Annotated in this window: 181 protein-coding genes, 3 tRNA genes, 1 other RNA gene and 2 pseudogenes (1 of these 187 cut by a window edge); 114 read left to right on the plus strand and 73 right to left on the minus strand. The window is 67.4% G+C overall.

The window, feature by feature from the left end; all coding sequences use genetic code 11:
* The 4 genes from puuE to AC0KUR_RS23470 form a co-directional block, all read left to right on the plus strand.
* On the plus strand, positions 1–483 hold the 3' portion of the coding sequence (gene puuE / locus AC0KUR_RS23455; protein ID WP_034188804.1) for an allantoinase PuuE. It extends 471 nt beyond the left edge of the window; only the last 483 of its 954 coding nucleotides appear in the window; the start codon falls outside the window, past its left edge; it ends in the stop codon at positions 481–483.
* Entirely contained in the window at positions 480–1,001 is a 522-nt protein-coding gene (gene uraD / locus AC0KUR_RS23460) for a 2-oxo-4-hydroxy-4-carboxy-5-ureidoimidazoline decarboxylase (protein ID WP_034188803.1), read from the plus strand. The genes puuE and uraD overlap by 4 nt, the downstream gene beginning before the upstream one ends.
* A 62-nt stretch (positions 1,002–1,063) precedes the next feature.
* The gene (gene alc / locus AC0KUR_RS23465) at positions 1,064–2,077 is read left to right on the plus strand and encodes an allantoicase (protein ID WP_059561796.1); all 1,014 of its coding nucleotides are present in this window, start codon (positions 1,064–1,066) and stop codon (positions 2,075–2,077) included.
* Positions 2,074–2,586: an ureidoglycolate lyase gene (locus AC0KUR_RS23470; RefSeq protein ID WP_034188801.1), complete on the plus strand. Its 513-nt coding sequence runs from the start codon at positions 2,074–2,076 to the stop codon at positions 2,584–2,586. Before alc ends, AC0KUR_RS23470 begins: the two co-directional genes overlap by 4 nt.
* An 82-nt stretch (positions 2,587–2,668) precedes the next feature.
* Here the strand turns inward: AC0KUR_RS23470 and AC0KUR_RS23475 are convergent, their stop codons facing one another.
* Positions 2,669–3,631, minus strand: a complete 963-nt coding sequence (locus AC0KUR_RS23475) for a LysR family transcriptional regulator (RefSeq protein ID WP_049032051.1) — start codon at positions 3,629–3,631, stop codon at positions 2,669–2,671.
* Positions 3,632–3,783: 152 nt separating this feature from the next.
* Between AC0KUR_RS23475 and AC0KUR_RS23480 the strand changes: the two genes are divergently transcribed.
* Positions 3,784–4,188, plus strand: coding sequence for a RidA family protein (locus tag AC0KUR_RS23480; protein WP_034188799.1), 405 nt, complete (start codon positions 3,784–3,786; stop codon positions 4,186–4,188).
* 16 nt (positions 4,189–4,204) lie between these two features.
* On the opposite strand, the gene AC0KUR_RS23485 is transcribed toward AC0KUR_RS23480, so the two are convergent.
* Positions 4,205–5,020 carry an aminotransferase class IV family protein gene (locus tag AC0KUR_RS23485; protein ID WP_473376480.1) on the minus strand — a complete coding sequence of 272 codons (816 nt, stop codon included), beginning with the start codon at positions 5,018–5,020 and terminating at the stop codon, positions 4,205–4,207.
* Positions 5,021–5,151: 131 nt separating this feature from the next.
* Between AC0KUR_RS23485 and AC0KUR_RS23490 the strand changes: the two genes are divergently transcribed.
* Both AC0KUR_RS23490 and AC0KUR_RS23495 read left to right on the plus strand, forming a co-directional pair.
* Positions 5,152–6,072 (plus strand): LysR substrate-binding domain-containing protein, encoded by a 921-nt coding sequence (locus tag AC0KUR_RS23490; protein ID WP_473376481.1) that lies wholly within the window; start codon positions 5,152–5,154, stop codon positions 6,070–6,072.
* A 70-nt stretch (positions 6,073–6,142) separates the two neighbouring features.
* A complete protein-coding gene (locus tag AC0KUR_RS23495; RefSeq protein ID WP_034188796.1) occupies positions 6,143–6,553 on the plus strand; it encodes an ACT domain-containing protein in 411 nt (136 codons plus the stop codon).
* Between the two features lie 100 nt (positions 6,554–6,653).
* Here the strand turns inward: AC0KUR_RS23495 and AC0KUR_RS23500 are convergent, their stop codons facing one another.
* Positions 6,654–7,847 carry a urate hydroxylase PuuD gene (locus tag AC0KUR_RS23500; RefSeq protein WP_473376482.1) on the minus strand — a complete coding sequence of 398 codons (1,194 nt, stop codon included), beginning with the start codon at positions 7,845–7,847 and terminating at the stop codon, positions 6,654–6,656.
* Between the two features lie 52 nt (positions 7,848–7,899).
* Positions 7,900–8,253, minus strand: a complete 354-nt coding sequence (gene uraH, locus AC0KUR_RS23505; RefSeq protein WP_034188794.1) for a hydroxyisourate hydrolase — start codon at positions 8,251–8,253, stop codon at positions 7,900–7,902.
* Between the two features lie 509 nt (positions 8,254–8,762).
* On the opposite strand from uraH, the gene AC0KUR_RS23510 reads away from it, so the two are divergent.
* Positions 8,763–10,175 carry an 8-oxoguanine deaminase gene (locus tag AC0KUR_RS23510; RefSeq protein WP_069706301.1) on the plus strand — a complete coding sequence of 471 codons (1,413 nt, stop codon included), beginning with the start codon at positions 8,763–8,765 and terminating at the stop codon, positions 10,173–10,175.
* A 106-nt stretch (positions 10,176–10,281) separates the two neighbouring features.
* On the opposite strand, the gene AC0KUR_RS23515 is transcribed toward AC0KUR_RS23510, so the two are convergent.
* Together AC0KUR_RS23515 and AC0KUR_RS23520 are read right to left on the minus strand one after the other, a co-directional pair.
* Positions 10,282–11,211: a LysR substrate-binding domain-containing protein gene (locus AC0KUR_RS23515; RefSeq protein ID WP_034188792.1), complete on the minus strand. Its 930-nt coding sequence runs from the start codon at positions 11,209–11,211 to the stop codon at positions 10,282–10,284.
* 221 nt (positions 11,212–11,432) lie between these two features.
* A complete protein-coding gene (locus tag AC0KUR_RS23520) occupies positions 11,433–11,642 on the minus strand; it encodes a dodecin (RefSeq protein ID WP_006493215.1) in 210 nt (69 codons plus the stop codon).
* 135 nt (positions 11,643–11,777) lie between these two features.
* Between AC0KUR_RS23520 and AC0KUR_RS23525 the strand changes: the two genes are divergently transcribed.
* Positions 11,778–12,671, plus strand: coding sequence for an NAD(P)-dependent oxidoreductase (locus AC0KUR_RS23525; protein WP_034188791.1), 894 nt, complete (start codon positions 11,778–11,780; stop codon positions 12,669–12,671).
* Positions 12,672–12,737: 66 nt separating this feature from the next.
* On the opposite strand, the gene AC0KUR_RS23530 is transcribed toward AC0KUR_RS23525, so the two are convergent.
* The 4 genes from AC0KUR_RS23530 to AC0KUR_RS23545 form a co-directional block, all read right to left on the minus strand.
* Complete coding sequence (locus AC0KUR_RS23530; RefSeq protein ID WP_027784713.1) at positions 12,738–13,184, minus strand: hypothetical protein; 447 nt, start codon at positions 13,182–13,184, stop codon at positions 12,738–12,740.
* 331 nt (positions 13,185–13,515) lie between these two features.
* Entirely contained in the window at positions 13,516–13,947 is a 432-nt protein-coding gene (mscL, locus tag AC0KUR_RS23535) for a large conductance mechanosensitive channel protein MscL (protein ID WP_006487991.1), read from the minus strand.
* Between the two features lie 237 nt (positions 13,948–14,184).
* Positions 14,185–15,366 (minus strand): tetratricopeptide repeat protein, encoded by a 1,182-nt coding sequence (locus tag AC0KUR_RS23540; protein ID WP_473376483.1) that lies wholly within the window; start codon positions 15,364–15,366, stop codon positions 14,185–14,187.
* A gap of 79 nt (positions 15,367–15,445) precedes the next feature.
* The gene (locus tag AC0KUR_RS23545) at positions 15,446–16,126 is read right to left on the minus strand and encodes a PspA/IM30 family protein (RefSeq protein WP_034188789.1); all 681 of its coding nucleotides are present in this window, start codon (positions 16,124–16,126) and stop codon (positions 15,446–15,448) included.
* A gap of 442 nt (positions 16,127–16,568) precedes the next feature.
* Between AC0KUR_RS23545 and AC0KUR_RS23550 the strand changes: the two genes are divergently transcribed.
* Complete coding sequence (locus tag AC0KUR_RS23550; protein WP_059561779.1) at positions 16,569–19,085, plus strand: penicillin-binding protein 1A; 2,517 nt, start codon at positions 16,569–16,571, stop codon at positions 19,083–19,085.
* 86 nt (positions 19,086–19,171) lie between these two features.
* On the opposite strand, the gene AC0KUR_RS23555 is transcribed toward AC0KUR_RS23550, so the two are convergent.
* The 4 genes from AC0KUR_RS23555 to mfd form a co-directional block, all read right to left on the minus strand.
* The gene (locus tag AC0KUR_RS23555) at positions 19,172–19,699 is read right to left on the minus strand and encodes a DUF3574 domain-containing protein (protein ID WP_082744777.1); all 528 of its coding nucleotides are present in this window, start codon (positions 19,697–19,699) and stop codon (positions 19,172–19,174) included.
* A gap of 46 nt (positions 19,700–19,745) precedes the next feature.
* Complete coding sequence (locus AC0KUR_RS23560; protein WP_034188787.1) at positions 19,746–20,765, minus strand: threonine/serine dehydratase; 1,020 nt, start codon at positions 20,763–20,765, stop codon at positions 19,746–19,748.
* 59 nt (positions 20,766–20,824) lie between these two features.
* Entirely contained in the window at positions 20,825–22,045 is a 1,221-nt protein-coding gene (gene argE / locus AC0KUR_RS23565) for an acetylornithine deacetylase (protein ID WP_473376484.1), read from the minus strand.
* A 105-nt stretch (positions 22,046–22,150) separates the two neighbouring features.
* A complete protein-coding gene (gene mfd, locus AC0KUR_RS23570; protein ID WP_034188785.1) occupies positions 22,151–25,621 on the minus strand; it encodes a transcription-repair coupling factor in 3,471 nt (1,156 codons plus the stop codon).
* A gap of 107 nt (positions 25,622–25,728) precedes the next feature.
* Between mfd and ispD the strand changes: the two genes are divergently transcribed.
* Positions 25,729–26,439 carry a 2-C-methyl-D-erythritol 4-phosphate cytidylyltransferase gene (gene ispD, locus AC0KUR_RS23575; RefSeq protein WP_059561773.1) on the plus strand — a complete coding sequence of 237 codons (711 nt, stop codon included), beginning with the start codon at positions 25,729–25,731 and terminating at the stop codon, positions 26,437–26,439.
* Between the two features lie 28 nt (positions 26,440–26,467).
* Positions 26,468–26,953 carry a 2-C-methyl-D-erythritol 2,4-cyclodiphosphate synthase gene (gene ispF / locus AC0KUR_RS23580; protein WP_034188783.1) on the plus strand — a complete coding sequence of 162 codons (486 nt, stop codon included), beginning with the start codon at positions 26,468–26,470 and terminating at the stop codon, positions 26,951–26,953.
* A gap of 129 nt (positions 26,954–27,082) precedes the next feature.
* On the opposite strand, the gene AC0KUR_RS23585 is transcribed toward ispF, so the two are convergent.
* The 4 genes from AC0KUR_RS23585 to ompR all read right to left on the minus strand — a co-directional run bounded on the left by AC0KUR_RS23585 (position 27,083) and on the right by ompR (position 30,561).
* Positions 27,083–27,610, minus strand: a complete 528-nt coding sequence (locus tag AC0KUR_RS23585) for a carboxymuconolactone decarboxylase family protein (RefSeq protein ID WP_011352388.1) — start codon at positions 27,608–27,610, stop codon at positions 27,083–27,085.
* Positions 27,611–27,686: 76 nt separating this feature from the next.
* Positions 27,687–28,235 (minus strand): peroxiredoxin, encoded by a 549-nt coding sequence (locus AC0KUR_RS23590; protein WP_006478563.1) that lies wholly within the window; start codon positions 28,233–28,235, stop codon positions 27,687–27,689.
* Positions 28,236–28,424: 189 nt separating this feature from the next.
* Entirely contained in the window at positions 28,425–29,786 is a 1,362-nt protein-coding gene (locus tag AC0KUR_RS23595) for an ATP-binding protein (protein WP_034188781.1), read from the minus strand.
* Positions 29,787–29,826: 40 nt separating this feature from the next.
* Positions 29,827–30,561, minus strand: a complete 735-nt coding sequence (ompR, locus tag AC0KUR_RS23600; RefSeq protein ID WP_006478565.1) for an osmolarity response regulator transcription factor OmpR — start codon at positions 30,559–30,561, stop codon at positions 29,827–29,829.
* A gap of 257 nt (positions 30,562–30,818) precedes the next feature.
* Here ompR and AC0KUR_RS23605 point away from each other — a divergent pair, with 257 nt between their 5' ends.
* The 3 genes from AC0KUR_RS23605 (at position 30,819) to AC0KUR_RS23615 (ending at position 34,032) form a co-directional block, all read left to right on the plus strand.
* Positions 30,819–31,097, plus strand: a complete 279-nt coding sequence (locus AC0KUR_RS23605) for a hypothetical protein (RefSeq protein ID WP_034188780.1) — start codon at positions 30,819–30,821, stop codon at positions 31,095–31,097.
* 135 nt (positions 31,098–31,232) lie between these two features.
* Positions 31,233–32,735 carry a DUF1800 domain-containing protein gene (locus tag AC0KUR_RS23610; protein ID WP_034188983.1) on the plus strand — a complete coding sequence of 501 codons (1,503 nt, stop codon included), beginning with the start codon at positions 31,233–31,235 and terminating at the stop codon, positions 32,733–32,735.
* Positions 32,736–32,802: 67 nt separating this feature from the next.
* Positions 32,803–34,032 (plus strand): DUF1501 domain-containing protein, encoded by a 1,230-nt coding sequence (locus AC0KUR_RS23615; RefSeq protein ID WP_473376485.1) that lies wholly within the window; start codon positions 32,803–32,805, stop codon positions 34,030–34,032.
* 10 nt (positions 34,033–34,042) lie between these two features.
* On the opposite strand, the gene hpnD is transcribed toward AC0KUR_RS23615, so the two are convergent.
* A complete protein-coding gene (gene hpnD / locus AC0KUR_RS23620; RefSeq protein WP_034188778.1) occupies positions 34,043–34,876 on the minus strand; it encodes a presqualene diphosphate synthase HpnD in 834 nt (277 codons plus the stop codon).
* Positions 34,877–35,112: 236 nt separating this feature from the next.
* Between hpnD and AC0KUR_RS23625 the strand changes: the two genes are divergently transcribed.
* Both AC0KUR_RS23625 and AC0KUR_RS23630 read left to right on the plus strand, forming a co-directional pair.
* Positions 35,113–35,199: transfer RNA gene (locus AC0KUR_RS23625), tRNA-Leu, on the plus strand.
* Between the two features lie 199 nt (positions 35,200–35,398).
* Positions 35,399–35,692, plus strand: a complete 294-nt coding sequence (locus AC0KUR_RS23630) for a hypothetical protein (protein WP_473376486.1) — start codon at positions 35,399–35,401, stop codon at positions 35,690–35,692.
* A gap of 64 nt (positions 35,693–35,756) precedes the next feature.
* Here AC0KUR_RS23630 and AC0KUR_RS23635 read toward each other — a convergent pair whose 3' ends face one another.
* The 4 genes from AC0KUR_RS23635 to AC0KUR_RS23650 all read right to left on the minus strand — a co-directional run bounded on the left by AC0KUR_RS23635 (position 35,757) and on the right by AC0KUR_RS23650 (position 39,500).
* Complete coding sequence (locus tag AC0KUR_RS23635) at positions 35,757–35,987, minus strand: hypothetical protein (protein ID WP_034188777.1); 231 nt, start codon at positions 35,985–35,987, stop codon at positions 35,757–35,759.
* A 111-nt stretch (positions 35,988–36,098) separates the two neighbouring features.
* Positions 36,099–37,208, minus strand: coding sequence for a class II histone deacetylase (locus tag AC0KUR_RS23640; protein ID WP_226252775.1), 1,110 nt, complete (start codon positions 37,206–37,208; stop codon positions 36,099–36,101).
* Positions 37,209–37,222: 14 nt separating this feature from the next.
* Positions 37,223–38,431: an MFS transporter gene (locus AC0KUR_RS23645; RefSeq protein WP_343727398.1), complete on the minus strand. Its 1,209-nt coding sequence runs from the start codon at positions 38,429–38,431 to the stop codon at positions 37,223–37,225.
* Positions 38,432–38,453: 22 nt separating this feature from the next.
* The gene (locus AC0KUR_RS23650) at positions 38,454–39,500 is read right to left on the minus strand and encodes a porin (RefSeq protein WP_034188774.1); all 1,047 of its coding nucleotides are present in this window, start codon (positions 39,498–39,500) and stop codon (positions 38,454–38,456) included.
* Between the two features lie 302 nt (positions 39,501–39,802).
* Between AC0KUR_RS23650 and AC0KUR_RS23655 the strand changes: the two genes are divergently transcribed.
* Together AC0KUR_RS23655 and AC0KUR_RS23660 are read left to right on the plus strand one after the other, a co-directional pair.
* Complete coding sequence (locus AC0KUR_RS23655; RefSeq protein WP_034188772.1) at positions 39,803–40,948, plus strand: helix-turn-helix transcriptional regulator; 1,146 nt, start codon at positions 39,803–39,805, stop codon at positions 40,946–40,948.
* Positions 40,949–41,054: 106 nt separating this feature from the next.
* Complete coding sequence (locus tag AC0KUR_RS23660; protein ID WP_059561755.1) at positions 41,055–42,053, plus strand: 2-dehydropantoate 2-reductase; 999 nt, start codon at positions 41,055–41,057, stop codon at positions 42,051–42,053.
* 170 nt (positions 42,054–42,223) lie between these two features.
* Here the strand turns inward: AC0KUR_RS23660 and AC0KUR_RS23665 are convergent, their stop codons facing one another.
* Together AC0KUR_RS23665 and AC0KUR_RS23670 are read right to left on the minus strand one after the other, a co-directional pair.
* Positions 42,224–42,673 carry a MarR family winged helix-turn-helix transcriptional regulator gene (locus tag AC0KUR_RS23665; RefSeq protein WP_034188770.1) on the minus strand — a complete coding sequence of 150 codons (450 nt, stop codon included), beginning with the start codon at positions 42,671–42,673 and terminating at the stop codon, positions 42,224–42,226.
* A 62-nt stretch (positions 42,674–42,735) separates the two neighbouring features.
* Positions 42,736–43,881 carry a glycerate kinase gene (locus AC0KUR_RS23670; RefSeq protein ID WP_124608916.1) on the minus strand — a complete coding sequence of 382 codons (1,146 nt, stop codon included), beginning with the start codon at positions 43,879–43,881 and terminating at the stop codon, positions 42,736–42,738.
* A gap of 387 nt (positions 43,882–44,268) precedes the next feature.
* Here AC0KUR_RS23670 and tig point away from each other — a divergent pair, with 387 nt between their 5' ends.
* From tig to AC0KUR_RS23700, 6 genes are all read left to right on the plus strand, one after another.
* Complete coding sequence (gene tig, locus AC0KUR_RS23675; protein ID WP_034188768.1) at positions 44,269–45,615, plus strand: trigger factor; 1,347 nt, start codon at positions 44,269–44,271, stop codon at positions 45,613–45,615.
* Positions 45,616–45,755: 140 nt separating this feature from the next.
* Positions 45,756–46,409 carry an ATP-dependent Clp endopeptidase proteolytic subunit ClpP gene (gene clpP / locus AC0KUR_RS23680; RefSeq protein WP_010092137.1) on the plus strand — a complete coding sequence of 218 codons (654 nt, stop codon included), beginning with the start codon at positions 45,756–45,758 and terminating at the stop codon, positions 46,407–46,409.
* Positions 46,410–46,573: 164 nt separating this feature from the next.
* Positions 46,574–47,845 (plus strand): ATP-dependent Clp protease ATP-binding subunit ClpX, encoded by a 1,272-nt coding sequence (gene clpX / locus AC0KUR_RS23685; protein WP_006489345.1) that lies wholly within the window; start codon positions 46,574–46,576, stop codon positions 47,843–47,845.
* A 197-nt stretch (positions 47,846–48,042) separates the two neighbouring features.
* Positions 48,043–50,466: an endopeptidase La gene (gene lon, locus AC0KUR_RS23690; protein ID WP_012328699.1), complete on the plus strand. Its 2,424-nt coding sequence runs from the start codon at positions 48,043–48,045 to the stop codon at positions 50,464–50,466.
* Between the two features lie 205 nt (positions 50,467–50,671).
* Positions 50,672–50,747: transfer RNA gene (locus tag AC0KUR_RS23695), tRNA-Val, on the plus strand.
* 23 nt (positions 50,748–50,770) lie between these two features.
* Positions 50,771–50,847, plus strand: a tRNA-Asp gene (locus AC0KUR_RS23700).
* Positions 50,848–51,091: 244 nt separating this feature from the next.
* Here AC0KUR_RS23700 and AC0KUR_RS23705 read toward each other — a convergent pair.
* Positions 51,092–52,483, minus strand: a complete 1,392-nt coding sequence (locus AC0KUR_RS23705) for a DUF1254 domain-containing protein (RefSeq protein WP_473376487.1) — start codon at positions 52,481–52,483, stop codon at positions 51,092–51,094.
* Between the two features lie 608 nt (positions 52,484–53,091).
* Between AC0KUR_RS23705 and AC0KUR_RS23710 the strand changes: the two genes are divergently transcribed.
* Complete coding sequence (locus AC0KUR_RS23710) at positions 53,092–55,026, plus strand: SurA N-terminal domain-containing protein (RefSeq protein WP_473376488.1); 1,935 nt, start codon at positions 53,092–53,094, stop codon at positions 55,024–55,026.
* A 70-nt stretch (positions 55,027–55,096) separates the two neighbouring features.
* On the opposite strand, the gene AC0KUR_RS23715 is transcribed toward AC0KUR_RS23710, so the two are convergent.
* The gene (locus AC0KUR_RS23715; RefSeq protein ID WP_034188766.1) at positions 55,097–55,765 is read right to left on the minus strand and encodes an arylesterase; all 669 of its coding nucleotides are present in this window, start codon (positions 55,763–55,765) and stop codon (positions 55,097–55,099) included.
* Here AC0KUR_RS23715 and AC0KUR_RS23720 point away from each other — a divergent pair.
* Complete coding sequence (locus AC0KUR_RS23720) at positions 55,764–56,465, plus strand: ABC transporter ATP-binding protein (RefSeq protein ID WP_034188765.1); 702 nt, start codon at positions 55,764–55,766, stop codon at positions 56,463–56,465. The two genes, AC0KUR_RS23715 and AC0KUR_RS23720, sit on opposite strands and share 2 nt — an antisense overlap.
* Positions 56,466–56,537: 72 nt before the next feature.
* On the opposite strand, the gene pgi is transcribed toward AC0KUR_RS23720, so the two are convergent.
* The 3 genes from pgi to AC0KUR_RS23735 form a co-directional block, all read right to left on the minus strand.
* Positions 56,538–58,160 carry a glucose-6-phosphate isomerase gene (gene pgi, locus AC0KUR_RS23725; protein WP_059561747.1) on the minus strand — a complete coding sequence of 541 codons (1,623 nt, stop codon included), beginning with the start codon at positions 58,158–58,160 and terminating at the stop codon, positions 56,538–56,540.
* Positions 58,161–58,271: 111 nt separating this feature from the next.
* Positions 58,272–59,816: an NAD(P)H-hydrate dehydratase gene (locus AC0KUR_RS23730; protein WP_124608913.1), complete on the minus strand. Its 1,545-nt coding sequence runs from the start codon at positions 59,814–59,816 to the stop codon at positions 58,272–58,274.
* 55 nt (positions 59,817–59,871) lie between these two features.
* Complete coding sequence (locus AC0KUR_RS23735) at positions 59,872–61,173, minus strand: FAD-dependent oxidoreductase (protein ID WP_059561744.1); 1,302 nt, start codon at positions 61,171–61,173, stop codon at positions 59,872–59,874.
* 329 nt (positions 61,174–61,502) lie between these two features.
* Between AC0KUR_RS23735 and purL the strand changes: the two genes are divergently transcribed.
* Positions 61,503–65,567, plus strand: a complete 4,065-nt coding sequence (gene purL / locus AC0KUR_RS23740) for a phosphoribosylformylglycinamidine synthase (RefSeq protein ID WP_473376489.1) — start codon at positions 61,503–61,505, stop codon at positions 65,565–65,567.
* A gap of 5 nt (positions 65,568–65,572) precedes the next feature.
* The gene (locus AC0KUR_RS23745) at positions 65,573–66,118 is read left to right on the plus strand and encodes a GNAT family N-acetyltransferase (RefSeq protein WP_473376514.1); all 546 of its coding nucleotides are present in this window, start codon (positions 65,573–65,575) and stop codon (positions 66,116–66,118) included.
* A 132-nt stretch (positions 66,119–66,250) separates the two neighbouring features.
* On the opposite strand, the gene AC0KUR_RS23750 is transcribed toward AC0KUR_RS23745, so the two are convergent.
* From AC0KUR_RS23750 to AC0KUR_RS23770, 5 genes are all read right to left on the minus strand, one after another.
* Positions 66,251–67,033, minus strand: a complete 783-nt coding sequence (locus AC0KUR_RS23750; RefSeq protein ID WP_034188760.1) for a peptidylprolyl isomerase — start codon at positions 67,031–67,033, stop codon at positions 66,251–66,253.
* An 18-nt stretch (positions 67,034–67,051) separates the two neighbouring features.
* The gene (locus tag AC0KUR_RS23755) at positions 67,052–67,360 is read right to left on the minus strand and encodes a BolA family protein (RefSeq protein ID WP_034188759.1); all 309 of its coding nucleotides are present in this window, start codon (positions 67,358–67,360) and stop codon (positions 67,052–67,054) included.
* 1 nt (position 67,361) lies between these two features.
* Entirely contained in the window at positions 67,362–67,892 is a 531-nt protein-coding gene (locus AC0KUR_RS23760; RefSeq protein ID WP_034188758.1) for a septation protein A, read from the minus strand.
* Positions 67,893–68,036: 144 nt separating this feature from the next.
* Positions 68,037–68,468 carry a peptide-methionine (R)-S-oxide reductase MsrB gene (gene msrB, locus AC0KUR_RS23765; RefSeq protein ID WP_034188757.1) on the minus strand — a complete coding sequence of 144 codons (432 nt, stop codon included), beginning with the start codon at positions 68,466–68,468 and terminating at the stop codon, positions 68,037–68,039.
* 45 nt (positions 68,469–68,513) lie between these two features.
* Entirely contained in the window at positions 68,514–70,082 is a 1,569-nt protein-coding gene (locus AC0KUR_RS23770; protein WP_124608911.1) for a protein adenylyltransferase SelO, read from the minus strand.
* Positions 70,083–70,233: 151 nt separating this feature from the next.
* On the opposite strand from AC0KUR_RS23770, the gene AC0KUR_RS23775 reads away from it, so the two are divergent.
* The 5 genes and pseudogenes from AC0KUR_RS23775 (at position 70,234) to AC0KUR_RS23795 (ending at position 77,714) form a co-directional block, all read left to right on the plus strand.
* The gene (locus tag AC0KUR_RS23775; protein WP_473376490.1) at positions 70,234–71,877 is read left to right on the plus strand and encodes a 3-(methylthio)propionyl-CoA ligase; all 1,644 of its coding nucleotides are present in this window, start codon (positions 70,234–70,236) and stop codon (positions 71,875–71,877) included.
* 189 nt (positions 71,878–72,066) lie between these two features.
* Complete coding sequence (locus AC0KUR_RS23780; RefSeq protein WP_473376491.1) at positions 72,067–74,151, plus strand: 3-hydroxyacyl-CoA dehydrogenase NAD-binding domain-containing protein; 2,085 nt, start codon at positions 72,067–72,069, stop codon at positions 74,149–74,151.
* Between the two features lie 44 nt (positions 74,152–74,195).
* Positions 74,196–74,828, plus strand: coding sequence for a bifunctional nicotinamidase/pyrazinamidase (pncA, locus tag AC0KUR_RS23785; RefSeq protein WP_034188753.1), 633 nt, complete (start codon positions 74,196–74,198; stop codon positions 74,826–74,828).
* A 43-nt stretch (positions 74,829–74,871) separates the two neighbouring features.
* A pseudogene (locus AC0KUR_RS23790) lies at positions 74,872–76,052 on the plus strand (acetyl-CoA C-acyltransferase).
* 261 nt (positions 76,053–76,313) lie between these two features.
* Positions 76,314–77,714, plus strand: a complete 1,401-nt coding sequence (locus AC0KUR_RS23795; protein ID WP_034188751.1) for a GGDEF domain-containing protein — start codon at positions 76,314–76,316, stop codon at positions 77,712–77,714.
* A gap of 71 nt (positions 77,715–77,785) precedes the next feature.
* On the opposite strand, the gene AC0KUR_RS23800 is transcribed toward AC0KUR_RS23795, so the two are convergent.
* The gene (locus AC0KUR_RS23800) at positions 77,786–79,927 is read right to left on the minus strand and encodes a glucosidase family protein (RefSeq protein WP_473376492.1); all 2,142 of its coding nucleotides are present in this window, start codon (positions 79,925–79,927) and stop codon (positions 77,786–77,788) included.
* Positions 79,928–80,344: 417 nt separating this feature from the next.
* Between AC0KUR_RS23800 and AC0KUR_RS23805 the strand changes: the two genes are divergently transcribed.
* From AC0KUR_RS23805 to AC0KUR_RS23815, 3 genes are all read left to right on the plus strand, one after another.
* Positions 80,345–80,554, plus strand: coding sequence for a hypothetical protein (locus AC0KUR_RS23805; protein ID WP_226252783.1), 210 nt, complete (start codon positions 80,345–80,347; stop codon positions 80,552–80,554).
* Positions 80,555–80,780: 226 nt separating this feature from the next.
* Positions 80,781–81,938, plus strand: coding sequence for a sensor histidine kinase (locus AC0KUR_RS23810; protein ID WP_473376515.1), 1,158 nt, complete (start codon positions 80,781–80,783; stop codon positions 81,936–81,938).
* Between the two features lie 694 nt (positions 81,939–82,632).
* The gene (locus AC0KUR_RS23815) at positions 82,633–83,202 is read left to right on the plus strand and encodes a hypothetical protein (RefSeq protein WP_473376493.1); all 570 of its coding nucleotides are present in this window, start codon (positions 82,633–82,635) and stop codon (positions 83,200–83,202) included.
* Between the two features lie 262 nt (positions 83,203–83,464).
* Here AC0KUR_RS23815 and AC0KUR_RS23820 read toward each other — a convergent pair whose 3' ends face one another.
* Positions 83,465–84,622, minus strand: a complete 1,158-nt coding sequence (locus AC0KUR_RS23820; RefSeq protein ID WP_473376516.1) for a DUF4382 domain-containing protein — start codon at positions 84,620–84,622, stop codon at positions 83,465–83,467.
* 740 nt (positions 84,623–85,362) lie between these two features.
* Here AC0KUR_RS23820 and AC0KUR_RS23825 point away from each other — a divergent pair.
* The 4 genes from AC0KUR_RS23825 to AC0KUR_RS23840 all read left to right on the plus strand — a co-directional run bounded on the left by AC0KUR_RS23825 (position 85,363) and on the right by AC0KUR_RS23840 (position 87,749).
* A complete protein-coding gene (locus AC0KUR_RS23825) occupies positions 85,363–85,677 on the plus strand; it encodes a Dabb family protein (protein ID WP_027787175.1) in 315 nt (104 codons plus the stop codon).
* Positions 85,674–86,153 carry a PaaI family thioesterase gene (locus tag AC0KUR_RS23830; RefSeq protein ID WP_034188705.1) on the plus strand — a complete coding sequence of 160 codons (480 nt, stop codon included), beginning with the start codon at positions 85,674–85,676 and terminating at the stop codon, positions 86,151–86,153. The genes AC0KUR_RS23825 and AC0KUR_RS23830 overlap by 4 nt, the downstream gene beginning before the upstream one ends.
* A gap of 156 nt (positions 86,154–86,309) precedes the next feature.
* Positions 86,310–87,269 carry an alpha/beta hydrolase gene (locus tag AC0KUR_RS23835; protein ID WP_034188976.1) on the plus strand — a complete coding sequence of 320 codons (960 nt, stop codon included), beginning with the start codon at positions 86,310–86,312 and terminating at the stop codon, positions 87,267–87,269.
* A gap of 39 nt (positions 87,270–87,308) precedes the next feature.
* On the plus strand, positions 87,309–87,749 hold the full coding sequence (locus tag AC0KUR_RS23840; RefSeq protein ID WP_049034503.1) for a GNAT family N-acetyltransferase: 441 nt from the start codon (positions 87,309–87,311) through the stop codon (positions 87,747–87,749).
* 16 nt (positions 87,750–87,765) lie between these two features.
* Here the strand turns inward: AC0KUR_RS23840 and AC0KUR_RS23845 are convergent, their stop codons facing one another.
* On the minus strand, positions 87,766–88,617 hold the full coding sequence (locus tag AC0KUR_RS23845; RefSeq protein WP_034188703.1) for an NRDE family protein: 852 nt from the start codon (positions 88,615–88,617) through the stop codon (positions 87,766–87,768).
* 76 nt (positions 88,618–88,693) lie between these two features.
* Positions 88,694–89,728 (minus strand): CAF17-like 4Fe-4S cluster assembly/insertion protein YgfZ, encoded by a 1,035-nt coding sequence (gene ygfZ, locus AC0KUR_RS23850; RefSeq protein ID WP_473376494.1) that lies wholly within the window; start codon positions 89,726–89,728, stop codon positions 88,694–88,696.
* Positions 89,729–89,805: 77 nt separating this feature from the next.
* On the opposite strand from ygfZ, the gene mltG reads away from it, so the two are divergent.
* The 9 genes from mltG to AC0KUR_RS23895 all read left to right on the plus strand — a co-directional run bounded on the left by mltG (position 89,806) and on the right by AC0KUR_RS23895 (position 98,411).
* Positions 89,806–90,825, plus strand: coding sequence for an endolytic transglycosylase MltG (gene mltG, locus AC0KUR_RS23855; protein ID WP_049030839.1), 1,020 nt, complete (start codon positions 89,806–89,808; stop codon positions 90,823–90,825).
* Positions 90,825–91,445, plus strand: coding sequence for a dTMP kinase (gene tmk / locus AC0KUR_RS23860; protein WP_034188700.1), 621 nt, complete (start codon positions 90,825–90,827; stop codon positions 91,443–91,445). The genes mltG and tmk overlap by 1 nt, the downstream gene beginning before the upstream one ends.
* Before the next feature lie 19 nt (positions 91,446–91,464).
* Positions 91,465–92,493 (plus strand): DNA polymerase III subunit delta', encoded by a 1,029-nt coding sequence (locus AC0KUR_RS23865; protein ID WP_034188699.1) that lies wholly within the window; start codon positions 91,465–91,467, stop codon positions 92,491–92,493.
* A gap of 123 nt (positions 92,494–92,616) precedes the next feature.
* On the plus strand, positions 92,617–93,396 hold the full coding sequence (locus tag AC0KUR_RS23870; RefSeq protein WP_473376495.1) for a TatD family hydrolase: 780 nt from the start codon (positions 92,617–92,619) through the stop codon (positions 93,394–93,396).
* 45 nt (positions 93,397–93,441) lie between these two features.
* Positions 93,442–94,152, plus strand: a complete 711-nt coding sequence (locus tag AC0KUR_RS23875; RefSeq protein ID WP_034188697.1) for an ankyrin repeat domain-containing protein — start codon at positions 93,442–93,444, stop codon at positions 94,150–94,152.
* A 118-nt stretch (positions 94,153–94,270) separates the two neighbouring features.
* Positions 94,271–94,627, plus strand: coding sequence for a Rap1a/Tai family immunity protein (locus AC0KUR_RS23880; protein WP_006485939.1), 357 nt, complete (start codon positions 94,271–94,273; stop codon positions 94,625–94,627).
* An 89-nt stretch (positions 94,628–94,716) separates the two neighbouring features.
* The gene (locus AC0KUR_RS23885; protein ID WP_069245646.1) at positions 94,717–95,889 is read left to right on the plus strand and encodes a mechanosensitive ion channel family protein; all 1,173 of its coding nucleotides are present in this window, start codon (positions 94,717–94,719) and stop codon (positions 95,887–95,889) included.
* A gap of 44 nt (positions 95,890–95,933) precedes the next feature.
* Positions 95,934–97,109 (plus strand): AAA family ATPase, encoded by a 1,176-nt coding sequence (locus AC0KUR_RS23890; protein WP_473376496.1) that lies wholly within the window; start codon positions 95,934–95,936, stop codon positions 97,107–97,109.
* A gap of 237 nt (positions 97,110–97,346) precedes the next feature.
* Positions 97,347–98,411: a glycosyltransferase family 4 protein gene (locus AC0KUR_RS23895; RefSeq protein WP_034188694.1), complete on the plus strand. Its 1,065-nt coding sequence runs from the start codon at positions 97,347–97,349 to the stop codon at positions 98,409–98,411.
* Positions 98,412–98,516: 105 nt separating this feature from the next.
* Here AC0KUR_RS23895 and AC0KUR_RS23900 read toward each other — a convergent pair whose 3' ends face one another.
* From AC0KUR_RS23900 to AC0KUR_RS23910, 3 genes are all read right to left on the minus strand, one after another.
* Positions 98,517–99,104, minus strand: a complete 588-nt coding sequence (locus tag AC0KUR_RS23900; RefSeq protein ID WP_034188693.1) for a BPSL1445 family SYLF domain-containing lipoprotein — start codon at positions 99,102–99,104, stop codon at positions 98,517–98,519.
* Positions 99,105–99,335: 231 nt separating this feature from the next.
* Entirely contained in the window at positions 99,336–99,785 is a 450-nt protein-coding gene (locus tag AC0KUR_RS23905; RefSeq protein ID WP_034188692.1) for a membrane protein, read from the minus strand.
* Positions 99,786–100,055: 270 nt separating this feature from the next.
* Positions 100,056–100,346 carry a PsiF family protein gene (locus tag AC0KUR_RS23910; RefSeq protein ID WP_011549641.1) on the minus strand — a complete coding sequence of 97 codons (291 nt, stop codon included), beginning with the start codon at positions 100,344–100,346 and terminating at the stop codon, positions 100,056–100,058.
* Between the two features lie 271 nt (positions 100,347–100,617).
* Here AC0KUR_RS23910 and AC0KUR_RS23915 point away from each other — a divergent pair, with 271 nt between their 5' ends.
* On the plus strand, positions 100,618–101,640 hold the full coding sequence (locus AC0KUR_RS23915; RefSeq protein WP_473376497.1) for an asparaginase: 1,023 nt from the start codon (positions 100,618–100,620) through the stop codon (positions 101,638–101,640).
* Positions 101,641–101,728: 88 nt separating this feature from the next.
* Here the strand turns inward: AC0KUR_RS23915 and lysM are convergent, their stop codons facing one another.
* Positions 101,729–102,199, minus strand: coding sequence for a peptidoglycan-binding protein LysM (gene lysM / locus AC0KUR_RS23920; RefSeq protein WP_034188690.1), 471 nt, complete (start codon positions 102,197–102,199; stop codon positions 101,729–101,731).
* Between the two features lie 37 nt (positions 102,200–102,236).
* On the opposite strand from lysM, the gene AC0KUR_RS23925 reads away from it, so the two are divergent.
* On the plus strand, positions 102,237–102,383 hold the full coding sequence (locus tag AC0KUR_RS23925) for a hypothetical protein (RefSeq protein ID WP_185732866.1): 147 nt from the start codon (positions 102,237–102,239) through the stop codon (positions 102,381–102,383).
* Positions 102,384–102,657: 274 nt separating this feature from the next.
* Here AC0KUR_RS23925 and AC0KUR_RS23930 read toward each other — a convergent pair whose 3' ends face one another.
* From AC0KUR_RS23930 to gcl, 3 genes are read right to left on the minus strand one after another with little or no spacing between them, the layout of a single operon-like run.
* Positions 102,658–103,551, minus strand: a complete 894-nt coding sequence (locus AC0KUR_RS23930) for a 2-hydroxy-3-oxopropionate reductase (protein ID WP_034188689.1) — start codon at positions 103,549–103,551, stop codon at positions 102,658–102,660.
* Between the two features lie 41 nt (positions 103,552–103,592).
* A complete protein-coding gene (gene hyi / locus AC0KUR_RS23935; protein ID WP_034188688.1) occupies positions 103,593–104,402 on the minus strand; it encodes a hydroxypyruvate isomerase in 810 nt (269 codons plus the stop codon).
* 42 nt (positions 104,403–104,444) lie between these two features.
* Positions 104,445–106,220 carry a glyoxylate carboligase gene (gene gcl, locus AC0KUR_RS23940; protein WP_034188687.1) on the minus strand — a complete coding sequence of 592 codons (1,776 nt, stop codon included), beginning with the start codon at positions 106,218–106,220 and terminating at the stop codon, positions 104,445–104,447.
* A gap of 172 nt (positions 106,221–106,392) precedes the next feature.
* On the opposite strand from gcl, the gene AC0KUR_RS23945 reads away from it, so the two are divergent.
* The 10 genes from AC0KUR_RS23945 to AC0KUR_RS23990 all read left to right on the plus strand — a co-directional run bounded on the left by AC0KUR_RS23945 (position 106,393) and on the right by AC0KUR_RS23990 (position 114,008).
* Positions 106,393–107,304 (plus strand): LysR family transcriptional regulator, encoded by a 912-nt coding sequence (locus AC0KUR_RS23945; protein WP_031399242.1) that lies wholly within the window; start codon positions 106,393–106,395, stop codon positions 107,302–107,304.
* A 162-nt stretch (positions 107,305–107,466) separates the two neighbouring features.
* Positions 107,467–108,108, plus strand: a complete 642-nt coding sequence (locus AC0KUR_RS23950; RefSeq protein WP_034188686.1) for an RNA polymerase sigma factor — start codon at positions 107,467–107,469, stop codon at positions 108,106–108,108.
* The gene (locus AC0KUR_RS23955) at positions 108,098–108,988 is read left to right on the plus strand and encodes an anti-sigma factor family protein (RefSeq protein WP_034188685.1); all 891 of its coding nucleotides are present in this window, start codon (positions 108,098–108,100) and stop codon (positions 108,986–108,988) included. The genes AC0KUR_RS23950 and AC0KUR_RS23955 overlap by 11 nt, the downstream gene beginning before the upstream one ends.
* A gap of 241 nt (positions 108,989–109,229) precedes the next feature.
* Positions 109,230–109,604, plus strand: a complete 375-nt coding sequence (gene rpsF, locus AC0KUR_RS23960; RefSeq protein ID WP_004193673.1) for a 30S ribosomal protein S6 — start codon at positions 109,230–109,232, stop codon at positions 109,602–109,604.
* A 40-nt stretch (positions 109,605–109,644) separates the two neighbouring features.
* Complete coding sequence (gene priB, locus AC0KUR_RS23965; RefSeq protein WP_034188684.1) at positions 109,645–109,944, plus strand: primosomal replication protein N; 300 nt, start codon at positions 109,645–109,647, stop codon at positions 109,942–109,944.
* A 4-nt stretch (positions 109,945–109,948) separates the two neighbouring features.
* Positions 109,949–110,224 (plus strand): 30S ribosomal protein S18, encoded by a 276-nt coding sequence (gene rpsR / locus AC0KUR_RS23970; RefSeq protein ID WP_011657068.1) that lies wholly within the window; start codon positions 109,949–109,951, stop codon positions 110,222–110,224.
* Positions 110,225–110,251: 27 nt separating this feature from the next.
* Positions 110,252–110,704 (plus strand): 50S ribosomal protein L9, encoded by a 453-nt coding sequence (gene rplI, locus AC0KUR_RS23975; protein WP_039366989.1) that lies wholly within the window; start codon positions 110,252–110,254, stop codon positions 110,702–110,704.
* 135 nt (positions 110,705–110,839) lie between these two features.
* Positions 110,840–112,222 (plus strand): replicative DNA helicase, encoded by a 1,383-nt coding sequence (locus AC0KUR_RS23980; RefSeq protein WP_006486249.1) that lies wholly within the window; start codon positions 110,840–110,842, stop codon positions 112,220–112,222.
* Between the two features lie 138 nt (positions 112,223–112,360).
* Positions 112,361–112,987 carry a DUF47 domain-containing protein gene (locus tag AC0KUR_RS23985; protein WP_034188683.1) on the plus strand — a complete coding sequence of 209 codons (627 nt, stop codon included), beginning with the start codon at positions 112,361–112,363 and terminating at the stop codon, positions 112,985–112,987.
* A 10-nt stretch (positions 112,988–112,997) separates the two neighbouring features.
* Positions 112,998–114,008: an inorganic phosphate transporter gene (locus tag AC0KUR_RS23990; protein WP_034188682.1), complete on the plus strand. Its 1,011-nt coding sequence runs from the start codon at positions 112,998–113,000 to the stop codon at positions 114,006–114,008.
* A gap of 149 nt (positions 114,009–114,157) precedes the next feature.
* Here AC0KUR_RS23990 and AC0KUR_RS23995 read toward each other — a convergent pair whose 3' ends face one another.
* Together AC0KUR_RS23995 and AC0KUR_RS24000 are read right to left on the minus strand one after the other, a co-directional pair.
* Complete coding sequence (locus AC0KUR_RS23995) at positions 114,158–115,225, minus strand: C40 family peptidase (protein WP_473376498.1); 1,068 nt, start codon at positions 115,223–115,225, stop codon at positions 114,158–114,160.
* 237 nt (positions 115,226–115,462) lie between these two features.
* Positions 115,463–117,259 carry a PhoH family protein gene (locus AC0KUR_RS24000; RefSeq protein ID WP_059561658.1) on the minus strand — a complete coding sequence of 599 codons (1,797 nt, stop codon included), beginning with the start codon at positions 117,257–117,259 and terminating at the stop codon, positions 115,463–115,465.
* On the opposite strand from AC0KUR_RS24000, the pseudogene AC0KUR_RS24005 reads away from it, so the two are divergent.
* Positions 117,155–117,395 (plus strand): annotated as a pseudogene (locus AC0KUR_RS24005) (hypothetical protein); the annotation flags it as partial. The gene AC0KUR_RS24000 and the pseudogene AC0KUR_RS24005 overlap by 105 nt on opposite strands.
* A 191-nt stretch (positions 117,396–117,586) precedes the next feature.
* Here AC0KUR_RS24005 and AC0KUR_RS24010 read toward each other — a convergent pair.
* The 9 genes from AC0KUR_RS24010 to AC0KUR_RS24050 all read right to left on the minus strand — a co-directional run bounded on the left by AC0KUR_RS24010 (position 117,587) and on the right by AC0KUR_RS24050 (position 125,958).
* The gene (locus AC0KUR_RS24010; RefSeq protein ID WP_006756046.1) at positions 117,587–118,048 is read right to left on the minus strand and encodes a peroxiredoxin; all 462 of its coding nucleotides are present in this window, start codon (positions 118,046–118,048) and stop codon (positions 117,587–117,589) included.
* 104 nt (positions 118,049–118,152) lie between these two features.
* On the minus strand, positions 118,153–119,049 hold the full coding sequence (locus AC0KUR_RS24015) for a polysaccharide deacetylase family protein (protein WP_034188679.1): 897 nt from the start codon (positions 119,047–119,049) through the stop codon (positions 118,153–118,155).
* A gap of 13 nt (positions 119,050–119,062) precedes the next feature.
* Positions 119,063–120,118 (minus strand): bifunctional UDP-4-keto-pentose/UDP-xylose synthase, encoded by a 1,056-nt coding sequence (locus AC0KUR_RS24020; RefSeq protein ID WP_473376499.1) that lies wholly within the window; start codon positions 120,116–120,118, stop codon positions 119,063–119,065.
* Positions 120,115–121,062, minus strand: coding sequence for a formyltransferase (locus tag AC0KUR_RS24025; protein WP_034188678.1), 948 nt, complete (start codon positions 121,060–121,062; stop codon positions 120,115–120,117). Before AC0KUR_RS24025 ends, AC0KUR_RS24020 begins: the two co-directional genes overlap by 4 nt.
* A complete protein-coding gene (locus AC0KUR_RS24030; RefSeq protein ID WP_049032769.1) occupies positions 121,059–122,111 on the minus strand; it encodes a glycosyltransferase in 1,053 nt (350 codons plus the stop codon). Before AC0KUR_RS24030 ends, AC0KUR_RS24025 begins: the two co-directional genes overlap by 4 nt.
* Positions 122,112–122,117: 6 nt before the next feature.
* Positions 122,118–123,269: a DegT/DnrJ/EryC1/StrS family aminotransferase gene (locus AC0KUR_RS24035; RefSeq protein WP_034188676.1), complete on the minus strand. Its 1,152-nt coding sequence runs from the start codon at positions 123,267–123,269 to the stop codon at positions 122,118–122,120.
* Positions 123,270–123,398: 129 nt separating this feature from the next.
* Complete coding sequence (locus AC0KUR_RS24040) at positions 123,399–123,770, minus strand: SMR family transporter (RefSeq protein ID WP_034188675.1); 372 nt, start codon at positions 123,768–123,770, stop codon at positions 123,399–123,401.
* A gap of 13 nt (positions 123,771–123,783) precedes the next feature.
* Complete coding sequence (locus AC0KUR_RS24045) at positions 123,784–125,460, minus strand: phospholipid carrier-dependent glycosyltransferase (RefSeq protein WP_473376500.1); 1,677 nt, start codon at positions 125,458–125,460, stop codon at positions 123,784–123,786.
* A 123-nt stretch (positions 125,461–125,583) separates the two neighbouring features.
* The gene (locus AC0KUR_RS24050; protein ID WP_012328660.1) at positions 125,584–125,958 is read right to left on the minus strand and encodes an Mth938-like domain-containing protein; all 375 of its coding nucleotides are present in this window, start codon (positions 125,956–125,958) and stop codon (positions 125,584–125,586) included.
* Between the two features lie 317 nt (positions 125,959–126,275).
* On the opposite strand from AC0KUR_RS24050, the gene AC0KUR_RS24055 reads away from it, so the two are divergent.
* The 6 genes from AC0KUR_RS24055 (at position 126,276) to AC0KUR_RS24080 (ending at position 132,608) form a co-directional block, all read left to right on the plus strand.
* Positions 126,276–127,514 carry a pyridoxal phosphate-dependent aminotransferase gene (locus AC0KUR_RS24055; RefSeq protein ID WP_034188673.1) on the plus strand — a complete coding sequence of 413 codons (1,239 nt, stop codon included), beginning with the start codon at positions 126,276–126,278 and terminating at the stop codon, positions 127,512–127,514.
* 53 nt (positions 127,515–127,567) lie between these two features.
* Entirely contained in the window at positions 127,568–128,896 is a 1,329-nt protein-coding gene (locus AC0KUR_RS24060) for a homoserine dehydrogenase (RefSeq protein WP_034188672.1), read from the plus strand.
* Between the two features lie 14 nt (positions 128,897–128,910).
* Positions 128,911–130,362, plus strand: a complete 1,452-nt coding sequence (gene thrC / locus AC0KUR_RS24065; protein WP_069245638.1) for a threonine synthase — start codon at positions 128,911–128,913, stop codon at positions 130,360–130,362.
* Between the two features lie 234 nt (positions 130,363–130,596).
* Positions 130,597–131,844 carry a molybdopterin molybdotransferase MoeA gene (locus AC0KUR_RS24070; RefSeq protein ID WP_473376501.1) on the plus strand — a complete coding sequence of 416 codons (1,248 nt, stop codon included), beginning with the start codon at positions 130,597–130,599 and terminating at the stop codon, positions 131,842–131,844.
* A gap of 19 nt (positions 131,845–131,863) precedes the next feature.
* Complete coding sequence (moaD, locus tag AC0KUR_RS24075; protein ID WP_034188669.1) at positions 131,864–132,121, plus strand: molybdopterin converting factor subunit 1; 258 nt, start codon at positions 131,864–131,866, stop codon at positions 132,119–132,121.
* Positions 132,122–132,131: 10 nt separating this feature from the next.
* Entirely contained in the window at positions 132,132–132,608 is a 477-nt protein-coding gene (locus AC0KUR_RS24080; RefSeq protein ID WP_175028802.1) for a molybdenum cofactor biosynthesis protein MoaE, read from the plus strand.
* Positions 132,609–132,659: 51 nt separating this feature from the next.
* Here the strand turns inward: AC0KUR_RS24080 and AC0KUR_RS24085 are convergent, their stop codons facing one another.
* Entirely contained in the window at positions 132,660–133,220 is a 561-nt protein-coding gene (locus AC0KUR_RS24085; protein WP_034188667.1) for a group III truncated hemoglobin, read from the minus strand.
* Between the two features lie 252 nt (positions 133,221–133,472).
* Here AC0KUR_RS24085 and AC0KUR_RS24090 point away from each other — a divergent pair, with 252 nt between their 5' ends.
* Both AC0KUR_RS24090 and clpB read left to right on the plus strand, forming a co-directional pair.
* Positions 133,473–133,991: an Rrf2 family transcriptional regulator gene (locus AC0KUR_RS24090; protein ID WP_049035025.1), complete on the plus strand. Its 519-nt coding sequence runs from the start codon at positions 133,473–133,475 to the stop codon at positions 133,989–133,991.
* 156 nt (positions 133,992–134,147) lie between these two features.
* On the plus strand, positions 134,148–136,745 hold the full coding sequence (gene clpB, locus AC0KUR_RS24095; protein WP_034188665.1) for an ATP-dependent chaperone ClpB: 2,598 nt from the start codon (positions 134,148–134,150) through the stop codon (positions 136,743–136,745).
* A 117-nt stretch (positions 136,746–136,862) separates the two neighbouring features.
* Here clpB and AC0KUR_RS24100 read toward each other — a convergent pair whose 3' ends face one another.
* Together AC0KUR_RS24100 and AC0KUR_RS24105 are read right to left on the minus strand one after the other, a co-directional pair.
* Positions 136,863–137,294: a YidB family protein gene (locus AC0KUR_RS24100; protein WP_034188664.1), complete on the minus strand. Its 432-nt coding sequence runs from the start codon at positions 137,292–137,294 to the stop codon at positions 136,863–136,865.
* Positions 137,295–137,382: 88 nt separating this feature from the next.
* Positions 137,383–137,994 (minus strand): ComEA family DNA-binding protein, encoded by a 612-nt coding sequence (locus AC0KUR_RS24105; protein ID WP_034188663.1) that lies wholly within the window; start codon positions 137,992–137,994, stop codon positions 137,383–137,385.
* Positions 137,995–138,280: 286 nt separating this feature from the next.
* On the opposite strand from AC0KUR_RS24105, the gene AC0KUR_RS24110 reads away from it, so the two are divergent.
* Both AC0KUR_RS24110 and AC0KUR_RS24115 read left to right on the plus strand, forming a co-directional pair.
* Positions 138,281–138,742, plus strand: coding sequence for a MerR family transcriptional regulator (locus AC0KUR_RS24110; RefSeq protein WP_034188662.1), 462 nt, complete (start codon positions 138,281–138,283; stop codon positions 138,740–138,742).
* Positions 138,726–139,160: a carboxymuconolactone decarboxylase family protein gene (locus AC0KUR_RS24115; RefSeq protein WP_034188661.1), complete on the plus strand. Its 435-nt coding sequence runs from the start codon at positions 138,726–138,728 to the stop codon at positions 139,158–139,160. The genes AC0KUR_RS24110 and AC0KUR_RS24115 overlap by 17 nt, the downstream gene beginning before the upstream one ends.
* Before the next feature lie 19 nt (positions 139,161–139,179).
* On the opposite strand, the gene AC0KUR_RS24120 is transcribed toward AC0KUR_RS24115, so the two are convergent.
* The gene (locus AC0KUR_RS24120) at positions 139,180–141,096 is read right to left on the minus strand and encodes a sigma-54-dependent Fis family transcriptional regulator (RefSeq protein WP_034188660.1); all 1,917 of its coding nucleotides are present in this window, start codon (positions 141,094–141,096) and stop codon (positions 139,180–139,182) included.
* A gap of 519 nt (positions 141,097–141,615) precedes the next feature.
* Here AC0KUR_RS24120 and AC0KUR_RS24125 point away from each other — a divergent pair.
* The 6 genes from AC0KUR_RS24125 to lipA all read left to right on the plus strand — a co-directional run bounded on the left by AC0KUR_RS24125 (position 141,616) and on the right by lipA (position 147,717).
* A complete protein-coding gene (locus AC0KUR_RS24125; protein WP_301741472.1) occupies positions 141,616–142,674 on the plus strand; it encodes an ATP-NAD kinase family protein in 1,059 nt (352 codons plus the stop codon).
* A 59-nt stretch (positions 142,675–142,733) separates the two neighbouring features.
* Positions 142,734–143,510, plus strand: coding sequence for an SDR family NAD(P)-dependent oxidoreductase (locus AC0KUR_RS24130; RefSeq protein WP_473376502.1), 777 nt, complete (start codon positions 142,734–142,736; stop codon positions 143,508–143,510).
* Between the two features lie 76 nt (positions 143,511–143,586).
* Positions 143,587–144,570, plus strand: coding sequence for a thiamine pyrophosphate-dependent dehydrogenase E1 component subunit alpha (locus AC0KUR_RS24135; protein WP_034188657.1), 984 nt, complete (start codon positions 143,587–143,589; stop codon positions 144,568–144,570).
* A 54-nt stretch (positions 144,571–144,624) separates the two neighbouring features.
* Positions 144,625–145,629: an alpha-ketoacid dehydrogenase subunit beta gene (locus AC0KUR_RS24140; protein ID WP_034188656.1), complete on the plus strand. Its 1,005-nt coding sequence runs from the start codon at positions 144,625–144,627 to the stop codon at positions 145,627–145,629.
* Positions 145,630–145,633: 4 nt separating this feature from the next.
* Positions 145,634–146,749 carry an acetoin dehydrogenase dihydrolipoyllysine-residue acetyltransferase subunit gene (locus AC0KUR_RS24145; RefSeq protein WP_473376503.1) on the plus strand — a complete coding sequence of 372 codons (1,116 nt, stop codon included), beginning with the start codon at positions 145,634–145,636 and terminating at the stop codon, positions 146,747–146,749.
* A gap of 2 nt (positions 146,750–146,751) precedes the next feature.
* Complete coding sequence (gene lipA, locus AC0KUR_RS24150; protein ID WP_473376504.1) at positions 146,752–147,717, plus strand: lipoyl synthase; 966 nt, start codon at positions 146,752–146,754, stop codon at positions 147,715–147,717.
* A gap of 11 nt (positions 147,718–147,728) precedes the next feature.
* Here the strand turns inward: lipA and AC0KUR_RS24155 are convergent, their stop codons facing one another.
* The 8 genes from AC0KUR_RS24155 to trxA form a co-directional block, all read right to left on the minus strand.
* Entirely contained in the window at positions 147,729–149,090 is a 1,362-nt protein-coding gene (locus AC0KUR_RS24155) for an MATE family efflux transporter (protein WP_034188653.1), read from the minus strand.
* A gap of 2 nt (positions 149,091–149,092) precedes the next feature.
* Positions 149,093–150,925, minus strand: a complete 1,833-nt coding sequence (locus AC0KUR_RS24160; RefSeq protein WP_473376505.1) for an ArnT family glycosyltransferase — start codon at positions 150,923–150,925, stop codon at positions 149,093–149,095.
* 110 nt (positions 150,926–151,035) lie between these two features.
* Positions 151,036–151,299 carry a type B 50S ribosomal protein L31 gene (locus AC0KUR_RS24165; protein WP_034188651.1) on the minus strand — a complete coding sequence of 88 codons (264 nt, stop codon included), beginning with the start codon at positions 151,297–151,299 and terminating at the stop codon, positions 151,036–151,038.
* A 157-nt stretch (positions 151,300–151,456) separates the two neighbouring features.
* Positions 151,457–152,290 (minus strand): M90 family metallopeptidase, encoded by an 834-nt coding sequence (locus AC0KUR_RS24170; protein WP_034188650.1) that lies wholly within the window; start codon positions 152,288–152,290, stop codon positions 151,457–151,459.
* Positions 152,291–152,328: 38 nt separating this feature from the next.
* On the minus strand, positions 152,329–153,885 hold the full coding sequence (locus AC0KUR_RS24175) for an MFS transporter (protein ID WP_200086430.1): 1,557 nt from the start codon (positions 153,883–153,885) through the stop codon (positions 152,329–152,331).
* Positions 153,882–154,382 (minus strand): MerR family transcriptional regulator, encoded by a 501-nt coding sequence (locus AC0KUR_RS24180; RefSeq protein WP_034188648.1) that lies wholly within the window; start codon positions 154,380–154,382, stop codon positions 153,882–153,884. The genes AC0KUR_RS24175 and AC0KUR_RS24180 overlap by 4 nt, the downstream gene beginning before the upstream one ends.
* A gap of 125 nt (positions 154,383–154,507) precedes the next feature.
* Complete coding sequence (gene rho, locus AC0KUR_RS24185; RefSeq protein ID WP_006478662.1) at positions 154,508–155,770, minus strand: transcription termination factor Rho; 1,263 nt, start codon at positions 155,768–155,770, stop codon at positions 154,508–154,510.
* Between the two features lie 194 nt (positions 155,771–155,964).
* A complete protein-coding gene (gene trxA / locus AC0KUR_RS24190; protein ID WP_006402348.1) occupies positions 155,965–156,291 on the minus strand; it encodes a thioredoxin TrxA in 327 nt (108 codons plus the stop codon).
* A 390-nt stretch (positions 156,292–156,681) separates the two neighbouring features.
* On the opposite strand from trxA, the gene ffs reads away from it, so the two are divergent.
* From ffs to AC0KUR_RS24240, 10 genes are all read left to right on the plus strand, one after another.
* Positions 156,682–156,780: signal recognition particle sRNA small type (gene ffs / locus AC0KUR_RS24195), an RNA gene on the plus strand.
* A gap of 127 nt (positions 156,781–156,907) precedes the next feature.
* Positions 156,908–159,220 carry a DNA polymerase III subunit gamma/tau gene (gene dnaX / locus AC0KUR_RS24200; protein ID WP_473376506.1) on the plus strand — a complete coding sequence of 771 codons (2,313 nt, stop codon included), beginning with the start codon at positions 156,908–156,910 and terminating at the stop codon, positions 159,218–159,220.
* Between the two features lie 95 nt (positions 159,221–159,315).
* Complete coding sequence (locus AC0KUR_RS24205; RefSeq protein WP_014896896.1) at positions 159,316–159,642, plus strand: YbaB/EbfC family nucleoid-associated protein; 327 nt, start codon at positions 159,316–159,318, stop codon at positions 159,640–159,642.
* Between the two features lie 31 nt (positions 159,643–159,673).
* A complete protein-coding gene (gene recR, locus AC0KUR_RS24210; protein WP_006478665.1) occupies positions 159,674–160,270 on the plus strand; it encodes a recombination mediator RecR in 597 nt (198 codons plus the stop codon).
* 48 nt (positions 160,271–160,318) lie between these two features.
* Positions 160,319–161,524, plus strand: a complete 1,206-nt coding sequence (locus tag AC0KUR_RS24215) for a CaiB/BaiF CoA transferase family protein (RefSeq protein WP_059561612.1) — start codon at positions 160,319–160,321, stop codon at positions 161,522–161,524.
* Between the two features lie 209 nt (positions 161,525–161,733).
* Positions 161,734–162,495 carry a 5'/3'-nucleotidase SurE gene (gene surE / locus AC0KUR_RS24220; RefSeq protein WP_034188645.1) on the plus strand — a complete coding sequence of 254 codons (762 nt, stop codon included), beginning with the start codon at positions 161,734–161,736 and terminating at the stop codon, positions 162,493–162,495.
* On the plus strand, positions 162,492–163,424 hold the full coding sequence (locus AC0KUR_RS24225; RefSeq protein ID WP_034188975.1) for a protein-L-isoaspartate(D-aspartate) O-methyltransferase: 933 nt from the start codon (positions 162,492–162,494) through the stop codon (positions 163,422–163,424). The genes surE and AC0KUR_RS24225 overlap by 4 nt, the downstream gene beginning before the upstream one ends.
* A gap of 5 nt (positions 163,425–163,429) precedes the next feature.
* Entirely contained in the window at positions 163,430–164,317 is an 888-nt protein-coding gene (locus AC0KUR_RS24230; RefSeq protein ID WP_049028267.1) for a peptidoglycan DD-metalloendopeptidase family protein, read from the plus strand.
* Between the two features lie 11 nt (positions 164,318–164,328).
* On the plus strand, positions 164,329–165,417 hold the full coding sequence (rpoS, locus tag AC0KUR_RS24235; RefSeq protein ID WP_034188643.1) for an RNA polymerase sigma factor RpoS: 1,089 nt from the start codon (positions 164,329–164,331) through the stop codon (positions 165,415–165,417).
* Between the two features lie 3 nt (positions 165,418–165,420).
* The gene (locus AC0KUR_RS24240) at positions 165,421–166,197 is read left to right on the plus strand and encodes a 3'-5' exonuclease (protein ID WP_034188642.1); all 777 of its coding nucleotides are present in this window, start codon (positions 165,421–165,423) and stop codon (positions 166,195–166,197) included.
* Between the two features lie 30 nt (positions 166,198–166,227).
* Here AC0KUR_RS24240 and AC0KUR_RS24245 read toward each other — a convergent pair whose 3' ends face one another.
* A complete protein-coding gene (locus AC0KUR_RS24245; protein WP_473376507.1) occupies positions 166,228–167,082 on the minus strand; it encodes an endonuclease/exonuclease/phosphatase family protein in 855 nt (284 codons plus the stop codon).
* 318 nt (positions 167,083–167,400) lie between these two features.
* Between AC0KUR_RS24245 and rlmD the strand changes: the two genes are divergently transcribed.
* On the plus strand, positions 167,401–168,705 hold the full coding sequence (gene rlmD, locus AC0KUR_RS24250) for a 23S rRNA (uracil(1939)-C(5))-methyltransferase RlmD (RefSeq protein ID WP_233622711.1): 1,305 nt from the start codon (positions 167,401–167,403) through the stop codon (positions 168,703–168,705).
* Positions 168,706–168,768: 63 nt separating this feature from the next.
* Here the strand turns inward: rlmD and AC0KUR_RS24255 are convergent, their stop codons facing one another.
* The gene (locus tag AC0KUR_RS24255; protein ID WP_006761414.1) at positions 168,769–169,467 is read right to left on the minus strand and encodes a Bax inhibitor-1/YccA family protein; all 699 of its coding nucleotides are present in this window, start codon (positions 169,465–169,467) and stop codon (positions 168,769–168,771) included.
* Between the two features lie 249 nt (positions 169,468–169,716).
* Between AC0KUR_RS24255 and ndk the strand changes: the two genes are divergently transcribed.
* The 17 genes from ndk to AC0KUR_RS24340 all read left to right on the plus strand — a co-directional run bounded on the left by ndk (position 169,717) and on the right by AC0KUR_RS24340 (position 188,428).
* Positions 169,717–170,142: a nucleoside-diphosphate kinase gene (ndk, locus tag AC0KUR_RS24260; protein WP_006478674.1), complete on the plus strand. Its 426-nt coding sequence runs from the start codon at positions 169,717–169,719 to the stop codon at positions 170,140–170,142.
* A 55-nt stretch (positions 170,143–170,197) separates the two neighbouring features.
* On the plus strand, positions 170,198–171,337 hold the full coding sequence (rlmN, locus tag AC0KUR_RS24265) for a dual-specificity RNA methyltransferase RlmN (protein ID WP_006484457.1): 1,140 nt from the start codon (positions 170,198–170,200) through the stop codon (positions 171,335–171,337).
* 163 nt (positions 171,338–171,500) lie between these two features.
* Positions 171,501–172,511, plus strand: coding sequence for a helix-turn-helix domain-containing protein (locus tag AC0KUR_RS24270; protein WP_473376508.1), 1,011 nt, complete (start codon positions 171,501–171,503; stop codon positions 172,509–172,511).
* A 112-nt stretch (positions 172,512–172,623) separates the two neighbouring features.
* Positions 172,624–173,928, plus strand: a complete 1,305-nt coding sequence (ispG, locus tag AC0KUR_RS24275) for a flavodoxin-dependent (E)-4-hydroxy-3-methylbut-2-enyl-diphosphate synthase (protein ID WP_034188974.1) — start codon at positions 172,624–172,626, stop codon at positions 173,926–173,928.
* A gap of 20 nt (positions 173,929–173,948) precedes the next feature.
* Complete coding sequence (gene hisS / locus AC0KUR_RS24280) at positions 173,949–175,289, plus strand: histidine--tRNA ligase (protein WP_034188638.1); 1,341 nt, start codon at positions 173,949–173,951, stop codon at positions 175,287–175,289.
* A gap of 55 nt (positions 175,290–175,344) precedes the next feature.
* Positions 175,345–175,974 (plus strand): tetratricopeptide repeat protein, encoded by a 630-nt coding sequence (locus AC0KUR_RS24285; RefSeq protein ID WP_049028713.1) that lies wholly within the window; start codon positions 175,345–175,347, stop codon positions 175,972–175,974.
* A 42-nt stretch (positions 175,975–176,016) separates the two neighbouring features.
* Positions 176,017–177,162 (plus strand): outer membrane protein assembly factor BamB, encoded by a 1,146-nt coding sequence (gene bamB, locus AC0KUR_RS24290; protein ID WP_473376509.1) that lies wholly within the window; start codon positions 176,017–176,019, stop codon positions 177,160–177,162.
* A 247-nt stretch (positions 177,163–177,409) separates the two neighbouring features.
* Entirely contained in the window at positions 177,410–178,747 is a 1,338-nt protein-coding gene (gene der / locus AC0KUR_RS24295) for a ribosome biogenesis GTPase Der (RefSeq protein ID WP_049029189.1), read from the plus strand.
* A gap of 152 nt (positions 178,748–178,899) precedes the next feature.
* Positions 178,900–179,139 carry an RNA chaperone Hfq gene (hfq, locus tag AC0KUR_RS24300; protein WP_006399927.1) on the plus strand — a complete coding sequence of 80 codons (240 nt, stop codon included), beginning with the start codon at positions 178,900–178,902 and terminating at the stop codon, positions 179,137–179,139.
* A gap of 72 nt (positions 179,140–179,211) precedes the next feature.
* On the plus strand, positions 179,212–180,387 hold the full coding sequence (gene hflX, locus AC0KUR_RS24305) for a GTPase HflX (RefSeq protein ID WP_473376517.1): 1,176 nt from the start codon (positions 179,212–179,214) through the stop codon (positions 180,385–180,387).
* Positions 180,388–180,434: 47 nt separating this feature from the next.
* Positions 180,435–181,778: an FtsH protease activity modulator HflK gene (gene hflK, locus AC0KUR_RS24310; protein ID WP_175029011.1), complete on the plus strand. Its 1,344-nt coding sequence runs from the start codon at positions 180,435–180,437 to the stop codon at positions 181,776–181,778.
* A gap of 15 nt (positions 181,779–181,793) precedes the next feature.
* Positions 181,794–182,693, plus strand: a complete 900-nt coding sequence (hflC, locus tag AC0KUR_RS24315) for a protease modulator HflC (RefSeq protein ID WP_049034102.1) — start codon at positions 181,794–181,796, stop codon at positions 182,691–182,693.
* Positions 182,694–182,729: 36 nt separating this feature from the next.
* Positions 182,730–182,921: a DUF2065 domain-containing protein gene (locus tag AC0KUR_RS24320; protein ID WP_009687995.1), complete on the plus strand. Its 192-nt coding sequence runs from the start codon at positions 182,730–182,732 to the stop codon at positions 182,919–182,921.
* Between the two features lie 101 nt (positions 182,922–183,022).
* Positions 183,023–184,171: an ATP phosphoribosyltransferase regulatory subunit gene (locus AC0KUR_RS24325; RefSeq protein ID WP_034188631.1), complete on the plus strand. Its 1,149-nt coding sequence runs from the start codon at positions 183,023–183,025 to the stop codon at positions 184,169–184,171.
* A 113-nt stretch (positions 184,172–184,284) separates the two neighbouring features.
* Positions 184,285–185,631 carry an adenylosuccinate synthase gene (locus AC0KUR_RS24330; protein ID WP_034188630.1) on the plus strand — a complete coding sequence of 449 codons (1,347 nt, stop codon included), beginning with the start codon at positions 184,285–184,287 and terminating at the stop codon, positions 185,629–185,631.
* A gap of 7 nt (positions 185,632–185,638) precedes the next feature.
* A complete protein-coding gene (locus tag AC0KUR_RS24335) occupies positions 185,639–186,235 on the plus strand; it encodes a phosphoribosyltransferase (protein ID WP_006485899.1) in 597 nt (198 codons plus the stop codon).
* Between the two features lie 276 nt (positions 186,236–186,511).
* Positions 186,512–188,428, plus strand: coding sequence for a potassium transporter Kup (locus AC0KUR_RS24340; RefSeq protein ID WP_049036608.1), 1,917 nt, complete (start codon positions 186,512–186,514; stop codon positions 188,426–188,428).
* 102 nt (positions 188,429–188,530) lie between these two features.
* On the opposite strand, the gene AC0KUR_RS24345 is transcribed toward AC0KUR_RS24340, so the two are convergent.
* Positions 188,531–190,855 (minus strand): Tex family protein, encoded by a 2,325-nt coding sequence (locus tag AC0KUR_RS24345; RefSeq protein ID WP_034188628.1) that lies wholly within the window; start codon positions 190,853–190,855, stop codon positions 188,531–188,533.
* 160 nt (positions 190,856–191,015) lie between these two features.
* Between AC0KUR_RS24345 and AC0KUR_RS24350 the strand changes: the two genes are divergently transcribed.
* The 3 genes from AC0KUR_RS24350 to AC0KUR_RS24360 all read left to right on the plus strand — a co-directional run bounded on the left by AC0KUR_RS24350 (position 191,016) and on the right by AC0KUR_RS24360 (position 194,362).
* Positions 191,016–191,765, plus strand: a complete 750-nt coding sequence (locus tag AC0KUR_RS24350) for a hypothetical protein (RefSeq protein ID WP_049028415.1) — start codon at positions 191,016–191,018, stop codon at positions 191,763–191,765.
* A gap of 76 nt (positions 191,766–191,841) precedes the next feature.
* On the plus strand, positions 191,842–192,057 hold the full coding sequence (locus tag AC0KUR_RS24355; protein WP_473376510.1) for a DUF465 domain-containing protein: 216 nt from the start codon (positions 191,842–191,844) through the stop codon (positions 192,055–192,057).
* A gap of 55 nt (positions 192,058–192,112) precedes the next feature.
* Complete coding sequence (locus AC0KUR_RS24360; RefSeq protein ID WP_473376511.1) at positions 192,113–194,362, plus strand: ATP-dependent DNA helicase; 2,250 nt, start codon at positions 192,113–192,115, stop codon at positions 194,360–194,362.
* 121 nt (positions 194,363–194,483) lie between these two features.
* Here the strand turns inward: AC0KUR_RS24360 and AC0KUR_RS24365 are convergent, their stop codons facing one another.
* On the minus strand, positions 194,484–195,308 hold the full coding sequence (locus AC0KUR_RS24365; RefSeq protein WP_034188625.1) for an outer membrane protein assembly factor BamD: 825 nt from the start codon (positions 195,306–195,308) through the stop codon (positions 194,484–194,486).
* Between the two features lie 41 nt (positions 195,309–195,349).
* On the opposite strand from AC0KUR_RS24365, the gene AC0KUR_RS24370 reads away from it, so the two are divergent.
* The 4 genes from AC0KUR_RS24370 to AC0KUR_RS24385 all read left to right on the plus strand — a co-directional run.
* Positions 195,350–196,561: an RluA family pseudouridine synthase gene (locus tag AC0KUR_RS24370; RefSeq protein WP_473376512.1), complete on the plus strand. Its 1,212-nt coding sequence runs from the start codon at positions 195,350–195,352 to the stop codon at positions 196,559–196,561.
* Between the two features lie 6 nt (positions 196,562–196,567).
* Positions 196,568–197,407, plus strand: a complete 840-nt coding sequence (gene pgeF / locus AC0KUR_RS24375) for a peptidoglycan editing factor PgeF (RefSeq protein WP_226252832.1) — start codon at positions 196,568–196,570, stop codon at positions 197,405–197,407.
* A 360-nt stretch (positions 197,408–197,767) separates the two neighbouring features.
* Positions 197,768–199,648, plus strand: a complete 1,881-nt coding sequence (phaC, locus tag AC0KUR_RS24380) for a class I poly(R)-hydroxyalkanoic acid synthase (protein WP_059561596.1) — start codon at positions 197,768–197,770, stop codon at positions 199,646–199,648.
* Between the two features lie 99 nt (positions 199,649–199,747).
* Positions 199,748–200,079: thiolase family protein (locus AC0KUR_RS24385; protein ID WP_473376154.1), on the plus strand; the 332-nt coding region annotated here is incomplete at its 3' end.

Below are 200,079 nucleotides of genomic sequence, written 5' to 3' on the forward strand. Positions count from 1 at the left end.
GGCGAGCGTCCGCTCGGCTGGTATACCGGCCGCGACAGCCCCAATACGCACCGCCTGGTCGCGGAATACGGCGGCTTCCTGTACGACTCCGACAACTACGGCGACGACTTGCCGTTCTGGATGGACGTCAAGGTGTCGGGCGGCGGCACGTCGCCGCAACTGATCGTGCCGTACACGCTCGACACGAACGACATGCGCTTCGCGACGCCGCAGGGTTTCAACACCGGCGATCACTTCTTCGACTACCTGCGCGACGCATTCGACGTGCTGTACGCGGAGGGCGACGAGGCGCCGAAGATGCTGTCGATCGGCATGCATTGCCGGCTGCTCGGCCGGCCGGGCCGGTTCCGCGGGCTGCAGCGTTTTCTCGATCACCTCGAGAAGCACGATCGCGTTTGGGTGACGCGCCGTGTCGATATCGCGCGCCACTGGCGTGAACATCATCCGTATCAGCCCAATCATCAAGACGAAGGGAAAGCATGAAGGCGATGCGCTACACGTTGGAACAACTGAACACGATGGCGCCGAGCGCATTTGTCGCGGCGCTGTCGGGGATCTTCGAACATTCGCCGTGGGTGGCCGAGGTCGCCGCGGGCGAGCGGCCGTTCGCGAGCATCGACGCGCTGCACAAGACGATGGCGGACGCGGTGGAAACGGGCGGCGAAGCGCGCCAGCTCGCGCTGATCAACGCTCACCCGGAATTGGCCGGCAAGGCCGCCGTGCGCGGCGAGCTGACGGCCGAGTCGACGCGCGAGCAGAGCGGTGCGGGCCTCGACCAGTGCACGCAGGAAGAATTCGACAAGCTGCTGACGCTGAACCGCACGTATCGCGAGAAGTTCGGCTTCCCGTTCATCCTCGCGGTGCGCGGTTATGACCGCCACGGCATCATCGCGAACTTCGAGTCGCGCGTGAATCATTCGCGCACCGAGGAACTGCGTGCGAGCCTCGACCAGATCTACCGGATCGCGCGCTTTCGCCTCGACGACCTGATCGACGCCTGACACCGCGCACGGCCCGCTGTGTCGCGGCGGCCGGATCGCAATCACTGAAACAAGGAAACATCATGGCTGTTCCGCTTCTCGATCCCAACGCACCCGAATTCACGCGGCGCTACGTGAATCTTGCCGACCCGCGTCTCGGTGCGCAGGCGCTCGAGGCCAGCGACGATTTCTTCGCGCCGAAGGACCGGATGCTGAACCCCGAGCCGGCCGTCTTCATCCCCGGCAAGTACGACGACCACGGCAAGTGGATGGACGGTTGGGAAACGCGCCGCAAGCGCACGACGGGGTACGACTGGTGCATCGTCAAGCTCGCGCGCCCGGGCGTGATCAAGGGCTTCGACATCGACACGAGCCACTTCACCGGCAACTTCCCGCCGGCCGCGTCGATCGAGGCCGCGTTCGTGGCCGACGGCGCGCCGACGCATGCGACCGAGTGGGTCGAGATCGTGCCGTCGACGACGCTGCAGGGCAACAGCCATCACTACGTCGAAGCGAGCGACGCACGCGCGTTCACGCACCTGCGCGTGAACATCTACCCGGACGGCGGCATCGCGCGCCTGCGCGTGTACGGCCAGCCGCAGCTCGACTGGGCCGGCGCGAGCGCGACCGAGCAGTTCGACCTCGCGGCGATGGAAAACGGCGGTTACGTCGTGGCCGCGAACAACCAGCACTTCGGCGTCGCGTCGAACCTGCTGCTGCCGGGCCGCGGCGTGAACATGGGCGACGGCTGGGAAACCCGCCGCCGCCGCGAGCCGGGCAACGACTGGGCGATCATCGCGCTCGCGCAGCCGGGCGTGATCCGCAAGATCGAAGTCGATACCGCGTTCTTCAAGGGCAACTTCCCGGACCGCTGCTCGATCCAGGCCGCGTACGTGTCGGGCGGCACGGACAGCTCGCTGATCACGCAGTCGATGTTCTGGCCGGTGCTGCTCGGCGAACAGAAACTGCAGATGGACAAGCAGCACTATTTCGAACAGGACATCGCGTCGCTTGGCCCTGTCACGCACGTGCGACTGAACATCATTCCGGACGGCGGCGTGTCGCGCCTGCGCCTGTGGGGAACGCTCGACAAATGAAGACGCTCGTTATCGAACCGCTGACCAGGGAAGCCTTCGCGCCGTTCGGCGACGTGATCGAAACGGACGGGGCGAAGCAGATCCCGATCAACCTCGGCACGACGATCCGCTTTCACGATCTCGCGAAAGTCGACGTGACGGACGAGGGCGGCCGCACGCTCGTCAACCTGTTTCGCGGCCAGCCGCGCACGCTGCCGTTCGAAGTGAAGATGCTGGAGCGGCACCCGCTCGGCAGCCAGGCGTTCGTGCCGCTGAACGACCAGCCGTATCTCGTCGTCGTCGCGCCCGCGGGCGATCTCGATCCGGCGAAGATCCGTGCGTTCGTGACGAGCGGCTGGCAGGGCGTCAACTACGCGAAGGGGGTGTGGCATCATCCGCTGATCGCGCTCGGCGGCGTCAGCGATTTCATCGTCGTCGATCGCGGCGGTGACGGCCTGAACCTGAACGAGCAGGATCTGCAGGAATCGCTTTGGCTCACCGACGAGGCGCTGCATGCGCTGACCGCCTGAGTCGTCGACGCTTCCGTTGCCTGCCCGCCGAAACCCGCGCAAGATGCGCGGGTTTTTTTATGTGCGCTCGCTTTGTCGCGACTCAGGTCAACACGGCCTTGCGCGCGTCGCGCGAACCGCCGCCGCGACGACGGTTCGCGACCGGCGCATGCTCGGCCATCAGGTCGGCGACCCAGTCGACGAACACGCGCAGCTTTGCGCTGACGTGGCGGTTCGGCGGGAATGCGACGTACATCGGCATCGGTTCGAGTTGCCATGGCTCGAACAGCGGTACGAGTTCGCCCCGCGTGCGATACGCGGCGGCCATGTAGTCGGGCAGCCACAGGATGCCGAGCCCGGCGAGGCCGGCTTCGAGGTACGCATTGCCGTCGTCGACGGCGAGCACGTAGCGGCCGCGTACGGTGATCTGCTCGCCGTCGCGCGCCATCGCAAACGGCAGTGCCTTGCCGGTGCGCGCCCACAGAAAGCCGACGATGCGGTGATGCGTGCCTTCGAGTTCGCCCGGGTGCGTCGGTGTGCCGGCGCGCGCGAGGTAAGCGGGCGATGCGTATACGCCGAGCCGCAGGTCGCCGATGCGGCGCGCGATCAGCGAGCGGTCGGCCGGCTCGCCGCCGCGCACGACGCAGTCGACGTTCTCGCCGATCACGTCGACCACGCGGTCGCTCACGCCCATGTCGAGCTGGATGTCCGGATAGCGCGCGTGGAACGCGGGCAGCGCGGGGATCAGGATCAGGCGCGCGAGCGGGGTCGGCACGTCCACGCGCAGCCGCCCCGTCGGCGACGCCGACGCCGCGGACAGGCTCGTTTCGGCATCGTTCATGTCGGCCAGCAGCCGCACGACGCGCTCGTAGTATGCGGCACCGTCGGCCGTGACGACGACCTTGCGGGTCGTGCGGTGGAACAGCTTCACGCGCAGCCGCGCCTCGAGTTGCTGCACCAGTTGCGTGACGGTGGTGCGGCTCATGTGCAGCGTGTCGGCCGCCTTCGTGAAGCTGCCGGCCTCCACCACGCGGGCGAACGCCTGCATTGCGTCGAATCGATCCATCGGGTCAGGACTCCGCGGCGCCCGGACATTGTTTGGCGCGCGCAAACAGTGTTGGACAAGGTTGCCGGTTTATCCGCCGTGCAACGGTCCTTAAAGTGCCTTCATCGTTGAGACCGGGGCGGAGACGCCCCACCGACCGATGGAGGGGTTGAATGGCAAAGCGTAGCGTAGTTTTTCCGCCCGGTCGCCGGGCGCTGTATGACCGCAATCGCTATTCGCCGGCGGTGCGCGCGAACGGCTTCCTGTTCGTGTCCGGCCAGGTCGGCAGCCGCGACGACGGTTCGCCCGAGCCGGAGCTGGGCGCGCAGGTCCGCCGCGCGTTCGACAACCTGAATGCGGTGCTGCGCGCGGCTGGCTGCACGTTCGACGACGTCGTCGACGTGACGGTGTTCCTTGTCGATCCCGAGGAGACGTTCGAACGGATCTGGGCGATCGTCCCCGAATACTGGGGCGATGCGCCGCATCCGGCGCTGACCGCCGTCGGCGTGACCTGGCTGTACGGTTTCCAGTTCGAGATCAAGGCGATCGCACGGCTGCCGGAGTCGGCCGATGCGTGAGCGGGGCGCGTGCGTATCACGGCGCGACGGGCGGCTCCTGTTCATACGCGCGATGCAGTCGCGCGGCCAGCGACAGCGAATCGGGCAGCGTCGCCGTGCCGAACCGGCGCACGGCGATGCCCGGCGTCCACGAATTCATCACGACGGCGCCGGCCATCGACGGCAGGTCGGCCGGCGTCACTTCACGGTCGTGCTGCGCGATGCCCAGACGTGCCAGCTGCCGCCGCAGGATGCCCATCGTGACACCGCCGAGCATGCCGGCCACTGGCCACACGAGCGCGTCGCCGGTCCAGAACGCGATGTTCCAGATCGAGCCTTCGCTGATGCGTCCACGACGATCGATGAAGGCCGCGTCGTCGAACCCTTGCGCCGCCGCACGGCGCAGGAAGTGCGTTTTCGCGACTTCGCCGACGTGCTTGATGTCCGGCAGCACGCGCTCGTGTTCGAACAGCGCGAGATCGAGCGGGCCGGCCGGCCCCGACGACGGCGCGGCGGTGCGGATCAGCACGTCGAGCGCTTCGTCGTCGCGCGGCGCGGCGAATTCGCCGGTCGTCGCATGGACGGTCGCGCTCAGCGACAGCGCCGACGGCGCACGATCGAGCGCGGCGCGCAGGAACGCGCGAATCCGTGCATCGGGCAGCGCATGCCCGAACAGCGCGTTCGATGCATCGCGCAGCCGTGCAAGGTGCAGGTCGAGGCCGCGTACGCGGCCGTCGCGAACCTGCATCGCGGTGAAATGTGCGTGGCCCGCGAAAGCCAGCGCGGCAAGCGCATCGGGCGTGGCGGCCACGCCGTTGATGTGGGCGACGGACGGGAACGGTGCAGCGGTCATCGGCGAATCTCCAGGTTGGCCGCGGGCGCGGGGCGGCGCGGCATCTTCAAGAAAACCTATTGTTTGCCGATTGATGGTGTCGTGAAAAACGAGTAGTTTTGGAACGGTCGTCAAATTCTGTTTGAAGATCGATGGAACGCATGTGGCCTGGCACGCGCGCGCTGAGGACGTTCGAGGCGGCGGCGCGGCACCTGAATTTTTCGCGGGCAGCCGACGAGGTCGGGCTGACGCCGGCAGCCGTCAGTCACCAGATCAAGGAAATCGAGGCGCAGCTCGGCATCGAACTGTTCGTCCGGACGAGCCGCAGCATCCGGCTGACGCCGGCCGGCGCGGTGCTGGCTGCGGCAGCCGCCGATGCGCTGGCGAGCCTGCGGCACGCGACCGCGCGGGCACGGCGCATCGCGCGCGAGCGGACGGAGCTGCGCGTGTCGGTCGGCGCGCGCTTCGCGACGCACTGGCTGCTGCCGCGCCTGCCGCGCTTCAAGGCCGCGCATCCGGTGCTCGAACTGACGTTCGACATCACCGACCGGCTGCGCGATTTCGACGGCGACGACGTGGATGTCGCGATCCGCTTCGGCACCGGGCGTTATCGCGACGCGTGCGTGCAGCGCCTGTTCGGCACATCGGTCGTCGCGGTCTGCAGCCCCGCGCTGGTGTCGGCCGGCCCCGCGTTGCGCAAGCCGCGCGACCTGCTGCGCCACACGCTTTGCCACGCCGACTGCGAAGTCGACGGCGTGACCTGGCCGCGCTGGTCGGCGTGGATGGCCGCCGCCGGCGTCGACGGTTTCGACGACAGCCGGTGCGTTGCGTTTCCGGATTCGAGCCACGTCGTGCAAGCCGTGATCGACGGTACGACGATCGGCCTGGCGGAGCCGCACATGATTGCGCGCGATCTCGCGGACGGGCGCCTTGTCCGGCTGTTCGACGTGAACGTCGAGGTGGCGCCGGGGCTCGCGTATCACGTCGTGTATCCGGCGCACACGCAGGACGATCCGCGCATCGTCGCGTTGCGCGACTGGCTCGCGGACGAAGCGGCGATGGCGCACGCGTAGCGCGTCGTCGTGCGTGCTATCGTGCCCGCATTACCACCGCACGACGTCCGGCGCCGGACGTGCCCCTTCGATGAGCCAACCTGAAAACGACCTCAGGGTCCTGCTACGGACGATGCAACCCGAACTGCATCCGGGCGCGTTCGCCTTCGTGTCGCTGCCGACCGGTGCGGACGTATCGTTATCCGAAGTCATCGCGACGTTCCGCGAAGCGGAAGGGCTGACGGTCGTGGTCGAAGAGGCAACGGCAGCACGTCGCGGCTGGCCCGTGCTGTTCCGCGCCGCATGGATCACGCTCACCGTCCATTCCGATCTCGCGGCCGTCGGTCTCACGGCCGCCTTCGCGCGGGCGCTCGGCGCGGCCGGCATCAGCTGCAACGTGATGGCCGCCGCATGCCACGATCACATCTTCGTACCGGTCGACGACGGCCCGCGCGCGCGCGATGCGCTCGTTGCCCTGCAGCGCGACGCGATGCGCGGCTAGTGCCCGAAGTGCATGCGGCGCACGCGGCGCATGAAAAAAACAGGCCCGTCACCGGGCCCGCGAACGGAGAGGATCGCGCCGGCGACCGGCGCACGGCGGCTTACTTGACCGCGCCACCCTCGAACCAGGCGGCGAGCTTGGTCCGCTCGTCGTCGGTCATGTGCGTGACGTTGCCGATCGGCATCGCCTTCAGGCGCACGGCCTGTTCGTAGATACGCTGCGAGTTCTTCGACACTTCGTCCGGCGTGTCGAACATCACGCCTGCGGGAGCGCTGCCCATCAGCGTCGGCTTCGACGAGTGGCACTCGACGCAGCGCTGCTGCAGGATCGGCATGATGTCGTTGATCGCGATCTTCGGCGCGTTCGCGGCCTGCGCTTCCGGTGCGACCGGCTTCGGCATCGTCCACACCAGCGCGCCCGACAGCAGCGCGACGCCGCCGATCGGCAGGTACCACAACTGCTTGCCGCGGTGGCGCATCACGAAGAACTGGCGGATCAGCGCGCCGGCCAGCATGATCAGCACGAGCACGACCCAGTTGAACTTGTTCGTGTACGTCATCGCATAGTGGTTCGACAGCATCGCGAACACGACCGGCAGCGTGAAGTACGTGTTGTGCACCGAACGCTGCTTGCCGCGCTTGCCGTAGATCGGGTTCGGTTCCTCGCCCTTGAGCATCTTGTCGACCATCTTGCGCTGGCCGGGGATGATCACGAAGAACACGTTCGCCGACATGATCGTCGCGAGCATCGCGCCGACGATCAGGTAGGCGGCACGGCCCGAGAAGATGTGGCACGCGAGGTACGCGGCGACGACGACGTAGAGGCCGACGCAGATGCCGAGCACGCGGTCGTTGGTGCCGAGGATGCGGCACAGCGAGTCGTAGACGATCCAGCCGGCCGCGAGGAAGCCGAGCGCGGATGCGACGGCGACCACCGGGCCCATGTCGAGCACGCTCTTGTCGATCAGGTACGTGTTCGGCGCGAGCAGGTACAGCACGAAGAACAGCGAGAAGCCCGACAGCCACGTGGTGTACGACGGCCACTTCGACCAGTGCAGGTCATCGGGCATTTCCGGCGGGGCCACCGTGTACTTCTGCATGTTGTAGAACCCGCCGCCGTGCACGTGCCACAGCTCGCCGAACACGCCGCGCTTGCGCTGGTTCGCGTCGGTCGGCGGTTTCAGGCTGTTGTCGAGCGCGACGAAATAGAAGGACTCGCCGATCCACGCAATGGCGACGATGACGTGCAGCCATCGCAGCGCGAGGTTCAGCCAGTCGGTGATGAAGCCTTCCATGAAACTCCTCCAGACTCAATTCGTTTGTTCGATGCGGGCGCTGATTCGTCTGTCAGCTGCCGCGATAGGTGCTGTACGACCACGGCGACACGAGCAGCGGCACGTGGTAGTGCGAGCCGGCGTCGGCGATGCCGAAGCGGAGCACGACGCGGTCGACGAAGCGGGGTTCGGGCACCTTCACGCCGAGCGCCGCGAAGTAGTCGCCGGCATGGAACACGAGTTCGTATTCGCCGGTGGCGAGCGCGGCGCCTTCGAGCAGGGGTTCGTCGCAGCGGCCGTCGCTATTGGTCAGCACGGTCTTGATCGCGCGGCGCGATTCGCCGTCGAGCGCGTAGAGGTCCACCTTGATGGCCGCGCCGGGACGGCCGTGCGCCGTATCGAGTACGTGGGTAGTGAGCTTTCCCATTCGTTGTGTCCTTGTGTGAATGCGAGGTTCGGCGGCGACCCGATCCATTGACTATGCGGCGGATCGAGGCTCCACGTCACACGTGGCTACATACCCGTCGGCGAGATTGAAGCGAGCGCCGTGCAGGCATTGTAAAAAGGTTCCCCGTGCAAATACGTGCGCGATATCGAAGATAATGCGCCGAGCATGAGCGGCTGTCGACGGCCCGCCGGGCAAGGCTGCCGGCCCGGTTTCGGGCGCCGGGCGGCGCCGCGGGCGGCGTACCATATCGAAACCCTGAGGTACGGTATTCCGGTTCGCGCATTGTGCGCGGCGCGCGCGTGGGCGATCCTCCCGCCCTGCGCGTCGGCCCGTGGCCCGCGCGTACCCCGAAGACGGCGAGCACGCCGGGTAACCGGGCCAGGGCGTTCGAACGGACGCAGGCACCGGGGCGTGCCGCGATTCAGCGTTCGAACGGCTGTGTGACCGCCTCCAGGCAGCGCCTGGAGGCAGACCGACGCGGAGAACGCATGAACCTCGAGCAGCACGCTGGCGCACGCGCGCCGAACCCCACCTCATCCCGCCCGACCACCCTGCTGGTCAAGCACGCCGACGTGCTCGTGACCATGGACGACACGCGCCGCGAACTGCGCGATGCCGGGCTCTACATCGAAGACAACCGGATCGTCGCGGTCGGCCCGACCGCCGAGCTGCCCGACACGGCCGACGAAGTGCTCGACCTGCGCGGCCACCTCGTGATCCCGGGGCTCGTGAACACGCATCACCACATGTACCAGAGCCTCACGCGCGCGGTGCCCGCGGCGCAGAACGCCGAACTGTTCGGCTGGCTCACGAACCTGTACCGGATCTGGGCGCACCTGACGCCCGAGATGATCGAGGTGTCGACGCTGACCGCGATGGCCGAGCTGCTGCAGTCGGGCTGCACGACGTCGAGCGATCACCTGTACATCTACCCGAACGGCAGCCGGCTCGACGACAGCATCGGCGCCGCGCAGCGGATCGGCATGCGTTTTCACGCGAGCCGCGGCGCGATGAGCGTCGGGCAACGCGACGGCGGGCTGCCGCCCGATTCGGTCGTCGAGCGCGAGCCCGACATCCTGCGCGACACGCAGCGCCTGATCGAGACCTATCACGACGAAGGCCGCTACGCGATGCTGCGCGTGGTGGTCGCGCCGTGCTCGCCGTTCTCCGTGAGCCGCGACCTGATGCGCGATGCGGCCGTGCTCGCGCGCGAATACGGTGTGTCGCTGCACACGCACCTCGCGGAGAACGTCAACGACATCGCTTACAGCCGCGAGAAGTTCGGGATGACGCCGGCCGAATATGCGGAGGATCTGGGCTGGGTCGGTCACGACGTGTGGCATGCGCACTGCGTGCAGCTCGACGATGCGGGCATCGGCCTGTTCGCGCGCACCGGCACGGGCGTCGCGCACTGTCCGTGCTCGAACATGCGGCTCGCGTCGGGCATCGCGCCGGTGAAGAAGATGCGTCTCGCGGGCGTGCCGGTCGGCCTCGGCGTCGACGGCTCCGCGTCGAACGACGGCGCGCAGATGGTCGCGGAAGTGCGGCAGGCGCTGCTGCTGCAGCGGGTCGGGTTCGGGCCCGACGCGATGACCGCGCGCGAAGCGCTCGAGATCGCGACGCTCGGCGGGGCGAAGGTGCTGAACCGCGACGACATCGGCGCGCTGAAGCCCGGCATGGCCGCGGACTTCGCCGCGTTCGACCTGCGCCAGCCGCTGTTCGCGGGTGCGCTGCACGATCCGGTCGCGGCGCTCGTGTTCTGCGCGCCGTCGCAGACGGCCTACACGGTGGTGAACGGGAAGGTGGTAGTGCGGGAAGGGCGGTTGGCGACGCTCGATCTGCCGCCCGTCATCGAGCGCCACAACGCGCTGGCGCACGCGCTCGTCGAGGCCTCGCGCTGACGCGGGACCGACGTCGGGCGGCCGCCGCCCGACGGGGCGTGCCGCCGGCCGTCGTCGCGCCCTGAGCGGCCGCGACGCGCGACGACGGCGCGGGCCGTGCGTGCCGTTACGGCTCGATCAGCGTGCGGGTGGCTTCGGCGACGAGGCCGCGCAGCCAGCGCACTTCGTCGGAGTAATGGCAGCGTTCGTGCCACAGCTGGTAGTACTGCATCGGCGGGAAGTCGAGCGGCGCCGGCACGACCGACAGCGGCAGGAACTTCGCATAGTGATCGGCGAACAGGCGCGTGGTCGTGAAGATCAGGTCCGACTTCACGAGCACGTACGGCGCGAGGTTGAAGTACGGCAGCGTGACGACCACGTGGCGCTTGAGCCGCTCGCGCGCGAGATGCACGTCGATCGCGCCGCGCTGGCCGACCGAGTACGGCGTCGGCGCCAGATGCGGCGCGTTCAGGTACTGGTCGAGCGTGAGCCCGCCGCGCTTCGCGAACGGGTGCGTGTTGCTCATCAGGCAGACGATTTCGTCGACGAACAGGTTCGACAGGTGCAGCTGCTCGGGCGGCTCGGGCCAGTTGCCGACGACGATGTCGAGCTTGCCGTCTTCCAGCGCGAGCTCGTAGTCGAACGCCGGGCCGAGCGAATGGAACTCGAGCGTCGCGTTCGGCGCGGCCAGGCGGAAACGCTCGACGACGGTCGGCACGAACAGCACGTTCAGGTAGTCGGGGCAGCCGATCCGGTAGCAGCGGATCGACGTGGCCGGGTCGAAGTTGTGCTGCTGGAACTTGATGCGCTCGATTTCACGCAACGCGTTCTGCACGGGCTCGAGCAGGCGCAGCCCGTATTCGGTCGGCACCATGCCGGATTTGCCGCGCACCAGCAGCGGATCGCCGGTGATGTCGCGCAGGCGTCGCAGCGCGGCGCTGATCGCCGGTTGCGACTGGTTCAGTTTGACGGCCGCGCGCGTGACGCTGCGCTCCATCAACAAGGTGTGCAAGACGCGCAAGAGGTACGTGTCGATCGCCTCGCGTTGCTGACTCATGTTATCTCCGGTTTATATGGCTGGGCTGATCGAGGGATGGGGTGGGTATATTGTTTTTAATATGAACGAAAAGCAGCGTCAAGAGATGGATACCCGCGGCTACCCGCCGGTCGGGCCGCGACAAGGGGCCCGAACGAGGTGAAATGCGGGACGCGCGGCGCCGCGCGGGTCTGTATTGCGCGGATCCGGATCGCGACGCGGCGGGTGAGGCGACGGATGCGTCAGTCGTCGATGCGCATGCCGACCTTCAGCGTGACCTGCCAGTGCACGACCTGGTCGCCTTCGATGTGGCCGCGCGTTTCGGTCACCTGGAACCAGTGCAGGTTGTGCAGCGTCTTGCCGGCTTTCGAGATCGCGTTGCGGATCGCGTCGTCGCTCGATTGCCGCGACGAACCGGTCAGCTCGATCATCTTGTACACGTGGTCGCTCATGATGCGCTCCCTGGGATATCGGTCCGTATTGCCGGTGCAAGCCGCGGTCCCGAAGCGGTGCCGCGCGTGCCCGGCTTCTTGAGTGATAGGTATGATGGGCGGCAAGTGCAACCCGTATTGGAGACGAGGAACATCGTGGAAGTCGGATTTTGCGGACCGGGATTGATGGGCGCGCCGATGATTCGGCATTTGCTGGCGGCGGGGCACCGCGTCAGCGTGTGGAACCGCTCGCGCGACAAGGCCGAGGCGCTGGTCGGGGACGGTGCGCAGGTGGCCGGCACGCCGCGCGAACTGGCCGAACGTGTCGAGACGGTATTCGTGTGCGTGCTCGACGGCCGTGCGGTCGGCGACGTTGTGTTCGGCGAGCACGGGCTGCTCTCCGGTGACGCGGCGGCGCGCCGTCTGCTGCGCATCGTCGATCATTCGAGCATTCCGCCCGCGGCGACGCGCGACTACGCGGCGCGCGCGGCCGCGCTCGGGGTCGGCTGGGTCGATGCGCCGGTGTCCGGCGGCGTGCCGGGCGCGCAGGCCGGCACGCTCGCGGTGATGGCGGGCGGCCGCGCGGCCGATCTCGACGCGGTGCGGCCGCTGATCGACTCGTACGCGTCGCGTGTCACGCACATGGGCGACGCGGGCGCGGGCCAGACGGCGAAGCTGTGCAACCAGGCGATCGTCACCGCGACGGTCACGGCGATCGCCGAGGCCGTCGGTCTCGCACAGGCGAGCGGCATCGACGCCGCGCGCCTGGCCGAGGCGCTGGCCGGCGGCTGGGCCGACTCGGTGCTGCTGCAGACGTTCGTGCCGCGCATGACGTCGGGCGGTCATCCGCCGATCGGCGCGCTCGGCACGTTCCAGAAGGATGTCGATGCGATTGCCGATGCCGCGCGCGACACGGGCGCGGTGATGCCCGTGTCGGCCACCGTCCAGCAGGTGCTGCGGCTCGGTGCCGCGCAGGGGCTCGCGGGCGCGGATTTCGCCGCGTTCATCGACATCGTGCGGCCGGGCAACGGCCGCGGGCAGGCATCGTGACGGGCAAGCGGAGCGCGTGAATGACAGATGGGCCGCCCGGAGGCGGCCCATCGAATGGCTGGCGAATCAGCCGAGCGAGCGGGGTGTCGTGTCGCCGGCGTTCTGGCGGCCGAGCCCGCCGCGCAGGCTCGCTTTCGTGCCTGCACCAAACTCGGGCAGGATGCGCGCTCGCGCACGGCTCGCGAATACGAGGAAGCCGAAGCCGTTCGCCTCGTACCAGTAGCCGCCGTTTTCGAGGCCGTCGAGCGGCTGCTCGAGCGCGTTGGCGATCGATTCGATGCAGCGCTTGCGCAGCTCCGCGATCGCCGGATAGGGCGGCTGGGCGCCGCGCACGCTGCACAGGAGCACGTCGAGACCGGGCAGCACGTGCGCATAGAGGACGGGTTCGTCCTGCGCACGGGCGCGGGCAATCTTGGTGTCGAGTTGCGCAAACGGTTTCGAGTGGCGCAAGACCGCGAGGAACGACTCCTGGCCATCCTGTTGCGCACGCCGACGTTTTTTCGGGAAGGACATAAACACTCGCCTCAAAAACAATTGCAAGAAATGCGGCACTTTCATGCGACCCACTCCCGGCTATGTACGCCGCATGTCGATCCTTTATAGCACACGAAAATGCTGCATTCGTGCAGTACGACGATCAATGTCTCCCGTCGACCTGCTCGCCATGATCGACACAGCCAGCGTCTTGGCGCCCGTACTGTCGTTTAGTCTCCATCATAGACCTGCTTTTCCCGCGCGTGCATTCGCCCGTCACAAAAAAGTGAGATCGGCCGCTTGTGGCGGTGCGCCGCGCGCAATAAAAAGGCCCGCACGCGGCGGGCCTGGCGGGCGGAGCGCTTGGCGCTCAGCGCTGCTTGAGCGAATCGCGGATCTCGCGCAGCAGCACGGTGTCTTCCGGCGTCGCGGCCGGCGCGGCTTCTTCCGGCTTGCGCAGCTTGTTGATGAATTTCACCATCAGGAAAATGATGAACGCGAGGATGACGAAATTGATCGCCACGGTGATGAACGAGCCGTAACCGAATGCGGCGACACCGGCGGCCTGCAGGTCCTTGAACGAATCGGGATTACCCTTGAACGTCGGGGGGATGGTGCCGAGCAGAACGAACTTGTTCGAGAAATCCAGACCGCCGGTCAGCACGCCGATGACCGGCATGATGAGGTCTTTCACGACCGAGTCGACGATCTTCGAGAATGCGCCGCCGATGATCACGCCGACGGCGAGATCCATCACGTTGCCCTTGACGGCGAACTCCTTGAATTCCTTGATGATGCTCATGAGCGGCTTTCTCCTGGTTGGGGCGAGGGGAGGCGTGCCGCGACGCGCAGGATTGCTTTGCGTCGAATGAGGGTCGGTGGCACGCCGATGGCCGCATGATAACGAACGCTCCCCATTGCCGGTAGTCCATCTTGAAATGATTGACAAATCCGCGCGTGGGCGCGGCCGGCCGTGCAGCGGAGCATGGCGTGCGTGACGGAGCGCCGGCATGCGCGCCGGCGCCCGGTGCGTGGGTGCTCAGGTGTTGTCGTCGGTCCAGCCGTCGTCGTTGCTGCCGAGGTCCATGCCGCCGCCACCGCCGCTGCCGTCGCTCCAGTTCGAATCGTCGCCGCGGCCGAGGTCGAAGCCCGGGTCGGCTTCCTGCCGGCGGCGCTCGCCGTCGACGATCACGTCGCGTTCGACCACGCGCTCGCGGCCGCCCGACATCGCCTCGCCGAGCAGCACGCCGGTCAGCAGCCCGCCCATCCCGCCGCCGAAACCGCCGCCGCCTTGCTGGATCACGACGGGCGGCTGCTGTTGCGGATACGGCTGTTGCGGCGGGTAGGGCTGCTGATACGGCTGGCCCTGCGCGCCCGTCATGCGATCGGCTTCCTGCGCGTACACGGAGCCGCTGCCGTTCGCCGGTGCCGCGGGTTGCGCGGCCGGGTCGGGCCGGCCTTCGACGCGGGCCTTCACGCTCGCATGGCGTTGCTCGAGTTCATCGACGCGATACGGCGGCACCGGATTCTTGCCGTTCGACAGCGTCTCGACGAGCGTGCGCGCGTCGGCCTCGATCGTTTCGAGTTCACCCGTGAGCGCCGCGGCGCCGGGCGCCGTCGACAGCTTCGCGTCGAGTTTCAGCGGACGGATGTCGTTCAGCACGTCGGTCGCGCGCTTGAGCTGCGCGCGGCGTTCGTCGTCGGCGCGGCCGTTGTCGGCGGTGCGTGCGCGCCGCAGCGTCCAGCGCAGCACCAGCGCGATCACGGCGACGATCAGCCCGAGGCCGATCCACATGCCGGTCGACGGACCGTGTTTTTCGGCCGGCGCGACGGCCGGGGCGAGCCCCGGCTGCAGCGTGCCGGCCTGCGTGGCCGACGGCACGTTGCCGCTCACGCGCGCGGCGTCGGCGCGAATGCGCGACTCCGTCTGTGCGAACCGCGACGCATCGGTGAAGCGCAGTTGCGGATCGAGCGATTTCGCGCGCAGCAGCTGCGCGAGCGCGTCGGACGCGCGGCCCTCGCGGTCCAGCACCTGCGCATACAGGTAGCGCGCGTGCGCGTTGTTCGGATGGGCGTCGATGACTTGCGACAGCTGCGCGTCGGCTTGTTGCCAGTTGCGCTGCGCGATCGATTGCTCGACCTGCTGCAGCGACGGGACCGCGAACGCGGCGGACGACAGCAACATCAGCGAGAGGCCGAGTGCGGCGAGAGATTTCTTCATGGTCGAACCGGGCGCAGGCGCCCGTCTCCTGACGATCGGTTCGCGCCGCGCACCCGGGCGGGGCGCGGCACGTTTGCCGTTACTGCGCGGGCGTGTCGAGCTGCTTCTTCAGCGCGGCGAGGCGATCCTCGACCGACGGGCCCTTGTTCAGCGCGGCGAGCTTGTCGTCGAGCGCCTTGCCGCTCGACGTGTCGGCCGAATTCAGGCGTGCGTCCGAACGCGCGTTCTGCAGCGCGACCTTGTCCTCGAGCTTCTGGAAATCCTCGGACAGGTTCTTGCCGCCGATGCCGCCCAGCGCGCTGGCCGCGACGTCCTTCGCCTGCGCGATTTCCTGCTTGGCCTGCAGGATGTTCGAGCGCGCATTCAGGTCGTTGCGGCGCTGACGCATGTCGGCGATCTGCCCCTTCAGCTTGTCGACCGACGGCTCGAGCGTCGTCAGTTCGGCCGCGAGCGCATCGCGCTCGGCTTCCGCGTTCGACTGCGCGGCGAGGGCCTCGCGGGCGAGTGCTTCGTCGCCGGACTGCAGCGCACGTTTCGCGCCGTCCTCGTACTTCTTCACCTTGTCGTCGGCCGCATCGCGCTTGCTGCGCTGGGTCGCGACCTGTGCCTCGATCTCGATCAGCGAGTTCTCGGCGCGGCCGATGCTGTCGTCGAGCTCCCGCACGATCTGCCGTGCGTCGCGCGACGGATCCTGTACCGAATCGGCCGCATCGTTCAGCAGGCCTTTGATCGTGCGCGAAATAGAGTCGAAAAGCGACATGAAATCCTCCGTGGTTAAAGGCGCCGCGCATTCGCGGCCGTGCCCGCCGCGGGCCGGTTCCGACCCGCGTGAGCCGGCGGATATTACACCACCGGTTCACTTAAATACGGCTTAAACGCGTGAGTTCAAGCGGCGTGCGCATCAGGATGCCAAACCTTTCGCGGTTGAAAGAAAAAGCCGGCGACACGGCCCATTGCGTGTCCATCATAGGCCGAGGAGGCCGACAATACGTTCCGCAAATCACGGCATTGCGGGAATTTTTACAAAAAATCGCGAAGGCGCCCGGTCGATTTCATTAAAATGCGCTGTCACGTCGCGGGAACGGATCGCCGCGCGGCGGGGTCTGTCGACGTGACAGCCGCATCTCGATGCACCCACTCTGATTCATCCGCTTGCATTTCCGCATGCGTTCGAGGGCGCCACGACCGCCCGCCATTCCGACATGCCAATTATCAAACGACCGCCTTCTTCTTCCGACAGGAACGAACCCCACTACACGCTGCGCCGTTCGCCGTCCGGGGCCTATTACCCCGATGACGACGATCGTGACGACCGCCGCGCGCAGCAGCGCAGCGGCGGCGGCGGGCGGCGCCGCACGTTCGGCTCGCGCGTCGCGCTGTGGTTCGCCGGCCTGTTCGCGACGCTGGCGATCGTCGGCGCGCTGATCGTCGGCTATGCGCTGGTCGTGATGGCGCCGCAGCTGCCGTCGCTCGACGCGCTGACCAACTACCAGCCGAAGGTGCCGCTGCGCGTGTTCACGGCCGATCACGTGCTGATCGGCGAGTTCGGCGAGGAGCGCCGCAGCCTCGTGCGCTTCCAGGACATTCCCGACGTGATGAAGAAGGCCGTGCTCGCGATCGAGGACTACCGCTTCTACGAACACGGCGGCGTCGACTTCGTCGGCATCCTGCGGGCGGGCGTGGCCGACCTGATGCACGGCGGTGCGCGGCAGGGGGCGAGCACGATCACGATGCAGGTCGCGCGCAACTTCTTCCTGTCGAGCGAGAAGACCTATACGCGCAAGATCTACGAAATGCTGCTCGCGTACAAGATCGAGAAGGCCCTGACGAAGGACCAGATCCTCGAGCTGTACATGAACCAGATCTATCTCGGCCAGCGCGCATACGGCTTCGCGGCCGCCGCGCGCGTGTACTTCGGCAAGGACCTGAAGGACATCACCCTTGCCGAGGCGGCGATGCTCGCGGGGCTGCCGAAGGCGCCGTCCGCGTACAACCCGGTCGTCAATCCGAAGCGCGCGAAGGTGCGCCAGGAGTACATCCTGAAGCGCATGCTCGAGGTCGGCTACATCACGCAGCCGCAGTACGACGAAGCGATCAAGGAAGAGATCCACGTGCGCACGCCGGGCAACCAGTATGCGGTGCACGGCGAATACGTCGCCGAGATGGTGCGGCAGATGATGTACCAGCAGTACAAGGACGAAACCTATACGCGCGGGCTGACCGTCACGACGACGATCAACTCGGCCGACCAGGAAGCCGCGTACCAGGCCGTGCGCCGCGGCATTCTCGACTACGAGCGCCGCCACGGCTACCGTGGGCCGGAGGCGTCGATCAACCTGCCCGCGGCCGGCGACGAGCGCGACGAGGCGATCGACGACGCGCTCGCCGATCATCCGGACAACGGCGACCTGCAATCGGCGGTCGTGCTGTCGGCGTCGCCGAACGCGGTCGAGGTGCAGTTCGTCGGCGGCGCGACCACCACGATCGGCCCGGCCGGGCTGCGCTTCGTGTCGGCCGCGCTCGGCCCGCGCGCGAACAACGCGCTGCGCATCAAGCCGGGCTCGGTCGTGCGCGTGCTGAAGGACGGCAAGACGGGCTGGCAGGTCGTGCAGCTGCCGCAGGTCGAAGGCGCGCTCGTCGCGATTGCGCCGCAGGACGGCGCGATCCGCTCGCTCGTGGGCGGCTTCGACTTCAACAAGAGCAAGTTCAACCACGTGACGCAGGCATGGCGGCAGCCGGGCTCGTCGTTCAAGCCGTTCATCTACTCGGCGTCGCTCGACAAGGGGCTCGGGCCGGCGACGATGATCAACGACGCGCCGCTGTACTTCCCGCCGAGCGTGCCGGGCGGCACTGCGTGGGAGCCGAAGGACGACGACCAGCCGGACGGCCCGATGACGATGCGCACCGGCCTGCAGCGTTCGAAGAACCTCGTGTCGATCCGGATCCTCGCGTCGATCGGCACGCAGTATGCGCAGCAGTACGTGACGCAGCGCTTCGGCTTCGATCCGGCGAAGACGCCGCCTTACCTGCCGATGGCGCTCGGCGCGGGCCTCGTCACGCCGCTGCAGCTCGCGACCGGCTACGCGGTATTCGCGAACGGCGGCTACAAGGTCGATCCGTACCTGATCGCCGAAGTCGACGACGCGCGCGGCCAGCCGCTGCAGAAGTCGCAGCCGGTGATCGCGGGCGGCACGGCGCCGCGTACGATCGAAGGCCGCAACGCATACGTGATGAACAGCCTGCTGCACTCGGTCGCGACGGCCGGCACGGGGGCCGGCACCAACGTGCTGGGCCGCAGCGACCTGCAGGGCAAGACGGGTACGACGAACGACGCGAAGGACGGCTGGTTCGCCGGCTACCAGCAGTCGCTCGTCGCGGTCGCATGGATGGGTTTCGACCAGCCGAAGAGCCTCGGCAGCCGCGAATTCGGCGCGCAGCTCGCGTTGCCGATCTGGGTGAACTACATGCGCACCGCGCTGAACGGCGTGCCCGAGCAGCAGATGCCGATGCCGGACGGCCTGACCACGATCGACGGCGAGCTGTACTACGCCGATCGCACGCCGGGCAACGGCTTCGTCGCGAACGTCGACATCAACCCGGCCGAGAACGCGATCAGCGCGAACGACGCGCTCGGTTCGGCCGGCGCGGCCGGGCTGGCACCGCCGCCCGTCACGCCGCAGGAGAAGCAGCAGATCATGGACATGTTCGAGAACAAGTAAGCGATACGCGGTGCTTCGGACATGCGACGGGCGCCTTCGGGCGCCCGTTTTTCTTGTGCGAGTCGCGAGCAGCAGGAGAAGGTGAATCAGAACGATACGCAGGCCGGCGCGATCGTCACGCCGACCGATTGCTGGTGAAATCGCTGCATGTACGCCAGCCGGATCGCGGCGAGCCGTGTGCGCGTGTCGGGTGTATCGTCGGCGATGATACGGATCACGAAGCTGTCTTCACGCGTGACGCCGCCGGTCGCGCGGTCGCGCCACTGTCCGTGCGTGTCCCAGTAGGTGAGGCCGTCGGGGAAGCGCGGCGTGACCGTGTCGGCGAGAAACGTCGCGCGTTCCGCATCGGTGACGGGACCGCGCCCCGTGACGTCGCGCCCGAACAGCAGGTCGGCCTGCAGCATCCGGCTTTCGCCCGGTTGCGTGCAGGACACCGGTTGCGCGACGGGCGACGGCGCCGTCGCGCAACCGGCGAGCAGCGTGAGCGCCGCCGCGCATGCGACCAGCGTGCGTGTCTGCTCATTTCGTGACGATCGACCTTCGCGCGCGCAAAATGCTGCGCGCTCAACCACTTGCGTGCGTGTCCGGCGGGTTATCAACAGGGCTGTCAACATAATCTGGGGATAACCCTAGGGTGGTTCGTCGGTGCCCGATGTGGGGTCAGTGCTGCAGTTTCGCGTGCGCGAGGTGCATGCCGAGCGTGGCGGGATCGGTATTCGTGCCCGACAGCAGCACGCCGACGCGCTTGCCCTGCAGCGTTTCGCGCAGCGGGCCGAGCAGCGCGGCGAGCGCGGCCGCGCAGGCCGGTTCGACCGACAGCTTCAGGTGCGAGAACAGGAACAGCATCGCGGCGCGCAGCGCGTCGTCGGACACGGTGACGATGCGGTCGACGTGGCGCCGGCACAGCTGGTAGCTGTATTCCTCGGTGTGCGGCGCCATCAGCGAATCGGCGATGGTCTGCATCGCGCTCATCTTGATCGTGTGATTCGCCGCGAAACTGCGGCTCATCGCGTCGGCGCCTTCCGGCTCGACGCCGTACACGTGTACGCGCGGGTTCGCGAGCCGCAGCGCGGTCGCCATGCCGGCCGCGAGCCCGCCGCCGCCGATCGGCACGATCACCGCGTCGAGGTCGGGCGTCTGCGTCGCCCATTCGTAGCCGAGCGTCGCGGTGCCGAGGATCGTGTGATAGCCGTTGAACGGATGAATGAAGAAGCGGCCTTCCTCGGCCTCGATGCGGCGCACGAGATCGAAGGCCTGCGACGCGCTGCCCGCGAGCACGACTTCCGCGCGGTACTGCTTGCATTGCGCGATGCGCGACGGGCTCGCGGTGTGGAACATCACGACCTTCGCGCTGCTGCCGAGCCGCATGGCCGCATACGCGACGGCCGCCGCGTGATTGCCGGCCGACACGCAGGTGACGCCCGCGTTCTTGCGCGCCTCGTCCAGCGAGAGCAGGTGCGTGAACGCGCCGCGCGCCTTGAAGCTGCCGCTCGCCTGCAGCAGCTCGAACTTGAAGTTGACGTGCGTGCCCTCGAGGGACGGCAGGTCGGCGCGCTCGAACACGGGCGTGCGCGCGACCCACGGCGACAAAGCGAAATGCTGCGCGGCGATTTCGTCGAGCGTCGGAATCGGCTCGCCGTCGATCGTCGTATGGGCGGTGCCCTGTTGTTCGGTCGGCATGACGTGGCGGTGGCGGAGTGGGCCGGCCCGCACACGCGGGCCGGCGTGGCGGGAGGCAGTCAGTGCGCGTCGACCGACATGCTGCGGATGAACTTGCGCAGGAACTGCTCGCAGCCGGCGAGCTGCGCGAGCTCGACATACTCGTTCGGCTTGTGCGCCTGCTCGATGTTGCCGGGCCCGCACACGACGCTCGGGATGCCCGCGCGTTCGAACAGGCCGGCCTCGGTGCCGTACGCGACCTTGCGCTTGTCCTGGTCGGCCGTCAGCGCGCGCACGAGCTGCGTGATCGCGGCCTGTTCGGTTGCATCGAGGCCGGGCGCCGCGGCGATCTTCGAGAACTCGATCGCGGCGTTCGGATGCTCGCGCAGCATCTGCGGCAGCAGCGTTTCCCGCGCATACGCCTCGATGCGCGTGAAGATCTGCTCGGGGTCGAGCGTGGGCAGGTTGCGGAATTCGAAATCGAAGCGGCACTCGGCCGGCACCGTGTTGATCGCGTTGCCGCCCTGGATCGTACTCGTCTGCGCGGTCGTGAACGGCACGTCGTACAGTTCGTCGAACGGGCCTTCGGCACGGAAGCGGTCGGCGATGTCGCGGATATGGCAGATCAGGCGTGCCGCATATTCGATCGCGTTGAGCCCCTTCGGCGTCAGCGACGAATGGGCCGCGTGGCCGCGCACGCAGCAGCGGTACGCGTTGATGCCCTTGTGCGCGATGATCGGCCGCATGCTGGTCGGCTCGCCGACGATGCAGCCCGACGGCTGCACACCGCGCTTCACGAGGTCGGCGATCATCAGCGGCGCGCCCGCGCAGCCGATTTCCTCGTCGTAGGACAGCGCGAAATGGATCGGCTTCGCGAGCTTCGTCGCCTGCATCTCGGGCAGCAGCGCGAGCGCCGCGCCGATGAAGCCCTTCATGTCGCAGGTACCGCGGCCGTACAGGCGGCCGTCGCGGATCTCCGGCGCGAACGGGTTGCTGTCCCATTGCTGGCCGTCGACCGGCACGACGTCGGTATGCCCCGACAGCACGATGCCGCCGTTCGTCGCGCCGTCGTGCGCGGGCACGGTGGCAAACAGGTTCGCCCAGCCTTCGCGCGGATCGTGCGTGATCGTCGAAGCGATGCCCTTCGCGGCGAGTGCGTCGCGTACCGTCTCGATCAGGCCGAGGTTCGGCACGCGGCTCGTCGTGTCCATCGACACCAGTTGCTTGACCCAGGGCAGGCTGACGAGCGATTCGTCGCCCCGGGTTGCGGCGGAAGGCGCCGTCGCGTCGAGAGTGGACATGGCAAAACTCCGTCTGATGAATGGGAAAATCATACTCAAAAACGCGCCGGCCCGCCTTCGTCGGGCGCGATGCGGTGCAGCAACGTCGCGCCCGCCGGTATCGCGTCAGCGCGCCGCGGCGGCCGCGCCCTGTTTCGGGCCGAGCGCGCGCAGCGTTTCCTTGATCGTCGACACGCGGATCGCGAGATCGGGCGAGCGCGTCTCGATGCGCAACTTGTCCTGGCCCGCGAGCTTGATGTGCCGGTGCTTCTGCACCATCTCGATGATCCGCATCGGATCGATCGGCGGATTCGGCTCGAACTGCAGCCCGATCGCGGCCTCGCTCGCGTCGATCTTCACGATGCCGAGCGGCTTCGCGGCGATCCGCAGCCGATGCGTCTCGACGAGCGCGTGCGCCTGCGGCGGCAGCTTGCCGAAGCGGTCGATCAACTCCTCCTGGATGCCGTCGATCGCGTCGCCGTGCTCGCAGTTCGCGAGCCGCTTGTACAGCGACAGCCGCTCCTGCACGTCCGCGCAGTAGTCGGCCGGCAGGATCGCGGGCGCATGCAGGTTGATTTCCGTCGTCGCGGCGAGCGGGGCGGTGAGGTCGGGCTCCTTGCCGTTCTTCAGCGCCTTCACCGCGTCGTTCAGCATGTCCGTGTAGAGCTGGAAGCCGATCTCGTGGATCTCGCCCGACTGCTTGTCGCCGAGCACCTCGCCGGTGCCGCGGATCTCGAGGTCGTGCATCGCGAGATAGAAACCCGAGCCGAGTTCCTCCATCTGCTGGATCGCCTCGAGCCGGCGCTGCGCCTGCTTGGTCAGCGACTGCGGATCGTGGACCAGCAGGTACGCATAGGCCTGGTGATGCGAGCGGCCGACGCGGCCGCGCAGCTGGTGCAGCTGCGCGAGGCCGAACTTGTCCGCGCGGTGCATGATGATCGTGTTCGCGCTCGGCACGTCGATGCCGGTCTCGATGATGGTCGTGCACAGCAGCACGTTCGCGCGCTGCGCGACGAAATCGCGCATCACGCGTTCGAGCTCGCGCTCGTGCATCTGGCCGTGCGCGATCACGATCCGCGCCTCGGGCACGAGCGCCTCGAGCATCGCCTTGCGGTTCTCGATCGTCTCGACTTCGTTGTGCAGGAAGTACACCTGGCCGCCGCGCTTCAGCTCGCGCAGCATTGCCTCGCGGATCACGCTTTCCTCCTCGCGGCGCACGAAGGTCTTGATCGCGAGCCGCTTTTGCGGCGCGGTCGCGATGACCGAGAAATCGCGCAGCCCTTCGAGCGCCATCCCGAGCGTGCGCGGGATCGGCGTCGCGGTGAGCGTCAGCACGTCGACTTCCGCGCGCAGCGCCTTCAGCGCTTCCTTCTGGCGCACGCCGAAGCGGTGTTCCTCGTCGATGATCACGAGGCCGAGGCGCTTGAACTGCACGTCCGACGACAGCAGCTTGTGCGTGCCGATCACGATGTCGACGCTGCCTTCGTTGATCTGCGCGATCGCCGCGTTCACTTCCTTCGTGGTCTTGAAGCGCGACAGCTCGACGATCCGCACCGGCCAGTCCGCGAAGCGGTCGGCGAAGGTCTGTGTGTGCTGCTCGGCGAGCAGCGTGGTTGGCGACAGCAGCGCGACCTGCTTGCCGCCCAGCACCGCGATGAACGCGGCGCGCAGCGCGACCTCGGTCTTGCCGAAGCCGACGTCGCCGCACACGAGGCGGTCCATCGGCTTGCCGCTCGTCATGTCGCCGATCACGGCCGCGATCGCCGCGGCCTGGTCGGGCGTTTCCTCGAAGCCGAAGCTTTCCGCGAATTTCACGTAGTCGCGCGGGTCGAGCGTGAACGCGTGGCCTTCGCGGGCCGCGCGACGCGCGTACAGATTCAGCAGCTCGGCGGCCGTATCGCGGATCTGCTGCGCGGCCTTGCGCTTCGCGCGTTCCCACTGGCCGGAGCCGAGCGCGTGCAACGGCGCGCTGTCGGGGTCGGCGCCGCTGTAGCGCGAGATCACGTGCAATTGCGCGACGGGCACGTAGAGCTTGCTTTCGCCCGAGTATTCGAGATGCAGGAATTCGGTCTCGCCTTCGCCGAGATCCATCGAGACGAGGCCCAGGTAGCGGCCGATGCCGTGCTGCGAGTGCACGACCGGATCGCCCACCTTCAGCTCCGACAGGTCGCGCACCATCGCGTCGACGTTGCTCGCCTGTTCTTGCCGGCGGCGGCCCGCGCGGCGGCCGAGCGCGCCGTACAGCTCGGTTTCGGTGACGACCGCGTAGCCTTCGCCTGGCACCGCGAAGCCGTTCGCGAGCGGCGCGACGCCGAGCGCGAAACGTTCGTCGCTCGCGAGCCAGCCCGCGAAGTGGTCGTTCGACGCGGGGCGCAGGTGATGCTCGGCGAGCAGTTGCAGGATCGTCTCGCGGCGGCCGGCTGATTCGACGGTCAGCAGCACGCGCTTGCCGGACGTTTCGACGAAGGTGCGCAGCGACGCGAGCGGGTCGTCCGCATGGCGGTCGACGGTCAGCTCGGGCAGCGCGGTTGCCCAGCCGCCGGCCGGCTGCGCGGGCAGCACGACGCGCGCGAACGGTTTCGCGAACGCGAAGAAATCCTCGTCGGACAGGAACAGCCGCTGCGGCTCGAGGATCGGCCGCTCGCGATCGTGCGAGAGGAACGCATGGCGCTGCTTCGTGTCCGCGGTGAAGCGGCGGATCGACGCCTCGAGATCGCCGGTGAACACGAGGTGCGCGTCCTGCGGCAGGTAGTGGAACAGCGTGGCGGTTTCGTCGAAGAACAGCGGCAGGTAGTACTCGATGCCGGCCGACGGCACGCCGTTGCCGATGTCCTTGTAGATCGGCGCGCGGCTCGGGTCGCCTTCGAAGGTTTCGCGCCAGCGGCTGCGGAAGGCCGTGCGCGCGGCTTCGTCGAACGGAAACTCGCGGCCGGGCAGCAGGCGCACGTCGCGCACCGGGTAGAGGCTGCGCTGCGTGTCGGGGTCGAACGCGCGGATCGAGTCGACCTGGTCGTCGAACAGGTCGATCCGGTACGGCAGCGGCGAGCCCATCGGGTACAGGTCGATCAGCGAGCCGCGCACGCAGTATTCGCCGGGCCGCACGACCTGGCTCACGTGCTCGTAGCCGGCCAGCGTCAACTGTGCCTTCAGCTTCGCCTCGTCGAGCCGCTCGCCCTGCGCGAACGCGAACGTGTACGCGGCCATGAACGACGCGGGCGGCATCCGGTACAGCGCGGTGGTCGCGGGCACGAGCAGGATGTCGCAGCGGCCCTCGCCGAGGTCGTGCAGCGTCGCGAGCCGCTCGGACACGAGGTCCTGGTGCGGCGAAAAGGTGTCGTACGGCAGCGTTTCCCAGTCCGGGAGCAGGCGCACGCGCGCGTCGGGCGAGAAATAGCGGATTTCCTGCGACAGCCGCTGCGCGTCGACCGCATTCGCGCAGATCACCGCGAGGAGCGGCACGTCCTGACGGTTGTCGGCGAGATAACGGGCGATGGCGAGCGCGTCGGCGGAGCCGTGCGCGCCGTCGAAGGCGAAGCGCTGGCCGGGCTTGACGCGGGCAACGGGGGAGGCTGACGGGTTGGAAGCGTTATCTGGCATAGGGACGACAGGGGTGGCGTGCACGGGCGCATCGCGGTGCGCCGGTCGAGACGAAAGACCTATTATAAAATCCGCTTCTCGATTTCATCTTTCCGGCGTTTCCCTTCGTGACTCCCCGACTTTTCGCCCTGATTCCCTGTGCCGGCACGGGCAGCCGTTCCGGCTCGGCCGTGCCGAAGCAATACCGCACGCTGGCCGGCCGCGCGCTGCTGCACTACACGCTCGCCGCGTTCGACGCGTGCAGCGAGTTCGCGCAGACGCTCGTCGTGCTCGCGCCCGACGATTCCCATTTCGACGCGCGCCGCTTCGCGGGCCTGCGTTTCGCGGTGCGCCGCTGCGGCGGCGGCTCGCGGCAGGCGTCGGTGCTGAACGGGCTGCTCGAACTGGCCGAATTCGGCGCGACCGACCAGGACTGGGTGCTCGTGCACGACGCGGCGCGCCCGGGCATCACGCCGGCGCTGATCCGCACGCTCGTCGCGACGCTGAAGGACGACCCCGTCGGCGGCATCGTCGCGCTGCCGGTGGCCGATACGCTCAAGCGCGTGCCGGCCGGCGGCGACGCGATCGCGCGCACGGAATCGCGCGACGCGCTGTGGCAGGCGCAGACGCCGCAGATGTTCCGCATCGGCATGCTGCGCGAGGCGATCCTGCGCGCGCAGCGCGAAGGGCACGACCTGACCGACGAGGCCAGCGCGATCGAATGGGCGGGCCACACGCCGCGCGTCGTCCAGGGCAGCCTGCGCAATTTCAAGGTCACGTACCCGGAAGATTTCGCGCTCGCGGAAGCGATCCTGGCGCGTGCCGCGAACGCTTCCTGACATTCACCCCCTCTCAATCGGAACACGCATGGATTTCAGAATCGGACAAGGCTACGACGTGCACCAGCTCGTCGAAGGACGCCCCCTCATCATCGGCGGCGTGACGATTCCGTACGAGCGCGGCCTGCTCGGCCACTCGGACGCGGACGTGCTGCTGCACGCGATCACCGACGCGCTGTTCGGCGCGGCGGCGCTCGGCGACATCGGCCGTCATTTCTCCGACACGGACGCGGCGTTCAAGGGCGCGGACAGCCGCGTGCTGCTGCGTGCGTGCGCCGAGCGCGTGAAGGCGGCGGGTTTCACGATCCAGAACGTCGACAGCACCGTGATCGCGCAGGCGCCGAAGCTCGCGCCGCATATCGACGGGATGCGCGCGAACATCGCGGCCGATCTCGGGCTGCCGCTCGATCGCGTGAACGTGAAGGCGAAGACCAACGAGAAGCTCGGTTATCTCGGCCGCGGGGAAGGCATTGAGGCGCAGGCCGCCGCGCTGCTGGTGAAGCAGGGCGGCTGACGGCTGCCCGCGGCATCGCGCGGTTTGCCCCGCGCGATGCCGCTGCAATGAAAAATGCCACGCGTCGGCGTGGCATCGTCGTTTGAAGCGGGCGCCACGCGGCATGGCTGCCGCACGGCACGCGACCGCTTATTCGCCTTCGGCGGCGATCACCTGTGCGGCGGCGTTGATCACCGACGCGATGCGGCCGACGTCGCGCAACTGCGTGACGGTCATGCCTTGCTCGTTCTTCAGCAGCGCATAGTGCGACTTCACGCAGAAGTGGCACTTGCCGACGATCGACGCGGCGAGCGCGTACATCTCGAACTTGCGCTTGTCGACACCGCCGTGCGTCGCATACGCGCCCATCCGCAGCTCGGCGCGCTGCGTCTTCAGGTCGGCGTCGTCGGCCATCTCGACATACGGATACCAGGTGTTGTTCATCCCCATCAGCGCGGCCGCCGTCAGCACGGCGTTCGTCTCTTCGGGCGACAGCACGCCGGCTTCGCGGATCGTCTTGATGAGCACGGTGCTCTTCGCCGCGATGGCCGCCGCCAGCGCGACGCCCACCGCGTCGGTGCCTTCGAGCGACGAGCGCGAGATCGTGCCGTCGAGGTTCAGGCGAATGTCCTTCGCGTAATCGGGGATACGTGCCTTAATCGAGTCGATGAATTCCATTGATATCTCCTATGGGTTGGCCGTTAAAAAAGCCCGCAGGCAGGACGTGCGCCGCGGGCTTCGTGCATCGATGCGCTTACAGCGTTGCGCCGCCGACTGCACGGTTGCACGGGCACAGTTCGTCCGTCTGCAGGCCGTCCAGAATGCGCAGGACTTCTTCCGGGCTGCGGCCGACGTTCAGGTTGTTCACCGAAACGTGCTGGATCGTGTTGTCCGGATCGACGATGAACGTTGCACGCAGGGCCACGCCGGCTTCCTTGTCGCGCACGCCGAGCTGGTCGATCAGCTCGCCCTTGACGTCGCCGAACGAGTAGTGGTTCAGCTTGTCGAGGTCCTTGTGCTCACGGCGCCATGCGAGCTTGACGAATTCGTTGTCCGAGCTGCCGCCGAGCAGGACGGCATCGCGCTCTTCGAACTGCTTCGTCAGCTTCGCGAACTCGACGATTTCCGTCGGGCACACGAACGTGAAATCCTTCGGATAGAAGTAGATGATCTTCCACTTGCCCGGGAACGACGCTTCGGTGACGGTCTCGAACGCCGACTGGCCGTTTTCCTCGTGATTGTTGAAGCCCGGCTTCGCGGCTACGACGGTGAAAGCTTCGAGTTTATCGCCCACGGTTTTCATGCGGATACTCCTGTGTGAATGGGGAAGAAGACTGAGTCAAGCTACCTCGGTGCTGCAACGATGATGTGACAGCATGAGGCAAACTATAACACTATTAGTAAAACACTTCAATAGATTTTGACTAACGATCCTCATAGCTTTTTTCAACCGGATCGATAGTGTGACGCGCGGGAGGCAGGCGCGAGCGTGTCACGCGGTCGCACGCGCCTTGCCGGCGCCGGGGAATTCGAGCGTGACTTCGAGGCCCGCGTCGGGGTTCCGGTTGCGCAGGCGCAGCGCGCCGCGATAGCGGCCGACGAGCCGCAGCACGATCGCCATCCCGAGGCCCGTGCCGTCCGCCTTGGTGCGTGCGGTGTCGACGCGGTAGAACGGGCGCATCACGAGCGGCAACTGATCCTCGGGGATGCCGGGGCCTTCGTCGCTCACCGACAGCTCGACGCGCGCATGCGACACGCGGGTCTCGACCGTGATGCGCGAGACGCCGTCCTGCTTGCTCTGGCCATACTTGCGCGCATTCTCGACGAGGTTGCCGATCACGCGGCGCATGTCGGTCTCGTCCGCTTCGATGATCGCGCTCGGCGCGAGCCGCGTGCGGATCTCGACGCCGTCCTCGCCCGAGACGCGCGCGGCGACTTCTTGCGCGATCGACGACAGGTCGACCGGCTCGGGCTTGCGCTGCGACGGGCGCGCGTAGTCGATGAAGGCCGCGATGATGCGGTCCATCTGCTCGATGTCGTCGACCATCGCGTCCTTGGTCGCCTGGTCGGACGGGCTCATCTCGGTTTCGAGCCGCAGCCGCGCGAGCGGCGTGCGCAGGTCGTGCGAGATACCCGCGAGCATCAGCGCACGGTCGGCCTCGAGCTGTTCGAGGTCGCGCACCATCTGGTTGAAGCTGCGGTTGGTGTCGGCCGCGACGCCCATCCCGCGCTCGGGCAGCGGTTCGGGCGCCTGGCCCGAACCGACCTGGCGCGCGGCGAGCGCGAGCCGCGAGAACGGCCGGTTCACGAGGCTGGTGATGAACGCGGAGCCGAACAGCGACAGCGCGAGCGCGAACAGCCCCCAGCCGGCCCATTGCAGGCCCGTGACGTTGTCGAGCTGGTCGCGGTCGAGCGCGACCCAGTAATCGTCGTCGTCGATCTTGAAGCTGATCCACACGCCGGGAATGTCGTTGACCGACTGCGCGATCACGGTATCGTCGCCGAGGCGGCTGCGGATGTCGTGTTCGATCAGGCGGTTCAGCGATTCGTCGGGCTGCAGCTTGAACTTGTCGGTCTTTTCGCGCGGGTAGACGCGCACGCCCTCGTTGCTCTCGAGATCCTGCAGCAGCGCGCGCCGCAGATCGGGATCGGAATAGAGCAGGGCGGTGCGCGTGAGCTTGACGACCGCGACGAGCTGCAGCGCGACGCGCTGCGCGCGCGGCTCGCGCTCGATCACGCGAAAGCTCTGGAACCACGCGGCGAGACTGACCGAGATCAGCAGCGCGATCAGCAGGAAGGTGCGCCAGAACAGCCCGCCGAACGCGAGCTGCAGGAGGCGCCGGTCGATACGCATGGGACGGGCCGTGGACGGGCGAAACCGGGAGGGAGAAAGGTCAGGCGGCGCCGTCCGGGATGAACACGTAGCCGAGGCCCCAGACGGTCTGGATGAAGCGCGGGCTGCCCGGATCCGGTTCGATCAGCTTGCGCAGGCGCGAGATCTGCACGTCGAGGCTGCGGTCGAACACTTCGTATTCGCGGCCGCGCGCGAGCTCCATCAGCTTTTCGCGCGACAGCGGCTGGCGCGGATGACGCGCGAACACTTTCAGCACCGAGAATTCGCCGGTCGTCAGCGGGATTTCCTGGCCGGACTTCGTCAGCGTGCGCGTGGCGAGATTCAGCGAGAATTCGCCGAACTCGAACACCTCGGTGGTTTCCGACGGTGCGCCCGGCAGTTCGGCCGGCGCCTGGCGGCGCAGCACCGCATGAATGCGCGCGACGAGTTCGCGCGGATTGAACGGCTTCGGCAGGTAATCGTCGGCGCCCATCTCGAGCCCGACGATGCGGTCGACATCCTCGCCCTTCGCGGTGAGCATGATGATCGGCGTGCGGTCGTTGCTGCCGCGCAGGCGGCGGCAGATCGACAGGCCGTCCTCGCCCGGCAGCATCAGGTCGAGCACGAGCAGGTCGAAACGCTCGCGTACCCAGAGCTTGTTCATCGCGGTCGCGTTTTCGGCGACGTATACGTTGAAACCCTGTTCGCCGAGATAGCGGCGCAGCAGATCGCGCAGGCGAGGGTCGTCGTCAACGACGAGAATCTTGGAGGGGTTTTTCGTTTCCATGATCGGCATCTTATCGCGAATGGGAATTGACGCACGGCCACGTATTTTCGTGCGTTACAGTCGGTTACAAAATTTACCCGTAGTGTCGCGCCGAGTAAAGGCAGGCTATATAGATTCCTTTACTCGAAGCCGAAATTCGGTAGATACTCCCTGCACTCCATCTTTCATCTTTGTACACCCGATTTCCGCAGGGTTTTTCAAGTACCAGAGGTAGCCGGTTGCCGCGTGACGAAGGGAACAAATCGACCAAAGAAGCGAGGACGGTCATGCGATCTTTCCGGATTGCACTGACGCTGACGATCGCGCTCGCCGGTCCGTATGCGTCGAACTTCGCGTATGCGCAGCGCCCCGAGCAGGGCGCACCGTCGCGCAAGCTGCCGCGCGGCAAAGCGCCGCAGCCAGACCGTGCCGCCGAGGCGACGGTTCGTTCCGCCGTGCCCCCCGATCTCGAACAGCGCCGCCGCGACGGGCACATGACGCCCGAAGAGCGGCACCTGTTGCGCCAGCACATCGAAGACGCCGTTCGCGAGTTGTACAAGCGCTGACACGTGCCGTCCTTGCCCTGCGCGGCCCGCCCCGCGCAGAAAGAATTCGTAGCACTTTTTCGGTCAACTTTCGCGTGCCGAATGCCGTTGTACCGGCATCCGCACCGCCGGTGCGTTCCGGGAGAGTCCATGACGATGAAAGCGAACGCTGCCATACCGGCGTCGTCGCCTGCCATGCAGTCGCCGCTCGATGCCGACGACGCGCTGTTTTTCCTCAGTCGCACCGGTTTCTCTCCCGCGCCCGCCGACGTCGCGCGTGTCGTCGGCATGACGCGCGCGCAGATCGTGGCCGACACGCTCGGCAGCGTGCGCCGCGAACCCGTGACGACATGGCCCGACTGGATCGCCGAGCCGCCGCCGACGCGCGCGCAGCGCCAGGCGCTCACGCCCGACATGCGGCGCGACGAGCAGCGCGAGCGCAACCGCCGCTACGATGAATTGCGTGCCGCCTGGGTCAACGAGATGGTCGTCACGCCGTCGCCGCTGACCGAGCGCATGACGCTGTTCTGGCACGGGCACTTCACGTCGGGCCAGGACAAGGTGCCTTACCCGCAGACGATGGCCGCGCAGAACGCGCTGTTTCGCCGCGAGGCGCTCGGCAACTTCGGCACGCTGCTGCATGCGGTCGCGAAGGATCCGGCGATGCTGCAGTATCTCGACGGCGCGAGCAATCGCAAGGGGCGTCCGAACGAGAATTTCGCGCGCGAGGTGATGGAGCTGTTCACGCTCGGCGAAGGGCATTACACGCAGGTCGACGTGACCGAGGCCGCGCGCGCGATGACGGGCTGGACGATCGATCCCGATACGCTGCGCTTCGAGGTGCGGCCCGACACCCACGACGCCGGCGAGAAGACGATTCTCGGCGAAACGGGGCCGTTCGACGGCGACGGCTTTCTCGACATCCTGCTGAAGCGGCCGGGCACCGCGCGTTTCATCGCCGCCAAGTTGTGGCGCGAGTTCGTGTCCGACACGCCCGATCCGGGGGCGCTCGATACGGTCGCCGACCGGTTCCGCGCGAGCGGTTACGACATTCGCGCGGCGCTCGCCGCGCTGTGGTCGACCGACGCGTTCTGGGATCCGCGCAACCGCGGCGTGCTCGTCAAGTCGCCGGCCGAGTTCGTCGTCGGGTCGGTGCGGCTGTTCGACGTGGCGTACGGCGATCCGCAGATGCTCGCGAACACCGTGCGCACGCTCGGGCAGAACCTGTTCTATCCGCCGAACGTCAAAGGCTGGCCGGGCGGCGCGCTGTGGATCAACAGCACCACGCTGCTGTCGCGCAAGCAGTTCGTCGAGCAGTTGTTCCGCGCGACGGAGACGGCCGGCATGCGCGTGCCCGCGCATCCGATGGCGCCGCCGCCGAATGCGCGGACGCATGCGATGCCGGTGGCCGACATGGCGTCCGCGGCCGGCATGCGCGGCACGCCGGCCAGGCCCGCGCGCGGCGGGCTGCGGTTCGACCTCGAACGCTGGCTCGCGCAATATCGCGCGCGGCCGCAGGCAATCGCCGGATTGTCGACCGAGCTTCAGTTGCAGCACGCGGTGCTGCAACTGTCGCCGGTCGCGGCGATCGACACGGATTCGACCGGCAGCGCGTATCTCGAGGCGCTGCTGATGGATCCGGCCTATCAGCTGAAATGATGCAAACGACGACGAAGCGGGGCGCCGCCGCGGCAAACGTGCCGGACGGCGAACCAAAGGATGCGCGATGAACCGACGTGATTTTCTGACGCTGACCGGCGCCGCGGCCGCGGCCGGCGTGTCGATGTGGCAAGCGCCCGCGATCGCCGCTTCCGTGGCGCAGGCGGCGCAGGCGGGGCGGCAACCGGCGGCCGGGTACGCGAACGTGCTGATTCTCGTCGAGCTGAAGGGCGGCAACGACGGCCTCAATACGGTGGTGCCGTACGCGGACCCGCTGTACTACCAGTTCCGGCGCAGCATCGGCATCAAGCGCGAGCAGGTGCTGCAGCTCGACGCGCACACGGGGCTGCACCCGTCGCTCGCGGCGTTGATGCCGCTGTGGCGTGACGGGCAGGTCGCGGTCGTGCAAGGCGTCGGTTATCCGCAGCCGAACCTGTCGCATTTCCGTTCGATCGAGATCTGGGACACCGCATCGCGCTCCGACCAGTATCTGCATGAAGGGTGGCTGACGCGCACGTTCGCGCAGGCGCCCGTGCCGCCCGGTTTCGCGGCGGACGGCGTCGTCCTCGGCAGCGCGGAGATGGGGCCGCTGTCGAACGGCGCGCGTGCGATCGCGCTCGTCAACCCCGCGCAGTTCATCCGGGCGGCGCGGTTCGCCGAGCCGTCGTCGCTGCGCGAGCAGAACCCGGCGCTCGCGCACATCATCGACGTCGAGAACGACATCGTGAAGGCGGCCGACCGGCTGCGGCCGCGCGGCGGCATGCGCGAGTTCAGGACGGCCTTCCCGGCCGGCGCGTTCGGCACGTCGGTGAAGACCGCGATGCAGGTGCTGGCCGCGTGCGAGGCGTCCGGGCCCGGCGCGCAGGATGGCGTCGCGGTGCTGCGTCTGACGCTCAACGGTTTCGATACGCACCAGAACCAGCCGGGGCAGCAGGCTGCGTTGCTCAAGCAGTTCGCGGAAGGGATGAGCGCGATGCGTGGCGCGCTGATCGAACTCGGGCGCTGGAACCAGACGCTCGTGATGACGTATGCGGAATTCGGGCGGCGGGTGCGCGAGAACCAGAGCAACGGCACCGATCACGGTACGGCCGCGCCGCATTTCGTGATGGGCGGCCGCGTGGCCGGCGGACTGTACGGCGCGCCGCCCGCGCTCGGCCGGCTCGACGGCAACGGCAACCTGCCGGTCGCGGTCGATTTCCGCCAGCTTTATGCCACCGTGCTCGGGCCGTGGTGGGGGCTCGACGCGACGCGCGTGCTGCAGCAGCGCTTCGACACGCTGCCGCTGTTGAAGGCGTGACGCGTAAGGGTCAGCGGCGCCGCGACGCGCGCCACGCGATCCACAGTTTGCGGATCGGCGTGAGCGCGATGCGCTGGTGCAGCACCTGGTAGCCGTCGCGCTCGATTTCGTCGAGCAGCGCGCCGGCCAGCGCGATCTGCGCGCGCAGCGTGCGCTGCGCGCGGCGTTCGGACGCGGGGATCGCCGCGTCGGCGGCGGCGAGCGCTTCGCGCGCGCGGGCCGTCTGGAATTGCAGCAATTCGGTGAAGGCCGGGCTGTAGCGGCGATTCAGCAGATCGGCCGCGGTCACGTTGTAGCGCTGCAGTTCGTCGATCGGCAGGTAGATGCGGCCGTGGCGCGCGTCGTTGCCGAGTTCCTGCACGAACTGCGCGAGCATCAGCGCGCGGCCGGCCTCCGCGGCCCACGGCTGCGGGTCGGCCGGGTTCGCGGCACTTGCGCGCGCAACCAGTGACGCGAACGTGCCGCCCGCCTGAGCGATGTAGCGCTGCAGGTTCGCGAAATCGAGGTAGCGCGCCTGTTCGAGATCCATCCCGTAGCCGTTGACGAGCGTGCGCAACGCATCGGCCTCGGCCGCGATCGCCGGGTGATGCTGCGCGAGTGCCTTCGTGACGGGGTGCGACGGCTGCCCGTCGGCCAGCGCCGCGAGTTCCTTGTGCCACCACGCGAGCTTCGTGTGTCCGACGGTCGGGTCGCTGGTTTCCTTGACGGTTTCCTCGAGTTCGCGGCGCAGCGCGAACAGCGCCGTCAGGCGCGGCTGCGTGGCGAGCGGCGCCTGACGCAGCGCGTAGTAGACGCTGGAGCCCGCGGGGGCGGCCTTTTGCTGACAGTAGTCGTCGAAGTTCACGGGCGGAATCGGTGGGGGCGGGTTCGGGGGACGCGCGGCGGCGCGGTGCCGAAACGTCGAGCGCGGCATTCTAGCATCGCTGCACGATGGGTGCCGGCGGGGCGAGACAAGGCCGCACGGATCGGGTAGAATCTCGCGCTCGCCTGATCGGGCGTGCCGGTTTTCGGGCCGGCATGAAAGTCCCGGGCGCGTGGCGCACGCATCTTGCGTGCCGCGCGGTCAGGCGACGGAAATGCGCGTGAGTGGCGAAATTGGTAGACGCACCAGGTTTAGGTCCTGACGCCCGCAAGGGTGTGCCGGTTCGAGTCCGGCCTCACGCACCAGAAGTCGGATACGCACCCGTCAAGGGGCGGTTCCCCAAAAATGCGCTGCCGGTCGACTGACCGCAGCGCTTTTTTCGTTTGATGGCCGTTTTTCTTGCCGGGACGCAGGTCCATATGGACGCACACGGAAATTCGGCCGCGTGTAATGTGTCATATCGCGATCGAATACAAGAAGCACAAATACACCGAGGGGCCGCCGATGAAGAACACCCTACCCATCCCGATTTCCGTTCTGGCGCTGATGCTGTCCGCGCCGGCCATGGCCAATACGCCGGCCGACAACGTCGCATGGAGCGCGAGGCCCGTGCAGACGGTTGCATCGCCGTCGGCATGCTCCGCGTATTCCGGGCGGGTGATGTTGAACGGCGAGCCGTTGTCGACCGAGGGTGTGCTGAAAGTGCTCGGCACGTCGCTGGCTGGCGCCGCACTGGGTGCCGTCGTCGGCGGATATCAGGGCGCGGCGCCCAATCCGTGCCCGCGTCCCGGCCTGTGACCGGCGTGCGAGCGAATCGCGGGGTTCGCCGCTTCATCTGCAACAAGCCCGGTACCAGGCGCGCCTACTCCCAGAAACTTCGGATCGCGACCGCCACGATCACCGGCACCGAGAACACCAGCGGAATGGCGAAATACTGCGCTTCGCGATCGACGACCCAACTGTAGATCACCCACGCCGCGCCGATCGCGAACGTGATGAGGCCGACCGTGACGGCGGCGATGTTCAGGACCAGCTTCGACGGCTGGCGGCGCGTTCTGGTGTTGTCGTTGTCATCGCGCGGGGACGATTTCATCGGAAGAGTGCGGCCTCGAGCCGGAACAGGGGTAAAGGCACAGGAAACCCCATCCGCACGGATCGCGCAAGGGCCGGCGCGGGCCGGCCCCGTCACGTCCGTTCCCGCGCGTTACAACCCGAACGACGCAGCCAGTTCGTCCAGCAGCGCGCGCTGGAACGCGACGAACCGTTCACCCGGCTGCTGGGCGATCGCGAGATCGAGCATCGGATCGGCGACGTCGGTGCGAATGCCGGCCAGTTCCTCGACGATCGCGAGTCCGCAGAATGGCACGTATGCCTCCGAATAGCCGCCTTCATGGACGATCACGAGCCGCCCGCCGCAATGGCGTTGCGCGGCCTCCTTCACCGCACGCGTCATGAACCGGTAGCTGTCGGTATGCAGTTGCATGCGCGCGAGCGGATCGACGGCGCTCGCGTCGAGGCCGCTTGCGATGACGATCAGCTCGGGCCGGAAGCGCTCCAGCGCAGGCAGCACGATTCGCTCGAACGCGTAGCGATACGCGTCGTCGCCGCTGCCGGCGAGCAGCGGCACGTTCAGGTTCGCGTCGATACCCGCGCCTTCGCCGCGATCGTCCGCGCCGCTGTAGCCGGGCGGAAAGCAGCGGTCCTGGTGCAGCGAGATCGTCAGCGTGTCAGGGTCGTCGTAGTAGATCGACTGCGTGCCGTTGCCGTGATGCACGTCCCAGTCGATCACCGCGACGCGCTCGATGCCGTGTTTCGCGCGCGCGGCCTCGATGGCGATCGGAATGTTCGCCAGCATGCAGAAGCCCATCGGACGGTCGCGCAGGCAGTGGTGGCCGGGCGGCCGCGACAGCGAGAACGCGTTGGCCGCGTGCTCGCCGACGACCGCATCGACGGCCGCGATCGCGAGGCCGGCGGACAGCGCGGCGATCTCGTAGCTGCCCTTGCCGAACGGCGCGAGATCGCCGAGGTCGCCGCCATTCGCGTCGCTGAGTGCGCGGAACGCGTCGAGATAGTGCGCCGGATGAATGCGCAGCAGGTCGGTGCTCGTCGCCGGCTCGGCGCCGCGCAGGTCGAGTTGCGCGGCCAGGCCCGATGCCTGGACGAGCGACAGGAAGCGGCGCTTCGAGTCGGGCGATTCCGCGTAGCCCGCGCTCGACGGCGGCTGGACCCAGCCGCCGACCGGGAAGAACAGCGCGTGCGTGCCGCCGGTATGCCAGAAGGTGCGTTCGTCGGTGAAGAAGGCAGTGCGATTCATGGATGCGTGACCTGTCACGGTTGGGGGGAAGCGGAGGCGCGCGCGCGGCGATCGATATGGCGCAGCGCGGCGAACGACACGATCGCGACGGCCGTCGCGGCGATGAACAACGTGCGCATCGTGCTGCCGGCGTCGAGCATCAGCCCGGCAAGCAGCGGGCCGGCGGCAAGGCCGGCGCCGATCACGAAATTGAGCGTGGCGACGAGCCGGCCCGACGTGTCGATCTGCGCGACCGTCGCGAGGATGAACGGCAGCACGAACGTCCACGCGAACTTGAACGCGAAGATCGCCGCGCTGTAGCCGCCGGTGTCATGCATCGCGGCGAGCGCGACGAGCGACGCCGCGAGCAGCGCGTAACCGGCCGCGAGCATCGCGCGTCGCGCGAGCCGGCCGCCCGCGCACGACGCGAGCGCCGCGCCGGCGATCCCCATCACGCTCGCGATCGCGAGCACGTTGCCGGTCGACTGCGGATCGAGCCCGGCGTCGGCCGCCGCGCGGCTCGCGAACGTCCACACGCTGCCGATCGCGAGATAGAACGTCAGCACCGCGCCGATGGCGAGCACGACGCAGCTTCGCGGCGTCTGCATCGCATCGCCGCGTGCGGTGCGCGCGGCTGCCGTCCGCGTACCGAGCGACGACGGAAAGCCGCGCGACAGCGGCGCCGCGAGCAGGGCGAGCCCGGTGAGCGCCACGTACAGCGCGCGCAGCCCGAACGCGGCGAACACGTGCGGCAGCACGAACAGGCCGATCGCCCCCGCGATCAGCTGGCCGACGACCCACAGGCCGTACACACGGTCGCTGTTCTCGCTCGTCGCCGCGCTTGTCATGCAGAGCACCATCAGCGAACCGCCGCCGAGCGCGGTGACGGCCCGCAGCGCGAGCAGCGCGGCGAAGCCGGGCATCCACAGTGCGGTCAGCAGGTTGCCCGCGCCGAACAGCGCGATCGCGAAGGCGGCGACGCGGCGCGCGTCGACCCGGCCGAGCCACAGGTACGACGGCACGGTCGCGAGGCTGAACGCACCGAGTTCGACGAAGAAGTAGGTGCCGATCTGCGACGCCGACAAGCCGAGTTGCGTCGCGAGCTGACCGGCCACGGCCGGTGCAACGAGCAGCAGGAGCGGCGTGATGGCCGCGAACACGACGAGCGCGGCGAGCGTCGAGCGGGCGAAGGCCGGCGCACGGCCGTCGGGCGAGCATGCGGCATCCGGGGACAGGGTTTTCATGGCGGGATCTCGTTGGGGGAAGTCAGAACAGGTGGTACATGCCGACCATCGCGCCGAACTGCGACGCGCCGGCGAGCGGTGTCGGGTCGTACTCGTAGACGGTTTGCGAGCTCTGGCCGCTGTTGCGCGCGTAGCCGAGGTTCACGTACGCGACCGTGCGTTTCGACAGCGCGTACGTGGTGCTCGCGATGAACAGCGTCGGGTGGCCGATGGCGGGCGTGTGCGAATCGGTGTGGTAGACGCCCGCGTTCAGGCCGATCCCGCTCGACGTCTGGTAGCGCGCACCGCCCCAGACGATCGTGCGCGCCGCATCGAGGTCGCCGGTCAGGCGTTCGACGCCCGCATAGACGGTGAGCGGCAGCGTGGCGAACGCATAACGCGCGGCGAGCGTACCGAGTTCGCGGCGCCGCGCGGACGCGTCGTCGGCCGCCGACACGTCGCCGTGCGCCTGATGCAGCACCGCGCTGACCGACAGCCCGTTGCTCGTGTACTGGCCGCCGAGTTCGAGCACGCGTCCGGCGCGGGTATTGCCGGCGACGCCGGACGTCGCGGCGAGCGCCTCGACGTCGACACCCGCGAACGTCGGCGACTGGTACTTCACCGAATGGTCGATGAAGTTCGCCTGCATCGGCACGAGCACGCCCTGGCCGCTGTAAGACGCGTACCAGAGCGGGTCGTAGAACAGCGTCTTGTCGAACAGCACGCTGAACTGCCGGCCGAGCGTGACGGTGCCGACGGGCCCCGCGATGCCGACGTACGCGCCGCGGAAGAACGCGTAGCCCGGTGCGGTCGCGGTGCCGTCGTTGACGTTGAGGCCCTGTTCGAGCTTGAACAGCGCGCGCCAACCGCCGCCGAGATCCTCGTGGCCCTTGATCCCGACCTGCGAAGGCAGGATGCCGTAGTTCTGCAACTGCACGGCCGAGTGGCGTCCGTCGGCATGCGTCAGGTATTGCACGCCGGCGTCGAGCGCGCCGTACAGGGTGAGGGCCGACTGCGCCTGCGCGGCGGCACTGCACGCGGCAAGCGTCGCGGTGGCCGCCGCCGTGCGGATGAAGCGGGATTTCGTCACGTGGGGTTCTCCATGCCGTGCTGCATCGGTGTGTCGTTGGTGTGGTCGCGACGCAGTGTCCGCAGCGGGAAAACCGTCGAACAGTCGTCCAGATGAACGGTGCGGAAAACCCGCGGTGCACGGCGTCGGCGCGGAGCGAAGCCGCGCAGCGGCGTGCTGCGGAGCAGCAACGTGCCGTGCACCGTTCAAATGGATGGGGCTGGCGCCCGTTCCGGCGCCGTGGCCCGCCAAAAAAGCCGCTGGCTATAATCGGCCGGTGCCGTTGCGCACATCAGCAGCCCGATCGGGCAGGGGAGCGGAAGGTGAGGATCACGACGGATATCGGGCAGGATCTCGACGCGCTGCGCGACGTACCGGCCGCCATCGTGCTCGACGAATTCGCGTGGCCGCCGTTGCCGTCCCGGCGCGCCGATTTCGACGGCGTCACGCGCGGCGACGCGGCACAGCGCGAACTCGGCCTCATGCTGCTCGACCTGTACGCCGTGGCCGCGCAATCCGGCATCGGCGAATTCGAATGCCGGTTCTTTGCGCTGCTGCAGGCGCTCATTCCGTTCGACGCCGCGTGGACCGGCGTCGCGACCCACGCGCCGACCGGCCCCGTGATGCACAACAGCTTCCTGTACCGTTTGCCGCACGCGTTCTTCATCGACTGGAAGCGCGTGCGCGATTGCGATCCGCTCGCGCACCGCACGCTGCACGGCGCGCCTGGTCGCGCGGTGCGGCTCACGGTCGTCGAGCCCGGGCTCGATGCACGGTTTCGCGACTGGTGCGTGAAGTACGGGCTCGCGCAGCTGATGTGCGTATCCACGCTCGATCGCCGTTTCGGCCTGACGACGTTCATGTCGATTTACCGGCAGGGGCTCAATCGTCCGTTCGGCGACGACGATGCGCGTCGCTTCGAGGAGGTGATTCCGCATCTCGCGGCCGCGTTGACGATCAATCGCGCCGCGCAGCTCACGCGCGAGCGCGCCGAGACGGCGGCGCCGGCGGCGCGCGCGCTGTGCGACAGCTTCGGGGTGCTCCACCATGCCGATCACGGTTTCGACGACGTACTGCGCACCGAGTGGCCGGCCTGGGCCGGCGCGCGCGTGCCGGAGCCGCTCGTCGCGCACCTGCGGCGCCAGTCGGGCCAGCCTTTCGTCGGCGACGCGCTGCGCATCCAGTGCGTGCCCGTCGCGGGGCTGTTCCAGATCGAAGCGCGGCCGCGCTCGCTGCTCGACCGGCTGAGCCCGCGCGAGCTCGCGGCGATCCGCTATTACGGCGCCGGGCGGTCGCACAAGGAGGTCGCGCAACAGATGGCCATTTCGCCGACCACCGTGCGCCACTACCTGCGCTGCGCGTACCGCAAGCTCGGCATGCACGACAAGAGCCAGATCGCGGGCGTGCTGGGCGCCACGGGCGGCGTGGCCGACGACGCGCCCCTCGATGCCGGCGGCGTGCCGCGCTGACGCGAACGAGCGCGAGCGGGGGCGTGTGGCCCATTCCCGTGTGAATGGTTGTGCCCGCAACCATTGAGCGTTATGCTCGTCAGCTCCCAGGAGACGGAATTCCATCATGAACGACACGAATTCAGGGTCGGTGCGCGCGGCGGTGGTCGGTGTCGGTGCGATCGGCGGATTGCTCGCGGCCGCGCTGTCGCGGGCCGGCATGACCGTGAGCGCATACGCGCGCGGCGCGACGCTCGACGCGCTGAACACGCACGGCGTGCGCGTGATCGACGAAGGCGGCGATGCCGCGTCGGTGCCGGTGCGGGCGAGCGACGATGCGCATGCGCTCGGCGTGCAGGACTACGTGGTGATCGCGCTGAAGGCGCAGGCGCTGCCGGCGCTGGCTGCGCGCATTGCGCCGCTGGTCGGGCCCGACACCGTGATCGTCGCGGCGATGAACGGGTTGCCGTGGTGGTTCACGCACGGGCTCGCGGGCTCGCTCGACGGCGTGCCGCTCGATGCGGTCGACCCGGCCGGCGCGGTGTCCGCCGCGTTGCCGCCCGCGCAGGCGATCGGCTGCGTCGTGCATCTGTCGTCGAGTACCGACGCGCCGGGCGTCGTGCGCCGCGGGCGCGGCAACCGGCTGATCGTCGGCGCGCCGGATCAGCGGCTCGCCGCGGCCACGGCGCGGTTTGCCGCGGCGCTTGCCGCGGGCGGTTTCGACGTCGAGTCGACGCCCGCGATTCGGGCCGAGATCTGGACGAAGCTGTGGGGCAACATGAACATGAATCCGCTGAGTGCGCTGACCGGGTCGACGGCCGAGCAGTTGCTCGACGATCCGTTCACGCAGGCACTCGCGCTGCGGATGATGGAGGAGGCGGCCGCGATCGGCGCGAAGCTCGGCCTGTCCACGGGGATGAGCGGGCCCGAGCGGATCGCGGTCACGCGCAAGCTCGGTGCGTTCAAGACGTCGATGCTGCAGGATGTCGAGGCAGGACGGTCGCTCGAGATCGGGCCGATCCTCGGCGTATTCCCGGAGCTCGGCCGCAAGCTTGGCGTGCCGACCCCGTACTGCGACGCGGTGCTCGGACTGTTGCGCCAGCGCGCGGCGAACAGCGGGCTCTAGCGCGTGCCGGGCGCCGCCAGGCGCCGCCGCACGGCAGCGGCGAAGCGCGGGACGTTCGCCGCGCCCGCCGCATGACGCAAAGCGGGCCACCCGCGTTGCCGGTCAAGCAACGTGGGCGGCCCGTCGAATTCGTCGGATCAATAGGGCTGGCGCGGCGCTCCTGATTCGGCTCAGTCGTCCCGCTCGGTGGCGTGCGCGACGACCTTGTCGAGCAGCCGTTCGAACGTCTGGCGTTCGCCGTCGGACAGGCAGGCCAGCAGGCCGTCGTTCCACTTGCGCACGATCGGCATGATCTTGCGGTGCAGCGCGCGGCCGTCGGCGGTCAGCGCGATCAGCACGATCCGGCCATCCTCCTCGCTCGCGCTGCGCTCGAGCAGGCCCTGGCGCAACAGCGCCTCGGCTGCGCGGCTTGCCTGGCTCTTGTCGAGATTGGTGTGACGCGCGAGATCCATGATCGAGAACGGACCGAACGCACCGACGGCGGCGATCACGCGCGCCTCGGGCAGCGAGATGTCGAGCTTGTGCCGGTACACCTCGCCGATCCCGCGGTCGGAGCGCTTCGTGAGCGCATGGAGGCGATAGGTCAGAAACTGATCGAGCCCGGCTTGACGGCCTTTCATGTCGAATCCTGAAGAAAAAGGGCGGGCCCGATTGTTCCTGTATCGCACGCTCGGGTCAACGGTCAGTGTGCACCGTATTTCAGGCGCGTCAATTGTTCCGCTTCGTTCGCGAGCAGATTGGCCGCGTCGCGGATCGCGACGTCGAGCGTGATCGGCCCGGGAGCCGGCGAGAAGCAGCCGGAAAAATGCTCGGAGAGGCGCGGCAGCGCGGCCGGATCGATCGCGCCCGACAGCAGCGATGCGGGCACGCCGGCGGCCCGCGCGTGACGGCACGCGATGAACGGCGCCTTGCCGTGCAGCGTCTGCACGTCGGAGCGGCCTTCGCCGGTGATCAGCCAGTCGGCGCCGGCGAGCGCGGCGTCGAGTCCGACCTGGCGCGCGACGACTTCGGCGCCCGCTTCGAACCGCGCGCCGAGCATGTGCAGCGCGAAACCGAGGCCGCCCGCGGCGCCCGCGCCCGGCAGGTCGCGGCCGCGGCGGTCGAGCGCGGTTTCGAGCAGGTCGGCGAAGCGGGCGAGCGCGGCGTCGAGGGTCGCAACCTGCTCGGGCGTCACACCCTTTTGCGGGCCGAACACGGCGGTCGCACCGTGCGCGCCCGTCAGCGGGTTGTCGACGTCGGACATGCCGACGAATTCCGTGTCCTTCAGGCGCGGGTCGAGTGCCGACGCGTCGATGCGCGCGATATCCGCGAGCCGCGACGGCACGGGCTCGACCGGCTGGCCGCCGGCGTCGAAGCACTGCAGGCCGAGGCCGGCGAGCAGGCCGGCGCCCGCGTCGTTGGTGCTGCTGCCGCCGAGCGCGACGAAGAAGCGGCGCACGCCGTCGTCGAGCAGCGCGCGGATCGCCTCGCCCATTCCGCGCGTGCTGCGCGCGTCGACCGGCACGCTCATGCCGACCGCGTCGGTAATGCCGACGATCTCGGCCGTCTCGACGATCGCCGTGCGCGCGTCGATCACGCCGACCGCCGCGTCGCGTGCCGCGAGCGACGCGCCGGCCACCCGCAGCGTGCGCCGCGTGCCGCCGCCCGCCAGCATCGCGTCGAGCGTGCCTTCGCCGCCGTCGGCCATCGGGCAGCAGCGCACGACCGCGTCGGGCCGCGCGCGGCGGATGCCGGTGGCGATCGCGTCCGCGACCTGTTCGGCGGAAAGCGAACCTTTGAACGAATCGGGCGCGATGACGACGACAGGCGCGGACGGGTGTTGCGGCATGGTGTCTCCGGAAGGCGTGATTGGTGTGAAGAATGGCGGGACCGTCATGGCGGGTCACGCTCCATCGGAGCTTACAGGATGGCGGGGCTGGGGAGGATACGGCGTTCGGCATAGCCGCGATCCGCTCGCATTGCGGTGCGAGGGGCTGTCTGCCCGGCGGGGATGCAGGTGCGACGTGCTGATCTGGCGGTACGAGGAAAATTGTTTGCTAGAATAGTCGATTCTTCCGGCCAAAGCCGTGCTCCGAGCCGCTTGCGCTAGCCATCCGGCGCGTGCAGGGATGGCGTGGCGCTCCGGCGCGGCGAGCGCGTGCGACGCACCGCGGCCGCAGGCAGGCACGGCAAGGAAAACCCGATTCGCTCGAATAATTTTAGGACGATTGAAGCCATGGCTAACGTTGTTGAGAACCTCGGCAAGCTTGAACGCCGCGTGACGATTTCCCTGCCGAAAGACACGGTGCAGAAGGAAATCGACGCCCGTATCCAGAAACTCGCGAAGAACGTGCGCATGCCGGGTTTCCGCCCGGGCAAGGTGCCGCTGAAGATGGTCGCGCAACAGTACGCGGGTCAGGTCGAGGCGGAAGTGCTGAGCGACAAGATCGGCCAGGAATTCTTCACGATCAGCCGCGCGGAAAACCTGCGCGTCGCCGGCCAGCCGAGCTTCGAGCCGAAGCAGGAACAGGCCGAGGACGCATACGCGTTCGACGCGACGTTCGAGGTCTACCCGGAAGTGAAGATCGGCGATCTGGCGACGGCTGAAGTCGAGCGCTCGACGACGTCGATCGGCGACGCCGAAATCGACCGCACGCTGGACATCCTGCGCAAGCAGCGCGTGCACTTCCACGCCCGCGGCGAAGCCGGCGAGCACGGCGACGGCGGCGCGGACACCGCAGCGAAGAACGGCGACCGCGTGACGGTCGACTTCGTCGGCAAGATCGACGACGTCGCGTTCCAGGGCGGCACGGCCGAAGATTTCCCGTTCGTGCTCGGCGAAGGCCGGATGCTGCCGGAATTCGAAACGGCGGCGCTGGGCCTGAAGGTCGGTGAACAACGCACGTTCGACCTGAAGTTCCCTGAGGATTACCACGGTAAGGACGTCGCCGGCAAAACGGCACAGTTCACGGTCACGATGAAGAAGATCGAGTGGCCGCACCTGCCGGAAATCGACGCCGAATTCGCGAAGTCGCTCGGCATCGAAGACGGCGACCTCACGAAGATGCGCGCCGAGATCAAGGAAAACCTCGAGCGCGAAGCGAAGCGCCGCACGCAGTCGATCGTCAAGAACCAGGTGATGGACGCGCTGCTGAAGATCTCCGAACTCGAGGTGCCGAAGGCGCTGATCGAGCAGGACCAGCAACGCCTCGTCGAAATGGCTCGCCAGGATCTGGCGCAGCGCGGCGTGCCGAACGCGAAGGACGCGCCAATCCCGGCGGAAATGTTCGCCGAGCAGGCCGAGCGTCGCGTGAAGCTGGGCCTCGTGCTGGCCGAACTCGTGAAGGCAAACGGCCTGGAAGCGAAGCCGGAACAGATCCGCGCGGAAGTCGACGAGTTCGCGAAGAGCTACGAAGACCCGAAGGAAGTGGTCCGCTGGTATTATTCCAACCAGCAGCGCCTCGCCGAGATGGAAGCGTTCGTCGTTGAAAGCAACGTCGTCGATTTCGTGCTGGGCAAGGCGAAGGTGACGGACAAGGAAGTGAGCTTCGAGGCACTCGCGAGCGCATCGGCGCAAGCGTAAGTGCTGCTCTAGCGGCGTGCCGGCTGTCGGAGCGACGGCCCGCACGCCGTTTTTACGTCAAGCGCACGGTTGCCATTAATATGGCGATTGAGCGGGCGGCTTCCTTCCGTTCAATTTTCCATTCGAACAAGGTTCATTGAATGATCACTCGCGCTGAATTGCTGGACATGCTTGCTTCGAACGCGCCGCAGGGTTTCGAGGCGCAAGCGCTGGGGCTGGTGCCGATCGTCGTCGAAACGAGCGGCCGCGGCGAGCGTTCGTACGATATCTACTCGCGTCTCCTGAAGGAGCGCCTGGTGTTCATGGTCGGCGAAGTGAACGACCAGACCGCCAATCTCGTGGTCGCGCAATTGCTGTTCCTCGAGAGCGAGAATCCCGACAAGGACATCAGCCTCTACATCAACAGCCCGGGCGGGTCGGTGTCGGCCGGCATGGCGATCTACGACACGATGCAGTTCATCAAGCCGGACGTGTCGACGCTGTGCATGGGGCTCGCGGCCAGCATGGGCGCGTTCCTGCTCGCGTCGGGCGCGAAGGGCAAGCGCTTCGCGCTGCCGAACTCGCGCGTGATGATCCACCAGCCGCTCGGCGGCGCGCGCGGCCAGGCGTCCGACATCGAGATCCAGGCCCGCGAAATCCTCTACCTGAAGGAGCGGCTGAACCAGCTGCTCGCGCAACACACGGGTCAGGACGTCGAGCGCATCGCGCGCGACACCGACCGTGATAACTTCATGTCGAGCGAAGACGCGAAAGCGTACGGGCTGATCGATCAGGTGCTGCTGAAGCGCCCGTGACCTTAAGTGGGGTGCCGCCCCGATTCGCGCGGCGCCCCGGCGATGTTCCGCACGCGCCGAGCATCTGCGGCAAGCGCATCCGGCCGGCTCCGGTCGCGCCCTAGGCGCGGCGTCCGGAGCATTCGGCGTATCATGTCATTTACCTGTCCGGAGGCTCTACATTCATGGCGGACAAAAAAGGTTCGAACAGCGAGAAGCTGTTGTATTGCTCGTTTTGCGGGAAGAGCCAGCATGAGGTGAAAAAACTCATCGCGGGCCCGTCGGTGTTCATCTGCGATGAATGTATCGACCTCTGCAACGAGATCATTCGCGACGAGGCGGCTGCCGCCGGCGTCGAGGCCAGCCTGTCGCGGTCGGATCTGCCGAGCCCGCAGGAAATTCGCGACATCCTCGATCAGTACGTGATCGGCCAGGAGCGCGCGAAGAAGATCCTCGCCGTGGCCGTGTACAACCACTACAAGCGCCTGAAGCACCTCGACAAGAAGGACGACGTCGAGCTGTCGAAGAGCAACATCCTGCTGATCGGCCCGACGGGCTCCGGCAAGACGCTGCTCGCGCAGACGCTCGCGCGGTTGCTGAACGTGCCGTTCGTGATTGCCGACGCGACGACGCTCACCGAAGCCGGCTACGTCGGCGAGGACGTCGAGAACATCATCCAGAAGCTGTTGCAGAACTGCAACTACGAGGTCGACAAGGCCCAGCGCGGGATCGTCTACATCGACGAAATCGACAAGATCAGCCGCAAGTCGGACAACCCGTCGATCACGCGCGACGTGTCGGGCGAGGGCGTCCAGCAGGCGCTGCTGAAGCTCGTCGAGGGCACGATGGCGTCGGTGCCGCCGCAGGGCGGCCGCAAGCACCCGAACCAGGATTTCATCCAGGTCGACACGACCAACATCCTGTTCATCTGCGGCGGCGCGTTCGACGGTCTCGAAAAGGTGATCACCGATCGCACCGAGAAAACCGGCATCGGCTTCGGCGCGACGGTCAAGAGCAAGCAGGAACGCGACGCGGGCGAGGTGCTGCGCGAAACGGAACCGGAAGACCTGATCAAATTCGGTCTGATCCCCGAATTGATCGGCCGCCTGCCGGTGGTCGCGACGCTCGGCAAGCTCGATGAAGCCGCGCTGATGAAGATCCTGGTCGAGCCGAAGAATGCGCTCGTCAAGCAGTATCACAAGCTGTTCGCGATGGAGCGCGTCGAGCTGGAAATCCGGCCGGGCGCGCTGCAGGCAGTCGCCCGCAAGGCGATCCGCCGCAAGACCGGCGCGCGCGGTTTGCGTTCGATCATCGAACAGGCGTTGCTCGACGTGATGTACGAGCTGCCGACGATGAAAGGGGTCAGCAAGGTCATCATCGACGAGAACGTCATCGATGGCGACGGCAAGCCCTTGCTGATCTACGAGGACACGCCGAAGGTGGCGGGTTCGAACTGACCGGCTTGCCGACGATGTTCAGCGAAAAAGGCCGTTCATGAGACCGTGGGCGGCTTTTTTTCGTTTATCTTGTGGGTAACTCTGACTCGACACGCGGTGGTTACTTTCTTACCGAATATTTCCCGCACTTGAAGGCTTGCAATTCGTTGTGGCGGCCTCAATTACCGAACAATTGATTCCACTCATGGGGAAATGAAATGTCAGGCACCCAACTTCTTCCGCCGGAACGCATCACGCTCCCGCTGCTGCCGCTGCGGGATGTCGTCGTTTTCCCGCACATGGTGATTCCGCTCTTCGTGGGCCGGCCGAAATCGATCAAGGCCCTCGAAGCAGCGATGGAAGGCGGCAAGCACATCATGCTCGTCGCCCAGAAAACCGCGGCCAAGGACGAACCGACCGAAAAGGACATGTACGAGGTCGGTTGTATCGCCAACATCCTGCAGATGCTGAAGCTGCCGGACGGCACCGTGAAGGTGCTCGTCGAGGGCCTGCAGCGCGCGAAGGCGTTGTCGATCGAAGAACAGGAGACGCAGTTCTCCTGCGACGTGATGCCGCTCGAGCCCGATCACGCGGACAGCGCCGAAACGGAAGCGCTGCGTCGCGCGATCGTGTCGCAGTTCGACCAGTACGTGAAGCTGAACAAGAAGATCCCGCCGGAGATCCTCACGTCGCTGTCGGGTATCGACGAAGCAGGCCGCCTCGCGGACATGATCGCCGAGCGCCTGCCGCTGAAGCTCGACCAGAAGCAGCACATCCTCGAAATGTTCCCGGTCATCGAGCGCCTCGAGCACCTGCTCGCGCAACTCGAAGCCGAGATCGACATCCTGCAGGTCGAAAAGCGCATCCGCGGGCGCGTGAAGCGCCAGATGGAAAAGAGCCAGCGCGAGTACTACCTGAACGAGCAGGTCAAGGCGATCCAGAAGGAACTCGGCGAAGGCGAGGAAGGGGCGGATCTCGAGGAACTCGAGAAGCGCATCAACGCCGCGCGCATGCCGAAGGAAGCGAAGAAAAAGGCCGATGCCGAGCTGAAGAAGCTGAAGCTGATGTCGCCGATGTCGGCGGAAGCGACCGTCGTGCGCAACTACATCGACACGCTGATCGGCTTGCCGTGGCGCAAGAAGAGCAAGGTCAACAACGACCTGTCGAACGCCGAGCAGGTGCTCGACGAGGATCACTTCGGCCTCGAGAAGGTGAAGGAACGGATCCTCGAGTACCTCGCGGTGCAACAGCGCGTCGACAAGGTCAAGGCGCCGATCCTGTGCCTCGTCGGGCCTCCGGGTGTCGGCAAGACCTCGCTCGGCCAGTCGATCGCCCGTGCGACGAACCGCAAGTTCGTCCGGATGGCGCTCGGCGGCGTGCGTGACGAGGCCGAGATCCGCGGTCACCGCCGGACGTACATCGGTTCGATGCCGGGCAAGATCCTGCAAAGCCTCGCGAAGGTCGGCGTGCGCAATCCGCTCTTCCTGCTCGACGAAGTCGACAAGATGGGCATGGATTTCCGCGGCGATCCGTCGTCGGCGCTGCTCGAAGTGCTCGATCCCGAACAGAACCACACGTTCGCCGACCACTACATCGAAGTCGACTTCGACCTGTCGGACGTGATGTTCGTCGCGACGTCGAACTCGCTGAACATCCCGCCGCCGCTGCTCGACCGGATGGAAGTGATTCGTCTGTCGGGCTACACGGAAGACGAGAAGGTCAGCATCGCCCAGCGTTACCTGCTGCCGAAGCAGAAGAAGAACAACGGGCTGAAGGACGGCGAGATCGAGGTCACCGAGCAGGCGATCCGCGACATCATCCGCTACTACACGCGTGAAGCCGGTGTGCGTTCGCTCGAGCGGGAAGTGTCGAAGATCTGCCGCAAGGTCGTGAAGATGCTGTTGCTGAAGAAGGCATCGGGCGCGATCAAGGTCGACGGCGAGAACCTCGACACATTCCTCGGCGTGCGCAAGTACGACTTCGGCCTCGCGGCGAAGGAAAACCAGGTCGGTCAGGTTACCGGCCTCGCGTGGACGGAAGTCGGCGGCGATCTGCTGACGATCGAAGCCGCGGTGATGCCGGGCAAGGGCAACGTGATCCGCACGGGTTCGCTCGGCGACGTGATGAAGGAGTCGGTCGAGGCTGCGCGTTCGGTCGTGCGCTCGCGTTCGCGGCGTCTGGGCATCAAGGACGAAGCGTTCGAGAAGCAGGACATTCACATTCACGTGCCGGAAGGCGCGACGCCGAAGGACGGTCCGTCCGCAGGCGGTGCGATGACGACCGCGCTGGTGTCGGTGCTGACGGGTATCCCCGTGCGTGCCGATGTCGCGATGACGGGCGAAATCACGTTGCGTGGCGAAGTGCTGCCGATCGGCGGGCTGAAGGAAAAGCTGCTGGCCGCGCATCGCGGCGGCATCAAGCTCGTGCTGATTCCGGAAGAGAACGTGAAGGATCTCGCGGACATTCCGGACAACGTGAAGAACGCGATCGAGATCGTGCCGGTCCGCTGGATCGACAAGGTGCTGGAACTCGCGCTCGAGCGTTCGCCGACGCCGCTGCCGCCGGAAGAAGAAGCGAAGGCGGCAGCACCGGTCGGCGAGGCGGCGAAGGATGCCGGCTCGACGGAAGTCGTCAAGCACTGAGACCCTGAGCGCCGTCGTTGCTGACGGTGGCTCACGAAACCCGCGGCGTGTCCGCGGGTTTTTTTATGGGCATCCCAAACGCATGTGCGGGCGTTTAAAAAAATTCACGTTCAGGCTTGGCAAAATGATCGGGGATGAATTAAACTTGCGGGCTCGCTGATTGTTGATGCGGAAACGCAGATCGCAGTCAGAACGAATCGGAAACGGGTGCTTAGCTCAGCTGGTAGAGCGGCGCCCTTACAAGGCGTAGGTCGGGGGTTCGAACCCCTCAGCACCCACCAGTTTCCCGATTCAGCCAGACCAAGGAGCGGTAGTTCAGTCGGTTAGAATACCGGCCTGTCACGCCGGGGGTCGCGGGTTCGAGTCCCGTCCGCTCCGCCAAACAAACAACCATGCCCGCCTCGTGCGGGCATTGTTGTTTGTGCGTTCGATTCGTGTGCGGTGCGTGACTGCGGGGATGATCGCCGGCGAGGCTCGGCCTTGCGATGCCCGGCGAGCGGAGTGGCAGCAAACAATACGACAGGAAACGCCGGAACGAAAAACCCGCGACGGCTCGAACGCGATCGCGGGTTTTTCATGGTTCTCGGCGCAGAGGTGCCGGTTTTCCGGCTCGCGCGGGGAGGCCTTACTGAACGCGTATCACCGGCGGCAGCTTGTAGGTTCCGTTCAGGAGCGGGGTGTCCGGCAGGTAGGTGCGCAGCGTCAGATTGAACGCGCCGGCGGGAGCCGGCAGCCAGTTGCTGGCGGGTACGCTCGCGGGTCGCACATGGCTGATGGTGAGCACGAGCGAGCCGTCGCTCGCGAACTGAAAGTTCGACGCCGGATAGGACAGCGCATAGATTCGATCGGGATTCGGATAAAAGAATGCCTGCGCCTGGTTCGTGCCGCCGTACAGCGTCAATGACCAGAAGGCGCGCGCCGGAGGAAGCTGTCCCGCCGGGAAGGTCATCTGATAGACGCCGTTGCCGTCGTAATTCGCCCCCGACGCGTTCGCCGCTCCCGTATTCGTGTAGTAAATCGCTTCGCTGCCGGGCAGCGCACCGAGGCCGTTCAGCGCAACGCGCGCCCGTAGCGTGTATTGGGTTCCATAGTTGCCGACATCGGCCGGACCGCCTGTCCAGCCATTCGCGTCGGTACTCGTCTGGGCGGCGGCTTGCTGCGTCCCGCCGCCCGTCAGACTCGCCAGCGCCTGTGCCGCGCCTGCGTCGATCGATGCCGCGTCGGCAGACGACGGGTTGAAGGTCTGCGTCGGGCCTATGCCTATCACGTCGAGCGCGTTCGTCAGCACGGCCGTATCCTGCGGCGTCGGCGGACTCTTTTTCAAGAGCCGGTTCACGTACTGAAAATACGATGGCCAGTTGGCATAACCGGGCGGCTTTTGCGTGTCCACGCTGTCCCACGCCGCGACACCGGTTCCGGCGGGTCGCGACACGACCAGTTGATTCTGGACGGCCCACGCCGCGGGATAATCGTTCGCATCGCTCACGTAAGTCCGCGCCAATGCCCACACCGCGTTGGTCGACGAGCGGAGCACGGTGATGCCTGCCGGGGCGGTTCCCTGCCAGTTCGGCCCCACGACCCAGAAGACCTTCGCGACGCCGTTGTCGGCGCTCGTGCCGCGAATCGCGAAGTTGTTCGTATAGGCGTCCATCAGCGCGAGGGAGAAGTAGCGGGTGCCGCTGGCGGGCGTGTCGATCTGAACAGGGCCCGCGTCCAGTTGAAGCATGGCGATGGAATACAGCGTGTCGTGATTGGGCTTCGTCACCGAGGTGGACGAAGCATCGGACAGCTGGCGATTGTGCAGAAACGTATTCGGCGCGAGGCCCTGAGCGATGTAGCTCTGTCGCGTTGCGTAGAACTGGTACAGCGGGAGCGTGAACAGCGTGGCGCTGTTCGCGGCATTTTCCGTCGCGGCGGGCGAAGCGCCCGAGCTGTCGACGCTGTCCCCGTTGCAGCCGGCCAGCAGGCCGACGGAGGCAGCGAATGCGACGAGGCGCGCGTGGTGAAGAAAACTCATCGAATGGTGCGGTATGGTCGAATGGTCGAATGGGCCGCACCCTTTCATCGTTCCGTCGATGAGCGTGGCACGGGCTGCACGGCGCGGAAAGCGTATCCGGCTTGCGATGCGGCACGAACGATCTATTTTCGATATGCAAAGTCCGACGACTCGTTAGGGCGGTATCGACCGATCGGCGTCGTGCGGTCGATCCTTGTCGTTTTTCCGGCCGTCGCATTGCTCGCGGCCAAAGACCCGGACGCGCATGCCAGGCTTGTGTCGTGTGCCCCGGTGTCCGGCGTCTTCCATTGACTGGCTCGATTCGCGGCCCCGGCCCTGCCTTGCGGTCGTCGGTGCCGATGGCGGCTGCGCCGCATCAGGCAAGCCCGCTCGGCGAACGAATGATCGTGTGCCGCGAACCTGGGCCGCCGCGATGGGAGGGCGACAATTGGGCGAGTGGCTGTCGGAGCTTCGCGAGGAGGGGGCCGGTGATGGCGTGCGCCCCGTGCCGAAAGGCGGGTATTTTTGCTCGTACTTCCGATGGTGTCTGCCGCGGGCGTCGCCGCTTTTCTCCCGTCCCACCCCGTATGTTGTAATATCGGGCGTTTTGTCCAATTTTCCCGTCACGCATGCTCGATTTCTTCCGTAATCACCAGCGCCTGATGATGGCGCTCCTGCTCCTGATCGTGTTGCCGGGGCTGGGTTTCGTCGGGATCCAAGGCTTCCGCGGCTTCTTCGACGATAGTGCGAACGTCGCGGCAGTCAACGGGCACAAGATCACGCGGGTCGAATTCGACGGCGCGTTCCGCCAGCAGATCGACCAGGCGCGCCAGGCACTCGGCGGGCAGTTCGACATCAAGATGTTCGATACGCCCGAGCATCGCAAGCAGGTGCTCGACGGCCTGATCCAGCAACGCGTGCTGGCCGACGAGACGCAACGTCTGCACCTGACCGCATCGGACAATGCCGTGCGCGACGCACTGATGAGCGACCCGATGATCGCGTCGCTGAAGAAGCCCGACGGCTCGATCGACGTCGAGCGCTATGCGCAGCTGCTGTCGTTCCAGGGGATGACGCCCGAGCAGTATCAGGAGCGCGTGCGCTACAGCCTCGCGCTGCAGCAGATTCCGGCCAGCATCGTGTCGAGCGCGTTCACGCCGAAGAGCCTCGCGCAACGCCTGTCCGAACTCGCCGCGCAGCAGCGCGAAGTGCAGGCGCTCGTGCTGAAGACGAGCGACTTCGCCGCGAAGGTCCAGCCGACCGACGCGCAGCTCACCGCGTACTATGACGCGCACAAGCAGAGCTTCGCGACGCCGGAGACCGCGACGATCCAGTACCTCGTCTATTCGCCGGCCGCGGCCGCCGCGAGCGCGCAGCCGACCGACGCGGACATCAAGAAGTTCTACGACGACAACCCGACGCATTTCCGCACCGAAGCGCAGGTGCGCGTGAGCCACATCTTCATCGCCGCACCGGGCAGCGCGAGCGCGACCGACAAGGCAGCGGCCAAGGCGAAGGCCGAGCAACTGCTCGCCGACGTGAAGGCGCATCCGGATCAGTTCGCGCAGATCGCGCAGAAGAACTCGCAGGACGCGCCGTCGGCGGCGAAGGGCGGCGACCTCGGCTTCATCACGCGCGGCTCGACGGCCGGCGGCAAGGCGTTCGACGATGCCGCGTTCGCGCTCAAGCAGGGTGACGTGAGCGGTGTCGTGCAGTCGGATCTCGGCTTTCACATCCTGAAGGCAACCGAAGTGAAGCCGGCGGCCGTGAAGCCGTTCGCGGACGTGAAGGACCAGATCGCGGCCGACCTGAAGCAGCAGTACGCGTCGAAGGCGTTCACGGACAACGCGGAAGGCTTCACGTCGACCGTCTACGAAAAGGCGAAAACTTTGCAGCCGGCCGCGGACAAGTACAAGCTGACGATCCAGACGGCCACCGTCACGCCGACGCCGAATCCGCAGCTGCCGCCGACGAGCCCGCTGAACAATCCGAAGTTCCTGGCTGCCGTGTTCGCGAACGACTCGGTGAAGAACCGGAACAATACGCAGGCGATCGACGTCGGCAACAACACGCTGATCTCGGCGCGCGTGACCGACTACAAGCCGGCGGCCGTACCCGCGCTCGACGCGATCAAGGACGTCGTGCGTCAGAAGGTCGTCGCCGAGCAGGCTGCGGAACTCGCGAAGAAGGATGGCGCGGCGAAGCTCGCCGAACTGCAGAAGTCGAAATCGGCCGACGGGTTCTCGGCTGCGCAGAAGGTGTCGCGCACGCAGTCGCAAGGCCTGACGCCGGCTGCGCTGAGCGCCGTCTACAAGGTCGATGCGAAGACGCTGCCGGCCTACGTCGGGGTCGATCTCGGTGCGGATGGCTATGCGATCTACCGTGTGAACGCGGTGATCCCCGGTTCGGCGGTCGATCCTCAGCAACTGGCGGCCGCGCAGCAGCAGATGGCGCAAGTCGATGCACAGAGCGAAGGCGAGGCCTATCTGAGCGCGCTGCGCGATCGCTCGAAGGTCAAGCTGTACGGTTCGCCGTCCAGCCAGAAGCAGGACGGCGACGACTGAGCATCGTTTCGCACGCAACAAAAAGCCCCGCTTCGAGCGGGGCTTTTCGTTTTCCGGCCGGGCGGCGGCGTCAGCCGCGCGGCTTGCCGAGCAGCGGCTTCAGCGCCGGCCACACGTTGTCGAGCAGCACGCCCTGGGCCTGCTGCGACGGATGCATCTGATCGGCCTGGAACATCTCGGGCTTGTTCTCGATACCGGCCAGCAGGAACGGCACGAGCGGCACGCCGAGATCCTTCGACAGTCGCGTATAGACGGCGTGGAACTTCTGCGTGTAGTCGGGGCCGTAGTTGGGTGGCACGTACATGCCGACCAGGACGACGCGGGCCTGTGCGCGTCGCGCGTCGGCGATGATGTCGCGCAGGTTCTGCTCGGTCGTTGCGAGCGGCACGCCGCGCAGCGCATCGTTCGAACCGAGTTCGACCACGACGATCGACGGCTTGAGCCGCTGCAGCACCGCGGGCAGCCGCGCACGGCCGCCGCTCGTGGTGTCGCCGCTGACGCTGGCGTTCGCGACGCTATAATCGATTCGCTCGGTCGTGAGCCGCTGCCGCAGCAAGGCCACCCAGCCGGTGTCGCGCGGCAGCCCGTATTCGGCCGACAAGCTGTCGCCGAGCACGGCGATCACGGGCTGGCCCGATGTCGGCGTCGTCGCGGCGTGTGCCGGTAGCGTGGTGGCAAACAGGGTGCCCAGCAGCGCGGTGAGCGCCGTGCGTCTTTTCCAGCGAAATGTCGTGTTCATGTTCAAGATTACCGATCCGATCATCGAAGTCCATGACGTATGCAAGCGGGTCGCCGATGCGACGGGCGAGCTGACGATCCTCGACGGCATCACGCTTGCGGTGCAGCCGGGCAGCAGCCTCGCGATCGTCGGCGCGTCCGGGTCGGGCAAATCGACGCTGCTCGGCCTGCTTGCGGGATTGGACAGCGCGACGAGCGGCACGGTTCGCCTGCTCGGCCGCGTGCTCGACCAGCTCGACGAGGACGAGCGCGCCGCGCTGCGCAACGGCGCGGTCGGGTTCGTGTTCCAGTCGTTCCAGCTGATGCCGCACCTGACGGCGCTCGAGAACGTGATGCTGCCGCTCGAGCTGCGGGGCGGCATCAGCGCGCGCGAGGCGGCCGACCGGGCCCGCGCGCTGCTCGTGCAGGTCGGGCTCGGCGAACGCACCGCGCATTACCCGAAGCTGTTGTCGGGCGGCGAGCAGCAACGCGTCGCACTCGCGCGCGCGTTCGTCACGCGCCCGGCGGTCCTGTTCGCCGACGAGCCGACCGGCAGTCTCGACGCGGCGACGGGCCATGCGGTCATCGACCTGATGTTCGAACTGAACCGCACGCACGGCGCCACGCTCGTGCTCGTCACGCACGATGCCGAACTCGCGCGCCGCTGCGAGACGACCGTGACGCTCGACACCGGCCGCATCGTCACACCGCATACGGCATAGCGCCACGCGTGAATCGTTCTGCCGGCCGCGCAGGGTGGGCCGCGCGGCCGCCACGGGCATGACGCCGTCGCGTCAGCGCTTCAGCGCCGCGCGGGCGCGCTCGATCAGCGCCGTGGTCGACGAGTCGTGCTTCGCCGGATCGACCGACTCGGCCGACAGGTCGGCCTCGACCACCTTGCCGAGAATCTTGCCGAGCTCGACGCCCCACTGGTCGAACGGATTGATGTCCCACACCGTTGCCTGCACGAGCACCTTGTGTTCGTAAAGCGCGATCAGCGCGCCGAGCGTGCGCGGCGTCAGCGCATCGACGAGCAGCGTCGTGGTCGGGCGGTTGCCGGGGAACGTCAGGTGCGGCGCGAGCGCCTCCTTGCCGGGCCCGGCGATCTTGCGCGCTTCGTCGAGCGTGCGGCCGAGCATCAGTGCCTCGCTCTGCGCGAAGCAGTTCGCGAGCAGCTTCGGATGATGGCTCGCGAGCGGATGCTCGGGCGTCAGCACCGCGATGAAGTCGATCGGCACGATCGTCGGCCCCTGGTGCAGCATCTGGAAGAACGCGTGCTGGCCGTTGGTGCCCGGCTCGCCCCACGTGACGGCCGACGTCGGGTAATCGACGAAGGTGCCGTCCAGGCGCGCGGATTTGCCGTTGCTCTCCATTTCGAGCTGCTGCAGGTACGACGGCAGGTAGTGCAGCGCTTCCGAGTACGGCGCGACGAGATAACTCTGCGAACCGAAGAAATTCCGGTACCAGATGCCGATCAGGCCGAGCAGCACCGGCAGGTTGCGTTCCAGCGGCGCTTCGCGGAAATGGCGGTCCATGTCGTTCGCGCCGGCCAGCAGTTCGTCGAACTGCTCGGGGCCGATCGCGATCATGATCGACAGGCCGACCGCCGACCACAGCGAATAGCGACCGCCGACCCAGTCCCACATTTCGAACACGTTGTCCGCGGCGATGCCGAACTTCACGACTTCGGCCGGGTTCGCCGACACGCCGACGAAGTGCTTCGACAGCGCGTCCTCGGGGCAGCCGCGCGCGACGAACCAGTCGCGCAGCGAGCGGGCGTTCGTCATCGTCTCGAGCGTCGTGAAGGTCTTCGACACGATGATCGCGAGCGTTTCCTCGGGATCGACCTGTTCGAGCACGCGCGCGAGATCGGCGCCGTCGACGTTCGACACGAAGTGGGTCGAGATTTCCGGCGTCGCGACGTGGTGCAGCGCATGCACGACCATCTTCGGGCCGAGATCGGAGCCGCCGATGCCGATGTTGATCACGTGACGGATGCGCTTGCCCGTGTAGCCCGTCCAGGTGCCGCTGCGCACGGCGCGCGCAAAGGTTGCCATCTTCGCGCGCTCGGCGCTCACCTGCGCGTGGAACGGCGCTTGCGGGTCGGTCGCGCGCAGCGCGGTATGCAGCGCGGCGCGGCCTTCGGTCGGGTTGACGATCTCGCCCGCGAACATCGCGTCGCGGCGCGCTTCGACACCTGCGTCGCGTGCGAGCTGCACGAGCAGGCGCAGGGTTTCGTCGTCGATGCGGTTCTTCGAGAAATCGGCCGCGAGACCGCCGCCCGGAATCGTGAAGCGTTCGGCGCGGGTCGGCGCACGGTCGTTTTCCGGCGCGAACCAGTCGCGCAACCGGGCGTGACGGATCTGTTCGAAGTGGGATTGAAGGGCAGTCCAGGCGGGGAGCGAATTCAGCGTCATGGCGGTTCGAGTGAAGCGTGAATCGGGAGGAATGCCGCGCCGGCTCATCGGGATCGGAAGGCCGGCGGACGAGAGGGCCCGCCGTGCGGCGGGGCAGTCAGTATAGCGGCGTTACGTGTCGGCGCGCGGCGACGGATAAAAAAGGCGATTGATCAGCGTGCGCACCATCGGCGCGAGTTCGCCCGCGGCGAGCCCGGCCGGGCCGATGCCGTTCGCGGTCAGCGTGTCGGCGGCGAGCCCGTGCAGGTAGACGCCCGCGAGCGCCGCTTCGTACGGCGCGACGCGCTGCGCGAGCAGCGCGCCGATCAGGCCGCCGAGCACGTCGCCGGTGCCGCCCGTGGCGAGCGCCGCGTTGCCGGTCGGGTTGATCGTCACGCGGCCGTCGGGTGCCGCAATCACCGTGCCCGAGCCTTTCAGCACGACGATCGCCGCATAACGCGTGGCAAGCGCCTGCGCGGCCGCGACGCGGTCCCGCTGCACGGCGGCCGTGTCGCCGCCGAGCAGCCGCGCGGCTTCGAGCGGATGCGGCGTCAGCACGCACGGATGGCCGTGCGCGCCGCGGGCGGCGACGGCGGCCGCGAGATCCGCGTGCGTCGCGACGAGGTTCAGCGCGTCGGCATCGAGCAGCGTCGCGGCGGCGTGCGCGAGCACATCGCGCACGAGGGTCGCCGCAGCTTCGCGCATACCGAGCCCGCAGCCGGCGGCGAGCGCGGTCATCGCATCGAGATCGAGGCCGTCGGCCGGGTGCAGCATCAGTTCGGGGAACGGCGGGTCGTACGGCGGCGCGCCGGCGCCAAGGAAGCCGACGTGCACCTTGCCGGCGCCGGCGAACAGCGCGGCGCGCGCGGCCAGGATCGGCGCGCCGCACATGCCGGTATCGCCGCCGAGCACCGCCAGGCTGCCGTACGTACCCTTGTGGGACGAATGCGCGCGCGCGGGCAGCGCCGCCACGAACCGCGCGGGCGCATTCAGCACGATGGCCGGCGCGGCGGGCGGCGCGACGTCGAGCGATGCGATGTCGATCGCGCCGGCGAGGTCGCGGCCGTCGCCCGTGTAGAGGCCCGGTTTCGCGCCGATGAAGGTGAGCGTGTGGGTGGCCGCGACGGCGACACCCGCGCCGACGATCCGGCCGGTATCGCTGTCGAGCCCGCTCGGCACGTCGAGGGCGAGCACCCGGCCGCCGTTGCGCGCATGCGCGGCGATCCGCGCGGCCTGCTCGGCGAATGCGCCGTCGAGCGCGCGGCCGAGACCGATGCCGAACAGCCCGTCGACGACCCACGCGTATTCGTCCAGCGAGGCGGGCGGTGTGGCCGACAGCGGCACGCCGGCCGTGCGGGCGAGGCCGAGCGCCCATTGCGCGTCGTCCGGCTTGACCGGTACCGGCATCCACGCCTGCGTCGCGACACCGAGCTGCTGGAGGTGCGCGGCGGCCACCAGCGCGTCGCCGCCGTTGTTGCCGGGGCCGACCGCGAACCAGACGGGGCGGTCGTCGCCGGCGACGCGCTCGGACAGCCAGTGCGCGGCGGCGGCGCCCGCGCGGCCCATCAGCGTGTGCGGCGGCAGCGCCGCGGCGGCGTCGGCTTCGGCCGCGCGCAGGTCGGCGACGCGCAGCAGCGCGATCGGGTCGGAATCGGGAAGCGGGCGGGTAACGGTCATCGCGGGATCGTGGCGGCTGGCAAGGATGCCGCCACGGGGCGAGCCCGCGTGGCGGTCAGGGGGTGAAGCGGCCGGCGCCGAGCGCGGCGAGCGTGTCGGCGGGCCACTGCCGGGCGTCGCCGCCCAGGTAGTCGGTCACCACTTTAGCAGACCCGCATGCGAGGCCCCAGCCGGTCGGGCCATGCCCGAAGTTGACGAACACGCGCGGATGCGGGGTCGGACCCACGACGGGCAGGCCGTCCGGCGACAGCAGCTGCATGCCTTGCCACGACAGCGCGGCCGAAATCCTCGCGGCGCCCGGCACCCAGTCGTGAACGGCCTGGCCGAGCAGCGCGAGCGCGGCCTCGGACAGCGGCTCGGCGAGCGGCTTCGCGGTGTCGGCGAGGCTTTGCAGCACGGCGCCGCCGCCGACGCGCAGCCGCTGGTGGGTGCGCGTGATCGAGATCCGCTTGATCGAATCGACGACGCTCAGGTGCGGCGCGTGTTCCTCGTACGCGACCGGCGCGGTGAGCGTGTGGACGCGCACCGGGTGCAGCGGCAGGCGCCAGCCGAGCCGTTCGAGCAACGGTACGCTGCCGGCGCCGGCGGCGACCACGATCGCGTCGGCGGAAATCACGTCGACCTCGCGCGCCCGGGCCGCGGTCCGGTTGCCGGACGGCGCGAGCTCGACCGCGGCGCGGCCGCTGTCGACGCGGATCGCGGCGACGTCCGCGCCGAAGCGGAACTGCACGCCGTGCTCGTCGAGCGTCTGCTTGACCAGTTTCGCGAACAGCGGGCAGTTGCCGGTGCGCTCGGTTTCGAGCAGCACGCCGCCGGCGAAGCCGGGCTCGGCCGGTACCGACGGTTCGAGCGCCGCGCATTCGGCGGCGGTGAGCGTGCGGTACGGCTGGTCGAGCGTGCGCAGCAGGTCGAGCGCGGGCTGCAGCGCATCCCAGTCGCGCGGGTCGCGCACCACGTGCAGGATGCCGGGCTTCTGCTCGAATTCGAGTTCGAGGCGCGCCTCGATGTCGGCGAGCGTGTCGCGCGATGCGTCGATCAGCGGGCGCAGCCGGGCGTACTGCGCGGCGAACGCGTCGGGCTCGCGCAGCGTGCCGAGCTGCTTGACGAAGCGGCGGACGCCGCCGTTGAGGCCCGGCTTGTAGACGATGCCGCTGTCGCGCGGCTGGCGCTGGCGCATGAAGGTCGGGCCGAACCAGACGTCGAGCGGGCTCGGCAGCAGCGCGCCGCCGTCGCCGTAGGTCGCCCCCTGCGCGACGGTCGCGTGGCGTTCGACCACGCAGACGCGATGGCCGGCCGCGCGCAGCTGGTAGGCGGTGGCGACGCCGCTGATTCCGCCGCCGATGACGATGACATCCATGGAGATTGCTTCGATGACGGGTGGCGCGCACGCTGCCCGGTGAAAATTCGCTGAGGCCCCCGGCCCGGTGAACCCGGAATGATAGCGCCAAAAGCGCCGGAACCGGCGGCGGGCGAACATGCGCCGTGCGGTCGCACCACGGCGGCCTGCCAGCGCACCCGTGCGGGCCGGCCTGGCGGGCCGCCGCGCGCGGCACGTACCCGGGCACCGTCGCGGTGCATGCGGACGACCGATCGCCGGTCTTGGGCGCTCGACTTCCGGGTATAATTACGGCCTTCCTTTCGCCCCACGTCGCCACCTCGCGCGACTCATCGACGTCAGTCCAGCCCATGGCTCACTTCTCGTGTTTTCCCGGCGCTTCGGCCCTCTCCGATTTCCGTCAAACCCGTCTGCTCGACACGCTCAGGCAAATCGACGCCAACATCGTCGCGGTGCGCGGCCAGTTCCTGCACTTCGTCAATGCGGCCGAGGCGCTGTCGGCCGACGACAGCGCGCGCATCGACGCGCTGATGCACTACGGCGCGCCGTTCCAGCCGGCGAGCGAGAAGGGCGCCACCGAGACCTTCGTCGTGCTGCCGCGCTTCGGCACCGTCTCGCCGTGGGCGAGCAAGGCGACCGACATCGCGCAGCACTGCGGCCTCACGCACGTGCGCCGCATCGAGCGCGGCGTCGAATTCACGGTCACGCTGAAGTCGGGCCTGCTCGGCGGCAAGAAGGCGCTGTCGGACGAGGCGCGCGCGGCCGTCGCGACCGCGCTGCATGACCGGATGACCGAAAGCGTGGTCGCGGCGCGCGACGACGCGAAGCACCTGTTCGACGAACTGCCGGCCAAGCCGCTGTCGACCGTCGACGTGCTGGGTATCGGCCGCGGCGCGCTCGAGCGCGCGAACGTCGAGCTGGGCCTCGCGCTCGCCGACGACGAGATCGACTACCTGGTCGACGCGTTCCGCAAGCTCGAACGCAACCCGACCGACGTCGAGCTGATGATGTTCGCGCAGGCGAACAGCGAACACTGCCGCCACAAGATCTTCAACGCGCAGTGGACGATCGACGGCGAAGCGCAGGACATGTCGCTGTTCGCGATGATCCGCAACACCGAAAAACTGAGCCCGCAGGGCACGATCGTCGCGTATTCGGACAACTCGTCGATCATGGTGGGCGCCGAAGCCGAGCGCTGGTTCCCGCGCAACGCGGGCGCGGCCGGCGAGCCGGGCGAGCGCTACGGCCGCCATACCGAGCTCACGCACACGCTGATGAAGGTCGAGACGCACAACCACCCGACGGCGATCTCGCCGTTCCCGGGCGCGGCGACCGGCGCGGGCGGCGAGATCCGCGACGAAGGCGCGACGGGCCGCGGCGCGCGTCCGAAGGCCGGCCTGACGGGCTTCACCGTGTCCAACCTCGACCTGCCGGACGCCCGCCAGCCGTGGGAAAACGCACGTGACGCGGCGCAGCCGGTCGGCGAGCGCAACCCGAACGACGCGCACGGCCCGTACGGCCGTCCGGACCGCATCGCGTCGCCGCTGCAGATCATGATCGACGGCCCGCTCGGCGGCGCCGCGTTCAACAACGAATTCGGCCGCCCGAACCTCGGCGGCTACTTCCGCGTGTACGAGCAGAACGTCGGCGGGAAGGTGCATGGTTATCACAAGCCGATCATGATCGCGGGCGGCCTCGGCAACATCGCGGATCAGCATACGCACAAGCATGACGTGCCGGCCGGCTCGCTGCTGATCCAGATCGGCGGCCCCGGCATGCGGATCGGGATGGGCGGCGGCGCGGCGAGCTCGATGGCGACCGGCGCGAACACGGCCGAGCTCGACTTCGACTCCGTGCAGCGCGGCAACCCGGAAATCGAGCGGCGCGCGCAGGAAGTGATCAACGGCTGCTGGCAGCTCGGCGCGGAAAACCCGATCCTGAGCATCCACGACGTCGGCGCGGGCGGCCTGTCCAACGCGTTCCCGGAAATCGTCGACGGCGCGGGCAAGGGCGCGCGCTTCGAACTGCGCAAGGTCGCGCTCGAGGAATCGGGCCTGTCGCCGCGCGAAATCTGGTCGAACGAAGCGCAGGAGCGCTACGTGCTGGCGATCGCGCCGGCCGACCTGCCGCGCTTCGAGGCGATCTGCGCGCGTGAGCGCTGCCCGTTCGCGGTGGTCGGCGTCGCGACCGACGAGCGCCAGCTGAAGCTGGTCGACGACGAAGCGACGGGCGCCGACGAATACCCGGTCGACATGCCGATGGAAGTGCTGCTCGGCAAGCCGCCGCGCATGCATCGCGACGTCGCGCGCGTGACGACCGAGCGCGCGCCGGTCGACGTGACGGGCATCGCGCTGTCGGAAGTCGCGATCGACGTGCTGAAGCACCCGACGGTCGGCAGCAAGTCGTTCCTGATCACGATCGGCGACCGTTCGGTCGGCGGCACGTCGGTGCGCGACCAGATGGTCGGCCCGTGGCAGGTGCCGGTGGCCGACTGCGCGGTGACCGCGCTCGACTACGCGGGCTTCAAGGGCGAGGCGATGACGATGGCCGAGCGCACGCCGCTCGCGGTGATCGACGCGCCCGCATCGGGCCGCATGGCCGTCGGCGAGGCGATCACGAACATCGCGAGCGCGCCGATCGCGTCGCTCGACAAGCTGAAGCTGTCGGCGAACTGGATGGCCGCGTGCGGGACGGCCGGCGAGGACGCCGCGCTGTTCGACACGGTCAAGGCGATCGGCATGGAGCTGTGCCCGGCACTCGGGATCGGCATCCCGGTCGGCAAGGACTCGCTGTCGATGAAGACGAAGTGGGACGAGCAGGGCGTCGCGAAGGAAGTGGTGTCGCCGGTGTCGCTGATCATCTCCGCGTTCGCGCCGGTCGAGGACGTGCGCCGTCACCTGACGCCGCAATTGCGCCGCATCGCCGACGCGGGCGACAGCGTGCTGATCGCGATCGATCTCGGCCGCGGCAAGAACCGGATGGGCGGCAGCATCTTCGCGCAGGTCACGCAGCAGATCGGCGACACGACGCCGGACGTCGACGACGCCGAAGACCTGAAGCGCTTCTTCACCGCGATCCAGTCGCTCAATGCGCAAGACAAGCTGCTCGCGTACCACGACCGCTCGGACGGCGGCCTGTGGGCGACGGTGTGCGAAATGGCGTTCGCGGGCCACGCCGGCGTGTCGCTGAACGTCGACATGCTGACGCTCGACCCGAACCACGAATCCGACTACGGCGACGCGAAGGACTGGGCGAAGCAGACGAGCGGCCGTCGTGACGACCGCACGCTGCGCGCGCTGTTCTCGGAAGAACTCGGCGCCGTCGTGCAGGTGCGGGCGGCCGACCGCGACGCGGTGCTCGGCGCGCTGCGCGAGTTCGGCCTGTCGGCGTGCTCGCACGTGATCGGCTCGGTCAACGACCGCGACGTGATCGAGGTGTACCGCGACGCGAAGAAGATCTTCGACGCGCCGCGTGCCGAACTCCATCGCGCGTGGAGCGAAGTGAGCTGGCGCATCGCGCGCCTGCGCGACAACCCCGCCTGCGCGGACGCCGAATACGACGCGCTGCTCGATGCGGCCGATCCGGGCATCTCGCCGGTGCTGAGCTTCGATCCGGCCGACGACATCGCCGCGCCGTTCATCGCGACGGGCGCGCGGCCGCGCGTCGCGATCCTGCGCGAGCAGGGCGTGAACTCGCACCTGGAAACGGCCTACGCGTTCGACCGTGCGGGCTTCGACGCGCACGACGTGCACATGAGCGACCTGCTCGCCGGCCGCGCGACGCTCGCCGATTTCGCGGGTGCGGTCGCGTGCGGCGGCTTCTCGTACGGCGACGTGCTGGGCGCGGGCGAAGGCTGGGCGAAGACGATTCGTTTCAACGCGAACCTCGCCGACATGTTCTCGGCGTTCTTCGCGCGCCCCGACACGTTCGCCCTCGGCATCTGCAACGGCTGCCAGATGCTGTCGAGCATCGCGTCGATGATCCCGGGCGCGGAAGCGTGGCCGAAGTTCACGCGCAACAAGTCCGAGCAGTTCGAGGCGCGCTTCTCGTTCGTCGAAGTGGAGAAGTCGCCGTCGATCTTCTTCGCGGGGATGGAAGGCTCGCGGATTCCGGTCGCGGTCGCGCACGGCGAAGGTTATGCGGATTTCTCGCAGCAGGGCGACATCGATCGCGTCGCGGTTGCGATGCGATACGTCGACCACCGCGGCGAGGCGACCGAGCGTTATCCGTTCAACCCGAACGGCTCGCCGGCCGGCATCACGTCGGTCACGACGGCCGACGGCCGCTTCTCGGTGCTGATGCCGCACATGGAGCGCGTGCACCGTACGGTGACGATGAGCTGGCATCCGGAAGGCTGGGGTGAAGCGAGCCCGTGGATGCGCGTGTTCCGCAACGCGCGCCGCTGGATCGGCTGATCCCGATGATGTTCGATCCGCACGCGCCGGTCGAGGTCGTCACGCTGCGCGACGCACGCGCGAGCGAGGCCGACGCGATCGGCCGCGTGATCCGCGCGGCGTTCGCGGGCGAGCCGCAGGGCGGGCAGTTCGAGCAGCGTATCGTCGATGCGCTGCGCGCGGACGGCGCGCTGAGCGTGTCGCTCGTCGCGGAGCGCGACGGGCGCGTCATCGGCCACGTCGCGTTCTCGCCGGTGGCGATCGGCGGCGCGCCGTCCGGCAGCCAGCAATGGTATGGGCTCGCGCCGCTCGCGGTGCTGCCCGACTGCCAGCGGCAGAGCATCGGCGCGGGGCTCGTGCGCACGGGGCTCGACGCGCTGCGCCGGCTCGGCGCGCGCGGCTGCGTCGTGCTCGGGGAGCCGGCGTACTATGCGCGTTTCGGGTTCGAACCGCGTGACGGCATCGTGTTTCCGGGCTTGCCGCCCGAGTATTTCCTCGCATTGTCGTTCGACGAATCGGCACCGCCGCCATCGGGCGACGTGCGCTATCACGACGTGTTTTATCCCGCGTAGCGCGGGTCGCGTCCGGTACGGAAAAGGCCGCTCTGAGGAGCGGCCTTTTGCATGGCATGGTCCGGCGCATCAAAAGAAAAAGCCGCTCCGGAGAGCGGCTTTCTTTCGTTGCGCGGGCGACGCGCGCCGGCGTTACTGGATCTTCGCCTGCTGGCGCAGGCCTTCCTCGAACGCCTGCAGCTTCTGCTGCACGAGCTGCTGCGCGATCTGCGCCTTCACCTGCTCGAGCGGCGGCGGTGCGATGTCGCGGATGTCGTCGACGCGGATGATGTGCCAGCCGAACTGCGTCTTCACCGGCGTGTCGGTCATCTGGCCTTTCTGCAGCTTCTGCGCCGCTGCCGCGAATTCCGGCACGTACGCCTTCGGATCGGACCAGTCGAGATCGCCGCCGTTCTTGCCCGAACCCGGATCCTTCGAGTATTGCTTCGCGAGATCCTCGAACTTCGCGCCGGCCTTGATCTTCGCGATCAGGTCCTTCGCCTGCTGCTCGTCGCTGACGAGGATGTGGTGCAGGTGGTATTCGCGGTTGCCGCCCGCGCCCTTGACGAGGTCGTCGTAGCGCGCCTTCACTTCGGCGTCGGTCGGCTGGTTCTTCTTCAGGAAGCTCTCGATCATCGAACGCAGCACGACGGTCTGCTGCGCGACGGCGACCTGCGCCTTCACGTCCGGACGATTCGGGATGCCTTCGCGGATTGCTTCCTGCATCAGGATTTCGCGGTTCACGAGTTCCTGGCGCACGGCCTGCTGCAGTTGCGGGCCGTCGGTCTGCCCTTGCTGGACGAGCTGCGCGACCATCGCATCGGCGCGCGACTTCGGAATCGGCGTGCCGTTGACGACGGCGATGTTCTGGGCGAATGCCGGTGCCGCTGCGAAAGCAGCCGCCGCGACCCACAGGCGGGGGGATTTCAGGATCATCGGGAATTCCTAATGAGACTAGATTGAAGATTCGTTGAATTCTTCGGGCGTATAAGCCACGATCGCGAGCGCGTGAATGCCGCGCTGCATCGCATCAGCGAGCGCATCATACACCAGCCGGTGCCGCGCGACGCGTGGCTTGCCCGTGAAGGCGGCCGAGACGATCGTGACCGTGAAATGACCGCCGGCGGCCGCGCCGGCGTGGCCCGCGTGCTGCGCGCTGTCGTCGCGCACGGTGAGCGCCAGCGGCGCCAGCGACGCGGTGAGGCGCGCTTCGATCAGCGCGATGCGCTCGTCGGGCGAGGCGTGGAGAAAGGCGTCCGTCATGTCACTCGTCCTTCAGGTATTTCGTGAGCCACAGGCTCTGCAGGATGATGAACACGACCATCGCGCCCGTCGTACCGAACAGCTTGAAGTTCACCCATTGCGATTCGGTGAAGTTGTGCACCACATACAGGTTCGCGACGCCGAGCACCGCGAAGAACAGCGCCCATGCGACGTTCAGCTTGTCCCACACGGGCGTCGGCAGCGTGAGCTGCTTGCCCATCATCTTCTCGATCAGGTTCTTGCTGAACGCATAACGCGCGGCGAGCAACCCGATCGCAAACAACCAGTACAGCACAGTCGGTTTCCATTGAATGAATTTCTCGTCATGCAGGACGAGGGTGGCGCCGCCGAAGACGACGATCACGCCGAGGCTGACCCACAGCATCGTGTCGACCTTCCGGTGCCGGAAGGCGACCCATGCGACCTGGGCCAGTGTCGCGATGATCGCGACGGCGGTGGCGGTAAAGATGCCCCAGACCTTGAAGGCGACAAAAAACAGGATGATCGGAAACAGATCGAACAGGAATTTCATGGCGCTCGCAGCTGCGTGAAAGGCCGCTCGCGCGGCCTTTCACCGTTGTAGGGACCCGCCAGGCACCACCGTCGCGGATCGGGGCGGCCAGCCCGGGGCTGGCCGGCCGGCGAGAGTCGACCCCGCCGATCCGCCCGGCGCCGCTCAGTCGTTTTCGGGTCGGGACTCGAAGTTTAACGCAGCCGAATTGATGCAGTACCGCAAACCGGTCTTGTCGCGCGGGCCGTCCTCGAAGACGTGGCCCAGATGCGCGCCGCAGTGGTTGCAGCGCACCTCGACGCGCACCATCCCGTGCGAGTAGTCGACCTTCTCGTCGATCACCTCGCCGTTGAGCGGCTTGAAGTAGCTGGGCCAGCCGCAGCCGGAATGGAACTTGGAGCCGGACTCGAACAGCGGCGTGCTGCAGACGATGCATTTGTAGATGCCGGCATCCTCGGTGTCGGTGTATTCGCCGGTGAAGGCGCGCTCGGTCGCCGCGTGCTGCGTGACCTCATACTGCATCGGCGTGAGGCGGCGGCGCAGCTCGGCGTCGTCCTTCTGGTACGGGAAGGTCTTGTCGTCGGAATCGTGGGACATGTGGGGTTCTCCTGATCGGTCGGTCGATACGCGCGGGTTGCGGGCTCAGGACGAGCAGCTCACTTCGAGCGACCCGGCCCAGTCGGGCGGCAACGCCGCGTACGCTTCATGCTCCGGTTGTTCGTCGAACGGGCGGCGCAGGATCTGCGCGAGCCGCTCGACTTCCGAAAAATCCTTTTCCTTTGCGCGCCGGATCGCGACTTCGGCCAGATGGTTGCGAAGCACGTATTTCGGGTTCGCGCGGTTCATCGCGACCGCGCGCGCCGCGTCGTCGCGCGTTTCCTCGGACAGCCGCGCGCGGTAGAGGTTCGCCCACGCATCGAACGCTTCGCGGTCGATGAACAGGTCGCGCACCGGTGCGTCGCGGCTCGCGTCGTGCTTCGAGATCTGCGCGAGGCGGCGGAACGTCAGCGTGAAATCCGCGTGGCTCGCGTGCATCGTCTCGAGCAGCTTGTTGGCGAGGTCGGCGTCGTTCTCGCGTTCGAGTTCGAGGCCGAGCTTCGCGCGCATCGCGCGTTCGAGCGCGGGGCCGAAACGCTCGGGGAAGGTCGCGAGCACGGCCTGCGCATCGTCCACCGCGCGCTCGGCGCGCGCATCGTCGTCGGCGATGTCGTGCTGCAGCCCGATCAGCGGCAGCAGTGCCTGCGCGAGGCAGTAGCAGTTCCAGTGCGCGATGCGCGGCTGCATCCGGTACGCGTAGCGGCCGCCGTTGTCCGAGTGGTTGCAGATGTGATTCGCATCGAACGCGTCGACGAAGCCGAACGGGCCGTAGTCGATCGTCACGCCGAGGATCGACATGTTGTCGGTGTTCATCACGCCGTGGCAGAAGCCGACGGCCTGCCATCGCGCGACGAGCTCGGCCGTGCGCAGCGTCACGGCCTCGAGCAGCGCGAGGTACGGATCGTCCGCGTCGCGGCAGGCCGGATAGAAGCGGTCGATCACGTGATCGGCGAGCTGGCGCAGCAGGTCGGGGCGATCGTTCGAGAAGAAGTGCTCGAAGTGGCCGAAGCGCACGAAGCTCTCCGACACGCGCGTGACGACGGCCGACGTCTCGATTTCCTCGCGCACCACCGGCTGGTCGGAACCGATCACCGTCAGCGCGCGCGTGGTCGGGATGCCGAGGTGATGCATCGCTTCCGAGCACAGGAATTCGCGGATCGACGAGCGCAGCACCGCGCGGCCGTCGCCCATCCGCGAGTACGGCGTGCGGCCGCTGCCTTTCAGCTGCAGCTCGTAGCGGCGGCCGTCGGTGCCGGTGCGTTCGCCGATCGTCAGCGCGCGGCCGTCGCCGAGCTGGCCGGCCCACACGCCGAACTGGTGGCCGGAATACACCGACGCGTACGGCATCGCGTGCGCGGGCCAGTCGCGCGTCGGATTGCCGGCGAACAGCTCGGCGAAGCCGGGCTGCGCGGCGAGCGACGGCGGCAGGTCGAGCAATCGGGCGACTTCGCCGGAAAAGCCGACGACGTACGGCGCGGCAAGCGGCGCGGCCGGCAGCCGCGTATGAAACGCGTCGCCGAGCGTGACGAACGCGCCGGCGGCGGGCGCGCCGAGCGTGGCGGCGAGGTCGGGGAGAGTGTCAGCCGCATCGGCTGCGCTTCGGGAAAACGACATGTTGAGCGCCTCTGGGTAAGCCGATATTGTAAGGCGGCGCCGCGCCGCCCGCATGGCGGCGCGCGCACCGTGCGCCACGCCCGTCCGGGGCCGCTGACGGGCGCGTTGCAGGGGCTGGTCACCGATTCGCATCCTCACGGAGAACAAGACGATGGGTAAGCCGTTGCTGGGCCAGATGATGGACGTGCCGCTGCTGGTGTCCTCGCTGATTTCGCATGCCGCGCGGCACGCCGGCGACACGGAGATCGTGTCGAAGCGCGTGGAAGGCGACCTGCATCGCTATACGTACCGCGATTGCGAGCGCCGCGCGAAGCAACTGGCGCAGGCGCTTGCGCGGCTCGGCGTCGACGCCGGCGACCGCGTCGGCACGCTGGCGTGGAACGGCTACCGGCACCTGGAGGCGTATTACGGGATCGGCGGGATGGGCGCCGTCTGTCACACGATCAACCCGCGCCTGTTTCCCGAGCAGATTGCGTACATCATCAATCACGCAGAAGACCGCTACGTCTTCTTCGACATCAATTTCGCGCCGCTCGTCGACGCCATCGCGCCGCAGTGTTCGCACGTGAAGGGCTGGGTCGCGATGACCGATGCCGCGCACCTGCCGACGGGCGCGACGCCGTACCTCTGCTACGAAACGCTCGTCGAAGCCGAAGACGGCCACTACGACTGGCCGCGCCTCGACGAGCAGCAGGCGTCGGGGCTCTGCTATACGTCGGGCACGACCGGCAACCCGAAGGGCGTGCTGTATTCGCACCGCTCGACGGTGCTGCACGCATACGGCGCCGCGCTGCCCGACGCGATGAATCTGTCCGCGATGGACGCCGTGCTGCCCGTCGTGCCGATGTTCCACGTCAACGCGTGGGGGCTGCCGTACGCGGTGCCGCTGACCGGCGGCAAGCTCGTGCTGCCCGGCAAGGATCTCGACGGCAAGTCGCTGTACGCGCTGATGGAGGCCGAGCGCGTGACGTTTTCCGCGGGCGTGCCGACCGTGTGGCTCGGGCTGCTCAACTACATGCGCGAAGCCGGCGTACGCTTCTCGACGCTGAACCGCACGGTGATCGGCGGCTCCGCGTGCCCGCCCGCGATGCTGCGCACGTTCGAGGACGAATACGGCGTGCGCGTGATCCATGCATGGGGAATGACCGAGCTGTCGCCGCTTGGCACGCTCGCGAAGCTCAACTGGGCGCAGTCGCAGCGGCCGCTCGACGCGCAGCGCCGGCTGCTCGAAAAGCAGGGCCGCGTGATCTGCGGCGTCGACATGCGCATCGTCGGCGAGGACGGCCACGAGCTGCCGTGGGACGGCGTCGCGTTCGGCGAATTGCAGGTGCGCGGGCCGTGGGTGATCGATCACTACTTTCGCGGCGACGAATCGCCGTTGTCGGACGGCTGGTTCCCGACCGGCGACGTCGCGACGATCGATCCCGACGGCTTCCTGCAGATCACCGACCGCAGCAAGGACGTGATCAAGTCGGGCGGCGAATGGATCAGCTCGATCGACATCGAGAACGTCGCGGTTGCGCACCCGGGCGTGGCCGAAGCCGCGTGCATCGCATGCGCGCACCCGAAATGGACCGAGCGCCCGCTGCTCGTCGTGGTGCCGCGCGAAGGCGCGAACCTGAGCCGCGACACGCTGCTCGCGTTCTACGAAGGCAAGGTCGCGAAATGGTGGATCCCCGACGACGTCGTGTTCGTCGAATCGCTGCCGCACACCGCGACCGGCAAGCTGCAGAAGCTGAAGCTGCGCGAGACGTTCCGCGACTACGTGCTGCCCTCGGCAGTGGGCGCGCCGTAAGCATCGCGCCCGGGCCGGCGACGGCCCGCGAACCGGTCACCCGATCCGTCCCCGGATCGGCAACAAAATTCAAATTGAACGACCGTGCTTTTTCGTTGTATGCTGCCTCGGTTCATCCGGACATGCGGCCGTTCGACCGCGCACAATGAAGCGCAGCCACCCCGGCGCGCGATGCATGGAGGCAGGCAGATGGCAGTGGATTACTCGACTCGCGACGGCGTGGCCGTCATCACGCTCAACAATCCGCCGGTCAACGGGCTCGGCCTGTCGACCCGTCAGGGCGTCATGGATGCGCTCGATCGCGCCGCGCAGGATCCGTCGGTCACGGCCATCGTGCTGACCGGCGCGGGCCGCGCGTTCTCGGGCGGTGCCGACATCACCGAATTCAATACGCCGAAGGCGCTGCAGGAGCCGACGCTGCACACCGTGATCCGCGCGGTGGAAGCGAGCGCGAAGCCCGTCGTCGCGGCGCTGCACAGCGTCGTGATGGGCGGCGGCCTCGAACTCGCGCTCGGCGCGCATTACCGCGTCGCGGCGCCCGGCGCGCAGGTCGCGCTGCCCGAAGTGAAGCTCGGCCTGCTGCCGGGCGCGGGCGGCACGCAGCGCCTGCCGCGCGCGGTCGGGCTCGAGACCGCGCTGAACATGATCGTGTCGGGCGCACCGGTGCCGTCGGAGCAACTGGCGAACAGCGGGCTGTTCGACGAGATGGCCGACGGCGACCTGCTGGAGGCGGCCGTCGCGTTCGCGCGCAAGGCCGGCGCGCGGCAAGGGCCGCACCCGCGGGTGCGCGATCGCAAGATCGTCCACGACAACGCCGCGGGCTTCATTCAGTTCGCGCGCAATTCCGCGCAGGCCGCCGCGCCGAATTTCCCCGCGCCGCACAAGTGCATCGATGCGATCGAGGCGGGCGTGCTGAACGGCTTCGACCAGGGCAGCATCGCCGAGCGCGAAGGTTTCGTCGCGCTGATGATGACGCCGGAAAGCCGCGCGTTGCGCCATGCGTTCTTCGGCGAGCGTGCGGCGAGCAAGATTCCCGACGTGCCGTCCGACACGCCGCTGCGCGAGATTCGTCGCGTCGGCGTGATCGGCGCGGGCACGATGGGCGGCGGGATCGCGATGAACTTCATCAACGCGGGCCTGCCCGTCACGCTGCTCGAGACGAAGCAGGAAGCGCTCGAGCGCGGCATCGCGACGATCCGCAAGAACTACGACGCGCAGGTGAAGAAGGGCAAGCTCACGCAGGAGAAGCTCGACGCGCGCATGGCGCTGATCGCGCCGACGCTCTCTTACGACGACCTGAAGGACGCCGACCTGATCGTCGAGGCCGTGTTCGAGGAGCTCGGCGTGAAGGAGCAGGTGTTCAGGAAGCTCGACGAAGTCGCGAAGCCGGGCGCGATCCTCGCGTCGAACACGTCGACGCTCGACGTCGACAAGATCGCGGCGTTCACCCGGCGTCCGCAGGACGTGGTCGGCATGCACTTCTTCAGCCCGGCGAACGTGATGAAGCTGCTCGAGGTCGTGCGCGGCGCGCGGACCGCGAAGGACGTGCTCGCGACCGTGATGGCCGTCGCGAAGAAGATCCGCAAGACGGCGGTCGTGTCGGGCGTGTGCGACGGCTTCATCGGCAACCGGATGATCGAGCAGTACATCCGCCAGGCGCTGTTCATGCTCGAGGAAGGCGCGCTGCCCGCGCAGGTCGACCGCGCGATCGAGAAGTTCGGATTCGCGATGGGGCCGTTCCGGATGAGCGACCTCGCCGGCAACGACATCGGCTGGGCGATCCGCAAGCGCCGCTACGTCGAGCAACCCGACCTGCAGTACTCGAAGATCGCCGACCGCCTGTGCGAACAGGGCCGCTTCGGCCAGAAGGCGGGCGGCGGCTGGTACGACTACGTGCCGGGCGATCGCAAGGCGAAGCCGTCGTCGCTCGTCGACGAGATGGTCGTCGCGTATTCGAAGGAGCGCGGCGTCGAGCGGCGCAAGATCGGCGACGACGAGATCGTCGAGCGGCTGGTGTTCGCGCTCGTCAACGAAGGCGCGAAGATCCTCGAGGAGAAGATCGCGTCGAAGGCATCCGACATCGACATGGTCTACCTGACCGGCTATGGCTTCCCGCTGTGGCGCGGCGGCCCGATGCTGTATGCGGACACGGTCGGCCTCTACAACGTCGAGCGCGCGATTCGCCGCTATGCGGCGGCACCGAACGGCGACGCATGGCGGCTCGCGCCGTCGATCGCGGAACTGGCGAAGGCCGGCCGCGGGTTCAACGGCTGACGCCGCCGCATGGCGGCGCGGCCGATCCTGTCTGGAGACACGCAATGAAACGCACCGACGACGTCCTGCTCGTGATCGACGTGCAATACGACTTCATGCCGGGCGGCGCGCTCGCGGTGCCGGACGGCGATGCGGTCGTGCCGGTGATCAACGCGCTCGCGCAGCGCTTCGACCAGGTCGTGCTGACGCAGGACTGGCACCCGCGCGAGCACGTGTCGTTCGCGGCGAACCATCCGGGCCGCGAGCCGTTTTCCACGCTCGCGCTGCCGTACGGCGAGCAGGTGCTGTGGCCCGTGCATTGCGTGCAGGACACCGACGGCGCGGCGCTGCATCGCGACCTCGACATCCCGCACGCGCGGCTCGTGATCCGCAAGGGCGGCGACGCGCAGGTCGACAGCTATTCCGCGTTCGTCGAAGCCGACCGCACGACGCGCACGGGGCTTGCGGGCTACCTGCGCGAACTCGGCGCGAAGCGCGTGTGGTGCTGCGGGCTCGCGACCGACTATTGCGTCGCGTGGTCGGCGCTCGATGCGCGCGCGGCCGGGTTCGACGCCGCGGTGATCAACGATGCGTGCCGTGCGATCGACCTGAACGGGTCGCTCGCGCACGCATGGCAGCAGATGCAGGCAGCGGGCGTCGCGCATGTGACGTCCGCGGGCGCGCGCCCGGCGGCGTAGCGCATTTCCCATCCGATTCAGGGCAGCACCGAAGGAGACTCGCATGACCGAAGCCGTAATCGTATCGACCGCACGCACGCCGCTGGCGAAATCCTGGCGTGGCGCATTCAACATGACGCACGGCGCGACGCTCGGCGGCCACGTGGTCGCCGCCGCGCTCGAACGCGCGAAGCTCGACCCCGCTCGCGTCGAGGACGTGATCATGGGCTGCGCGAACCCCGAAGGCGCGACCGGCGCGAACATCGCGCGCCAGATCGCACTGCGCGCGGGCTTGCCCGTGACGGTGCCGGGGATGACGGTGAACCGATTCTGCTCGTCGGGGCTGCAGACCATCGCGCTGGCCGCGCAGCGGATCATCGCGGGCGAAGGCGAGATCTATGTCGCCGGCGGCGTCGAATCGATCTCGTGCGTGCAGAACGAGATGAACCGGCACATGATCCAGGAAGGCTGGCTCGTCCAGCACAAGCCGGAAATCTACTGGAACATGCTGCAGACGGCCGAGAACGTCGCGAAGCGCTACGGCATCTCGAAGGAGCGGCAGGACGAGTATGGCGTGCAGTCGCAACTGCGCGCCGCGGCCGCGCAGGAAGCCGGGCGGTTCCGCGACGAGATCGTGCCGATCACGGTGCTCGCGGGCATCGCCGACAAGGCGACGGGCCGCCTGTTCACGAAGGAAGTGACGGTATCGGCCGACGAAGGCATTCGCCCCGACACGACGCTCGAAGGCGTGTCGAAGATCCGTTCGGCCGTGCCGGGCGGCGTGATCACCGCCGGCAACGCGAGCCAGTTCTCGGACGGCGCGTCGGGGTGTGTGTCGTGATGAGCGCCGATGCCGCGCAGCGCGAAGGGCTGCAGCCGCTGGGCGTGTTCCGCGGCTTCGCGGTGGCCGGCTGCGAGCCGGACGAGATGGGCATCGGCCCCGTGTTCGCGGTGCCGAAGCTGCTGAAGCAGGCCGGATTGAAGGTCGACGACATCGGCCTGTGGGAGTTGAACGAAGCATTCGCGGTACAGGTGCTGTACTGCCGCGACACGCTCGGGATTCCTGAGGATCGCCTGAACGTGAACGGCGGCGCGATCGCGGTCGGCCATCCGTACGGCGTGTCGGGTGCTCGCCTGACCGGCCACGCGCTGATCGAAGGCAAGCGGCGCGGCGTGAAGTACGTGGTCGTCACGATGTGCATCGGCGGCGGGCAGGGCGCGGCCGGTCTGTTCGAAATCCTCTGATCTTTGGCCGGTCGCGGCCGCGGTTTCGCTTCGGCGACGCCCGCGGCCGCGACATCAATCGGTGCGGCAGCGCCGCGATTCGAAACAATCGGGAAGCAAAAGGCGTGCGCCCGGCAATGCCGTTTCCCCTGACTTGTCAAACGAATTGCCCCACCTATACTTGCTCTGACATTTGCCTTTCGGCACGATGGGCAGGATCGCGCATGGCGCGATCCGTGCCGCGAAGGTTCGAACCAACGCAGCAGACCGACCGGGGACCGAATGAGTACGACCTATGCAGCCGGGGAACCGCCGCGCGTCGTCAGCGCGGCCGCGAGGCTTTACGCGAAATGCCTGCTGGTCGGATTCGCGTTGCTGCCTGCGTATCTGATCGCCTACCTGTGGTTCTTCAGCGACCCGCACGTCGGGTTCGAGAACCACGCATTCCATGAAATCGCGATTGCGGCCGCTACCCTCGAGGGCGCGTTCGTCACCTATGTGACGTGGGTGTGCTACCGGTCGTCCGGCGAGCCGCTGCTGCGCTGGCTGACGCTCGGCTTTCTCGGCTTCGCGATGATCTATGCGCTGCACGGTGCGTTCACCGGGATGGCGCACCACAATATCTGGCTGTTCCTGCTGTACGGGCCCGCGTCGCGGCTCGTGATGTCGATCCTGCTGCTGACGGGCCTGCTGTCGTATTCGCGTCCGCCCGACCGGATCGAGAGGCGCATGAGCGCGCGAACGTGGCTGCCGTGGATCGTGTTCTTCGTGATCGTCGACGTCGTCGTTGCCTACCTTGCGTATTCGCCGATCGCCGGCGCGCTCGGTACGCGCTTGTCGATGGAGGGCGGCGCGCTCGTGTTCTCGCTGCTGAACGTCTGCGTGCTGCTCGCGCGGCGGATCCGCTCGCCGCTGATGGTGATCTACGGCGTGTCGATCATGGCCTTCGCGCTGTCTTCGCTCGCATTCATTCTCGGCAAGCCGTGGAATCACATGTGGTGGCTGGCGCACGCGATTTTCGCGGGCGGCTTCTTCCTGCTCAGCTACGGCGTCGTGCAGGCGTTGCAGACGACACGCTCGTTCTCGGCGATCTACAGCCAGGAAGACCTGATGAGCCGGCTGTCGGAATCGATGGCGCGCACCGAGAGCGCGCTGCAGGAGTTGCGGCGCACGAACCAGAAGCTCGAGTACATGGCCGCGACCGATCCGATGACGGGCGCGTCGAACCGCCGGCAGTTCATCGCGCAGGTCGAGCGCGAGATGGTGCGGGCGGAACGCGACGGCACGCCGTTCTGCCTGCTCGCGCTCGATCTCGACAATTTCAAGAACATCAACGATGCCTACGGGCACCAGATCGGCGACGAAGTGCTGCGCGGCGTCGTGCGCCAGTGCCTCGAGGCGATCCGGCCGGCGGGCGGGCTTGCGCGCGTCGGTGGCGAGGAGTTCATGGCGCTGCTGCCGGACATGCCGCTCGAAGGCGCGCGGATGACGGCCGAGCGCGTGCGTTCGTCGATCGCGAGTTCGCCGTTCGGGCTGGACTTCAAGCGCGTGCAGGTGACGGTCAGCGTCGGCGTCGCGCAATATGGCGTCGACGGGAGTACGGTCGATGCGTTGCTGAGGGTGGTCGACGAGCGGCTGTATCAGGCGAAGCGGGAAGGGCGGAATCGCGTCGTGTCGCGGTGATGCATGGTCGATCGAAGCCCCGGAGGCGGCGACGCCCCGGGGCTTTTGCATGCCGGTCGGCCCGCGCGGCGCTAGCGTGACGCCAGCGCCGTCGCCTGTTTCGGCTGCGTGTCCTGCATCCGCTGCGATGCCTGCCACCAGTACTTGCCCGCGCGCTGCTGCGGATCGCGGATCGCGAGATACGTCGTACTCCACAGCTGGGCCGCGTTGGCCTCGGTCGCATCCGCGCTGCGCGTGCCGAACGCATCGGTCTGGTACGTGCCGTTTACGTAGGACCACGTCCACATCTCGGACGTCCGCATGTCGCGTCCGTTCGAGATCACCTGCCAGATCGTCTGCCGTGCCTGCGTGAGCAGCGCGCGGGTCGCGCCCGACAGATCCTGGCGCGCGAGCTGACGATCGAGCCCGGCGACCCACATCGCCTGCTGCCACGACCAGATCACCGTGCCGTGATACGCGGAGCTCGTGAATTTCGGCCACAGTGCCTGGCTCGCATACGCCGGGTTCGCGATCAGCATCCCGGCATCGGTCACGAGCCCCGTCGGGAACGGCCGCGTGACGTCGCCGACGATCCGCTGGAGCTGGTCGTCCGGCGGCGAGCCGAACAGCAGCGCGAAGCCGCCGTCGGAGTTCATCACCGGAATCGGGTTGCCTTGCTGATCGAGCGACAGCGCGTAGAACGCGAGCGGCGCGCTGGGCGCGGCCCCGGCCGGCACGCCGGCGGACGGCGCATAGGCCGACACGTCGGTGGCCGCCTGCGCGGCCGGCACGCTGACCTGGAACAGCGGCGGCGCCTGCGTCTCCCACGTGGTCGCCTCGTTCGCCGTGTTGGCGAGCGTCGCGCGCTGGCCGGCATCGAGATACGGATCGAGCAGGCCGCGCGCGAGGAATGCGTTCGCCGCGCGCAGCGCGGCCGGCACGAGCACCGCGTTCACGTCGTATGGGTAGACGCCGCCGCCGAGCCCGTCGGTACTGTCGCGCCAGTTGCCGACGATCTCGCCGGGCCGCAGGTGAATCAGGTTCGCGACCGACGGCTGTTGCGCGAACGCCTGCGCGGTCGTCGCGACGTGCAGCAGGTTGACGACCAGGCGGCTGCCGTTGGTCTGCCCGTCGCTGCCGCGCTGTGCGAGATACGCCGCCGCACGCGCCTGGCCGCGCGTATCGTCGATCAGCCACGCGGCCGCGATCGGCGCGAGCAGGTAGTCGCTGTCGATCATCTTGTAGTCGTAGGTCGGCGTCGGATCGTTCGGCTTGCCGTTCTTCTGGTTGTCGACCAGCGCGAATTCGCCGATGCCTTCCTCGTGCGCGACCTTGCCGTCGGCCGACAGGCGGCTCAGCACCGACGACAGGCCGGCCTCGATCGCCGCGGGCGCGAGCACGGGCATCAGCATGCGGACCGAGATCAGCGTATCGCGGCCGAAGTACGTGTCGTACTGCCACGAGCCGGCCAGCAGCTTGTCGTTGAAGCTCAGGAATTCGAGCACGTTCTGGCTCACCGGGTCGGGGTTCACGGACGGGGCGAACAGGTCGGCGCGCGTGATCGGCGAAAGCGGCGTCTCGCCCGACAGCGCATCGATGTGCAATTTCAGCGTGTGCGAGCCGGCCGGCGCGTTCAGCACGAGCTTGCCGCCCGCTGCCGGCGCGATGCTGCCGCCGTCGCGCAGCGTGATGCGCAACGCATAGCCGGGCGCGCCGTCGATCCGGTCGCGTTGCCATTGCGCGGTGCCGCCCTGGACCGTCGGCGCGGTGAGGATCTGCTGCGGAATCGTCGCGCCGCCGTTGAAGTCGCGCAGGAAGCGCACGTTGCTGAGCACGCCCTGGCGGATCGTCAGCGTGCCGGTGTCGACCGACACGTCGGCGCCGATGCCGTACAGCGGGCGGCCGTGCGCGTCGGGTGCCGACAGCGCGGACGGCGGCGTGTCGAGGCTCCAGTTCACCGGTTGCGCGGTGTCGTCGAACCACAGGCCCGTACCGCTGTTGCCCGCGGGGAAGACCACCAGCAGGCGCGGCTTCGTCGACGAACGCACCAGCAGGTGCGCGGCAACCTTGTCCTGCCGGTAGAACGCGTTGATCTGGCCGCCGGTGTCCATGCGGAACGACAGCGCGGCGTGGTTCGACGGCGGGGTGTTCGACTGAACGTCGTCGTCGTTGCAGGCCGCGAGCAGGCCGGCGCAGACGAGCCCGAGACACAGCGACTTCGCAAGGCGATGCATGTTGATGTCCCTCCTGATGAATGGCGATTTTTTATCTGAATGTGCGAATCAACGGATCTTGGGTCCGTTTGGTCTCGTGTCGCGGTCATTCTTTTCTGGTGAATGACTGGAATTGATCGGGGTGTAGCGCCGTTTTGAAAAAGAGAAATAGGCGGTAAATAAGCGAGCGATTGGTAAAAGCAGAAAACCGCGGCAGCAGAGGGTGCGGCCTTGATGCAGCAAGGGAAAGCAAAGCGGCAGGCCTTCGCACGGGTGCGTGGCGAATTGCGTGCGGCAGAAGAAAACGAAACGTAAGCCGTCGTAGGGATTCTAGATTTCCTGGAAAGCCGAAGTCAATGATGTTTTGTGATTTTGTAATTCGGAATTGAAAAGCCGGCTGAAATTATTACGCGTTGGGTCGGTAAAATATGCGATTGAATGGATTTGGATAATGCGGTCCGGATATCCGATGGCGAAACGATCGGCAATGGCGTTTCATACCGGCGATTGACGCCGGAAAGCAAGGGAATCGTCTCGTTCAAGCCGGCCGTGGTCGGAGCGGCGCGCGAAGCCGTGCAATTCTCGTTCCTGCCGGGAAACCGCAGTTCGCGTGTTCAGGCGGCCGGGTCCGTCAGGTTGGCAGGCTGAGCGCCCGTCGCCGTTCATGCGGCCGGCGCCGTCGGTGTTCGATGCGGTAAAAGAGCAGGTATCGTCGCCGGAACGGACGACCGCCGATTCGGTACGCGTTTTTTCCCGGTTGCGACGGCCGCGCGCTGCCCGTCCGCGACGCGGCACCTTCGATTGCCCATATTCACGTGATATCGTCGCGGAGCGTCGGAAGCCATCCACCGTTTATTCCATTGTGAGAGGCGACATGCGTCTAGCTGATTTCATCGTTCAGAACATGGAGCCGATCCTGGTGGAGTGGGAGGCATTTGCCGCCACGCTGCTGCCGGCTGCGCGGAGCATGGACGCGCATGGGCTACGCGATCACGCGCGTCAGATCCTGCAGGCGGTGGCCGAGGACATCGATACGCCGCAAACGACGGCGGAGCAACATGAAAAATCGCTTGGACGAGCGCCCGAACCGGTGAACGCGGAGAAAACGGCCGCGCAGACGCATGCCGTCCTGCGCGCCCGTCGAGGCTTCAACATCAATCAATTGACAGCCGAGTATCGGGCGCTGCGTGCCAGTGTGCTGCGCTTGTGGATCGACGCATGCCAGCCGGACGCACCTCATATGGACGACATGATTCGCTTCAATGAGGCGATCGATCAGGCGCTCGCGGAATCCGTTGCTTTTTTTACCGAGCAGGTGGAGCTGGCCCGCAACTTGTTGCTCGGTATGCTGGGTCACGATATGCGCACGCCGCTGCAGACCATTCAGATAACAGCGTCCTATTTGGCCGCGCTCAATGCCGGAGAAGACATATCGGAGGCCGCGGCCCGGCTGATTCGCAGCGGCGGGCGCATGCACGCTCTCCTTGACGATCTCCGCGATTTCAACCGGACGCAACTCGGACTCGGTATCAACGTCGTGCGCCGCGATGTCGATCTCGTGCATGTTCTCGCCAATGTGGTCGACGAATTGCAGACGGCTCATCCGAATCGCGAGATCAATCTCGAGGTGAATGGCGACCTGCGGGGTGACTGGGATGACCAGCGGCTCGAGCAGCTCCTGAGCAATCTGGTGAGCAACGCAGTCAAGTATGGAGCGCCCAATACACCCGTGCGGGTGACGGCGACGTCGGACGACGCAGAGGCGCATATCGAGGTCGGGAATAAGGGGCCCGCTATCGATCGGCTCACGCTCGACAGGATCTTCGATCCGCTTCAGCGTGGATCCGACCGATCGGAAAACGTCGATGACGATGTCGGATTGGGGTTGGGCTTGTACATCGCCAGCGAGATCGCCAAGGCACATCAGGGTCGTATCGAGGCGCGGTCCGATTCGACGGAAACAGTTTTCTCGGTACACCTGCCGAGAGGTGCGCGAAACGAGTGTCCCGGAGCCCGTGTCGAGCGGCAATGATGCGGAGTGGGTTTCGTGGGGGGCGCGTTGTTCTGAGATTCCCGGCTATATCGAGGTTGATGATGGCAGTGTGTTGATAGCCGAGCAAAACAGACCAGTCAGTTTCCGGTGAACATCAACAGTTTCCGGACATGCGGTCGCGTGATCTGGGAGACGATTGCTCGATCGACATGAAGTGCCGGTGTTGCATGTCCGAATCATCATTCGGGACGTACTGGCACATTCGCCGAGTTCCAGTAAAGGCGATTGGCGAGGGCGGAGCCGTTGTGAGCAGCGTCCCTCACTTGTTCGCCACGACACTGACTTCGTTCCATTGACCCCCGTATCGTGTATCGAAGCTGCAACATATTTGCCAGTACTCGCCCGCGCCTGATGCTCCACATCCTCGGGCACTGTCCTTGCGAGGCTGTCGCGCGACTGGCACGTTGTTCGCTTTATCAGTCACGGTAGGCGCGACAGTCACTGCCCGTTCACGATGATCCTCCGACGAATTGGACTTGCATGCGTCTCGGGAGGGCGTCCGAAATGTGGCGCGTTCGCTCCCGGCTACCATGGACAACGTGCGAGTCAGGAAGAAATCGCGTCGTCACGGAGCCGGCGCGTACGGAGCGTGAGACGTTTATCGGTCGTGTTCCGAGCGCAGACGATCTTAATTAATACAGCAGACAAATAAGCCGGCTTTAAGGGGACGACCATGGCAAACATTCAACATAGCGATCCTCGTCGTCTGAAAATGGCTGACCGTGCCCAGCAACTGCTGGACCTGCATTTTCCCGGCACACCGGAAATTTGGCTTTGGCACCCACATCGAAACGTTGGGTTCATCACCATTCCTCGTACGCTACCGATTGCGATGCAAGCCGTCGACGCCCAGTCAAAGAGACAGCCGGCAGGTCAAACACTTTTCTGCCTGTGGGCAAGGGCGTGGAATTGTCCGGTGCTGTCAATTACCGATTCCCGGACCTTCGCAGTAGAGGCCGGATTCACCGGCGAGGGCGCCGTCAACACCTGGCGTCGCAGGATGAGCAGGCTACGTGACCTGAATTTCATCCGAACCAAGCCTGGGTCGTCTGGGCAGTTCCATTATGTCTTGCTACTGAACCCAAACGCAGCCGTGGAATGGATGCGATCAAACGGTTTGGTACAGGACGAACTCTACGTCCGGTTCTTTGAGTGTCTTGCGGACATCGGTGCTCACGGCGAAACGGAGCCGATACGCCAGCTGGGAGCGCAGCAACAAGTTCCTATGGCCGGTGATTCATGAACAAAGTCTGAATAGGCCCGCTGAATGCGGGCCCTGTGCAATCAGCAATTGCCTTTCTTCGCCTGTCCAGGTGGGCAGAATCCGTTGCCCGGTCCACCCTGCGGTGCGACAACTACCGGTGCACCCGGGACGTATGCGACGCACCCGCTGAGCGCGCCGACCATGCTCGCCGCTGCAAGCAACGCGATAACCCCTTTCTTCACTTTGTTCTCCCGTTATTGATGAAAGGGCCGATCGGCCCTTTCGGTGTGCTGCCGACGCGTCAGAAGCTGAAATTGACGTTCGACTGGCTGGTCGTTGCGTTGACGTTCGTCGATTGCGTTGCACCCGACGCTGCGTCCGCTTCGATCGTATATTGGGCTGCGGCGGCCGGCGAAGCGGTGAGCGCGACCGGCAGCGAACCGGAGTAAGTGCCGACGATCGGCGCGGCGGCGGGCACGTTGAGCGCATAGGCGCCCGTATCCAGGTTCGCGTTGATCGACGTGATCTCGTAGGCATTCGTATCGATCGTCTGCAGCGCGCGCACGAATGCGTTGGCGCTGGCGGTCACCGTACCGCTGACGGTGCTCATCGTCGACGCCGGCAGCGTAATCGGCGCGGTCGACGCCGACACCGCCGTGGTCGTGTTCACGACGACCGGGACGGAGCGCACGATACCCGACGCGAAGTTGTTCTGCGCGATCACGACATCGTAATTGCCTTGCGTCGAACTCTGGATCAGCGGCGACAGCACGAACTTGCCGGTGCTGTCGGCCACCGTGCCGCGGACGACCTTGCCGCCTTGCTCGGCATAGACCGTCGCGCCGGCTTCGGCCGAAGCGACGTAACCGGAGATCGTGCCGCTCACGACGGTCGGGACCGCAGTGACGACGGGTTTCAGCGCATATGAACCGTTGCCGCGCTGGACGATCGACTTGCATGCGTTGAAGTCGAGCACGAGGTCGACGAGCGTGTTCGGCTGGACCGTGAACGGCTGGATGATCTTGTAGCCACTTTGCGTCGCGCTCGGCGTGGCGAGCGCCTGTTCTGTGCCGCCGGTCGGGACGACCGAGTTCGCGAGGTTGTTACCTTGATTCTGGGCGAGAACCAGGCGAACTTGCTGATACTGGCCGGCGGGCAGGGCGGTCTGGCCGAGATCGGCGAGCACGCCGTTGGTCAGCGACAGCAGGTCGATCTTCTGCGGCGTAGCGAGGGAAACGGTCGACCAGCCGGCGTCGTTGTCTGCGGCGTTCGCGTTTGCGTTGACACGGACCTGCGAGACGGTGACGTACACATGGTCGAAACCGCAAGATGGCGCATCCGTCATCGCGACGTGCAGCGTACCGGTTTGTGTGCCGCCACCGTCGTCGCCGCCGCCGCAACCGGCGAGGATGAATGGTACGAAGGCGGCGCAAAGAGCGCACTTGATGATGTTGTTCATATGTCTCCCCCAAGCGGGATCGTTGTTCTGGGTGACAGAAGAATAGCGGCCCTCCGGCCTACTATTTGGGCATCTTTGAAACCAACGGTAACATTCTGTTTGATCGGTCAATTTTTACCGGGATTGGTGTCGCTTCGGATGGCAGCGGGCGGACCCAGGCGCGATTGCTTCTTCGTTGCTCACGATGTCGCCCATCGGGGGTGACGGCCTGTTGCAGGATGGCGAGCATAGACATCGGCACAGTTGCTTCAGCAACTATGCAATGCCAGTCCTCTGCGTTTACTTCAATATCATTGTGGTGAACGAGCTTGTTAAGTGCGGTGCGAATGCAATGTCATCGTTTTTTCGATCGCGGCTTCGGAATGTTTTCCGATAAGGATGTTGCGCCAATCCCCCTGCGTTGGAAGATTGGTTGGATCGTCGAGACATCCCGGGAATTTCACTTCCTGTCGCGCAGGGTATCGCCGGAGCTCGGAGTCGCGCGGATTCACCTGCAGATACGGTCCATTGGCTTCGGTAAGTTTGGTAGGCTTGTCGCCTGCCTTTGCTTGTCGGAGCTTGATGACGGGAGGCGGCACGTTGAAAATGGGGGATCGTCGTCGGATGATCGAACTAATACCCTTTTCCTTGACTGGACGCGATTTTCAGCGAACGCGGGCGAACGGTGGAAGGGTGCAAGGTGCCTGGCTGGCAAGGGTTTGCGGAAAATAGCCGAACCAACACGAACTGGAGCGAACGAAGTGATCAGACATATCGTCATGTGGAAGTTGAAGGAATCGGCCGAAGGCGCGACGCGCGCACAGAACGCGCTGAAGCTGAAGGAAAAGCTCGAAGGCTGCCGTGACCTCGTACCAGGCACCTTGCAGATCGACGTCGGCGTGGCGACGCCGGGCCTCGACGCGACCGCGGACATCGTGCTCGTATCCGATTTCGCGGACAAGGCCGCGCTCGACGCGTACCAGGTGCACCCGGTCCACCAGGAAGTGAAGAAATTCGTCGTCGCGGTCGCCGAATCGCGCGAGTGCGTCGACTACATCGTCGACAGCGCACGATGAGCGACGCGGCAACCCCGACGGACGGCCCGTCGATCGAAAGCCCGTTCGTCGACCTGCTCGGCGTGCAGCTCGTGTCCGCGAAGGATGGGGCGAGCGAGATCGTGCTGCCGCTCGAGGAGCGGCACATGAACACGTGGAGCATCGCGCACGGCGGCGTGACGATGACGCTTTCCGACATCGCGCTCGCGATGGCGGCGCGCAGCCTGACCGACGACGGCGTTGGCGTCGTCACGGTCGAGATGAAGGTGAACTTCATGCAGCCGGGGCGCGGCGAGTTGCGCGCCTATGGGCGTGTGATGCACCGCTCGACGACGATGGCCTACTGCGAAGGCGAAGTGCGCGACAGCGACGGCAATTTCGTCGCGAAGGCGCTCGGCACGTTCAAGTACATGCGGCGGCTCGCGGTCGGTCGCGACATCAAGCGGCAGCGTTCGCGCACCGCGCCGGACGCCCAGCCCGGCCCGAGCGACGCGTAGGCCCCCGGGCGCACGGCCCGGTCTGCTGGTTGAGGCAGGGCCGTTCCGTTTGGCGGCACGGAAAGCCGGCACATCGCGCGTCACGCCTGCCTGATTCGGGCGTGGCATCATGCACGCTTGTCCGTTCACGGCGCCGCGCAGGCGCTGTTTTCCCCGATGCCGCTGAATCCGAAGATCGCCCAGGTGCTCGACATGATCGAGCGCGCGAAACGCCCGTCCTATCACCACCAGACGCCGCAGCAGGCGCGCGCCGCGTACGAGAAGAGCGCGCCGATCCTCGATGTCGCGCCGGCGCCGATGCATGCGGTGGAGGCGTGCGTCGTGCCGACGCGCGACGGCCGCACGATCGGTGCGCGGCTGTACTTGCCGGTCGCGCCGAGCCTCGCGGAGCCGTTGCCCGCGCTCGTCTACTACCACGGCGGCGGCTTCACGGTCGGCAGCGTCGACACGCACGATGCGCTGTGCCGGATGTTCGCGCGCGATGCGCAGTGCGCGGTGCTGTCGGTCGATTACCGGCTCGCGCCCGAGCACCGGTTTCCGACCGCGGTGAACGACGCCGACGACGCGTTGCGGTGGCTCCATCGCGAAGCCGCCACGTTCGGCATCGACGCCGCACGGCTGGCGGTCGGCGGCGACAGCGCGGGCGGCACGCTTGCCACCGTCTGCGCGGTGCTCGCGCGCGATGCGGGCATCCGCCTGGCACTGCAGATGCTGATCTATCCGGGCGTGACGGGTTACCAGGACACCGCATCGCACGCGCGGCTCGCGAACGGCTACCTGCTGACGCAGGACACGATCCAGTGGTTCTTCACGCAATACGTGCGTGATCCGGCGGATCGCGACGACTGGCGCTTCGCGCCGCTCGACGGCACGCGCGCCGCGCCGTCGTTCGCGGGCGTCGCGCCGGCGTGGATCGCGACGGCCGAATACGATCCGCTGAGCGACGAGGGGGCCGCGTACGCGGACAAGCTGCGCGCGGCCGGCAATGCGGTCACGCTGGTCTGCTATCCGGGGATGATTCACGAATTCTTCAAGATGGGCGGTTACGTGCCCGAGGTGCGGGCCGCGCATGGCGATGCGGTCGCGGCGCTGAAGGCCGCATTCGACGACATTTGACGGCGGGCGCCCGAAGGCGCGCGTCGCAGGGAGGCTGCGATGACGGACGGCGTGGTGGAAACGGGCGACTGGGCGGTATTGGGCGGCGACGCCGCGCGGATTCGCGACGCGGTGTTCGTGCGCGAGCAGCAGATTCCGCCGGAATGGGAACTCGACGACGACGATCCGCTGTCGCTGCATGCGGTCGCGTACCGGATCGACGCGGTAACCGGCACGCGCCGTGCGGTCGCGACGGGACGGTTGTTGCCGTCGGGTACGATCGGCCGCGTTGCGGTGCTGGCCGACGCGCGCGGGCAGGGCGTCGGGTCGGCCGTGCTGAACGCGCTGCTGGAGGCCGCGCGGCGGCGCGGCGAAGCCGCCGTGCGGCTGTATGCGCAGGATTCGGCGGTGGCGTTCTATGTGCGGCACGGCTTCGCGGCGGTCGGCGAACCGTTCGTCGAAGCCGGCGTGCCGCACGTCGAGATGACGCGCGCGCCGTAGCGCGAAAGGCGCGCGTTCAGCGCGGCCGTGCCGACGCCACGTCGATGTCGAACGTCAACGCGCGCTCGAACGAACCCGGCCGCACGGTACGGTGCGAACCGTCGTCGTCGCAGCGCTCCTTGATCTCCACCGTCAGCCGCACGCCTTCCTTCATCGTGACGCGTAGCGCGGTCGTGCCGCGCGTGCCGTATTCGGGCGTCTCGATGAACGCGGCCGACAGCGCACGCTCGCGCTCGATCGGGATGCCGGTGTGCGGCAGCGCGTCGTCGTCCGCGACGTGCGGGTCGCGCATCAGTGCAATCAGCTCGTCGAGCGGCGGGGTCGGATCGTCGGTGAGCAGCGTGCCGAGTTCCGCGCGCTTGCGCACGACTTTCGGCCAGGGCGTATCGAGCCGCGCATTCGACAGCGCATGCACGCCGGGCGTGACAGCGACCGGCGCGGCGACCCGGCTTTCGCCTTCGGGCGCACGGTTGCAGAACCACGCGAGTTCGCGCCGCCGCCAGTCGCCGACGAGCAGGTTGAAGCCGTTGTAGACGGCCGCATGCTCGGCAAGCTGCCCGAGATACTCGAGCGGCGCGACGGGCGGGCCGCCGAGGAAATCGGACACGAGCTTGCCGCGGGTCGGTGCGCCCGCGCGGATGTCGAACGGCGCGCGGTAGTTCGTCAGCGCGGCGAACCGGCCGTCGCGCGAGACGCCGAGCCACGTGCCGCCCGCTTCGAGATCGCGGCCGGCGAGAACGCCCGGCACATCTTCCCACCACGAGAGCGGCGCGCTGGTCCGGCGAAAGAACTCGTCGCGGTTGGCGGCGAGGGTAAAGACGGGACCGGCGGCGGCATCAGGCTGCCAGTCGAAGGCAATCAGACACATCGGGCGAATCTCTCGCAGGAAACATCGGGCGCCGGCTGCGACTCGCGAGCCGGCGCCCGAATGGGTTGTCAGTGCGTCACGCTTCCGTCGGCCATGCGTACGGCAGCGCGTCGAACGCGAGCGCCGGGCCGTCGGCCGAACCGACGTGCACCGTGCCGTTGTCGAGCGCGGCGAGCTTGATCTCGACGAGCGCGTCGACGCCGCCGGCGGGCGCGGCCGCCGCGTTGACGATCATCCCGCACGGCTGGCCGGGATCGTCGCTGTGGAACAGCTCGACGCCGGCATGCACGGTATCGATGTCGCCGGCGACGTGCGCGAGCGCGGTGCGGCGCTTGATCGTGCCGCGGTACTGGCTGCGCGCGACGACTTCCTGGCCCGGGTAGCACCCTTTCCTGAAGTTAACGGCACCGATCACGTCGAAGTTGACCATCTGCGGCACGAACTGTTCGACGGCCGGCTGCGTGATGCGCGGCTCGCCCGCGCGAATGTCGAGCCAGTCCCACACGGCCGGCGACACGACCGGCAGCGTGCCGGCGAGCGCCGCGAGGCGCGCGTCGACCTCGGCGCGCGGGCCGATCCACAGATAGCGCTTGCGGCCGGCCGCGTCGGGCACGCGGATCAGCGCGCCGGCCGGGCCGTCGACCTTCACGTGCACGCCGTCCGGCAGCGCGTCGAAGATGCCCGACAGCGCGTCGCGCACGTTGCCCGCGAAGCCGGCCACCGCGAGCGTGTCGCTTGCATCGGTGAGCTTCGCCTTCGCGCGCAGCACGAACATCGACAGCCGCTTCTGCACGGCCGGCTGCACATCCTTCGACACGAGCAGGCGCACGTCGTGGCCGGCGCGCCAGGCGAGGAACGACCCCAGCAGGCGCCCCTTCGGCGAGCAATAGCCGGACAGCCGCGCGCTCGCGGCATCGAGGTGCTCGATGTCGTTGGTCAGCTGGCTGTGCAGGAACGTCGCGGCGTCGTCGCCGGCCACGTCGATCACGCCGAACTGCGGCAGCGGCATGCAGGCGCCCGGCGCTTCGAAATCGGCGGCGGACGGGCGGGGGAAAACGGGGAGCGAGGCAGATGCGGCCTGGGCAGCCGGTGAAGCGAACGGTGTGCTCATGGAATGAGGGAACAGTCAACCCTGACTTTGACGAAGGCGAGCAAGTATTATATGGGTCTTACCTGAGTCACGTTTCCATGTCCCTACTGAAGAAATGCGCCGCGACGATCGTGGCGCTGGCCGTCGTTGTGGCCGCTGCCGGCGCGGGCGGCGGGTATTACTGGGCGACCCGGCCGCTGCTGCTGGGCTCGGCATCGCTCGACGTCACGATCAAGCCGCGCAGCACCGTGAAGAGCGTCGCGCTGCAGCTCAAGCGCGGCGGCGTGCCGGTCGAACCGTTCGGGTTCGTCGCGATGACGCGCGTGCTCGGGCTGTCGAGCCGGCTCAAGTCCGGCAACTACGAATTCAAGACCGGCATCACGCCTTACGAGGTGCTGCAGAAGATTGCGCGCGGCGACGTGAACGAGTACGTCGCGACGGTCATCGAAGGCTGGACCTTCAAGCGGATGCGCGCGGAACTCGATGCGAATCCCGACCTGACGCACTCGACGGCCGGCATGAGCGACGCCGAGCTGCTGCGTGCGATTGGCGCATCGGACAGCGCCGTGCAGCGCGGCAGCGGCGAGGGGCTGTTCTTCCCCGATACCTACCTGTTCGACAAGGGCACGAGCGACCTGAACATCTATCGGCGCGCGTATCACCTGATGCAGACGCGTCTCGACGAGGCGTGGGCCGCCCGCGTGCCGGGGCTGCCGTACAAGTCGCCTTACGAAGCGCTGACGATCGCATCGATCGTCGAGAAGGAAACGGGCCACGCGGCCGACCGCGCGTTCGTCGCGGCCGTGTTCGCGAACCGGCTGCGCATCGGCATGCCGCTGCAGACCGATCCGTCGGTGATCTACGGGCTCGGCGACGCGTACGACGGCCGCCTGCGCAAGCGCGACCTGCAGGCCGACACTCCTTACAATACCTACACGCGACGCGGCCTGCCGCCGACGCCGATCGCGTTGCCGGGTGTCGCCGCGCTGCAGGCGGCGATCAATCCGGCACCGACGAGCGCGCTCTATTTCGTCGCGAAGGGCGACGGCACGAGCGTGTTCTCGGACACGCTGGGCGATCACAACAAGGCCGTGGACAAGTACATACGAGGTCAATAATGGCGAGCGGTAAATTCATCACGTTCGAAGGCATCGACGGGGCGGGGAAGACCACCCACCTGCAATGGTTCTGCGAACGGCTCCAGGGCAAGCTGGCCGCGGCCGGCCGGCAGGTCGTCGTCACCCGCGAGCCGGGCGGCACGCAGCTCGGCGAGAAACTGCGCGAGATCCTGCTGAACCAGCCGATGGACCTCGAGACGGAAGCGCTGCTGATGTTCGCCGCGCGCCGCGAGCATCTCGCGCTCGTGATCGAGCCGGCGCTCGCGCGCGGCGACTGGGTCGTGTCCGACCGCTTCACCGACGCGACGTTCGCGTACCAGGGCGGCGGCCGCGGGCTGCCGCGCGACAAGCTCGAAACGCTCGAGCGCTGGGTGCAGGGCGGTTTCCAGCCCGACCTCACGGTGCTGTTCGACGTCGCGCCGCATGTCGCGAGCGAGCGCCGTGGCGCCGCGCGCATGCCCGACAAGTTCGAAAGCGAATCGGACGCGTTCTTCTCGCGTACGCGCGGCGAATATCTGCGGCGCGCGGAAGAGGCGCCGCACCGTTTCGCGATCGTCGACGCGACGCAGTCGATTCCCGAGATCCGCCAGCAGCTCGAACGCGTGCTCGCCGCGCTGTAACCCGCAAGGAACGCACCACATGATCTATCCGTGGCAGACCGACGACTGGAACCGCCTGCAGCAGCTGCGCGCGCAATGGCCGCATGCGCTGCTGCTGCACGGCCAGGCCGGGATCGGCAAGCTGCAGTTCGCGCAGCATCTCGCGCAGGGCTTCCTGTGCGAATCGCCGCGGCCGAACGGCGAGCCGTGCGGCACCTGCGCGGCCTGCACGTGGTTCTCGCAGGGCAACCATCCGGACTACCGGATCGTGCTGCCCGAGGCGCTGGCGGGCGAAGCGCCGGGCGCCGCGGACGACGCGAAGCCGGCCGACGCGGACGAAGGCGGCAAGAAGACGCGTGCGCCGAGCAAGGAAATCAAGATCGAGCAGGTGCGCGCGCTGCTGGACTTCTGCGGGGTCGGCTCGCACCGCGGCGGCGCGCGCGTCGTCGTGCTGTATCCGGCCGAGGCGCTCAACGTCGCCGCGTCGAACGCGCTGCTGAAGACGCTGGAGGAGCCGCCGTCCGGCGTCGTGTTCCTGCTCGTGTCGGCGCGTATCGACCGCCTGCTGCCGACCATCATCAGCCGCTGCCGGCAGTGGCCGATGACGGTGCCGGCGCCCGATGCGGCCGAGACATGGCTTGCGGCGCAGGGCGTCGACCACGCCCGCGCGCTGCTCGCGGAAGCCGGCGGCGCGCCGCTCGCCGCGCTGGCGCTCGCGAGCGACGAGAACCGCCCGCTGCGCGACTACACGCTCGGGCAGCTCGCGGCCGGGGCCGGATGCGATCCGTTCGCGTGCGGCGAGACACTGCAGAAGCTGCCGGTGCCGCTGGTGCTCGGCTGGCTGCAGCGTTGGTTGTACGATCTGCTCGCGCAGCGGATGGCGGGCGCGCCGCGCTACTTCCCGATGCACGCGGCGGCGCTCGCGCGTTGCGCGGAGGCGGTCGACGCGAACGCGTTCGCGCGTTTCATGAAAGCCGTGACGCGGCAGCGGACGGTCGAGAACCATCCGCTCAATGCACGGCTCGTATTCGAGGAATTGTTTCTCGGATATCGGGAAATGTTCGCGTGATCCGGCATTGCTTCCCGTGGGTTGCGAAATGGTGAACGGATCGACCGGACCACTCGGCGACGCGGCCCGTCGCCGCATGCCGGCGAGCGCGTGAGCGCGCGTCTTACGTATTCAGGAAACACGATGTTCGTCGACTCTCACTGCCACATCAATTTCAAGGGCCTGGCCGACCGCCTGCCGGCCGTTCTCGAGAACATGCGCGAGCATGACGTCACGCACGCGCTGTGCGTGTCCGTCGATTTCGAGACGCTGCCCGACGTGCTCGCGATCGCCGACGCGCACGACAACGTCTACGCGTCGGTCGGCGTGCATCCCGATCACGAGGACGCGCGCGAGCCGACGCTCGCGGAGCTCGTCGAGCTGGCCGCGCACCCGAAGGTCGTCGCGATCGGCGAAACGGGCCTCGACTACTACCGCCTCGAAGGCCGCTCGATCGCCGACATGGAATGGCAGCGCGAACGCTTTCGCACGCACATCCGCGCGGCGACCGCGACGATGAAGCCGCTGATCATCCATACGCGCGCGTCGTCGGAAGACACGCTGCGGATCATGGCCGAGGAGCGGGCCGACGTGCCCGGCGGCGTGATGCACTGCTTCACCGAGCCGTGGTCCGTCGCCGAGCAGGCGCTCGCGCAGAACTTCCATATCTCGTTGTCGGGCATCGTCACGTTCAAGAACGCGACCGACGTGCAGGACGTCGCGCGGCGCGTGCCGCTCGACCGGCTGCTGATCGAGACCGACTCGCCGTACCTCGCGCCGGTGCCGTATCGCGGCAAGCCGAATGAACCTGCGTACGTCAGCCATGTCGGACGCTTTATCGCATCCGAACGCGGGATGGTCGTCGAGGCGCTCGCCGATGCGACGACGCAGAACTTTTTCCGGCTGTTCAAGATCGCCCGCTAACGACGTGCGCGCAGCCGACACAACCCAGGGAAGGAGCCCACAACAATGACGAAGCCGACCAATCATCTGCCCAAACGCGCCCTCGTTGCCGCCGCGCTGGTCGCGAGCGGCCTGTTCGCCGCCGCCGGCGCGCATGCCGAGTCGCTCGACGCGATCGTCAAGGCCGTCAAGTTCGACGACATCGCCGACATCGGCAAGCAGCTCAAGAGCGGCAAGCTCGACCCGAACACGCTCGCGCCGAACGGCGATCCGATCCTGGTGATCGCCGCGCGCGAGAAGTCGGACAAGGTCGCGGCCGCGATCGCGACGACGCCGAACGTCGACCTCGAGAAGGAAGACAAGGCCGGCGAGAACGCGCTGATGCTCGCGTCGCTGAACGGCGACCTGGGCCTCGCGAAGCTGCTGATCGACAAGGGCGCGGAAGTCAGCAAGAAGGGCTGGGCGCCGCTGCATTACGCGGCGACCAACGGCCAGGACGCGGTCGTGAAGCTGCTGCTCGACCACGATGCCTACATCGACACGGCGTCGCCGAACGGCACGACCCCGCTGATGATGGCCGCGCGCGGCAACCATGCGTCGACGGTCACGCTGCTGCTCGACCAGGGCGCCGATCCGCAGGTCAAGAACCAGCTCGGCATCACCGCGCTCGAGTTCGCGAAGCACTACAACGCGCCGGACGCGATCGAGATCCTGAGCAAGCGGACGACGCGCATTGGTGCGGCGACGCCGGCAGATGCGCAAAAGAGTGCAAAATGACGGTTTTCGGTGCGGGACGGTGCGCCCGGCCGGCCGGATTCCGGCCGGAGCAGGGTGCCCGGCGCCGCGCCGGCCAAGGCAGCAGGCGGCCTCGGGCCGCATTGATATAAGGAACACCATGTTGCGCGCAATGTTTTGTGCCGCGGCGTTTGCCGTGCCGTTGTCGGCAGCGGCTTTCACGGGCGCGGATCTCGACCGGCTGTGCGCGAAGACGGACGTGAAGTCGCGGGCGTCGTGCGCGGCCTATATCGAAGGCGCCGCCGACGGCGTCTACAACACGATCGACGCGATCGGCGGCACCACGGGGCCGCGCGTCGGCCAGTATTTCTGCCTGCCGCCCGACATCCGGGCGCAGCAGATGACCGACGCGGTGCGCAAGTACATCGCGGAAAATCCGAAGCTGGCCGACTACAACGCGAGCACCGCCGTGTCGCTCGGTCTCGGCAAGGCGTTTCCGTGCAGGAGCGGCAACTGACCTGACGCCGTGTCCGGGCGCATGCGCGGCCCGGACGTCGCCGACGCATCCCAGGACGAGGCTGCACGCCTCATCACCCAAGGGCGCCGATGATTTCAATCGAGGAACTGCAGCGCATCGCCGATGCGCCGCTGCATGCGTGGCTCGGCACGCTGGCCGTGTCGGTCATCGTCATGCTGGTCGTCGCGGTCGTGCACCGCCTCGGCGCACGCATCGTCAAGCGCGTCGCGCAGCCGTATCCGCTGATGAGCGCGATCCTGCGCTACATCGACAAGCCGTCGCTCGTCGTGCTCGCGCTGCTGGCGCTCGAGTTCGTGTGGGTCCAGGCGGACGACGGCATGTCGTTCGTGCGCGGCATGCGCACCGCGGCCGCGGTCGGCTCGATCGTGTCGCTCACGTGGCTGCTGGTGCGGCTCGCGGCCGGCGTCGGCGACGCGATCATCCAGGCCCATCCGATCGATACGGCCGACAACCTGCAGGCGCGGCGCATCCATACGCAGGCCAAGGTGCTCGTGCGGACCGTGATGGTGCTGATCGTGATCATCGGCACCGGCGCCGCGCTGATGACGTTCCCGAACGTGCGTCAGGTGGGCGCGAGCCTGCTGGCGTCGGCCGGCGTCGCGGGGCTGGTCGCCGGTATCGCCGCGCGGCCGGTGCTCGGCAACCTGATCGCCGGGCTGCAGATCGCGCTCACGCAGCCGATCCGGCTCGACGACGTGGTCGTGATCCAGGGCGAGTGGGGGCGCATCGAGGAAATCACCGGCTCGTTCGTGTCGGTGCGGCTGTGGGATCAGCGGCGCCTCGTCGTGCCGCTGCAATGGATCATCGAGAACCCGTTCACGAACTGGACGCGCAGCAGTTCGGAAATCATCGGCACGGTCTACCTGTCGGTCGACTACCGGACACCGCTCGCGCCGCTGCGCGAGGAACTCGCGCGGCTCGTCCATGCGGCGCCCGAGTGGGACGGCCGCGTGCAGGTGCTGCAGGTCACCGACGCGACCGAGCGCACGATGCAGTTGCGCGCGCTCGTCAGCGCGGCCGATGCGTCGTCGTGCTGGGATCTGCGCTGCCGCGTGCGCGAAGGGTTGATCGCATACCTGCAGGACCGCTACCCGCAATGCCTGCCGCGCAGCCGGATGGAGCTGTATCCGCACGAATCCGCGCCGGACGCGCCGAATCCCGAACGGCCGCACGCGCGGCAGCCTGCCGCCAGCACGGCGGCCAATACCGCGGCCGATCCGCAGGCCGTCGACGGCCGCTGAGCGTGGCCCGGCGCCTGTCCGCCACGGAGGATTCCCCTCTTCCCATGACCGCACTGAAGACGCTTGCCATCGCCAATTACCGCTCGCTGCGCGAGCTGATCGTGCCGCTCGCGGCGCTCAACGTCGTGACGGGGCCGAACGGCAGCGGCAAGTCGAGCGTGTACCGCGCGCTGCGGCTGCTCGCCGACACCGCGCAGGGCCGCGTGATCCCGTCGCTCGCCCGCGAGGGCGGGTTGCCGTCGACGCTGTGGGCCGGCCCCGAGCGCTTCTCGCGCGCGATGCTGGACGGCGATGCGCCGGTGACGGGCACGGTGCGCAAGGGGCCCGTGAGCCTGAAGCTCGGCTTCGCGTGCGCCGACTTCGGTTATTCGATCGATCTCGGCCTGCCGGTCGCGAGCCATTCGCGGTTCGCGCTCGATCCGGTGGTCAAGCGCGAATGCATCTGGGCCGGCGCGCTGCCGCGTCCGTCGACGCTGCTGGTCGACCGGCAGGGCGCGCAGATCCGCGCGCGCACCGCGTCGGGCGACTGGTGGACGATTCCGCAGCCGGTCGCGAGCTTCGACAGCATGATGACCGAATTCGCCGATCCGACCGGCGCGCCCGAGATGATCGCGGTACGCGAGCGGATCCGTTCGTGGCGCTTCTACGACCATTTCCGGACCGATGCGCAGGCGCCGGCGCGCCAGTCGCACATCGGCACCCACACGCCGGTGCTCGCGGACGATGGCGCCGATCTGGCCGCCGCGCTGCAGACGATCCGCGAAATCGGCGACGCGGCCGCGCTCGACGCGGCGATCGACGACGCGTTTCCCGGTGCGTCGGTCGAGATCGACAATCCGGGCGGCCGCGGCCGGTTCGACGTGCTGATGCGCCAGCCGGGGCTGCTGCGGCCGCTGGCGGCGGCCGAGTTGTCCGACGGCACGCTGCGCTACTTGCTGCTCGCGGCCGCGCTGCTGACGCCGCGCCCGCCGGCGCTGATGGTGCTGAACGAACCGGAGACGAGCCTGCATCCCGATCTGCTGCCCGCGCTTGGCCGCCTGATCGCGCAGGCCGCGCGGCGCTCGCAGGTGCTCGTCGTGTCGCACGCGGCGCGGCTGATCGCGACGCTCGAGCGCGAGGTCGGCTGCGAATCGCTGGTGCTCGACAAGCAGCTCGGCGCGACCGCGCTCGTCGATGCCGACACGCGCGACCTGCCGGCCTGGAAGTGGCCGTCGCGTTGACGGGGCCGGATCGATTCGGCCGTGCGCGGTGGAGGCGGCTGCCCCGCGAACGGAATGTATCCTGTCTGTAACAACGCCCATAAAATGCAAGACGGGCGGCTCCCGGCAGCGGGATCGCGAATAATGTCGGGATAGGCGGCTGGCGCCTTGCCGGCCAGCACTGCAAGGGTCGGGCGCGCGCAATGCGCGATCGCCCGCCGGCCGGGCCGCCAGGGAAGGACACAGGAGACGTGGACCATGAGAATTGCGCAGATCGCCCCGCTGACCGAATCCGTGCCGCCGAAGCTGTACGGCGGCACCGAGCGCGTCGTGTCCTACATCACCGAGGCGCTCGTCGAGCTTGGCCACGACGTGACGCTGTTCGCGAGCGGCGACTCGACGACGCGGGCCCGGCTCGAGCCCGTGTGGCCGCGCGCGCTGCGGCTCGATTCGTCGATCCGCGACCGCGTCGCCCCGCACATGCTGCTGATGGAGACGGTCGCGCGCCGCGCGAAGGATTTCGACGTGCTCCATTTCCACATGGACTACTACTCGTTCTCGGTCTTCAACCGGCAGGAAACGCCGTACGTGACGACGCTGCACGGCCGGCTCGACCTGCCCGAGCAGCAGCCGGTGTTCGACACGTTCAACACGGCGCCGGTGATCTCGATTTCGAACTCGCAGCGCCAGCCGCTGCCGCAGGCGAAATGGCTGACGACCGTCTATCACGGGCTGCCCGACACGCTGTACATGCCACAACCGGTCGAGCCGCGTTATCTCGCGTTCCTCGGCCGCATCTCGCCGGAAAAGCGCGTCGATACCGCGATCCGCATCGCGCGCCAGTGCGGGCTGCCGATCCGGATCGCCGCGAAGATCGACGCGGCCGACCAGGAGTACTTCGAGCGCGAGATCAAGCCGCTGTTCGCGCTGCCGCACGTCGAATACATCGGCGAGATCGCCGATCACCAGAAGGCCGAGTTCCTGTCGGGCGCGCATGCGCTGCTGTTTCCGATCGACTGGCCGGAGCCGTTCGGCCTGGTGATGATCGAGGCGATGTCGTGCGGCACGCCGGTGGTCGCGTTCAATCGCGGCGCGGTGCCCGAGGTGGTGGACGAGGGCGTGTCGGGGTTCATCGTCGAGGATGAAATCAGCGCGGTGGCCGCCGTGAACCGGCTGCACCTGCTGCCGCGTGCGCGCGTGCGGCAGCGCTTCGAGGAGCGCTTCACGTCGCGCCGGATGGCGCAGCAGTACGTCGACGTCTACCAGTCGGTGATCCGCGCGCAGAAGCGCTCGCGCTTCAAGGTGATCGACTCGACGACCTGAACGCGCCGACGCGGCACGCGGACGGATGAAAAAACGGCGATGTCCGCCAGGACATCGCCGTTTGCGCATGGCCCGCGCGCGGCGCGCGCGGGCGGTGCGTCAGCGTCAGATCTTGAGCTTCGTGACCTTCGTGCCGTTGATCGACACGTCGCCCATCAGGCCCGCGTTCGTCAGCACGACGACCTGGACCGGCGCGGTGGCCGTGGTCGTGTCGACGGCGCCGTTCGCGCCCATCTTCACGAGTGCGACCGAAGCGCCGGCGCCGGCTGCCCAGCCGTCCGAGCCGCGGAATTCGTCGAGCGCTTCCTGCGTCATGAACAGGAACACGATCGCCTTCGACTGCGCACCGGCCTGCAGGCCGACGGACAGCGACGACGTGTTGTAGTAGCCGACCGTGCTGCCGCCGACGCGCAGCGCGCCGTTGCCCGACTGGCCGCCGACGATGAAGCCGGCCTGGATCACGTCGGGGAAGACCAGCACGCCGCGCGATTTCGCGACGAGTTCGCGGGAACCCTTGACCGTCGAGTACATGCGCGACAGCGTGGCGTCGACGCTCGCGTCGATCGACTGGCGCTTCGACGCGTTGGTGGCGGCGTTGTCCGGCTTGTCCGGGGTGGTGGTGCAACCGGTGAGCGCGAGGCTACCGACGATGAGCGCAGCGGCGGCTTTCAGCACAAGATTCCGTTTTTGCATCGTTCTTCTCCATCGGATGATGTTCGGAGTGAGTCTCGCTCATGGAGCGGATCACGTCGGCAGTTATAACACAGCGGATTACAGCCTCTTTTCGTCGGCACGTGAAAAAGCGTCAAATCGCGCGGGGGTGTCGCGGCGCGCCAACGGACGGACCGGCGCCAGCGCGCCGGGTGGATTCGGTGCACGGCGGCGGTCGATCGATCGACGGGAGGGCGGCGTTTGCGCCGCACATCAATGCGTGACGGGCGGGACGGGCGGCTTGATCGGCGGGCGGCGCAGCGCGCGGCGGATCAGCGCGATCACGACCCCGCATGCGAACAGGAACGCGGCCGGGACGACCCAGTAGCCGACGAACGCATGCCACAGGTAGCCGGCGAGCGTATTGCGGCGCACCACGTATTCGTCGCGGGCCGCCTGCTGGCGCGGCGCGTTGGCGGCCAGCACGTCGGCCGGGCAGCCGGCCGCGCGCGCCTCGTCAGGATCCCCGTGGCACTTCGCGGCGGCACCGGCGGCTTGCTGGGCTTCAGTGAGCTGCCAGGTGGTCAGCGCGAGCTGCAGGTCCGCCTTGTTGTAGGCCATTTCCTCGCGGATCTCGCGCACGGCGACGATCGCGACGGGCACGGCCCAGAACACGATCACGATCAGCCAGCGGCGGAACCAGCGGTGTTGTCTCCATGCCATCCAAGCCTCCGTTTGACGCGCGTGCGCGTCCGTCTCGAGGGCGGCCCGATGGCGCTTCTTGTACTTGGGTGGGCCGCGTTGCAGCCATCATAGAAGAAAACGCGGCGAATTGCCGCACCATGTGGCGGTGCCTGGGCAGCGGGCCGGAAAAGCGGGGCGGGAAGGGGGAGGACGGAGGGGAAACGCGCATGTCGATGCGCGTGCAACGAAAACGAAAAATGCCGCGCCCGCCGAAGCGGTGCGCGGCATTCGATACGGGAGCGCCGGAACTCAGGCGGCCGGCTGATTGCTCAGGCAGCTCTTCATGAACGCCTTGCGGTCGTCGCCCTTCTTGCCGGTGGCCTGCGTGTTGCACGCCTTCATCTTTTCCTGCTGCGTCATCGCCTTCGCGGGCTTCGCCGACAGGCAGTCCTTCATGAACGCCTTGCGTTCGTCGCCCGTCTTGCCGGCTGCCTGGGTGTTGCAGGCCTTCATCTTGTCCTGCTGGCTGTTCGCCGCGAATGCGGGGGAAGCCAGCATGCCGCCGAGCAGCACTGCGGCTACGAGCGATTGGATTTTCATTTCGACACTCCCATGGGGTGAATTGCGTGTTATCGACGCCGTCACGAAGCACGCCGCGTTGCGGATAGGGCCGCATCGCGCCGTGCGCTCCGATTATGGCAAATCCATGTGAAAACACCACAACGGCACTTTTTATAACGTTGCGGACGCCACGGCCGTTGACCGCGCGCGCGACCGGGCGATCGGGACAAACCATGACGCGTGGCCGCCGGCATCGGCCGCCGCGCCGGAACCTGCCGGATCCCGGCCGCGAGCCATTACAATCGCGGCCATGAATACTCCGAATCCCGCATCCCCTTCGTCCGCGGCGGCGCTGCCGCGCATCGCCGTGCTCGCTACCGGCGGCACGATCGCCGGCGCCGCGCCCGACGCGGCCAGCACGGCCGGCTACCAGGCCGGCGCGCTCGGCGTCAATTTCCTGGTCGACGCGGTACCGGCGCTCGCGTCGGTCGCGCGCATCGACGCCGAGCAGATCGCCAGCATCGACAGCAAGGATCTCGCGCTGCCGCTGTGGAACACGCTTGCCACGCGGATCGACGCGCTGATGGCCGATCCGGCGATCGACGGCATCGTGATCACGCACGGCACCGATACGCTCGAGGAAACCGCGTACGCGCTGCATCTGGTCGTGACGGGCGACAAGCCGGTCGTGCTGACGGCCGCGATGCGGCCGGCGACCGCGCTGTCGTCCGACGGCCCGCTCAACCTGCTGAACGCGGTGACGGTGGCCGGCCATCCGGCCGCGCGCGGGCAAGGCGTGCTGGTCGCGTTCAACAACCGGATCCACGCCGCGCGCGACGTCGTGAAGACGAGCACCTATGCGGTCGACGCCTTCCAGTCGCCGGAACTGGGCGCACTCGGCTGGGTGCAGGACGGCCGCGTCGAATTCGCGCGCCGTGTCACGCGTTCGCGCGACTCGCAGCTGGCGATCGCCGCGGCGTGGCCGCCCGTCGAAGTCGTCGCGAGCTATGCGGGCGTCACGCGCACGGCCGTCGACGCGCTCGTGGCTGCCGGCGTGCGCGGCCTCGTCGTCGCGGGCACCGGCAACGGGTCGATCCATGCGACGCTGCAGGCGGCGCTCGCCGATGCGGTGAAGGCCGGCGTGGCGGTGGTCCGCGCGTCGCGCGTCGGGTCGGGGCATGTGATGCGCAACGGCGCCGCGAGCGACGATGCGCTCGGTTTCGTCAGCGCGGGCTCGCTGAATCCGTTCAAGGCCCGCGTGCTGCTGATGCTCGCGCTCGCGAACGGCATTGTCGGTCGCGACGCGCTGCAGCGCGCATTCGACACGCTGTAACGGCGACAGGCCGGTCGGGCGGCGCGCGGCGCCCATGAAAAAGGCAGGCCATCGGCCTGCCTTTTTTGCATCAGTCCGGCAAGTTTGCTCAGGACTGCGGCGGAATCACGAGCTTCTGGCCCGGGTAGATCCGGTCCGGGCTCGACAGCATCGGCTTGTTCGCTTCGAAGATCGCCGGATACTTGTTCGCGTCGCCATACACTTCCTTGGCGATCGCCGACAGCGTGTCGCCCGGCTTCACGTCGTGATACTGCACTTCGGGATCGTCCGGCTGCAGATCGTCGTCGTTGACGCCCGCGACGCCTTGCACGTTGCCGGCCGCGACCTTGACCTTCGCCTTCGTGTCGAGGTCGGCGACGCTGCCCGACAGCGTGACGGTGCGCGATGCGCCGTCGAACGCGACGGTCAGGTTCGACGTGTCGAGCCCTTGCGAGTTGATGTAATTCTTGATCGCATCGGCCGCGGTCTGGTTTGCGGCATTCGGATCTTCCGCTGCTTGCGCATCGGCATGACCCAGCAGTTTTTCACCCGCCTCTTTGATAAACGAAAGAAGACCCATCGCTGCACTCCTTAGGTGGTTGAACAGAAAACGCGCCATGAAGTGGCGAAAAAAACACCGCGCTGGGCGCATTCACGAACGTGAACGCAAGCGCGGCGGTTTTCTCGAAAGGCGTGGCGAAAGTGTAGGCGTTCAGCGCGACGATTGCATGAAAAATCGCGCGCTCGAACGTAAAGAAATGTAATACGCGAAATCCGACAGGCGGACACCCGACGACGACGTCTGACCGACCAAGGCTTCCCCGGCGCCGCCGGGTGCCGCTGCGGACCCCACCACGCCGCTCTCAGCCCAGAGCGGCGTTTTTCGCCCCGTCCCGCACGCCGTTGGCGATGCAGGGCGGGGCGCCCCACCGTGATGCGCGCGTGTCCGCGCATCGATGCGACCGGCCGCGGCCGGTTCGCGCACGTCTGTCGCGCCCCTCCGCCATTGCAGCGGAAACGCGCGGTGCGGCAGTCGCGTTACGCGGCCGGCGTCTGGCCGATCTCGAAGTTCGACATGATCTCGAGCGCGCGTACGAGTGCCGAGTGATCCCATGCCTTGCCGCCGTGCGATGCGCACACGCTGAACAGCTGCTGCGCGCTGGCCGTATGCGGCAGCGCGAGGCCGAGCTTGCGTGCGCCGTCGAGCGCGAGGTTCAGGTCCTTCTGATGCAGCTCGATGCGGAAGCCCGGATCGAACGTGCGCTTCGTCATCCGCGCGCCGTGCACTTCGAGGATGCGCGACGCGGCGAAGCCGCCCATCAGCGCCTGGCGAACGCGCTCCGGATCGGCGCCCGAGCGCGCGGCGAACAGGAGCGCTTCGCCGACGGCCTCGATGTTCAGCGCGACGATGATCTGGTTCGCGACCTTGCAGGTCTGGCCGGCGCCGTTGTCGCCGACGAGCGTGATGTTCTTGCCCATCTTCTCGAACAGCGGCTTCGCGCGCTCGAACGCCTTCTCCGGGCCGCCGACCATGATCGTCAGCGTCGCTTCGCGGGCGCCGACCTCGCCGCCGGACACCGGTGCGTCGAGGTAGTCGCAACCGAGCGCGTTGATCTGCTTCGCGAATGCCTGCGTGTCGAGCGGCGAAATCGAGCTCATGTCGATCACGAGCTTGCCGGCCGTCAGACCCTTCGCGACGCCGTCGTCGGCGAACAGCACGTTACGCACGTCCGGCGTATCCGGCACCATCGAGATGATGATGTCGGCGTGCTGCGCGACTTCGGTCGAGTTCGCGACGACCTTCGCGCTCGCGCGCAGATCGTCCGGGATCGGGAACGCGCCGTTCACGACGAGCTGGTGGTCGCCCTTGAGCAGGTTGCGCGCCATGTGCGCGCCCATGATGCCGAGGCCGATGAAACCGATGGTTGCCATGTGAAAGTCTCCTATTGGGCGGATGACGGGAAGGGGACGACTCAGGCGGCGCGACGCGCCGAGCCCGGTGCGCAGCCGGCGACGCTTTGCAGCCAGCCGAGGCCTTCCGTCGTGGTGGTGCGGGGCTTGTATTCGCAGCCGACGTAGCCGGCATAACCGAGCCGGTCGAGCAGCGCGAACAGGAACGCGTAGTTGATCTCGCCCGTGCCCGGCTCGTTGCGGCCCGGGTTGTCCGCGAGCTGGACGTGGCCGATCGACGCGAGGTTGCGTTCGATCGTCGCGGCCAGTTCGCCTTCCATGCGCTGCATGTGATAGATGTCGTACTGCAGGAACAGGTTGTCCGAGCCGACCGCGCGAATCACGTCGAGGCCTTCCGACGAACGGTTCAGCGCGAAGCCCGGAATGTCGAAGCTGTTGCACGGCTCGACGAGCAGGCGAATGCCTGCGCGCTTCAGCGCGTCGGCCGCGAAGCGCAGGTTGTCGACGATCGTGACGAACGTCTTGTCGCGCGCGGTGCTTGCCGACGGAATGCCGACGAGGCAGTTCAGCTGCGGCACCTTCAGCGCCTTCGCGTACTCGATCGCACGGCCGACACCCTCCTGGAATTCGCCGACGCGATCGGGCAGGCAGGCGATGCCGCGCTCGCCCTGGTCCCAGTTGCCGGCGGGCAGGTTGTGCAGCACGAGGCGCAGGCGGTGCGTCTCGAGCCGCTCGGCGAGTTCCTCTTTCGCGTACGGGTACGGGAACAGGAACTCGACGGCGTCGAAGCCCGCGTCGGCGGCCGCCTTGAAGCGGTCGAGGAACGGCACTTCGTTGAACAGCATGGTCAGGTTTGCAGCAAACTTCGGCATGAGCTAAGCCTCTTCGGTCGGTCAGTCAAATGGTCCGGCGGTTCAGTCGAGCATCGAGATCGCGGTCGGCGCGTGCTCGGCCTTCTCGGCGAGATCCTCGAATTCGTTGATCGCGTCGATTTCGGTGCCCATCGAGATGTTCGTCACGCGCTCGAGGATCACTTCGACGACCACCGGCACGCTGAACTGTTCCGCGAGCGTTTGCGCCTGGCGCAGCGCCGGCTCGATCTCTTCCGGCTTGAACACGCGCAGCGCCTTGCAGCCGAGGCCTTCCGCGACGGCCACGTGGTCGACGCCGTAGCCGTTCAGTTCCGGCGCGTTCACGTTGTCGAACGCGAGCTGCACGCAGTAGTCCATGTCGAACGCGCGCTGGGCCTGGCGGATCAGCCCGAGGTACGAGTTGTTCACGACCACGTGCACGTACGGCAGCTTGAATTGCGCGCCGGCCGCCAGCTCCTCGATCATGAACTGGAAGTCGTAGTCGCCGGACAGCGCGACGATCGGGCGGCTCGGGTCGGCGGCACGCACGCCGAGCGCGGCGGGGATCGTCCAGCCGAGCGGGCCGGCCTGGCCGCAGTTGATCCAGTTGCGCGCCTTGAACACGTGCAGGAACTGCGCGGCGGCGATCTGCGACAGGCCGATCGTGCTGACGTAGCAGGTATCGCGGCCGAACACCTTGTTCATCTCTTCGTACACGCGCTGCGGCTTGACCGGCACGTTGTCGAAGTGCGTCTTGCGCTGCAGCGTGCGCTTGCGTGCCTGGCATTCGGCGACCCATGCGCCGCGGTCCTTCAGCTTGCCGGCGGCCTGCCATTCCCGTGCGACGGCGACGAACAGCTCGAGCGCGGCCTTCGCGTCGGACACGATGCCGAGATCCGGGCCGAACACGCGGCCGATCTGCGTCGGCTCGATGTCGACGTGCACGAACTTGCGGCCCTTCGTGTAGACCTCGACGCTGCCCGTGTGGCGGTTCGCCCAACGGTTGCCGATGCCGAGCACGAAGTCGGACGCGAGCAGCGTGGCGTTGCCGTAGCGGTGCGACGTCTGCAGGCCGACCATGCCGGCCATCAGCGGGTGGTCGTCCGGAATCGCGCCCCACGACATCAGCGTCGGGATCACCGGCACGCCGATCGTTTCGGCGAACTGGACGAGCAGGTCTTCGGCCGCCGCGTTGAGCACGCCGCCGCCCGACACGATCAGCGGCTTGTCCGCGTCGTTGAGCATCGCGAGCGCCTTCTCGATCTGCGCGCGGGTGGCCGCGGGCTTGTAGACCGGCAGCGGTTCGTACGTGTCGATGTCGAATTCGATTTCGGCGAGCTGCACGTCGATCGGCAGGTCGACCAGCACCGGGCCCGGACGGCCCGAGCGCATCAGGTGGAAGGCTTGCTGGAACACACGCGGCACGAGCGCCGGTTCGCGCACGGTGACGGCCCACTTCGTGACGGGCTTCGCGATCGACTCGATGTCGACGGCCTGGAAGTCTTCCTTGTACAGGCGGGCACGCGGCGCCTGGCCGGTGATCGCGAGGATCGGAATCGAGTCGGCGGACGCGGAGTAGAGGCCGGTGATCATGTCGGTGCCGGCGGGGCCCGACGTGCCGATGCACACGCCGATGTTGCCGGGCGCCGCACGCGTGAAGCCTTCGGCCATGTGCGATGCGCCTTCGACGTGGCGCGCCAGCACGTGACTGATGCCGCCGGACTTGCGCATCGCGGAGTAGAACGGGTTGATCGCCGCGCCCGGCACGCCGAACGCGGTCTGGATGCCTTCCTTCTCGAGCACGAGCACTGCCGCGTCGACGGCTCTCATCTTGGCCATGAATGTCTCCTTGATATGTGGTGGATCTTGCGAATGGGTCTGTTGGGGACACTTTAGGGATGCAGGAAAGGTTTGATAAGATCCGCCCAAGTCGCTTATTTCGAAACTAAAAGTATGGAATGACGGCCTGACGGGGCTTCTCGCGGGGCCGGAACAGAGACGGAGACAGGAGATGGATCGCTTCAAGCAGATCGAGACGTTCGTGCGGGTTGCCGATGCCGGCAGCCTCGCGGCGGCGGCGCTCGAGGAGGGGGTGTCGCCGGTGGTGCTCGGGCGGCGCATCGACGCGCTGGAGAAACGCCTCGGCGTGAAGCTGATGTACCGCTCGACGCGGCGGCTGGTGGTCAGCGAGGAGGGCGCCGCGTTCCTCGAGCGCTGCCGCGGGCTGTTGTCCGAATGGGACCAGGCCGAGAACGAGCTGGCCGCCGGGCGGCGCGCGGTCAGCGGGCACCTGATCGTCTCGGCGCCGGCCGCATTCGGGCGCAAGCACGTCGCGCCGCATGCGCCCGGCTTTCTGGCCGACAAGCCCGAGATGCAGCTGTCGTTCAACCTGACCGACCGCGTCGTCGATCTCGTGCGCGAAGGCTACGACCTGTCGATCCGGATCGGCGGCGCCGTCGATCCGAACTTCGTCGCGGTGAAGCTCGCGTCGAACCGGCGCGTCGTCTGCGGCACGCCCGGGTATTTCCGCCGACACGGCCGGCCGAAATCGCTCGACGACCTGCTGAAGCACAACTGCCTGGCTTTCAACCTGCAGGGCGGACAGAACCGCGGCTGGTATTTCCAGCGCCACGGCAAGATCGCGACGATGCGCGTGACCGGCAACCTCGACTGCAACGACGGCGAGCTGCTGCACCGCTGGGTGGCCGAGGGGCTCGGGCTCGGCTGGCGCTCGACCTGGGAAATCGCCGCGCAGCTGGAGACGGGCGAGCTGGAGACCGTGCTCGACGAATACGCGCTGCCCGACTACGACATCCTCGCGGTCTACCCGCAGCAGCGCTACGTGCCGGCGCGCGTGCGCTATTTCATCGACTACCTGAGGGCCGCGTATGCGCGCCCCGGCTACTGGAGCACCACGCCGTAACGAGCGGCGGGCGCCCCGGCGCTTTTTTTCGCTTCGTGCCCCCGGCGCGGGAATAAACTCGACGCAGCAACGGTATGGTCATCGAGCGCGCACGCTGCCGGTCTGTCCGGGCGCCGTGCGCGGAACGGGCGCGGCATCGGCCGCCGGGACCAGGGAGGCCATGTGGGGCAAGCCGGACAGGCGGTCGATGAACGGGCGGCGGACGACGCGGTCGCGCGCGGCGAGCGGTTTCGCACGCTCGTGCTGCCGCATCTCGACGCCGCGTACAACCTCGCGCGCTGGCTGAGCGGCAATGCCGGCGACGCGGACGACGTCGTGCAGGACGCGTGCATGCGCGCGCTGCGCTTCGTCGATTCGTGTCGCGGCGACAACGCGCGGCCATGGCTGCTGACGATCGTGCGCCACACCTGGTACACCGAGTGGCGGCGCCGCACGCATGCGCACGAGGTCGCGCTGCCCGATACGCTGGACGACACCGACGTGCCCGACGACTGGCAGCCGGCGGCGGAGGATCCGCTCGCGCAGCTGCTGCGCGGCGAGAACGTGCGGCTCGTGAATGCGGCACTCGCGAAGCTGCCGCCCGAGTACCGCGAGGTGCTCGTGCTGCGCGAGATGGAGGACCTGAGTTACCGCGAGATCGCGGCGATCGCGGACGTGCCGGTCGGCACGGTGATGTCGCGGCTCGCGCGCGGCCGGCGCAAGCTCGCCGCGCTGCTGGGCGGCGTGCCGGCACCGGCGCCCGAAGGCAGGCCGGCCCGTACGCCGGCCGGCGGAACCGCATCGGAGGCTATCGATGGACTGTAACGAAGCGCGCGCGTTGCTGGACGCGGACGTCGACCGCGAGCTGTCGGCGCCCGATGCGTTGCGGGTCCAGCAGCATGTCGAAGGGTGCGATGCGTGCCGCCGCGAACGCGCGCGGATCGTCACGCTGGTGCAGGCCGTGCGGCAGGCCGATTACCACCGTGCGCCGGATGCGCTGCGGGCGGGCATCCTGGCCGGTCTGCCGGCCGCGGCCGACGCGCCCGTTCGCGAGCCGGCGGGCGCGGGGTTTCGGCCCGAGCCTCGATCGCAGCCGCGTCCGCGCGGTCGCGGCTGGTTTCCCTGGCTGGCGGGGCGGGGCGGGCCGACACGGCCTGCCGCGGCCGGCGCCGGGCCGCGCGTCGCCGCATGGCCGGGGCTCGGCTGGGGCGTCGCGCTGCTGGTGGCGCTCGCGGCGGCGGGCGGGATGACGCTGTCCGCGCGCCATGCCGACACCGACCGCACCGTCGACGAACTCGTCTCGAGCCACGTGCGGGCCGGCCTGTCGGCGCGCGACATCGACGTGATCTCGACCGACCGCCACACGGTCAAGCCATGGTTCAACGGCCGGCTCGACTATGCGCCGCCGGTCGAGGATCTCGCGGCGGACGGCTTCGCGCTGGTTGGCGGGCGGCTCGACTACGTCGGGCGGCGTCGCGTCGCGGTGCTCGTGTACCGCTACCGGCAGCACGTGATCGACGTCTACGTGCGGCCGGCCGGCGAAGGGCCGGCGGCCCCGTACACGACCGTGTCGCAGGGCTATGCGCTCGACCGCTGGGACGCGGCCGGGATGACGTGGTGGGCCGTGACCGACGCCGAGCCGTCGGCGCTCACGGCGTTCCGGACGGCGCTCGACGCGCGGCTGTCGGGCACGCGCGGCGAGTGATGGCGCGACGCCGGCCGCGCCCCGCCGCGCGCGCGGCCGGCGTTCGGGCCCCGATAAAAAGAGCCGACAGGCGAGCACGTGCGCCGGCCCGTCCGTTCAAGTCTTTGAAAACATGGCCGAATCCGCGCGCCGATCGTTGATTGGCCTTGCATGCGTCCCGTAATCGGGTTAGAATCTTCGGCTTCTCACTTGCCACACCGGTTCAGACGCCCGGGTGGCTTTAATCCACAAGGAGTGTGTAATGCGTCATTACGAAATCGTCTTCATCGTGCACCCGGATCAAAGCGAGCAAGTGCCCGCGATGATCGAGCGCTACAAGTCCACGATCACGTCGCACGGTGGCCAGATCCACCGTGTCGAAGACTGGGGCCGTCGCCAACTGGCCTACATGATCGAGAAACTCGCGAAGGCTCACTACGTCTGCATGAACATCGAGTGCGACCAGACGACGCTCGACGAACTCGAACACGCGTTCAAGTTCAACGACGCCGTGCTGCGTCACCTCATCGTCAAGATGAAGAAGGCCGAAACCGGCCCGTCGCCGATGATGAAGGAAGTTCAGCGCGAAGAAGCCAAGAAGGCGGCTGCAGCTCAGCCGACCGAAGCGCAGGCTTAAGTTCGTCATTCATTAAGCCATCAAGGAGCGCGCCACTCTCGTGAACAGGTTGCAATTGACGGCGAGCGTCGTCGAACGCGCACCGGTGCGATATACGCCGGCAGGTGTTCCGATCGCTAGCGCCACATTGCAGCACCGCACGGAAGTCGTCGAGGCAGGCATCCCCCGTCAGGTCGAAATGACGATCGAGGCGGTGGCGGCCGGTGAGGCGAGCGGCAGGCTGGAGAGTCGTGAAATGGGCGTCGAAACGCTGTTCACGGGCTTCCTGGCCAAGAAAAGCCGCAACGCGAGAACCTTGGTGTTTCACATCACAGCATTGCAGGACATTGGAAAGGACTGAAATCATGCCCCGCCCGACTGGTAAGAAATTCGACAAGCGTCGTCAGCAACAAAACCCGCTCTTCAAGCGCAAGAAGTTCTGCCGTTTCACGGCTGCAGGCGTCGACCAGATCGACTACAAGGACACGGAAACGCTGAAGGACTTCATCGGCGAAAACGGCAAGATCACGCCGGCTCGTCTGACGGGTACGAAGGCGCACTATCAGCGTCAGCTGGATACGGCCATCAAGCGTGCGCGTTTCCTCGCGCTGCTGCCGTACACCGATCAGCACAAGGCGTAATCAGGCGACGCAATAAGGAGAATTCGAATGCAAATCATTCTGTTGGAAAAAGTCGCCAATCTGGGTAACCTCGGCGACATCGTCAAGGTCAAGGACGGTTACGCTCGCAACTTCCTGATCCCGAACCGCAAGGCTCGCCGTGCAACGAAGGAAGCGATCGCCGAATTCGAAGTGCGCCGCGCTGAACTCGAAAAGATCGCCGCTGAAAAGCTGGCGGCATCGCAGGCAGTCGGCGAGAAGCTGAACGGCCAGTCGTTCGAAATCACGCAGAAGTCGGGCGTTGACGGCCGTCTGTTCGGCTCGGTCACGAACGGCGACGTCGCGGAACTGCTGAAGAAGGCAGGTTTCGAAGTCGAGAAGCTGCAAGTTCGCATGCCGGAAGGCCCGCTGAAGATGATCGGCGAGCACAGCGTGCAGGTCGCGCTGCACACGGACGTCGTCGTCGACGTCACGATCAACGTGATCGGCGACCACGCGTAAGCGTACGCAGGCTTTCCGGGCGGCTTCCGTCGTCCGGACAAGGGCAGGCGCCCGGGCAACCGGGGCCTGCCTTTTTTATTGCCCGATCGCCTGAGCGGTAGCGCTGCAGCGATCTATTCGCGATAATCCCAACCCATGAACGCGCCGCAAGATCCTCAAATCGAATCGCTGAAAGTCCCGCCGCATTCGGTCGAAGCCGAGCAGTCGGTGCTCGGCGGCCTGTTGCTCGACAACGCGGCATGGGACCGGATTGCCGACTTCCTGTCGCAGGGCGATTTCTATCGCTACGACCACCGGATCATCTACGAGCACATCGGCCGCCTGATCGCGTCGACGCGGCCGGCCGACGTCGTGACCGTGTACGAAGCGCTGACCACGTCCGGCAAGGCCGACGACGTGGGCGGCCTCGCGTACCTGAACGCCCTCGCGCAGAACACGCCGAGCGCCGCGAACATCCGTCGTTATGCGGAAATCGTGCGCGATCGCGCGGTGTTGCGCCGGCTCGTGTCGGTTGCCGACGAAATCTCGGCCGACGCGTTCAATCCGCAAGGCAAGGAAGTCCGTCAGCTGCTCGACGAAGCCGAATCGAAGGTGTTCTCGATCGCGGAAGAGGGCGCGCGCGGCAACCAGGGCTTCCTCGAGATCGGCCCGCTGCTCACGCAGGTCGTCGAGCGGATCGACACGCTGTACCACACCGCGAATCCGAGCGACGTCACGGGCACGCCGACGGGCTTCGTCGACCTCGACCGGATGACGTCCGGGATGCACGGCGGCGAGCTGATCATCGTGGCGGGACGGCCGTCGATGGGCAAGACCGCGTTTTCGATGAACATCGGCGAATATGTCGCGGTCGAGTACGGGCTGCCGGTCGCGGTGTTCTCGATGGAAATGCCGGGCACCCAGCTCGTGATGCGTATGCTCGGCTCGATCGGCCGGCTCGACCAGCACCGGATGCGGACGGGCCGGCTGACGGACGAGGACTGGCCGAAGCTGACGCATGCGGTGCAGAAGATGAGCGAGGCGCAGCTCTTCATCGACGAGACGGGCGGCCTGAACCCGATGGAATTGCGCTCGCGCGCGCGGCGTCTTGCGCGGCAATGCGGCAAGCTCGGCCTGATCATCGTCGACTACCTGCAGCTGATGTCGGGTTCGTCGCAGGGCGAGAACCGCGCGACCGAAATCTCGGAAATCTCGCGATCGCTGAAGAGCCTCGCGAAGGAGCTCGACGTGCCGGTGATCGCGCTGTCGCAGCTGAACCGCGGCCTCGAACAGCGCCCGAACAAGCGTCCGGTGATGTCCGATCTGCGCGAATCAGGCGCAATCGAACAGGATGCGGACGTGATCCTGTTCATTTACCGCGATGAAGTCTACAATCCGGACAGCCCAGACAAAGGAACGGCCGAGATCATCATCGGCAAGCAGCGTAACGGTCCGATCGGCCCCGTTCGGCTCACGTTCCTGGGTCAATATACGAAGTTCGATAACTTTGCAGGGGCGCAGACCTTCTACGGCGAGTGACGCCGCTTGTAAAGGCCTAAATCGCCAAACGTTGTATCCAATCCCGGCGCGCGCATATGCGCGCGTCGCGTCGCAACCGAAAACGGTACAATGTCGCCCGTTTTCGTGACAGTAGTTTGACAATCTCTCAGGAATCCCATGTTCGGTCGATTCATGCCCACCGAGGGCAAGTTCTTTGAACTCTTCAACGCGCACGCGAAGCACATCGTTTCCGGTGGCCGCGAGCTCGAACTGCTGATCGACAATCTCGCCGACGCCGAGATTCACAAGCAAAACGTGCAGACCGCCGAGAAGGCCGCCGACAAGCTCACGCACGAGGCGATCGATCTGCTGCACAAGACCTTCATCACGCCGCTCGATCGCGACGAGATCCACAAGCTGATCACGACGATGGACGACATCCTCGACCTGATGGAAGACGTCGCGACGGCCGTGTCGCTGTACGACGTGCGTTCGGTCACGTCGGAGGCGAGCCAGCTCGCGCACATCGTCACGCAGTCGGCCCAGCACGTGCAACAGGCGGTCGGGCTGCTGTCCGACATGAAGCAGTCGGCACAGATCCTCAAGCAATGCGAGGAGATCGACCGCTGGGAGTCGGAGGCCGATCGCGTGCTGCGCGCGGCGATGTCGAAGCTGTTCCGCGAGGAAGACGACGTGAAGACGCTCATCAAGCTGAAGGCGATCTACGAGCTGCTCGAAGAGATCACCGACAAGTGCGAGGACGTCGCGAACATCATCGAAGGCATCGTGCTGGAAAACGCCTGAGCGGACCACGATGCATTCGATACAACTCGCCCTATGGATGGTCGCGGCGCTGGTGCTCGTCGCGCTCGTATTCGACTTCATGAACGGCTTTCACGACGCGGCGAACTCGATCGCCACCGTCGTGTCGACCGGGGTGCTGAAGCCCCAGCAGGCCGTCGTGTTCGCGGCGGCGTTCAACGTCATCGCGTACTTCATCTTCCACCTGAAAGTCGCGCAGACCGTCGGTAAAGGCACGATCGATCCCGAAATCGTCGACCACTACGTCATCTTCGGCGCGCTGGTCGGTGCGATCGGCTGGAACGTGATCACGTGGTATTACGGGATTCCGTCGAGCTCGTCGCACGCGCTGATCGGCGGCCTCGTCGGCGCGGCGCTCGCGAAGTCGGGCTGGAGCTCGTTGAACATCGACGGGCTGCTGAAGACGGTTGCGTTCATCTTCATTTCGCCGCTGCTCGGCTTCATCCTCGGTTCGCTGTTCATGCTCGGCGTGTCGTGGCTGTATTTCCGTACCGCGCCAAGCAAGGTCGACCGGCGTTTCCGCCGTCTGCAGCTGCTGTCGGCCGGCCTGTACAGCCTCGGCCACGGCGGCAACGACGCGCAGAAGACGATCGGCATCATCTGGATGCTGTTGATCGCAAGCGGCTACGCGTCGGCCGGCGCCGATGCGCCGCCTGCGTGGGTGATCGGCGCGTGTTACCTGTCGATGGGCCTCGGCACGCTGTTCGGCGGCTGGCGCATCGTGCGCACGATGGGCCAGAAGATCACGAAGCTCAAGCCGGTCGGCGGTTTCTGCGCGGAAACCGGTGGCGCGATGACGCTGTTCCTCGCGTCGTTCCTCGGCATTCCGGTGTCGACCACGCACACCATCACCGGCGCGATCGTCGGCGTCGGCGCGACCCAGAAGCTGTCGGCCGTGCGCTGGGGCGTCGCCGGCAACATCGTGTGGGCGTGGGTGCTGACGCTGCCCGCCGCCGCGCTGTTCGCGGCCGGCGGATGGTGGCTCGGCCACCAGATCTTCTGATCGCCGACACTGCCGGATCGACATCCGATGCGCCGCAAGCCGAAAGGCTGCGGCGCATTTTCTTTTGGAGCGGCGAGTGGGCGGACGGAACGGGCGGGGCGCCGACAGAGGTCGCCGACGGGACTTGCCGTCGACGGCCGGGCAACCGGTCAGTAACTGCCGTTCGCGAACCGCGCGATCGGATCGTCCGCGGTGCCGGTACGCGGGCTGACGGGCGCGGATTGCGTCGACGCGCGCCAGACCTGCACGGGTGCGGGCTCGATGCTGCGTGGCGATGCCGATGCGGCCGCCGGAGGCGGTTCGTCGTCGAACGCGGCAGCCTGGGCGGCGGTCAGCGCCGTCGTCGGAATCTGCGTGCCGGACTCCGCCTGGACGGCGGGCGCTGCATTGGCCGTCATCGCAGTCATGCCGTCGTTCATCGACGTTGCCTGCTGCCGGGCGGCCTGCATGCGCGGCGGAGGCGGTTCGTACGGATCGGCGGCGGGGGCCGCCGGTGCGGCGGCGGCCGTGACGACCGGCGCGGGTGCCTGCGTTACGCGTGCTTGCTGCGGCGCATAGGCAGGCTGCCGCGCCGCCGCGGTCGTCACGACCACCGGCGCGGCTGCGACCGCCGGCGGCGTGCGCGGCTCGTCGCGCTTCGCCTCGTAGGTCGGCGCATCGAACGGCGTCGGCGCCGTGCGCGGCGGCGCGACGCGGCGAATACCGTCGAAACGTTTGGCCCAGTACGGGTTCGTCAGGTAGTCGAGCCGGACGGTGCCGCCCGTCGACGGTGCGTTGACGAAGCGCAGCTTGCCGACATAGATGCCGACGTGCGAATGCGGCCGCCCGGTCGTATTGAAGAAAATCAGGTCGCCCGGCGCGATCTCGTCGGGTTCGATCGACATGCCGCGGCCGCTCATGTCGGCGGTCGTGCGCGGCAGGTTCACGTCGGCCGCGCGGCCGATCACGTAGCGCACGAGCCCGCTGCAGTCGAAGCCGCTCGCCGGCGTGTTGCCGCCCCAGCGATACGGGATGCCGACGAGGCTCATCGCCTGGATCGAGATTTCTTCCTGGCCAACGCTGTGATCGACGAATTTCGGGAAATTGGCCGGAGCGGGGAACGCGCGCGGCGTCGTGATCTTCATGCCCGACGCGGAACGCGATGCCGACTGCGGCGGCACGCTGGAGCAGGCCGCAAGCAGGGAAACGACGGCGACGGGAACCCAGATTCGAAGCATGGCAAGGCGGGCGAGCGCGGCGCGCTCGCGAATCGTATGACAACAGACAGACCCGATGGTAGACGCTCGGACGGGGCTTAAGCAACCATTCTTGAGAATTTACTTGAAGTTTCGCGGGTAAACTGCGCTTTTGCGTGACGAAGCGTTACTTTTGTCTTCGACCCCAAATAAAAACGGCGCTCCGGAAACGGAGCGCCGTGTGGCGTCGACAGCCGGCCGATCGGCCGGCAGGCCGCGTTACAGGATGTCCGACGCGTAGTCGGCCAGCCGCGAACGTTCGCCGCGAGCGAGCGTCACGTGGCCGCTGTGGCCCCAGCCCTTGAAGCGGTCGACGACGTAGGTCAGGCCCGAGCTGCCTTCGGTCAGGTAAGGCGTGTCGATCTGCGCGATGTTGCCGAGGCACACGATCTTCGTGCCGGGGCCCGCGCGCGTGACGAGCGTCTTCATCTGCTTCGGCGTCAGGTTCTGCGCTTCGTCGATGATCAGGTACTTGTCGACGAACGTACGGCCGCGCATGAAGTTCATGCTCTTCACCTTCAGGCGCGAACGAATCAGTTCCTGCGTTGCGGCGCGGCCCCATTCGCCGGCCGCGTCGTCGGTCTTCTGCAGCACCTCGAGGTTGTCGTCGAATGCGCCCATCCACGGCTGCATCTTCTCTTCCTCGGTACCGGGCAGGAAACCGATGTCCTCGCCGACGGGCACGGTGGCGCGCGTCACGATGATCTCGTTGTAGCGCTTGTCGTCGAGCACCTGCGCGAGGCCGGCCGCGAGCGCGACGAGCGTCTTGCCGGTGCCGGCCTGGCCGAGCAGCGTGACGAAGTCGATCTCGGGGTTCATCAGCAGGTTCAGCGCGAAGTTCTGCTCGCGGTTGCGCGCGGTGATGCCCCACACGTTGTTCTTGTGGTGGCTGTAGTCGCGCAGCGTCTGCAGCAGCGCCGTCTTGCCGTTCAGTTCGCGGACGATCGCATGGAACGTCGGCTCGCCGTTCTGCGGTTCGAGATAGACGAACTCGTTGACGAGCATCGACGCGACGAGCGGGCCCGTCACGCGGTAGTACGTGGTGCCCGTCTTCGTGTCCTGCCAGCTCTCCATGCCCTTCGCATGCTTGGTCCAGAAATCCTGCGGCAGCTCGCGCACGCCGTTGTACAGGAGATCGGAGTCCTCGAGCACCTGGTCGTTGAAGTAGTCTTCCGCGGGCAGCCCGAGCGCATGCGCCTTGATCCGCATGTTGATGTCTTTCGACACCAGCACGACCTGGCGGTCGGGCCGGTCGCGCTGCAGCGCGCGCACGACACCGAGGATCTGGTTGTCGGCCTTGCCCACGGGCAAGCCTTCGACCGGCGCGATGTCGGCGAGCTTCGTCTGGAAGTACAGGCGGCCGAGCGCCTCGCGGCTGCCGAGGCGCGACAGCGGGATGCCGTCCGAGATCGGGCCGCCGTCGGCGACCAGCGCGTCGAGCGTGCGGCTGACCTGGCGTGCGTTGCGCGCGACTTCCGACATCCCCTTCTTGTGGTTGTCGAGTTCCTCGAGCGTCATCATCGGCAGATAGACGTCGTGTTCCTCGAAGCGGAAGAGGCTGCTCGGGTCGTGCATCAGCACGTTGGTGTCGAGCACGAACAGTTTCTGCAGTTCGGCCTCGGCGGGCTTGCGGCTGCGCGACTTGGTGGCGGCGCCGGCGTCGCGCGCGGGCGCGGCGGCGGGTTTGCCGGCGGCCGGCTTGTCGTTGCGCGCGACGACCGGCGCCGCGGGTGCGGCGGGGGCCGGCATCGGCTGCAGCAGCGCGGCCGTCTGCTTGGTCTTGCGGCCGCGCGCGGGTGCGGCATCAGGCGCCGAAGACGCGACGGCACGCAGCGGCGCGGCCGTGTTCGCGGCTTCGATCATCGGTTGGGCCACGCTGGCCGGACCATAGTCACCGGCTGTGGATGCGTCCCCTTCGGCGGATTTCTTCGCGGCTTTCGCGGGCCGCGCTTTCGCCTTGTATTCGTCGGGCGGCAGCAGGCTGCCGAGCTTGCTGGGGGGGGTAGGCAAAGGCATGGTGTCCCTCGGGAGGAATCGTGTCGCATGGCGTGCGCCGCTGATCGCATCCTGCGTGACGTAGACGCAGTTTGCGCGCGGTGGCGCACAGGAAATTCGTCTAGCCGGTTCGCCTAAGTGTCGATCAGCTCCTTGATGCGGTTAGGGCCGGACCGGGAGGGCCGGCGCGCAATCCATAAAAAAAGCCGCTGCCCCGTCGACAGGGACATGCGGCTCGGCTGATGTCGTGATGCGCGTCAGGTGCCGGGAAGCATCGCATCGAGCACCGGCGCAGCTACGAGAAATATGGGGCGAACGGGCATTCATTGCGGCCCAATATAACGCGCCTCAAAGCGCTTGTACAGCACTTAGCACGTCGTCCACGTGACCCGGCACCTTGATGCCGCGCCATGCCTGACGGAGCACGCCGTCGGCGTCTATCAGGAACGTCGAGCGCTCGATTCCGCGCACTTCCTTGCCATACATCTTCTTCATCTTGATGACATCGAACAGCGCGCACAGCGCTTCGTCGGCATCGGAGATCAGCGGGAACGGCAGTTCGAGCTTTGCCTTGAAGTTGTCATGCGAGCGCAGGCTGTCGCGCGACACGCCGATGACTTCCGCACCGGCTTTCTTGAACTTCGGATAGAGATCGCGGAACTGCAGCCCTTCGGTCGTGCAGCCCGGCGTGTTGTCCTTCGGATAGAAGTACAGCACGAGTTTCTTGCCTTTCAGGTCGGACAGCGAAATGTCGCCGCCCGTGGCCGGTGCGGTGAAATCGGGAACTTGACGGTCAACTTCGACAGACACGTGTTTCTCCTGTTGTTATGGAAAGGCGCCGCTGCGGCGGCGCGGTGCGGCGTCCCGGCAACGCGCGGCAGGGCGCTGCGGGCGCCGCCGGCTCGCGCGCGGACTCAGTCGGGCTGGACGATCAGTTCGCCGGAGCGGCCGGGGATTTCGCCCCACGTGACAGGGTACGATGGCAGCGTGTCGCGGTCCAGCGTCGCGTGGTAGTCGCCCATCGTCGCAAACGTGTGGCCTTGCGCGCGCCAGCCGGCGAGCAGCTGCTCGAACACGGGCGCGAGCTTCTGGCCTTCCAGTTCCGCATGCAGCGTGAACACCTGGTCGTGCGGATTGGTTTCGGTGAACTTGAGGAGGTGCGCGGCGACGTTGTGCGTGTCGACGCCGTCGATGCCGAGCACTTCGTCGAGCGTCGGCAGCGTGGTCGGCATCTGCACGTGCGACAGCGTGCGGCCGCCGACGACCGGCAGGTACGGCGAGTGGCCGCGCCCGTCGGAGGCGTAGCGCATGCCCCACGCGTCGATCTGCTCGAACGCGGCATCGTTCATCTGCCAGCCGGCCGCGCCGTGCGTGACGGGCGGCGCGCCGAAGATCTCGATGAAGCGCGCGTGACTCTTCTGCATTTCACGCGCGGTCCAGTCGCGATCGCGCGCACGGACGTTGTCCTGCCAGTACACGTGATCCCACGTGTGGATCCCGCATTCGAAGCCGGCCTCGTGGATCGCGCGCATGTCGGCGATCGCGCGGCGGCCGATGTCGGGGCCCGGCAGCAGCACGCCGTACATCAGCTGCTTCACGCCGTAGTGTTCGACCACCGACGTGCGCGACACCTTCTTCAGGAAACCCGGGCGGAACACCCGCCGCAGCGCCCAGCCGGTGTGATCGGGCCCGAGGCTGAAGAGGAAGGTCGCGCGCGCGCTGAAGCGATCGAAGATGCGCGCGAGGTTCGGCACGCCTTCGCGTGTGCCGCGCAGCGTGTCGACGTCGATCTTGAGGACGATACGAGCCAAGCGAACGTCCCGGTCAGCCTTGCTGTTCGACGAGCGCGCGCGCGTCGGCGACGTGGCCGCGATACGCCTCGAAGATGTTGCGCAGCGCGTCGTCGAACGTCGCCTGCGGCGCCCAGCCGAGCTCCTGCATCGTGTTGTCGATCTTCGGCACGCGGTTCTGCACGTCCTGGTAGCCGTTGCCGTAGTAGGCGCCGGACGTCGTTTCGACGAGCTTCACCTGCTTGGCCGAGTCGGCGTACTCGGGGAATTCCGCGGCCAGTTCGAGCATCTTGTGCGCGAGTTCGCGAACCGAGAAGTTGTTCTTCGGATTCCCGATGTTGTAGATCTTGCCCGACGCGACGCCGTCCTTGTTCTCGATGATCTTCATCAGCGCGCTGATGCCGTCGCCGATGTCGGTGAACGCGCGCTTCTGCGAGCCGCCGTCGACGAGGCTGATGTTCTCGCCGCGCACGATGTGGCCGAGGAACTGCGTGACCACGCGCGAGCTGCCTTCCTTCGGCGTGTAGATCGAGTCGAGGCCCGGGCCGATCCAGTTGAACGGGCGGAACAGCGTGAAGTTCAGGCCTTCCATCCCGTAACCCCAGATCACGCGGTCCATCAGCTGCTTCGAGCATGCGTAGATCCAGCGCGGCTTGTTGATCGGGCCGTAGGTGAGTGCCGACGCGTCCGGATCGAACTGCTCGTCCGAGCACATGCCGTAGACCTCGGAGGTCGACGGGAACACGAGGTGCTTGCCGTACTTGACGGCCGAACGCACGATCGGCAGGTTCGCCTCGAAGTCGAGCTCGAACACGCGCAGCGGCTGCTGGACGTAGGTGGCCGGCGTCGCGATCGCGACGAGCGGCAGGATCACGTCGCACTTCTTCACGTGATACTCGACCCACTCCTTGTTGATCGTGATGTCGCCTTCGAAGAAATGCATCCGCTCGTGGTTGACGAGGTCGCCCAGCCGATCGGTCTGCATGTCCATGCCGAACACTTCCCAATCGGTGGTTTCAAGAATGCGCTTCGACAGGTGATGGCCGATGAAGCCGTTCACACCCAGGATCAGGACTTTTTTTGTTTTCATGAATGACGGGAAGAATGAATGAACTGCGCGAATTCCGCGGGCGTCACGACGGTTTCGCTGCCGTCGCGCTGCTGCCACAGCTCGAGAATGGACAAGGCGCGGCTGTCGCCGCAGACGCCGAATAGCGCATTATCGCTTACGTGCAGGCCGGGCGGCAAATCCGCCGCGGCGGCCGCTGCCGCGCTGCCGGGCGCCGCGAGGCGCGCGCGCGCGATCACGAAACGCGTGCCGTCGACGTCCGTGAACGCGCCCGGATACGGGGGCGCGACCGCGCGCACCAGGTTGTAGACCTGCGCGGCCGGTTTCGACCAGTCGACGCGGCCGTCCTCGGGCTTGCGCCCGCCGTAGTAGCTGCCGCTCGACAGGTCGTTCGGCAGGTGCGCCGCCTCGCCGGCGAGCAGCGCGGGCAGCACGCGCCAGAGCGTCTGTTCGGCGGCCACCGTGACCTTGTCGAACACCTGCGCGGCCGTGTCGTCCGGCAGGATCGGCACCGCGGTCTGGCCGATGATCGCGCCCGCGTCGGGCTTCGCGGCCATCTCGTGCAGCGTCGCGCCGGTTTCGGTCTCGCCGTTCAGCACGGCCCAGTTGGTCGGTACCCGACCCCGGTATTTCGGCAGCAGCGAACCGTGCATGTTGTACGCGCCGCGCGGCGCGATCGCGAGCAGGTCCACCGGCAGCATGTGCCGGTAGTAGAACGAGAAGATGAAGTCGGGCCGCGCGTCGGATACCGCGCGGCGCAGCGCCGGATCGGCGGGATCGGCCGGGGTGACGACCGGGATGCCGTGCTCGGCCGCGACGGACGCGACACTGCCGAACCAGATGTTCTCGTTCGGGTTGTCCTCGTGCGTGACGACGAGCGCGACGTCGACGCCGCGCGCGAGCAGCACCTGCAGGCAGCGCACGCCGACGTTGTGATACGCGAAGACGACCGCGCGCGGCTTCATTGCCCGGCTCCCGTGCGGTTCGCGTCGGCCGGCACCGGCGGCACGCCGTCGTGCTGCTCGAGCACGGCCTGGATCAGGTAGCGCGGCCGTGCGCGCACCTGCTGGTAGATGCGGCCGACGTACTCGCCGAGCAGGCCGAGCGCGAAGATGATCACGCCGAGCAGGAAGAACGTAATGGCGAACAGCGTGAACACGCCTTGCACTTCCGCGCCGACGATGAAGCGGCGCACGAGCAGCAGCACGAACAGCGCGGCGGAGCCGAGCGACAGGATCACGCCGATGAACGACAGCCACTGCAGCGGCACGACCGAGAAGCCGGTCACGAGGTCGAAGTTCAGCCGGATCAGGCTGTACAGCGAATACTTCGATTCGCCTGCGAAGCGTTCCTCGTGCGCGACCTCGATTTCGGTCGGCTTTTGCGCGAACGTGTACGCGAGCGCGGGGATGAACGTGTTGACTTCGCCGCACACGTTGATCGTGTCGATGATGCGGCGGCTGTACGCGCGCAGCATGCAGCCCTGGTCGGTCATCTTGATGCGCGTGATGCGCTCGCGCAGCCGGTTCATCATCTGCGACGCCTTGCGCCGCCACAGGCTGTCCTGGCGCTGCTTGCGGATCGAGCCGACGTAGTCGTAGCCCTCGCGCATCTTCGCGATCAGCTTGCCGATTTCCTCGGGCGGGTTCTGCAGGTCGGCGTCGAGCGTGATGACGATCTCGCCGCGCGACTGCGCGAAGCCCGCGAGGATGGCCATGTGCTGGCCGTAGTTGCCGTTGAGCAGCACGACGCGCGTCGTGTCGGGCCGTACGTGGAACTGATCGGCGAGCATCGCGGCCGAGCGGTCGCGGCTGCCGTCGTTGATCAGGATCACTTCATACGACGTGTCGAGTGCGTCGAGCGCCGGATACAGCCGCGCGAACAGCGCGGCGAGGCCGTCTTCCTCGTTGTATACGGGGATGATGACCGAGACTTCGGGCCGACCGGCGTCCAGGTGCCCGGCGACCGGATGGCCGGCCCCCGGATGCCCGGCGCGTGCTTCAAGGTGACTCATGTACGCTTATTTTCCGTATTGTTCACAAATCTGGTTGATGGCGTCGACCACGCGACGCACGTCGCCTTCCGTCATCTGCGTGAACAGCGGCAGCGTGACGGTCGACGCGCCGTACCGTTCGGCGTGGGGGAACATGCCCTCCTTGAAGCCGCGCGCACGGTACAGCGTGAAAAGATGGATCGCCGGGTAGTGGATGCCCGTGCCGATGCCGCGTTCCTTCAGCTGCGCCATGAATTCGGCGCGCGTGATCGTCAGCCGCTCGAGCGGCAGCGTGATCAGGAACATGTGCCAGTTGCTGTTCGCGAAGTCGGCAACCGGCAGGCCGACGCCGAGCTTCACGGCCGCGCCGCCGTCGAACGCGGCGAAATACGCGCGGGCGAGCGCGCGGCGCTGCGCGGTGAAGCGTTCGATGTGCGGCAGCTGGCCGAGACCGACGCGGGCGGCGACGTCGGTCAGGTTGTACTTGCCGCCGAGCACGTCGCAGTCCATCCCGTCGAAGCCGGTGCGCGTGATGCCCTGCAGCCGGTACTTCTGCGCGAGTGTCGCTTCGTCCTCGTTGTTCAGCACCAGCGCGCCGCCTTCGATCGTCGTCAGGTTCTTGTTCGCGTGGAAGCTGAACGACACGATGTCGCCGATCGCGCCGATGCGCTTGCCGTTCCACGTCGAGCCGAACGCCTGCGCGGCGTCCTCGATCACGCGCAGCTTGTGCGCGCGCGCGATCGCGTACAGGCGGTCCATGTCGACCGGCAGGCCGGACAGGAACACGGGGATGATCGCCTTCGTGCGCGGCGTGATCGCCTGCTCGAGCTTGTCGAGGTCGATGTTGCGCGTGACGGGATCGATGTCGGCGAACACGGGCGTCGCGCCCGTTTCGATGATCACGTTGCTGGTCGAGACCCACGACGCCGGCGTCGTGATCACCTCGTCGCCGGCACCGACGCCCGCGATGCGCAGGCCGATCTCGAGCGTGCAGGTGCCCGAATTGAACGCGCGGACCGGCCGCCCGCCGCAGTAGTCGGACAGCGCGGCCTCGAATTTCTGGCATTGCGGGCCGGTGGTGATCCAGCCCGAGCGCAGCACGTCGACGACGCCCTGGATGGTTTCCTCGTCGATTTCCGGTCGGGTGAACGGCAGAAACGGAGCGGTAGTCTGGCTCATGAACGCGTTGGCCTGTAATGGCGTGTAATAAAAGGGTCGGGCGATCCGCCCGAAACCGGCATTAAACACCGGTTGGCGGATTCGCACCGTGATTTTTTGTAGGCGGACACTTAACGCCGCGGGGCATGCTCAACTGCGCGCGAGCACGAGCACGCCGATCAGGATGATGCCGATCCCGACGAGCCGCTGGACCGACAGCACCTCGCCGAACAGGTACCACGCCGCGAACGCGTTGACCACGTAGCCGAGCGACAGCATCGGGTACGCGATCGACACGTCGACCCGCGACAGCCCGAGAATCCAGACCACGACGCTCAGCACGTAGCAGCCGAGGCCGCCGATGATCGGCAGCTGGGTCGCGATCTTCAGGCCGACCGGGAGGATGTTCGCACGGCTGAATTCGAAGTGCCCGACGGCGTTGACGCCGGCTTTCAGCAGCAGTTGCGCACAGGCGTTGAGCATCACGCCGGTGATGATGCAGACGAACGAAACGGGATTCATGCGAGGGGCGTCCTTACGATTGCGGTTTCTCGACGATCACGCGGCGGTTGTCGCGCGCGATCACGCGCATCGGCACGCCTTGCCTGACCAGCGCGTCGTACTGGCCGGGCGGCATGATCGCGAGCGCATGGGTTTCCTGCTTCCAGCGCGCGATCCATTCGTCGACCGTCGGAATCCACTTGTTCGGCTCCATCGAGATCCCGAACGCGAGCTCGTCCTGGCGCTGGACCATGATCGTCGTGTGGCCCATGTAGAACGGGAACGTATGGTCGAGCATCTCGATCGAGTAGAACGGCGTGTCGGGCGGCAGCTTCGCCAGTTCGGCGCGCACGGCCGGCGCGAGCAGCGCTCCCGAGCTGTAGCGGCCGAACTCGTCGTGCCCGGTGCCGCCGATCGTGCCGAACGCGAGCCATGCGGCGCCGAACGCGGCGAGCGCGGCGGCCGCGCCCGTCCGGCGGTTCAGCCACGCGGCCGCGAGCGTCAGCGCGGCCGAGACCGCGAGGCCCGCGTACAGCCACATCTGGAACGCGCGGTACAGCGCGTTCGGCGTGCGGGCATCGCCCTGGTACGCGAGGAAGATGATCCCGAACGCCGCGGCGACGAAGAACACGAGGTAGCCGAGCAGGTGGCGGCGGAACCGGTCAGCCGTCATCAGCGGCAGGTACGCGCCGATGATCAGCGCGAGCGCCGGCGCGACCGGCAACACGTACGAGATCAGCTTCGAATGCGACGTGCTGAAGAACAGGAAGATGAAGGCGCTCCAGATCAGCAGCACCAGCATCGGCGAGAAGCCGTTCGGCTGGCGCGGCATCCGCAGCGCATGGCGGATGCTCTGCCACGCGACCGACAGCCACGGCAGGAAGCCGACCAGCAGCACCGGCACGAAGTAGTACAGCGGGCCCGGGCGGTTCTGTTCCGGGGTGAGGTACCGGCGGAACTGCTGGACGATGAAGAAGAAGTTGAAGAACTCGGGGTTGCGCTGCTGCACCAGCACGAACCACGGCGTGACGATCGCGAAGAAGATCACGAGGCCGCTGACCAGGTACAGGCGCTTCCACAGCGTCCAGTCGCGCGCGATCAGCGTATAGAGCACGAGCACGGCGCCGGGCAGGATCAGGCCGACGAGGCCCTTGGACAGCACCGCGAGCGCCATCGCGGCCCAGCATGCCCACATCCAGCCGCGCACCGCGGCCGGGCGCAGCCCGGGCCGCTGCGCGAGCAGCAGCGAGCAGAGCGACAGCGCCATCCAGAACGCGAGCCCCATGTCGAGCGCGTTGAAGTGGCCCATCAGGTTCCAGTACGGCGAGCTCGCGAGCACGACGGCCGCGAGGAAGCCCGACAGCGGGTTGAACAGGCGCGCGCCGGTATAGCCGACGAGCAGCACGCCGGCGAAGCTCGCGACGGCCGTGTAGAGGCGCGCCTGCCATTCGCCGATGCCGAACCACGCGAAGGTCAGCGCATTCAGCCAGGTCTGCAGCGGCGGCTTCTCGAAGTACTTGTAGCCGTTGTAGCGCGGCGTGATCCAGTCGCCGGTGACGAACATCTCGCGCGCCATTTCCGCGTAGCGGCCTTCGTCGCTCGGGATCAGGTGGCGCAGCCCGAGCGGCGCGAACCAGACGATCGCGAGCGCGACGATCAGGAGGACGAGCGTGATGCGGTTGAGCGGTAGCCTCGAGGGCGTATCGTTCATGGATTTTCAGCCTGTTGGTTGGGGTGACGGGCCGCCGGCGGGTTGTGCCGGCGGCGGGCGGCCTGGCCGGACCGATCGGGGGATCGACCCGTTGCGCCGGCCCGAGTTTTACCGCATCGGGGATTAACGTTCAATTAAGAGCGCGGCGGCGACTTTGCGGCCCTCGGCCATCAGGATGTTGTAGGTGCGGCAGGCCGCCTGGAAATCCATCGTCTCGACGCCGATCCGCTTCGCCGTGAGCGCCGCGACGAGCCGCGGGTGCGGGAAGCGCAGCCGCGCGCCGCTGCCGAAGATCACGAGCTCGGGCGTCGGGTCGAGCAGCATCGCGAAATGCTCGGGCGCGAGCGCGTCGAACGACGACACCGGCCATGCCTGGACCGGCGCGCCGGGCAGCACGATGACGCTCGTTTCATGGCGTTCGAGATTGACGTCGACGTAATCGGGGCCGTAGCCGGTGACGGTATTGAGCGCGCCGCTCGTGTCCTGGTGCAGTTTCAAATCGGTATTCCGCGGTTCCGTAAGGGCATGTATCGCAAGGGCCGCAGGGGCCCGGATGGCCGGTTTCGCGCGCCTGGCCACATGGGGACGCCTGACGGCGCGGGCCCGGCGCGGCTATGGTGCATTGCGAAAGTCGGCCAAAATCCGCTAAATTATAACTTTTTGGTCGCCCCCGGGCGCCACTTGCGTCGTGCGTCGCCACAAGCCGCGTCCGACCGCCCGCTTTTTTCCAGTCTAGACAGCGCGCACAGACCGGCCGCTTTCCAGTTTTGATCCCGTCCCCCCGGCCGCAAGGCCAACCCAGGAACCGTGTCGTCGTGAAACCGATTCAGAAGTCGAACAAGCTGCTCAACGTCTGCTACGACATCCGTGGCCCGGTGCTCGAGCACGCGAAGCGCCTCGAGGAAGAAGGCCACCGCATCATCAAGCTGAACATCGGCAACCTCGCGCCGTTCGGTTTCGACGCGCCGGACGAGATCATCCAGGACATGATCCGCAACCTGCCGTCGTCGTCGGGTTATTCCGATTCGAAGGGCGTGTTCTCGGCGCGCAAGGCCGTGATGCACTACACGCAGGAAAAGGGCGTCGTGGGCGTCGGCCTCGACGACATCTACATCGGCAACGGCGCGTCCGAGCTGATCGTGATGGCGACCCAGGCGCTGCTGAACGACGGCGACGAAGTGCTGCTGCCCGCACCCGACTACCCGCTGTGGACGGCCGCGGTGAGCCTGTCGGGCGGCACGCCGGTGCACTACGTGTGCGACGAGCAGAACGCGTGGATGCCCGATCTCGACGACATCCGCAGCAAGATCACGCCGAACACGAAGGCGATCGTCGTGATCAACCCGAACAACCCGACGGGCGCGCTTTACTCCGACGAATTGCTGCTCGAGCTGCTCGAGATCGCGCGCCAGCACGGGCTGATCGTGTTCGCCGACGAGGTCTACGACAAGATCGTCTACGACGGCCTCGAGCACACCGCGATGGGTTCGCTGTCGGAGGACGTGATCACCGTCACGTTCAACAGCCTGTCGAAGAGCTATCGCTCGTGCGGCTACCGCGCGGGCTGGATGGCCGTGTCGGGCCTCGGCGGCGACAACCGCCGGCGCGCGAAGGATTACCTCGAGGGGCTGGGTATCCTGTCGTCGATGCGCCTGTGCGCGAACGTGCCCGGGCAGTTCGCGATCCAGACGGCGCTCGGCGGCTACCAGAGCATCAACGAACTCATCGTGCCGAGCGGGCGCCTGTACAAGCAGCGCGAGCTCGCGTACGACATGCTGACGTCCATCCCGGGCGTGACCTGCGTGAAGCCGCAGGCCGCGCTGTACATGTTCCCGCGCCTCGACCCGAAGCTCTACCCGATCCAGAACGACCAGCAGTTCATTCTCGACCTGTTGCTCGAGGAGCGTGTGCTGCTGGTGCAGGGCACGGGTTTCAACTGGGCGACGCCGGACCACTTCCGCGTGGTCTTCCTGCCGAACCTCGACGACCTGACCGATTCGATCAACCGGATCGCACGCTTCCTCGACGGCTACCGCAAGCGCCACTCGGCCTGAGCGGCCAGGGTCACGCGGAATTCACTACTTCTTACTCATCGATCACACGCAGCATGGAACCGATCAAAGTTGGCCTGTTGGGCTTCGGCACGGTGGGCAGCGGCACCTTCACGGTGCTGCGCCGCAACCAGGAAGAAATCAAGCGACGCGCGGGGCGCGGCATCGAGGTCGCGCGCATTGCCGTGCGTAATCCGGCCAAGGCGCGGGCCGTGCTTGGCGGTGATGCCGCCGCCGCGCAGATCACCGACGATTTCAATTCGGTCGTCGACGATCCGTCGATCGCGATCATCGCCGAGATGATCGGCGGCACGGGCATCGCGCGCGAGCTCGTGCTGCGCGCGATCGCGAACGGCAAGCACGTCGTGACGGCGAACAAGGCGCTGCTCGCGGTGCACGGCACCGAGATCTTCGAGGCCGCGCGCGAAAAGGGCGTGATGGTGGCGTTCGAGGCGGCCGTCGCCGGCGGCATCCCGATCATCAAGGCGCTGCGCGAAGGCCTGACCGCGAACCGCATCCAGTACATCGCGGGCATCATCAACGGCACGACCAACTACATCCTGTCGGAAATGCGCGACCGCGGGCTCGATTTCGCGACCGCGCTGAAGGCCGCGCAGGAACTCGGCTACGCGGAAGCCGACCCGACCTTCGACATCGAAGGCGTCGACGCCGCGCACAAGGCGACGATCATGAGCGCGATCGCGTTCGGCGTGCCGGTGCAGTTCGACCGCGCTTACGTCGAGGGCATCAGCAAGCTCGACGCGACCGACATCCGCTACGCGGAAGAGCTCGGCTACCGGATCAAGCTGCTCGGCATCACGCGTCGCGCCGAAAACGGCATCGAGCTGCGCGTGCACCCGACGCTGATCCCGGAGAAGCGCCTGCTCGCGAACGTCGAGGGCGCGATGAACGCGGTCGTCGTGCACGGCGATGCGGTGGGCACGACGCTGTACTACGGCAAGGGCGCGGGCGCGGAGCCGACCGCGTCGGCGGTGGTCGCGGATCTCGTCGACGTCACGCGCCTGCATACGGCCGACCCCGAGCATCGCGTGCCGCATCTCGCGTTCCAGCCGGACAGCCTGTCGAACACGCCGATCCTGCCGATCGAGGAAGTGACGAGCGGCTACTACCTGCGCCTGCGCGTCGCCGATCAAACCGGCGTGCTGGCCGACATCACGCGCATCCTCGCCGCGTCGGGCATCTCGATCGACGCGCTGCTGCAGAAGGAGTCGGAGCAGGTCGACGACGCGAAGGGCGAAACCGACATCATCCTGATCACGCACGAAACGGTCGAGAAGAACGTCAATGCGGCGATCGCGCAGATCGAGCGCCTCGCGACGGTCGTGTCGAAGGTGACGAAGCTGCGCATGGAAGCGCTGAACTGAGGACGGAAAGCGACATGAACTACATCTCCACGCGCGGCGCCGGCATCGGCGAGCGCCATACGTTCTCCGACATCCTGCTCGGCGGTCTCGCGAAGGACGGCGGGCTCTACCTGCCGGCCGAGTATCCGCGGGTGTCCGCCGACGAGCTCGCGCGCTGGCGCACGCTGTCGTACGCGGATCTCGCGTTCGAGATCCTGTCGAAGTTCTGCGACGACGTGCCGGCCGACGACCTGCGCGCGATCACGCGCCGCACGTACACGGCCGACGTGTACCGCAACACGCGCCACGGCGAGAACGCGTCCGACATCACGCCGCTGAAGACGCTCGGCACCGAGCATGGCGCGGCGCTGTCGCTGCTCGAGCTGTCGAACGGCCCGACGCTGGCGTTCAAGGACATGGCGATGCAGTTGCTCGGCAACCTGTTCGAGTACACGCTCGCGAAGCACGGCGAAGCGCTGAACATCCTCGGCGCGACGTCGGGCGACACGGGCAGCGCGGCCGAATACGCGATGCGCGGCAAGGCCGGCGTGCGCGTGTTCATGCTGTCGCCGCACAAGAAGATGAGCGCGTTCCAGACGGCCCAGATGTTCAGCCTGCAGGACCCGAACATCTTCAATCTCGCGGTGGAAGGCGTGTTCGATGACTGCCAGGACATCGTGAAGGCCGTGTCGAACGATCACGCGTTCAAGGCGCAGCAGAAGATCGGCACGGTCAATTCGATCAACTGGGCGCGCGTCGTCGCGCAGGTCGTGTACTACTTCAAGGGCTACTTCGCGGCGACGCAGTCCAACGACGAGCGCGTGTCGTTCACGGTGCCGTCGGGCAACTTCGGCAACGTCTGCGCGGGCCACATCGCGCGGATGATGGGGCTGCCGATCGCGAAGCTCGTGGTCGCGACCAACGAGAACGACGTGCTCGACGAGTTCTTCCGCACGGGCGCGTATCGCGTGCGCAGCGCCGAGAATACGTATCACACGAGCAGCCCGAGCATGGACATCTCGAAGGCGTCGAATTTCGAGCGTTTCGTGTTCGACCTGCTCGGTCGCGATCCGGCGCGCGTGATGCAGCTGTTCCGCGACGTCGAGGAGAAGGGCGGTTTCGATCTCGCGGCGAGCGGCGATTTCGCGCGCGTCGCCGAGTTCGGCTTCGTGTCGGGCCGCAGCAGCCACGCTGACCGGATCGCGACGATTCGCGACGTGTTCTCGCGTTACGACACGATGATCGACACGCACACGGCCGATGGCGTGAAGGTCGCACGCGAGCACCTGGATGCCGGCGTGCCGATGGTCGTGCTCGAGACGGCGCAGCCGATCAAGTTCGGCGAGACGATCCGCGAGGCGCTCGATCGCGAAGCCGAGCGGCCGGCCGCGTTCGACGGGCTCGAGGCGCTGCCGCAGCGCTTCGAGGTCGTGAAGGCCGATGCCCGGCAGGTGAAGGACTTCATCGTCGCCCATACGGGTGCATGACGCACGGCCGGGCCCGCGGGCCCGGCTGCGCGGGACGGCCGGAACGCCGATTCGTCGAACGGATCGGGGTTCCGGCCGTTTCGTTTGGCGCCCGGGCATGGCCTGTCGCGCGAAACAAGTGCCAGACCCGCGCGTTCGCGCCGATCACAGTTTTCGCATGTCCGCCATATCGCGCGCCGGTGCGACGGCGTCGCTACAATGACGTATTGACTCCAACGATCCCCGATTCCATCGATGTCGAACCCGAATCCCGCGGCGCCCCGCGCGCCGATGCTGTCGACCGCCGAGGCGCTCGCCGCGCTGCTCGATGCCGCGAAGCCGCTGCCCGGCGCGGAGACCGTCGCCACGCTCGATGCGCTCGGCCGCGTGCTGGCCGCCGACGTGAGCTCGCCGCTCGACGTGCCGCCGATGCATACGAGCGCGATGGACGGCTATGCGGTGCGCGTCGCCGACCTGCTGCACGGCGATCGGCGGTTGCCGGTGTCGCAGCGCATTCCGGCCGGCCATCCGGCTGGGCCGCTCGCGGCCGGCACGGCCGCGCGGATCTTCACCGGCGCGACGGTGCCGCCCGGCGCCGACGCGGTCGTGATGCAGGAGCAGGCATCGGCCGACGGCGACGCGGTCGAGATCCTGCACACGCCGAAGGCCGGTGAATGGATCACCGCGCAGGGCGCGGACATCCGCCAGGGTTCGGTGATCCTGCCGGCCGGCACGCGGCTCACGCCGCAGGCGCTCGGTCTGGCTGCATCGGTCGGCTGCGCGCAGCTGTCGGTCGCACGGCGGATTCGCGTCGCGGTGTTCTTCACCGGCGACGAACTGACGATGCCGGGCGAGCCGCTGAAGCCCGGCGCGATCTACAACTCGAACCGCTTCACGCTGCGCGGGTTGCTGGAGCGGCTCGGCTGCCACGTGACCGACTACGGGATCGTGCCCGATTCGCTCGCCGCGACGCGCGACACGCTGCGCGAGGCCGCGCGCGATCACGACGTGATCCTGACGAGCGGCGGCGTATCGGTCGGCGACGAGGATCACGTGAAGCCCGCCGTCGAGGCCGAAGGGCGGCTCGCGCTGTGGCAGATCGCGATGAAGCCCGGCAAGCCGCTCGCGTACGGCGCGGTGCGCCGCGGCGACGAGCGTGCGGACGCGCACTTCATCGGCTTGCCCGGCAACCCCGTGTCGAGCTTCGTCACGTTCCTGCTGTTCGTGCGGCCGTTCCTGCTGCGCCTGTCCGGCGTGCGTGACGTCGCGCCGCGCGCACTGTCGCTGCGTGCGGACTTTTCGCAAGGCAAGAGCGACCGGCGCAACGAATTCCTGCGTGCGCGCGTCAACGCGGCCGGCGGGCTCGACCTGTTTCCGAACCAGAGCTCGGCGGTGCTGACGTCGACGGTCTGGGGCGACGGCCTGATCGACAACCCGCCGCAGCACGTGATCAGCGCCGGCGAGACCGTCCGTTTCATTCCGTTTTCCGAACTGCTGTCGTAACGCGACGGCTTCCCGAACCATGAAGATTCAGCTGAAATTTTTTGCAAGCGTGCGCGAGGCACTGGGTGTCGCCGACGAAGCGGCAACCGTGCCGGACAGCGTGACGACCGTCGGCGACGTGCGCGCCTGGTTGCGCGTGCGCGGCGGCGTATGGGCCGAGACGCTCGCCGAGGGGCGCGCGCTGCGCATGGCCTGCAACCACGAGATGACCGATCCCGACACGCGGCTCACCGAAGGCTGCGAGGTCGCGTTCTTTCCGCCGGTGACGGGCGGCTGAGGGGCGCGCGATGGCAACGGTACGAGTCCAGGCCGACGATTTCGATCTGAATGCCGAAGTCGCGGCATTGCGCGCGCGCAACCCGAAGATCGGCGCCGTCGCGTGTTTCGTCGGCACGGTGCGCGACCTGAACGAAGGCGATTCGGTTGCCGCGATGGAGCTCGAGCACTATCCGGGGATGACCGAGAAGGCGCTCGAGAAGATTGCCGCCGAGGCCGGCCGGCGCTGGCCGGGCATCGACGTCGCGATCGTGCATCGCGTCGGCAGGCTGCTGCCGCTCGACCAGATCGTGATGGTCGCGACGGTCGCGCCGCACCGCGGCGATGCATTCGCGTCGTGCGAATTCGTGATGGACTATCTGAAGACCGAGGCGCCGTTCTGGAAGAAGGAAACGACGCCGGACGGCGAGCGCTGGGTCGATGCGCGCAGCACCGACGATGCCGCGCTCGCGCGCTGGGGCGTCGAGTCGGGCAATACGCCGCGCTAGGCAGTGCGTCGATCTGCCGCGGGTGGTGCGCCCGGCGTCACGGGCCGCGCGTCACGCGTCCGGGTCGGCACTGCGTCCGACGATCTTCGTCGGAAACGGTTCGCCGCGGGCACGCGACGGTAGCGCGTGCGGATCGTCGCCCGCGTCGCGGCGGCGCGGCGCGATCGCATCGAGCAGCGCCTGCTGCTCGGGCGGAATCCGATAATCCCAGCCGAACCGGCTCAACTGCAGGCTCTGGGCGATCCGCAGCGCGGGCGCCATGAAGCGGATCGCCGCGGGCGGCGCGTAGCGCGCCTCGACGGTCCTCAGGAACAGCGCCAGCCAGCGGCTGAAATGGGCCGGCTCGATCCCGTCGAGCGGCTGATGCGCCTGCTGCACGTTGCCGCGATAGCCTTTGGTGCCGAGCACGAGGCTCGACCAGAACGTGACCATCTTCGGCAGGTGGTCGTCCCAGCGGCCGGCCAGCTTCGCGTCGAACACGGGTCCGAGCAGCGGGTCGGCGCGCACGCGGTCGTAGAACGCGTAGACGAGCGCGCGGATGTTGTCTTCGGTCGGCTCGGTGTCGCGAGGGCGGGCCGGTGCGGTTTCGGGCGAGGCGGGCAGGGCATTCATGGCAAAAAGGGGCCGGTAGATCGGAGTGCTGACGGGCAGTGGCGGGAGGGCAGGCAGGACGCCGGTCGGATTTTGTCGCAAAATAGCGTCCAATACCCGCTGAAAAACGCGCAAGTGTCATGCATCTTATTGCGCGCACGCGATCCCGGCAACCCGGGGTCGCGGAACGGGACCGTCAGCCGGCCCCCGCACGCCCCGCGATCGGCCCGGCCCGCGTCATCGGGGCACGATCGATCATTTCCGTATCCGTCCATGAGACTCACTGACTACACCGACTATTCGCTGCGCGTGATGCTGTACCTTGCCGTGCGCGGCGAGGGGCTCGCGACGATCCAGGAGATCTCGGATGCCTACGGCATCTCGAAGAACCATCTGATGAAAGTCGTGCAGCAGCTCGGCGAGCTGGGATGGGTCGACACGGTTCGCGGCCGCAACGGCGGGCTGCGGCTCTTCCCGGCATCGCTCGAGTTGACGGTCGGCCAGGTCGTGCGCGCGACCGAGAGCGACTTCGCGCTGGTCGGCTGTTTCGCGACCGACGGCGGCGAATCGCGCGGCTGCGTGATCGAGCCGCGGTGCCGCCTGAAAGGCGTGCTGGCGGCCGCGCGCGATGCGTTCTTCGCCGAGCTCGACCGTCACCGGCTCGGCGAGCTGGCCGAGCCCGCGTCGCCGCTCGCGGCGCTGCTCGGCATCCGTCCGGTCGTGCCCGTGCGTGCCGAATCGTCGCCGGACGACCCATCGGCGACCGCCGAGCCGCCGTCGGCGGCCGGCTGACGCGCGCGCGCCGCGTCCCGCGATCCGAACGCGGCCTGTCCGGGGCCGCTTCCGGCCTATCCAGCAATTTTTGCGCTGAATCAACCCGAATTTGGCTTGAAAGCCGCATAACCATCCTTATCTTGGTGTTAATCGAAAATTGGAGGTCTCGACTAAATGAGAATCGACAAGCTCACCACCAAGTTCCAGGAAGCACTCGCGGACGCGCAAAGCCTCGCGGCAGGCCGCGACAATCAATACATCGAACCCGTTCACGTCCTCGCGGCGCTGGTCGCGCAGCAGGACGGGTCCGCGCGCTCGCTGATGTCGCGCGCGGGTGTTCACGTGCAGGCGCTGCAAGGCGCGCTGAACGAAGCCATTTCGCGCCTGCCGCAAGTGACGGGCACGGGCGGCGACATCCAGATCGGCCGTGAACTGGCCGGGCTGCTGAACCAGGCCGACAAAGAAGCGCAGAAGCTCAACGACACGTTCATCGCGAGTGAAATGTTCCTGCTCGCCGCGTCCGACGACAAGGGCGAAGCCGGCAAGCTCGCGCGCCAGCACGGCCTCACGCGCAAGGCGCTCGAAGCCGCGATCGCCGCGGTGCGCGGCGGCTCGCAGGTGCATAGCCAGGATGCGGAAAGCCAGCGCGAGGCGCTGAAGAAGTACACGGTCGACCTGACCGAGCGGGCCCGTGCGGGCAAGCTCGATCCGGTGATCGGCCGCGACGACGAAATCCGCCGCTCGATCCAGATCCTGCAGCGCCGCACCAAGAACAACCCGGTGCTGATCGGCGAGCCGGGCGTCGGCAAGACCGCGATCGTCGAAGGGCTCGCGCAACGGATCGTCAACGGCGAAGTGCCGGAGACGCTGAAGGGCAAGCGCGTGCTGTCGCTCGACATGGCGGCGCTGCTCGCCGGCGCGAAGTATCGCGGTGAATTCGAGGAGCGCCTGAAGGCCGTGCTCAACGACATCGCGAAGGACGAAGGCCGGACGATCGTCTTCATCGACGAAATCCACACGATGGTCGGTGCGGGCAAGGCCGAAGGCGCGATGGATGCGGGCAACATGCTGAAGCCGGCGCTGTCGCGCGGCGAGCTGCACTGCATCGGCGCGACCACGCTCGACGAATACCGCAAGTACATCGAGAAGGACGCCGCGCTCGAACGCCGCTTCCAGAAGGTGCTCGTCGACGAGCCGAGCGTCGAGGCGACGATCGCGATCCTGCGCGGGCTGCAGGAGAAGTACGAACTGCACCACGGCGTCGACATTACCGACCCGGCGATCGTCGCCGCGGCCGAGCTGTCGCACCGCTACATCACCGACCGCTTCCTGCCCGACAAGGCGATCGACCTGATCGACGAAGCCGCTTCGAAGATCAAGATGGAAATCGATTCGAAGCCCGAAGAGATGGACAAGCTCGACCGCCGGCTGATCCAGCTGAAGATCGAGCGCGAGGCCGTGAAGAAGGAGCAGGACGAAGCGTCGCAGAAGCGCCTGCAGCTGATCGAGGAAGAGATCGAGCGCCTCGGCCGCGAGTACGCGGACCTGGAAGAGATCTGGACCGCCGAGAAGGCCGCGGTGCAGGGCAGCGCACAGCTCAAGGAAGAGATCGAGAAGGTGCGCGCGGACATCGCGAGGCTGCAGCGTGACGGCAAGCTGGAGAAGGTCGCCGAGTTGCAGTACGGCAAGCTGCCGCAGCTCGAGGCGCAGCTGAAGCAGGTCACGCAGGCCGAAGAGCAGGAGCAGCACAACCCGACGCGTCCGCGCCTGTTGCGCACGCAGGTCGGCGCCGAGGAAATCGCGGAAGTCGTGTCGCGCTCGACCGGGATCCCCGTGTCGCGGATGATGCAGGGCGAACGCGAGAAGCTGCTGCACATCGAGGAAAAGCTGCACGAGCGCGTGGTCGGGCAGGACGAGGCGATCAGTGCGGTGGCCGATGCGATCCGTCGTTCGCGCGCGGGTCTCGCCGATCCGAACCGTCCGTACGGCTCGTTCCTGTTCCTCGGCCCGACGGGCGTCGGCAAGACCGAGCTGTGCAAGGCGCTGGCGTCGTTCCTGTTCGATTCGGAAGAGCACCTGATCCGCATCGACATGAGCGAGTTCATGGAGAAGCACAGCGTCGCCCGGCTGATCGGCGCGCCGCCGGGTTATGTCGGCTACGAAGAAGGCGGTTACCTGACGGAAGCCGTGCGTCGCAAGCCGTACAGCGTGATCCTGCTCGACGAGATCGAGAAGGCGCACCCGGACGTGTTCAACGTGCTGCTGCAGGTGCTCGACGACGGCCGCATGACGGACGGGCAGGGGCGGACGGTCGACTTCAAGAACACGGTGATCGTGATGACGTCGAACCTCGGCTCGCAGGTGATCCAGGCGATGACGGGCGCGCCGCAGGAAGAGATCAAGGACGCGGTGTGGCTCGAGGTGAAGCAGCATTTCCGCCCCGAGTTCCTGAACCGGATCGACGACGTCGTCGTGTTCCATGCGCTCGACCGCAGCAACATCGAGTCGATCGCGAAGATCCAGCTCGCCCGCCTGCACGACCGGCTCGCGAAGCTCGACATGGCGCTCGACGTGTCGCCGGCGGCGCTCGAACAGATCGGCAAGGTCGGCTACGATCCGCTGTTCGGCGCGCGGCCGCTGAAGCGCGCGATCCAGCAGGAGATCGAGAACCCGGTCGCGAAGCTGATCCTCGCGGGCCGTTTCGGTCCGAAGGACGTGATTCCGGTCGACGTCAACGACGGCAAGTTCGTGTTCGACCGCGTCGTTCACTGATCGCCTGCCATCGGTTGCCCGCCCGGTTCGCGCCGGGCGCGCAAAAACAAACACCCCGCCTCGGCGGGGTGTTTGCTTATGGGGCGGCCGAACGGGCCGCCGCGCGGGCCGGGACGCTCAGCCCTGCTTGTTGCCGCCGAACATGCCGGCGAGCTGCGTGAGCGTGCCGAGCACGTTCGACGTGTCGACCTGGCCGCCGGCCGGCACTTCGCCGTTCGGCGTCGCGCCGTTGACCACGTGCGGCAGCACCTGCGCGAGGATCGACGAGGCCTGCGACGGGTCGATGCCGACCTTGCTCGCGAGCGAGCCGACGACGTCGGAGCCCAGCACGTTCTGCAGCGTGTCGGCCGAGATCGGCTGGTTTTCGCCGTTGCCGACCCACGAACCGATGATGTCGCCGGCGCCACCGGCCTTGAATTTCTCGATCAGGCCGTTCAGGCCGCCCGGCTGGTTGTTGATGAATTCGAGCGCGGTGGTGATCAGCGCGCTTTGCGAGTTGCCGCCGGCCTGGCCGCCGATCAGACCGCCAACGATGTCGAGGAGACCCATGGTTCTTCACCTTCACTGAAAAGGGCGCCGTGACGACGGCGCCCGTTGAACGAATGCCGCGCGCACGCCGTCGCGCGCGCGGCGCACATCAGGCGCCCGACGCCGCGGCGGCGGAGGCTGCCTTGTCCTTCTTGCTCTTCTTCTTCGAACCCTTCGTCGCCTTCGTGGACGACGCGGCGGCCGGGGCGCTCGCACCCGCGTCGGCGGATGCCGCCGCCGCTGCCGCTGCCTTTTCCTTCTTCGATGCGCGCTTCGCCTTGGCCGGCTTCGCCGCCGCATCCGGTGCGCTGGCCGCCGGGGCCGGCGTCGCAGCCGTCGTGCCGGCCGTCGCGGTCGTGGACGTCGACGCGGTGCCCGCCGAGGTCGTGGCCGGCGTGGTGGCCGGTGCCGTTGCGGCCGGCTTCGACAGCTTGACGCCCTTCGGCGGCGTCGACGAGCCGCCGATCGTCAGGCCGTTTTCCTCCAGATGCCCGACCGACTTCGTGCCGAGACCCTTCACGCGGTTCGCGAGATCGTCGGCGTCCTTGAACGGGCCGTTCTTGGTGCGTTCGTCGATGATCGCCTTCGACTTCACGGGCCCGAGACCCTTCACGGATTCGAGCGCGGCCTGGTCGGCCGTGTTGACTTCGACGGCCGCGGCAAGGCCGGCGGCAAGCGACAGCGACAGCGCGACGAACAGCATCAGCAGCTTTTTCAGCATGGCAAAGGCTCCCTGGTTCTGACGGATGAATGGCTGTTGCAACGGACGGCGGGGCGCGAGGTGGCCGGGCGTCGCCGTTAAGCATAGGACAAATGCGTGCCCTTTTTAAGACAGGCTGACTGAATCTTGCTGAAGGCTTGCGGTGCTGTAAAGGCCGAAACCCGCGCCGGGCGCCGCTTTTGACCATTGTTTACGGTGTCGCCGGGGGCGAGCGGATCGTCGTCGCGCTGGCCGTGCGATCACGCTTGACTTAGAGTGAACTCTAACTCCTAACCTTGTTCCTGCCATGTCGAAAACCGTATCCCCATCCTCCTCCGCCGGTCCGCTGACGATCGGGCAAGTCGCCGAACTGACGGGCGTGTCGACGCACACGTTGCGGTACTACGAGCAGGCCGGGCTGCTGCGCGCGATTTCGCGCACGGCGGCCGGGCACCGGCTCTATGCGCCGGCCGACCTTGCCGGGCTGGCCTTCGTGATGCGCCTGAAGGCGACCGGCATGCCGATCGCGCAGATCCAGGCGTTCGCGGTGCTGCGCGAGCAGGGCGAGTCGACGTTCGGCGCGCGGCGCGACTTGCTGGTCGCGCATCGCGACGCGGTGCGCGCGCATATCGCGGAGCTGCAGGCGAACCTCGATGCGATCGGCGACAAGATCGCGTACTACGAGGCGCAGGAACGGGAAACGGAACGACGGGCGAAACCTTCTCTCTCTTTATCGGAACAGGACGGACACGATGGAACGACTCGTTGAGGATCGCTACACGCGCGGCTGGAACAAACTGAAGGAAATCGACGGCGAAGCGGGCGAACGCGTGATCGCGGCGCTGGCGCCGATCGCGCCGGACTTCGCGCGGCTCCTGGTCGAATTCAGCTTCGGCGACATCTACAGCCGGCCGCAGCTCGACCTGAAAGCGCGCGAAATCGCGACGATCGCGGCGCTGGCCGCGCTCGGCAACGCGCAGCCGCAGTTGAAGGTGCATATCGAGGCCGCGCTGAACGTCGGCTGCACGCGCGACGAGATCGTCGAGGTGTTCATGCAGATGGCCGTGTATGCGGGGATGCCGGCCGCGCTGAACGCGTTGTTTGCCGCGCACGAGGTGTTCAAGCGGCGCGACGAAACGGCCGGCGTGACGGACGATGCGAACGAAGCGGCCGGGCAGCCCGCATGACGGAGCGTGCGCCCGCGCGTCACGCGCGGTGCGGTGCGACGATCCGGTACTTCGCGATGCGCCGGTACAGCGTCGCGCGCGACATGCCGAGCGCCTGCGCGGCCGCGTCGGGCCGCCAGCGATGCGCGGTGAGCGCGGCGACGATGCGGCCGCGTTCGTCGTCGGGCAGTGCGCCCGGCGGAGCACCGCCGAGTTGAGCGGCGAGCTCGGCCGGCAGGTCGCGCCGCGTCACGCGCGCGGCGTCGCACACCGCGCACGCGTAGCGCAGGACGTTGCGCAGTTGCCGCACGTTGCCGGGCCACGCGTACGCGGCGAGGTGTTCGGCGAGCGTCGGATCGAGCGTGAGCACGTGGCCGGTCGCCTGCGCTTCCTCGGCGAACACGGCGGCAATCACGTCGCGCACGTCCGTGCGTGCGCGCAGCGGCGGCAGTTCGAACGTCGCGCCGCTCAGGCGGTAGTACAGGTCTTCGCGGAAGGTCCCGTCGGCCACCATCCGCGCGAGATCGCGGTGCGTCGCGCAGATCACGTCGAGATCGACGCGCACGGGCGTATCGCTGCCGAGCGGCACGACCTCGCCGTCGGCGAGGACGCGCAGCAGGCGCGTCTGCAGCGCGAGCGGCATGTCGCCGATTTCATCGAGAAACAGCGTGCCGCCGTCGGCGAGCGCGATCTTGCCGCGCGCGCCGTGCTTGCGTGCGCCGGTGAACGCACCGGCCGCATAACCGAACAGTTCGCTCTCGATCAGCGCATCGGGCAGCGCGCCGCAGTTGACGGCGACGAACGGCCGCGCGCGCCGTGCGCCGGCGTCGTGGATCGCGCGGGCGAACACCTCCTTGCCCGCACCGGTTTCGCCGAGCACGAGAATCGGCAGCCGTTTGCTCGCGACCCGCAGCGCGAGTTCGGCCTGTTGCGCGATATGCGCATCGCTGCTGTGCAGGAACGGCGTCAGCGCGCCGACGTTGCGCGGCGCGGTGCCCGCGCGGCGCGATACGGTGCCGGGCTCGCGGCCCGCGCGTCGTAGCGGCGCCCGCAACCGCGCATAGAGCGGTGCGCCGGTGGCGCGCAGCCGCAGCGCGACGATCGTATCGAGCCGCGCGGCATCGCGCAGCGGCATCTCGGTCGCGTCGAAGATCTCGTCGATGTGGCGCGGCTCGCGCAGCGCCGGCAGCGTGTCGCGTGCCTGCCGGTTCGCGGCGACGATGTTGCCGCATTCGTCGAATGCGATCATCCATTCCGGTTGCGCCTCGACGTAGTGACGGTTCGGATGCCCGAACAGGATCCAGTGCTGCGCGGTGCTGTGCACGAAGTAGCCGTCCTCGATCAGCGCCGCGCTTTGCCGCACGAGCTGGTAGACGAGGCGCTGGCTGTCGCGGCCGTCGGGCGAATGCACGGCCGACGCGTCGAGCACGCCGATCAGTTCGCCGCCCGGCGAGAAGATCGGCGCGGCGCTGCAGGTGAGCGTCGTGAACGCCGCGCGAAAGTGATCGGTCTTGTGCACGGTGATCGGCGCGAGATCGGTCAGCACGCTCGCGACGCCGCAGGTGCCTTCCTCGCTTTCCGACCAGCACGAGCCGATGTGCAGCCCCGCATGGCGGAAGTCGTTGCGGCGCTCGCGGTCGATCCGGTAGTCGATCGTCACGCCATGCGCGTCGGTCAGCATCACGCAGTAGTCGGCGACGCGGATCATGTCGTGCAGCCGCGTCAGGCATTGGCCCGACGCGCGCAGGAACGCCTCTTCCTTGTCGCGCACTTCGCGCAGCTCGGCCGCGGTCAGCACACGCGGGCCGATCGACGAAGCGGGGTCGAGACGGTAGCGCTCCAGCGACCGTTGCCACGACGACACGAGGCGCGCGGAGTCGGCCGGCGCGGGCAGGCGTCCGGCGAGCGCGCCGAGCACGCGGTCGGCGTGCTGGGCCTGGGGAACGGCGTAGGGCATGGTCGGCTCCGGTTCCGTACGGCGGGGAATGCGATGTTCTTGTAGCACATCCCGTTCGGCGGATCACATTGCATCGCAGCACGCGGCCGGCGTGAGACGTTCGTCTCACCGGTCGCTCGCCGTGTCTCGCGCGCGTGAGACATCCGCATGCACGGCGCACGGTGGCCGTCCGGCCGGCCGACGCCCGCGTCGAGCCGCGCGCGTGCGAGGTTTGCGGGCAGGGCGGCGCGCAAGCGCAGAGGCCGGGGCGATCGTTTCGTCGCATCGGCTGCGTGAGACGCACGGGCGGATTCGCCAGGTGCCGTGTCGTCACGGTCACGAAGCGCGAACGCGTGCCTGCCTGTCGCGCCAGTGTGCACGCGGGTTCCGCGGTCGTCGCAGCGACGATGGCACGCCGCTTGCAGAGATCACGGGCAAGCCGATGCGGTCGCGTCGGCGACGACGATCCGCCGCCCGTCGATGGCAGCGGACGACACAGACCGGGCCGGCATGGCCGGTCCACTGGATGGAGACGAACCCGTGACGACGCCCGTTACCGTCGGCGTGATCGCGAACCCCGCATCGGGGCGCGACATCCGCCGCCTCACGACGCATGCATCCGTGTTTCCGACGGCCGAGAAGGCGAACATGATCGTGCGCCTGCTGGCCGGCCTCGGTGCGATGGGCGTCGAGCGCGTGCTGACGCTGCGCGACCGCACGGGCATCGCGACGCTGCTACTGCGCGCGATCGACACGCATCGCGCGGTCGCGCCGCACGAACGCTGGCCCGAGGTCGAGTTCGTCGACCTGCCGATCACCGATACCGTCGCCGACACGCAGGCCGGCGCCGCGTACCTGCACCGGATGGAAGTCGCGCTGATCGTCGTGCTCGGCGGCGACGGTACCCATCGCGCGGTGGCCGCGCATTGCGGCGCGACGCCGCTCGTCGCGCTGTCCACCGGCACCAACAATGCGTTTCCCGAACATCGCGAGGCGACCGTCGCCGGCGTCGCGGCAGGGCTCGCCGCGACCGGCGCCGTGCCCGCCGAGGTCGCGTTCGTGCGCAACAAGCGGCTCGTCGTGCGCTGTGCGGCGGGCGCGCAGCCGGGGCGCGAGGAGATCGCGCTCGTCGACGTGTGCGCCGCGCGGCAGCGCTTCATCGGCGCACGTGCGATCTCCGGGTCCGACGACCTCGACGCGCTCTACCTGACCTTCGCGGAACCGGACGGCATCGGGCTGTCCGCGCTCGGCGGCGCGTGGGCGCCGCTCGAACGCAGCGCGCCGCACGGGCTTGCGATGCGCTTCGCGGAAGCCGGCAACGCAGCCGGCACGCCGCTCGTCGCGCCGATCGCGCCGGGGCGCGTCGATCGCGTCGTGATGCGCAGTTGCGAGCGGCTCGAGCCGGACACGTGGCAGGTGATTCCGTTCGAACGCGGCACGCTCGCGTTCGACGGCGAGCGCGAGATCGAGGTCGCGCGCGGCGAGCGCTACGAAATCTCGCTCGACTGGCGCGGACCGCTGACGGTCGACGTCGGCCGCACGCTGCGCTACGCGTCGTCGCGGCAATTGCTGCGCAGCGCCGGCGCGTGGCGCGACTGAGCATCCGGTTTGATGCAGGACGCTTCGCCATCCAGCACGATTTTCAAGGAGACATCGTCATGACAACCGTTCTCGAAGGACAGGTCGCCATCGTCACCGGCGGCGCGCGCGGCATCGGCCGCGGCATCGCGCTGACGCTTGCCGGCGCGGGCGCCGACATCCTGCTGGCCGACCTGCTCGACGACGCGCTCGACGCCACCGCGCGCGAGGTGCGTGCGCTCGGCCGCCGGGCGGCGGTCGCGAAGGTCGACGTCACGCAGACCGCGCAGGTCGACGCGATGGTCGCGCAGGCGCTCGCCGAACTCGGCGGGCTCGACATCCTCGTGAACTGCGCGGGCGTGATCAGCATTCATCCGGTCGCCGAACTGACCGAGCGCGACTGGGATGTCGTGATGGACGTGAACGCGAAGGGCACGTTCCTCGGTTGCCGCGCGGCGCTCGCGCACCTGAAGGCACAGGGTCGCGGCCGGATCATCAACGTCGCGTCGATCGCGGGCAAGGAGGGTTTTCCGAATCTCGCGCACTACAGCGCATCGAAATTCGCGGTCGTCGGCTTCACCAACGCGCTCGCGAAGGAGCTTGCGCGCGACGGCGTGACCGTCAACGCGATCTGCCCCGGCATCGTCCGGACCGACATGTGGGACCGGCTGTCCGACGCATGGAAGACCGACGGCGAAACGGTCGAGCAATCGTGGCAGCGGCACCAGTTGACGCTGATCCCGCAGGGCCGCGCGCAGACGCCGGAGGACATGGGCCGGCTCGCGCTGTTCTTCGCGACGATGGACAACGTGACGGGCCAGGCCGTGAACGTCGACGGCGGTTTCACGTTCCATTGACGGCCGCCGGCCGTGCAATCCGCCGCCGCGGCACGGACGCGGCGGCATTCGCAGTCAAACCTACCAGGAGACACACATGACCGCTTCGACCCAGCTCAGCAGGGACACGCTGCTGGACGCCTACCGGCTGATGCGCACGATCCGCGAATTCGAGGAGCGCCTGCACGTCGAATTCGCGACCGGCGAGATTCCCGGCTTCGTTCACCTGTACGCGGGCGAGGAGGCGTCCGCGGTCGGCACGATGCTGCATCTCGGCCTCGCCGATTACGTTGCCACCACGCACCGCGGTCACGGCCATTGCATCGCGAAGGGCGTCGACGTGCACGGGATGATGGCCGAGATCTACGGCAAGAAGACGGGCGTCTGCCACGGCAAGGGCGGCTCGATGCACATCGCCGACCTGTCGATGGGGATGCTCGGCGCGAACGGGATCGTCGGCGCGGGCGGCCCGCTCGTGTGCGGCGCGGCGCTCGCGGCGAAGCACAAGAAGACGGGCGGTGTCGGCGTGTGCTTCTTCGGCGACGGCGCGTCGAACCAGGGCGTGATCTTCGAATCGATGAACCTGGCGTCGGTGTGGCGCCTGCCCGCGATCTTCGTCGCCGAAAACAACGGTTACGCGGAAGCGACGTCGTCGAGCTGGTCGGTCGCGACCGACAACATCGCCGACCGCGCGAACGGGTTCGGGATGCCGGGCGTGATCGTCGACGGCTTCGACTTCTTCGCGGTGCACGAAGCGCTCGGCGAAGCCGTCGAGCGCGCGCGCAACGGCGGCGGCCCGACGCTGGTCGAGGTGAAGTTCACGCGCTATTTCGGCCATTTCGAAGGCGATGCGCAAACCTACCGCGCGCCGGGCGAGGTACAGAAGCTGCGCGACGAGAAGGACTGCCTGAAGCATTTCGAGACGCGTGTCGTGCGCGCCGAAGCGCTGACGACGGCCGACCTGCGCGCGGTCGACGCGCAGGTCAAGGCGCTGATCGACGACGCGGTCGCGCAGGCGAAGGCCGCGCCGGTGCCGGATGCCGCCGACCTGCTGGCCGACGTCTACGTGTCGTATCCGTGAGCGCGGCCTGACATCGCGGCCGGCACGGCAAACCGAACATTCCAGGAGACAGACATGGCAAGGAAGATCACTTATTCGCAGGCGATCAACGAAGCGCTCGCGCAGGAAATGGCGCGCGACGACAGCGTGATCGTGATGGGCGAGGACAACGCGGGCGGCGCGGGCGCGCCGGGCGAGGACGACGCATGGGGCGGCGTCCTCGGCGTGACGAAAGGGCTGTTCCACAAGTTTCCGGGCCGCGTGCTCGATACGCCGCTGTCGGAGGGCGGCTACATCGGCGCGGCGGTCGGCGCGGCCGCATGCGGGATGCGGCCCGTCGCGGAACTGATGTTCATCGATTTCATGGGCGTGTGCTTCGACCAGATCTTCAACCAGGCCGCGAAATTCCGCTACATGTTCGGCGGCAAGGCCGTGACGCCGGTCGTGATTCGCGCGATGTACGGCGCCGGGTTGCGCGCGGCCGCCCAGCACTCGCAGATGCTGACGTCGCTGTTCACGCACATTCCCGGGCTGAAGGTCGTGTGCCCGTCGACGCCGTACGACGCCAAGGGGCTGCTGATCCAGGCGATCCGCGACAACGATCCCGTGATCTTCCTCGAACACAAGCTGCTCTATACGCGCGAAGGCGACGTGCCGGAGGAGTCCTATGCGATTCCATTCGGCGAGGCGAACGTGGTTCGCGACGGTGACGACGTGACGATCGTCACGTACGGCCGGATGGTGCATCTCGCGATGGACGCGGCCGCGAAGCTCGCGAAGGACGGCATCCAGTGCGACGTGATCGACCTGCGCACGACGTCGCCGCTCGACGAGGAGACGATTCTCGAAAGCGCCGAACGCACAGGGCGCGTGGTGGTCGTCGACGAAGCGAATCCGCGCTGCTCGATCGCGACCGACATCGCCGCGCTCGTCGCGCAGCGCGCGTTCCATTCGCTGAAGGCGCCGATCGGGCTCGTCACCGCGCCGCATACGCCGGCGCCGTTCGCGAGCGTGCTGGAAGACCTGTACATCCCGTCCGCCGATGCGATTGCGCAGGCGGTCCTGAAGACGAGGAGCTGACACGATGTCGATTCACATGATCACGATGCCCAAGTGGGGGCTGTCGATGGAGCAGGGGCAGGTCAACGGCTGGCTGAAGGCGATCGGCGAACGCGTGACGAAGGGCGATGAGCTGCTCGAGGTCGAGACCGACAAGATCTCGTCGGGCGTCGAGTGCGCGTTCGACGGCACGCTGCGCCGGCAGGTCGCGCAGGAAGGCGAGACGCTGCCGGTCGGCGCGCTGCTCGGCGTCGTCGCGGCCGCCGAGGCGAGCGATGCCGACATCGATGCGGCGATCGCCGACTTCCAGCGCGATTTCGTGCCGAGCGCCGCCACCGACGAGGCTGCCGGCCCGCAGCCCGAGAAGGCGCAGATCGGCGGCCGCACTGTGCGCTTCCTGAAGCTCGGCGACGGGGCAGGCACGCCTGCCGTGCTGATCCACGGTTTCGGCGGCGACCTGAACAACTGGCTGTTCAATCACGCGGATCTCGCCGCGCACCGGCCGGTGTGGGCGCTCGACCTGCCCGGTCACGGCGAGTCGGGCAAGGCGCTCGATACGGGCAGCCTCGACGAACTCGCCGATACGGTGCTCGCGCTGCTCGATGCGCAGCACATCGAGCACGCGCACCTGATCGGCCATTCGATGGGCGGCGCGGTCGCGATGGCGGCGGCCGAGCGCGCGCCGCAACGGGTCGCGTCGCTGACGCTGATCGCGAGCGCGGGGCTCGGCACCGACATCAACCGTGCCTACATCGACGGTTTCGTCGCCGGCAACAGCCGCAACACGCTGAAGCCGCACCTCGGCGCGCTGTTCGCCGACCACGCGCTGGTGACGCGGCAGCTCGTCGAGGATCTCGTCAAGTACAAGCGGCTCGAAGGCGTGCAGGCCGCACTGGAGAAGATCGCGAACGCCGCGTTCGACGGCGCCGCCCAGCGGCGCGTGTTCCGCGACCGGCTCGCGACGCTTGCGCCGCGCACGCTCGTGATCTGGGGCGAGCGCGACCAGGTGATTCCCGCCCAGCATGCGCGGGGCCTGCCTGACGGCGTGCGTGCCGAGGTGATCGCCGGCAGCGGGCACATGGTGCAGATGGAGGCGGCCGCCGACGTGAACCGCCTGATCGTCGCGTTTCTCGGAGCGTGACGATGGCTGCCGCGCCCGAACGATCTAGCCTCACGGCGCTCGGCCGGCCGGGCGCGCGCAGCCGCGACAAGCTCGCGCGCATTCCGGTGCGCGTCGAGCCCGCGGCCGGCGCGGCGCTGCCGAAGCCGTCGTGGCTGCGCGCGCGGCCGATGATGAGCGCGGCGGTGGCCGACATGGCCGCCGTGCTGCGCGAGCATCGGCTGCATTCCGTCTGCGAGGAGGCGATGTGTCCGAACATCGGTGAATGCTTCGCGCAGCGCACCGCGACCTTCATGATCATGGGCGGCCTGTGCACGCGGCGCTGCCCGTTCTGCGATGTCGCGCACGGCCGTCCCGAGCCGCTCGATCCCGACGAGCCGGCACGGCTGGCCGCCGCGGCCGCCGCGCTCGGGCTGCGCTACGTCGTGATCACGTCGGTCGATCGCGACGACCTGCGCGACGGCGGCGCCGCGCATTTCGCCGCGTGCATCGCGGCGGTGCGCGCGAGCGTGCCCGGCATCGGTGTCGAGGTATTGACGCCGGACTTCCGCGGCCGCGTGGCGCGTGCGCTCGATGCGCTGTCGACGGCCTGGCCGGACGTGTTCAACCACAACGTCGAGACGGTGCCGTCGCACTATCGCGCGGCGCGGCCGGGCGCCGACTATCGCGGCTCGCTCGACCTGCTCTTGCAGGCCAAACGCGCGCGGCCGGGGCTGGTGACGAAGTCGGGATTGATGCTCGGGCTCGGCGAGCGTGACGACGAAGTGCGCGACACGCTGCGCGACCTGCGCGCGCATGACGTCGACGTGCTGACGCTCGGCCAGTATCTCGCGCCGTCGGCGTACCATCTGCCGGTGCGGCGTTACGTGAGCCCGGAGGCGTTCGCCGCGTGGCGCGGCGAGGCGCTCGCACTCGGTTTCAGGGAAGTCGTCGCCGGCCCGCTCGTGCGGTCGTCATATCACGCGGCCGACGTGCTGGAGGACGCGTAGCGGGCCGTGCGTCAGGCGGCGGTGGCGGCGGAGGCGTGCGCACGACTCACGCGGCGCAGGTACAGCACGAGCCCGGCGCCCGCGAGCATCAGGCTGACGGTGTTCGCGAACCAGAAGCCGCGCGCGCCCGTCAGCCATGCGGGAGCGATGCCGCCGACGTCGAAGCCGAGCACGTAGCCGCCGCTCAGGCCGATGCCCCACAGCGCGACCGCATAGATCACGGTCGGCACGACGGCGACCTTGTACGCGCGCAGCACGAACGCCGACGTGACCTGCAGCGCATCGAAGCAGTGGTAGCACGCGACGATCGCGACGAGCGGCATCGCGGCCGCGGCGACGGCCGGGTTCGGCGTATAGCCGCCGATGATCAGCGGGCGCAGCGTGAACACGAGCACGCCGTAGGCGGCCGCCACGCCGCACGCGAACATCACGCTGTGCCGGCCGAGCAGCCGCGCTTCTTCCGGGCGCCCGGCGCCGAGCGCGCGCGCGACCAGTGTCGACGCCGCCACGCCGATCGACAGCGGCGTCATGTACAGCACCGCGCCGATGTTGCCGGCGATCTGGTGGCCGGCGAGCGTCGTCGTGCCGAACTGCGCGATGAACAGCGCCATGCAGGTGTACGACGTGACCTCGATCAGGTACGACAGGCCCATCGGCACGCCGAGCTTGAGGATGGCCTTCTGGCGTGCCCAGACGGGCCAGCAGAAGCGCGAGAAGATCGCGAGCGGCGCGAACACGTCGAGCTTCGCGAGCAGCGTGTAGCCGATCAGCGCGAGCGCCCAGTTGATCAGCGTGCTGGCGAGCCCGCAGCCCGGGCCGCCCAGGGCCGGCACGCCGAACCCGCCGAAGATGAACCACACGTTGAGCGGAAACTTGAGCAGCAGCGCGCCGATCTGCAGGATCATCGCGAGCCGCGGCTTGCCGGCCGCGTTGGTCAGCGCGTTGTAGATGCGAAAGACGAGGCTGGCGGGCAGCCCGTACGACAGGATGCGCAGGTAGTCGACGGTGCGCTCGTGCAGCGCGGCAGGCGCATGCGCGATGCGCAGCAGCGGCTCGGGAAAATGCAGCAGCAGGAAGCCGGGAATCGCGAGCAGCAGCGCGAGCCACAGCGCCTGGCGTACTTCCTCGCCGATTTCGGCATAGCGCCGCGCGCCGTACAACTGCCCGGTGATCGGCTGCAGCGCGGACAGGATGCCCGTCAGGCCGATATAGATCGACACGTAGATCGACGATCCGAGCCCGAGCGCGGCGAGATCGACGGCCGAGTAGCGGCCGACCATCGCGGTGTCGATCACGCCGAACGCGATGATCGCGAGCTGGCCGACGAGCACCGGCCACGCGAGACCGACGATCCGGCGGATGTCGCCGAACATCGTCAATCGGCCGCCTGGCGGCGCGCCGGACGCCGCTTGACGGGCGTCTTCGGCCGCTCGATGCGCTCGTACAAGCGGAAGCGCTCATCGCGGTCGGCGACGCGGCGGCCTTCCCACACGAGGCGCCACACATACTGCGACATCGCGCTCGGCTCGCCGAAGTCCGAACGATCCTGGCGCAGGATCACGTCGCAGTCGCCGGAGAAGTCGAAGTGCATGTTGCCGAAATACGCGAAGGTCGCGATCTGCGCATCGCCGAGCCGCACGGGCGAGATGCACTCGTAGTCGGACGGCAGGTGCACGGCGATCTGTTGCGCGACATCGCGATAGGTCCGGCCGTAGTTGACGATCGGCAGCCACAGCGTCATCAGCAGCACCCACATCAGCGTGGTGCCGGCGCCCGACAGCACGACGCTGCGCCACAGCACCTTCGGCTGTCGCGAGATGCGCCAGCGCGCGAGGAAGCACCAGCACACCGTGACGATCACCGCGCAGATGAACGACAGGATCTTGAAATGCGGTTCGTAGCCGGGCACGAGCCGCGCGAGGTTGCGTGCGAGCGGATGCGGGAAGCCCGTGAGCGAGGCGAGCCATACGAGCCATACGAAGGTGCCGAGGATCGTGAAGCTCAGCACCGCGAACCAGTCGATCGCATTGATCGCGCCGCGCTTGAGGGTCGGCAGCGCGAACGTCGCGAGCACCGCGAGCGGCGGCAGCAGCAGCATGTACATGCGGTTCGACTGCTGGCTCTGCAGGATCACGAGCGCGACGAGCGGCACGGCAACCGACAGCGGAATCGCGATGTGCGCGCGGCGGCGCATGCCGGCCCAGCTCCACCAGGCCCAGATCGCGAGCGGCCACGCCGGCCACGTGAACAGCGGCAGGTTCTTCGCCGCATAGCCGAGCACGGCGGTCGGCGGCCCCGAGAAGCGCATCAGGCTGCCGTGGATCCACTGGTTGAAGAACCAGGCGGCGTCGTCGGGCGCCGCGACGAAGGCGGCGAGCGGCCACAGCGCGAAGATCGCGGCCGCGAGCGGCACGCCGACCAGCGGCAGGCGCAGGTTGCGCATCTCGGGCGTGACGAGCCACAGCGCGGCCGTGCCGGCGAGCAGCGCGGCGACCAGCACGGGGTTGCCCGACAGCGCGACGAGGCCGATCGCGACGCCCCACCACAGCGCGCCCTGCAGCGGCTTGTCGATGCCGCGCACGATTCCGTACACGAGCATCGCGATCCACGCGAACTGCGCGAGCTGCGGCGTCGTTTCATGGCCGCGTTCCGCGAGGCCGAAGCACGCGACGAGCACCAGCAGCGCGCCGTCGGCGAGCGTGCGGCCGTAGTCGCGCGGCTCGGGTTCGCCGCCGAATGCGTATTTGAACGGCTGTACCTCGGCGCGCCGGCCGAGCAGGTAGGCCGCGTACCAGACGAAGGCGCACGCGACGCAGAACAGCACGCCGGTGTCGATGCGCGACGCGTTGCTGGCATCGACCCACGGGCCGAGGCCGCGGATCGACAGCGCGCCGAGCCAGTAGCCGAGCGGTCCGTCGGTCGTGATGAACTTGCCGACCAGGTTCGGCAGCAGCCAGTCGTGCCAGCTGCCCTTGGCCATCGTCCACATCACGCCAAAGCCCGCCGCGTCCTCGTTTTTCCACGGGTCGCGGCCGAACAGGCCGAACGCCGCGTAGACGAGGCAGAGCGTGAGCAGCAGCCAGCGCGGGAGCGCGCGCGTGGCGGAGGCGGTGAGACGGACGACAGGCTTCATGCAGATGAGCGTTTTGTTATGGGCGGGCGCCTGGCGCGGTTGCGCGCGGGCGAGCCGGTTTCGAGCATCCGGCATTGTAGACGCGCCGGCCGCGCCGCGTCAGGTCGATGCCCGGACGCTTCCGGGCGAGCAGAGACGAAAAAGGGCAGCCTGGGCTGCCCTTTTGTGCGATGCCGATGCGAAGCTTACTTCGCGATCTTGCCGCTGGCGCGTGCGCCGAACTTGTTCTTGAACTTCTCGACACGGCCTGCCGTGTCCATGATCTTTTGCTGACCCGTGTAGAACGAGTGCGATTCCGACGACACTTCGATCTTGGCGAGCGGGTAGGTCTTGCCTTCGTGGTCGATGGTTTCACGCGTCTGGATCGTCGAGCGCGTGATGAACTTGAAGCCGTTCGACATGTCTTGGAAAACGACTTCGCGGTAGTCCGGGTGAATGCCAGGTTTCATGATTTTCCTTGGTGAGAGCGGTAGCCAACCCGCCGCTTGCCGTGCCTTGCCGCCCAAACTGGCGCGATTCGGTTGACGTCAAGCCCGGCGCGAGCCACTTGCCTAAGGTCGAAAAACGGCGATTATGCCAGAAAATCAGATGGTTGACGAATAATTTTCACGGTGCGTCGAGTGCGCCGGTGCCGGCCGGATCCTGCCGGTAGTAACGCGCGAGCAGCCGGTACAGCTCCGGAAATTCGGACTCGAACGCTTTCGGCCGCACGAACAGCGCCTCGCTGCACACCGCGAAGAACTCCGACGGGTGGTCGGCCGCATACGGATCGATCAGCGAGTCCCGCTCGAAGCGCGCCCATGCACGGTCCGGCACCGCGTCGACGCGTGCGCAGAACTGGTCGTACGCGTGTTCGAACACGTCGGCCCAGGCCTGCGCGTCGAGGTGCGGCGCGTGCCAGCGGCGAAATAGGGGCGGATAACCGTCGGCCGCGCCGTTGACCATGTCGATCTTGTGCGCGAATTCGTGGATCACGACGTTGTACGCGTCCCGGCCGTCCGTCATCTGCGCGTCTTCCCACGACAGGATCACCGGCCCGCCTTCCCAGGCCTCGCCGCTCGCGTCCTGCTCGACCTCGTGGACGACGCCGTCCTCGTCCTGCACGGTCTTGCGGATCACGAATTCGCCCGGATACACGACGACGCCGACCCAGCCGTCGTACAGCGACAGGTCGAGATTCAGCACGGGCAGGCAGGCCTGCGCGGCGATCGCGACGATCATCTCGTCGGTCAGCGCCAGCCCGTGCGCGGTCGAGAACGATTTCTTCGCGATGAACAGGCTCGTCAGCTCGCGCAGCCGGCCGAGCGCGTCGGGCGCCAGCGCCGCGAGGAACGGCAGGCGCTCGACGGTGTCCTGCCACAGCGTGTCGGAGATCGGGTGGCTGCGCAGCGCGCGGTCGCGGCGGCGGTCGTCGAACCAGCGGGTCAGTTTTGAAAGCATGGAGACGGCTGACGATAATCCAAAGCCTGTCTTTTAACTCAATCGATCTCTTTTTGCCATGCCGCGAAGACGCCGCCGACCAGCGCGACGCCCGCCAGGAAGTAAAACCCGTCGAGCGATGCGAGGAACGATGCCTGTTGCGCGACCATTCGCGCGATCGACGCGATCGCGAGGGCGTGCGCCTCGTTCAGCGCGTGGCCGGCGGCGGCGTAGCTGTGCGTCAGCGCGTCGGTGGTCTGCTGGAACAGCGGGTCGAACACGTTCGCACGCTCGACGAGCCGCGTCTGGTGCACGGCGACGCGGTGCTGCTCGACGATGATCACCGACGACGTCGCGAACGAGATCGTCAGTTGCCGCACGATGTTCTTCAGCCGGTAGCCGTGCGTGTATTCGTCGATCGCGAAGATCCGGAACGTCAGGTTCGCGACCGGCAGCACGATGAAGAGCAGCAGCAGCCCGCGCAGCAGCAGCGGGACGATCAGCGCGGCCTCGCCGACCTGCGGCGTCATGCGCGTCATCCATAGCGCGGCCGCGACGGCGATCGCGAACCCCGGCACGACGAACCACTTCTTGTGCGCGACGAGTTTCGCGTAGCGCAGGTACGCGAACAGCGCGGTGGCCGAAATCAGCGACATCGTGCCCACCAGGCGGCCGGCGTTCTCGACCGGATAGCCGAGCCCGCCTTCGAGAAAGCGCGACGTCAGGTAACTGAACCCCGTCGTCTCGTAGTAATAGAACATGTAGAGCAGCAGCCCGACCTGGAAGGTCCGCTCGCGAAACGCATGCAGCCGCACGAGCGGCGTCGGGTGGTTCCACTGGTGATACGCGAACCACGCGAGCGCGCCGACTCCCGCGATCGTCAGCAGGATCAGCATCGGTGAACCGCTGTAGAGCTGGTAGTGCACCTGCTGCAGCACGATCTGCAGCGCGCCCTGCGCGAGCGCGAATACGACGTACGGCCAGAAGTGTCCCGAGCCGCGTTCGTCGTCGGGCGTGCGGCCCGAGTCGGGCAGCGTGAGCAGCGCGAGGATCGCGAAGGCGATGCCGGCCGGTGCCGTGCACGCGAACAGTGCACGCCAGGTCGAATGCGCGACGAGCAGTCCGCCGACGATCGGCGCGAGCGCGCTGCCGAGCAGGATCATGATCAGGAACGCCCGCGTCGCGGGCGGCCGTTCCTGCGGCTTGAAGCTGATCTGGATCAGGATCCGGCAGGCGCCCATCATCGGGCCGATGAAATACCCCTGGAAACCGCGCGCGAACGCGAGTTGCAGCGATGTGTCGGCGAGCGCCGACGCGATCGCGCCGCACGAGAACATCAGCATGCAGCCGGCGACGTAGCGGCGATGGCCGAGCCGGTCGACCCACCATTGCTGCTGCAGGATGCCGAGCACGGCCGTGACCGCGTACGCGCTCGACGACCAGACGAGTTCGTCGGGCGATGCGTTGATGCCGCCCGCGATGTAGCTCGCGAAGAACGAGAAGACCGCGTTGTCGAAATAGTCGATGCCGGTGACGAGCGCGAGCGCCCACGGAAACAGGTCCGTGCGCAGGTTGGCGCGGCTCCACAGCGGCGCTCGGCCGGGCACCGCGTTCATTCGCGATCCTTGCGGGGGCGTCGCGTGCCGGCTTCGGCCCGCCGCTGCGCGATGAGTGCGTCGGGGTTTTCGCCGGCGAGGCGCCGTTCGACGTAGTCGATGTCGTGCTGCAGTTCCTTGCGCAGTGCGACGGCTTCCTTCAGTTCGCGCTGGACGGCCGCGATCCGCCGGTCGAGTGTGTCGATCTGTTCGGCGAGGCCCGTGCGGATGTCGCGCAGCGACGCGTCCGAATAGCGGCGCCGGCCGTCCCCCGTTTCTTCCAGCGGGCGCTTCAGCATTTCGGTGATGCCGTGCAGCGAGAAGCCGAGCGCGCGCAGCCGCAGGATGCGCGCGAAGCGCTCGAGATCGGCTTCGTCGTAGAGGCGGTAGCGGCCTTCGCTGCGCGACGGCGTGACGAGCCCGCGCTCTTCGTAATATTTCAGCGTGCGCGGCGTGACGCCGAGCCGCGATGCGGCGTCGCTCACGGTCAGCAGTGCGGGGGAGGTGTCGTTCGGCATCGGGCGTCGGAGGGGCGGGACGATGACGCGATTATAGATCAACCTGTACGTCCACGTTCAGGTTGAGGCGAAAAAACGGCCGCCGGGCTGGATGCGCGGGCGGCCGTTTTGCGAGGCGAGGGCGATCAGCCGCCGCGACGCATCAGGTCGAAGAACTCGGAGTTGCTCTTCGTCTGGCGGATCTTGTCGAGCAGGAATTCCATTGCCTCGACTTCGTCCATGTCGTGGATGAACTTGCGCAGCACCCAGATCTTTTGAAGGATCTCGGGCTTGATCAGCATTTCTTCGCGACGCGTGCCCGACTTGTTCAGGTTGATCGACGGGTAGACGCGCTTTTCCGCGAGACGGCGCTCGAGGTGCACTTCCATGTTGCCGGTGCCCTTGAACTCTTCGTAGATCACGTCGTCCATGCGGCTGCCGGTTTCGATCAGCGCGGTGCCGATGATCGTCAGCGAACCGCCTTCCTCGATGTTGCGCGCCGCGCCGAAGAAGCGCTTCGGACGCTGCAGTGCGTTCGCGTCGACACCGCCCGTCAGCACCTTGCCCGACGCCGGGATCACGGTGTTGTACGCGCGGGCGAGACGCGTGATCGAGTCGAGCAGGATCACGACGTCGTGCTTCATTTCGACGAGGCGCTTGGCCTTCTCGATCACCATTTCGGCGACCTGGACGTGGCGCGTGGCCGGTTCGTCGAACGTCGAGGCAATCACCTCGCCCGCGACCGAGCGCTGCATTTCGGTCACTTCTTCAGGGCGTTCGTCGATCAGCAGCACGAACAGGATCACGTCCGGGTGGTTCTGCTTGATCGCGTGCGCGATGTGCTGGAGCATCACGGTCTTGCCCGACTTCGGCGACGCGACGAGCAGGCCGCGCTGGCCCTTGCCGATCGGCGCGATCATGTCGATGATGCGGCCCGTGACGTTTTCTTCGCCGCGCATTTCGCGCTCGAGCGACAGCGGCTTGTTCGGGTGCAGCGGCGTGAGGTTCTCGAACATGATCTTGTGTTTCGAGGCCTCGGGCGGCTGCCCGTTGACTTTGTCGACCTTCACCAGCGCGAAGTAGCGCTCGCCGTCCTTCGGCGTGCGGACTTCACCTTCGATGGTGTCGCCGGTGTGCAGGTTGAAGCGGCGGATCTGCGACGGGCTGATGTAGATGTCGTCGGTGCTGGCGAGATACGACATTTCCGGCGAGCGCAGGAAACCGAAGCCGTCCGGCAGCACTTCGAGCGTACCGTCGCCGAAGATCGTCTCTCCCGTCTTGGCGCGCTTTTTAAGAATGGCAAACATCAACTCCTGCTTGCGCAGGCGGTTCGCGTTTTCGATCTCCAGGCCATTGGCCATTTCGATCAGTTCGGAGACGTGCAGAGACTTGAGCTCGGATAAATGCATACGGAGAACCCGCCAGGGAGGAGAAGCGACGAAAGAAATAAGGGAGGAGGGCGAGCGGAAGCGCTCAGAGACTTAAATGCGTCTTGTCGACGTTTTTTAATTCTAGCATAGGCCGATTCGCGCTTGAGCGAGCGATCGGCGGCTTGGCGGCGGACGTGTTGCCGGCTGACAACACGTCCGTGAGCCTGCCCGTATTACAGGTGGCTGTCCAGGAATGCGGTGAGCTGCGACTTCGACAGCGCGCCGACCTTCTGCGCGGCGGCCGCGCCGTTCTTGAACAGGATCAGCGTCGGGATGCCGCGCACGCCGAACTTCGCGGGCGTCGCCTGGTTGTCGTCGACGTTGATTTTCGCGATCTGCAGCTTGTCGCCGTAGTCCTTCGCGACTTCGTCGAGGATCGGGGCGATCATCTTGCACGGGCCGCACCATTCGGCCCAGAAATCGACGAGCACGGGCTTGTCGGACTTGACGACGTCCTGTTCGAACGATGCGTCGCTGATGTGTTTGATCTGTTCGCTCATTGGGTCAATACCTCTTACGGTTCGGGGACTGCCTGCTTGCGCGTTGCGGCGTACCGGCCGCCGTAGGCTGCCGGCCGCTGCGGCAGGTCACTCCGCTCCCCGGAAAGGAGAGGCGTGGGCGCTGCATGCCGCGGCTCGCGGGTCGTTCGGGCGTCATATTAGCCTAAATTGCTATCTGCTGCGGGCGGCGATAGTAGCCGCTACGCGAGTAGGGGTACGACGCGGCGTTCGACCGTTGTGCCACGCAGGTGGAGGCTGGCCGGCGGATTACAAGGGGCGGGTGCGCATGTGCGTCGTGCGAACGGATGGCGCGCCGGTTTGCCCGGCGATATTTGCATTGAGGCGAACAAACGGTCGCATTTGTCCGGGAGCGGTGATAGAATATGCCGTGACGGGCCTCCTCGCATGGTGGGGCGGTGAACCTGGTCAGGTCGGGAACGAAGCAGCCACAATCGTTTTCCGCCAGTGCCGAGGGTTGGGCTCGTCACCTTCCTTCTCGCCCCGTTCGCCGGGCGTTTTTTATTTCCGCGTCACACTCCGTTCGACCCGTACCTTGCCCGTTCTCCGCACCGTTTCGCGTGTCGGCGCGACGCAGCGTTACTGATACAATTTCCCGATGACCTATCAAGTTCTCGCACGCAAGTGGCGTCCGAAGGATTTCGCTTCGCTCGTCGGCCAGGAGCACGTCGTCAGGGCGCTCACGCACGCGCTCGACGGCGGGCGTCTCCATCACGCCTATCTGTTTACCGGAACCCGCGGTGTCGGCAAGACGACGCTGTCGCGGATCTTCGCCAAGGCGCTCAACTGTGAAACCGGCGTCACGTCGCAGCCGTGCGGCGTGTGCCGCGCCTGTCGCGAGATCGACGAGGGCCGTTTCGTCGACTACGTCGAAATGGATGCCGCGAGCAACCGCGGCGTCGACGAGATGGCCGCGCTGCTCGAGCGCGCGGTGTACGCGCCCGTCGATGCGCGCTTCAAGGTCTACATGATCGACGAAGTGCACATGCTGACGAACCACGCGTTCAACGCGATGCTGAAGACGCTCGAAGAGCCGCCGCCGCACGTCAAGTTCATCCTGGCGACGACCGATCCGCAGAAGATTCCCGTCACCGTGCTGTCGCGCTGCCTGCAGTTCAACCTCAAGCAGATGCCGGCCGGGCACATCGTGTCGCATCTCGAGCGGATCCTCGGCGAAGAGCGCATCACGTTCGAGCCGCAGGCGCTGCGCCTGCTCGCGCGTGCGGCGCAGGGCAGCATGCGCGATGCGCTGTCGCTCACCGACCAGGCGATCGCCTATTCGGCGAACGAAGTGACCGAGTCGGCCGTGTCGGGCATGCTCGGCGCGCTCGACCAGACTTACATGGTGCGCCTGCTCGACGCGCTCGCGGCCGGCAGCGGCCCCGAAATCCTGACGATCGCCGACGAAATGTCGCTGCGCAGCCTGTCGTTCTCGACCGCGCTGCAGGATCTCGCGAGCCTGCTGCACCGGATCGCGTGGGCGCAGTTCGCGCCGGGATCGGTACTCGACGAATGGCCGGAAGCGGCCGACCTGCGCCGCTTCGCGGAGGCGTTGAGCCCCGAGCAGGTTCAGTTGTTCTATCAGATCGCGACGGTCGGTCGCGCGGAGCTCGGTCTCGCGCCGGACGAATATGCCGGTTTCACGATGACGCTGCTGCGGATGCTCGCGTTCGAGCCGGCTGTTGCCGCCGGCGGTGCGCCGGGCGGCCAGCCGTCCGTGCCGCGTGCCGTGCCGGCTCCGCGCGCTGCCGCGGCATCGGCCGCTGCGGCGGCTGCGCCGATCGTCCCCGCCGCGCGTCCGGCGCCGGCTCGATCCGGCGAAGAAGCCAGCCCGCCGGCGGCGAAGCCGGTTGCCGTTCACGCGCAGGCGCCTGCGCCGGTCGACGCACCTGTCGTCGAAACGCAGCCGGCTGGAACGGATGCCGCGCAGCAAGCGGCGCCGGCCAGCGACGTGCCGCCACCCGCCCGCAACGAACCCGAGCCGCCTGCGGCCGGCGTCGCTGCGGTTGCATCGCGAATCGAGGAGCCGGCCGCACCGGCCGCGCCGGCACCGCGCGCTGCGTCGCCGGAACCGGCTGCCCGTCCGGCCGCGCGCGCAGGCGGAGCCGCCGCCGCGCTCGACGTGCTGCGCAATGCAGGAATGCGCGTGTCGTCCGATCGCGGGCGTGCGGGCGCCGCGCCGAAGCCGGCCGCCCAGCCGGTCGTCGAAAAGCCGGCCGCGCCGCGTCCCGCCGTGCAGGTGCCGACGCCGCGTGCTGCCGCCCGTGCGCCGCAGGCTGTCGATGCGCGCCCGACGTCGCCACCGTGGGAGGACATCCCGCCCGACGACTACGTGCCGCTCAGCGCCGACGAGATGTTCGGTGGCCCTGACGACGGCTTCGTGCCGGTGTTCGACAGCGGCCCCGACGATGTGCGCGTGATGCCGAAGCCGGCGGAAGCGCGTCCGTCCGCGCCGGTCGACACGCGCCCGTTGCCGCCCGCGATCGCGCTGGATCCGGTCGGTTTCGACGGCGAATGGCCGGCGCTGGCCGCGCGCCTGCCGCTGAAGGGCGTCGCGTACCAGCTCGCGTTCAACAGCGAACTGACGGCCGTCGATGCGACCACCCTGAAACTTTCGGTGCCGGTGCCGCAGTACGCGGATGCCGCGCAGGTGGCGAAGCTGAAGGCGGCGCTGGCCGATGCGCTCGGCAAGCCGGTCGAGGTAGCCGTCGAGGTCGGGCCCGCGCGGCGCACCGCGGCGGCGCTCGACGCGGCCGCGCGCGCGGCACGCCAGCGCGAGGCCGAGCAGGAGATTCACGGCGATCCGTTCGTCCAGCAGCTCGTGCGCGACTTCGGTGCGCGCATCGTCGACGGCTCGATCCGTCCGCTCGCCGATTCGGCGCCGGACGGCGTGCCGCCGACGCTGCATTGAACTGACCGCCCCGCGACAGGCACAATCACGCCCCGCACACATTGGCCGGCACGCGCCGCGTGCCGGTTTTCACACGATCAAGAAGGAGTATTCCCATGTTGAAAGGCAACCTCGCCGGACTGATGAAGCAAGCGCAGCAAATGCAGGAAAACATGAAGAAGATGCAGGAGCAGCTTGCGCTGATCGAAGTCGAAGGGCAGTCGGGCGCCGGCCTCGTCAAGGTGACGATGACGTGCCGCAACGAAGTGCGTCGCGTCGCGATCGACCCGAGCCTGCTCGCGGACGACAAGGACATGCTCGAGGATCTCGTCGCCGCGGCGTTCAACGACGCGGTGCGCAAGGCCGAAGCGACGTCGCAGGAAAAGATGAGCGGCATGACGTCGGGCCTGCCGCTGCCCCCGGGCTTCAAGCTGCCGTTCTGAGCGCGGCGTCCGTGCCACCGTTTGCCGCCGTATGAAACAGCCGTCCGCCCTGTCCGCTCTCGTCGAAGCGTTGCGCGTGCTGCCCGGTGTCGGGCCGAAATCCGCGCAGCGCATGGCGGTCCACCTGATGCAGCACGACCGCGAGGGCGCGGAGCGGCTCGGCCGGTCGCTGCTGTTCGCGACCGAGCACCTGCAGCACTGCGAGAAGTGCAACACGTTCACCGAAGCGCAGATCTGCGAGGTCTGCAGCGACGAGGAGCGTGATCCGACGCTGCTGTGCGTCGTCGAGACGCCTGCCGATCAAATCATGCTCGAGCAGACGATGACGTACCGCGGGCTGTATTTCGTGTTGATGGGGCGACTGAGCCCGCTCGACGGGATCGGCCCGAAGGAAATCCATTTCGACCGCCTCGTGCGGCGCGCGTCCGACGGTGTCGTCAAGGAGGTCGTCCTCGCGACCAACTTCACGAACGAGGGCGAAGCCACCGCCCATTACCTCGGCCAGACGCTGAAGGCGCGCGGCCTCGCGGTCACGCGTCTCGCGCGAGGCGTGCCGGTCGGCGGCGAGCTCGAATACGTCGACGCGGGCACCATCGCCCGCGCGATGCTCGATCGCCGCACGATGTAAGCCGGGCGCCGCCGGCAGGCGGCGCCGTTCCTCATGCCAGGGAGACACATGAGCACCACCCAGGGCCCGCTCGCGGGCGTCAAAGTGCTCGAATTCGGAACGCTGATCGCGGGGCCGTTCGCGTCGCGGCTGTTCGCCGAATTCGGCGCGGAAGTGATCAAGATCGAGGATCCGAACGGCGGCGACCCGCTGCGCAAGTGGCGCAAGCTCCACCCGGAGCAGGGCGGCACGTCGCTGTGGTGGTCCGTCCAGGCGCGCAACAAGAAATCGGTCACGCTCAACCTGAAAGCCGACGCCGGCAAGGCGATCGCGCGTCAGCTCGCGAGCGAGGCCGACATCGTGATCGAAAACTTCCGTCCGGGCCTGCTCGAGAAGCTCGGGCTCGGCTACGACGTGCTGTCGGCCGACAACCCGGGCCTCGTGATGGTGCGCCTGTCCGGCTACGGTCAGACGGGCCCGTACCGCGACCGGCCCGGCTTCGGCGCGATCGCCGAATCGATGGGCGGGCTGCGTCACATCACCGGTTATCCCGATCTGCCGCCGCCGCGCATCGGCATCTCGATCGGCGATTCGATCGCCGCGCTGCACGGCGTGATCGGCGCGCTGATGGCGCTCCATCACCGCAAGGTCAACGGCGGCGCGGGGCAGGTGGTCGACGTTGCACTATACGAGGCCGTCTTCAACATGATGGAAAGCGTGGTGCCCGAATACGGCGTGTACGGGATGGTGCGCGAGCGCACCGGCGCGTCGCTGCCGGGCATCGTGCCGTCGAACACCTATGCGTGCCGCGACGGCAGCATCGTGATCGGCGGCAACAGCGACCCGATCTTCAAGCGGCTGATGAAGGCCATCGAACGCGACGACCTCGCCGACGATCCCGCGCTTGCGCAAAACGACGGGCGCGTGCCGCGTACGCGGGAGATCGACGACGCGATCGCCGCGTGGCTCGCGCCGCGCACGATCGACGAGGCGCTCGTCGTGCTCAACGCGGCCGACGTGCCGGCCGGGCGCATCTACAGCGCCGCCGACATGTTCACCGATCCGCAGTTCGTCGCGCGGCAGATGATCCAGCGTTTCAAGCTGGCCGACGGTACCGACATTCCGCTGCCGAACATCACGCCGAAGCTGTCGGATACGCCGGGTGAAACGCGCTGGCTCGGGCCGGAACTCGGCGAGCATACGGACGAGGTGCTGCGCGGCCTCGGCTACGACGCGCAGGCGATCGCCGCGCTGCGCGAAGCGGGCGCGATCTAGGGGAAGCGCCCGCGGACCTGTCGCGTCGCGCCAGATCCGCGACGGGACGGCTTTCGAGAAGGAAAACCCGGGGCAGCCACGCGTTTTCCCGGGCATGCGGAAGGCCGCCGCGCAATGCGGCGGCGCACCGTGCGCGCATGCGTGCCCCGTCCGTCCGCGCTCGCCGGACTGTCGCTCTCGCGCCATCTTTCCTCGGTTACAATCGCCGGATGCGAATCCTACTCAGCAACGACGACGGCTATCTTGCCCCCGGTCTCGCCGCGCTCAGCGAAGCGCTGCAGCCGCTGGGCGAGCTCACGGTGATCGCGCCCGAGCAGAACTGCAGCGGCGCGTCGAATTCCCTCACGTTGTCGCGGCCGCTGTCGGTGCAGCGTGCGGCGGGTACGGGTTTCTTCTACGTGAACGGCACGCCGACCGATTCGGTGCACGTCGCGTTGACGGGGATGGCCGGCGCGAGGCCGGATCTCGTCGTTTCCGGAATCAACAACGGCCAGAACATGGGCGAAGACACGCTCTATTCAGGGACAGTTGCGGCCGCCACCGAAGGCATCATGTTCGGCGTGCCGGCCATCGCCTTCTCGCTGGCCGACAAGGGCTGGGCCCATCTGGCGGACGCCGCGCGCGTCGCCGCGGAAATCGTCGAACACTACCTCGCGCATCCGCTGCCGGGCAACCCGCTGCTGAACGTCAATATTCCGAACCTGCCGTACGACGCGCTGAAGGGCTGGCAGGTCACGCGCCTGGGCAAGCGTCATCCGTCGCAGCCGGTGATTCGCCAGACCGACCCGCGCGGCGAGCCGGTCTACTGGATCGGCGCGGCGGGCGCGGCGCTGGACGCGAGCGACGGCACCGATTTCCACGCCGTCGCAAACGGTTTCGTGTCGATCACGCCGCTGCAGCTCGACCTCACGCATACGCAGATGCTGCCCGCGACGCGCGAATGGGCGCGCGCCGGAGGGCGGGCTTCATGAGCGGCGAGCGCGCGAAGCGGTTTCCGCTCGCGCTCGAAGATCTCAAGCGAGCGCCACGCAAATCGGAAGGTCGGACCGGTGAACGCCATGCGGCGGGCGCGGTGTCGAAGGCGGCCGACAAGCCCGCTGCCGTACTGAAACCGGTTGCGGTAAAGCCCGCTGCCGGGCGATCGGCGTTGCCCGGTCCCGTCGCCGCGAAGCCCGCGACCGCGCCGAAGCCGACCGCGCCGAAGCCCGCGATGCCGAAACCGGCTGCGCCGAGCGTCGCGCCGGCCGGCGCGTTCGCGCTCACGTCGGAACGGGTGCGCGAGCGGATGGTCGAACGACTGCGCGCGAACGGTGTGACCGACGCGCGCGTGCTGGACGCGATGGCCGCGGTGCCGCGCCACATGTTCGTGGATCCGGGGCTCGCGACGCAGGCCTACGAGGATTCGGCGTTGCCGATCGGCCACCAGCAAACCATTTCCAAGCCGTCGGTCGTCGCGCGCATGATCGAGCTCGCGATGGCCGGCCGCACACTCGAGCGCGTCCTCGAGATCGGCACGGGATGCGGCTATCAGGCCGCCGTGCTGAGCCACGTGGCACGCGACGTGTATTCGATTGAACGCATCAAGCCGCTCTACGAGCGCGCCAAGCTGAACCTGCGGCCGCTGCGCGTGCCGAACATCCGTCTGCACTACGGCGACGGGCGTGTCGGCCTGCCGTCCGCGGCCCCGTTCGACGCGATCGTGATCGCGGCGGCGGGGCTCGACGTGCCGCAAGCGCTGCTCGAGCAGCTCGCGATCGGCGGGCGGCTCGTCGCGCCGGTCGGCGCGCAGAGCGGGCAGCACCAGGTGCTCACGCTCGTCGAGCGCGTCGCGCACGCGCAATGGCGAGAGTCCCGGCTTGATCGCGTTTTCTTTGTCCCTTTAAAATCCGGAGTGATTTGAAACCGATGAGTATGTTGCGCGCGATGCAAAACAACCGATCCAGGGAACCGCTCACGCTCGCCCAGCGCGCGATCTGTGTGGCTGCGCTCTCCACGCTACTGGCCGCCTGTGCGACGCGGCTCGACAACGCGCCTGTCGTCGATCGCTCCGGCTCGCTCGGCACGACCGGCGCCGCGCAGCCCGCGGTGCCGCTCGGCCCGCCGCCGCCGGGCTTCTACCGCGTGAAACCGGGCGACACGCTGTACCGGATTGCGCTCGAGAACGGGCAGAACTATCGCGACATCGCGTCGTGGAACAACCTGGCGAACCCGAACCAGATCGAAGTCGACCAGTTGCTGCGCGTGGCGCCGCCGGGCGGTGCCGCCGTTGCGGGCGCACCGGCCACCGCGCCGATCGCGGGTGCGGCCGTGGCGACCGCGCCGCTGAGCAGCGGTCCGGCCACGCCGGCCGCCGGCACGTCGTCCACGCTCGCGACGCCGCCGGCCGCGGCGACCGGATCCAGCGATACGGCGGCGGCCCCGAGCGGCCCCGTGACGTTCGCGTGGCCCGCGCGCGGCCCCGTGCTGAACGGGTTCGACGACGCGAAGAACAAGGGTGTCAATATCGGCGGGTCCGCCGGCGAGGCCGTGAAGGCGGCAGCGGACGGCCGCGTCGTTTACTCCGGCAATGGCCTGCGTGGTTACGGCAACCTCATTATCATCAAACACGATGCAACTTACCTCACGGCGTATGCACACAATCGCGCTTTGATGGTAAAAGAGGGGGACGCGGTAACGAAGGGGCAGAAGATCGCCGAGATGGGTAACAGCGACGCCGACCGCGTGATGCTGCATTTCGAGGTTCGCCGGCAGGGTAAGCCTGTCGATCCGCTGAAGTATTTGCCGCCTCAATAACCGAGACGACCATGCCGAAATCGAAGCGCCACGAGCCGCAAGCCGAATCTGAGAAGATCAGTCGTGCCACGCAAGCATCGGTGGGGCGAGCTGGTGCTTCGACGGACGACGAGGACGATATCGCGGACAACGAGCGCGATATCGAGGCACGCGACGCCGAGGTGGACGGCGGCGACGACGAGCGCGAAGGCCGCCCGGAAGCATCGCCCGATGTCGACGATTTCCGCACGCTGCTGCAGGCCGAGCTCACGGCCGACACGATCCAGCATTACCTGAACCGAATCAGCGTGAAGCCGCTGCTGACCGTCGAGGAAGAGCAGCGCTATTCCCGCCTGGCGAAGGCCGGCGAATTCGAGGCGCGGCAGGTGATGATCGAGCGCAACCTGCGTCTCGTCGTCAGTATCGCGAAGGGGTATCTGAACCGCGGCGTCCCGCTGCTTGACCTGATCGAGGAAGGCAACCTCGGCCTCATGCACGCGATCGAGAAGTTCGACCCGACGCGCGGGTTCCGTTTCTCGACCTATGCGACGTGGTGGATCCGGCAGAGCATCGAACGGGCGATCATGAACCAGGCCCGCACGGTGCGCCTGCCCGTGCACGTGATCCGCGAGCTGAACCAGGTGCTGCGCGCGAAGCGCCACCTCGAAAAGAATTCGATGTCGACGGGCGAGGCGGCCGAGCGCCGCGAAGCCAGCATCGACGACATCGCCTATCTCACCGGCAAGACCGCCGAGGAAGTTACCGACATCCTCGCGCTCAACGAGCATACGGCGTCGCTCGACGCGCCGCTCGACCTCGATCCCGCGAGCAGCCTGCTCGACCTGTTGCCCGACGACCAGAGCCAGTCGCCCGATGCCGAGGTGCAGCACCGCGAGCTCGAGACGCTGACGCGCGCATGGCTGTCGCGTCTGTCGGACAAGCATCGGCACGTGATCGAACGCCGCTTCGGCCTGAACCACATCGAACCGGCGACGCTCGAGGAGCTCGCCGACGAGATGGGGCTGACGCGCGAGCGCGTGCGGCAGATCCAGCAGGAAGCGCTGGTGCGCCTCAAGCGGTTCTTTGCCTCCAACGGCGTGCGCAAGGACGCCGTTCTGTAACCGATGACTCCGATTCTTGTTTTTGACATCGAGACGATTCCCGATGTCGACGGCATTCGCCGTCTGGAAGACCTCCCTGCAACGCTCGACGATGCCGCGGTGGCCGAACATGCATTCGCCGCGCGCCGCGAGAAGACCGGCAGCGATTTCCTGCCGCATCACCTGCAGCGGATCGCCGCGATCTCGTGCGTGTTCCGCGACAACAACGGTTTTCGCGTGCGCTCGCTCGGCACGCCGCAGGACAACGAAGCGACGCTGATCCAGTCGTTCTACCGCGTGATCGAGAAATACACGCCGCAGCTCGTGTCGTGGAACGGCGGTGGCTTCGACCTGCCGGTGCTCCATTATCGCGCGCTCGTGCACGGTATCCCCGCGACCCGCTACTGGGATCTCGGCGAGGACGACCGCGAATTCAAGTGGAACAACTACATCTCGCGCTATCACACGCGGCATACCGACCTGATGGACGTGCTCGCGATGTATCAGGCGCGCGCGAACGCGCCGCTCGACGCGCTGGCGAAGCTGTGCGGCTTTCCGGGCAAGCTCGGGATGGACGGCAGCCAGGTGTGGCCGGCGTTCCGCGATGGCCGGATCGACGAAATCCGCAACTATTGCGAAACCGACGTCGTCAACACCTATCTGCTGTACTGCCGGTTCCAGTTGATGCGCGGCGGCCTGACACCGAGCGAGTATGCGGACGAGATCCTGATCGTGAAGAATGCGCTCGCGCTCGAGCCGGCGCCGCACTGGGTCGAGTACCTGGCCGGCTTCGACGCGTAGCGGGGGCGGCCGGCGCCGCAATCGGCGCGGTCAGGCCAGCTCGAGCAGCACGGGCTGATGGTCGGACGCGCGCACGTCGCCGTCGATCTCGCAATACACGACGCGCGGCAGCAGCGTCTGGGTCACGAATACGAAGTCGCACGCGAGCGGCCCTTCCGGCCATTGCGCCGTATCGTGGACGCCGGCCGTCGGTGGCGGCGCGCGGCCCGGGTGTCGCGCGACCCAAGCGTCGACGAAGCGCGGCGCGTCCGCGATCGGGGCCAGGAAGCGCCGGTACGCGTCGCTGTCGAATGCGCTGTTGAAGTCGCCGCAGACGATCGCATCGCACGGCTGGCCGGTCGCGCTGAACGGTCCCTCGGCAGTCTCGGCCGGCGCCGGGTGTTTCGCGTGCGCGCAGGCCTCGCGATGCCGGCCGCGCAACGCATCGACCTGTGCGAGCCGCTGGCGCGCCGAATAATATTCCAGATGGGTCGTCACCACGCGCAGCGCGCCGAAGGGCGCCTGCAGTTCGACGTCGAGCGCGACGCGCGGCATCGACGGCGCGCCGGCGTCGGCCGGCCACGGCAGCCACTGGCGCAGCACGCGCCCGACCGGCAGCCGCGTCGCGATCGCATTGCCGAACTGGCGGCGCGATGCGCCCGGTTCGATTGCCGGCAGATCGGCGCCGATCGCTTCGATGATCGTGTAGCCGGGCAGCCGCGCCGCGAGTTCGGCGAACTGGTCGGGGCCCGGCTGCCCGGGCAGTGCGCCGAAGCCGCGCGTGACTTCCTGCAGGCACAGCACGTCGAAATCGCCGAGCCGCCGGATCGTCGAGACGGTGCGGGAAAGGTCGACGACGCCGTCCGCGTCCCGACCCCATTGGATGTTCCAGTCGATCAGTCGCATGGTCGAATCTCCTGCCGGTTGGGCGTCGGGCGTCAGGGCCGCGCCCTCGCGCGTTCCAGTGTCGTGCGCGCCCGTGGGCCGGGGGCTGTCAGCCGGCTGCGCGAGTTTCGGCGCCATGCAGGGCCGTCCCTGATCGAGTATCGACGGTCGCGCCATCCAAAGCGGGCGGTACGGGCCTTCGTCGTCTACAATCTCGCCTTCTTCAACGTTTGTCAGGAAAAGCTGGTGTCCGAAGCCGTCCCCACTTCTGCGCGCAAATCGAAAAATGCGCCCGTCGCGCCCGGGCCCGCCCCGGTTCTCGAGATCGAATCGCTCGACATGGAAGCGCGCGGTGTCGGCCGCACGATCACCGAGGACGGCGAGCCGGGCAAGGTCATCTTCGTCGAGGGCGCGTTGCCGGGCGAACGCGTGACCTATTCGAGCTACCGCCGCAAGCCGAGCTACGAGCAGGCGACGGTTGTCGATATTCTGCGCCCGAGCGTGATGCGCACGCAGCCGAAATGCAAGTTCTTCGGTACCTGCGGCGGCTGCTCGATGCAGCATCTCGACATGCGTGCGCAGGTGGCGGTCAAGCAGCGCGTGCTCGAGGACAACCTGTGGCACCTGGCGAAGCTGCGCGCGGAAACGATGTTCGCGCCGATCCACGGCCCGTCGTGGGGCTATCGCTACCGTGCGCGGCTGACCGTGCGCAACGTGGCGAAGAAGGGCGGCGTGCTGGTCGGGTTCCACGAGAAGAAGAGCAGCTACGTTGCCGACATGACGAGCTGCGAAGTGCTGCCGCCGCACGTGTCGGCGATGCTGGTGCCGCTGCGCCGGCTCGTCGAGGGGCTGTCGATCCGCGATCGGATGCCGCAGATCGAGCTGGCGGTCGGTTCGCAAGTCACGGCGCTCGTGCTGCGCGTGCTGGAGCCGATCAATGCGGACGACGAAGCGCTGCTGCGCGCGTTCGCGGACGAGCACAAGGTGCAGTTCTGGCTGCAGCCGAAGGGCCCGGACACGGTGACGCCGTTCTATCCGCTCGACGTGCCGCTCGACTACACGCTGCCGGAGTTCGGCATCCGCATGCCGTTCAAGCCGACCGACTTCACGCAGGTCAATCATCAGATCAACCGTGTGCTGGTGGGGCGTGCGCTGCGCCTGCTGGCGCCGTCGCGCGACGACCGCGTGCTCGACCTGTTCTGCGGCATCGGCAACTTCACGCTGCCGCTCGCGCGGCTGTCGCGCGAAGTGATGGGCATCGAGGGCAGCGACACGCTGACGACGCGCGCGCTCGCGAATGCACGCGAAAACGGTGTCGACGGCCACACGACGTTCGCGTGCCGGAACCTGTTCGAGGTGACGGGCGACGACCTCCGCGCGCTTGGCGCCTTCGACAAGTTCCTGATCGACCCGCCGCGCGAAGGCGCGCTCGCGGTGTCGAAGGCGCTGGCCGAGATCGCGCAGAGCGGCGCAGGCCCGCTGCCGAAGCGCATCGTCTACGTGTCGTGCAACCCGTCGACGCTTGCACGCGACGCGGGCCTGCTCGTGCACGAGGCCGGTTACCGGCTGAAGGGCGCCGGTGTCGTCAACATGTTCCCGAATACGTCGCACGTCGAATCGATCGCGCTGTTCGAGCGCGACTGAGCCGGGCGGCGGACGTAAAAAAACCGGCCCGAAGGCCGGTTTTTTCATGGGGCCCCGCGAACGTCAGTTGCGGTTGCCGCCGAAGATGCCGAGCAGGGCGAGCAGGTTCGTGAACACGTTGTACAGGTCGAGGTAGATCGCGAGCGTGGCCGAGATGTAGTTCGTCTCGCCGCCGTTCACGACGCGCTGGACGTCGAACAGCATGTATGCGGAGAAGATCGCGATCGCGAGCACCGACACGGTGAGCATCAGCGCCGGCAGTTGCAGGAAGATGTTCGCGACCGACGCGAGCAGGATCACGATCACGCCCATGAACAGCCACTTGCCGAGGCCCGAGAAATCGCGCTTGCTGACGGTGGCGATCGTCGCCATCGCGGCGAAGATGATGCCGGTGCCGCCGAACGCGAGCATGATCAGCGACGGGCCGTTCGAGAAGCCGAGGATGAAGCTCAGCAGCCGCGACAGCATCAGGCCCATGAAGAACGTGAAGCCGAGCAGCACGAACACGCCGGCCGCGCTGTTTTTCGTCCGCTCGATCGCGAACATGAAGCCGAACGCGATCGCGAAGAACGCGAGCAGGCTCATCATCGGGCTCGTGGCGGCGAACAGCGAGAAGCCCGTCGCGACGCCGACCCAGGCGCCCAGCACGGTCGGCACCATCGACAGCGCGAGCAGCCAGTACGTGTTCCGCAGCACGCGGTTGCGCACCTCGGCGGTGCTGACGGAACCGCCGCGGCCGAAATTGTACGGATAGTCGTTCATGGTTTCTCCTAACATTGAACGCGTGAGCGTCCGGGGCCGGTTCGGCGCACGCGGTGTGCGGCGCAGCAAACCGGAGCAGCTATGGCTAAGATACGTTCCGTGCCGGGAGGTTTCAATGGCCGTGCGGCAGAAAACATATGGATTCGGAACCTTTCACGTGTGTAAGGGTTCAATCGCAATGATACACGGGATCGTGCTACAATAGCGGATTCATTTGAACCTGTAACTTCTTAATTTTTTGGAGTTTTTATGGCAATCGAGCGCACCCTGTCGATCATCAAGCCGGATGCGGTGGCAAAGAACGTGATCGGCCAGATCTACAGCCGTTTCGAAGGCGCCGGCCTGAAGATCGTCGCATCGCGCATGGCACACCTGTCGCGTGCTGACGCAGAGAAGTTCTACGCGGTTCACGCAGCGCGTCCGTTCTTCAAGGACCTCGTCGATTTCATGATCTCGGGCCCGGTGATGATCCAGGTTCTGGAAGGCGAAGGCGCGATCCTGAAGAACCGCGACCTGATGGGCGCGACGGATCCGAAGAAGGCGGAAAAGGGCACGATCCGCGCCGATTTCGCCGACAGCATCGACGCGAACGCCGTTCACGGCTCGGACGCTGCGGAAACGGCAGCGGTCGAAATCGCGTTCTTCTTCCCGGAAATGAACGTTTACTCGCGTTAAGCCCTGGCTGACAGCAAGTAGGCAGGATTCAGCGTACGCGGCAAGGCAGCACATCATGACGAGCGAAACTTCCGTCAATCTTCTCGACTTCGATGCCGAGGGTCTTGTCGCGTACTGCGGCAGCCTGGGCGAGAAGCCGTTCCGCGCCAAGCAGTTGCAGCGCTGGATCCACCAGTACAACGCCGGCGATTTCGACGGCATGACCGATCTCGCGAAGTCCCTGAGAGAAAAGCTCAAGGGCCGCGCGTCGATCGTGATGCCCGAGATCGCCAGCGATCACGTTTCCACCGACGGCACGCGCAAGTGGCTGATCGACGTCGGAAACGGCAATGCGGTCGAAACCGTGTTCATCCCGGAAGAGACGCGCGGCACGCTGTGCGTGTCGTCGCAGGCCGGATGCGCGGTCAACTGCCGCTTCTGTTCGACGGGCAAGCAGGGCTTTTCCCGCAACCTGTCGACAGCCGAAATCATCGGCCAGCTCCGCATGGCCGAATTTGCATTGCGAGCGTCGCTGGGCCGCGCGCCTGGCCCGAACGGCAAGGCCGAACGGGTCGTCACCAACGTGGTGATGATGGGCATGGGCGAGCCGCTCCTGAATTACAGCGCGGTCGTGCCCGCGATGCGGCTGATGCTCGACGACAACGCGTACGGCCTGTCGCGCCGCCGCGTGACGCTGTCCACGTCCGGCGTGGTGCCGATGATGGATCGCCTCGGCGCCGAGTTGCCGGTCGCGCTGGCCGTTTCGCTGCACGCGCCGAACGATGCGCTGCGCGACGAGCTGGTGCCGCTCAACAAGAAGTATCCGCTTCGCGAGCTGATGGCTGCATGCCAGCGCTATCTGAAAGTCGCGCCGCGTGACTTCATTACATTCGAATACTGCATGCTGGACGGCGTCAACGACACCGAAGCGCATGCGCGCGAACTGCTGGCCGTCACGCGCGACGTGCCGTGCAAGTTCAATCTGATCCCGTTCAATCCGTTTCCGGAATCGGGCCTCATCCGCTCGAAGCCGGAGCAGATCAAGCGCTTCGCGCAGGTCCTCATCGACGCGGGTGTCGTCACGACCGTTCGCAAGACGCGCGGCGACGACATCGATGCCGCGTGCGGCCAGCTGGCCGGCGCGGTGAAGGACCGCACGCGCCTGGCGGAGCGAACGGGTGCAGCAGGAAAAATCATCGAAGTTCGGGCAGTTTGACGGGGGCACCTGGCCGGGGACGCCCGAACCCTTTGGCGGTGCAACACGCGAATAGCGATCGGTCGCGGCGCCTCGGCGCCGCGCATGGTATGGACAGTTGCGGGTGTCGGCCGGCAGGGCCGGCGGCGCCCGCCAGTGAAGAAGAATCGACGCGAGGACAAGGATGAGTGAGCCGCAGCCGACTAACGGCGCAGAGACGAATGCCGCGAAACCGGCACCGGCGGGACTGGAATCGCTGGCGGCGGTCGGCAGCCGGCTGGCGCAGCTTCGGGAGACGAAGGGCTGGTCGGTCGACGACGTATCGGCGCGACTCAAGGTCGCACCGCAGAAGCTCCGGGCGCTCGAGGCCGGCGACATCAGCCATCTGCCCGGTGTGACGTTCGCGCTCGGTGTCGTGCGCAGCTACGCGAAGATGCTCGGCGTCGATCCGGAGCCGTTCGCGCAGGCGTTGCGCCGTGAGCGCGGGGTGCCGGAAGTCGACCTGTCGATGCCCGCGTCGTCGGGGACGGATCTGCCGCGCGGCCGCGTGTCGATTCCGCTGGGCGGCTCGTCGCGTCATCATCCGTGGCTGTGGGGAACGGCGATCGTCGTCGTCGCGGTGGTCGCCGTACTGATGTGGCACACTGGCGGCGATTCGTCGGGCCTGCTCGCGCGCCTGAAGGGCAATGACGCGGAGCATGCGTCGGCGGCGAGCGCCTCGGCTGCCTCGCCGGCGGCTGCCGAAGAGGCGGCCGCGAGCGGCGCGTCGACCGTCTCCGCCAACGACGTTCCGGCCCCGGCGGCGGCATCCGCGGCGCCGGCGCAGGCAGTGGCATCCGCTGTCCCGGCGCCCGTGGCGACGGCCGCGGCATCGCAGCCGGTCGTGGTCGCGGCGGCGGCGAGCGCCGCCGTGCCGGTCCAGCCGGCGAGCGTCGCGGTCGCGGCAGGCCAGTCGATGATCGAACTGAAGGTCAAGCAGGATTGCTGGTTCAGCGTGCGCGACAAGAACGGCAAGGAGCTGTTCTCGGCGCTGGTGCGGGCCGGCGAGACGAAGCAGGTCGCCGGCGACGGGCCGTTCAAGGTCACGATCGGCAACAAGGCGGGCCTCGACGCAGTCGCGTTCGACGGAAAACCTGTCGATCCGGCAAAATATTCGGCAGCGCGGGGTAATGTGGCACGGTTCACGTTGCCCTGACGTCAAGCGCCGTGGCGAAGGCCTGTCGTCGATCTCGGCAGGCCGTGAGGGCACGGCGCTTTTTCAATTCATGCGCCGTGTCGCGGCGCATTCCGCGTAAATGGATCTATCGATGCAATCCGAAGCTCAATCCCCACGCAGCAGTCAGATTTGTTCAACCGAGCCGGTGTTCGGCGGGCATCAGCCGCGCCGCGTATCGCATGCGGTGGATGTCCGCTGGGGCGGGCAGCTCGTGACGATCGGCGGCGACGCGCCGGTGCGCGTGCAGTCGATGACGAATACCGACACGGCCGACGCGATCGGCACGGCGATCCAGATCAAGGAACTCGCGAACGCGGGCTCCGAACTGGTGCGCATCACGGTCAACACGCCCGAGGCCGCGGCCGCCGTGCCGGCGATCCGCGAGCAGCTCGACCGGATGGGCGTGACCGTGCCGCTCGTCGGCGATTTCCACTACAACGGCCACCTGCTGCTGCGCGACTACCCGGGCTGCGCGGAGGCGCTGTCGAAGTACCGGATCAACCCCGGCAACGTCGGCCAGGGTGCGAAGCGCGATACGCAGTTCGCACAGATGATCGAGGCCGCGGCCAAGTACGACAAGCCGGTGCGGATCGGCGTGAACTGGGGCAGCCTCGACCAGGATCTGCTCGCGCGCATGATGGACGAGAACGGCGCGCGTTCGCAGCCGTGGGACGCGCAGAGCGTGATGTACGAGGCACTGATCCAGTCGGCGATCGGCTCGGCCGAACGGGCGGTCGAACTCGGCCTCGGCCGCGACCGCATCGTGCTGTCGTGCAAGGTCAGCGGCGTGCAGGACCTGATCGCCGTGTACCGCGAGCTCGGCCGCCGCTGCGGCTTTGCGCTGCACCTCGGGCTGACCGAGGCCGGCATGGGCTCGAAGGGCATCGTCGCGTCGACGGCCGCGCTCGGCGTGCTGCTCCAGGAAGGGATCGGCGACACGATCCGCATCTCGCTGACGCCGGAGCCGGGCGCGTCGCGCACGGGTGAAGTGATCGTCGGCCAGGAAATCCTGCAGACGATGGGCCTGCGTTCGTTCGCGCCGATGGTGATCGCGTGCCCGGGCTGCGGCCGCACGACGAGCACGCTGTTCCAGGAACTCGCGATGCAGATCCAGACCTACCTGCGCGAGCAGATGCCGGTCTGGCGCAAGGCGTATCCGGGCGTCGAGAAGATGAACGTCGCGGTGATGGGCTGCATCGTCAACGGTCCGGGCGAATCGAAGCACGCGAACATCGGCATCAGCCTGCCGGGTTCGGGCGAGAACCCGGCCGCGCCCGTCTTCATCGACGGCGAGAAGGTCAAGACGCTGCGCGGCGAGCGGATCGCCGAGGAATTCCAGCAGATCGTCAGCGACTACGTCGCACGCAATTACGGCCGCACCGAGGCCCTGAACTAATTCGTCCACACACACGAACGATGACTGAACAGAAACGCAAGATCGAGAAGCTCACCGGCGTCAAGGGCATGAACGACATCCTTCCGCAGGATGCCGGCCTGTGGGAGTTCTTCGAAGCAACCGTGAAATCGCTGCTGCGCGCATACGGCTACCAGAACATCCGCACGCCGATCGTCGAACACACGCAGCTCTTCACGCGCGGCATCGGCGAAGTCACCGACATCGTCGAGAAGGAGATGTACAGCTTCACCGACGCGCTGAACGGCGAGAACCTGACGTTGCGCCCGGAAAACACCGCGGCCGTCGTGCGCGCGTCGATCGAGCACAACATGCTGTACGACGGCCCGAAGCGCCTGTGGTACATCGGCCCGATGTTCCGTCACGAGCGTCCGCAGCGCGGCCGCTACCGCCAGTTCCATCAGGTCGGCGTCGAGGCGCTCGGCTTCGCGGGTCCCGATGCGGATGCCGAGATCATCATGATGTGCCAGCGCCTGTGGGACGACCTCGGCCTGACCGGCATCAAGCTCGAGATCAACTCGCTCGGCCTGGCCGAAGAGCGCGCCGCGCACCGCGTCGAACTGATCAAGTACCTCGAACGGTTCGCCGACGTGCTCGACGAGGACGCGAAGCGCCGTCTGTATACGAACCCGCTGCGCGTGCTCGACACGAAGAATCCCGCGCTGCAGGAGATCGCGCAGAACGCGCCGAAGCTGATCGACTTCCTTGGCGAGGCATCGCGCGCGCACTTCGAAGGGCTGCAGCGCCTGCTGCTCGCGAACAACATTCCGTTCAAGATCAACCCGCGTCTCGTGCGCGGCCTCGATTACTACAACCTGACCGTGTTCGAGTGGGTGACCGACAAGCTCGGCGCGCAGGGCACGGTCGCGGCCGGCGGCCGCTACGATCCGCTGATCGAGCAGCTCGGCGGCAAGCCGACCGCCGCGTGCGGCTGGGCGATGGGCATCGAGCGGATTCTCGAGCTGCTGAAGGAAGAGGATCTCGCGCCCGAGCAGGAAGGCGTCGACGTGTACGTCGTGCACCAGGGCGAGACCGCGCGCGAACAGGCGTTCATCGCGGCCGAGCGCCTGCGCGATACGGGCCTCGACGTGATCTTCCACTGCAGCGCCGACGGCGCGACGGCAAGCTTCAAGTCGCAGATGAAGCGGGCCGACGCGAGCGGCGCCGCGTTCGCGGTGATCTTCGGCGAAGAAGAAGTCGCGAACGGCACGGTGGGCGTGAAAGCGCTGCGCGGTGCGGGCGCGGACGGGGAAAAGAACGTTCAGCAGACCGTACCGGTCGAAAGCTTGACCGAATTCCTAATCAATGCGATGGTTGCATCCGCCGAAGACGGCGACGACTGATCGCGCCGGCGTTCGCTCGACAAGAAAGGCCTGAACAGGAAGGAATCGCTCGCCGATGAGTTATCACGACGAACAAGAATCGATTGAAAGTCTCAAGGCGTGGTGGGCCCGCTGGGGCAACCTCACCACGTGGATCGTGCTCGCGGCGCTCGTCGTCGCGGCCGGTTTCAACGGCTGGAACTACTGGCAGCGCCGTCAGGCTGCCGAGGCGTCCGGGCTGTACGAGCAGGTCCAGAAGGCCGCCGCCGCGAACGACAAGGCGACGATGGCCCGCGCGGCCGCCGACATGGAAGACAAGTTCGGCAGCACGCCGTATGCACAGATGACGGCGCTCACGGCCGCGAAGACGCTGTACGCGGCCGGCGACGCGGCGGGCGCGAAGGCGCAGCTGCAATGGGCGGTCGATCACGCCAAGGACGACGAGTACAAGCAGATCGCGAAGCTGCGCCTCGCGTCGCTGCTGCTCGACGAAAAGGCGTACGACGCGGGCCTCACGCTGCTGTCGGGCACGCCGGTCGAAGCGTTCAAGGGCCTCGTGGCCGATCGCCGCGGCGATCTGCTGGCCGCGCAAGGCAAGACCGACGATGCGCGCGCCGCTTACAAGCTCGCGCTCGACGGCCTGTCGAAGGACGACCAGTCTGCGCGCCAGCTCGTGCAGTTCAAGCTGGACGCGCTCGGCGGCTGAATCGCGGTCCCCTCAACCTCTTAACTTCTGCTTCGCTAACCGATGAATTTGCTGAAACGTTACGCTGTGCCCGTCGCCTGCGCGGCGGCTGTCCTCGCATTGGCGGCCTGCTCGTCGTCGAAGGACGCGCGCCGCGTGCCGACGCCGCTGACCGAGTTCAAGCCCGTCATGGACGTGCAACAGGTCTGGAAGGCAAGCGTCGGCAAGGGCGGGCGCTACCTGTTCTCGCCGGTGGCCGTGGGCGACGCCGTTTATGCGGCGGGCGAAAACGGTTCGGTCGAGAAGATCGATGCGAAGACGGGCCAGACCGTCTGGCGCGCGAAGGTCGGCTCCGACCTGTCGGCCGGGGTCGGCAGCGACGGCAACCTGACCGCGGTCGGCGCGCTGAAGGGCGGCGTGTTCGTGCTGGGTCCGGACGGCAAGCAACTGTGGAAGACCAGCGTGCAGGGCGAGATCTTCTCGCCGCCGCTCGTCGGCAACGGCCTCGTGATCGTCCGCACGATCGACGGCCAGGTGATCGCGTTCAACGCGCAGACGGGCGAGCAGAAGTGGAACTACCGCAACCGCGCGGTGCCGCTGAACCTGCGCGTGTCGGCCGGCATGACGTTCGCGGGCGACGCGGCGGTACTGGCGGGCTTCCCGGGCGGCGGTCTCGTCGCGATCAACCTGCAGACGGGCGAGCCGTTCTGGCAGACCCCGGTGTCGTTCCCGAAGGGTGTGACCGAGGTCGAGCGCATCAACGACGTCAGCGGCCCGCCGACGCTCGTCGGCGCGGAAGCCTGCGCGGTGACGTTCCAGGGTCAGCTCGGCTGCTTCGACGCGAACTCGGGCCGCCCGCTGTGGGAAAAGCCGTTCTCGAGCCGCAGCGGTCTGGCGCAGGACGATTCGGTGGTCGCCGGCGGCGACGACTGGTCGATCGTGACGGCGTACGACGCGGCGTCCGGCAACCAGCTGTGGCGCAACGACAAGCTGAAGAGCCGTGACGTCGGCGTGCCGTACCTGCTCGGGCACGCGGTCGTGATGGGCGACTACAAGGGCTTCGTGCATTTCCTGTCGCGCGAAGACGGCAGCTTCATCGCGCGGATGAAGACCGACGGCAGCGCGATTACGGCGGCGCCGGTCCTCGCGGGCAATACGCTCGTCGTGCAGACGAAGGACGGCGGCCTGTACGGATTCCGTCCGCGCTGATAAGCAGGAAACACGTGTGGCCGCGGCGCGGCGGGCTTGTCCCGCGCGCCCCGGCCGTGCAGCATGAAGGCGGCCGGTGCTCCCGGCCGCTCGGTATTTGAAAGGCAGTTCGAGACGAAAGACGACGGCGCGCAACGCGCGCCCGGCGCGCGCATCCGGCGCGGCGCGAATTCGTGATATTTTCATTCAGCGCAGCCGCCCGCAGCAGCGGGCCTCCCGCTGCTGCGCATCACCGTAGAAAACACAGATGAAACCGGTCATTGCCCTCGTTGGGCGCCCCAATGTGGGGAAATCCACGCTGTTCAACCGGCTCACGCGCTCGCGCGATGCGCTGGTCGCCGACCTGCCTGGCCTGACGCGCGATCGCCATTACGGCGAAGGGCGCGTCGGCGAACGGCCGTACCTGGTCGTCGATACGGGCGGCTTCGAACCCGTCGCGAAGGACGGCATCCTGCACGAGATGGCGCGCCAGACGCGGCAGGCCGTCGAGGAAGCCGACATCGTCGTGTTCATCGTCGACGGCCGCAACGGGCTGGCGCCGCAGGACAAGTCGATCGCCGACTACCTGCGCAAGACCGGCCGGCCGATCTTCCTCGTCGTCAACAAGGCCGAGGGGATGCGGTACACGGCGGTCGCGGCCGACTTCTACGAGCTCGGGCTCGGCGACCCGCGCGCGATCTCGGCCGCGCACGGCGACGGCGTGACCGACATGATCAACGAGGCGCTGGCGGTGGCTTACGCCGACCGTCCGGAGGAAGAGGACGAGAACGACCCGTCGCGCGGCATCAAGATCGCGATCGTCGGCCGTCCGAACGTCGGCAAGTCGACGCTCGTGAACGCGCTGATCGGCGAGGATCGTGTGATCGCGTTCGACATGCCGGGCACGACGCGCGATTCGATCTACGTCGACTTCGAGCGCAACGGCAAGAAATACACGCTGATCGACACGGCCGGCCTGCGCCGCCGCGGCAAGGTGTTCGAGGCGATCGAGAAGTTCTCGGTCGTGAAGACGCTGCAGTCGATCTCCGACGCGAACGTCGTCATTCTTCTGCTGGATGCGCAGCAGGACATTTCCGACCAGGACGCGCACATCGCCGGCTTCGTCGTCGAGCAGGGCCGTGCGCTCGTGATCGGCGTCAACAAGTGGGACGGCCTCGACGAGCACGCGCGCGACCGCGCGAAAGCGGATTTGACCCGCAAGCTGAAATTCCTCGATTTCGCGAAATCGCACTTCATTTCGGCCGCGAAGAAGACGGGCATCGGCGCGCTGATGCGCTCGGTCGACGACGCGTACGCGGCGGCGATGGCGAAGCTGCCGACGCCGAAGCTCACGCGCGCGCTGATCGAGGCCGTCGAATTCCAGCAGCCGCGCCGTCGCGGCCCGGTGCGTCCGAAGCTGCGCTACGCGCACCAGGGCGGCCAGAATCCGCCGCTGATCGTCATCCACGGCAACGCGCTCGACGCGGTCACGGAAACCTACAAGCGCTACCTCGAAAACCGGTTCCGCGAAACTTTCTCGCTGACCGGGACTCCATTGCGCATAGAGTTCCGTTCGTCGAACAACCCGTACGCGGACAAGGGCTGACGCACGCCTGTCATGCGTCCCGCAAGGGTAGGCCGTAAGGCCTGCGCGGCGGGCGGGGCAGGCAAAATCAGCTATAGTGTAGCGATTGGCGCCGGATCTCTTTTTCTTTCCCGCCAATCCAGATCAACCTGCAAAAAAAGATGGAGTACGCCATGAGCAACAAAGGGCAATTGTTACAAGACCCGTTTTTGAACGCACTGCGCAAAGAGCACGTTCCCGTTTCGATTTACCTCGTCAACGGCATCAAGCTGCAAGGGAACATTGAATCGTTCGACCAGTACGTCGTGTTGCTCCGTAATACGGTGACCCAGATGGTCTACAAGCACGCCATCTCGACGGTCGTGCCGGCGCGCCCGGTGAATTTCCACCCGGACGCGGAAGCCTCGTCCTAACCTATCGCAGCGGCCGGCATCCGGTCGCCGCGAGCGACCGATGCCAGCCGCCTTATCTTGACACCCGATAATTTGATCAACGCAGCGCTCGTCGGCATCGATTTCGGCAAGACCGATTTCGAAGCCAGTCTCGAAGAACTCAGTCTTCTCGCCTCCAGCGCGGGGGCCCGTCCCGCCGTCACCCTCACGGGTCGTCGCTCCAGTCCCGATGCCAAGATGTTCATCGGCAGCGGCAAAGCCGAAGAACTGCGGCTTGCCTGCGACGCGCACAACGTCGAAATCGTCATCTTCAATCACGCCCTGGCGCCGGCCCAGCAACGCAATCTGGAGCAGGCACTTAACAGGCGTGTGGTCGACCGCACCAGCCTCATCCTCGACATCTTCGCGCAGCGTGCCCGCAGCCATGAAGGCAAGCTGCAGGTCGAACTCGCGCAGCTTCAATACCTGTCGACGCGGCTCATTCGCGCGTGGACCCACCTTGAACGCCAGAAGGGCGGTATCGGCCTGCGCGGCCCCGGCGAAACGCAGCTCGAAACCGACCGCCGGCTGATCGGCGAGCGCATCAAGATGCTGAAGTCGCGGCTCGACCGGCTGCGCCGTCAGCACAGCACCCAGCGTCGGCAGCGCACGCGCAGCGGCACGATGTCGGTATCGCTCGTCGGCTATACGAACGCGGGCAAGTCGACGCTGTTCAATGCGCTGACGAAAGCGCAGGCGTACGCGGCCGACCAGCTGTTCGCCACGCTCGACACGACGTCGCGGCGGGTGTACCTCGGCGACGAGGTCGGCCAGATCGTCGTGTCCGATACGGTCGGGTTCATCCGCGAGCTGCCTCACCAGCTCGTCGCGGCATTCCGCGCGACCCTCGAGGAAACGATCCACGCGGATCTGCTGCTGCACGTGGTCGATGCATCGAGCGCGGTCAGGCTCGAACAGATCGAGCAGGTCAACGGCGTGCTGCACGAGATTGGCGCGGACACGATCCGGCAGGTGCTGGTGTTCAACAAGATCGACGCGGTGCCTGAGCTGGCGGCCCGCGGCGACGCGGTCGAGCGGGACGAATATGGTAATATTTCGCGCGTCTTTTTGAGCGCGCGCACCGGTCAGGGTCTTGATACGTTGCGTGCCGCCATCGCCGAAATCGCCTCCGCGGAACACCTTTCCAGCGCGACGTTACCCAGCGGCGCGCTCGACGGCGCACCCGCTGAACCACACGAAGACCACACGATTTCCGAACACGGGCGCTAACCGGCCTCGGCCGGTTCGCCGGCGTCTTATCTGGTGAACAAACTCTGGTGAACGAATACAACGAGCGGATTACCTGGCGGCGGATGCGTGCCTTGCTGTCGATCAACGATCCCCGCTGGGGACGCGGCGAAGGCAATGGCAAGGACGGATCCCGTCCGCGTTCGAATGAATCGAAGCGTCCGCAAGGCGGCGACGGCGATGGTCCGCCCGATCTCGACGAGATGTGGCGCAACTTCAACCGGCGCCTGAGCGGCCTGTTCGGCGGCAAGGGCGGCAACGGCCTGCGTCCCGACAACGGCCGGGCCGCGCGAGTCGGCGTCGGCATCGTGATCGGCGTGCTGGTCGCGGTTTACGCGGGCAGCGGGCTGTTCGTCGTGCAGGACGGCCAGACGGGCGTCGTGCTGCAGCTCGGCAAGCTGTCGGGCACGGTTGGCCAGGGCGTGCACTGGCGCCCGCCGTATCCGTTCGCGTCCCACGAGATCGTCGATACGTCGCAGGTCCGCTCGATCGAGATCGGCCGCAACAACGTCGTGCGTCTGGCGAACGTGAAGGAAGCGGCGATGCTGACGCGCGATGCCGACATCGTCGACGTGCGTTTCATCGTTCAGTACCGGATCCGTTCCGCCACCGATTACCTGTTCCGCAGCGTCGACCCCGAGCGCAGCGTCTCGCAGGCCGCGCAGGCCGCGGTGCGCGCGATCGTCGGCACGCGCAGCGCGGCCGACATGCTGAACCAGGACCGCGACGCGCTGCGCGAGCAGCTGTCCACCGCGATCCAGCGCGATCTCGACCGCTACCAGTCGGGGCTCGAGGTGACGGCCGTCACGATGCAGAGCGTCGCGGCGCCCGAGCAGACGCAGGCCGCCTACGCCGAAGTCGCGAAGGCACGCGACGAGCGCGAGGCCGCGAAGCGCGCCGCGCAGGCGTATGCAAGCGACCTGCTGCCGAAGGCGCAGGGCGACGCCGCGAAGCTCGTCGACGAAGCGAAGGCGTATGCCGATCGCGTGGTCACGCAAGCCGAGGGCGATGCCGACCGCTTCAAGCAGGTCTACGCGCAGTACTCGAAGGCGCCCGCGGTGATCCGCGAGCGGATGTACCTCGAGACGATGCAGGAAATCTATTCGAACGCGACGAAGGTGTTCGTCGGCAACAAGGGCGGCAACAGCGTCGTCTACCTGCCGCTCGACAAGCTCGTCGAGCAGGGGCGGCAGAACGCCGCGGCGTCGACCGGCGCATCCGCGCCCGATGCGGCGTCGGCACCGGCAGCCGTTGCGCCGGCCGCCGCCGCCGTACCCGCGAGCGCCGCACCGGCGGCCGCGGCGTCGGGCGTCGACGTGCTGCGATCGCGCGAAGTGTTTCGCAGCCGGTCGCGCGAAGACGATACGAAGTAACGGGGAGCGCAGAACATGAACCGAATCATTGCGCTCGTCGTCGCGATCGTGATCGTTGCCTTCGCGGCGTCCTCGACGGTCCTGACCGTCGATCCGCGTCATGCGGCCGTGCTGTCGGGCCGTGACGGCGCGCAACCCGAACTCGCGGGCCCGGGCCTCCACTTCAAGCTGCCGCCGCCGTTGCAGACGGCCACGCTGATCGACACGCGCCTGCAATCGCTCGAGTCGTCCGATCCGCTGCAGCTCGCCACCCAGGACAAGCACGACCTGCTCGTCGCGTATGCGGTGAAGTACCGGATCAGCGATCCGCTGAAGTATTTCACGGCGACCGGCGGCGATCCGGCTGCGGCTGCCGACCGCCTGGCCGGCGCGCTGAAGGGTGCGCTCGGCGACGCGTTCGGCCAGCGCGCGCTCGACGACGCCCTCGGCGGCCAGCGCGCGATCGCCGATGCGGCCCGCGATGCGGTCAAGGCGAAGGCGTCGGGCTTCGGCGTCGACGTCGTCGACGTCCAGCTGACGCGCGTCGACCTGCCGGCTGCACAGACGGATGCCGTTTATCAACGGATGATCGGCACGCTGCGCGATCAGGCGGCGCAGGTGCGTGCGGAAGGCGCGGCCGACGTCGAGCGGATCAAGGCCGATGCCGAACGTGAGCAGCAGGCCGTGCTCGCGAACGCATACAAGTCCGCGCAGACGATCAAGGGCGAGGGGGACGCGAAGGCCGCGACGATTGCCGCCGATGCGTTCGGCCGCGATCCGCAGTTCTATCAGTTCTACGCGAGCCTGCAGGCCTACCGGAATACGTTCAAGCGCAACGACATCATCGTCGTCGATCCCGACAGCGAGTTCTTCCGCTTCATGCGCAGCCCGACGGGCGGCGCCGCACCGGCGGCGCCTGCTCCCCGCAAACATTGACTTTGAGGCGCCGCGTCGAGCGGCGCCGTCGCTCGCATGGACCTGGCTGGCTCGTTGTTGCTCGCAGTAGCGCTGATGCTGATCATCGAGGGGGCGTTCCCCTTCGTGTTTCCCGTCGCCTGGCGCGACACGTTTCGTAGAATAGCTGAGCGGCCGCCGCATCATATCCGGATCGGCGGCCTGATCGTGATGGCGCTCGGGCTCGTGCTGCTGCTGCTCGCCACGTGATCCGGACGGCGCATCCGCCGTCCGTCCCGCCCGATTCCGAAGTTCCGATTCAACTCGCGGCGCGCGTGGCGCGCGCCGTTTCCCGTCGTAGGACCGTACCGATGTCGACCTGGTTACTTCCCGAGAATATCGCCGACGTACTGCCGTCGGAAGCGCGCAAGATCGAGGAGCTGCGCCGCAGGCTGCTCGACCGCTTCCGTTCGTACGGCTACGAAATGGTGATGCCGCCGTTGCTCGAGTATCTCGAGTCGCTGCTGACGAGCGGCGGCAGCGACCTGCGCCTGCGCACCTTCAAGCTGGTCGACCAGCTGTCGGGCCGCACGCTCGGCCTGCGCGCGGACATCACGCCGCAGGTCGCGCGGATCGATGCGCACCTGTTGAACCGCCAGGGCGTGACGCGCCTGTGCTACGCCGGCCATGTGATGCATACGCGCCCGCGCGGCCTGCACGCGACGCGCGAGCAGATCCAGATCGGTGCCGAAATCTACGGGCATGCCGGGCTGGAAGCCGACCTCGAGATCCAGCAGCTGATGCTCGACGCGCTGCATCTCGCGGGCCTGTCGCGCATCCGTCTCGACCTCGGCCATGCGGGCGTGCTCGCGGCGCTGCTGGCGCGCGACGCGCAGGCCGCCGAGCGCGGCGAGTCGCTGTACGACGCGCTGTCGGGCAAGGACGTGCCGCTCCTGAACGAACTCACCGACGATCTCGGCGCCGATACGCGCGCCGCGCTGCGCGCGCTGCCGAGCCTTTACGGCGATGCGGGCGTGCTCGCCGAGGCGCGCACACGCTTGCCGGTGCTGCCCGAAATCACGCGGGCGCTCGACGATCTGGCGCAGCTCGCGTCGCAGGCGAAGGGCGCGGAAGTGGCGATCGACCTCGCCGACCTGCGCGGTTATGCGTACCACAGCGGCGCGATGTTCAGCGCGTACATCGACGGCGTGCCGAACGCGATCGCGCGCGGCGGCCGGTACGACCACGTCGGCCAGGCGTACGGCCGTGCGCGCCCGGCAACGGGCTTCTCGCTCGACCTGCGCGAGCTCGCGCGGATCTCGCCGGTCGAGGCGCGCGGCACCGCGATTCTCGCGCCGTGGGCGCAGGACGACGCGCTGGGCGCGGCCGTCGCCGCGCTGCGCGATGCGGGCGAGGTCGTGATCCAGGCGCTGCCCGGCCACGACCACGTGCTCGACGAATTCGCATGCGATCGTTCGCTCGTCGAGCGTGACGGCGCATGGGTGGTCGAACCCCGATAAACAGGCGTTCGCGGGCCGTGCTTCGACGTGCATATCGTTGAAGCGAAACGGAAAAATTCGGAATCGCCCGCGAACATAGGTAGAATACGTTTTTAACCAGCTAACGAATCAACATGTCTGCCAGCGCAGTGAACGTGACTCCCGGGCGCAATGTCGTCGTCGTGGGAACGCAATGGGGTGATGAAGGCAAGGGCAAGATCGTCGACTGGCTGACGGACCACGCTCAGGGCGTCGTGCGTTTCCAGGGCGGTCACAACGCCGGCCACACCCTCATCATCGGCGGCAAGAAAACGATCTTGCGCCTCATTCCGTCGGGCATCATGCGTGAAGGCGTCGCCTGCTACATCGGCAACGGCGTCGTCCTGTCCCCCGAAGCACTGTTCAAGGAAATCGGCGAGCTCGAAGAAGCCGGCGTGAACGTGCGCGACCGTCTGTTCATCTCCGAAGCCACGACGCTGATCCTGCCGTACCACATCGCGATCGACCAGGCGCGCGAAGCGCGCAAGGGCGCGGGCAAGATCGGCACGACCGGCCGCGGCATCGGCCCGGCGTACGAAGACAAGGTCGGCCGTCGCGCGCTGCGCGTGCAGGACCTGTTCGACGCGAAGACCTTCGCCGACCGCCTGCGCGAAAACCTCGATTTCCACAATTTCGTGCTGACCCAGTACCTGGGCGGCGCGGCCGTCGATTTCCAGGCCACGCTCGACACGATGCTCGGCTATGCCGACCGCCTGAAGCCGATGGTGGCCGACGTGTCGCGCCGCCTGTACGACGCGAACAACGCGGGCCAGAACCTGCTGTTCGAAGGCGCGCAGGGCACGCTGCTCGACATCGACCACGGCACCTATCCGTTCGTCACGTCGAGCAACTGCGTCGCGGGTGCGGCGTCGGCCGGCGCGGGCGTCGGTCCGCAGAAGCTCAACTACATCCTCGGCATCACGAAGGCGTATTGCACGCGTGTCGGTTCGGGCCCGTTCCCGAGCGAACTGTACGATGCGGACAATCCGCAGCGCCAGGACCAGGTCGGCGTCACGCTCGCGAACGTCGGCAAGGAATTCGGTTCGGTCACCGGCCGTCCGCGCCGCACGGGCTGGCTCGACGCAGCCGCGCTGCGCCGCTCGATCCAGATCAACGGCGTGTCGGGCCTGTGCATGACGAAGCTCGACGTGCTCGACGGCCTCGACGAAGTCAAGCTGTGCGTCGGCTACAAGATCGACGGCAAGGACGTGGACATCCTGCCGCGCGGCGCCGCCGACGTGGCGCGTTGCGAACCCGTATACGAAACCTTCCCTGGCTGGAAGGAAAGCACGGTCGGCATCAAGACGTGGGATGCGCTGCCGGTGAACGCGCAGGCATACCTGTCCCGTGTCCAGGACGTGGCCGGCGTGCCGGTCGACATGGTGTCGACGGGCCCGGACCGCGACGAAACGATCCTGCTCCGCCATCCGTTCAAGGTGTAATTCCAAGATGACGCAGCAAATCACGATGACGGCGGCAGACTTGATGACCGATCCGCGCAACGACGACAAGAACCTGTGGGTAGGCTGGGACGAGTATCACCGTCTGATCGAGTTGCTCGCGCTCCAGGTGCACGCGTCGGGCTGGAAGTTCGACCAGATCCTGTGCCTCGCGCGCGGCGGCCTGCGCGTCGGCGACCAGCTGTCGCGCATCTACGACGTGCCGCTCGCGATCCTCGCGACGAGTTCGTACCGCGAAGCGGCCGGCACCGAGCAGGGTGAGCTCGACATCGCGCAGTACATCACGATGACGCGCGGCAACCTCGCGGGCAACGTGCTGCTGGTCGACGATCTCGTCGATTCGGGCGTCACGCTCGCGCGCGTGCAGGAGCACCTGAAGGAGCGTTACCCGTCCGTGACGGCCGTTCGCTCGGCCGTCCTCTGGTACAAGGGTTGCTCGAAGGTCAAGCCCGACTATCACACGCAGTTTCTGCCGACGAATCCGTGGATTCATCAGCCGTTCGAGGAGTGGGACACGGTGCGTCCGCACAACCTCGAGGCGTGGATCAAGCGCGGTCGCGCGCAGCGCGACGGTTCGGGCGCGTAAGCGCCCGGCCGATCGAAGGAAAGCCTGGTACGGCGCCGCTTGCGGCGCCGTTTTTCATTGCGCGGCGGGGGCGTCGGGCGGTGCGTTTCACGAATCCGATAGTAGGCAGACGGCGCTGCCCCGGCTATGATGGCAGCCCTGCCACAGCTCGCGCCGGATTGCATGCGCAGCGTGGATCACGTGGTTCCAAGGCAACAGAGCAGGGCGGCGTTTCACGGGGGCGCGAGTAGAATAGCGCTCGTTTTGTCCGACCCGGACCCGATTATTACGCTTCATATGAACGACACGATCCACGCGACCGACGCCGCACACGCGCCGCATTCGACGCAACAACACTCGATGCGGGCGCTAGCGATAGCAGCCATCGGCGTCGTGTTCGGCGACATCGGCACCAGCCCGCTGTATTCGCTGAAGGAGGCGTTCAGCCCCGCACACGGCATTCCGCTCACCGAAGGATCGATTCTCGGCGTGATCTCGCTGCTGTTCTGGGCAATCATCCTGGTGGTCGGCGTCAAGTACCTGCTGTTCGTGATGCGGGCCGACAACAACGGCGAAGGCGGCGTGCTGGCGCTGATGGCGCTGTCGCTGCGGCCGCTCGACTCGAAGACCCGCGTCGCGGGCGCGCTGATGGCGCTCGGGATCTTCGGCGCGTGCATGTTCTACGGCGACGCGGTGATCACGCCGGCGATCTCGGTGATGTCGGCGGTCGAAGGTCTCGAAATCGCGACGCCGCACCTGTCCCACCTCGTGTTGCCGATCACGATCGTGATCCTGATCGCGCTGTTCTGGATCCAGCGTCACGGCACCGCACTGGTCGGCAAGCTGTTCGGCCCGATCATGGTGCTGTGGTTCGTCGTGATCGCGGCGCTCGGCGTGTACCACATCGTGCGCGTGCCGGGCATCATCGCGGCCGTCAACCCGTATTACGCGGCGTCGTTCATGGCCGACCACCTGCTGCAGGCCTACGTCGTGCTCGGCTCGGTCGTGCTGGTGCTGACCGGCGCGGAAGCGCTCTACGCGGATATGGGCCACTTCGGGGCGAAGCCGATCCGGATCGCCGCGTACGGGCTCGTGATGCCGTCGCTCGTGCTGAACTACTTCGGCCAGGGCGCGCTGCTGATCCAGAATCCGAAAGCGATCGAAAACCCGTTCTTCCTGCTGGCGCCCGAATGGGGGCTGCTGCCGCTCGTCGTGCTGTCGACGGTCGCGACCGTGATCGCGTCGCAGGCCGTGATCTCGGGCGCCTATTCGCTGACGTCGCAGGCGATCCAGCTCGGCTACGTGCCGCGCATGAAGGTGCTGCACACGTCCGAGCTCGCGATCGGCCAGATCTACGTGCCGGTCGTGAACTGGCTGCTGCTGTTCGTGATCCTCTGCATCGTGGTCGGCTTCAAGAGCTCCGACAATCTCGCGGCCGCGTACGGCATCGCGGTGACGGCGACGATGGTGATCACCACGGTGCTCGCGTGCGTCGTGATGGTGAAGGTGTGGAACTGGAACCGGTTGCTGGTCGGCGCGATCATCACCGTGTTCCTCGCGATCGACCTCGGCTTCTTCGGCGCGAACCTGCTGAAGGTCGCGCAGGGCGGCTGGCTGCCGCTCGGCATCGGCGCGCTGCTGTTCTTCCTGCTGATGACCTGGTACAAGGGGCGTCACATCGTCAAGGAACGCACGGCGGCCGACGGTATTCCGCTCGAGCCGTTCCTGCAGGGCTTGCTCGCGCATCCGCCGCATCGCGTATCGGGCACCGCGATCTACCTGACCGGCAACGACAAGCTCGTGCCTGTCAGCCTGCTGCACAACCTGAAGCACAACAAGGTGCTGCACGAGCGGACCATTTTCCTGACGTTCGTCACGCGCGACTTTCCCTATGTGCGCGACGACAAGCGCCAGACCTCGCGCGATGCGGGCGGCGGGCTGTACATCGTCAAGGCCGAGTACGGCTTCAACGAGACGCCGGACGTGAAGGCCGTCCTCGAGGAATTCGGCCGCGCGCACGACATGACGTTCGAGCTGATGGACACGTCGTTCTTCCTCGCACGCGAAACGGTCGTGCCGACCCATCTGCCCGGGATGTCGATCTGGCGCGAGCGCGTGTTCGCGTGGATGCACCAGAACGCCGCGAAGCCGACCGACTTCTTCTCGATTCCGGCGAACCGCGTCGTCGAGCTCGGCACGAAGATCGAGATCTGACCGGACGCGGCGCGCGGGCCGTTCAGCCGCGCGCCACGGCTGCCGGTGCATAAAAAAGCCCGCCTTTCGGCGGGCTTTCTTCTGGCGGCGGCTTTCGCGTGTTCAGCGCTTCAGCTTCGCGAATGCCGCGGCCATCGCGCCGGCCGGTTCCGGCTCGCGCGAGCGCTGCGGGCGAGCCGCGCCGCGCGCCGCGTTGCCGCGATCCTGGCCGCCGCGCGACGACATGCCGGGCGCTGCCGCGTCGTCGTCGAGGCGCATCGTCAGCGCAATGCGCTGGCGCTTCACGTCGACGTCGAGCACCTTCACCTTGACGACCTGGCCGGCCTTCACGACTTCGTGCGGGTCCTTGATGAACTTCGTCGACATCGCGGACACATGGACGAGGCCGTCCTGATGGACGCCGATATCCACGAACGCACCGAACGCGGCGACGTTCGTCACGACGCCTTCGAGCGTCATGCCCGGCACGAGATCCGACACCTTCTCGACGCCTTCGCGGAACGTCGCGGTCTTGAATTCCGGCCGCGGATCGCGGCCCGGTTTCTCCAGTTCGGACAGGATGTCGCGCACGGTCGGCAGGCCGAAACGTTCGTCAACGAATTCCGTCGGGGACAGGCCCGACAGCGCTTCGCGGTTGCCGAGCACGTCGTCGATGCGCTTGTTGATCTTCGCGAGCATCCGTTCGACGACCGGATAGGCTTCGGGGTGCACCGACGAGCGGTCGAGCGGGTTCTCGCCGCCGTTGATGCGCAGGAAGCCGGCGGCCTGCTCGAAGGTCTTGTCGCCGAGGCGCGGCACCTTGCGCAGGTGCTCGCGCGACGGGAACGGGCCGTTCGCATCGCGGTAGTCGACGATGTTGCGGGCGAGCGTCGCGTTCAGGCCCGACACGCGCGCCAGCAGCGGGACCGATGCGGTGTTCGCGTCGACGCCGACCGCGTTCACGCAATCCTCGACGACCGCGTCGAGCGAACGCGCGAGTTCGCGCTGGTTCACGTCGTGCTGGTACTGGCCGACGCCGATCGCCTTCGGCTCGATCTTCACGAGCTCCGCGAGCGGGTCCTGCAGGCGGCGTGCGATCGACACGGCGCCGCGCAGCGATACGTCGAGCTCCGGGAATTCCTTCGCGGCGAGCTCGGACGCCGAATAGACCGACGCGCCGGCTTCGGACACGACGATCTTCTGCAGGCGCAGCTCCGGGTGCTTCGCGATCAGTTCGCTCGCGAGCTTGTCGGTTTCGCGCGACGCGGTGCCGTTGCCGATGCTGATGAGTTCGGCCTGCGTCTGCGCGGCGATGCGGGCGAGTTTCGCGATCGAGCCGTCCCAGTCGCGGCGCGGCTCGTGCGGGTAGATCGTGTCGGTCGCGAGCACCTTGCCGGTGCGGTCGACGACCGCGACCTTCACGCCCGTGCGCAGGCCGGGGTCGAGACCGATCACGGCCTTCGGGCCGGCCGGCGCGGCCAGCAGCAGGTCGTTCAGGTTGCGCGCGAACACGCGGATCGCCTCGGTTTCGGCCGTTTCGCGCAGTTGCGTGAGCAGTTCGTTCTCGATATGCGGCTGCACCTTCACGCGCCAGCACCAGCGGCAGACGTCGGACAGCCATTTGTCGGCCGGGCGGTTCTGGTTCGCGATGCCGAAATGGCGCGCGATCATCGCCTCGCCGGGATGCGGCACCTGCGCGTCGAGCTCTTCGCCGAGGCCGAGCTTGACCGTCAGGACGCCCGCGTTGCGGCCGCGGAACAGCGCGAGGGCGCGGTGCGACGGCACGGTCTTGATCGTTTCCGCGTAGTCGTAATAGTCGCGGAATTTCTCGCCTTCCTCGTTTTCCTTGCCCTCGACGACCGCCGACGACACGACGCCCTGGTTGTGCAGGTAGTCGCGCAGCTTGCCGAGCAGCTCGGCCGTTTCGCCGAACTGTTCGGACAGGATGTCGCGCGCGCCGTCGAGCGCGGCCTTCACGTCGGCGACACCCTTGTCGGCGTCGACATACGCGGCCGCCTCGGCCTGCGGGTCGAGCAGCGGGTTCGCGAGCAGGGCCTGCGCGAGCGGCTCGAGGCCGGCTTCGCGGGCGATCTGCGCACGCGTGCGGCGCTTCGGTTTGTACGGCAGATAAAGGTCTTCGAGCACCTGCTTGCTGTCGGCCGCGTCGATCGCGGCGCGCAGTTCGTCCGTCAGCTTGCCCTGTTCGTCGATGCTCGACAGGATCGCCGCGCGGCGATCCTCGAGTTCGCGCAGATACAGGAGACGTTCCTCGAGCTGGCGCAGCTGCGTGTCGTCCAGGTTGCCGGTCACTTCCTTGCGGTACCGGGCAATGAACGGAACGGTCGAGCCTTCGTCGAGGAGTTGCACGGCCGCCGCGACCTGGCGCGGCTGGACGGACAGTTCGGTGGCGATGCGCTGTACGATCTTGAGTGCTACGGTTTCCGTCATGTCGTGGATGATCTGCCTGCTGAAATCGCGGCGCGGGCCGGCAGGCCCGACGCGGCGGGCTGCATGGCGGGCCCGACGGGCCTGATGCCGCGGGTGAGTGAAGCGGGGCATTTTGCCATAAATGGCGGAGCGTCCAGCCGGGGGTGATAGAATTTGACACATGTCCCGCAGCTTTCCTACGACGTTGCCAACTTCCCGAATTTCTCTCGTCGCGCTCGGCGCAGCGCTCGCCGCGGCTTTGTCCGCCGGGCCTTCCGGCGCGTTCGCGCAAGCCTCGGGCGCAACCGCGCCGGACGCCGTCGCGGCCGCGCCCGTTGCGGCCTCCGCCGCACCGGATTTCGACGCCCGTCAAAAAGTGCTCAATCAACGCACCGCGGAAAACGATTATCGTTATGCGGTGGCCGAGCATAATTGCTACAGCACCTTTTTCGTCAATCACTGTCTCGGCAAGGCGCGCGACCAGATGCGCGACGAGCGCGCGAGCATCCGTCAGGAGCAACTCGCGCTCAACGACGAGCAGCGCGCGGTGCGCGCGCAGCAGCGCGACCAACAGCAGGCACTGAAGCAGGCGCAGAACGCGGCGGAAGCGCCGCAGCGGGCGGCGAACGATGCGGCGAACGCGGCTGCGTTCCGCGACAAGCAGGAGCAGAATGCACTGAAGCAGGCGCAGCGCGGCGCGGAAGGGCCGCAGCGCGCGGCGAGCAAGCAGGCATACGACCAGAAGCAGGGCGACTTCCAGCGCAAGCTCGACCAGGCGCACCAGCAGGCGGCGCAGAAGGCGCAGGAGCGGGCGGACAACGCCGCGCGCTACGAGCAGAAGCAGAAGGAAGCCGCGCAGCACAAGGCCGATGTCGAGCGACGTCAGCAGGAAGCGGCCGAGAAGGCCAAGCAGCAACAGCAGGGGCAGTAACGTGTTGGATTGATCGGGATCAGTCTCGGGCGCGTCGGCATGCCAGCCGCCGCGCTGCTTCGATGAGGAGGCAACTATGCAAAACCGTCACACGGAACAGCAGCAGGAATTGCACAACCGTTTGGCTGCATTGCAGGAGCAGCACCAGCAGCTCGCTCGGGAGATCGAGCTGAAGGAAGGGCACTCCGACATCGACGACATCACGCTGCACCGGCTGAAGAAGGAAAAGCTGGCAGCCAAGGACAAAATCATTCTGCTGCAATCGCAGCTCGAATCGGATAAGCGCGCCTGAGCGCGGCCTGGCAAGCGCCGGCGCCGCCCGGGCGCTGGACACAGGAACGCTTGCCTTGAATTCACCGCTTGAAGCCACCCCCGATGCCCGGCGTGACGCGACGTCCGCCGGGCGCGCTCGTGCGCCCGAAGGCACCTTCGAGCTGAGCCGCAAGCGCGTCGACGAACTCGACACGATTTTCGGCGAGGGCGGGTTGCTGGCGCGCGCGCTCGACGGCTACCGGCCGCGTACCTCGCAGATCGAGATGGCGCGCGCGGTCGCGTCGGCGATGGAAGCGTCCGCGCGCCGGATGCCCGAGCCCGAGATCTTCGAAACACGCAAGCGGCCGGCGCGCCGCCTCGGCGACGGCGACAAGGCAGCCGAGCCGGGCGCGGACGGCGCCGCATCAGCCGAATCCGACACCGATGCGGCCGACAACACGCTGATCGTCGAAGCCGGTACGGGTACCGGCAAGACCTACGCGTATCTCGTGCCCGCGATGCTGTGGGGCGGCAAGGTGATCGTGTCGACCGGCACGAAACACCTGCAGGACCAGCTGTTCCAGCGCGACATCCCGACCGTGCGCAACGCGCTCGCGGTGCCGGTGTCGGTGGCGATGCTCAAGGGGCGCGCCAACTACCTGTGCCATTACTACCTGCAACGCACGGCCGACAACGGCCGCCTGCCGTCGCGGCAGGACACCGCGTATCTGCAGGAGATCGTCCGCTTCGCGAAGATCACGAAGAGCGGCGACAAGGCCGAGCTCGCGAGCGTGCCGGAAACGGCGCCCGTGTGGTCGATGGTCACGTCGACGCGCGACAACTGCCTCGGCCAGGAGTGCCCGCATTACAAGGAATGCTTCGTGATGCAGGCGCGGCGCGAGGCGCAGCAGGCCGACGTGGTGGTCGTCAACCATCACCTGTTCTTCGCGGACATCATGCTGCGCGACACCGGGATGGCCGAATTGCTGCCGAACGCGAACACGGTCATCTTCGACGAAGCGCACCAGTTGCCGGAGACGGCGACGCTGTTCTTCGGCGAGACGCTGTCGACCACGCAGATCCTCGAACTCGCGCGCGACACGGTGGCCGAGGGCCTGGGCCACGCGCGCGACGCGGTCGAGTGGGTGAAGCTCGGCGGCGATCTCGAACGTGCGGCGCGCGACTTGCGCCTCGCGTTCGCGAACGACCAGATCGTGCGCATGTCGCTGGCGCAGCTCGGCGACGATCATCCGATGTTCGGCGCGCTCGACGCGCTCGACGTGGCGCTCGACGCGCTCGCGTCGGCGCTCGCGAGCCAGGCCGAGCGGGCGGAGTCGCTCGGCGCGTGCCTGCGGCGCGCGCGCGAGCTGCAGGATCTGCTGGCCGGCTGGGTCGCGCCCGGCGCGGCGGAGGCGGCCGCGCAGGCCGACGCGGCAGCGGCCGGCGACAAGGCGACCTCCGACGGCGATCCGAACGAGAAGGTGCGCTGGGTCGAGGTGTTCGCGCATACCGTGCAGCTGCACGAAACGCCGCTGTCGGTCGCGCCGATCTTCGCGAAGCAGCGTGCAGGTGTCCCGCGGGCATGGGTGTTCACGTCGGCCACGCTGTCGGTGCGCGGCGATTTCACGCACTACGCGGCGCAGATGGGCCTCAGCTCGCGCCGCTCGATGACGCTCGCGAGCCCGTTCGACTACCAGTCGCAAGGGCTGCTGTACGTGCCGCGCAACCTGCCTCAGCCGTCTTCGCCGGCGTTTACCGATGCCGTCTTCGATGCCGCGCTGCCGGCGATCGAGGCGTCCGGCGGCGGCGTGTTCATGCTGTGCACGACGCTGCGCGCGGTCGACCGGATCGCGTCGAAGTTGCGCGATGTCATCGAATCGCGCGGCTGGGACACGCCGCTGCTCGTGCAGGGCGATGCGAGCCGCACCGAGCTGCTCGACCGTTTCCGCGCATACGGCAATGCGATCCTGGTCGGCAGCCAGAGTTTCTGGGAGGGCGTCGACGTGCGCGGCGACGCGCTGTCGCTCGTCGTGATCGACAAGCTGCCGTTCGCCCCGCCAGACGATCCGGTGCTGGCCGCGCGTCTCGATGCCCTGACGAAGAAGGGCCTGAGCCCGTTCGCCGTGCATCAGCTGCCGCAGGCCGTGATCACGCTGAAGCAGGGCGCAGGCCGGCTGATTCGCGCGGAGACGGATCGCGGCGTGCTGATGATCTGCGACACGCGGCTCGTCGACAAGCCCTACGGGCGCCGGATCTGGCAGAGCCTGCCGCCGTTCAAGCGCACGCGCGAGATCGCGGTCGTGCAGGATTTCTTCGACGAGCATCGCTCGGACAAACGCATGTGACGATCCGCGCGGCCGGCGCCGCGCGATCGCCCCCGCGGCGCCGGATTGCGGCGCCAATAAAAAACCCGGCTCGATGGCCGGGTTTTTTGTTCGTGCAACGGGCGTTGCGCCGCGCGGTTCGTCAGAACTGCCACCACGACTTCTTCGCGCCGGGGCGCGAATGGCCCGTGACGTACGGGCTGTCGGGGAACGTGCCCGCGAGCACGCGCTTCGTGTCCTCGGCGAGCTGCGGCTGGTTCAGCTTGTTGTACGACAGGATCATGATGTGCAGCGCATCTTCGATCGCCGGCGCACCCTTGTAATCCTTGATCGCGAGCTGGGCGCGGTTGATTGCCGCCACGTAGGCGCCACGACGGTAGTAGTAGTCGGCCGCGTGCACTTCGTGCGACGCGAGCGCGTTGACGATGTAGCGCATCCGTGCCGCTGCATCGGGCGCGTACTTGCTCTTCGGGAAGCGGTCGACGACGACCTTGAACGCATCGTACGACTCGCGCAGCGCCTGCGGATCGCGTTCGCTCATGTCCTGGCCGGAGAAGCGCCCGAACAGGCCGAGATCGTCGTTGAAGTGGATCATCCCCTTCAGGTAGTACGCGTACGGGATATCCGGATGATCGGGGTGGAGCTGGATGAAACGGTCGACGGCCTGGTCGGCGGCGGCCGCTTCGTTGTCCTTCCAGTTGCAGTATGCAACGTTGATCTGTGCCTGCTGCGCGAAATGACCGAACGGATCGCGGCCTTGCAGCGATTCGAAATATTTCGCGCACTTGCCCCAGTCGCCGCCGGACAGTGCGTCCTGGGCCTCTGAGTATAATTTGTTATTCGACCAGGTAGCCGTCTCGTCCTGCTTCTGCGGCAAGCCGTGGCAGCCGGCGATGAGGGCCGCGGCCGCTACCGCCGCAGCCCGGGCGGCGGCGGTTCTGGCCGTGCGTTTGGTCGAATTCATCATGCTCGCATGTCCTAGCTTCAAGTCTCGGTGACCCAGTCTAAATGACCCGTTCAAGTTCGCAGAATGCCCAGCCGGGCACACCAAATCGCGAAGATTATAGCCCAAGCGATCGGCCCGCCGACGCTGCGTCGGGGGATTCCCTCGATGACGATCTGGCCGGCGACGTCATGCAGCCGCCCGTCGTACCGTCCGCGGCGGTCGACGAGGCGCCGCGCGTCGTCGAAGTGCCGCTGTCGCTCGCGGGCGAGCGCCTCGACAAGGCGCTTGCCCAGCTGTTCCCCGAATTCTCCCGCAGCCGCCTGCAGAGCTGGATCGAGGCACAGCGCGTGCTCGTCGACGGCGCGCCGGCGAAGATCCGCCAGCCGGTGCCGCTCGGCGCGAAGATCGCGCTCGTGCCCGACCTGCTGCCCGAGCAGCTCGCGTTCACGCCGGAGCCCGTGCCGCTCGACGTGATCTACGAGGACGACGCGCTCGTCGTGATCAACAAGCCGGCCGGCCTCGTCGTGCATCCGGCCGCCGGCAACTGGAGCGGCACGATGCTCAACGGGCTGCTGCATCGCTACGGCGACGCGGCGGCCGGCCTGCCGCGCGCGGGAATCGTCCACCGGCTCGACAAGGAAACCTCCGGCCTGATGGTGGTGGCGCGCACGCTGGCCGCGCAGACGGACCTCGTGCGGCAGTTGCAGGCCCGCACGGTGAAGCGCCGCTACTTCGCGCTCGTGTGGGGCACGATGCCCGAGGAAGGCGCGATCGACGCGCCGATCGGCCGCGATCCGCGCGAGCGCACGCGCATGGCCGTCGTCACCGGCGCGTCGGGCAAGCCGGCCCGCACGCATTTCCGTACGGTTGACACATGTCTGTGGCAACGTCAGCCGGTGTCGGCGATCCAGTGCGATCTCGAAACCGGCCGCACGCACCAGATCCGCGTGCACTGCGCGCACATCGGGCACCCGCTGCTCGGCGATCCCGTCTACGGGCGCGCGCGCGGCAAGCGTTCGGTCACGCCGCTGCCGGACGGCTTCGCGCGACAGGCGCTGCATGCGTGGCGGCTCGGCCTCGTGCATCCGGTCACGGGCAAGGCGATGCAATGGCGCTGTCCGCTGCCGGACGACCTGAACACGCTCGTCGCGGCGCTCGGTTTCGGGCAGGGCGATGAGGAATTCGACGACGACGATGGTGTCTACGACGATGACGATTTCGGCGGCGAGTATCACGATGACGAGCCGTACCTGGAAGACGACGAGGAGGCGTGAGTGCCGATGACGAACCTGGCGCCGTTGACGTGGCAGGACTGCGTGCAGCCCGACTGGCAGGTGTCGCCGCGCGTGCGCGCGCTGATCACGACGCGCGACGGCGGTGTGAGCGAAGGCCCTTACGGGCGCTGGCAGGAGGGAGAGGCGCGGCCGGGCGGGATGAATCTCGGCCTGCATACCGGTGACGATCCGGCCCGTGTCGCCGCGAATCGCGCGCGTTTGCTCGCCCTCGCGGGCCAGTCGAGCGCCGCGTGGCTCGAGCAGGTTCACGGTGCGGACATCGTCCGCGCCGACGAGGTGATCGCGGCGGCGCCTGCGGCTGCTGCGCCGGTGCGGGCCGACGCGAGCGTCACGGACCGGGCCGGCGCCGTCTGCGTCGTGATGGTCGCGGATTGCCTGCCCGTGCTGTTGTGCGATGCGCAAGGCCGCGCGGTCGGCGCCGCGCACGCGGGCTGGCGCGGGCTCGCGGCCGGCATCGTCGAGCAGACCGCGGCTCGCGTCGCGGCGCTTGCCGGCGGCGCGACGGATACGCTGCATGCGTACCTGGGGCCGGCGATCGGCCCGCAGGCGTTCGAGGTCGGCGCGGACGTGCGCGACGCGTTTCTCGACACGGCTCCGCAGTCGGAGCATGATGAAACCGGGCTCGCGTTCGTCGCGATCGAGGGCGCGCCCGGCAAGTTTCTCGCCGATCTGTACGCGCTCGCGCGCTTGCGTCTCGCCCGTGCGGGCGTCGCGCACGTGAGCGGCGGGGCGGCTTGCACGGTCGCCGAACAGGCACGCTTCTATTCGTACCGCCGCGATCGCGTGACGGGCCGCATGGCAGCGGCGATCTGGCTGGCCGATTGACGGCATGCGCATGCGTGCGGGATTTGCCGCGTCGCGAAATCGGGTTATCTCGATATTTAGACGGCACTGCGGCATCGCATGCGCAACTGAATGGAAAATCCCGAAGTCAAGCCGGACAAAATGGTTTATGTTTCGCCGGAACCCTTGTCCCGCCTGTTGCACGCGGATTATCTCCGTGCAGAAATGTTCAGTGGTTTGACTTGGCGCTTCACATGGGGAAAACGATAATGATAAAAATACCGCACTGCGGCAGAATCTGGAGACGCCTCTCCAGAGCATGACGGCCCGGCTCGCAGCCGGCACGCCGCGCGCGAGCAGGATTTCACGATTGACGCTCACGAATCACCGGTAAGGCAGGTAATGACAGCATCGAAAAATTCGTCGACGTCCGCTCAGGCGGGCACTTCCGCAGGCAGCACCGGTTTTGATCCGGCCGCCCAGCCGATGCAGCAGATGTTCGAGTCGTGGCTGAACGCGTGGCGCGGTTTTGCAGATCCGGCGCGCGCCGCGACTGCATCGGCCACCGTCAATCCGTTCGCGACTTTCCAGTTTCCGGCTTCGTTTCCGTTCCAGATGCCGTCGATGCCCGATCTCGGTGGCCTCGCGGGTCTTGGCGGCATGGCGTCGCCGTTCGCGGGGCTGAAGCTGCCGGTTGCCGCGATTCCGCCGGAACGGCTCCAGGCGCTGCAGGCCGACTACGCACGCGATTGCATGACGCTGATGCAGCAGGCTGCCGCCGCGAAGCTCGAGGCCCCCGAACTGAAGGATCGCCGCTTCAGCGGCGACGCGTGGAAGTCGTCGCCCGCGCATGCGTTCGCGGCTGCGTGGTATCTGCTCAACGCGCGTTACCTGCAGGAACTCGCCGACTCGCTTCAGACCGATCCGAAGACGCGCGAGCGCATCCGCTTCACGGTCCAGCAATGGACCGCCGCCGCCGCGCCGAGCAACTTCCTCGCACTCAATCCCGACGCGCAGAAATCGATTCTCGACACGCAGGGCGAGAGCCTGCGGCAGGGGATGATGAACCTGCTCGGCGACCTGCAGCGCGGCAAGATTTCGCAGACCGACGAATCGCAGTTCGTGGTCGGCAAGAACCTCGGGTGTACTGAAGGTGCGGTCGTCTACGAGAACGACCTGATCCAGCTGATCCAGTACACGCCGAAGACGGACAAGGTGTTCGAGCGGCCGCTGCTGATCGTCCCGCCGTGTATCAACAAGTTCTACATCCTCGACCTGCAGCCCGAGAATTCGCTCGTCGCGCATGCGCTGTCGAACGGTCATCAGGTGTTCCTGGTGTCGTGGCGCAATGCGGACGCATCGGTCGCGCACAAGACGTGGGACGACTACATGAACGAAGGGCTGCTCGCGGCGATCGACGCCGTGCAGCAGGTCAGCGGCCGCGAGCAGATCAACACGCTCGGCTTCTGCGTCGGCGGCACGATGCTCGCGACCGCGCTCGCGGTGCTTGCCGCGCGTGGCGAACATCCGGCCGCGTCGATGACGCTGCTCACCGCGATGCTCGACTTCAGCGATACCGGCATCCTCGACGTGTTCGTCGACGAGGCGCACGTGCAGATGCGCGAGCAGACCATCGGTGGCAAGAACGGCACGCCACCGGGGCTGATGCGCGGCGTCGAGTTCGCGAACACGTTCTCGTTCCTGCGTCCGAACGACCTCGTGTGGAACTACGTCGTCGACAACTACCTGAAGGGCCGCACACCCGCGCCGTTCGACCTGCTGTACTGGAACAGCGATTCGACCAGCCTGCCGGGCCCGATGTACGCGTGGTACCTGCGCAATACCTATCTCGAGAACAAGCTGCGCGAGCCGGGCGCGCTGACCGTATGCGGCGAATCCGTCGACCTGTCGCTGATCGACGTGCCGACCTTCATCTACGGTTCGCGCGAGGATCACATCGTGCCGTGGCAGACGGCCTACGCGTCGACGTCGATCCTGTCGGGCCCGTTGAAATTCGTGCTCGGCGCGTCGGGGCATATCGCGGGCGTGATCAATCCGCCGGCGAAGAAGAAACGCAGCTACTGGGTCAACGACGACCTGCCCGAATCCGCGGACGACTGGTTCGCCGGTGCGGCCGAGCAGCCGGGCAGCTGGTGGCCGACGTGGGTCGAATGGCTCGATGCGTACGGCGGCCGCAAGGTGGCGCCGCCGGCCGAGGCGGGTTCCGCGCAGTTTCCGGTGATCGAGCCGGCACCCGGGCGCTACGTATTGCAGCGCGATTGACGAAAACCGGACAGCGGCGCACGCTGTCCGGAGCACCGCAGTTTTTTTAACAGGGCCGGTAACGATGCGCCGTGTCGTGCGGGCCTGGAGGAAAGGGAAATGACGGACGTAGTGATCGTATCGGCCGCGCGGACCGCGGTCGGCAAATTCGGCGGCTCGCTTGCGAAGATTGCAGCGCCGGAGCTGGGCGCGACGGTGATCCGCGCGGTGCTGGAGCGTGCGGGCGTGAAGCCCGATCAGGTCAGCGAAGTGATCATGGGCCAGGTGCTGACGGCCGGTTCGGGGCAGAACCCGGCGCGGCAGTCGCTGATCAAGGCCGGGCTGCCGAACGCGGTGCCGGGGATGACGATCAACAAGGTGTGCGGCTCGGGCCTGAAGGCCGTGATGCTGGCGGCGAACGCGATCGTCGCGGGCGACGCGGACATCGTGAT

Source organism: Burkholderia sp. YHN3-13 (assembly GCF_055810675.1).

Bases quoted from the DNA above. Each gene is read 5' to 3' on its own strand.
- uraD (WP_034188803.1), top strand. From the start codon at position 480: ATGAAGGCGATGCGCTACACGTTGGAACAACTGAACACGATGGCGCCG.
- alc (WP_059561796.1), top strand. From the start codon at position 1,064: ATGGCTGTTCCGCTTCTCGATCCCAACGCACCCGAATTCACGCGGCGC.
- AC0KUR_RS23470 (WP_034188801.1), top strand. From the start codon at position 2,074: ATGAAGACGCTCGTTATCGAACCGCTGACCAGGGAAGCCTTCGCGCCG.
- AC0KUR_RS23475 (WP_049032051.1), bottom strand. From the start codon at position 3,631: ATGGATCGATTCGACGCAATGCAGGCGTTCGCCCGCGTGGTGGAGGCC.
- AC0KUR_RS23480 (WP_034188799.1), top strand. From the start codon at position 3,784: ATGGCAAAGCGTAGCGTAGTTTTTCCGCCCGGTCGCCGGGCGCTGTAT.
- AC0KUR_RS23485 (WP_473376480.1), bottom strand. From the start codon at position 5,020: ATGACCGCTGCACCGTTCCCGTCCGTCGCCCACATCAACGGCGTGGCC.
- AC0KUR_RS23490 (WP_473376481.1), top strand. From the start codon at position 5,152: ATGGAACGCATGTGGCCTGGCACGCGCGCGCTGAGGACGTTCGAGGCG.
- AC0KUR_RS23495 (WP_034188796.1), top strand. From the start codon at position 6,143: ATGAGCCAACCTGAAAACGACCTCAGGGTCCTGCTACGGACGATGCAA.
- AC0KUR_RS23500 (WP_473376482.1), bottom strand. From the start codon at position 7,847: ATGGAAGGCTTCATCACCGACTGGCTGAACCTCGCGCTGCGATGGCTG.
- uraH (WP_034188794.1), bottom strand. From the start codon at position 8,253: ATGGGAAAGCTCACTACCCACGTACTCGATACGGCGCACGGCCGTCCC.
- AC0KUR_RS23510 (WP_069706301.1), top strand. From the start codon at position 8,763: ATGAACCTCGAGCAGCACGCTGGCGCACGCGCGCCGAACCCCACCTCA.
- AC0KUR_RS23515 (WP_034188792.1), bottom strand. From the start codon at position 11,211: ATGAGTCAGCAACGCGAGGCGATCGACACGTACCTCTTGCGCGTCTTG.
- AC0KUR_RS23520 (WP_006493215.1), bottom strand. From the start codon at position 11,642: ATGAGCGACCACGTGTACAAGATGATCGAGCTGACCGGTTCGTCGCGG.
- AC0KUR_RS23530 (WP_027784713.1), bottom strand. From the start codon at position 13,184: ATGTCCTTCCCGAAAAAACGTCGGCGTGCGCAACAGGATGGCCAGGAG.
- mscL (WP_006487991.1), bottom strand. From the start codon at position 13,947: ATGAGCATCATCAAGGAATTCAAGGAGTTCGCCGTCAAGGGCAACGTG.
- AC0KUR_RS23540 (WP_473376483.1), bottom strand. From the start codon at position 15,366: ATGAAGAAATCTCTCGCCGCACTCGGCCTCTCGCTGATGTTGCTGTCG.
- AC0KUR_RS23545 (WP_034188789.1), bottom strand. From the start codon at position 16,126: ATGTCGCTTTTCGACTCTATTTCGCGCACGATCAAAGGCCTGCTGAAC.
- AC0KUR_RS23550 (WP_059561779.1), top strand. From the start codon at position 16,569: ATGCCAATTATCAAACGACCGCCTTCTTCTTCCGACAGGAACGAACCC.
- AC0KUR_RS23555 (WP_082744777.1), bottom strand. From the start codon at position 19,699: ATGTTGACAGCCCTGTTGATAACCCGCCGGACACGCACGCAAGTGGTT.
- AC0KUR_RS23560 (WP_034188787.1), bottom strand. From the start codon at position 20,765: ATGCCGACCGAACAACAGGGCACCGCCCATACGACGATCGACGGCGAG.
- argE (WP_473376484.1), bottom strand. From the start codon at position 22,045: ATGTCCACTCTCGACGCGACGGCGCCTTCCGCCGCAACCCGGGGCGAC.
- mfd (WP_034188785.1), bottom strand. From the start codon at position 25,621: ATGCCAGATAACGCTTCCAACCCGTCAGCCTCCCCCGTTGCCCGCGTC.
- ispF (WP_034188783.1), top strand. From the start codon at position 26,468: ATGGATTTCAGAATCGGACAAGGCTACGACGTGCACCAGCTCGTCGAA.
- AC0KUR_RS23585 (WP_011352388.1), bottom strand. From the start codon at position 27,610: ATGGAATTCATCGACTCGATTAAGGCACGTATCCCCGATTACGCGAAG.
- AC0KUR_RS23590 (WP_006478563.1), bottom strand. From the start codon at position 28,235: ATGAAAACCGTGGGCGATAAACTCGAAGCTTTCACCGTCGTAGCCGCG.
- AC0KUR_RS23595 (WP_034188781.1), bottom strand. From the start codon at position 29,786: ATGCGTATCGACCGGCGCCTCCTGCAGCTCGCGTTCGGCGGGCTGTTC.
- ompR (WP_006478565.1), bottom strand. From the start codon at position 30,561: ATGCCGATCATGGAAACGAAAAACCCCTCCAAGATTCTCGTCGTTGAC.
- AC0KUR_RS23605 (WP_034188780.1), top strand. From the start codon at position 30,819: ATGCGATCTTTCCGGATTGCACTGACGCTGACGATCGCGCTCGCCGGT.
- AC0KUR_RS23610 (WP_034188983.1), top strand. From the start codon at position 31,233: ATGAAAGCGAACGCTGCCATACCGGCGTCGTCGCCTGCCATGCAGTCG.
- AC0KUR_RS23615 (WP_473376485.1), top strand. From the start codon at position 32,803: ATGAACCGACGTGATTTTCTGACGCTGACCGGCGCCGCGGCCGCGGCC.
- AC0KUR_RS23630 (WP_473376486.1), top strand. From the start codon at position 35,399: ATGAAGAACACCCTACCCATCCCGATTTCCGTTCTGGCGCTGATGCTG.
- AC0KUR_RS23635 (WP_034188777.1), bottom strand. From the start codon at position 35,987: ATGAAATCGTCCCCGCGCGATGACAACGACAACACCAGAACGCGCCGC.
- AC0KUR_RS23640 (WP_226252775.1), bottom strand. From the start codon at position 37,208: ATGAATCGCACTGCCTTCTTCACCGACGAACGCACCTTCTGGCATACC.
- AC0KUR_RS23645 (WP_343727398.1), bottom strand. From the start codon at position 38,431: ATGAAAACCCTGTCCCCGGATGCCGCATGCTCGCCCGACGGCCGTGCG.
- AC0KUR_RS23660 (WP_059561755.1), top strand. From the start codon at position 41,055: ATGAACGACACGAATTCAGGGTCGGTGCGCGCGGCGGTGGTCGGTGTC.
- AC0KUR_RS23665 (WP_034188770.1), bottom strand. From the start codon at position 42,673: ATGAAAGGCCGTCAAGCCGGGCTCGATCAGTTTCTGACCTATCGCCTC.
- AC0KUR_RS23670 (WP_124608916.1), bottom strand. From the start codon at position 43,881: ATGCCGCAACACCCGTCCGCGCCTGTCGTCGTCATCGCGCCCGATTCG.
- tig (WP_034188768.1), top strand. From the start codon at position 44,269: ATGGCTAACGTTGTTGAGAACCTCGGCAAGCTTGAACGCCGCGTGACG.
- clpP (WP_010092137.1), top strand. From the start codon at position 45,756: ATGATCACTCGCGCTGAATTGCTGGACATGCTTGCTTCGAACGCGCCG.
- clpX (WP_006489345.1), top strand. From the start codon at position 46,574: ATGGCGGACAAAAAAGGTTCGAACAGCGAGAAGCTGTTGTATTGCTCG.
- lon (WP_012328699.1), top strand. From the start codon at position 48,043: ATGTCAGGCACCCAACTTCTTCCGCCGGAACGCATCACGCTCCCGCTG.
- AC0KUR_RS23705 (WP_473376487.1), bottom strand. From the start codon at position 52,483: ATGAGTTTTCTTCACCACGCGCGCCTCGTCGCATTCGCTGCCTCCGTC.
- AC0KUR_RS23710 (WP_473376488.1), top strand. From the start codon at position 53,092: ATGCTCGATTTCTTCCGTAATCACCAGCGCCTGATGATGGCGCTCCTG.
- AC0KUR_RS23720 (WP_034188765.1), top strand. From the start codon at position 55,764: ATGTTCAAGATTACCGATCCGATCATCGAAGTCCATGACGTATGCAAG.
- AC0KUR_RS23715 (WP_034188766.1), bottom strand. From the start codon at position 55,765: ATGAACACGACATTTCGCTGGAAAAGACGCACGGCGCTCACCGCGCTG.
- pgi (WP_059561747.1), bottom strand. From the start codon at position 58,160: ATGACGCTGAATTCGCTCCCCGCCTGGACTGCCCTTCAATCCCACTTC.
- AC0KUR_RS23730 (WP_124608913.1), bottom strand. From the start codon at position 59,816: ATGACCGTTACCCGCCCGCTTCCCGATTCCGACCCGATCGCGCTGCTG.
- AC0KUR_RS23735 (WP_059561744.1), bottom strand. From the start codon at position 61,173: ATGGATGTCATCGTCATCGGCGGCGGAATCAGCGGCGTCGCCACCGCC.
- purL (WP_473376489.1), top strand. From the start codon at position 61,503: ATGGCTCACTTCTCGTGTTTTCCCGGCGCTTCGGCCCTCTCCGATTTC.
- AC0KUR_RS23745 (WP_473376514.1), top strand. From the start codon at position 65,573: ATGATGTTCGATCCGCACGCGCCGGTCGAGGTCGTCACGCTGCGCGAC.
- AC0KUR_RS23750 (WP_034188760.1), bottom strand. From the start codon at position 67,033: ATGATCCTGAAATCCCCCCGCCTGTGGGTCGCGGCGGCTGCTTTCGCA.
- AC0KUR_RS23755 (WP_034188759.1), bottom strand. From the start codon at position 67,360: ATGACGGACGCCTTTCTCCACGCCTCGCCCGACGAGCGCATCGCGCTG.
- AC0KUR_RS23760 (WP_034188758.1), bottom strand. From the start codon at position 67,892: ATGAAATTCCTGTTCGATCTGTTTCCGATCATCCTGTTTTTTGTCGCC.
- msrB (WP_034188757.1), bottom strand. From the start codon at position 68,468: ATGTCCCACGATTCCGACGACAAGACCTTCCCGTACCAGAAGGACGAC.
- AC0KUR_RS23770 (WP_124608911.1), bottom strand. From the start codon at position 70,082: ATGTCGTTTTCCCGAAGCGCAGCCGATGCGGCTGACACTCTCCCCGAC.
- AC0KUR_RS23775 (WP_473376490.1), top strand. From the start codon at position 70,234: ATGGGTAAGCCGTTGCTGGGCCAGATGATGGACGTGCCGCTGCTGGTG.
- AC0KUR_RS23780 (WP_473376491.1), top strand. From the start codon at position 72,067: ATGGCAGTGGATTACTCGACTCGCGACGGCGTGGCCGTCATCACGCTC.
- pncA (WP_034188753.1), top strand. From the start codon at position 74,196: ATGAAACGCACCGACGACGTCCTGCTCGTGATCGACGTGCAATACGAC.
- AC0KUR_RS23795 (WP_034188751.1), top strand. From the start codon at position 76,314: ATGAGTACGACCTATGCAGCCGGGGAACCGCCGCGCGTCGTCAGCGCG.
- AC0KUR_RS23800 (WP_473376492.1), bottom strand. From the start codon at position 79,927: ATGCATCGCCTTGCGAAGTCGCTGTGTCTCGGGCTCGTCTGCGCCGGC.
- AC0KUR_RS23805 (WP_226252783.1), top strand. From the start codon at position 80,345: ATGGATTTGGATAATGCGGTCCGGATATCCGATGGCGAAACGATCGGC.
- AC0KUR_RS23810 (WP_473376515.1), top strand. From the start codon at position 80,781: ATGCGTCTAGCTGATTTCATCGTTCAGAACATGGAGCCGATCCTGGTG.
- AC0KUR_RS23815 (WP_473376493.1), top strand. From the start codon at position 82,633: ATGGCAAACATTCAACATAGCGATCCTCGTCGTCTGAAAATGGCTGAC.
- AC0KUR_RS23820 (WP_473376516.1), bottom strand. From the start codon at position 84,622: ATGAACAACATCATCAAGTGCGCTCTTTGCGCCGCCTTCGTACCATTC.
- AC0KUR_RS23830 (WP_034188705.1), top strand. From the start codon at position 85,674: ATGAGCGACGCGGCAACCCCGACGGACGGCCCGTCGATCGAAAGCCCG.
- AC0KUR_RS23835 (WP_034188976.1), top strand. From the start codon at position 86,310: ATGCCGCTGAATCCGAAGATCGCCCAGGTGCTCGACATGATCGAGCGC.
- AC0KUR_RS23840 (WP_049034503.1), top strand. From the start codon at position 87,309: ATGACGGACGGCGTGGTGGAAACGGGCGACTGGGCGGTATTGGGCGGC.
- AC0KUR_RS23845 (WP_034188703.1), bottom strand. From the start codon at position 88,617: ATGTGTCTGATTGCCTTCGACTGGCAGCCTGATGCCGCCGCCGGTCCC.
- ygfZ (WP_473376494.1), bottom strand. From the start codon at position 89,728: ATGAGCACACCGTTCGCTTCACCGGCTGCCCAGGCCGCATCTGCCTCG.
- mltG (WP_049030839.1), top strand. From the start codon at position 89,806: ATGTCCCTACTGAAGAAATGCGCCGCGACGATCGTGGCGCTGGCCGTC.
- tmk (WP_034188700.1), top strand. From the start codon at position 90,825: ATGGCGAGCGGTAAATTCATCACGTTCGAAGGCATCGACGGGGCGGGG.
- AC0KUR_RS23865 (WP_034188699.1), top strand. From the start codon at position 91,465: ATGATCTATCCGTGGCAGACCGACGACTGGAACCGCCTGCAGCAGCTG.
- AC0KUR_RS23870 (WP_473376495.1), top strand. From the start codon at position 92,617: ATGTTCGTCGACTCTCACTGCCACATCAATTTCAAGGGCCTGGCCGAC.
- AC0KUR_RS23875 (WP_034188697.1), top strand. From the start codon at position 93,442: ATGACGAAGCCGACCAATCATCTGCCCAAACGCGCCCTCGTTGCCGCC.
- AC0KUR_RS23880 (WP_006485939.1), top strand. From the start codon at position 94,271: ATGTTGCGCGCAATGTTTTGTGCCGCGGCGTTTGCCGTGCCGTTGTCG.
- AC0KUR_RS23885 (WP_069245646.1), top strand. From the start codon at position 94,717: ATGATTTCAATCGAGGAACTGCAGCGCATCGCCGATGCGCCGCTGCAT.
- AC0KUR_RS23890 (WP_473376496.1), top strand. From the start codon at position 95,934: ATGACCGCACTGAAGACGCTTGCCATCGCCAATTACCGCTCGCTGCGC.
- AC0KUR_RS23895 (WP_034188694.1), top strand. From the start codon at position 97,347: ATGAGAATTGCGCAGATCGCCCCGCTGACCGAATCCGTGCCGCCGAAG.
- AC0KUR_RS23900 (WP_034188693.1), bottom strand. From the start codon at position 99,104: ATGCAAAAACGGAATCTTGTGCTGAAAGCCGCCGCTGCGCTCATCGTC.
- AC0KUR_RS23905 (WP_034188692.1), bottom strand. From the start codon at position 99,785: ATGGCATGGAGACAACACCGCTGGTTCCGCCGCTGGCTGATCGTGATC.
- AC0KUR_RS23910 (WP_011549641.1), bottom strand. From the start codon at position 100,346: ATGAAAATCCAATCGCTCGTAGCCGCAGTGCTGCTCGGCGGCATGCTG.
- AC0KUR_RS23915 (WP_473376497.1), top strand. From the start codon at position 100,618: ATGAATACTCCGAATCCCGCATCCCCTTCGTCCGCGGCGGCGCTGCCG.
- lysM (WP_034188690.1), bottom strand. From the start codon at position 102,199: ATGGGTCTTCTTTCGTTTATCAAAGAGGCGGGTGAAAAACTGCTGGGT.
- AC0KUR_RS23925 (WP_185732866.1), top strand. From the start codon at position 102,237: ATGAAGTGGCGAAAAAAACACCGCGCTGGGCGCATTCACGAACGTGAA.
- AC0KUR_RS23930 (WP_034188689.1), bottom strand. From the start codon at position 103,551: ATGGCAACCATCGGTTTCATCGGCCTCGGCATCATGGGCGCGCACATG.
- hyi (WP_034188688.1), bottom strand. From the start codon at position 104,402: ATGCCGAAGTTTGCTGCAAACCTGACCATGCTGTTCAACGAAGTGCCG.
- gcl (WP_034188687.1), bottom strand. From the start codon at position 106,220: ATGGCCAAGATGAGAGCCGTCGACGCGGCAGTGCTCGTGCTCGAGAAG.
- AC0KUR_RS23945 (WP_031399242.1), top strand. From the start codon at position 106,393: ATGGATCGCTTCAAGCAGATCGAGACGTTCGTGCGGGTTGCCGATGCC.
- AC0KUR_RS23955 (WP_034188685.1), top strand. From the start codon at position 108,098: ATGGACTGTAACGAAGCGCGCGCGTTGCTGGACGCGGACGTCGACCGC.
- rpsF (WP_004193673.1), top strand. From the start codon at position 109,230: ATGCGTCATTACGAAATCGTCTTCATCGTGCACCCGGATCAAAGCGAG.
- rpsR (WP_011657068.1), top strand. From the start codon at position 109,949: ATGCCCCGCCCGACTGGTAAGAAATTCGACAAGCGTCGTCAGCAACAA.
- rplI (WP_039366989.1), top strand. From the start codon at position 110,252: ATGCAAATCATTCTGTTGGAAAAAGTCGCCAATCTGGGTAACCTCGGC.
- AC0KUR_RS23980 (WP_006486249.1), top strand. From the start codon at position 110,840: ATGAACGCGCCGCAAGATCCTCAAATCGAATCGCTGAAAGTCCCGCCG.
- AC0KUR_RS23985 (WP_034188683.1), top strand. From the start codon at position 112,361: ATGTTCGGTCGATTCATGCCCACCGAGGGCAAGTTCTTTGAACTCTTC.
- AC0KUR_RS23990 (WP_034188682.1), top strand. From the start codon at position 112,998: ATGCATTCGATACAACTCGCCCTATGGATGGTCGCGGCGCTGGTGCTC.
- AC0KUR_RS23995 (WP_473376498.1), bottom strand. From the start codon at position 115,225: ATGCTTCGAATCTGGGTTCCCGTCGCCGTCGTTTCCCTGCTTGCGGCC.
- AC0KUR_RS24000 (WP_059561658.1), bottom strand. From the start codon at position 117,259: ATGCCTTTGCCTACCCCCCCCAGCAAGCTCGGCAGCCTGCTGCCGCCC.
- AC0KUR_RS24020 (WP_473376499.1), bottom strand. From the start codon at position 120,118: ATGAAAACAAAAAAAGTCCTGATCCTGGGTGTGAACGGCTTCATCGGC.
- AC0KUR_RS24025 (WP_034188678.1), bottom strand. From the start codon at position 121,062: ATGAAGCCGCGCGCGGTCGTCTTCGCGTATCACAACGTCGGCGTGCGC.
- AC0KUR_RS24030 (WP_049032769.1), bottom strand. From the start codon at position 122,111: ATGAGTCACCTTGAAGCACGCGCCGGGCATCCGGGGGCCGGCCATCCG.
- AC0KUR_RS24035 (WP_034188676.1), bottom strand. From the start codon at position 123,269: ATGAGCCAGACTACCGCTCCGTTTCTGCCGTTCACCCGACCGGAAATC.
- AC0KUR_RS24040 (WP_034188675.1), bottom strand. From the start codon at position 123,770: ATGAATCCCGTTTCGTTCGTCTGCATCATCACCGGCGTGATGCTCAAC.
- AC0KUR_RS24045 (WP_473376500.1), bottom strand. From the start codon at position 125,460: ATGAACGATACGCCCTCGAGGCTACCGCTCAACCGCATCACGCTCGTC.
- AC0KUR_RS24060 (WP_034188672.1), top strand. From the start codon at position 127,568: ATGGAACCGATCAAAGTTGGCCTGTTGGGCTTCGGCACGGTGGGCAGC.
- thrC (WP_069245638.1), top strand. From the start codon at position 128,911: ATGAACTACATCTCCACGCGCGGCGCCGGCATCGGCGAGCGCCATACG.
- AC0KUR_RS24070 (WP_473376501.1), top strand. From the start codon at position 130,597: ATGTCGAACCCGAATCCCGCGGCGCCCCGCGCGCCGATGCTGTCGACC.
- moaD (WP_034188669.1), top strand. From the start codon at position 131,864: ATGAAGATTCAGCTGAAATTTTTTGCAAGCGTGCGCGAGGCACTGGGT.
- AC0KUR_RS24080 (WP_175028802.1), top strand. From the start codon at position 132,132: ATGGCAACGGTACGAGTCCAGGCCGACGATTTCGATCTGAATGCCGAA.
- AC0KUR_RS24085 (WP_034188667.1), bottom strand. From the start codon at position 133,220: ATGAATGCCCTGCCCGCCTCGCCCGAAACCGCACCGGCCCGCCCTCGC.
- AC0KUR_RS24090 (WP_049035025.1), top strand. From the start codon at position 133,473: ATGAGACTCACTGACTACACCGACTATTCGCTGCGCGTGATGCTGTAC.
- clpB (WP_034188665.1), top strand. From the start codon at position 134,148: ATGAGAATCGACAAGCTCACCACCAAGTTCCAGGAAGCACTCGCGGAC.
- AC0KUR_RS24100 (WP_034188664.1), bottom strand. From the start codon at position 137,294: ATGGGTCTCCTCGACATCGTTGGCGGTCTGATCGGCGGCCAGGCCGGC.
- AC0KUR_RS24105 (WP_034188663.1), bottom strand. From the start codon at position 137,994: ATGCTGAAAAAGCTGCTGATGCTGTTCGTCGCGCTGTCGCTGTCGCTT.
- AC0KUR_RS24110 (WP_034188662.1), top strand. From the start codon at position 138,281: ATGTCGAAAACCGTATCCCCATCCTCCTCCGCCGGTCCGCTGACGATC.
- AC0KUR_RS24115 (WP_034188661.1), top strand. From the start codon at position 138,726: ATGGAACGACTCGTTGAGGATCGCTACACGCGCGGCTGGAACAAACTG.
- AC0KUR_RS24120 (WP_034188660.1), bottom strand. From the start codon at position 141,096: ATGCCCTACGCCGTTCCCCAGGCCCAGCACGCCGACCGCGTGCTCGGC.
- AC0KUR_RS24130 (WP_473376502.1), top strand. From the start codon at position 142,734: ATGACAACCGTTCTCGAAGGACAGGTCGCCATCGTCACCGGCGGCGCG.
- AC0KUR_RS24135 (WP_034188657.1), top strand. From the start codon at position 143,587: ATGACCGCTTCGACCCAGCTCAGCAGGGACACGCTGCTGGACGCCTAC.
- AC0KUR_RS24140 (WP_034188656.1), top strand. From the start codon at position 144,625: ATGGCAAGGAAGATCACTTATTCGCAGGCGATCAACGAAGCGCTCGCG.
- AC0KUR_RS24145 (WP_473376503.1), top strand. From the start codon at position 145,634: ATGTCGATTCACATGATCACGATGCCCAAGTGGGGGCTGTCGATGGAG.
- lipA (WP_473376504.1), top strand. From the start codon at position 146,752: ATGGCTGCCGCGCCCGAACGATCTAGCCTCACGGCGCTCGGCCGGCCG.
- AC0KUR_RS24155 (WP_034188653.1), bottom strand. From the start codon at position 149,090: ATGTTCGGCGACATCCGCCGGATCGTCGGTCTCGCGTGGCCGGTGCTC.
- AC0KUR_RS24160 (WP_473376505.1), bottom strand. From the start codon at position 150,925: ATGCCGGATGCTCGAAACCGGCTCGCCCGCGCGCAACCGCGCCAGGCG.
- AC0KUR_RS24165 (WP_034188651.1), bottom strand. From the start codon at position 151,299: ATGAAACCTGGCATTCACCCGGACTACCGCGAAGTCGTTTTCCAAGAC.
- AC0KUR_RS24170 (WP_034188650.1), bottom strand. From the start codon at position 152,290: ATGCTTTCAAAACTGACCCGCTGGTTCGACGACCGCCGCCGCGACCGC.
- AC0KUR_RS24175 (WP_200086430.1), bottom strand. From the start codon at position 153,885: ATGAACGCGGTGCCCGGCCGAGCGCCGCTGTGGAGCCGCGCCAACCTG.
- AC0KUR_RS24180 (WP_034188648.1), bottom strand. From the start codon at position 154,382: ATGCCGAACGACACCTCCCCCGCACTGCTGACCGTGAGCGACGCCGCA.
- rho (WP_006478662.1), bottom strand. From the start codon at position 155,770: ATGCATTTATCCGAGCTCAAGTCTCTGCACGTCTCCGAACTGATCGAA.
- trxA (WP_006402348.1), bottom strand. From the start codon at position 156,291: ATGAGCGAACAGATCAAACACATCAGCGACGCATCGTTCGAACAGGAC.
- dnaX (WP_473376506.1), top strand. From the start codon at position 156,908: ATGACCTATCAAGTTCTCGCACGCAAGTGGCGTCCGAAGGATTTCGCT.
- AC0KUR_RS24205 (WP_014896896.1), top strand. From the start codon at position 159,316: ATGTTGAAAGGCAACCTCGCCGGACTGATGAAGCAAGCGCAGCAAATG.
- recR (WP_006478665.1), top strand. From the start codon at position 159,674: ATGAAACAGCCGTCCGCCCTGTCCGCTCTCGTCGAAGCGTTGCGCGTG.
- AC0KUR_RS24215 (WP_059561612.1), top strand. From the start codon at position 160,319: ATGAGCACCACCCAGGGCCCGCTCGCGGGCGTCAAAGTGCTCGAATTC.
- surE (WP_034188645.1), top strand. From the start codon at position 161,734: ATGCGAATCCTACTCAGCAACGACGACGGCTATCTTGCCCCCGGTCTC.
- AC0KUR_RS24225 (WP_034188975.1), top strand. From the start codon at position 162,492: ATGAGCGGCGAGCGCGCGAAGCGGTTTCCGCTCGCGCTCGAAGATCTC.
- AC0KUR_RS24230 (WP_049028267.1), top strand. From the start codon at position 163,430: ATGAGTATGTTGCGCGCGATGCAAAACAACCGATCCAGGGAACCGCTC.
- rpoS (WP_034188643.1), top strand. From the start codon at position 164,329: ATGCCGAAATCGAAGCGCCACGAGCCGCAAGCCGAATCTGAGAAGATC.
- AC0KUR_RS24240 (WP_034188642.1), top strand. From the start codon at position 165,421: ATGACTCCGATTCTTGTTTTTGACATCGAGACGATTCCCGATGTCGAC.
- AC0KUR_RS24245 (WP_473376507.1), bottom strand. From the start codon at position 167,082: ATGCGACTGATCGACTGGAACATCCAATGGGGTCGGGACGCGGACGGC.
- rlmD (WP_233622711.1), top strand. From the start codon at position 167,401: ATGGAAGCGCGCGGTGTCGGCCGCACGATCACCGAGGACGGCGAGCCG.
- AC0KUR_RS24255 (WP_006761414.1), bottom strand. From the start codon at position 169,467: ATGAACGACTATCCGTACAATTTCGGCCGCGGCGGTTCCGTCAGCACC.
- ndk (WP_006478674.1), top strand. From the start codon at position 169,717: ATGGCAATCGAGCGCACCCTGTCGATCATCAAGCCGGATGCGGTGGCA.
- rlmN (WP_006484457.1), top strand. From the start codon at position 170,198: ATGACGAGCGAAACTTCCGTCAATCTTCTCGACTTCGATGCCGAGGGT.
- AC0KUR_RS24270 (WP_473376508.1), top strand. From the start codon at position 171,501: ATGAGTGAGCCGCAGCCGACTAACGGCGCAGAGACGAATGCCGCGAAA.
- ispG (WP_034188974.1), top strand. From the start codon at position 172,624: ATGCAATCCGAAGCTCAATCCCCACGCAGCAGTCAGATTTGTTCAACC.
- hisS (WP_034188638.1), top strand. From the start codon at position 173,949: ATGACTGAACAGAAACGCAAGATCGAGAAGCTCACCGGCGTCAAGGGC.
- AC0KUR_RS24285 (WP_049028713.1), top strand. From the start codon at position 175,345: ATGAGTTATCACGACGAACAAGAATCGATTGAAAGTCTCAAGGCGTGG.
- bamB (WP_473376509.1), top strand. From the start codon at position 176,017: ATGAATTTGCTGAAACGTTACGCTGTGCCCGTCGCCTGCGCGGCGGCT.
- der (WP_049029189.1), top strand. From the start codon at position 177,410: ATGAAACCGGTCATTGCCCTCGTTGGGCGCCCCAATGTGGGGAAATCC.
- hfq (WP_006399927.1), top strand. From the start codon at position 178,900: ATGAGCAACAAAGGGCAATTGTTACAAGACCCGTTTTTGAACGCACTG.
- hflC (WP_049034102.1), top strand. From the start codon at position 181,794: ATGAACCGAATCATTGCGCTCGTCGTCGCGATCGTGATCGTTGCCTTC.
- AC0KUR_RS24320 (WP_009687995.1), top strand. From the start codon at position 182,730: ATGGACCTGGCTGGCTCGTTGTTGCTCGCAGTAGCGCTGATGCTGATC.
- AC0KUR_RS24325 (WP_034188631.1), top strand. From the start codon at position 183,023: ATGTCGACCTGGTTACTTCCCGAGAATATCGCCGACGTACTGCCGTCG.
- AC0KUR_RS24330 (WP_034188630.1), top strand. From the start codon at position 184,285: ATGTCTGCCAGCGCAGTGAACGTGACTCCCGGGCGCAATGTCGTCGTC.
- AC0KUR_RS24335 (WP_006485899.1), top strand. From the start codon at position 185,639: ATGACGCAGCAAATCACGATGACGGCGGCAGACTTGATGACCGATCCG.
- AC0KUR_RS24340 (WP_049036608.1), top strand. From the start codon at position 186,512: ATGAACGACACGATCCACGCGACCGACGCCGCACACGCGCCGCATTCG.
- AC0KUR_RS24345 (WP_034188628.1), bottom strand. From the start codon at position 190,855: ATGACGGAAACCGTAGCACTCAAGATCGTACAGCGCATCGCCACCGAA.
- AC0KUR_RS24350 (WP_049028415.1), top strand. From the start codon at position 191,016: ATGTCCCGCAGCTTTCCTACGACGTTGCCAACTTCCCGAATTTCTCTC.
- AC0KUR_RS24355 (WP_473376510.1), top strand. From the start codon at position 191,842: ATGCAAAACCGTCACACGGAACAGCAGCAGGAATTGCACAACCGTTTG.
- AC0KUR_RS24365 (WP_034188625.1), bottom strand. From the start codon at position 195,308: ATGATGAATTCGACCAAACGCACGGCCAGAACCGCCGCCGCCCGGGCT.
- AC0KUR_RS24370 (WP_473376512.1), top strand. From the start codon at position 195,350: ATGACCCGTTCAAGTTCGCAGAATGCCCAGCCGGGCACACCAAATCGC.
- pgeF (WP_226252832.1), top strand. From the start codon at position 196,568: ATGACGAACCTGGCGCCGTTGACGTGGCAGGACTGCGTGCAGCCCGAC.
- phaC (WP_059561596.1), top strand. From the start codon at position 197,768: ATGACAGCATCGAAAAATTCGTCGACGTCCGCTCAGGCGGGCACTTCC.